This window comes from Bacillus altaicus (genome assembly GCF_042136375.2).
GTDB lineage: Bacteria > Bacillota > Bacilli > Bacillales > Bacillaceae_G > Bacillus_A > Bacillus_A cereus_U.
This window is the reverse complement of the sequence record NZ_CM143394.1, coordinates 2,357,747-2,588,432: the sequence shown is the minus strand read 5'-3', so window position 1 is coordinate 2,588,432 and position 230,686 is coordinate 2,357,747. Positions and strand designations below refer to the sequence as shown.

The window sequence follows — 230,686 nt, the reverse complement described above, 5'->3', positions numbered from 1 at the left end:
GTTGTTTACACGTTAGAAAATATGTTGATATTCAGCGTAGTGAGTCTCTATCGCATAAAGAAAAGATTAAAAAAATGTGCATATTTCATAACGGAAATGCAGTTCAAGCCTCTACTGTTCATAGTGGAGAGTTTTGTAAAGTGTGGGGACTTACGAATATCAAAATTGGGGACATTATCGGTGAACGGACGGATTATATAAAAGATATTCACTTTGCCGAACCGCAAATGGAAGCTGCTATTGAAGCAGTGCCAAAAGAACGAATTCATGATTTATACGCTGCTCTTATGGAACTATGCGAAGAAGATCCTCTCATAAAGGTTTGGAAAGACAATGTTCATAATGAACTATACATTCGCCTTTTCGGTGAAGTGCAAAAAGAAGTTATTGAAACAACACTTTATGAAAAATACCGTCTACAAGTTACCTTTTCAAACACGCGAGTTGTATGTATTGAAAAACCAATTCGCATAGGGAATAGCGTTGAAGTAATGGGTGAAAAAGCGAATCCATTTTACGCGACAATCGGTTTCAAAGTGGAACGTGGTGAACTTAACTCTGGCATAACGTATAACTTAGGTGTTGAACTTGGATCACTGCCTTTAGCGTTTCATAAAGCAATTGAAGATACAGTATTTCAAACGTTAAAACAAGGTTTATACGGCTGGGAAGTTACTGACATTATCGTCACGTTAACACATACTGGTTATGCAAGCCCTGTTACAACAGCGAGTGACTTTAGAAACTTAACACCGCTCGTATTAATGGCTGCTTTAAAGCAAGCTGAAACATGTGTATATGAACCATTAAACGAATTTGAATTAACTGTTCCGGAGCAAGCAATTAGTACCGCAATGTATAAACTAGCTGCTATCCCAACAACTTTTGCAGAGCCTACGTTGCATAATGATTCTTACCATTTAACAGGATCATTACCTGTTTCGAAAACAGAGAATTTCAAACGAATGCTCCATTCATTTACTGAAGGAGAAGGAATCTTCACAACAAAGCCAGGTGATTTTACAAAACTTACGGCTCCCTTCCCTACTCGAAAACGCGTTGACTTTAATCCGCTGAATCGAAAGGATTATTTACTTCATGTGTTGAAGGCTTATTAAACAAAAAAGAGGTGCAATTCGCACCTCTTTTTGCATGTATTGAAACTTAAATTAGTTCATCCTAACAACTTCTTTAAGTTTTTCTATTATTTTTGCTATAGCTGTAATTGAATTCTCTGTTTCAAACTCTCCAACATTTAAAGAATGGTTTGCATTTTTGACAATCTCAATCTTTAAATTCGATTGATCTAATTGCTCCATTTGATTTGCATTGTATTGATGATCTTTGTCTCCAATTACTAAAAGCCCGTCGTGATGACTATGTAAGATTGACTCAAAAATCGAATGATACGCTAGTAAAGGTGTAAGTAATAACATCTTTGACTGTAAGTATTCCTCTCTCTTCATTAAATCATTTGCAATTGGGATCGTTCCGAGTGATTTCCCTAAAAACATCGAATTGCTGTATTGCCCGTTTTTCAACACTTCATTTATTACAGGATTAATATCATCCATCATTATTTTCGTTATTTCTTCCATTGGTTTTTCCATTAATTGTCCATCGTAAGAATAATGAATATGTACTACATCAATTTTATTTTCAAGCATTAACATCGTTGCATAATAGAATAATGGTTTATCATAATTGTAACCTGAACCTGAAAACATAAAGCAAACCGTATTAGAACCTTTTTCGATATGTGTGTAACGAATGACTTTATCATCTATATGTATCTCTTTTTTAGTCCCCTTCACCGTTTTCCCCTCCGGACACGTTTACTTTTGTAAAACGATATGTTCTGTATGAACTGATAAATCCTTTACTTTATCTTTTATAAATGCTGGTTGTAAGTTATATGCATCTAACTCTTCTACTGGCACCCACTTAAACATATATGTTCTACCCTCTTCATTCAGAATATATTGATCGGCTCCATTCGCGGGTAATTCATGCAGCTCTACTTCATAGTAAAAGCTAATTTCATGAAACTTTCGCTCAGAAAGTGTAAAGAAATTTTCTACTGACCATATTAATCTCTTCACTTTAATAGGAACACCCACTTCTTCTGCAAGCTCTCGTTTTAACGCATCTTCACTATTTTCTAGCATTTTCACGCGTCCGCCCGGTACATACCAAAAATCTTCACCGTCACCTTGCAAAATAAGTATTTTATTACCCTGTTTGCAAATCGCTCCAACTCGGTAATTAAAACATGTTTTCTCTACTTTAAATGTAAGATCCATCCCTAATGCCCCCTATAAATTAAACATCGAATTATTACAAAACTATTATGTATGTGCTGTACAAATAAGATTACTAAATTTTTCTATTTCATTCAATGATTTTCGAACTTTCCAAAAACTACACTCATCTTTTTGTCATTACAGGTGTTTATACATATGTTACAATCACAAGGCACACTAGAAAAGCAATATGGGGGTACGAATGGAAACGTTATTAATCCAGCAAACTGAGAAATCAAATAAGTTTTGGAAAATCGTTGTGAAAGAAAAAGACTATGTTGTGTTTTACGGAAAAATTGGCACAGCTGGTAGTGTGAAAGCGAAAGAGTTTGAAACAGAAGAAGGATGCATAAAAGAAGCTAACAAACTAATCGCTTCTAAACGTAAAAAGGGATATACAGACCCTATCTTAGGGGAAGATTACATAAAAGAAAAAACGCTAACGGAAAAAGAATTTTGGGAGCTACTCGCTCGTGCGAAAACGAAAGGTGAAGATCAAGAAGAACAACTAGAATGGCTTACTTCTCACCTTGCTAAACGTACAGTACATGAAATTGTAGCTTTTGATACGCATATGCATCGTATTTTGAAAGGTTCCTATACGTCTCACTTATGGGCAGCTGCTTATATTATTATGGGTGGTTGTTCGGATGATTCTTTTGATTACTTCCGCGGATGGTTATTGTTCCAAGGAAAAGAAGTTTATGCAGCGTGTATTGAAGATCCAGAACTGTTAATTCCTGTTTTAGACAATATGAGCGAAGATGACGCCCTAGAATTAGAAGAACTTACTCTATATTTCGGACAAGAAGTATATATGGAGAAAACTGGGGATGAAGATGATACTTACTTCACACTTTATCATGTTTTATCCAATGAAAAATTCGACGAGACAGATTTTGAGTTTGATTGGGATGAAGATGACGAAGAAGGATTGAAAAACATGTTTCCTAAGTTATGGGAAATGTACGGAGAAGAGCCGATTGAGTGGTAGATGAATATTAGGACTCTGTTTAGCCAATAGACAGAGTCCTTTTTTCATAGGATTCTTATTTAAACTCTCTTTATTTCATACCATTTATCTAACAGCACCTTTTCTCTTTCAATTGAAATACCTGCCTTTAATTCCCTATCTTTCGTTTCTTCCATCCACTCATACACGTCTGTAACTGTATCTTCTAAACTTCTAAAAGTAAGACCCTCTTTAACTGCACTCTCTATATTAATAGAGAATCCCCCTTTCCATGGCTCTGTTTCACCTTCTAATGAAAAAGTTTCAGGAAGCCACAATGGCATTTCCGTCCATGGCTGTACTTTATTCTCATGCATAAACGATTCATCAACCCAAACGAATGCAGCATCGCTATTCGTAACCTTTTTACACGTATTTAATAACTCTTCCATCGTCAATTCATCTTTCGGACCCGTTACATTAAATGTACCTACTTTATTGTTTTCTGCCATGTTTAGTCCAAAGCTTGCGACATCTTTTATATCAACGAACTGTACTGGGCGGTCTTTCCTACCAGGAACTAATACATTGCCGCCCTTTGCTACGCGCTGAACCCAGTATGGAAGCCGATCTGTATAATCAAACATTCCCGAAAGAAGTCCTGCTCTTACATGTAAAACACGACCTGGCCAATACTTCTCTGCTTCTTTTTCACATAATACCTTAAGCGCACCGTAATACTCATATGGAGATATTTCACCATTCTCTACAGCTTTTACCTTATCACTTGGTGGTTCAGGTAGTAATTTATAATCTTCTTTTATGTGATACGGGATCCAATCTTTATATACGGAAAGGCTTGAGATGAATGTATAATGCTTTATATTATCTTTAAGTACTTTTCCTACATTCCTAATGTGATGAGGAGAAAATCCACACGTATCTATGACCATATCCCATTTTCGATTTTCTAAACTTGAAACATCATCATTTCTGTCACCGATTAACTGCTCTACTTCAGGAAAAATTTCATTATTTGTTCCGCGATTAAATAATGTAACTTCATGCCCTCTTTTCAAAGCCTCTTCTACGAAAGCTCTTCCTAAAAAACGTGTACCACCTAGAATTAGAATCTTCATGTTTCTCCCCCATTCATGATTAAAAATCATCTCTATTGTTTAACGATTTTTTATAGTGGAAAGTTACGGGGTGATTTATTTTTTCTGAATCAAATGATATTTATGAATATAGAAAATTACTTTAAATTCTTTTTTTATTATTGAGCTTGCTCTTTAAATAATTGAATGTTAACCTTTCATATTGAAGTGCATTTTCAAAAAATTATTAAAGAGAGGTGTTTTATGAACAAACGTGTTTATTTACTGACGATTGTTTCGTTTGTCGTCGGCCTAGTAGAGATGATTTTTGGAGGTATTCTTCCTTTAGTCGCAAATGATCTCGGTATTTCCCTAGGCAAAGCAGGGATGTTAATCTCCGTTTTTTCGTTAACTTTTGCCATATCTGGGCCCCTGCTACTTTCTGCTACATCAAAGATGGCACGAAAACGGCTAATGCTTTTGACTTTATCTGTGGCGTTGTTTGCCAATATGATAACTGTCTTAAGCACAAGTTACACTATGCTTTTAGTTAATAGAATCATCTCTGCAATGTGCGCAGCGCTTTTAATTTCCCTTTGTTTAACAATCGCATCCAATATTAGTTCAGAGATTTACCGTGCTCGTGCGATTAGTTTGGTTTTAATGGGTGTAAGTGCTTCTCTCGTCTTAGGTGTTCCTTTTGGATTGATGCTCGGTAACGCCTTTGGGTGGCGCGCTCCTTTTGTCTTTATTGTCGTTTTAACTGCAATTTCAATTGTATGTATCCAATTATTATTAGAAAAAATGGAACCGAAACGAAGTATATCAATTCATGCACAACTACAAACACTAAAAAACAAAAAAATTATATGCATTCAACTTACATCCGTGTTATTCTTTGGAGGCCATTTAACGCTTTATGCCTACCTGACGCCTTTCTTACAAAGAACACTCGGTCTTGATGGAAACTGGATAAGCGTAATGTATTTGATTGTCGGTATCGCTGCTATCATCGGCGGAGGTGTAGGTGGATTGTTGTCAGATCGTATAGGTCCTAAGAAAACAATTATTACTGTAATTCCCGTATTTGCAGTATCCATTTTCATTCTTCCTTTTACAACATATAACGCAGTACTTTTCCTTATCGTTATGATAGTTTGGAGTATGCTGAGCTGGGCACTTCAACCAGCTATTCAAAGCTATTTAATCGTATCTGCACCTAATACATCGGACATTCAGCAAAGTCTAAACAACTCAGCAGTCCATGTAGGAATGGCGTTTGGCTCGACAATTGGTGGTATTGCAATTGAACATATCGGTATTGAAGCGAATGCTGTAATAGGTGGCATGCTAGTAATAATGGCTTTATTTGCTGGTCTTGCTTCCATGCAAAAGAAAAAACAACAAGTGAATACAAAATCAAAAGTAATATAACCTTATTATGAGGCTTACAGCAGGCATTGGAGTTCAGTTTTGTTATCTCCAGTGGATGTCAATGAGCACAAGAGCAAACTCGTTCTTGTACTGATTAACATTGGCTGTATGAAATGCCTCAATACATTACTATATCCTCTGAAAGTGAATCATTTATATGTGATTCTATATAATCTTGCACTTTATAAATACGTCGTAAATACTCGTTTCTACTTTGAGAACTCTCCATATTCTTTCCTCCTTACAACAAAAAGGCTAACTTCACGCTAGCCTACTTTTACACATTTTTTAAAAATAAAACTCTACTCCCGCCGTTCCCATCGTAATTTGTATGTACGGATACACCATCTACCTCATCATCCCCAGCTTCAATTTCAAAGCCAATTTCTTGATGAAATTGTATCGATTTTTTATTAACTGGTGACGTGATTGCTTTTACAACTTTACGTTTATTTGCACGAGCGACATCCAAGAAATAAGAATATAATGTCGATGCGATTCCTTTTCTTCTATATTTCGGATTTACACCGATAAAATGAACGTACGCTTCATCTTTATGAGTTTGTGAAAAGAAACCACATAGGAAACCTAACGTTTCTCCTTCTTCTTCAATGATAAAACTCGTTTCTTGAAAGTGAACGAAGAACAATTTTGGCAACATACTAGCCATGTCTCTTCCACCCCACCAATCATTTAATACGGAATGAATCTTCACATAATCTTCCCCTTGAATGTTTCTTACTCGCATGTATTTCTCCCTCTCACTCACTTCATTTTCTCATATATTTTAATAACCGTTTCGACTAAAAGAATGAATACCCAAATACCACAAAATACAAGAACAGATTGGAATATCGATCCAATTATCATAACACCAACTGCACCTGTTATCGAAAATGATATTCCACCAAGCCCCGGATCCTGTATAAGTGCTCCAGCAGAAAAAGTGGTTATAATAGATACTATTAAATAAATAACACTCATTATTTTTAATATTTTTATAGAAAGATACGAAGTTTGTTCTTTCTCCACTTGTGATAATTCGATTTCCCCACTCGCAATTCCTTTTTGAAGACAATCTTCGCATAAAAATTCTTCATTAATTTTTTTACCACCATGTATTGTCCCTGTTATTTCTTTACATCTGGAACACTTTCGATTTATCATTTTGTTATCACTCCAATCAACTATGATTATCTTAATATAATTCGACATTTACCTTATTATCCCTTTTATGTATTTTATAGAGAAAGGTCGTGTTTTATGATTTCGAAACTCACATTTGGTTCTAAAAAACCTACTGTTCAGTATGTATTACGGCCGAGCTGTTATGCGGTTATTTTTGATCCAACTACTTCAAACATAGCTATCATTCAAAATGGAGAACGTTACTTTTTACCAGGTGGCGGTATGGAAGGTAATGAAACAAAAGAAGGATGTTTGCATCGTGAATTACTCGAGGAATTAGGATGGACAATTGAAATTGAACAGTATATCGGTAATGCAGCGCGATATTTTTATGCAGAAAATGAAGACACGTATTATTTAAATGATGGGTTCTTTTACATTGCGAACATGGTACATAAGCAAACCGAAAACTATGAGGAGGATCATATTTTAAGTTGGATGTCTCCATCGCTTGCTGTTAAACTTCTAATTCACGATCATCAAAAATGGGCCGTTGAACAAGCGCTTTTATTACAAAAACAAAAAGGATCTCCTTCTATATGAAAGAGATCCTTTTCGCTATTAGCTTACTTTTTTCAAATTTAAAGCTGGCTTTTTTATTCCGCCTTTTTTCACAACATATAAACCGATAAAGATTATAAGCCCGCCAACTAGTTGCATCATGTTTATTTGTTCTCCAATTGTTACAGCCGCAAAGATAACTGCGAACAATGGTACAAGGTACATATAAACCATTACTTTCGTTGAGCCGATTTTACTAATGCCTACATACCACATTGCGAGTCCGAAAATTGTCGCAAAGACAATTGAATATGCTAGTGATCCCCAGCTTGGCATATCTACTGGCCACGTTAACGTATTTACATTGAATAAACAATATACAACGAGTGGTACAATTCCAATTAAAGTAGACCATGATGTGACTCTCATTGCGGAGTATTTTGTAATAAGTGGTTGCGCTAAAATTGGATACCATCCCCACGCAACTGCTGCGACTAATCCAATTACATTTCCGAGCCACGCATACTCATAAGTTGCTCCTCCTGAATGCCCTGTTAATAAAACGAATGCTGCACCAACAAAGGCTACTATTGAACCAATTTGTACTTTCATCGAAAAACGTTCTTGTTTGTGCAATACTGCTAATATCCCTGTGAAAATAGGTGACATCGCAATTAATAATGAGGCGTTCGTTGCTGAAGTATATTTCACAGATAGCATAAACATCGTTTGATACATTGTCGTTCCAACGATACCGACTGCTAGTAATCGTAACCAATCTTTTCTTTCAATACGTAATGAGCGTTCCATAATAAATGTAATAAGTAATAATACCGGTGATGCTACTAAAAATCGTAAACTATTAAATTGAATGGATGACATAAATGCCACGCCATACTTTCCAATTGTATAATTTGCTCCCCATACTAAAGCTACTGATACTAGGAGCCATTCCATTTGCCATCGTTTCATCCGAATCTCCCCTTCCCTATTTAGCATAGTAAAATTGGCTGGATATAACACCGTCCAATTGGCTGTTTTTTTACCCAGCCAATTTGTTATACTTGATGTATATAAGATTTGCGGAGGCGTTTGTATGGAATGGAAGCTAGATAACGACAGTAAAATCCCAATTTATCAGCAAGTTGTTGACTTTATTGAAAGACGTATTACATACGGAGAGCTTCCCCCAGGTAGCTTCCTCCCTTCAGAACGGAAATTAGCTACGCAGTTAAATGTAAACCGAAGTACGGTAACGACTGCTTATAATGAACTTCGCGCAATGGGAATTGTAGAAAGTACGACCGGTAAAGGTACACGTGTGAGTACACATATGTGGGGCGTTTCTCCAACATTAACGCCGAACTGGAGGGGTTTCGTAGAGGGTGGTACTTTTTTACCAAACTTACCGTTACTTCGCCATATTCGCGCAGAAGTACAGCAAAATGAAAACATTATAGATTTCGCAAACGGAGAGCTCGGTTGTAACCTCTATCCTCACGATCAACTACAAACGATTTTACGAGAACAACCGTTAACACAGTCATTAAGTTACGATCATCCGCAAGGGTATCTCCCGCTAAGACAAGCGGTAGTAAAATATATGAAAAAATATTTGAAGGTTGAAGCGACTGAACAATCGATTATGATTACATCTGGCGCGCAGCAAGCACTTCACCTTATCGTGCAATGCTTATTAAACCCAGGTGATGCAGTTGCTTTCGAAAGTCCCTCTCACTGCTACTCATTACCGTTATTCCAATCAGCAGGTATTCGTATTTTCCCATTACCTGTCGATGAGCATGGTATTAATCCGGATGATGTGCAAGAGTTATATAGAAAGCATCGTATTAAAATGATCTTTTTAAATCCAAATTTCCAAAATCCTACGGGAACGATGCTGCATCCAAACCGTAGAAAAAAACTGTTATCACTTTGCGCAGACTTACGTATTGCGATCGTTGAAGATGATCCGTCTAGTTTACTTACGTTAGAAAATAAACAACCTTGCCCTACTTTAAAATCGATTGATGAAAACGGAACTGTCATTTATGTACATTCCTTATCAAAAATGATTGCGCCAGGGTTACGAGTTGGCTGGCTTGTCGCCCCGCAGTCTGTAGTCGAACGATTATCAGATGCGCGTCACCAAATGGAATTAGGAATGAGTATATTCCCGCAATGGCTTATGCAGCAATTTTTCGAAACCGTACCATTTCAGTCGCATATAGTTCCTTTACGAAAACAACTAGCAGAAAAAAGAGACATTATCGTCCGTGCCCTAAACGAAAAACTTCACGATAAAATCTCTTTCTCAAACCCGACCGGCGGTATATACATATGGGGGAAATTAAACGAACCGATAAACGAAAAACAGCTCATTATGCAGAGCTTAAAACAAGAAATCGCCTTTATGCCAGGTAGTATTTTCGGCGCGAAAGATGGTTATATTCGTTTATCTTACGGGAAAGTGAATATTGATCAAATTGAAGAAGGTATTTCTCGTTTGCGTGAGGCAATTTTGGTTTGTGAAAAATAACATAAGGTAAAGAGATCTCGTTTGACAAAAGATAAATCTACCATTATTATCAACACGAACCTATTTATCCCGCTATTTGTGGGCAATAAGACCCCCACCTCAAAATTCAGCAAAAGCAAAGAAGTTAGGTGAGGGATCAACTGCCCGTAAACGCCCGATTGGTTCAACTAATAATCAGTGGTGGATGAACAAAACCCCCACTGATTAAAGTTTCACTTTATAGGAGTGATAAAATGAAAATTTACGTTGATGCAGATGCTTGTCCTGTAAAAGATATTATTATCTTTGAAGCTACGAATGCGGAAATTCCTGTTACCCTCGTTACTAGCTTCTCTCATTATTCTAATGCGGAACAGCCTGCAGGTGTGGAAACAATTTATGTTGATTCCGGAGCAGATGCTGCGGATTACCGGATTATGCAATTAGCAAAAAAAGAAGATTTAATCGTAACGCAAGATTACGGTCTTGCTTCGCTCGCTTTAGCAAAAGGCTGTATCGTTCTACACCATAAAGGCTATAAGTATACGAATGAAAACATCGACCAATTGTTACAAACACGTTATTTAAGTGCAATGGTTCGAAAAAGCGGCAAGCGTACAAAGGGGCCAAAACCATTTACAGCAGAAGATAGAGAGAAATTTAGAGAGCTGTTTAAAAAAGAGATTTCACTCTAGAAATGAACCTTCTATTTGTAGGGAAAACTTAGCAAAGAAAAGAAGAGAATATCCAAATTAACATTCTCTTCTTGAGGTTTACCCGTTTAAAAAGAAGGTAAATTGTCTAAGTTATTTTCTTTCATACCGTCAGGTTCACTACGTATAATATCCCTGCCATACTTATGAAATACATCCACATGAGCTAACTTCCCTGATTTTGCCTCATCAAGAGCAGTAATATAATCTAACTCTCTACCGCTACTTGTTTTAAAAGCAATTAAATCACCTTCATCATTTTTACGAACTGCAACTATTTGTTCTGCTCCTGAATCGACTTCCCTGGCTACTTCCAATTGAGCTTGTTCTTCCCCTTGATGTAAGTAATCATTATAAACTTTTTCAAAGTCTTTTTTCTCCATAAAACTCACCCCCAAAATATTTCATTAGTATGTTTGGAAGTCATTGGTTTTATGTACTTTTCCCATCAAGTTAACAAAAATACACTACCCCAAAGAGATAACCCAAATCATAATTTTTTCAATCTATTACAAATTCATTTTTAAATTTTATAGAGTACCTCTCAATATAAGATAATCAAAACAGATAATATTATAATTTATTATATCGAAAACATTTAAGAAATGGAGCTGTTCAGATGAATATCCAATTGCCTACGCTCTCTGTTTTCAATTAGCTGAGGTCCCTCATTTTAAAGTTCATACAGAAATAGACGTAAATAATGAACCTTGGCTATATAAAGTATGGGTTATTTCATCTGCTAAAACACCATAGCAATTAGTCTACAGTGCTGTTTATTTTAACCTGTATTATAAAAACAGCCGAAATACCGATTCCTTAACGTACAGGGAATCGGTTAATTTTCGTCCAAATTGTGTCTAAACGTACAATTTGGACGAAATGGCATAGTGACCCCATGCCCATCAACGTAAGAATTTTATAGCACCCAAAAATAGAAAAATGTACCTTTTCACCTGGAGATGCCAATTTTCTATTTTTAGGGTATTTGTTTTGCTTAACTCGATTGTGATGGGGCGGAAACCTATTAAAGATATTTCCCCTACTAAAATAGAAGGTACTTGCAATTTTAGTACAAATTTCAGTTGGACTCATGTTACTTAATCGTTCCCATCGCACCAATTTTCACATTTACCTTGACGTTTACATCACCCTTTGCTAATTCATTATTCCATTTATTTTGGACTTTTTTCCATTCTGGATATGTGTAAGTTCTTGCATATCTCCCAAGCCCAATAGGGTCGATTTTGACAGTTTGTATTTTCTTTATTAATTGATTGAAATCAGCTTCCAGCTTAGTTTCAATCGCCTTTTGTAATTTTGCTGCATCCTTTCTTGTATTGAACAAAAAAAGCCGTTCTGTAATGCCGACCCTCATCTTTATATCTGTATTAAATATAAACTTATTATCATATCTTACCTTTGTCTTTACTTTAATATTATATGCAGTAAAACTTATCCAATCTTTATCCTGGCTATTCGACTTTAGTTTAATTGCAATTGTAAATGGAAAATCACCTGTAGTTCTTTGTTGCAGAATGCGTAATAATTTGTTTTCATCGTATTTTAGTGTTAATTTATACCTTCCTTTTTCATCTAACAAAGCTGTACCTGTCACAAATATTTTTTTCGTTTTTTTCATCTCAGTCATATTTGCTGTTAACCCTTTGTCTGCTATTTGTTCATGTAGTTCTTGAAGATTTGTTTTTACTGTGATATTTCTTAAAGAGGCGGTATCAACTAGTTTTGTTAAATATAGAGGAAGACGCGGCTTATCTTTTGGGTTATAAAAGATGACGTCCGAAACAGGTCCATCTACAGCAACAACCCTTGTGGTAACTGTATTTTTGGGATCTCGGTAAAATGGATCGAGATATTTCATCCAATTTTTTTGTTTCAGTAACCGTTTTCCAACTAAAATAACCTGTGTTTTACTTCCCGAGGTAAGTGCCATAACAGTAGCATCAAATTGGTCTCTAGATTTTCGAACCGTAGCAGATTTCACAACAGTAGTTTCTTCTTTTACCTTTGCTTCTTTATTGAAAACAGGGCTTGATATATACACTAATAAATTATCATTACGATCTAAATCGATACCAAGAACAAGAGTAAGAGAAACGTCTTCAACATTTGTTTGATCAAAGCATCCAGTCATCATGAATACCGATAACAAAATACAACATAGTACTTTTCTTTTCAATGTATCCTCCCCTGGCGAAACTTCTCATATAGATAGCAGTACAGCCATAAAATGATAGGTAATATATAGGTTAATCCTAATCCAGCATTCGATAATACCTGTTGCCAAATTTCGGCTTCATTCCAACTAGGATGAGTCCAAAATATGAATCCAATAATGAGCAATAAGAGAATAACTACATGAGAGCTGTGGTCTTGTTTTCCAAGTAATTGGCTTGAACAAAATACAGCGCAATATATGGTGGGAATCCATGCTGTGGAAACAACGGGTAAGTAAAGAGCCAATAAAATCATGTCAAAACGTTCTAAAAAACGAAACTCAATTACTTTAAGTAAATTTAGTACTGGTTGGTTAAATTGCGTAATGCTATCAGGGCTAAAATAGGCAAAGCAAACAAAAGTAGCAAATAAATAAAATAACATCGTTAAAGTATTTGCAATAACCATTCCATGGACTGCATACTGTTTTTTTTGTAAAAAGGGATATAAAAAGAACGCAATATCAAATCCTAAATAAGCAAAAATAGTGGTCGGTACAGCCGTAAATATAGGTTTCCACCCCTCTTTTAAGAGCGGAAAGAATGGCATCCAACTTCCGTTCTCTTTAAGAGGTATCAAAAAAAATAACGGAATCCAAAGCATCATATAAAAAGTAAGTTCGGAGTACCGCCCTATAATACGAGGGCCGTTACGTGCGACAAGAAAGGTAGGAATCGAAAATAAAAAGATAACGAGATAGTCAGGCGTTTTTGGAAGAAGCCATCCCTTAAGATAAAGCATAGCGTTCACAAGAACGACACAAGAATAAAAAGCGAAGTACATCATGTAAATAACAACGAATGCTTTCCCTACTATTTTTCCAAACAATCGTATAAGAATGTCATAAATCGTGTCCTCGGGATATCTTGCAGCAGTTTTCACTATAAATACACCTGATATTGTGGAGAATATCCAACCAATCAATATTGCTATCCATCCATCTGTTCCAGCTTTTTCTGCAAGCACGCGGGGAAGCGATAAAACGCCAGTGGCCACCTGCATTCCATTGATTAAAACAATATACTGCATAAGAGTGATTTCATTATAGGCATACTTTTTCATAATTTCACCTTTTATTATGATTCTTTCCTTGTCGAATAGATTGAATGGCTCTTTTACCCTTAGGACGTCTTCTTATTGCCCATAAAGGAAAGCGTACAAAAGCATCTTTCATATCTGCAAAGCGAAACGGTGCTAATGGCGTTCCGTAAGGGGTACCTAGCGATTCAAGGCTGATTAGATGTCCAATTAATGTCATCCATCCGATAACAAGTCCAACAATTCCAAATAAGGCAGCTGCTAGCATCATCGGAAAACGTAAAAATCTTACTGCCGCTCCCATATCATAATTAGGGATAACAAAAGAAGAGATGGCGGTAACAGCAACAACAATAATCATAATGTTGCTTACAATTCCCGCTTGAACAGCCGCTTGTCCAATAACAATACCACCTACAATTCCAACTGTCTGACCGATCGGAGTAGGTATCCTTAAAGCCCCTTCTCTCATCGTTTCCAATGTTATTTCCATAAGTAATGCTTCCATAACTGGAGAAAAGGGTACGCGCGTTCTTGATTCTGCAATAGATAAATACAGCTCTACAGGAATAACTTCAAAATTAAAGGAAATAAACGCAACATAACTCGCAGGTAAAAATAAAGCAATCATAAAGGCGATAAAACGAAGCACCCGAATAGACGAAGCAACTAACCACCTTGTACCGTAATCATCCACTCCTTGAAAAAAGGAAATAAAATTTGTTGGAGTAATTAACACATTAGGCGAATGATCCATTACAGTTACAAATCTGCCCTGTAGAATGTGAGATACTGCCAAATCAGGTCTTTCAGTTAATATAAATTGCGGAAACGGTGAGTAAGGGTTATCTTCAATGAATTCTATAAGTTCGCCATTACTAGCAACAGCGTCGACTGTAATATTTTGAATTCGTGTTTCTAATTCCTTCAGCACATCTTCAGAAGCTACATCTTTCAAATATAAAATAGAAATTCTGGTTTTGCTTCGTACACCAATTACTATTTCTTTTATCGTTAATTCACGATAAGGAATATACCTTCGAATCATTGCGATATTTTGACTTCCCGTTTCTATGAATGCTTGATGTGCACCTTTTAGAGCTATTTCGTTATGAGCGTCTTCAACACTTCTTTGTGGCCATCCTTTTGTATCCAGTTGATGTGCTGTTGTTCGACTGTGAATTAATAAAACACTATCTCCCCCAAAAATAGCATTTTCAATCTGACTCAATGTATTAATAATCTTAATTTGTCCTAATGGAATTGGAAGTTCTGTATCGGTATCAAAATCACTATGCATCAAAGGACTTAGAACATGATTTTGAATCAATTCTTTATCTGTTAATCCAGATAAATATACTAAAGCTGCTTCTAATCCATCTACTGTTATTTGAAACCGCCGAATTACTAAATCAGGTGCTTGACGAAATATATTCTGAATATCAGCTATGTTTTTGGATAAATCAGCGTCTAAGAGGGAGTTTTCAATATTTTTTTCCTGAAAATGAGTATTTCCTCGTATTGAACATGACTTAGGATTGTCTCTATATTTTAAACGCGTCAAAAATTTAGCCATGATTCCCTCACTTTCTATGTACCTTTTATAGTATGTTTAGTTTGCATATATTAAGAAAAAATATCCTAATAACTAGAGAGGTAACATCAGAATTATTACTATAAAGTTTTTGGTGCATATTTCATAAAAACCACATTGCTATTCTCATTAACATAAGAAAATAACAATGTGGTTTCAACTTCAAGAATAGTCTTTTAATTTGATGGATGCAGCGTCACCATATATCACCATCAAGTTAAGATAAATTTGTATCTATATAGTAAAAAAATCGCTATTATTTTTTTAGAAGTATGCAGAAAGGATGGCATTTTTTATGAATCTTTCAATTCAAGATGAACTCCAATTATTTACTGCGGAATTATATCAATATTTTGCTCCTTCATTTTTAGAAGAACTTGCTAGTCATGAAATGAAATGAGCTACCAGGAATATAGTATTTCTTACGCTTCTTTTTTTCTTTTTTCTCTCCTTTTCTTTAGAAATCTCCTGTAAATCCGTTTTCCATTGTCTTATTAAATCTTTTTTTCGCATCGGACTGTGTTTGAATTAATCACCAAAGAGATATATACACTTTTTTAATCCAATTGTCTATTTTATTCATATTATTATTTATTCTGTAATTTATATATAACAAAGAACAAAGCACCCTTTATGGGCGCTTAACTTTTCTATCGTTAACAAAGTCAACATCATCATCTTCATTAATACTTTAAATAACAACTTCATTCCTACTTTCTATTGAAAGGTTCCGCTTTTGTTTTCTTTTTATTATTTAAAGTTCACCATACTCATTTTCATTAAAATAATTTAACTTTAATAATTAAACATTAACTATAATAATCTTAATTAATCCATATGAACCTCCTACTAAAAAATATTTTCAATATAATATAATGGTACTTTAAATACACTTTTACTTTATTTGGATATGTACAATTACATAAAATTATGTATAATTTCGTCTAAAAAAGTCTTTCCTTGTCGATTCATGTAGATTAAACTTTAAATATAATGGTTTAATGTTTTTGCTTCACCCTCTTCATAGGAGAAATGAAGGGTTTTTGTCATTTTCGTAATAGTAAGCGCTTATAAAATGTCCAATCATTTCGATATGTAATATTTCATAAAACATTGTTGGTTTATTTTTTAAAATATTCAGGGAAAACAGACGAAATTCAACAGAATAATTTATCAGACGGGGAGAAAATGATCGTATGTATCCAAAATTTATTGATAAAATAGCGTTTTCGAAGGCGCATAAAGAGTTATTAATTAAACTGTATAATAAAGAAATTTCAAGAAGCGAGTATAATCAATTGGTAGATGCTTTTTATCGGCCACAACAAAAGTAAATATGAAATACGTGTTTATTGTTTTATGTCTTTTATAGTTTTTATCATTTTTGGGACAAGCTCTTCTGCTAGGTTAATGGGCATGTGGCGGTACCCCTACTTCAAAATGTTATCTCCAACTTTTTGACACATTGTTTTTCATAGAAATCACGCCACTTCAAAAGGTGTACCCTTTGATACGAAAATAATTCACATGAAATTATTGTAATTTTATATAATTTTTTAAAATATAACATTTATTAATGATATTCAATTAATTTTATAGGATCCACAATGGTGATATTCAGTCTTTGTACAATTGGATTATTAAGTAATGTAGTGAAAATAATGAATGGCACAGCGAAAATATATAACTATGTATTATTTGTATTTATCTTATCAGCAATAATTTATAATTTATAAACTTCTTATCAAGAAGGAAGAAAACAAAAAACACTAGCTTAATAAAATGTACCCTATAGAATAGACACTGAAAAAAAGTCTATTCTATAGGGTATTTCTTGTATAATGAGAGAAAATTGGGATCGGAGAAAGTTCAAAATGACAAAAAAGCTATTTACAGAAAGAGACATTCAAATTCTATCAAATAACCCCTTCATAAAATCTGTAAGTCAGAAAGGTATCACTTATACAGATGAATTTAAGCGTATTTTTATTGAGGAAAATGAGAAAGGAAAACTACCTCGAAATATTTTTGAAGAATGTGGTTTTGATATAGATATGATTGGAATGAAACGAATTATGTCATCAGGAAGTAGGTGGCGTGCTGCTTACAGAAAAAATGGTGTATTTGGTTTGCGAGATACACGCACCCAAAACGCGGGAAGAACTCTTGAGAGAGAGCTTACGTTAGAAGAGAAGTATGCTCGTTTAGAAGCCGAACGGAACTTACTAAAGGCAGAAAATGAATTGTTAAAAAAGATCAAACTTATGGAAGGGAGGATGAGAAGGAAATAACGTTATCACCTAGTCAGAAATATATCCTGATTCGTTCTGTCATCATAAAATATAACTTAAGAAATATGGTGAGTTATTTGTGTAAAGTAGCTGGTGTATCCCGTTCGGGATACTATAATTATTTTTCCATTTCATCTCAAGAACAACGGAAACAAAAGAACAATCAAGATGAAATCGTGAAAAAAATCATATTAAAAGCACTTCGATTTAGAAATCGAAAGAAAGGGGCTCGTCAAATAAAAATGACATTGGTGGGTCATTTTCAAGTTGTCTACAATTTAAAGCGTATCCGTAGAATCATGAAAAAATATGAGATTATCTGTCCGATTCGGAAAGCAAATCCTTATAAAAGAATGCTGAAAGCTTCAAAAGAACATCGAGTAGTGCCGAATCAATTAAATCGAGAATTTAAACAAAACACCCCAGGAAAACGCTTCTTACAGATATCACTTATTTAGTTTACGGTAAGAATAAAAGAGCTTATTTATCTACAATTTTAGATGGCTCAACCAATGAAATTTTAGCTTACCATGTTTCAGAACAGATGACATTAGACCTCGTAACAACAACTCTTCATAAACTAAAACGGAATAAGAGGATTCGATTGACTGAAGGTGCATATATTCATTCAGATGAAGGAGCCCACTACACAAGCCCTACCTACCAAAAATTAGTCAAAAAGCTAAAGCTCGGACAATCTATGTCAAGAAGAGGGAACTGTTGGGATAACGCTCCACAAGAATCATTTTTTGGTCATCTGAAAGATGAAGCACATATAAAACCTTGCGAGTCTTTTACTGAGTTGAAACAAGAGATTAAGAAATATATGACGTACTATAATCACTATAGATATCAATGGAATTTAAAAAAGATGACTCCTGTTGGATACAGAAATCATCTTCTTGATGTTGCCTAACTTTTTTAAAAATGTCCTTTACAAAGGGTACAGATTATAATGACAGTGTTTTTTCTTTACTATTTATAGGTCAATGTATTTTATTTGAATAAAAAAGAGGATATTATGATAAAGGAAAAGAGAATAGGTACAATTATACCGATTTTAATACCTGTTTTATTGATTTTATCTATTGTTAATGTTTCATACAAAATTATTTTAACTGAATTTTTTGGAGTTTCTATACTTTTACCTGTATTTCTTTGTCCAATTGGATTTATCTTAGCTATTTTTTCCTATGAAGTAGATAAAAATATCGGAGCGAAAATCGGGATACTATTAAATGTGTTAGTATTTTTGATACCTTTTATTTGGATGTTTGGAAGAATTATGTAGTTGAAATTTAATCCGGACATCTCTCCTATATCACTAAATCTATGAACATATAAAAAAGGAAGAGAATTTTTATTATTCTCTTCCTTTTTTATTTACGAGAAATTTCATGTTCATTTGCTGTTTAGTTCAGTACTTCGAAAAATGCTGTAGAATTTATCTCTATCATTATAACAGTATAAAAGTTGGTTATAAGATGCAATATTACATATCAAAATCTTTATTTGTTCTGTTATAATTTTAAGAGTAAATTATTCATCCATTAATTTACTCTATCCATATCTATAGTTATGGAAACCCTAATTACATATAAAAAGAGAGAAGAACATTGGTGAGTTCTTCTCTTTTTTTATATACTTAATATTACTATTCAGAGTGCTTATTGCAATTCCTTTAAGCTAAATTATAAATTCTGATTTTCATACTTCTTTACGAGTCGATAAAAGGAAAAGAGTATCTGTTCCTTCAAAATTAAGTTATAAAAGAGTTTTGCTTTCCTGTAACACATTATTTATTCTGCTATTCGCGGGCAGTACGCTCCCGCATTGAATAAATTTTCACTCTAAAACCTGTTTGCAATATTTACACGTACCACGCCTCCGATAATAATAAGCAATCGTAGCACCAAACAGAGCCACTCCCCAAATTGGCCATAATAACTCTGGACCTTCCAATGCCCATCCCCTATGATCTAGGCCCCCTTTATTAATAACAACCCCCCCGGATGTACATCAAACCAGCTGAAGTAACCATAATGGAAACCAGTGAAGCAGGAATAATCGCTAATGAAAGAGGTACACGCCTACCAGCAATAAATGGAAACCCGCGCGGATAAATTTCTCCCTAGGGCTGAATAAGCCCTAACGTAAGAATTGCCCCTCCGAGAGCTACGGTAGCCAAGGACGCACCCATTAACCAAATTCCAGGTGAATCACGTTCAAAAGATTCAAGTAATTCTTTGGTAGTTCCCAGTGGAATGCCCATCGCCCAACACCATCTTGTTATGGAATAACAGATAGGAATTGTAATGGCAATGTAAGTGCACCATTTCCCCCAAGATGCTGCTGAGGATTGTGATGTCCATTTAGAGGGATTACTATTTCGGCCACAATACGGACAAGCATTTCGTGTTTGGCGTTGATATACTAAAGCAGTCGCACTCCATAGAAATGCTCCTAGCATACTAATATATTGATTTACAATCGTCCAGTACATCATCTGCTCAAAAAATTTCACTCCATGCGGAAAATCAAATAGTGCTCCAATCAAAAAGATAAATCCATATGCCGCAGACGCCAAAACGCGGTAGTCAATAACTGCAAATAATAGAATCGCTACTAACATATACACAAACATGAGTAATACTATTCGTAAAAGTCCCTTGCCCCAGCCACGAATCATCATGACAGCTACAATGACTCCCATTAATCCAAACCCACTTTTAAGTCCATATTTACTTCTTAAAATAAACAGCACCAAAGTTTTCATTAAACCTCTTACACCAAACAGAAACCGAACCATATGCACTCACATCTATCCCTTGAGGAATTTCGTAGTTTTGGTCTCCTTTATTCCCCTTTAGTTTTCCTAATTCAATATACTGATAGTTTTTCACGTCTTCATTATTTTTCAAACGATTCGTAGGAACTAATACAACTCGCACATCCGGCCCATTAGATGTTTTAAAATCAGAAAGTCGTAAAACACGTTTTCCATCCGCTAATTGATGAATTGTTGCCGTTCCAGTTGTTTCATGAACACCATTTTGAAACTTTCCTTCACTTATTACTCGATCACTTTGTTGCTTTGTTTCATTTGATTGTACTTCTGTTTGTGGCAATGCTTCATTCACTTGCTTATCAATAAATAATTTCTCTGGTCGGAACAATGACCATAAAACCCCCATTACAATTATCAAACCGCCTATAAACCATACATATTTTCTTTTCATAAAGTAAAAAACCTCCTGTAACATACTGTGTAGTAGTATGTTAGCAAGAAGGTCTTTCATTTTTATAACATAAATATTACAAAAGTCTTTCAGCGGTCTTATTTTTTCTGATGCGATGGGAAGCGTAAACCAAAATTCACTACCCTGCTTGCCGTCTGCGCGCTTCCTCTCACCATTTTATCTCTTGTGCATTTCAATCAATGATTTTGCAATAGCTAATCCAAATTCAGGACTTTGCTTGCAAGAGTCTTAGAATTTTTGCATCAGAACCATTAAAAGTATAGTGAGGCCTATTCAGGAAACTTAAAAAGAGCAGTTAGTAAATTTAGTTTTTAACTGTGGCTTTAACTCAATAATCTTCTGAAGAATTAACAGTAGCAAAAATCTTTTGTTTTTCATTGCCAGAGACATGTCTCTCTAATTAAATCTCAGGTGTCGCATATTCTCCTGAGAAACCAATCTTAGTAATGACAACATCCATATTTTTTTCTGTTTTAAAGTGATTAATAGTTGCTTGATTAGCTGTTTCTTTAGTCTTTAGCTAGGCTTCTTTACTATATTCATCTATTATACCGTAATCCATAATTGCATATACATAAGCACCCAGTGTTAGTAACGTAGCACTTCCTAAGACAAATAGGTGTTTCACTAATTTCTTACTCATGTCCATTCATAATTCCATTCTATTGTTTATTTATTTTGTTCATATAAACACTTTGAATTTTAAAGTACCTTATACGCTTTTTCTATTTCATTAGACGAAAATAGCATTATATTTTTATAAATTTCTTTAGAGAATTTTTATAAGGAAATATATTAATTTTGAATGGTACAAATAGGGAGAGTAACTTCAACCGTTGTTCCTTTATTTATTTCACTCTCAATAAATACCTTTCCGTGATGTGTTTCGATAATTTTATAGCAGATCATTAATCCTAAGCCAATCCCCTCTTCCTTAATACTGTAAAAAGGTTCTCCTAGATATGGTATACGTTCTTTTGAAATTCCACACCCTTGATCCATAAAACGAATAATTATTTGATCATTATCAAGTTTATCAATTTGAATCAGAATTTTTCCTCCCGTTGGCATGGATTCAATTGCATTTTTTAAAATATTAACAAATACTTGTTTTAATTGATTTCCTTCGCATGGAATCAATGGAATATCAGGTGTAAAATCGATTCTAATTTGTATATTATTCATCATTGCTTGAGGTTGCAGTAGCGTCAAAACTTGATCCATTAGCACACCAATATCATTAGGTTGTATCTTTACCACCTGTGGTTTAGCTACCGCCATAAATTCATTTGTAATACTTTCTATACGCTCAATCTCTGATGATACTATATTTATATAACCCTGATCATTCTCATTTCCCGTTGATTTTAGTAATTGCATAAACCCTTTCATTGCGGTTAATGGATTATTAATTTCATGAGCCATTGCAGTCGCTAATTGTCCTACGACAGCAAGTTTTTCAGATTTTCGTAGTAATTCTTCTGTTTTTAACCGTTCAGTAATATCACGAGAAATGCTTAGGAAAACTTTTTTACCATTTAAGTTAAAAACACGGACACTAAACTCAGTTGTTATTATTTTTCTTGTTGGAAAAACATATTCATCTTGCAAAGTGAAGGAAGTTTGTCCCTCTCTAATTTTTTCTAGTAACCTTACGATCAATGGAGAATCTTGTGGTACAACATTTGGAAATGGCAACGAGAGCAGTTCTTCTCTACTATACCCAAATCTTTTACACCCAACAGGGTTTACCTCAATAAATCGACTTGGAACATGATCTTCATTCAGCTCTACTACATATACTGCGTCAGTTGCTTGTTCGATTAGTGCACGGTACTTCATTTCACTATCTCTTAATTGTTGGTGTAATCGATGCCTTTCTCTTTCTGCTTGTTTTCTTTCAGAAATATCTCTACATATTGCTGATAAAGCTATCACATTTCCTCTTACATCTAGTATAGGAGAAACTGTCAGACTGACATCAAGAAGACTTCCATCGTTACGTTGTCTAATCGTTTCTAATCTAGTAACTATGGATTCCTCCGTTAGAATCTTCTGAATACTTTCAAGTGATTCATCCATTAAGAAATCTGGTACACAAGGTAATCTCTTACCTATGATTTCTTGTGATGACCACCCAAATATCTTTTCATAAGCTTTATTGGCTTGTAAAATATGCCCTTCTCGATCAGATATGGTAATAGCATCTACATTATGCTTTATAAACGATTCCAGTAATTCTTTGGTAGCTCTTAATTCTGATTCTACCTTTTTCCTTTTGGTTATATCGACTGTAGAACCAACAACTTCAATAACTTGTCCATTTTGTTTAATCGGCCTAAGCGCAATAAGAATAATAGTTTTATCATTTGGCCAGGGTAATTCGAATATAATTTCTTTCCCTTCCCATGCCTGAAGATAATGCTTCATCAATTGTGGAACTAAATGTGGAGGAACAATAGAAGCATCAATAGTGCGTAAGCTTTTTCCTACCACCTGTTCAGAATAAAATCCTTTTTGATAATAAAACTGCCCATCACATAAAGTGTGTATAAAGTGCTTACCCACTTTTTTAAATTTAAAAATCCCGCCTTGAAGTTCATGTACGGTATCTGTGAGTTCTTGCTTCGATTTTATTAATTCTCGATTTATTTTAGATAAATCTTGTGTTAAATAATACAATCTCTGGTAAGCTTCCATAAGAAAGAGCCCGATTAGAAGTCCTAAAGCTATATATAATAAGCCTCCAGTGTAAAGCAATGTAGTATTAAAACATAAACCAACTAACCACTTTATTCCCACAAAAACAGAAAAATATAAAGATGCACTTTTAAAAGGATGAAGGTTTTTAAAATACGTTTTAAAAGTAGCAAATAGGATACTCATACTTAAATATGCAATCACGGGTGGCTCCCAATACCCACCAATGTAAAAGATACGCATTATAATAATGCTAATTAATGTAATCCAACCAGCAATGCGACCAAAGTAAATAAAAGATAAAATAAGAGGAACAACTCTAAGATCGTAGGAAAATCCCATGTACGGAAAAGAAAAGAACATCAAAGTAACTGCGATAATCCCTCCATAGAATTTTTCAAAATATCGCCTGGAATGAATCGTAAACACTTGAATAAATATTGCTGCGCTAACTAATAGAGAAAAAATAGAAAGATTGATGAAATAGTCTTTAATAATCATGTAATGTCCCTCCTTGCATTAAGTATATTCGACAAAAAAGCAGAAAATCCTACAAATAGTATAAACAGTTCAGGTGCAAAACAATTAAAATAGATGTAAATAATCTTTAAATCTTGGACATTCTGAGATCCAAAAATTCTCTAAAGCAAATATTGAATTTACAAAAACTATGCTTTTTTAGACTCATATAATCATATCTACAAAAAGCAACCAGAAATATTTACTTTCATAATGGAAGTGCTCTTTTCTAGTCTAATAAAAGCAATATATCGTTTTATTGCACCAAAACTTGAAGAAAGAAATCTTCTCGAAAAGACAGAAGTACTGCATAAATTCCAAAGCACTCGGCAGAAATCAACATTCCATTTTAACAGCAATCTTATTTAGTCTGAAATTTCAATTTAACTACAAAAACGATCCTTTTTGTAGGAACCTACAGAAAAGATCGTTTTTTTAACTCTTATTCTTTGCTGAAATGCTCATTTATGATGGGATCAAGTGATGGACCAAATATTCCCCTTTTTTAAAACCTACGCGATTTCTTCAAAGTCTCCAATATATCATCTGTAAAAGCAGTATCCCCCTCTGCTTCAGTTAAAAGGTTTTGGTTCCGTAACGACATGATAGGCGTTATTAATAAAACTTAAACTAGAAATTCAAAATGAAATTTATATATTCTTTTGAGTGTTTTCAAATGAAAACATAGTCCCATCACTATTTGATCGTAATGTGTATTTTATATCGAACATCCTTGATATATCTTCAATATTTTTTAATCCTAGCCCCGTTCCTTTACTTTTCATATCAAACCCAATTCCATTATCTCTAAAGGAAACAATATCATTGCCTATGAGGATCTCAAGTTTTTTAGCTTGTGAATGTTTAAGCACATTTTGAAAAATGTTATCAAATAGCCTTTGAATCCATAGCTCATTACTATTCCATACTAAACCTTTATCTTGTGGTTTATACACTAATTCAATTTTACGAATACTATACAAATAGCTCCATTTTTTAACCATGTTTTCTATTAAATTATGTATATTCACTTCATCATTCACAATATAAGTATTCTCTAATGTCTCTGTAGATTGAATATTAAATTCGTTAGTTAAATCACTTATATATTGTATCTGCTCATACAGTGATTCAAGTACTGTTGCTTGTTCCTCGTACTCACCTTCTAAATAATATAATTGTAATCTAACCGCTGTTAAGGGTGTATTAATATCATGCCGTAATTTATTTAATAGTTCCTTTTTTATTTGTTCCTGTTGTTGTAGTTCTAATTCTCGATAAGTCGTTCTTTCTATTAGCAAGTTTACCGACCTAATTAGTTCCCCCATTTCATCATCGCTTTTGACATCTATTATATTAGGGATTTTTTTATCACTTGCTAAATCTCGAATCGTTTGATTTAATACATTAATTTTATTTAATAATGAATTAATCGATTTTGAAAATAAAAAAGCTAACACTAATAATGATAATAAAAATATGATTAACATCGTGGGATATGCAAAGGATTCATGAAATGGAATGTTCTTGTTTTGGGTTTTAAAGGCAACATTATAAATAACTGATATAAGGATACTAATCGATAACAATAACAATGGTACGCTAATAATAGCAGAGAATAGTAGTAACTGATATTTCTTCTTTAAGTTCATTTCTTCATATAGGTATTTAATCTATACCCTTCTCCATATATATTCTGAATAATATCACCTGTTTTATCATTGATTTTGGTCCTAATTTTCTTTATATGTACGTTCATGATATTTTGATTTCTATCTTCGAGTTGCCATAAGTAATCAAAGAAGTGTTCTTTTGTTAGAATTCTATCCCTATTTTCATATAAGTAGAAGAATATTTTACGCTCAATCGCAGTAAACGCAACTTCATCACGCAAACCATTAATGAAAACCCTTTTATATTCTGCATCTATAAATAAATGTTTAATTTGCGTGAAAGTACCATATTGATTATCTAACATTTTCTGAATTCTTAACAGTAATTCTCTAGGATCAAAAGGTTTTATCATGTATTCTTCTCCAATAGTCAAACCTTTTAGTTTACTATCAATATCATTCCGAGCTGATAGAAATATAATTGGGATATTTAATCCTAGATTTTTTATTTTCTTTGTAATTTGATAACCATCTTCACCTGGTAACATAACATCCATTATGACTAAATCTATCTCATGAATTACATCAAGAACATTCTTTCCTTCTTTCTCCCAATACACATTGTACTTTTCGCGCTGCAAAATTTTCTGTAATAAATCCCCTATAATCAAATCGTCTTCAACAATTAATATGTTATATTCTTTCATCATGTAGACCTTCCATCGCTAAAATAACAATAGCTTAGTTCTTCACTACTTTATTATTAATAAAATCCATTGCACGTTTGTATATTTCATCAGGAGCGTATAAATAAATACTATGTGTACCTTCAATTTTTTTTACATCAGCTATCAATAACTTGCTAGCAAACTCCTTATAATCTTTGTTTTTTTGCTTTGTATACTTCGAATCTTTATTTTGCCTAGCAATCGCATCAATAAATAAAATGGGTGTTTCTTTTGGGATTGATAAGGAATTTGATTTTTTACCGTTATTGTAGCTTTGTAAAAGTTCTTGCTTCATATCGTCATTAAAAGCTTGTTTATATGTGAGCGCTTTATAAATATCTTTTTCCTGTTCATTTAAAAAGGATTGCCGAATGACTTCGGGATTATAAGTAATAGAAGGAACTAACCTTTGAAAACCAATTTTCGTTAAACTATTCATCCCTTTTATTCTCAATGAATCCACCACGCCTATTTTATGAGTTACGTACTGGTTAGGTAAGCCAATATCTAATGCAATAATCCCTTTTACTTCACTTGGGTATTTTTGTGCCCAATAAATAGCCTCTATACCCGACAGAGAGTGTGGTACTAAAATATAGGGAGGTTTATTCCCACTTCGAATAAGCGCTTCTCTCGTTTGTTCTAGTATCGTATCAATATCTCTATCATCATGAAAAACATCACTGTATCCATAACCAGCTCTCTCAATTACAGAAATCTTGTTTTCTTTCGAAAATTTACTATATAAGCCTTTCAATTCATAAATAGGAGCGGCAATTCCAGATCCGGCCATAAATACAAACGTATTCTCCCCGCTCCCCTCATTATAAACATTCATGTTTTTATAATTGAAATTAACAAGTTCGCCTTCATTATTAATTAATTTCGATTCCATTCTTAATTGATAGTTATGATATATAAATACAGCGCCTGTTCCAAGAAAAATAATGCTAATACACACAAAAAATATAATCTTTCCTATCTTCAATAATTTTTTCATTTGACACCCCTTTCAACTTATACTGAAAGGGTACAATATAAAAATAAATTTCTAATAAATTTTTGGGAATTAATAGTTTCTCTTTGTTTCTAAGTAGGGACTATTTATAAAATTTCCAATTCAAATGCCTTTTTTAATACCTACGCAATTTCTTCAAAGTCTCCAATATATCATCTGTAAAGGCTGTACTACCCTCTGTCTCTAAAACTCTGAAATATAAACTTCTTAAGAAAGCTCTAATATTTTGTACTAAAATAGCATGCTGAGGATGTCGGATGTCTTCAACAATTGCTATACTATGTAGCCAATTGCTCCACTCTTCTTCAGTTAAAAGATTTTGATTACGTAACGACATAATTGGCGTTACTAATCTCTCATCCTCAAAGTGTATGTATACGTAGTCACTCATACGAACTTTTTGACGAACGGCAGCAAGGATTGCATATGAAAACTCACGATTTCGTATCGTACGCGCTAAAGCATCTAATGCATCAGCTGCATGTGCAGTTGAGTGTGCCCAGCCTTTTCCTTCTACGTAACCCCTTACATCTTCTTCTAAATAGACATATTCCAGCACTTGTTCTGCCACACTGTACAGCTGTTCTTCAGATAACAACGGTTCTCTTTCATGAACAGATAAAATAAGCGGCGGAATTAATACAGAGAACGCACGTTTAAAAACAGAGTCTGTTCCCTTTTCACCAATTTTATAAAATAAATAATCAGGACTAATCGCTTGTAACATTAATCCTCGTAATTCTTTTTGTCTAAATACATCACCTGTAATCCATGTGTGAAGCGTACTATAAATTAGTTCATCACGTAATTCAGCATCAGGTGACCCGATATAATCTAGCATCCACTGTGCATATGGATATGCGTCCACATCTTCTGGTACAGCATAATTATTATTTTTAATTTGTTGTAGTTCTTGTTTTAATTCTTGTACTTCCATCATTATATTTTCTATCCCCTTTTAAAGATTTTTTTATATTTCCCCTTTTGCCTTATCTCCCTGCAATTCAATTCATAAAATTAAGTAGATTTCTAAAATCGTTTTCACTACGTATCTATTCTTCTATGAAATTGACTCAATTATATAAAATTTCTCCTGAGAAATAAAAGGAAATACATTGGAATACCAAAGCTTCTCACTTTGTTTACATGCATTTCATGTAAGTTTAGGTTATAAAATAAATTATGTTTTTTCATTTGTATTCAAACGTAGTTACAATCAAAATTTGAATCATTTTAGAACTTGTTTAATAAATTCTGTTTTAGCTTTTGTATATGCTTCTCTATCTTGGTTAAACTTTTTTGCTAACTCTTGCTTTAGATTTGAATAATCATAAACTAATTGTGGATTTCCTTGTAAGCGGTTACGAAATAAAAGTTGTTGCTCCCATCGCTCAGTTCCTTTAACCATCAAATGCAGATGAGCTACACGCCTATTATTCTTAACTTTCACAAAGAACCTTCTCCAAGGTTTTTCATCTAATTCTGGGCTTACGTAATGCCAATCATATATAGCCAATTTAGCTGAAATATCTAGTACTCTATCAAATGAGTCTGTTTCAGCCATTAGATCAATTATAGGTTTTGCAGGTAAACCAGGTATGGATGTACTTCCTATATGTATTACCTTACTTATACCGAGAGGAGTAAGCAGTTCATGCAGTTGCTGTTCTTCACATCTCCCTTTATCTTGCCAATCAGGATTTGCATTAACTATCTCTACTGACTCATTCGCCCATACAGGCCAATCGTTTGGATTATTTTTTTTATCCATCCAAAACATCTCCTTTCACAAATTATAACACTATTTTTTTGTTTAAAATTTCATGTTTATAGAGATAAAGTATTTCAGTTCATTATTTTGACTCATCCAAAATTACAATGCCTTTTAGTACATCTATATTTGGTAGCGTTTCAAGCATAGATAGCTACACCCTCTCTACCTTATTATTCTGCTATATAAACGATTTTATATTCCTTTAAATACAACTTCCGGATTCTCAAAATCACTATTAGAAAATACAACATCCGCACACTCTTTCAGATTATGCTCTTCAATATACATCTTACAAGCTGCATGATACCTGTTCAAAAACATCTTCTCTGCTTCTTCATAACTTCCAAAAGCTTCAGTCTCTCGCTTTGCACCACGTTTTCTCGCAATCTCAAAATCTGTATCTACAAAAATTTTATAATCAAATAAATGCTTGATTTCTTTTTTCAATAGAAATGTTCCATCTACTATTAATACCATATTTTGAGAGGCCACTAGCGGTGCATTATGTACAGGGATGTCCGTTATTAAGTTATGAGATATCGTTTCATACTGTAAATTCCCATTAGGTCCTAAAGGCTTCAATAACCTTTCTTTAAAAGCTGAATAATCATGTGCATCTTCATAATATCCTCTTGCAGATTCTTTACCTTGCGTATAGCGAATCGCTCTCGGGTTATGAAAATCATCAATGCTTGCACGTGTTACTGGTACTCCGCACTTTTTCATTTCCTCTGCTAGTTCGTTTGCAAATGTTGTCTTTCCGGATGCTGTAATACCACTTACCCCGACTCTTATTGGATGAGTTAAGTTTAACGTTAAAATATGATCAGCAATTTCTTTCATTCGTTGTTTTCGGTTCATGATATTCCCTCCCTACGATTAGTTTACATAACATAATTATCAGAAATAATATATGTCACTATTTGTCGGTAAGTCGATATTCTCTGTCGAATCGTTGATATATTATTATTAGCTTACTTCCCCTTAAACCCTCGATACAAAGCAGTTCGTAATTCCTGCTTATACTCCTCAATCTCTGGCATATCCAGCTCTTCTGCTAATCGAATTGCTAATTCAATATCATACGGTACACGTACGAGTTGAATGGAAAAACTCGCTGCTTCTTTTTCATTGTAAGTTCCTTCAAAGATTAAATAAGACGCTTGTGTTATTTCAAGTGGGTTTCCTACGCTACCAGCATTACATAACGTTTTCCCTCTGAAATTTTGCACATACGCCTGGTGAACGTCACCATAGCAAACGACATCTGGTTTTCTTTCTCCTTCTATATTCTTTGTGAGATCACTATTTTCGAACATACTAACACGCTCTTCTCTTGAAGCGTGTGGTTGAATTCTTTCGTATAAACTTCTCGGTGATGCATGGAACATACGAATGAGTTTGCCGCTCATAAAAAATTCAATTGAAAATGGTAAACTTCTTAAATACTCATTTTGTTCTTCTGACAGTTGTTTTTGATGCCATTTTAACGCTTCGAATTCAGTCGGTTTTGTAATGAAATCATCCCAGTTTCCCATTACGGTTCCTTCACATTCTTTACGAACGATTTCAATTACTTCGCTAGAATGAGGACCTTTTCCTACTAAATCTCCAAGACAAATAATGCGATTGATTCCTCTTAATTTAATATCTTTCAGTACAGAGTCTAATGCCGGAATATTACCGTGAATATCTGAAATTACTGCTATTTTATCCATATGAATTCCTCCATTATTTATTGTTTATTATATCCGCATGATGTGATTGATACCATTTTGGAATATAGGATGAAAAATGATTATGATCTTCTATAATTCTGTTTAATCTCTCTTTCATATCATCTACTAAATGTGGTGTGCTTCGGTTCGTCCACACAATATCCGCCGGGAATGTCATCGCTGCATACAATGAGTACAGTTTCCAAAAATAGAGCGACGGTTCACCTTCGCAATAACCATGAACTTGTCCAACCGCAAATGGTTTACTTATTCTTGTAGTAAAAATCGCTACATTATAAAAATCGTGTATTGGATCGCCAAAATCATATCCACCAAAATCGATAACGATAAACTCTTTATTGTGAATCATACTATTTGCTGGATGGAAGTCATCGTGTAAAAATGTGATTGGACGATTTTTTAATAAATCTTTATGATTTTCTACAAAGGTTGATACTGGCTTCATATCGAGAAAATTCACCTCGTAATCTGCTAATGCCTCTATGTATCTTTCGTATTTATTCCATCTAGATGTTTCCCATTTATTACTTGCTCTTTCTCTTTCTATCGAGTGAATCCTCTTTAATATTTCACCTGCTTTTCTTCCTGCATTATACTGTTCCTCCACCGATAGCTTACCTAAGCCCTCTTCACCATTTACACCTCGGGTCCATTCAAATACTTGAACACATTTATTTAATTCCTCAAGTTTTATGAAATGAATTAACTTCGGCGTTGGAATATGTAATGACTCCAACTGTTTCATATACGTATATTCTTCTTGTTTTCGTTCAAAATTAGCAGAATCACACACTTTGACAAAATACGTTTCTCGATTCTCTAATTCAACTTTATATTTCTCTTCATGTGAAAACCCTTTTGTAATAAGCTGTACATTTCACAATACGAGGCCACTCTATTTTTCTCTCTATCTCTCTTGAAATTTCTTCCACAAAGTTCACCTCTATTCATATATGTACAAACTACCTAGCACTTCACGCTTTCGTTTATTTTCCCCTTTAAACTCCACCGCAAACGGATATTCACCATGCTCCTTCAAGCGTTCTTGCACTAACCCTTCTCCAATCGGTTCACAAAACTGCACACTAATACCACCAAACAATACACTTTGACACTCTGCATTCCACTCTTTATTTCTTATGACCGAGCTTACTGTTAGTCCCATTACTTCTTTCCATTTCTGCACCGTTTCTCGAACATTTTTCACCGCATAATGAATCGTTTCAATTTCTTCTACTTTGTTTTTATGTTCAGCGATCGTTCCTGTTTTACGTAAATCGTTTCTTCTTTCTTCATCTGTTTCATTCCATTGTATAAAGAATGGTATATTCGGTCCGTTCTCTTCCTGCTTTACAAACAACATTTTCCATTCTAAAAGGCGGCCATCTTTTCTTATACGTTTCCCTTCAATTGGCCCTATCGTATGTAAACCATGCTTACTAAACTTAGCTGCTAGTTCTTCAATTTCATCTGTTCGAATTGCGATTTGTAGCATTCCTTCTCCATTTTGTAATTTCACCACTGTTTCCTGTACTAATGGATTTTCTGCTTCTTTCGCTTTTTCTTCATGCTGAACTGCTAAAAATTCTATATATGATAAATCAAAATAACATAAACTATTCCAAGTACCCCAGTTTGTATGCTGTCCGCCTAACGCAGTATGAAATCCACGCTCCTGCATTTGTTTTGCCGCTTCCTCCGGTGTGCCATGAACTGCGTGAACAAGATGATCAAATGCTAACATAGTCTTTCTCCCCTTTCTCTCCATCCTTTTATTGTATATTTTATTTTTATTTCGTTCAATTCAAAAAACTTTAAAACCTAGTTGATTTATAAGATTAATATGCATTATAATAAAACAAATTAATATGTTGCTGATTGGAAAAACCAAAGGCACTTTTCTCATACGGGAAAAGTGCCTTTTTATTTATTATTACAGGGGGATTATTTATGCAGAAATTAATTATCTTTGCTATTATCGGATTTTTCGCTCAATTGATTGATGGAGCACTTGGAATGGCGTATGGGGTAACGTCTTCCTCTTTATTATTAATGTTTGGTATCGCACCGGCTGTTGCATCTGCATCGGTTCATTTAGCTGAAGTCGTTACAACTGCGGCTTCTGGTGCATCTCACATCCGATTTGGAAACGTTGATAAATATACAGTTTCCAGGCTTACATTACCTGGAGCAATTGGTGCATTTGTTGGAGCATGTTTTTTAAGTAATTTACCTGGCGATGTAATTAAACCGTACATTTCCTTATTTTTATTTACTTTAGGCGTTTATATTTTATTACGATTCATCATTCAAAAACAAATTGTTTCTTCAAATAAGCGTATGTCTGCTAAACAACTTGTACCGCTCGGTCTGTTCGCAGGATTCGTTGATTCAACTGGCGGTGGTGGCTGGGGACCTATTACGACACCTGTTCTTCTTGCAAGAGGAAATGATGCTAGAAAAGTTATTGGATCTGTAGATACGAGCGAATTTCCTGTCTCACTCGCTGCAACAATCGGCTTTTTCATCTCACTTGGCTGGGAACAAATAAGCTGGGTTTGGGTATTTGCTCTAATGCTTGGTGGTATTGTTGCCGCACCAATCGCCGCATGGTTAGTGCGCATTGTTCCTTCGCATTTACTTGGCGTACTCGTTGGCGGACTTATTATCTTTACGAATATACGTACATTACTTACATCATTTAAAGTTGATCCAACTATTATTACACTTTCTTATGTTGCAGTTGGTCTTATCGTTGTTATCTCTATTCTCATTTCTGTCCGTAACCATTCAAAGCATTCAACGATTGGCTATCCGGCAGATCAAAAACAAATGCTACCATAATTACGAAAAATACCGCCCGATTTACTTCGAGCGGTATTTTTTATTTTTCAATCTTCCAATTTATCATCGTTTCAGTACTATTTACTCTTTTCATATATAATTTCTCTAATACACGAATAGAGCTATAGTTATCACGGAGTGTCTCCGCTATAATCGTTTCCACTTCTCCTGTTTGAAAAGCCCGTTTCATTAATTCACTAACTGCTTCTGTTGCATACCCTTTATTCCAATATTTCTCAATAAATCCGTAACCAATTTCTACCGTATGTTCCTCGTTCGGTTTCCCTTTAAATCCTATATCACCTAAAACGATGTCATCTTCTTTCCGAATAACATACCACGCGCCCCACGGTAATAAAGCCGCATCTTGTTTCACATTTTCTATATGCCCTAAAATATGCGGGCCACTATTGTATCCTTGATTATTCGCAATTTGAACCCGTTCTTCCGTACACTGGATAATATGTAATCTTTCCGTTTCTAATTTCATAACGATGTCCCCTTTTCAATTAAACAATACTACAATTTTACTATAAAAACATAGAATATTCACTCTTTTATACCTACAAATATATTTATTCTTTGAAACAAAATAACAGCAGAAATCCCCTTTAATAGTTATGTCGAATTATATTTTCTGAATTTTCTTTTAACTTTAAAGGATTTTTCATTATTTTTTGCGAAACTTTTGTATAACAACTTTTTATTTTTTCATTGTTACATAACAGTAGGTTCGGGTGGGGTTTTGCAAGCGTTTCCTATACAATAACCGATATTTTTTGACTTTTCCTAACAAAATTCCTTGCAATATATTCAGAAAATCATTACAATTGCCATATATTAAAAATCTTAGCAATATATAAATCCTCATCAATCCGATGAGGTAGAGGTTGCAACTTTTAAGAGTAGAACGGCCGAGACACAGAGAATGTCACCGACTCCGTTTGAAAGGAAAAGTTGCCGAAGTTTATATTTCTTCTCTGGAAATGTGAGCTGGGGCTGTCTCCGAAAGGAACAGAACTGTCACGTTTACAAAATTACCGTGTAGACGTGGGGTGCTATCTTAACGGAAGGGTATGATGGGGTGGTTATTTGTGAAACGTTCCGCCTAATTCTTTTGGCGGTTTTTTGTATTTTTCTCCCCCGTTCCTTCCTATCTTACAAGAAAAGGAGTGTTGAACATGAATAGCGCAACAAATCAAGCTACCTCTAAAACGCAAACTACACAAGGACAAGGTGAATTAAAACGTGGATTAAAATCTCGTCACCTTACGATGATTTCTCTCGGTGGTACAATCGGTACCGGACTATTTCTTGCCAGCGGTGGTGTTATCCATTCGGCTGGTCCTGGCGGTGCACTAGTCGCATACGCTGCAATTGGAATTATGGTTTATTTCTTAATGACAAGCTTAGCAGAACTCGCAGCTTACATGCCTGTTACTGGATCATTTAGTACTTATGCAACAAAATTTGTTGATCCATCACTTGGCTTTGCACTTGGATGGAACTATTGGTATAACTGGGCGATTACGATCGCTGCTGAACTCGCAGCCGTAACATTAATTATGAAATTTTGGTTCCCAGATACCCCTTCTCTTATTTGGAGTGGACTTTGTTTAGCTATTATTTTTCTCTTAAACTATTTATCTGTTAAAGGTTTTGGTGAATCTGAATATTGGTTCGCACTTATTAAAGTAGTTACTATTATTATCTTTTTAATTGTCGGTTTTATGATGATTTTTGGAATTATGGGCGGCGAATCTGTCGGCTTTAAAAACTTCACTGTTGCAGATGCACCATTTAACGGTGGTATCATGGCAATTATCGGTGTATTTATGGCTGCTGGTTTCTCATTCCAAGGAACTGAATTATTAGGAGTAGCTGCTGGTGAAACTGCTGATCCAGAACGCAATATTCCAAAAGCAATTCGTTCTATCTTTTGGCGCATTTTATTATTCTACATTTTAGCAATTCTCGTTATCGGTTTATTAATTCCTTATACGACTGAAAGCCTTGCAGCGAGTGATGTTACAGTAAGTCCATTTACACTTGTATTTGAAAAAGCGGGCGTTGCCTTCGCTGCTTCTGTTATGAACGCTGTTATTTTAACTGCAGTACTTTCTGCTGGTAACTCTGGAATGTATGCATCAACTCGTATGCTTTGGGATTTAGCTCGCCAAGGAAAAGCACCAAAGTTCTTAGGCAAATTAGATAGCCGCGGTGTACCTGTTAACGCATTAATCGCAACATCAGTAGTTGGTAGCGTCGCTTTCATCGCTTCTTTATTCGGTGACGGTGTTGTATACATTTGGTTATTAAATGCTTCTGGGATGTCAGGATTTATTGCTTGGGTAGGGATTGCTATTAGTCATTACCGTTTCCGTAAAGCTTATATTGCACAAGGGAAAGATTTGAAAGATTTACCATATCAAGCGAAATGGTTCCCGTTCGGTCCAATCTTTGCATTTACACTTTGTGTTATCGTTATTTTAGGTCAAAACTACGGAGCATTTACGGGAGCAGCTATCGATTGGAACGGTGTACTTATTTCTTACATCGGTTTACCACTCTTCTTAGTACTATGGTTAGGTTATAAATTTATTAAGAAAACGAAAGTAATTCCACTTGATAAATGTGAACTGAAATAGAAGAAAGTATAGCAAAACGAGCAAACAAATTTGTTTGCTCGTTTTTTATTACAATTCATCTCCCTTCCCTATTACCACTGTTTTTGCAATAATAGAGGAAATATAAATAAAGGTTGGGATTAAATGAACATTCGTATTACTGATGAAGCAATAGCAGCTATACATAGACTAGAACGTGAAGGCAAAAAGATCATTCGTATTAGAGGAACAATGACGAACTCTTGTAGTATTTTTGTTGATGTTGATTTAATTTGGGATACATATAATGCGGATGATGTTGTATATGACGATGAACAACTTATTGTACAAATGGATTCATTCACGACAGACTACACTGGTGATACATTAAAACTTGATTATAAGACGACTGGTTTTAGCATTACGACGCCTAGTGAGACGTTGGTATATGGATTGTCGATAAAAAAATAACAATTGTTTTTATCTGACCAATGAGGTGAAAAAATGGGTGAATATGTCCCGCTAAAATTTTTATTCAACAAAGAATTAGCAGAAAAAATGGCTGATTCTATTTCTAAACACGTTCCTAATTTCTCTAAAAAAAATTTTGTAGATTCCGTAACATATAAAGTTGAAAATTTAGAGTTAAAGCAACGTGTCGAAGTAATAGCAGATGAATTACACAATGCATTACAAAAAGATTTTAATGAAGCAATACATATATTACTGAAAACATTAGGACCAGAAAATACAACAGAAGTCGGCACATTTACAAACGGATATATGTACATGCCTATTGCAAAATACGTTGAAAAATATGGGCTTAACGATTTTGACTCCTCATTCAACGCAATGTATGAAATAACAAAAAGAAATACTGCTGAATATGCCATTCGTCCTTATCTTGAAAAATACCATGAAGAAACCTTGGATATATTGCAACAGTGGTTACGTGACGAAAACAGCCACATCAGGAGATTAGTTTCAGAAGGTACTAGACCAAGACTTCCTTGGGCAAAAAAAATAGGAGCTCTGAAAGGTGACTTCAGAAATAATTTAAAGCTTCTTGAGCCATTAATGAATGACCCTTCTAAGTATGTTCAAAAATCTGTAGCCAATCACATTAATGATATTACGAAAGAAGATAACGAACTCGTTTTTCAGTGGTTGCAACAATTACTCGATAAAAACCATCCTGTTAATCCTTGGATTATGAAACATGGATTAAGAACGATGATAAAAAATGGAACTTTACCAAAAGATTTTTGTTTTTAAGTATTTTAAACAAAAACATTATCCCCGCCTTAATATATTTTGAAACATTTCTGGCTTACTTTGTTCAAAGCTCTCTATTAGTTCCTTTCCAAATATCGTTATACTCTCCTCCCACGGATGCCCTAAATAGCCCCACTTAAAGTCCTTCTGAATAAAGAAATAATAATCTCCATTTGGAAAAATCGGGATTGTCCACTCATCAAATTCATTTCTATCGAACTTTAAATGTGGATTCACCCAATAACACTCATGTTGCCAATCAAGTGCCATTATATATTCATTCGATACTGTATTTTCTTTAAAAACTTGTACCGCTTTATCTTCCAGATCGTCATATGCATTTAAATCTACCGATTCTCCGAAGTAATGAGATATATCATATGTAACAAAAGGACTTGGCACCTTAAAAGATGGAAATACAGAATCACTTGGCGAAAACTTAAGCTCACTATATATCCTGTCCCAAATTTGGTCGTACTCTTTGTCTGTAAACTCCATCCAATTTTTCATTAAACAACTGCCTTTCCTTATCATTTCGAAGGATTTCCACTCAATTATCCCGAATATATAAATAAACATTCTCGCAAGGAGCGAATTTATATGAATCTATTCGAACACGAAACGTAAAACCGCTTCATCTTTACGAGAGGTCCTCCATTTCTTTTTTCTTACTATATCATTCATTAACGAAATAGGAGGACATAATATGAAACGTGACCCATTATTTTCAGCACTATTAGAAAGTGCAAAGACCAACTTTAGCGGCTGGGATTTTTCTTTCATTTCAGAAACTGGCCGTATGAATAGCGAGCCTTTATCATGGTCGTACGGTAGCACCGCTTTCCAGCTTATGCAACGTGCAAAATCAATGCTAGATATGGGTACTGGCGGCGGAGAGTTTTTATCTATGTTACAACCGTTCACGCCAACTATTTATGCGACTGAGGGCTACTCTCCGAACGTACCAATTGCGCGAAAGAAATTAGAACCTTTAGGGGTTACAGTTGTAGAAGTGACTGATGATACTGCTTTACCATTTCAAGATGGTCAGTTTGATTTAATTATGAATCAACATGAATCCTATTCTGCTTCTGAAGTGAAAAGAATTCTTTCCACCAATGGAACATTTCTTACACAACAAGTCGGTGGTCTTGATTGTGCTGATCTTAATGAGCAGTTTGGCACACCGCTGAATAGCGATTTTTCAAGTTGGTCACTCAAAACGGCATGTAATGAACTAAAGGAGAATGGATTTACTATTTTAGAGGCGAAGGAAGAGTTCCCTCTTCAGCGTTTTTATGATGTCGGTGCTGTTGTCTATTACTTAAAAGCAATTCCGTGGCAAATTCCTGATTTTACTGTAGACAGCTATATCGAGGAATTGTATCATATACATGAAATCATCTTACAAAAAGGTTATTTTGATGTAAAGCAACACCGCTTTATTATAAAAGCGAATTATGTTGAGTAAAACTTGAATTAGCATTCCTTGCAAAAAGCCAAATTCTTTATTGGAATTTGGCTTTTTCTTAGTATTTTAACGCATCTTTTCCTATTGAGAAATGAGATGTTTTTCATATCGTTTTTTCGTATCATCTTCTTTCAAAACAGCAGTTGTGTACTCAATAATATTCCGATTATCATACGTAAATATATGCTCTAAATTGTTTTCTTCTTTTAATACTCTTGGTAAATATCTTTGCAAATTGCTAACCACACCTCTATTATCACCATCTAATATCCAATCAATTGACTTCCATTCTAATATACCTTCATCTGTGCTTACTGGCGTATCAATATGTACTCCATCTGGTAAATCAGCAAGGAATACATACATTCCCTCACTATCCTGAGGCTCTTCTTTATCTTTAAAGATAACATTCCCTTTATAAGTTGCACTTTGAAGCTCTATACCCGTTTCCTCAAACGTTTCTCTAATTATTCCTTCGTATGGAGTCTCATTATCCTCGATTTTCCCTCCAACGCCATTCCACATTCCCATTGTTGGCTTTTTGTTTCTATTTAAAAGGAGTATGTTATCCCCTTTTCTAATGAAACATATTGTGTACTTATACATATCATCATATCCTTTCTATTTCCTAACCGTTAACTTAAATTATCATCCTCTCTATAGGAGCACCTGTAGGTTAAAAGGTCCATCTAATTCATTGATTGTTTTTTGAGGAAAATAAAATAAAAATACTAAACTAGTCTAGTATTTTCATTTTCGAAAAAGGATAATATATAAATTCCACCTTGCCAATAACGTTATCTTCTTCAATATAACCTAAACCATTTCGGCTATCCTTACTATGTTCACGGTTGTCTCCCATTACAAATAACTTATTTGGCGGAATCTTTGTCTTCTGAAAGTTGTAAAACACTTGTGTATTATTATATAAATCTTTATTTATATAAGGTTCCTCTTGCTTTTTGTCATTTACGTATACAGTTCCATTCGTTATGTTAATTACGTCACCAGGAAGTCCTATTACGCGTTTCACATAATATTTCGACTCATCCTCTTCCTTAATAATGACGATTTCTCCGTGCTGTAAGCTAGAAAAATGTACCGCAGCTTTATTTACAAATACGTAGTCTTCTTCCTGTAAAGTTGGCTGCATTGATTTTCCTTCCACTTTACATAAAGTGAAAGACTGGTACGTTACTACTAGGACAAATATAAATAGTATGTACTTTCCCCAACCTCTCTTAATCTCCTCTTTCATATCCATTCCCACCTTATCAAAACACTTTTTAACTCAAAAATATATCACTGCACCTGTTCATTTGCGCAGTGATATACTACAATTTGAATTTTTTACTGTGCCTTACTCGGCTATTGTGTTACTGGGACTGGACTTACACCCGATCTCTGCGTTTTTAAATCAAAATATGCATCCAAAATTTCTTTACCAATTGCAGAATTAATACCTGATTTATCATTATTTACCCATGGCACAACAACAGAAAAAGCAACTTCCGGATCAGCATCATATGGCGCATACCCGGCGAGAGTTAAATTATAACATTTTTTTCGATAGTTGTTTTCATCTCTTCCAATATCACTTTCTCCACCGTACACTGTTTCTGCTGTTCCTGTTTTTCCAGCCGGTTTATAAGGTAATCCTTTAAAAGTTCCAGTACCTGTCCCATCAACCTCCTGGAAAACTCTTCTAAATCCTTCTTTCACATGATTTATATAGGACAGATCCATATCCACTCGATTTAACACGACTGGTTCCATCGAGTGAATGACTTTTCCGACTTCCTCTGGTCTATTTGGTTGCTCTCTAATTTCTTGTACAATTTGTGGTTTCATTCGGTAACCACCATTTGCAATCGTTGACATATATTGCGCAAGTTGCAGCGGCGTATATGTATCATATTGTCCAATGGCATAATCAAGTAAAAAACCTGGTATATTATCGGTTCTACCCATTTGACCTATCGATTCATTCGGTAAATCTATACCGGTTGGCACACCTAAACCAAATTGTCTAAAGTAATAGCGCATTTTATTAAACGCTTCTTGTTTAATATCTAGCGGATTGTTTGGTACATAATCAATCCCCGCAATCTTTAACGCCGTATTAAACATATAGACATTGGATGAAACTTGCAATGCTCTTAAATCATCAATATCTCCAAAGTCTTTCCACGATTTCTTCGGCTTCGAACTTCCTTTAAAGTACATTGGTGCATCGAAAAAATGCGTATATGGCTTAATCGCTTCTGTTTGATATCCCGCTAATACCGTAGCTCCTTTCACCGTTGATCCTAACTCGTAAGAACTTATCATCGTTCCTAAAGCGTAGTCTTCTATTTGTATCCCGCCGTCTTTATTTACAAATTTCTTTCCTGCTAATGATAGAATTTGACCATTTTTCGGATTCATCATAACGACGAATGCACGATCCATCATCGGTTCAGAAGAATGAAATGCCCTTAAATTCCTTTCAAGACTTTCCTCCACTTTTTTCTGCAAATCCATATCAACTGTTAGCATTAAATTATTTCCACTTTTTCCTTTTGTCACTTTTTCAGTTCGAATAATATTTCCAGATTTATCCGTAATATTTTTAGACTGTTCTTTCGTTCCATGTAACATATCTTCGTATTGTTTTTCGATGTAACTCTTACCAATACGATCATTTCGGTTATAATCTCGCACTAAATAATAGTCTAATTGCTCCCTCGGTAATCCCTCATTCTCAGTAGAAACACTACCAAGTACAGAACGTAGTATTTTGTCATTTGGATATTCGCGCTCCCAATCCACAGTCGTATCTACGCCTGGCAAGATCGATAATCTTTCACTCACTACTGCATATTCATTTTGACTGACATCTTTTTTGACGATTTGCGGCGTCATTTTATATCCCGCATTCATTTTGCTTTTAATTGCTAGTACTTCTATATCCTCTTTCGAAAGCTCGTTTAATTCTTCTTGTGTAATTCTTTCTCGTCTCAACTCTTCTACTTTCTTATCTAAGTCTTTCCCTTCTATTTCCTGCTTCCTAAATTTACTCTCATCTTCTTTCGTTACTTTTGTTGCTGCACGCTTTTCATTTAACTGCATCCAAAAATCTTTTTTATCTGTCTCTGTTAACTTGTCCATATCTTCTTGCGGCATTTCAATTAGCTTTGCTAAATTTCTTGCCACTATTAAAACCTCTTTTGAGTCCACTCCTTTCATCTTCGTATATGTAACAGTTCGTAACGGTTTATTATTTACAATAACTTTCCCTTCCCGGTCAAACATCTTCCCTCTCGGAACTGGAGTACTCACCGTTACATCTTCCTTTTTATTCACTTCATTTCGATACGTTTCTCCGTCAATGATTTGTACTTTACCTAATTGAATAATAATAGCTGAAAATAAAAGAAAAACGATAAAAAATAGTACATTTAACCGAAATGGAATATGAGTCTTTTTCTTTTTCGACTGTTTCTGCTTCTCCTTTTTCTGTCTCATTTTGCTCCCTCGCTTCATTCTATTAACATTTCTACGCAAAAATCATTATGTATTAAATTTATTTATATGCTATATATAGAATTTTATATTAATTACAAAAGAAATAAAAGATTTAATTTTCAGTTTTTGTATTTTATACCCTATTTATTACCATTCCCCTTGATAAGCAATAACATGAATATAATTCATACAAAAAACTGAGGTGACATCATTCACCTCAGTTTCTTTACGAAAACAAAAACTTATTTAATCGAAGATAACCCTTTGGCAAATTCGCCAATCTTGTTTTGAAAAACAAAATCAAAATTATATTCTTGTCCTGTTAATTCTTCATTTACTAAAATTGTTGTTGCGCCTACTTCCCTCTTTGCGATTTCCGGGAATGAAGCGACAGGCTGTACTTTGAGTGACGTTCCCATTACGATAAGCACATCTGTTTCATATAAACGTTTAATCGCATTTTGGTATTGCGGCAGTGTATCTCCGTATAAAACAACATCTGGATTTAGTATAAAATTACATTTTTCACAACGCGGCACTTCATGATCAATCATATATTGTAAATCATATCCCGTTTTACACTTCGGACAATGCGCAGTTTGCAGTGTTCCATGTAAATCAATTACATGTTTACTACCACCTACTTGATGCAAACCATCAATATTTTGCGTTAATATCGTTATATCTTTTCCTTGTTCTTCTAGCTCGGCTAAAAAGCGATGCCCACGATTTGGTTTATATTGATGAAACGTATTAATTTGAAAGATTTCTTTATAATGCTTCCAAAACTCTTTCGGATTTCTATTATAATAGCCTCTCGACAAATACATCTCTACATTCGCATCAGCATATAATCCATTTGCTGAACGAAAATCAGGGATTCCACTTTCCGTACTTGCACCAGCCCCTGTTAATACTGTAATTTTCTTCGCTTTTTCTAAAATTGAACGTACTTCTTCAAATTGCTGCACAAAAATCACCTCTATGTATATTCCTATACTTATTATACCAGTTGTTTACAGTAGGTGTTGTACAATCGCAAGAAAATAGAAGGTTAACCGTTCGAGAATGCTTAAGATTAATGAGTGTTCCAGATACATACGTTATTCCGCCTCATATACCATTAAGTCAACAATATACACTTGTTGGTAATGGCGTAGCATTCTTAGTAGCTAAAGCACTCTCACAATCAATTCTGGATTGTTTAGAGGTAGATTCAGTGAAAGGTGTGTCTAATGAGTAAATGACGATTTTTCAATTCATTTAGAAAGCAGCCAGAAGGATGCTTTTCTTCATCGATGGGCTTAGATAGTTATGGACTACTGGGAGCCTCTTAAGTTATACTTGTATAATATCAAAAATTAATAAGGGGTAATATTAACATTATGAAAGAAAAAAACGAACTTGTTCAAAGTATTCCTCAAACAGGATTTTTTGGGCATCCAAAAGGATTATTCTCTTTATTCTTCACTGAGTTTTGGGAAAGGTTTTCTCATTACGGAATGAGAGCTATTTTACTGTATTATATGTACTATTCGGTCGCAAAAGGTGGATTAGGAATTGATCAATCTACCGCAACCTCGATAATGGCAATTTACGGTTCCTTACTGTTCATGTCTAGTATTATCGGTGGATGGATATCGGATCGTTTATTTGGTCCAAGTAAAACCGTATTCTTTGGTGGCGTTTTAATTATGATTGGCCATCTTATTTTAGCTTTACCGGGTAGTAAAAGTGCGTTATTTATCTCTATGGTCTTCTTAGTTCTAGGAACAGGGTTGTTAAAGCCTAACATATCGAACATCGTAGGAAGTTTATACAGTGAAACAGATGCGCGTCGTGACTCAGGGTTCAGTATATTCTACATGGGTATTAACTTAGGTGCCTTACTTGCACCTTTAGTTGTCGGAACATTAGGTCAGCAATATAATTTCCACCTTGGTTTTGGAGTTGCGGCAATTGGTATGGCAATTGGATTAGGGGTATTTGTTGGAACAAAACAGAAAAACCTTGGTCTAGTCGGTACGCAAGTACCTAATCCATTATCAGATTCGGAAAGAAAAAAGACTATTAAGTATTTCAGTGTTGGTCTGGTTGTATTAACATTGCTAGGTGTGGTTACAATTCCAACTGGGTTGTTAACTATAAATCGTTTTACATTCCTGATTAGTATCTTAGGGATTGTTATTCCAGCCTATTATTTCATTTATATGTATCGTAGTCCTAAAACAACAAAAGTAGAGAAATCTCGTCTTCTTGCGTATATACCACTCTTTATTGCAGCTACAATATTTTGGTCTATACAAGAACAAGGTGCTATTATCTTAGCGACATACGCGGATCAACGAACTCAATTACAGTTCAATGGAATTACATTGCATTCCGCTTGGTTCCAATCATTAAGTCCAATCTTTATCGTAACGCTTGCCCCGATTTTTGCATGGGTTTGGATAAAGTTAGGCAAGAAGCAGCCTTCAACGGCAAAAAAATTCGCTATTGGATTGCTATTTGCAGGTTTATCATTCTTAGTTATGATTATTCCGGCTTTAATCAACGGTACTCACTCTTTAGTGAATCCTATGTGGTTAGTCCTTAGCTTCTTTTTAATTGTAATTGGAGAAGTTTGTTTATCTCCTTCAGGGTTATCAATAACGACGAAGCTGGCTCCAGCTGCTTTCTCTTCGCAAACCATGAGCTTATGGTTCTTATCAACTGCGTCTGCGCAAGCAATAAATGCCCAAGTTGTTAAACTGTATAATCCTGCAACAGAAGCAATTTACTTTGGTGTTATTGGTGCTATCTCCATTTTAGTTAGCATCCTGCTGTTTTCATTATCATCAAAAATCCAAAATTTCATGAAGGGACTTCAATAACGGTCTCTTATTGAAATGAACAAATACAAGTTTCTATGTGAAGAGTAGCCAAACGGGTTACTCTTTTTTTGTATAACCATAGCAATCTCCACACAAACGCAATATACTATATGCTGGAGCAATGATATTTCTAGGAAAACAAAACATACCTAATAGACTAATGCAACTTGGTAAGAGAGCTGACTATTTATCTAATTAGATAAATATCGCATTCTTACCGTACTTATATTTAAATTTATCAGTTTTGAAAAATCATAGTACAATTAACAATTCTGATGATTATCTCTTACCCAGTTATACTTTACTAATGGCAAAAATTCACTCTGTTTGTTTTACATAAAAATGGTGTGATATTTTTATCACACCATTTTAAAATCATTACTTTGTATGTCTTTGAGTTTATCAGAACTTAACTTTTTATCCATTCATATAGACGAAAATTCTACATCATTAAGAAACTATTTAAAAAGTTGCCTTTTATTTGGAACAATTCCATATTTGTTAGAATACTCCCATTGCAACCTTTCCCTTTATATTCTATACTGCATCTTCAATTACAAAATACAAACACACAAAGAGGGCCTCATCAGCCCTCTTTAATTAACATGCTTTTTACTTAATGCGTCGCGCCCCCGCACTCTACAATATCTACTTCCACTTCCGTCGCTACCTCAACTGCCAATTCTATTCCTTTACTAATAGTAGAAAGTGACATACTCGGTTGACCTGGATAATTGCTCGCTTGCTCTGGTAAGAACGGAATATGAACAAATCCACCTTTTATTTTCTTATCATGTTTCTCTAGTTCGTGCATGAGACCATAGAATAAATGATTACAAACGAATGTACCTGCAGTTTGTGAAACGGATGACGGTATACCTTCTTCGCGAAGTTTTTTCACGATTGCTTTCATCGGAAGTGTAGACCAATACGCAATAGGTCCTTCTTCTACAACCGGCATATCCACCGGCTTGTTCCCTTCATTATCAGCAATTCTTGCATCATCAATATTAATTGCTACACGCTCTATCGTAATATCTGGTCTGCCCCCAGCTTGTCCAATACATATAATAATTTCAGGCGACAACTCTTCTATATACTCTTTTAATACTCTTATTGATTTATGAAATACGGTTGGAACTTGTTTACTAATAATCTTGTACTCTCCGATTGTTTTTTCATGTAAACTTTTTGCGACTTCCCAAGCTGGGTTGATGCTTTCTCCGCCGAACGGATCAAATCCTGTTAATAATACTGTTTTCATAGTTTCACTCTCCTCATTAGAAACGATATACAAGGCCGTACATTATAAACATATTTATAATGAAAATGGACAGAGCAATTGGTACTTGCGCCTTAATGACAGCATTCTTATCTTTCAATTCTAAAAGCATCGCAGGTACGATATTAAAGTTTGCCGCCATTGGAGTAAGCAGCGTTCCGCAATATCCAGCAAACATACCGAGTGCTGCCATAATAGCTGGATTCCCTCCGTGCATTTGTACAATTAAAGGTAAGCCAATTCCGCCAGTAATTACTGCAAACGCCGCGAAGGCATTCCCCATTACGACTGTAAACAACATCATTCCTAAACAATACGCCATAACAGCAACGAATGGATACTCTGTCGGTAACACTTGTCCGACTAAATCAGAAACAACTTGTCCCACGCCAGACTTCGCGAAAATACCACCAAGTGCTGCTAACATTTGTGGTAAAATAACTGCCCAACCAACCGCTTGTAATAACCTACTTCCTTCTTGAACAGGCGTTGTTATTTTCGCTTTTGTAATACGCATCGCCGCAACGAATGCGAGTAATGCTCCTAACGCTAATGCAACTAATGTTACTTTATCAGGATCAACAAGTGCGACATTTCCCCATTTGATTTTTCCTAACGTTAACGTACCGATAATCGTAAAAATAGGTATTAATAGTGCAGGCATAAAAATTTTATTCTTTAATTTCTCAGCATGCTTCACACGTTCTTGCACTGGTACTTCTTTCTCCTCAGATTTTGTTACTTTATTTAATGAAGCTAAAACGACCATAGCGAGCACAATACAGCCAACGTAAAACGAAGGGATTACATTTCCGAATATGAATGTAACTGCAAACAATGCCCAAAATAAACTAGAACCAAATCGGTTTGGATGTTCACGATCAAATGCAATACGAACAGCGATAAATGCAACGATTATACCTAATACATAATAAATTGTATCCATTGTTATGATGTTCACCTTATATAGCCTCCTTCTCTTGTTTTTCTTCTGCCTTCATTGTTTTCTCTATATACTTATCAAACCTTCTAAACCTAATCCAGCTCACAATAAGTGCCGATATCGCAGTTGGAATACCCCAAAGCGCCATATCCCATACACCGACATGCATACCTACTGAATCGAAGAATCCTTTCATTAATAAAATGGCACCAGTTGCGATAAAAATATCTTCTCCGAAAAACCAAGCTGTGTTTTCCGCAGCTGCTGCGTTTGCTTTAATCTTTTCTCTCAATTTTTCAGGGAGTTTACCATATTTACCTTGTGCAGCTCCTTCTGCCATTGGCGCAACTAGCGGTCTCACTGTTTGCGCATGCCCACCAATATTCAGTCCAAGTGCTGCTGATGATTCTCTTATCGTAAAATATGACATTAATACTCTTCCAGTTGTTGCTCCTTTTGATTTCGTTATAAGTGCTTCTGCTCTTTCTTTTAAACCGTAACGCTCTAAAATTCCGATTACCGGTAAAGTTAATATGATTGGCATAGACATATATCTGTTTTCTATGAAAAATTTACCGAACATGCTGATCACATCATAAAAGCTTAAGCCTGAAACCATACCAGTAACAATACCCGCAACCATAACTACTAACAATGTATTTAGTCTAAATAAAAACCCAACTGCAACAAGTAGTATCCCAATTAATTTAATCATTTCCAGCACTTCCCCTCATTTATTATTTCGGTGCACTTATAGAAACACTATTAAGTTCGAATGTTCTGTATATTTTTTCCGCAAATTGGACTGCTTTCTCTCCATCCCCGTGTAAACATATCGTTTGCGCTTGAACTGCTACTTTTCCTCCATTAACTGCTTCTACATACCCTTCCTTCACCATTTGAAGTACTTGTTTTATTGCTTCATCTTCATTTTTTATAAGAGCATTTTCTTCTGTACGGCTCGTTAAAGTTCCATCCTGCTTATACGTGCGATCAGCAAAAGCTTCTTGTACGAGAGTTATATTATATTTTTCTGTTGCCTTTATAAATGCCTCACTATTCGCTAATCCGTAAAGTAATAATCCAGGGTTAATATGATAAATTGCCTTTGCGATTGCATCCGCAATTTCCGAATCAGTTGCCGCCATATTATATAAGGCACCGTGCGGTTTTACATGTTGCATTTCCCCTCCGGCAGCTCTAACAAATCCTTCTAATGCGCCAATTTGATATAAAACATAATCGTATACTTCACTTGCTGAAACATGCATGTTCCTTCTCCCAAATCCAATTAAATCAGGAAATCCAGGGTGTGCTCCTATTGCTACATTATGTCCCAGAGCTTTTTCAACCGTTTGCCGCATAACGGCCGGATCACCAGCATGAAAACCACAAGCAACGTTTATAGAGGAAACGAACGGAAGAATCTCATCATCATTTCCCATTTTATAAGCTCCAAAACTTTCTCCTAAATCACAGTTTAAATCGATTGTAGTCACGATGTTTTCCTCCTAATCTCAGCTTCGTAAAGCGATGAATTTCTTTAATAGACTCATACTTGTTTCCTGTTCTATATATAATTGTGCAGCTTCTTCCATAGTTATTTTTTCAAAAGTTACATAGTCTCCTGGTTTCAGCTGCGCTAGAAGAGGTAAATCTACTGAAATTACATTTCCAATTCTCGGATAACCACCTGTCGTTTGTCTATCCGCCATTAATATAATAGGCTGTCCACCATTCGGTACTTGAATTGTTCCGAATGTAACTGGGCTCGATAAAATTTCTATCTCTTCAACTCTATTTAAAACATCTCCGTCAAGCCTATATCCCATGCGATCAGCATACTTGGACACTTTATACTCTTTCGAAAAAAACGACTTTATACTTTCTTCTGTAAATTGATCATATTCAAAGTCTGTTATGACGCGAAGAATAGGCTGCTTCTTATATTTTGGTAAAGTATTGTTACAAATTGCCCACTTCGTTTTTATACGCTCTTCTTCTTGTAAATTTCGAATGAAACGACTCCCAACTTCTGCCCCTGTACCAATTTGAAAATAATCTCCTTTTTTCAGCATTCTCCCTTCAATACCGCCAAGAGCAGCACGTATGTAAGTACTTTTACTTCCCATCGTACGATCAATATTTATACCACCCGCAAAAGTCACATACGCCCTGCAACCGCTTTTCGCTTTTCCGAGACAAAGCATGCTTCCTTCTTCAGCTAATACGGGACGCCATAATGGAATGCGTTCTCCATTTAACAACGGTTCCATATCTGCTCCACCAATCGCGAGCAAAGTCGTTTTCTTGATTAACAACTTAGGTCCCATTATTGTAATTTCGAGTCCAGCCTCATTCTCCTCATTACCTACTAACATATTAATCATCCTGAGCGCGTTTTTATCCATAGCCCCGCCAACAGGTACACCGTATTGTTGATAATGAGATCGTCCTAAATCTTGGACTGTTGTAAACATTCCTGCATGCAAAACCTCTACATCCATTCTTTAGCCCCCTCAAGCGATACGTACTCTTCCTTTGTTATTGGTATAAATCGTAAATACATACCACTTTGAATATATGTTGGTGTTTCTTCTTTTGGATTAAATAGAGAAATAGGTGTTCGGCCGATAATATTCCAGCCTCCTGGTGTTTCAAGCGGATAAATACCTGTTTGATTTCCGCCAATACCTACTGAACCAGGAGCAATTTGTAACCGCGGCGTTTCTTTTCTAGGTGTTTCTAGTTCTTTCGGTAATCCGCCTAAATATGGGAACCCAGGTGTAAAACCTAACATATACACGAAATATGTTGTTTCACTATGTATTCGAATAACATCCTCTACTTGTAATCCTTGATAATATGCAACCTCTTCTAAATCAGGTCCATATTCTCCCCCGTAACACACCGGTATAGAAATATGTTTCACATCTCGGTTCACTTCTTCTTTATAAGAATCACACAGCCCCTGTATATACTGGCAAACGTGATCATATGGCCTTTCACTTCTCTCGTTTTGCTTCCATACTTCGTACAAATTGTAGTACACCGCTAATGAAGTAAACGACGGAACGCATTCAACCATTCCTGCAAACGGATGCCGCCTCAGCGCTTGAAATAATCGTTGTACTTTTTCGTATATATCCATCCCAATTTCTTCACCAAATGTAACAATAATTGCTTGATCCCCTAACGCAGAAAATTTCATCCCACTCCCTCTTTCTATGCCCAAAAGCCGAGTTCTTTCGAAATGCGGTATGCTGTTTCTTTCACTTTCGCAGTAAAATATGAAATGTTACTTTCGCTATACTCAATTGCTAATCCCGAAATACTAATGCCAGCTACAACCGTTCCATCACTTGCAAAAATTGGTGCTGCTATAGCCGCTGTATGATTTTCTAATTCAGAGTAGCTAATTGTGTACCCTTCTTTTTTCGCCATATGTAATACTTCTAACAAATTCTCCTTATTCACGATCGTTCCATCCGCAAACTGCTTTAAATCTGTTTCCTCTACGTACTTTCTTTTCTCTTCCTCAGAAAAATACGATAGCAAAATTCTCGGACATGCACCCGCATAAAGCGGTGCCCTTCTTCCAACCGCCGTATAAACACGTACCGGCTGAGCTCCTTCCATTTTTTCAACATAAATTGCATCATTACCATCTTGAATAATTAAATTTACTGCTTGCCCTAAACTATCTCTAAGCTCTTTCATATAAGGTATCGCAATATTTCTTACGGATAACCTTTGTGAAACAAGTTGACCAAATCGTAAAAAAACGACTCCGAGACGATACTTTCCCTTTTCTGTTTTTTGTAAAAAGTCCATTTCTTCTAACGAGCCAATTAAACGATAAACAGATGTTTTCGGCATATTCGTAAGCTGAACCATCTCTGTTAAACTTAGCTCCTCATGCTCATAAAACAACTCCAAAATATCCATTGTCTTAACTGCCGTTTTATTTATACTCATCCTATCTCCTTTAAGTTCCGAATTTCGGAACTTAAATTCCGTTTTTCGAAACAAACCTATAATTTAAAATTATAAAATATTCTTTCAATTCTATCAATATATTTTTCACAAACAAAAAAGTATGGAAGAATATTTCTCCCATACTTTTGCTTTACTTTATAACGCTCTCACTTGTTTCAATGGCCAGAAAACAGCTTGTCCTTTTCCGACAATTTCATCTTCTGAAATAAACCCAAACATACGACCGTCTTTAGATACTTCACGATTATCTCCTAAAACAAACACTTGGCCTTCTGGCACTTTCGTTTTTCCTGTGATTTGTTCTAACGTAAAATCAGGAGTTAATACACGGCCAGCTGCCTTTTCTTTAAATTCTTTTAAATACGGTTCTTCCATCGCTTTTCCGTTTACATATAAAACATCATCTTTATACTCAACTGTATCACCTGGTAAACCAATTACTCGTTTTACTAAATCGTACCCTTCTTTTCCGTGGAAGACGATAACGTCAAAACGGTCTAACCCGCTTATACTATAACCAATCTTATTCACGAGAACTCGCTCATTATTTTCTAAAGTTGGCATCATCGACTCACCTTGTACTAATGACGGCGTAAATAGCACCCCACGAACGATAAAGGCAATCGCAAGGGTAATACCTATCGTTTTAATCCATGAGATCAATTCTTTCTTCGTATTTGTCTTCATCGTCTCTCCTCTTTCTTAAATACTTACTTTATCCCGTATTAACGGGCAGTAAGACTCCCACATCAAAATTTGGCGAATGCGAGGGAGTTAGGTGGGAAATCAACTGCCCGTAAAAACCCGATTGGTGAAGGCTAATAATCAGTGGGGGATGGACAAAACCCCCACTGATTAAAGTTTCACTTTATTACTTCAACTAATTCTTGTACTAACTTTAGGTCAATTTCAGAAAAACATGACTTACCTTCTCTAACCGCTGTACCTACATGCGCCTGCGTAATTCCAGTTTCATCTAGCAATTGTTTTACATTCTCTTTCGTTACTCCGCTTCCGACAACAAGCTGTATATTCCCTTCACTTTCCTTTTGCATCTCTCTGAGCACCGGAATATTATCTACTACATTTCCTTGTCCGCCTGAAGTTAACACGTGAGTAACTTTATTGAATTTCTTCAAAGCTTTCATCGCTTCTACTGGATTTTCTGTATCATCTATCGCACGGTGATACGTTACATTTATTCCATCTACAACAGATAATAAATCTGCTAATTTCTCTTCATCAACTTCATTTTGTTCATTTAACACACCTAATACAACACCAGCAGCTCCAAGATTTTGAGCAACTACAATATCTTCTTTCATCATTTCAATTTCTTCTTCCGTATATGTAAAAGACTTTGCATGCGGACGAATCATAACATGAACTGGTATTTGCACTGCTTCTACTGCTTTTTTTATAAAAGCATAACTCGGTGTTAAACCACCTTCTGTATACGATGAAATGAGTTCAATTCGATTTCCACCAGCATTTTCAATTCGCTTCACATCTTCTAAACAAGTTGCAATAACCTCTAGCATGAGATAACCTCTTTTCGTACTTTTTTCTTATTATACAGTAGGTGAAATAAGAAAAATAGCATTCCACTATAAAACTACAAAAAGAAGAATGAAAAGAAAGATTTATCAAATTTATAATAAATGGAATATATGTTATGTTTTTCTAGTGATTATACATTCTTATATTCTTATAAAGGGAGAAAATATATGATTCTTACAAAAAAGCGGTTCGTTATCTCTAGTTCATTTATTCTCATTGCCTCACTTTGCACGATTACTTTATTAACAAAGCAAAATACAAAACTAGATTCCTCACCTTCAAATATAGAAAAAGAAACTATTACAGAATTTATGATGCGGGAAAGCCCACGCAAGACTTTAGTCCGTCTTTAGACGTGGGATGAAAGCATCGTTTTTGCATAGCAAAACATGGTATACTTTATTTATAGTCATGCAAAAGACTCTAAAACGACTGTTCTCTGAAAACAGAATACATATGAGGTTGGGGTAGCAAATTCTTCTACTCCGTAAAATGTATTAAGTCGTCATGCAAAAGACGTAAAAACATTTGAGAACCAACAATCTGTACGGTATGGTCACAGTACCGTAGCCCACGAACCTATATGGTCTGTTGTGGGAGTGGTGATGGCACACCGCAATCTTGCACGTCAGCGATACCAGAAATGGACTTCGCCTTTGGTAGCAAGAATCCCACTGACGTTAGTCAGCTTGCCCCTTTAGGGGTGGGAGTGTCAATTATTCAATTAAATTCAAAGAAGATCGTTTAGTCAAACACACGTTACAGCCAAATGAAAGTAAATCCTTTACTTTACGTTCACTCATCGCCAATCCTTTACCAGGTGATTATTCGCTATTTGCACATAATCAAGACGGTTCTGAAGGTAGTATGAATCTTGAAGTACAACCACAATAGAACAAATTAAAAAGGCTATCCTCTTATCAAAAGGATAGCCTTTTTAATTTGTAAAACGAGAATTCCCTATTCTTTGAACAATGACATAATACATGGAATTATATCAACGATTTTTCAAATATATCTATCACAACTCTAAATATATCAACGATTCAACATAGAATACTGATTCACCGACAACGAAAAGTCTGTTTCAGAACGGAACAAACTTTATATTTCTTCATTACGACCGAAACGCCGCATCCGCCAGCATAGATAGCGTTGCATCATCCATCGGCGGATTGTGTAGTCCTGCTCTGACGTTTAAATAATAGCGATGAAGCGGATTTTTTTCTGATAAACTTTTCGCCCCTACGATGCGCATTGCTTTATCTACAATAGATATTGCCGCGTTCGTTACAACATATTTCGCAGCTGCTAGTTCGGCTTGCAATGATAATTTATCTTCTGCCTCATCGTATTTTTTCGCAATTTGATATAAAAAGACGCGAGCTTGCATAAGCTCAAGTTCTAATTCTCCAACTAATCTTCTAACATTCGGTAATAAACTAATAGAATGATTTAAACTATTTGGCTTGTATGATCCCGCAAACTGAACTGCATAATTTCTTGCTGATTGTGCAATTCCTAAATAACATGCTGGTATATGAAGTAACCAGCCAATCCCCTTAGCTTTAACCTTTGAACCCTTTATATCAGTGAAAAAGCGATCTGGTATCTCTACATTTTGTAAAACGAGATCATGGCTCGCAGTTCCTCGCATTGCGATACTATCCCACGTTTCTTCAATTGATACGCCTATCGTATTCTTTGGAATGACAAACTCTCCGATTTCTTCCTGGCCTTCAACACTTGCTGAAATGATAAAATAATCAAGTACTGGCGCCATTGTCGTAAACGTTTTTCTTCCATTTATAATCCACTTCTCACCTTTTTTGACAGCTAACGTCTCTGGTTTCCCGCCGCGCGTAGGACTACCTGTATTCGGCTCTGTCGCTGCTCGATTAAAGAGGGCACCATTACGCACTTCTTCACAAAACCAAGTGAACATTTCCTCATCCCAAGAGCGATTTTCAGCTAATTCCTTTACAATGCCAAGGTGCCATCCAATTGATAATGCGGTAGCACCGCATCCTTCTGCTATTTTCTCTTGAAATAAAACGAAGTCATATAAAGAAATCGCATTGCCTCCCAATTCTTTTGGCAACGTTAATTTCGTATATCCGATATCTTTCAAATTATTAATATTTTCATACGGAAATGATCCTAATTCACTTAGTTGATGCTCCCTTTCCATGAACTTCGGAATCAATTTATTTATTTTCTCAATAACTAAAGATTGTTCTTCTGTTTCAACAAATGAGAGTGCCATACATAATCTCCTTTATGTTCGATTCATAAACCGTTCATTTTGTCATTATGATTATATGAAGTTACTTCTCTATTGTTTCACTATTCCGATAAAAATACAATGCTTTTGAACAATAAGAAAAGTTCCTATATGAAAGGATAGATTCTTTTCTTATATTAATCCCCTTTCAATGCCTTTAATGGCAAAGAGGTTACATATCCAATATACGAGCATAATTCTTTAAAAAAGAAAGGGATTTCTGTATCTAACGTTTTATACGCTGACGTTGGAGTTGGTGATGCATACGCTTCAATTTTAAGATGTTTTGCAATTTTCATCGCACGTTTCATATGAAGTGGATCACTCACGATCGTATATGTGTGTATTCCGTTCTCTATTCCAACTTGCTTTGCATTCTTTAAATTCTCTTCTGTGAAAAGAGATTTTGTTTCAATTAAAATATCCTCATCTTTTACACCATGTTTCAGTGCATACACTCTAGCAGTACGCGCTTCCTCAAGCTCTGCCTCAAACTTTGTACCACCTGTGAAAATAATCTTTTTAATATTACCGTTCTTATATAAAGAAATTGCATGATTAATTCTTTCTTTAAATACAGGAGATGGTTTTCCGTTCCATGAAGCTGCTCCCAGCACAATACCAGCATCTGTCTTCACACCATCATCTGTTTTAAAGCGATAACTCCAAATATCGTAAGCTGCATAACTTACATATAAAATAATAGAACAAATCATAAGCAAGAATACTTGCAAGATTCTTCTTTTCTTACTTTTCTTATTTTCTTTCATTTATAACTGCCTCCGTACATCATCCATACTTCTATATAAAAACGTATATATCAAATCATTTTGTTTGAATTTGTTTAAAAGAAGGAATTTTTCTTGTCATATATATTCATTAAAGGGTTTTCATTTAAAATTGAGGATTATCAATTCATTTTTCGTTTGCGGTTTCATTACATTTGTATAATTTATAAGTTTATTACCATACAACTACATTGTAACGAATTTTTTATCATAATGGAATGATGAAACAAAAGAAGTAACTGTTTTGTAAGAAAAAAGGTATATTTTTCATCTTGACGATCAATACACCTTTCTTAATATGAATTATCGTTTTTCTTTATACGACTCTAATTTTTCTAATAACCGTTCTTTTACAGCTGGCCATTCACTTGCAATAATACTGTATACAACTGCATCTCTAACATGTCCACTCGGCAATTTTCTTTCGTTTCTAAGTACACCCTCTTTTACTGCGCCGAGTCTTTCAATTGCTCTTTGTGCTTTTTCATTTCGGGCATCCGTCTTAATTTGTACTCTCCGCATATGCAACTTTTCAAAAGCATATTGTAATAACATATACTTACATTCTGTATTCATACTCGTACGTTGTACACTCGGGTCATACCACGTTTTTCCTAACTCAACAGTCTTATCTTCCACTGAAATGTTATATAAGCGTGTACTTCCTACTATTTCATTCGTCTTTTGATCAACAACAACAAATGGCAAATCTTTACCTGCCCCATAAGCTTTTATCGCCTTTTGAACATATTGCTGCATATCTTGAACAGTATCCATTTTAGAGATTAAATACGCCCAAATATCTCGATTTCCTTCCACGATTGAAAACATTTTTTCGACATCATTGCTATCCATTAACCGTAACTTTGCTCTTTCGTGAATAATTTCCATTTATTACCCCTCCTCTCTTGTAACTATATCATACAAAAATAATAACGTATTATTAATATATAATAAATTAAATAGAGTGAAAAACTCGCTTTTCTTTAAAGCGAGTTCATTCGTTATAGAAGTATGTATGCAATCGGCGTAATAATAAGCAACGTTAAAATCGTTCTTTGCACATATAGAATAATAAGTTCAGATACTTTTAACGGAATATCTGTCGATAATATACAAGGGATTGATGCGGAGAAAAACAAAATAGATGATACCGAAACAACTGCAATGACAAACTTTGTCACAAGTGGTGCACTTACAACTAACAATGATGGTAAAAACATTTCTGCAATACCAACTGATGCAGCTTTAGCAGCTAACTCTGCTTCTGGTAATTGTAAAGCCCACGTAAATGGATAGAAAATGTAACTGATCCAATCAAATATTGGCGTGAACTTTGCTAAGACGATACCAATTAACCCTACTGACATAATCGATGGTAAAATTCCCATCGTCATAATAAACCCGTCTTTTAGGTTCACTGCGATATTTTTCATAACGCCCGGTGCAGATTTTGATACTTCTAACGCATCTTCCCAAGCTCGCTCTAACATTTTCTCTTTATAAACGGGCTCTGGGAATCCTTCTTTCGTAATATATGTATCTGGTTTTCTACTAAGTGGTGGGATTCTTACGGTGATAGCAGTCACGATGAATGTTACAACAAGCGTAGTCCAAAAATAAACATTCCATAAATGCATAATGTCTAGTGTTTTTGCGATGATGATCATAAATGTTGCGGATACTGTTGAAAAGCCTGTTGCGATAATCGCTGCTTCTTTTGTCGTATACTTTCCTTCTTTATACACCCGGTTAGTAATAAGAAGTGCAAGTGAATAACTTCCAACGAAGGAGGCAACCGCATCGATTGCTGATCGTCCTGGCGTATTCCATAACGGTCTCATAATCGGACGGCAAAATGTACCGATAAATTCAAGCAATCCGTACCCGACTAATAACGCTAAAAACGCCGAACCAATTGGAACGAGTAAACTTACTGATATTACTAGTTTCTCATACAAAAACGGGCCAACATCTGGCGCAAAGAACCAAGCTGGTCCTACTTTCAAACAATATAATACGCCAAAAACAACACCTACTACTTTTAAAATAGAAAAACAAATATCTACAATAGATGCATTCCATTTCTTCGTATAAAATGGATAAATCGCACCAATTATCATTACAAGTAGTGCGTAATATGGTACTACAGAAGGAATTGAAGTCCGGATCCACGATACGATATGATCAATCATAATTGACGAAGCACCGTTTATCGTAACTGGTACGAAAAACATAAACACACCTACTAAACTAGCGAGTATAAACTGAAGAATAATCCCCTTCTCTCGCCCTGTCTTAATTACATTACTTTTTAATTCAATTTCACTCAAAATTCGACACCTCCTATTATCTAAATATTCTGTATAATAATGTTAGATTCCTTCTTTTGATTTTGAATATTTAATCATGTAAAAAAGCCTATTTTGAAATATACAATCAAAATAAGCCTTTTTCTATTACCTCTCATAATCATCCACAATTACTTGAATCACACGATAAGATTCTTCTGCCACTCTTTTATTACTATTTTTATTCGCATCATATGTAATTAAAGCCTTCCAAAGCGCCCATCCTCTCGCTCTATTCCACGTTTCTTCATCCATACGTAGTACTTTTTTAAATATCTTTCTACTATTCTTATCAAAAAATGTCCATGCCATCGCTGCATCACAAGCAGGGTCTCCTACTCCTAAAATACCAAAATCAATTACAGCACAAAGCTTTCCATCTTTAACAAGTAAGTTACCCGGCGCTACATCTCCATGAACCCAAACTGGTTTGCGGTTCCATGTTGACCGAAGTGCTAAATCCCAAAGGTGCTTTAATAATGTCTCATCAAAAACATCCTTATTATTTACAATGGCCACTCTCGCTTCTTCATCGTATACAGATATAAGCCCGCCACGGTAAAAATTATGCGCTCCAGCTACTGGTCCGTTACTCGTATCAATTGATTGCAATTCTACTAGAAATGAACCTAAGTCCGTTGCAAACCCTTTTAAGTCACGAACATTTTCTTTCGTAACTGTTTCTCCCTCTATCCACTTATTAATAGACCAGGACCACGGATACTCTTCAGACGGATTTCCTTTTGCAATTGGTGCAGAAATTGGTAAAGAAAGTTCCTTACTTAATATAGGAAGCCACTTGTTTTCTTTCTCTACTTGCGGTGCATATGCTGCAGCGCTTGGTAATCTGACACTCATCTGATCTCCTAAATGAAACGTTCTATTATCATGCCCGCTAAGCTTTACAGGCTTCACTTCTAAATGTGCCCATTCAGGCAACTGTTCCTGTATTAACTTCTCAACTAAACTTACGTTAATTGGATTCATTCACTTTCTCCTTTTCTTTTGAAATTTACTAAGCCCATCCGTACTACCGATATACTCAAAATCACATCGCTTATAAAAATCATTCAACAGTTGGTTATGCCCAACACAATCTAACTTCAAATACTCTTTATCACTTTGTACATTCTCTTCTACCCATTGTAAAATCCATTCTCCTATTCCATTCCCCTTATACTCCCGCTTCACCGCAAATCTATGAATATATAAAGAATCAGAAACTTCCTCTTTACCAAAAATACGTTCATCCCATTCATTTTGTTTAGGAGATACTGTAACCGTACCGACAATTTCATCTTCCTTCGGAACAACATACGTATATTTCTCGCTTATGCCTTCTAATATTTCAGCTGTAGCTTCTCCTCCTAAAAGATACTGCCATTGATTCACTTCTTTATGTTGTAGCCACTGTGCTACTTCTTTTAATAGAGTGATAATGCTATTACTTTCTTCTTCTGTAGCAATTCGAATTGTATATTCTTTAACTGTATTTCTCTCCATATTGCGTTCTCCTTTCATATTACTACCATACTGACAAACGCGTTCTACCGTCATTTTCATCTGTAACGTATTCAACGTAAAAACCTTGATTCAGTGCATTTTCATACATCAACTCAATCGCCTTTTGATTTTTCGCATAAATTTGTATGTAATCACCATCCGCCACTAGCACGACTACTTCGCACTTACTCTCTTTAAATTCTTCATATGTTTCAACCTCTTCTAATACTTCCCCTTTTTGATATGCTTTTAAATCTGCAAAAATGAGATAATATATGTTGTCTTTTATTAATTTTTTCAATTCTAATCCACTCATTACCTTGTTATCTTCTGAAAATAATTCTGGTCCTAATCCATCAGGTAATATGAAATAAGATTCCTCGTTTTCCACTCGCCAATCAAATGACGTAATATCGATCGGCTTTAACACTTTCCAAAGTAGATTATCATATTCATTTGGAATATCTACTGTAATTCCTCTTTTCATTTGTTTGCTCCTAGCTTATTTATTTTCATTTTCGTTCCATACATTATATACCAAATTCAACTACTATATTTTGTCGATACTCTTTGTAACTTGTATTTCATCGCAAAAAAACCGCCCCACTACTAATGAAACGGTTTCCTTCTACTTGTATTTAAGTATTTCACTCAATTACTGCACTACGTTTTAAACTAATTTCTAATATATTCACCACATCAACCATTCATTTTTCATATTCACTTCGCCTTCACAAAATAATATAAAAACCATACCGCATGATTTTGTTCATCTGCAGCTATTCTGCGCAATAAATCTTTCATATGTGCATCCGATGTTTCATCTGAAATTTCTAAATAAAAATCTACTGTCTTTTGTTCATCTTGTATAGCAAATTCTAATCCTTGTAAATACGTATTAGGACATCCTTCATTGATCTGCGGTTTAGGCTGCTGACCAGTTAAATTCGTATAGATTTGTACAAAATTTTGAAAATGCCTTATTTCATCATTACGAATTTCAAGAATTTGATTTCGTTCTGCCTCGTTTGGAGCCATGTTAGCTAATTTAGCATAACAGCTTATAGCGCTATACTCTCCGTTTATAGCTTTTTCAATATCACTTATCAACTTATCATTCTGCCTATAACAATCATGATAATTCGAATTATACATCGTATCCCCTCCATAATTTCGCATAACATTTTATGCACTTTGAAATAGTAGGAGCATGTATACAAAAAAGAACCGCAAATACTAATTCTTCAATCACCTTTAAAATATTGAAAAAGCCTATCTATCGCTGCTTAATTTCCTTATCAATTCATAATGAATTCATCAAAAAAACGCTTCACTACAAGTGAAACGTTCTTTACCTTTTAAGCGCTTAATTCAGTTTTATGTTCCTTTATTGCACTACGCTTGAAAGCCGTTACTAAAACGATAACCATACTTACCACACCAATCCAAACGAGCACAGTAACAGGTGTACTCCAGCTTAACCCTTTTCCAAAGAAGAATATTTCTCTAAGTCCTTCGATCATAAATTTCATTGGTAACCATGAGTAAATCCAATCTTGATAAAACGGAGACAACATTTCAGGCGCTAGCGCCAATAGCGGTGCACCAAAGAAAAGTAACAGTGCAAATATACCTATTCCCTTTAATCCCATTAATGAAAGAACAGCCGAAATCATTAAGAAGAAACTAAATGATGTAATGGATAAAAATAAAGCTGTATCCCTGAAGTTTGAAATATTTAATCCTACCATGCCATCCGCGATCCATGTTAGACCAAATCCAATTACAAGCGCCGCGATAGCTCCAGCTAATATTTGTTTTAGTTTTAATATAAAGTTTTCTTTTCTTGTACCTACCGGCATTTTGCTAATCGCAATAAAGATGATTGCTGCGCTCGCTAAACTTGCGATCCATAACGGTTGGAATAACGAAATTGGCGAGTTACCGTTTGCACTATTTTTGCCAATTTCATTCACATTCGTTACTTTCTTTGTAATCGGTGTTACTAATTTCGAAACTTGATCAGTTGTTAAAGTAGTCCCTTTTGCTTCAAATCCTTCTAGTAACTGCGTACGAACGTTATTGTTAATATTATCAACTACGCCATTTAACATTTGCCCTGCCATAGTTGAAGCCGCCGTATTCATTCCTTGATTTATTAATATTTCTATCTCTGGCGAAGATGGCTGTGGTGTTCGTAGCGATGCTTGTTTTACGCTAAAGTCTTTCGGAATGACTAGTGCTGCGTAATACTCTTGATTATTTAAACCTGTTTGAACAGATTCCTTATTTTTTACTTCTACCCACTTTACCGCAGGTTCTTCATCTGATTTCGATGTTTTTTTAATAGTATCAACGATTGTTTGCCCCATATTCATTTTAGCTTGATTCGGAATTTCCACTCCTTGATCCTCATTTACAATTGCGATTGGCAAGTTTTTCGGCTTAGGTTGAACCGTTGGAAATAATGTTAATGAAAAAATAAAAACAACAAGTAGTGCAACAACTGGTGATAACAATAAAAGTTTATTTTTAAACATATTCTTTTATCCTCCTATAATTTGATTTATAATAACCAACAACGTGTTGTTTATTTGTATTTTGAATTATATGTTTGAGTTAAATCTTATACAATAATCAAAAATCGTGAATGTGTCGGTTAAAAGAAACTTTCTTTAAATGTGTTGGAAAAAATTAAGGAGGGACATGCTTTGCGCGATAGTAATTTAGATTTACGTGTTATTCGTACGAAAACTGCCATACGAAATGCATTGGTGGAGCTAATTGAGGAAAAAGGTTTTGACGCCATTACAGTGAAAGATATTACTACGAAAGCAAACATAAACCGTGGTACTTTTTATGCACACTATCAAGATAAATTTGATTTAATGACAAAATGCCAAGAAGAAATTATGTATGAGTTTTCTAGCATCGCCAAACAGAAATTTCCGGAAGTTATTGCTGACCTTGGATCAAATCCTTCTCCAACAACGCCGTTTGTACTTATCACTTCTATCCTTGAATTTCTAAATGAAAATAGTGATTTTATGAAAGCTGTACTAAGCACAAAAGGAGATTTATCTTTCCAAACAAAATTGAAAGACTTTATGTGGAAAACGCTATTTGAAGATACGAATGGTGCTCTCATTAATAAGAAGAATTTACTTGTCCCAAGCCAATACTTAGCTTCTTATATGGCATCTGCTCATATAGGTGTTATTCAACAATGGTTAAATAATGGACAAAAAGAAACACCGGAGGAAATTGCTCGTATTTTATCAACAATCGCAGTTCATGGTCCTTTCTATGCAGCTGGCTTAAAGAAATAAGCTTGCTTGCATAAAAACATGCTTTAATCAATCTGAACATCAACAAACTTCTAAATAAAATGTATGGCTGAGTAGTTACTATTATTTTTATAAATTGAAATTTATGTTCCTATGAAAAAAGCTGTTGAAAGGAATCCCCTTCAACAGCTTCTCCATTATTAACGATATAAACGAACTGCACCTGCAGTATTATCATCTGCTTGTCCAACTACTTCAAATTTCAATCCAAGCTTCGGTAATTTACGTCCTGCATCTGGGATTAAATCGTTCATATACGATTTAGAATCATCAAACTTCGTTACACCTGGTAACCCTTTGTAATCATATGTTCCGCGTGTTGGAGATACCACTTTCCATGCTGGCGTTTGGTTAAAGGAGAACGCAGCATCTGCGATTTGGTATCGTGTACTATTTTTAACAGTTGGTTTGCCGTTTAGCGTTCCAACAATTGCCTCTGGGTGAGAGTCAACAACCCCTAAGAAACCTTCACCTGGATGCATACCAACCCAATTATCTGTAAAGCTAGAGTCTGCATACCATACAACAAGACCTGTATTATACGGTACACCATTGCTATATTTTAACGCTTGATCAGCACCAGCGTGGTTTCTCCACTCTAAATAGTAGTTATGTTTCTTCTTATCAAAACCGTTTGCTGTAACGAAACCATTTAATTTTAATTTCGCTTCGCCTTCTGCATCATCAGAGAACACAACATTTCCATCTACAGTTAATGCAGCGTTATCAAGAGTAAAACCGTTCGCTGCAAAACCACCATCTGTAATGTATTCAAATACTAGTTTTACTTTTTGACCTTTAAATTGGCTTAAGTCATATGACTTATCTACCCACTTACCATCCGTTGTGTCTAGACCATTTTTTACATTCTTTTCGCCAATTCGATCCACTAACGTTTTCTTACCATCTTCTGTCACTGCATGTACTTCAAGGAAGTCATAACCTGTTTCAATTTCATACAATGATTTGTAATCAAACTTTGCCAGTGTTGCATTTGTTAAATCAAACACTGGTGTTTCTAATGTTGTATGAATATCATCGCCTTTTGTACTATAGTAATATTTCTTACCGAATGCAGGCTGAATACCTTTTGTATCTTTATCTGGTAGGTTAACGCGAATCAGACCAGGACGAGCTGATTTCGTTACACTTTGATCTAAGTACGTCGCAAGACCGATACCGCGATTTAATTTATCATAGTCAACCTCTACAATATTTGCCCAGTTTCCACCCATGTTCTTTTGAAAGAACTCTTTGTTTTGCGGAGAGAAACTTGGTGGCGTTGAACCTGCAATTTTACCAGCCCAGCTGCCGCCGCTCATAACAGACCAAGAATTAATTGGCTCACCTGCTCCTGAGTACTTCGTATCATACTCATCTGGAAGACCTAAATCATGACCAAATTCATGTGCGAATACACCAACTGCTCCGTCTTCTGGCTCAATTGTGTAGTCGTATGCTGCCATTTTACCGCCCCAGTTATCAACCTTTGCTTTTGTTCCTTCAATTGGATATGGTGTTCCAAGGTTCCAGCGATGTGACCAAATTGCGTCATCACCTAGTCTACCACCGCCTCCATCTTGCCCAACTCCAGCGTGAATAACCATTAAGTGATCAATAAGACCATCTGATTCGTTTTTATTGCCATCACCATTATTGTCATATTGATCGTATTGGTCAAATTCTGATAAATCAATACCACTTTCTACAGCTGCATTCAATGCCTCTTTTACAAAATCACGAGGTCCTTTTGGTCCTTTATTATCATGACCGCCATCTCCTGCATCTGCACCATAATCCGCTGCTGTGCCTGGAACTGTCAACCACTTTGTTACTGTCCCATCGACTGTATAACTACCACCAGATTGCTCTTCATAATATTGTTTAAATGTTGGGACTTTTGAACCGTCAAAGAGTGTAAACGGCTCATTACCAAATAACATTTTTTGATAATGTTCTGGATTAAAATCATTTGAATACATATAACCTGGTACTTGATCAATATTGTTATGCTTAAAGTCAGCAAACTCTACTAGCAATACAAGAACTTTATCTTTACGAACATCACCGTTATATTGTTTTTGCTTCGCTGAAGTAGTTGGTACTTTGCCGTTTAATCCCCCTTTAACCGGCTCTTGTCCAGCTACTGGGCCACTAACAGGTTGATTTGCTTTTTCTTTCTCATCTGTTTTTGCATCTTTAACTTTTTTCAAAAAGTCAGAAGCTTCTCTCGTAACACTGTCCCCCGCTGCTGGTTCTTTTCCAGCATTTTCGCCTTTTTTCTTCTCTACGTATTTTTCAACAGCTTTTAATGTGTCTGCTTTCGACGTAGATTCACTAATTACACCGCGTTTCTTGAGCGCATCTGCTAAACGCTCCTCTGGAATTAAATTTTCATCAATTGGACTTAAAGCTCCTACACTAGACGGCGTTGCCGCATAAACAGATTGACTACCAAATCCAAATGTGCAACTAAGCACAGCTGCCGCCGCAAGCGTAGACAGCACTTTAAAAGGCTTTTTCTTCATCCCTATTCCTCCCCAATATTAAATACGTTCTAACGTTTATATAATAAAGAATATTCTAATAATTTGCAATATATTGTCTTAATTTGTAATATTTTTGAAAATATTCTTTGTTTTAGATTGATATACATTCTGATTCATCGATATTTGTAGTTGCAGTAACGTAAGCACTAAACACAATATAAAAGAGTTTCTCCTATCGTCATTTGTGTATGAAATGATTGATACATATGAGAGATTACGTTTATCTAAATTTATCGTGTAATTGTTAATTCTTATGTAATAAAAATAATTATCGTTTACTCCTTAAAATGGTAAAATCATATTTGGAGGTGTAATTATGAAAAAATTCAGTACATTGTCAATAATCTTGATGTTTATAGGGCTATTATTATTCGGATTAAATTGGATAATAGATGGCTATTCTGAACCGATTGTCCTTTTTAGTTTTATTTCTTTTTTAGTTGGAATTGTACTAAATTTTATAGCAGTTGCTAAACGGGAAAAAGGAACATTGAAATTCATATCACTTATTTCTTTCTTCGTTGTGATGTTTTTAATTACTTGGTTTGAACCATTTCAGGTACTTCGAATTATTACTTGGCTAAAAAATGTTTCTTAACAGTGAAAAAGTCGAAAGTATAAAAACGGGAAACCCAAATATAAGGGTTTCCCTCTAATTTACTCGATTATCAACACTAAATTTAACAGAGCAAAAAAAATAAAAGATCATCCACTACATATAGCGAATGATCTTTTTAACTACAGTATTTCGATATACCCTTCTGTTCCATGTACCCGAATTCGTTTCCCGTCTTTTATTAGTTTTGTAGCATTCTCTACTCCGACGACTGCTGGTAATCCATATTCACGTGCAATAACTGCTCCATGTGTCATCAGTCCGCCAACTTCGGTGACTAACCCTTTTATAGACACAAATAACGGTGTCCAGCCAGGATCAGTAAATGCGGTAACTAATATATCTCCATCTTCTAAATTCGCTTCTTCCATGTTTAAAATAACACGTGCTCTCCCCTCAATCACTCCAGAAGAAACAGGCAGGCCTATAATCGCTTCGGCCGGGAGATTTTCTCGTTTATACTTCCCTGTAATGATTTCTCCATCAGACGTAATAACACGCGGAGGCGTTAGTTTTTCATATAATTTGTACTCATTTTTCCGTTTATGAATAATCTCGTAATCCAGTTTATTCGTACGGACAACTTCGTGAAGTTCTTCAAAAGTCAGATAGTATATATCTTCTATTTCATGAATAACGCTATTTTGCACGAGTTGCTCGGCTTCTTTCAATATTGCCTGCTTATATATGAAGTATCGATTAATCATGCCGTATTTTGGATATTCACGATAACCGATAAAATTCCGGATGTTACGAATCATTCGCTTCGTCTCTTCTATTTTTTGTTTACCATCCGGCAAGTGCTGCAATCGCTCTACTAACTCTTCTTCTTTTTTCAAAGCTTCCTGCAGCCCTGCTTCAAATTTACGTTTACCAGCACCAATTTCAAAATCTCTTATGTTATTTAAAATTATCGGGATAATTGTAGTTGGCTTTTCACTCCAGCGCGTTTTTGTGATATCGATTTCTCCGCTACATCTCATTCCGTATTTATTCAGAAAAGCATAGATTGCATCTCGTGCTTTATCCCCGCCTTCAAACTTAACTAGCTCATCTAAAAAACTGTCATCTTCTATATGCTGTAAATACGAGATGACTTCTGGATATGGCCGAATCACATCTGCAACATCCAATAATGCTAGCCCCATTTCTGACGTAATATTATTTTGTACAGATTGTGATAGTGTGTCTGCTACGTTTTTTTCACCTAGCCATTGCTCCATCTTTTCATTGATCCATGATGAAGCATTCATACCTGCCATAAGGACAGCCATACTTTGCGGGTGAAATAATATTTTCTTTAATTGCTGGATATCTTCTAAAATAAAATCAAGTACATCCAGCCCTGATTTCGTTTGAATGTTTTGTTTTAACTCTTCGATCGATGCTTGATTATTCTTTATTAAATCCATAACGATTGCCGGATCGTTTTCGATTTGTGGTTGCGAACTTGCAGGTGGCATACTTTTACCAAGACTCTTTTCTTTTTCATCATCCGGTAACAATTTGATAAAATCATCTCGCTCTATTACAGTCGTTAATGCATCTTTAATAAGCGGCTCCGAGTTCCCTATTGTATTTAATAAAAGTTCTCTACTAGCAGGCGAAGCCAATCTTTGTGCAACATCAACAAACAACCTTCCTCCAGCTTGAAACCTCGGTCCAAAGGATGTTAACTGGAATAAAGACATTCCTAATGGCTTCAAAGGATCCGTCATCATTTGTTGGTGACCAACCGATACATACACATGATTTTCCTGATCATTCGCTTCTGGAATTGGATATAAAGTCGTGATCGGCCTGCTTTGGACAATATAAAATGTATCATCAACTAAACACCATTCAATATCTTGCGGACAACCAAAATAAGCTTCAATCTGTCTTCCAATCTGTGCTAGTTGTAATATTTGTTGTTCAGATAGTGTTTGAATCTTTTGCTGAGTCGGATCAATCTGCCCTGTCTCTGTTCCGCCCTCTTTTAAGGCATAGATAGCCAATTTTTTAGTTGCGATCATCTTCCCGGCGATTTCGCCTTCTTTTACTTTATAATTATCGGCAGAGACCAGTCCTGATACTAATGCCTCACCAAGCCCAAAACTGGCATCGATCGATACCACCTTTCGGTTACAAGTAATCGGGTCAGCAGTAAATAAAATTCCCGAAGCCTGCGGGAAAACCATCCTTTGAACAACAACACATATAGAAACTTGGCTATGTTCAAAATCATTTTGCATGCGGTAAATGACTGCTCGATCTGTAAATAAAGAAGCCCAGCACTTTCTTACATGCTGCAAGATTGATTCTTTTCCGATGATATTTAAATACGTATCTTGTTGACCAGCAAACGAGGCATATGGTAAATCTTCAGCAGTAGCACTAGAACGCACTGCATAAGCATGTTCATCGCCAAAACGAGAGAGATAACGAGCTACCGCTTCCACTACATCAGAAGGAATTTCTACTGCCATAATGGTTTCTCTAATCTTCTTACTGATTTCACCAATTTGAGCCCGGTCTTCAATTTTTAACATTGCTAATTGAGTCAACAAAGCTTGAAACGCTTCATTTTGTTCGATGGCTTTTTCATATCCTATCGTTGTAACACAAAACCCTTCTGGCACTTGTATCCCTTGAATATTTGATAATTCCCCTAAATTCAATCCTTTTCCGCCAACGAGCGAAAGCTGCGTTTTTTCTATTTCTTGAAAATCGAGAACGAAAGAACTCATTCGGCACCTCTCCTTACTGTTCATGTGCTATTGATTGTAGCAGTAGTAAATGAGAATAAACAGTCTATTTTGAACGTTATTTTCATGATATAATTAAGTTAGGAAGAGATAATTATTTTTCTTTCTCCCTCTAATTCACTTCAATTACATCCACAAACTTAAACATTCTTTGATTATGAAAAGCATCCGTACATGCAATCGTCTCATTTAATGGATTTATATCAACTACTGTTATGTAATTTTTATATAGGTAGCCATCTTTATAATATGTAAGTAAAACCTCTTTCTCACCTAAATATGAAATTAACAGCTTATTTTCAATCCTTTCTTTTGCATCTTGCGTTAAGATTGGACGCGGGACTTTTGTTTGCTCCTGTATCATTTCTTTAATTGATAATTTTTAACTATTCTTAAAGCTAAAGATAAGATTAAAATCCATGATCTTATCTTTTTTACTTTTTAAAAATATATACTTAAGTGTGACATAAAGGGTCCCCATTTTAAGGGTTAGCCTAATGATTCTTTTCTTTTTCACTAAAAACTAGTAGTCAACTTTGATTGCATCCTACTTTCTTTTATGCCATCTTTATTATACAAAAAATGCAAGTTGTAGCTTTTGAATAAAGTTTAATTAAATTAACTTAATAAACCTTAATAAAAGAACAAATAGAAAAAGCGTGTTTTGAAAAAAAGTTTGATCAAAACACGCTTTTTCTATATTCAATTGAATCATCCTTTTATAAAAAAGTTTGGTAAATTCGTGATCCTTGCTCAATTAAAGCGCCCTTTAGCTGTAGAAGAAAAATTAGTTTATCACTGATTTTTCTTCTCTAATTCTAATTGATTAACAATGTAAGATACTAATGTATTCAATGGATTAATAATAGTCTTAGATGTTTTATACTCAACTTGCTGAGATGCATCAACCATAGATAATTGAGCAACGGAGATAACTTTCTTTTCATCTTTAATGATTTGATTTAAGAACTTTGCAATTTTTTGGTTGTATTCTTCTTTTAATCCTTGCATTATCAATTCAAAAGTACTTTTTATAACAATAACCTCTAAATCTAAAGATTTTTGATGGCTATTAGCATGATGTTTAAGACGTTTTACTGTACCTTCAACAGTTGCAGGGTTTGTAAAAAGAATTGTCTGAGGTTGCTGTATATTGCAGATATAATTAAAGAAAGGTTCATCAATTTTAATAATGGGCACTGATATTGAGAGTTGGTCTTCCTGTAAAATTGCAATATAGTTTGTGCACGTAATAAGGATAGCATCAACATTACATTGGGCAATCCATTCTATTTGCTCTTTAACTTTAAATTGAGCATCTGATTCTAGGGGATTTTCATTTGATGTAACTCGATACATTAATGCTGGGTCAACAAAATGTATTAATTCAATGTTAAATGGAGAAAGTGCATTTTCTATATATTCTATATTCGAATAATGGACGTGTAAGCAGCCTAACCTTTTTCTCAATTCCATCCCACCTCTATAATCGCGTCCTATTCTAGAATAAGGGAATTTTGGTTATTAGTACAGTGCCAAGAAATTATCATTTTATTTGTGTTTAGAACTAACTGTTTATTTACCATGAAAGCTAAAATTTGATCCGATAACTATAGTAGCATCCAACAACGTATTCAAGAGGTAAACCGTTGGCTCGCATTTCTACCATTTTATCGAGGTCCTCTAGAGTCCTTGCCTCTGAGATAATTAACCGGGTCTCATCTTCTGCGAAAACACAACCGGTACTTCGAAGTCTGTTAATAATATGTTTTTCCGTTTTACAGTCCAAAAAGAAATTAACTTTTTTTCTATCTATCTCACCACTTTTGATAAGTTTATTTTAATTCTGTATTCGTTAAAAATAGGAAATATCCCTTCTTCTACAAAACGGGCCCTAAAAAGGAAAATGAGCGCTTATCCTTGTTCCAGGATAGCGTCCGATTATTGAAGTTCGGTTTTAGACTAATCTACTTCACATACTTACTTTATGAAGCTTCAAGATGAAGACTGCTGCCGCGATAAGAAGAGACACTGTCAGAAAAGTAACTGCGAATGCGCTTTGCCCACTTGCGTACAAAGCTGCGGAAGCAACAATGAACACAACCAGCTTAAGCGTAGTTCGTATGGGGAAGGAGAAGATGGGGAGCGACGCCTTCGGGGAGAGAAACATACCCCATAGAGTGGCTATGACTAGTGGCGTGGCAACCGCGAGTATAATTTTGAACGCTGCCCCTGTCTTGATATGATAACCCCAGTAACTGAACGCAGCCATTGCACCAAGCTCCAGTAGAAAGAATCCGGTGAGGACGCTAACACCTATCCATTTTATTTCCATCTGACTCTTCCTCCCAATAAAAAGAATTAAGAAACTAATGTTAATTTTTTATATACAATATGTTTCGGCCATATTCTAAATCCTGCCCTTTAACTTAATAACAATTATTTTAAAATTCCGTTATTTTAGCGATCGCTTTATTCCAGAAAATGGCCCGATTGTTTAATAGAATGACCCGCATTTTTTAACAACTTTATTATTTTTTTAACGACTTTATTCTAAATTAAGCTACAACAATATAATTAAAAAAGCCTCAAAACATTAGTTTTGAAAACTTAAAAAGATTATACATATAAACGTTTCAATAATTGTAGCGATATTAATACCTCTATCTTTGTACACATATCTTCATACATAATTCTCCTTATAACAGATTTCTATATTTTAAAATTTGATAAGTAATTATTACGTTTCGATATGCTTAGAAAATTCAGGTACATATATAAGTTATTTTTAATACACTGGGATTTTATATGCAAATGAGTACCTTTACAGTAATGTTTAAATACAATGGTATGAGTAGTTACCATTATATTTAAGCGTTCGTTATAACTGCCAGTATGAAATATCATAAATAATGAAGGACAATGTTAAAGAATTGATTGAGTATGGCGAACGGATTCCGCACTATCATAAGGATTTCCCTATAATTTTATTTTGGAGTCACAGAAGCGGTTGCACTTCCCTGACGAATTGGTTTTTCTTCCAAATTGGGTTATATGAGGAAGCAATGAAATATACACCGTTCATTCATTACTATGAATCTGAAATATACAAAAATAAAATTGATGACTACACAAATTTAGAAATGCAACTCTTAAAACTAAGTAAGGATACCATAAAACTTGCGTGCAACCCTTATGCCTCGAAACAATGGGAACAGATTAGAGAATATTTTTATAATGATAAAAATGATTCGAAAGGAATTTCATTTAAGCAATTTTTATATTATGTAAAAGAAATAGGAGCTAAATCCAGTCAGTTAGATCAACATTTTTCACAACAATATATTGAGGGGGAAGAAAAGGTCATCAAACAAAATATAAAACTAAAGAATTTTAATACAATAATTCCGAAGCTGGAGAAAGAATATGGATTACTTTCTTCTGATATATCACTCCTTACAAACTCCACTCATCATAGGGCACATCAAATGGTTTATAAAGGAAACTATGCAAATAGAGATATTACAAATCCACAATTCCCTTCATCACCAATCTATCGAAGTTTTTATGATGAAGAAGCTCTAAAGCTTGTTTCAGAAATATATAATGACGATTTTGAAGCATATGGATATAAAAAGAATGAAATTAATTTTTAACTAATATACCTATAACCCCCACTATGCATAGAGTCTCTTTAAAAACGAAAACCACTATTAAAAGCCAGCGGTATGGAAGGGGAATTACAATGAGTATTTCTATTATAATGATGGGTTTCATCATAGGGGGATTGGTTGGAGTAACAGGGATAGGTGGGGCCGCATTACTAACTCCATTTCTTCTAACATTAGGTATAAGTCCTTCTGTAGCTGTTGGAACTGATCTAGTATATAACTCTATTACTAAAATGTTTGGAATATCCCAACACTGGAAACAGAAGACCATCAATTTTAGACTAGTAAAATATCTAGCTATTGGGAGTATACCTAGTGCAATTATCGCAGTAGTAACGATTCATTTCTTACCGATCTTTCACTATAGTCGAGAAGGAATTATAAAGTATATATTAGGATATGTTCTAATCCTTGCGGCAATTTCTATTTTAATAAAGGCATTTTTCTATAATGAATCTACACAAAATTATTTTCAAAGACAGACTATGGTACAAAAAAAGAGCCTAACAATTCTTATTGGTGCAATACTCGGTTTTATCGTGGGACTTACTTCTGTGGGGTCAGGCTCTTTATTCGCTATTGCAATGATATATTTATATCAACTGAGACCATCCGAGTTAGTAGGCACAGATATTACACATGCTTTTTTATTAGTGACGGTTGCAAGCATACTAAATATGAATTTAGGCAACGTAGATTATCTCTTGTTAATTCATTTACTCATTGGTTCTATCCCAGGTGTCATACTTGGTAGTAAATTCTCCACTAAGATTCCCGTTAAACCCCTTCAAATATTTCTAGCTATCATTATTGGTGTTAGTGGACTAAAGTTAGTTATCGCTTATTAAAAAAAATTTATGCTTTTGCTATATAAGAATGGAGGTTCAAAATGGATCATACAGAACTATATAATTTTATATACAAGCAAGGGCGTGTCCCTCATTTCCATAAAGATTTTCCCCTAATCTTATTTTGGAGCCAAAAAAGCGGTTGTACTTCGCTAGCCCACTGGTTTTTTTATCAAATTAATTTATTTAAAGAAGCGATAAAATACAACCCGTTCATTCACAACTATGAGTATGAAGTATATAAAAACTCTACACATTATTTAGCACAATTAGCTAGTGGATTACAAACTAAAGAGAAGAATACTTACAAACTAGTAAGAAATCCTTATAGAAGAGCAGTAAGTTCTTTTGTTGCTCTGATTCCGCCACCAAATTTTGAGAATCCCGCATGGAAACCCATTCGACAATTTCTTTATGGTGATGAAACCTGCAATAAACCCATTTCCTTTAAACTATTTTTGTATTATTTAAAAGCACACATGACCAAATTAGATCAAGTAGATCCTCACTTTACACAACAATATATACAAGGAGAAGAGGAATTCGTTACGAACTATATTTATCTAGAAAATTTCAACACAGGAATTTCGAAACTAGAAGAAGTATATAAATTAAAAAAATCACCATTAGATCTGTTATCAAAATCTTGGCATTATCAAGGGAGTAAGATGATTTACAAAGGAGTTTATGCAGACGGTGATATCACAACTCCTCTTTTCCCACGATTACCTACTTATGATAGTTTTTATGATGCAGAAACAATTCAGTTGGTTCAAGAGATATTTGCAAAAGATTTTAATATGTATCATTATGATTTAAATTCTTTTCTCTCAAAATAAAAGTGTTCAAAGCCACTGGCTCTATTAAGTGTGTTATCTTAAAACTGATACGACAACATCACATATTTATAAATTTTCATACACTTTTCCTAATTCTTTTTTTAGTTGTGTTTTTAAGTGCTCATTTTCACTTTCTAATAGCTTGTTCTTATGTTTTAAAAGCTACTTTACTCAATAATAAGTTTGGCCCAATACCCATCGTACTTTCAATCCGCGTACGTTCGTATATTTCTCGTTTGAACTTTAATGCGAACTCACACGGATTACTGGCCAACAAATGAATACTTGCAGTCATATCCATGAAAAACTCATCGATACTATATTGATGAAAATCTTCCGGTGCAACATATTGTAAAGCTAAACCTGTTATGTAAGTTGAACACTTCATATACGTATGCATAATTCGATTCACAATAATAATATCTGGTCGCTTCGGTATCTCATACAGCCTTGCCATCTTCTTTATTCCTAACGCTTTTAATGGCGGTGTTGCTGCTAATACTATCGATCCACTCCAATTTACATCTCCTACGACAGCCAATTTTGTATAACGTGGATCGAGTCCTTTTTTAATACATGATACGCTCGCATAAAAGCTACGAAGATCTACACATAAAATAATCCAATTTGGTAAAAGAGAATGATCATACAAGGTTATCACCCCTAAATAAAGAACATTCGTTCTTCATTTAGGTATTTCCATGAAAATTTTGGTTAAAATAACCGTGCTTTAAAAACATGTTTAAGAAAAACTTAAGAAATTCCCCTCTATATTCATAAGAAGTTTTTTCTATACTGAAAAATGTAAATACATAAGAGGAGAAACAATCATGAAGAAATTTTTACTTTGCATAATAGGAATAAGCCTTCCTATATACTTACTACCTTTCATATTACGCGGGGATTTGGACAGATTTAATCCGATTGCTGAAGAAAAAAATGTATACGCCATTGCGAAGGGATATGGCGTTCCAGATTATCATCATAAAGGACGAGCTATGTACTCCCTAAAAGGTGTTGATGAATCAAGGAATGAGAACGAATATAAAGTAGGAACTAGCACCCCTAATGATTTTATAAAAAAAACTTACTTAAAAATGCATGTGAAAGGAAAGTATGTCTATTCTTACGACGTTATTTCTGAAAAGGACATTCCGGAGAAAATAAAGGGGCAATTGGAGATAGAAGATAAAGTGAAACTTTAATCAGTGGGAGTCTTACTGCCTGGAAAATAGCGGGATAAATAAAAGAGCCTACTCGTATGAGCTGGCTCTTGATTACCTCTCCTTTGAGGAAGGAGCATTATTTCGGTAAATTTATTAAATTAGTTATCATTGTTTTAATAACCATTGTTCAATTACTTTAACTGTTTCATCTCGTTGTGCTTTTGATGTAATTAAGCTCGCATTATCACCTTTTTGCTCACCATACATGCCAAAATTAGCATGATTCCCCCCTTTTATCATGTGCATAGTTGTATTTTTTGACATTAACTTTTTACTGTTCTCTATTTTTTCTACAGTTGCTAAAGCATCTACTTCCCCATAAATTGATAACATCGGAAGCGATTTAGTAGAGAAATCATCTGCAGGATAAGAACCTAAGAAAATGATCCCGTCTACCTTTTCTTCATGGTGAAAGGCATACCTAGAAATCATAGCTCCGCCCATTGAATGTCCAGTAACATACCATTTTTGAACTTCAGGATACCTTTCAATTATACTGTCTACTACATTTGTTCCAAGTATCGCTAAGTTTAAAGGTAACTTAGGCATTACTACAAAATGTCCATCTTTTGCAAGAGCTTCCCCCAAGTAACTATAAGACTCGACTTCTACTTTAGCTCCTTGATAAAAAATAATCCCTATTTTAGCCTCTTTCTCTCCAAAAACTATATTATCTTCATCTTTTTTATAATCTACTAACGACAAAGCCTCTTTAGTTGGTTTGTAAGTAAACTGAGACCAAACAAAAAAAGTAATACTTCCCATAATTAAAATACCTAGTAAAGAGTACAAAACAATTTTCATCCATTTCTTCACATATATGCCCTCCCTAAGATTTGTATATTCTATACTTTAATTATTATTAATATAATTGTCGAATAATCTTTTATTGTTATTCAAAAACAAATAAGGTCAGGAGAAATAATAAGAGCCCTAAATGCTATTTTGTAACTGCAACAAAAAATATAGAAGAACATATTTATTTTGAAAAAAGATTAAACAAAACGGGAGCATGGAGTATGCGCTGAAAATTCAATAGGTAAATCTTCACCAATTAAAATTTCATTACGATAATAGTTTGCTAATGGTACTTCCGCTGTTGGAATTAAAGAGTAATCGGTTCCCTCCAATCGCGCTCCCAATCCATTGTAATATAGTATATAAACGAAAGAGCCAACTCACGCGAGTCGGCTCTTTCTTCTTTTATTTTATAAACCTTCAGCAGTTAGATGTTACTTTTGTAACCCATTAATAATTGTATCTGTATTCCATTTCATCATTTTTAAGTAAGTATCTCCATCCTCACCTGATTTACCTAGTGAGTCTGTAAAAATTGTACCTGCAATCGGTACGTTTGTTTCTTTTGAAACAGTTTCCATGCTACGTCGATCTACACTTGTTTCTACAAATAAAGCTGGAACTTTGTTTGTTTGAATTAAACTTACAACATCTCTAATTTGATCTGGAGTACCTTGATTCTCTGAGTTTATTTCCCAAATGTATCCTGTCTTAATGTCATATGCTTTTCCAAAGTATTTAAAAGCACCTTCACTAGAGATTAAGAACCGTTTTTCTTCAGAGATTTGATGAATTCTGTTTACTGTTTCATCATGTAATTTTTGAAGTTCTGCTATATACTTATCGGCATTTTCAGTATAGAACTCTTTGTTTTTAGGGTCTTCTTTAATTAAGGCTTTCTTTACATTTTCAGCATATAAAATACCGTTTTTAATATTCATCCATGCATGTGGATCTGGTTCTTTTTCTAATCCTTTTGTTTCTAAATAAATAGCCTCTACACCTTCACTTACTTTATAAACAGGTGCATCTTTCTCTGATTTATTTGCGGTTTTCAATAGTTTTTTAAACCATGCTCCGCCCTCTTCAAGGTTTAACCCATTGTAAAACACCATATCTGCATCTGTCATTTTCATAACATCTTTAGGAAGCGGATCATACTCATGCGGGTTAGCTCCAATTGGAACAAGGCTATGAATCTCAACTTTATCTCCACCAATTTGCTTCACCATATCATATATAATTGAGTATGTTGTTACAACTTTTAATTTCCCACTACCCTCTTCTTTTCCATTTGTGTTACTAGAACACGCTGTTAATGCAAATACGAAAATACAAAGCATCGAAAACAAAACATTTTTTAATTTCATCTTTATCCTCCAATCAATTATGACAACTCTGCTCTATTTTTTCTAATTTTGATAGCTCTCCAAAACAAACCTTGTGACGGTGAGAAAAAGAATGCCAATCCGAACAAGAATGTTGCGACAAGAACAATGGTTGCACCTGAAGCAAGATTATAAGAGAAACTAAAATATAGCCCTACTACAGATGAAAGTGCACCAATGCCTGCTGCTAAATAAATCATGACCCATAAACGATTTGTTAATAAATACGCTGTAGCCGCTGGTGTAATAAGCATAGCGACAACTAGAATAATCCCTACAGTTTGAAGTGAAGCAACTGTAACCATTGTAAGAAGAATCATTAAGCCATAATGAATCCATTTATTCGGTAATCCGTAACTTTGCGCCATTGTCGGATCAAAAGTAGACACCAGTAGTTCTTTGTAAAATAGAATTACAAGACTAATAATGACCACTCCGATGATAAGTGTCATCCACATATCAGAAGAGCGAACTGATAGAACATTCCCAAATAAAATATGATACAAATCAGAGCTACTCTTCATAAAGGTAATTAAAATAATTCCTACAGCGAAAACAGATGTAAACATAATTCCTATCGCCATATCATGCTTAATTCGACTATTTTGACTTACAAATCCAATTCCAACCGCAGTAATAACACCTGTTAAAACCGCCCCTATAAAATAGTTCATACCAATCATATAAGAAAGGGCTACTCCTGGAAGAACGGCATGTGAAATGGCATCCCCCATTAAAGCCATACCTCGTAAAATAATAAAACATCCAATTACACCGCAAATAACTCCTACCATAACGGAAGTTAATAGCGCCTTCTGCAGAAAACCATACTGCATTAACGCATCTATAAATTCTACAATCTTCATGATGAATGTACCTCCGCTGCATTATTGAAGAATATGCCCTGATTTACATACGCTTTTGACATAACAGTTGGTTCTAATACTTGCCTTACTTCTCCGTAATGAATTAAGCTCTTATTCAATAATAGTAATTTATCAAAATAGGATTCTGCTTTACTTAGATCGTGATGTACAACAACAATTGTTTTCCCTTCTGTACGTAATTCTCTAAGAATCTTAATAATTGTCTCTTCACTTGTTACATCAATTCCAACAAACGGTTCATCTAAAAAGAATATCTCCGCCTTTTGTGCTAACGCTCTCGCTAAAAAAACACGTTGTTATTGTCCGCCTGAAAGCTCACCAATTTGACGATTTTTAAACTCTTCCATTCCAACTTTTTTTAGACATTCAAATGCCCAATCACGATGCTCTTTCTTCGGTCTTTTCATCATGCCTAAAGATGGATACGTTCCAATTAGCACCACATCTACAACTGTTATCGGGAAATCCCAATCTATATCACTTCTTTGTGGTACATACGCAACATGTTTTCTAGCGCTTCGAATATCCTCTCCAAGAATCCGAACATATCCCTTATCATTTGGGATTAAATCTAAAACAGCTTTCATTAAAGTAGATTTTCCCGCTCCATTTGGACCAATAATCCCAACGAGTTTCCCTTTTTCAATATTGAAGGAAACATTTTGAACTACTTGATTCCCTTGATAAGATACAAACAAATCTTTGACAATTATAGCCTCATCCATTTTTTGTGTATTCCCCTTTCTTTTTTTCATCTATGTAATTATTTTGCACCAAGGCAACTTTCGGACAAAAAAATATAATATGAATGTAAATTCATACCTAAGTTTCCCTGAGGAAACTTTTTTATATGAGTCAAATTATATAAGCCTAATACAAATTTGTAAACTACTTTTTACTAACTTATAAATATATAATAAAAATCATTATCACTATGAAACAAAATACATAATCCATTCTATGATCTTTTGGAAAGGATATTACTGTAAAAAATAGTAGTGTATAAAAGAAAGAACCAACTCCTACGAGTAGGCCCTTTTTCTTTAAGGATATGTAATACGCTCTACAGCAAAAAACTATGATTACGGTCGAATTACTTCCAAACAACACCTCGCCTCTCGTATTCCATTCTATATTCAACAGCAGCTGCAATTTTTGGACTTGCAAACCTTTCCGTGATCCAAAGACCTAAATCAATCCCTGAAGTAACTCCTCTTGCAGTAATAATATCGCCTTGATCCACAATTCTGTAAGGAAGAATTTCGGCCCCATATGTACGAATTTCATTCTGCGCCAAACGATGCATTGTTGCCTTTTTATCATTCAATATACCGGATGCAGCTAGTAACATACCTCCAGTACAAACTCCAGCAACAATTGTTCCTTCATTGTGCATCTCTCTAATCATTTTGGTCAAAGTACCACGCTCTGCTTGCTTTCGTGCCCCATGTTCAGCTTTATGATTCCAACCACCACCAGGTACAATTAACAAATCTGGGCGATTATCCATTCGTAAAAAATCATGTAGTTTCACCGTAACTCCAAACAAGGTAGTAACTTCTTGTTTTTGTTCACTAGAAACTAACTCAACCGTAAACGGAGCACCTTCTTCTATCGCTCTTCTCAATACCTCAAAAGGCGCAAAGGAAACAAGCTCTCCGAAGCCGTCAAACAATACAATTTGTATTTTCATTTTTAGAACACCTCATATGCTTTGTTTTATAAATCCCAAAAGAGAAGAAATGTTATCTACAAATTAACAATGAAGACAACCTTTCTCCCCTTACTCTATAAACTTTCAAATGTTCCTCTAATCCTCTCTCCTCATCTAACACACTTAACGTTTTCTTCACAAAATTCCAATTCATACTACCGGATAACCATAATAATGAAGTAAGTCTTTTGTAATCATTTAAGGTTACAATATTATGAGCCTTATACCCTTCTAAAAATGCCCTAGCAACACTGGAACATACTTCATGGGACTGCATTCCTTCTGTTCGGGAATACCACTTTATTAAAAAGGCTAACCCTTCAATGCGGTCAACATAACTAATAGATTCAAAATCTACAATTCCTTTTACCTGTTGACTTGAGCCCCATAAAACATTCAAAGGATTTAAGTCTGTTTGTACAATAAACTCTAATTCACTCGTATATGCGCAGTCTATATGATATTTAGCAAGATCTATATACTCCCGCAATTCCTTACATGCGCTTGTCTTGCTTTCTAACATATTAATAAACTCAACATACCCATCCAAATGAGATTTCTTCTGAAAAATCGCGCTTTGAAATGCACTAGAAATATCATGAACCTTTCTTGCTTCCTTTCCAAATGCTTCTGCGATAGCTTCTGTACAAAGTGTAATATGTTCTCCTTCAATCCAATTAGACAATATAAATCTGTATTGTTCATCATTCCAAGCGACTAATGTAAATGACTCCCCTGACCTATTTTTATTAATTTGCATAAAAAGGATTCTATGCTCGCGTAAATAATACGTAAAACGTACTTGCTCTATCAGTTGTTCGTTTGATAACGCCCCAAAAGCTGGATTGATTGTTCGCTTGCTATTGATAAACCGTGCGGAATATCGCTTTCCATTCACCATAATTTTATAGTGTAAATCTGTATTTCAGCTATTTTTATGTAACTCTTCTTCCACTGCTAGTGAATGAATTTCTTTAAAATAATTTATTAATACGTCTTTTATTATGTGTTTCATCCTTTTTTCCTTTCATGTGAAAAAATTTTTATTACACGCTATTTTTTATAATTACTATCTCGATTACTCTAAAAACCAAAATTTTATTCATTGTTAATTACCAATAGTGTTTTTTTCTATATATAAATTTAATAGAGGCAGACTACCATTCTAACTATATCATTCTTACATAATATTCTGCATTCGTTGAGATAGTTGTTGTAAACCAATGCAGTAGTGACTATGTATAGAAAAAGAGCCAATCCCCTATACAATAGAAGATTGACTCTTTCCTTTATTTATTCACCTGTTTCGGAAAAACGTTTTATACGTCCCCCAATTTCATCGCGAACACGTTGAAATTCAGACCACTCTTTTCCTGCCGGATCATCGAATTCCCAATGAACACGATGAACGTGCGGAGGTGTCGAAGGACAAATAGAATCTGCGTGACTACAAAGAGTAACGACTAAATCGGCATTATTTAAAATATTTGGATCAATCATGTCTGACGTTTGATTTGTTATGTCGATATTTACTTCTTTCATAGCTTTAATAGCATTTGGATTTACTCCGTGTGCTTCGATTCCTGCAGAATATACATTCCACTTATCTCCTAAATATTGTTTGCCCCATGCTTCTGCCATTTGGCTTCGGCATGAATTTCCTGTGCATAAGAAATAGATTGTCTTTTTGTTTTCCATGTTGCTTTCCGCCTTTGTTTTTAAATTATACTGGTTGATCATTAAAATATTTACGCTTAAACCAAAAAGCGACGTTTACAAGTGCAATCATTACAGGTACTTCAACTAACGGCCCGATAACAGCTGCAAATGCCGCGCCTGAATGAATACCAAACACACCAACTGCTACAGCAATTGCTAACTCAAAGTTATTGCTACCTGCTGTAAATGCTAACGTTGTTGTCACCTGATAATTTGCACCAATTTTTCTTCCCATAAAGAAAGAAACAAAGAACATCACAATAAAATAGATTAATAACGGAATCGCTATTCTTACTACATCAAATGGTACGCTAACAATCATTTCTCCCTTTAAAGAGAACATAATGATAATCGTAAATAGCAATGCAATTAATGTAATTGGACTAATTTTAGGTATAAACACCTTTTCATACCACTGTCTTCCTTTTAACTTCACCAAGACAAATCGTGTCAATATACCGGCTATAAAAGGAATTCCCAAATAGATAAATACTGATTTCGCTACTTCTGCCATTGTAATATTAACGATAGCCCCTTCAATTCCTAACCACTCTGGAATTACTGTTACAAACACGTATGCATAAACTGAGAAAAATAACATTTGGAATACCGAATTAAAAGCAACTAAACCGGCTGCATATTCTTTATCCCCATCTGCAAGATCGTTCCAAACAATTACCATTGCAATACAACGTGCTAAACCAATCATAATGAGTCCGACCATGTATTCTGGCTTATCAGGAAGAAAAATAATTGCTAAAACAAACATAAGTACAGGCCCAATAATCCAGTTTTGTACTAAAGATAGAACCAACACTTTTACATCTTTAAATACCCGCCCCATTTCCTCATAGCGAACCTTCGCTAGCGGTGGATACATCATTAAAATCAGGCCAACAGCAAGCGGGACAGACGTCGTTCCAACTTGCAATGTATTAAGTCCGTCTACTACACTAGGAAACACAAACCCTAAACCAATTCCAACAGCCATAGCTAGAAAAATCCATAATGTTAAATATCGATCTAGAAAAGATAAACGCTTCATTTTATTTTCCATCTCCTATTAACAACAAGAATTTTTATCTACTACGTTAGAAGTCGTGCAACAAGATGGATCTTCAACTTTATGAACATCACTATCTGCTTTTGTATAAAAGAATTCCCACTCGTTACCATCGGGATCCGTTACCCAAAACTTATCTTGAACCGCATAGCAACAAGTAGTATCCATCTCATCACGCGCAAAGAAACCTTCTTTTTCTAATCTTTCTTTATGAAATGTAATTTCTTCAGCTGTCTCTACTTGGAAACCAAAATGATTTACCTGATTTCCCTTCACTTCGTCTCGTACATTAAGTGTAAAATTCAGCCCTGGGTTTTCTAATAAAAATTTTGCATAATCCATTTTCACCTTAACTGGTGACACACCAAATACCTTTTCATAAAATTCAATAGACTTCTCTAAATTAGTAACATTTATACCAACATGAACATATCTCATAACTTATTCCTCCTCTTAAAATATTATTAATCAATTTTTTTTGATTGATAGGACAAAATTTTAACAACAGCTTCCTTTTCCTGTTTTTCTAAAGATACAGCATAATTCTTCTGATAATAAATTATTTACTTCTGCATCATTTAAATCATAATAACTCCACGTACCTTTTGTCTCTTTTACAATTAAACCCGCATCTAATAAAATCTTTAAATGATATGATAACTTAGATTGTGTCATTTCAAAAACCTCTGTTAAATCACACACACAAGTTTGTCCTCGCTGACAAAGTTCATACATAATCTCTAAACGCTTCTGATCAGCCAACGCTTTAAACTTTTTTTCATACAACTGAAAATCTTGTGCCACTATCATTCACTCTCCCTTCATCAAGTTTTTTTGATATTTATAGTATATACGCTGATTAGTTCTTTATGCAAGTGATTAATCAAGTTTTTTTGATTAATATAGAACAGCTTCCTCTAATCATACCTATACCACAAGTAAAAAGAACCATAGCCTTTTCAAAAAATGAAAAACTAAGGCTCTTTTAACAACTCAATAGTAAAAATATTTTAGATGATGATGCCTCCATAGCTATTAAAAGATCTTAAGTTGATAATTATGGAGTGGGCTCCCTATAAACAAAACCCTCCCGAAACATCTAAAATTTGACCCGTTACCCAGCGACTATCCGAAGAAGCAAGGAATGCAACTGCATCTGCAATATCTTCAACTTGCCCTATTCGTCCAAAAACAGATGAATTCGTAGCAAAATTTCGTATTTCTGGATTATCTAGCAATTTCGCATTAATATCTGTCTTCGTATATCCGGGCATAATTGTATTAACGGTTATACCTCTTTCTCCAAGATGTTTAGCTAGAGGACGTGTCATCGTATTTAATGCACCTTTACTTAAACCGTATGCAATTGATCCTGTAAAACCAAGTCGTACTTCGGCTGATGAGATGTTAATAATACGCCCTTCTGCACGTAGTAATGGTAATGTTTGCTGAATTAAGAAGAACGGCGCCTTAATATTTACGGCGATAATTTCATCAAAAACTTCTTCTGTCGTATTTTCAATCGTTCCTTGTGTACCTATCCCTGCATTGTTTACTAAAATATCAATCTCTGATGTATTAACTCTCTCTTGCAGTTCCTCCTTTAATTGTTCTACTAGCTTTTTGACACCATCAATTGAATTGAGTTCAGCTTCAATTAAGAAAGCTTTTCCTCCATTAGATTCAATCTCATTAATTGTTTCATCTGCAGCTGTTTTATTTCGGCCGTAGTGAATTGCAACTAATGCCCCATCTTTCGCCAATCTTATTGCAATGGCACGGCCGATGCCGCGACTCGCTCCTGTTACTAACGCTACTTTTCCATCAAGATTCTTCATTTTTTCCATCCTTCCTAAATTTCCGTTTGATAAAACCTATACTTATATTTTCATTCAAATACTACTAATTTTAAATATAGATTTATAGGTAATTTAGTTCGTTAACTTATGATATTATAGTTATAATTTGTGATCTACTTTAGAAAATAAAACGAGGAGGCTACACAATGCAAAACGCAGTAAAATTGGATGAAATTGATCATAAAATTATGAACTTGTTGTATGAAAATGCGAGAATTTCCGTTTCAGAAATAGGACGAATTATATCCATGACGCAGCCTGCTGTAAAAGAACGAATTAACATGCTTGAAGATCAAGGGGTTATAGCTGCTTACCGAACGAAATTTGAGCCTTCCAAAATTAATAAAAACATCCAAGCATTCATTATGTTCAAAACGAGTCAATGCTCTGATTTTATCCAATATTGTAATGCCGCTCCTGAAGTAACAGATTTATATCGAATTAGCGGGGAATTTAATTATATGATGAAAGTCATGAGCGATTCGATGGATTCTCTCGCTGCATTTTTAGACTCTTTAATGCAATTTGGATTATCATCTCCTTTAATTGTTTTAAAGAGTGAATTTGAAGAGAAATTGTCGTTCTGATAAGAGGGTACTAAGGTAGAAATATGAAGTGTATGTGGAAAAATCCTTTTATAATATAATAAAACCAGCCATAGGCTGGTTCTTTTTTCATTCGATTTCCTACTAAAAAATCCCGAGTATAATTCTCCTTCTTCCCTATCCCTGATTCTTCCGCGCCTCTCTAAACTCCTCCTTCACCTTCTCTAACAGCCCTTCTTCTGTAATTAATCGATACGCTGTATTCGCTAGTGCTTTTGCCGATGTAATTAATGCTTTGTCCCCGAGTTCTGAACGAGCTGCTTCTCTAAATTCATTCGTATGAGCAATTAAGTCATCTGGTCCGATTTTAATGTACGGATGAATGGTCGGTACGACTTGGCTTACGTTTCCTGCATCTGTTGAGCCGATTCCTACTCTTTCGTTACGATTTACATCTTCGCCAAGTACTTCTAGTTCTTCGGCTACGACGTCGTTAAATGTTTTTGTTACGAGCAATTCATCGATTTCATTTTGGAATTGATGAATTTTCACTTTCGTACCTGTTGCTAACGCTGCACCCTGTGCGATGTTTCTTACTTTCTCTGTTACTTCCGCACATCTTTTTCTCGTTGCAGCTCGGATGAAGAAGCGTGCCGCAGCATAATCCGGAATAATATTAGGTGCTTTTCCGCCGTCTGTAATAACTCCATGAATTTTCACATCTGATGGAAGTTGTTGGCGAAGTGCATTAATACTGTTATAAAGCTGGATAATCGCATCTAATGCGTTTATTCCTTCTTCTGGTGAAGCTGCTGCGTGAGCTGTTTTTCCGTAAAAATGAAAATCAAGTGGATCAACCGCTAGTGATGGACTCGTAGTCGCTGTTTTTCCGCTCGGATGAATCATAAGCGCCGCATCAACGTTTTTAAATAAACCAGCCTTTACATAACTCGCTTTCGCGCTACCGTTTTGCCCGCCCTCTTCTGCTGGTGTTCCGAACACGACAACTTCTCCGCCGATTTCTTCCAGTATTTCTGATAATGCGATTGCTGCTGCAACGCTAATTGTTCCAATTAAATTGTGACCACACGCATGACCGAGTCCCGGTAAAGCATCATACTCCGCTAAAAATGCGATGACTGGCCCTTGTTTTCCTGAACTTTTTCTTGCGATAAAACCAGTTTCGTGGCCAGCTATATTATGTTGCAACTGGAATCCTGCGCTTCCTAGCAGTAAACTTAACGCTCTTGATGCGTAAAACTCTTGGTTACCAATCTCCGGATTCGCATGAATATCATGACTTGTTCCTATGTACTTTTCCTTATTTCTTTCTATACTCTCTTCAATTGTTTTTCTTTGTGACGTTACTCCTGTCGCTCCCATTTTTCTTCCCCCTTTATTTTTACGTAAAAAAGCCTCTTTCTAAAAGATAGAAAGAGGCTTTGGCATATACAGTCAAAATGAGCTTCTTTCTTATCTTTCAAGTTACCTTGCTGGAATTGGCACAGTATTCATATAGAATCCGCTGCCGAGGTGTCATAGGGCCAGTCCCTCAACCTCTCGTGATAAGAATTTTCATAAAATTATATTAAATTATTTTTATTCTAAGTTTATTCCAAGTAAAAGTCAAGGAATTCCGATCCGAATTTACCGAATATCTAAAAACCCTTTTAATACGCCAATTGTCTCAGGTGCTTGCATTCTTGCACATATGTACGGAAATTCCATACTACCTTCAAACATCATTTGCGATGTGAGCGGTGCCCCTGCCCAAAAGATTTCATCATCGATTACTATAAACGGGAACGCTTTGTTTTGCCTTTGTAATTTTACATTCTTTAATGGAACTGGTCCATCACTATAAACCGTTATTTGCGCATTCGTACGCATTAACGCTTGCCATACTCGTTTATCAACTTGCCTTGTACTTGGAAGGGAAATGATAATTTTTCGTTTTGCCGCTAAAATATCTTTTAATAGCCCTTTCGGCTCTTCAAGATTCATTTCCATAAACCAGCGTAATCGTTTCGAGATTTTCCGCTCCCACACTTGTCTTGATGTCGTGCGATCATACACATCTCCGTGACGTTCTATATGAGCGGTTAATTGCGATAACGCTTGTTTTCTCGACAGATTTTTACGCATGTAGTGGCAATCTGATAATTGAATGAACTTTCCTCTCGCTCTCGTTACTGCTACATTGACGAGACGATGGTTTTTATGATCAAAGAATAACACGCCAGGACGTTCTTGCGGATAACTATCAACCGTATCAAAGATCATCATATCTCTTTCAGACCCTTGAAACTTATGAACTGTCGCCGCTAAAACTGGTATGTTTTGATATTTCGTTCTCTGCAACATTTCTCTAATACACGTTGATAAAAAGCGCGACTGCGCCCTGTAAGGTGTAACTACACCGATAGATTGAACACCGTCTAACAGTCCAATTAAAATCATTTGCATCGCTACTAAACCAGACATAATATTAAAACGCGAACCAGAAGCAGCATCTTTTAACGAAAAGGCTCCCATTAAGCTCGTATCAAATAAAACACTCGCCTCATTTGCGAACGGTTGCAGTTTCGCAAGTTCTTTACGTTCTGAAACAGATGGATGATCGTATACTCTATTTTTATAAATAAATGAATTCGTAAACTTCGATATATCCGCATGCATACGTCTTTGCTCCTGCAACATAAATAGGTTCGGATGTGCTTCTGATTTATTTACAGAATCAACAATCCCTGCATGGTAAAACATATCTTCGCCGAGCCATTTTCGAACGAGTTCATGATTTGCCATCGCAATAGGCGGCAATTGTAAAAAGTCGCCACAAACGACAATACGTTTTCCAAGAGAAGCAGCTAATGCGATTTGCGGAACATATGCCATACTCACTTCATCTACGACAACTAAATCAAATGTGCGCTCATAAATAAGTGAATCAATGGCACATTTTGATAGTGTCGCACCGATTACTTGCGCATTTTCAATATATTCTTTTTCTACTTCTTTAATTTTCGCTTTTTGCTTTCGAAGATCACTTTCAATCTCTTGTATACGCTTCTTATCAGCAGAAGTCGCTTTATATGATAAAATCTTTTCACGAAGATCTTGTCGTGTCTCTTCTAAATAGAGTCTTTCTTCTCCCCAAGATCCGTTCGTCGTTTCAACTAACTTCGATGCAAGTAACGTTTCATGATTTCGTATATGTTCATGTTGGCTAAAACCGTAACGAACAATTTCACCAGGTGTCCATTTCTTCTTCTTCTCAATTTGCTTCGTTACTTCGCTCATTAATACGTCCACTGCCGCGTTACTATGAGCTAACACAAGTACCGATTTTCCTTTTTGATAATGAGCCGAAATAATACGCGATAAATTGTACGACTTCCCTGTTCCAGGTGGTCCCCACACGTACGTTGTCGGATTGTAAAAAGAACGGTAAGCCAATTCATTTTTCGTATTTTTCATCTTTTCAAGGTGTTTCGGACTGCTCGTCCCATCTACAAGACGCTTTATACGATTACGTTTCAGCTTATCTTTATGTGCCTCTTTCAATCTCTCTTGCAGCTGTTCTAAAAGTTGCCACGGTTCACTGTATAAAACAGCTTCTCTTATTTCACCTTGTATATAATCATTTAATTTCAGTTCTATTTCTAATCCATGTACAGATAATACTTCCCCTGTTGCTTCCTCACCATCGAACTCAATTCGAATTGGTGAACCTTCAGGTAAGCTTACTTCCGAAATAAGCTGAAATACGTATACTGTACTTTCATAATCTGTATATAAGAAACGACCGTTAATGATAGAAATTTTACTACCACCTATCGTTTTCCAATGTTTAATTTCATAAGCTAATGCATAATGCCACTCTTTCATCGTTTCCGATAATGAAGGAGTTTGAGTAGTTGTATTCATAAAATAAGCTCCTTCCGTCTCCCCAAACATACTTTCTCACTATAACATATAACGCTCTAAAATTTTCAACAATTATATCTTGCTTATTTTCTTAATTTTCAATATTATTTTATGTATAAAATTTTCAGAAAGAAGGAATCTACATGCCAGTCAGAAGAATCGAACACGTCGGACTTATGGTCGCAAACTTAGAAACATCTATTTCATTTTATGAAAAGGTAGTCGGCTTACAGCTCATTAAACGTATGGGGCATCCAAATCCAGACTTAAAACTCGCTTTTTTAGGTGTGGAAGAATCGAAGGAAACAATACTCGAACTCATTGAAGGCTATAACTCTTCCCTTCCGGCAGAAGGAAAAGTACATCACATTTGCTTTAAAGTGGATTCATTAGAGGATGAAATTGAAAGAATACAGAAACACGGCGTAACCTTTTTACTAGGAGAAGAAATTGAAACATTACCAGATGGAACACGTTACATATTCTTCGCTGGTCCTGATGGAGAGTGGATAGAGTTTTTTGAGACAGAGAGGTCAACTACCCCCACTGAGATGAAGCGTTTCAGTGGGGGCTTGAGTTAGAACGCTAGGTCTTTTCGTCTATCGCTAGACAGTTTGACGCTCTAGAATTCATGCCACCTTACGGTAACACCCCAAGTATGTTTTTGGTTGGTACTGGCAACGAACTATTGTTTTCCCACTTGCACCACCCTTTCGAAAAAGAGCAATTCTTCCTTATGGAAGAAGCCACCACTCAGATGAACCCGGCGTGTGCTACAAGCCCCGACAAGTCGAGTACACATGGATGGTTGACGCACCCACTAAGCTATGCACAAAGCAACAGCCTTACGTTTTTGCACTTTTAATAGAATCGGCGTTTTTACTTTGAGATTGTCATCCAATTCTACAACTTTTGATTTTTGCAATGTATTCAACGCACCATTAATATCAGCGTGAATACATTTTCCTGATTTACTTTGATACATTCCACGAGTGATTCGTTTGCCACTAAAGCGATAATGCGTCCTATCATCCTTAGACCAAACTGGAATCGGATCTTTGTCAAGAAAACTAGCTTTTGAAGTATAGCTTTCTTCTTGTTTTAAAAATCGGATGCCTTCTTTTACACATTTATTCTCAATTGCTGCAATCAGTTTATGAAATGGGATTTGAACAAATTTTTGGTTATTCTTTTTTCCCATATCAGATTTTTGTTTCCAACCAGTGTTATACCCTACGACAACCGTATCTATGCTGCATGCTTTCACTTTTTTGAACAACAAACCTACAGTTTGTGAAATGTAACCATTTATTTGTCGTTCTCGTTTATGCCAAAGTGCAGCCATTTTGTTCGTTACAACTCGTTTAGAAAGTCCATTTTCCACATTTTTCAGTTGGAGATTACGTATCATTTTGTTGAAGTACTGGTTAATGGATTTTAATTTTTTCCCATCAATTAAAAATGCATCACCTGTATTTGTTACGCAACTTAATAATCTATCTACACCTAAATCGCAACTCAAAGCGTTACTAGTAGTCGTGGATTGCTTCTTCATTTGAGAAATGTGCATCTCATATGTGTAATGCACCTCAAAGAACCGACCTTTTTGCTTCGGTACAATCTCAATGTAGGAGATTTTTTTATTTCTTACATTTTTAGGCATACGTATTTTAATGGAACCGAATTTTTTTCTGAATGCAACATTCATCGGAATCATCCAATACCCGTTATCATCCACTTTTGGAACTTGATAGATTTCAATGATTCGTTTGTCCGTTGAACAAGAATAATTCGGAAACTTAGGACGACCTGTGAAGGTTTCAGGTTTTTTCTTCCACTGTTCCCATGCTTTAAAAAAGCTCTTCACTTCTGTAAATAAGGCTCTACGAATCGCTTGAACAGAGTTTGATTGAATGCCCCAGTAGTTCATATCGGCTTGCATGGCAGTGTCCACTTCTTTTACAGTAGCCATCTTGTTATGATTCAAGTAACTTTGTTTAATCGTGTACAATCCAACATTTCGCAATGCTTTTGAACTATGTGACATGCGCTGAAGTAAACGAAATTCTTTAGCTGTGAGACAAGCTCGTCCGATATTTTGTTTTTGAGTGAATCGTTGCATGTTTTCTCTTTTCTTTTGTTTACGTAATACTTTCACTGCTTTCTTTCTAGCCATTACTTTCACCACCTTTCTTAGAGAGTTCATTAAAATTATTTTTGACAAATAAATATTTGGAACGAAACGGAACAAAATGTAAACATGGTCTTCATCGTAATTCCTTTTGGCGCAAGTAACCGAATGATTATTATTATCCAATTTCGTTGTCTTACGATATATTCCCTCCTTATCTACGACAGATTATATCGTAAGACAAAAAGAAACAAACATTCGCCCTCAAAAAATTTTTATAAACGAAACAAAAGTGTTCAGTCTACCTTCTGACGGCAATTCATCTCCACCTGAATTGTTGGGTTTCACCCGTAACACAAATCAGATGGAGTCTTCTTGCCGAAAAGGATAAAGAAAAAATTCAAAAAAGAAGGGATTACCCCCTTCTTTTTACGCTTGCTCCGACTGTTGGATTTACGTGTCCCTTATTATTTACTATAACCATGATTCAGTTTAGTTAACTTTTCATTGATGTGAAAAATTCTTACTCTAATATCTTTAACACCAGATGCTTGAAGTCTGTTCTTGTGCATTTCTCCATATTTTTCAGCATCTTGTTTTTCTTCAAATACATAGATGCCTCCAGCTTCTTTCGTTTCTTGATTCTCCGTCCATATTTTCCAATGGAATCCTTCTTCTTCATTAATACTTTTTGCTAAATCCCAAAATGCTTTTTCCATTTCTTCACCAAAAGGACCTTCAAACGGAAAATCAACTTGTAGTAAATATGCCATTTTCACTCACTCCTATTTTCAATATTTTTCAATGTAAAGTTCACCAGAAATTCCTTTCCATTCTTTTACTGATTATAAATTTTGTAATTCGAATGATGGTAATACCTTAAATAAGTGCTGCTATTATTCCTGCACTCATTTGAAATTTCACCTGCATTTTCACAAAGCCTTTTGTAAAATAATTACAAAATACTAGTCAATTAAACTTAATTAATGAAATACAAGGAAAAACCTTCATCTTATGTATAAAAGGACTTGAAGTAACACGTGGAAAGAGACTTTCTTAAGTATTTAGGGAAATCATTGAAAAAATATCAATAACCCGAAATATTTTAATTAACATAATCTATCACTTACGAGCAATATAAAAGGATCTTTCGATTGAAGATCCTTTTATATTGCTCATTTAACTAAATAAATTAGTTAATTACATAACGCTCTTCTAACTTTCCTTGCGAAACTTAGCGGATCATCAACGTCTTCGATATTAACGTAAATTAAATTTGGATCATCACATAACCACTCATTGTGTATAGACGAAACGATTATTCCTTGTTTAATAATTGTAGCAACAAATTCAGTAACTTCCTTTTGTAAGAGCGCTACCCGGCCTAGACATAATGCCCGTCCAGTTTTATTATCTCTTGATTCGAATGAGAAGGAAGTTGTTACTCTAAAACGTTTTCCTAAGATAGTTGCTTGTATTTCATCCCGATTTATTGTTGCCACGCATTTTCCACCGGCGAACCCTTCTTGGCCACCGATAATTCTTGCAAACTGTTGACAAATTAATTCATCATTAAATGCCATACCTTTAATCATCCCCCCTTTTACTGTTAGGTTATGAATGAATACATCGGTCTGAAACGGTAATGAATCTATTCTATTACAAAAAAGATGATGGTAATCTGCCAAAATCTATTAGCTCAATTATTCTTGATTATTTGAATTGTTACTAGAGTTTAAATGGTGCAGATTTTTTGTTTTATGAGGTGTTTTTCCTTTTATGCTTGATGAGCGTCGGGAACTGAAGGCAAAACACTGTTAAGACATTTTTAAAGAACATAAAAAAGACACCCTAAGGTGCCATCCTCCGACTTGAGAATCATATCTATGTATGGAGAAATTTAGAAAAGATAAATACAAAAGAGAAGCTTCTAACTATAATTTATAGAGCTCTTGTAGCATGAATTACTTACATACATATTTCCTTATTTACCGGAAGAAGAATCCTGTTATATTACTTTCTGATCAGTCTCGTTAAAGCCATCCCAATAAATCCAGCGCCCATTCCTATTAGCCATCCAGCATGAGTATCGCCTAATATAGATCCCACTCCTCCGCCAAGAAACATGCAGCCAACAAATACTAATCCTCCAATTCCCCAATTCGTCCGTTCCATAATGCAATCACATCCTTTCAATAAAACATATGCGATTAGCTACCTCAACTTTCTTCCATAGGATGGTTAATTATTTTGCTTAGGTTTAGCACTATCAGGGAATTCATAAGATGCGAAGATTGAGCCACTTAAATGGATTGCAGAAGGTGAATTTAATTTTTTCATATTATAATAACTTAAGAGTTGTGGAACAAATCCTTCTTCAACTAACCAGTTAATGGAAGTATGGAGATTTCCCACAATTTATGACTCACCCCATCGCTATCAAGCTAAGAAAAGCAAATCCCCCCAAAAACTAAAATTATATGCATCATTGACTACTGTTAATGAGACGTTATGTCATACAATGGAGTTAATATTAGAAAACTGTGAGGATGATTACGTTGATAAAATTTATAATTAGTTATGCTGCAAGTCTGTTTGCTTTTATTTTCGGATGGTTCTTGATTTCATATATTTTTAATCCTAGCTTTATTCACCCGAACATTTTATTTGGATTCATTAAACGGATCGTCATTTATGGTAGTATACCAGCTCTTATAGCTTGTCTAATTGGGGAAGTGTTATACAGGAAAATCAAACGATGTAGGGAGTTTCAATTTGGAATTCCTGTATTTATAGGACTAGCAGTTATCTATACACTTACACCATTTCTTTTTATTTTCACTTTTACTTTTCTGCATTTTTTTTATTTCGTTGCACCTGTAATTATGGGGTCCTTAGCTTTTTATTTAGTACGTAGAAAAATATAATTAACTTCCGTTAACGAGAATTATGTAAATAAGCTGTCCATATGGGCAGCTTATTGTATTTTTTCAAATATGCGATATTTTATTTGTCGATAATTTTTTAATCTTCATTATTGATTTCTATTGTGCCTGTTCTAGCACTAACCTTTAAAATATTTAATAGATTATCAGGTGTCTTGATTTCCAATTCATATTCAAATTTAGATTGTGCTAAGTTGTCATCTTCTAATTCGAATTCTTTTTTCACATTAATAATTTCTCCATTTGTATGAGCTAAAGAAATTTCACGAACTTGTTTCTCTGTGTAGTTTTCATTGTTTTTTGCATAATTGTAACCCATACCATAATATCCACCAACAATAGCAATACCGCTTACTAAAATAGCAATTACACTTATAATTATTTTCTTTTTATGTTTTAACATTTCCATCCACTCCTTAATGATTAATCATCTATTCCAAATCTTGCTTCAAGTGCATTTTCTGCTTGCTCTAACTGATCTTCAAGTATATCGTGTTCTCTTTCTTGTATTTGATATTGTTCAACAGTTATCGTTCCAGCGTGATAATCTGCTTCTAACTGATTTTCAGATAGATCTATCTTGTCATCTAATTGGTCAATTTCTTTTTTTGCTGCTAAGTACGTATTTAAGTTATCTTCTTTTGCTCCGACTGGTTTCGTGTTATTTGCCTTTTCTACAATAGATGTGACTTCGTTTTTGAAATCTTGTGTTTGCTTAGTATCATTCATAGCAGGCCCTGTTTTGTGTGGTTCTTGTTGTAGTTGCGCACCTTCTTTTTGTGATGTATCGTTTTCTACTTTCAGTTGTTGTATTTCTGTATCGTTATCAGCTTGAGTAGAACAAGCTGTTAAGAATAAACAAGAAATTGCTCCAATCATCATCCATTTTCCCATTATGTTCTCCTCCCTTTACATGTGCACCTTATCCATGTCCTTATATTACTGAACAAACATTAAAGGAAGATTAATGTGCAAAAAAATAAAATGATATAATTAAATAGTTTCTAATCTTTCTTTAATGTTTTGGAATTATAGTGATACATATAAATAAGGAAAAAAGGAGAATGTTAATGCGAGTTCTTATTGTCGAAGATGAACAAGACTTACAAAATATATTGGTAAAACGATTAAATGCAGAATATTATAGTGTCGATGCATGTGGGAATGGAGAAGATGCTTTGGATTATATAAGCATGGCTACCTACGATTTGATTGTGCTTGACATTATGATTCCCGGAATAGATGGTTTACAAGTATTACAAAGATTACGTGCGGACAATAATACAACTCCTGTCTTGCTTCTTACAGCTAAAGATACAATTGATGATCGCGTAACAGGACTCGACTTAGGTGCGGACGATTATTTAGTAAAGCCCTTTGCTTTTGATGAGCTGTTAGCAAGAATTCGAGTGTTGATGCGAAGAAAAACAGGAAATACATCTAATGTGTTTGAAATCGCTGACCTAGTGGTGGATTGCAATATGCATAAAGTAACAAGGGGAGACCAGGTTATCACTCTTTCCAGTAAAGAATTTGCTATTTTAGAATATATGATTCGTAATAAAGAAGTTGTGTTGACACGGGATAAAATTGAGCAACATGTGTGGAATTACGACTATGAAGGTGGCTCGAATATTATTGATGTTTATGTCCGCTATCTTCGCAAAAAAATTGATAGCCAGTTTGAAACGAAGTTAATTCATACAGTAAGAGGCACTGGTTACGTATTGCGAGTAGAATCATGAAAAGACTATCAATAAAAATGAGAGTGACCCTGTGGTATACGGGGCTAATTGTAATTATTATGGCACTCGTGTTAGCTTTTATTTTAGCTTCTTCAGATAAAGTTTTGATTTTTAATATGAAAGATCAATTGAAGAGCACAGTAAAAGAAAGCATTGAAGATATCGAATATAAGCATGGACAGTTAAAGATTGACGATGATTTTGAAACCTTAGAAGATGGAGTAAATATCATCATTTATAGTAAACAAGGTGAGCTGCTGGCAGGACATAGTCCAACAGGATTTAATAAAAAGCTCTCGCTTAAATCCGATGAAATACAAACCATTAAAGATGGTAATAAAGAATGGATTGTATATGATTTTCTCCATAATGTAGGCGGCGATGAGCAAGTCTGGGTTCGTGGAATAATGACCATGAATCAATTATCATCAACCATGAATACACTTATTGTGGTAACACTCATCTCATTTCCATTACTTATTCTCATTGCGGCAGTGGGAGGATATTTTATTACGCAAAGAGCGTTTCGACCTGTGCAACAAATGAGTGATTCAGCCAGTAAAATTGGTGATGGTAAAGACCTTTCGAAGAGAATTAATTTACAAGGTTCATCGAAAGACGAAATGTATCATTTAGCACAAACCTTTGACAAAATGTTTGAGCGATTGGAGACATCATTCGAAAGTGAAAAACAATTTACATCTGATGCATCTCATGAATTAAGAACACCAACATCTGTTATTATTTCGCAATGTGAATACGCTTTATCGCAGAGGAATAATCCGAAAGAAATGGAAGAATCGTTAGAAATAATTTTAAGGCAATCACGTAAAATGTCCGCGTTAATCTCACAACTCTTATTATTAGCACGAGTTGACCAAGAAAAGCATAATACTTTTCAATTTGAATGTATCAATATGAGTGAATTAACGGAAATCGTTGTAGAAGAGCTTTCATTAATGGTTCAAGAAGCTTCGATTGATATAACAACTAATATAGAGGAAGACCTGTTTATTAAAGCAGATCAAACATTGATGATGCGTTTATTAATGAATTTACTAACGAATGCGATTGCTTATAGCAAAGCGAACGGCATTGTGAATATACAACTGTTCCGTGATGAAACCAACATAATAGGTAAAGTCTCCGATAATGGCATAGGCATCAGCGAGCAACATATTGCGAAAATATGGGACCGCTTCTATCGAGTTGACGCAGCACGAACATCTTCAAACAATGGAAACACAGGTTTAGGATTGTCGATGGTAAAATGGATTGTCGAACTACACGGAGGAGAAATTACGGTTGAAAGTGAATTAGGAGAAGGCAGTACTTTTACATTTAAACTACCAATTGAAAAACGAGCATAATGTATGCGCGTCTTTAGCTTCAGAATAAAGATTCTTCCATTCTTATATAAAAGTAACTGACACATTTTAAACATCGTTGATGAACAGAGTAAAATACTAATGAGTTGCCCGTACAAATGGTATTCTAGGCGTTCTTTCTTGATTTCTTTGCACTTGTGAATTCGAAAGAAAAATTTCCATGTTTTGAACAAAATTTCAATTTTATCGTTTTGGACAACCTGTTCTGTTAAGTTGATATGTATGTGGAAAAAACTATCGAAATAAAACCCCAGAAATCCAAAGGTCTCTGGGGCTTCATTATATATTTAGCTCTTTTTGCTTTTTGTTTTGTTTATGTCTATACAGCAATTTTCGACTTATGAGAGAAATCAGTAATAAAATTAGTATTAGTACGAAAAGTTGCATAAATGATAAATCAAAATATTTAGCACCTGTAACAATTAAAAGTGTAGAAATCGTACCTTTTACAATGAAAAAAATAACAATCCATAATCCGCCTTTTTTCCAGTTCATTTTTATATTACCCTTTCCTACGTTTAAATTCTTGAATGTGACACCTTAATAGAAATCTATCATATTAATAAAAAAGTAAACTTTTTCACAAAAATCATGTCCAATTACATGTGACGACTTCATAATAAATGAAAATGATATTCAGTGTCAATTTTATTGACTATTTGAATACCTATTTTTCATCTCAATCTCTTTCCAATTTGTTTCTTATAGGCAATGAACTCTTGTCTTCAAACAAAAAACACCTCCATTGAATTTGCACACTTTCACATGCAAATTCAAGAGGTGTTTTTTCATGTACCATCAAGTAAGATTTCCTGCTTTGTTTATTCGTTTAAGTTCTTAATACATAGCTATTAGTAAACGATAACTGGATCATAAGTGTTCAAACTATCATACACAGTTTTTGCAACATTAGGAAGAAGGTTAACACACCCGCCTGATCCCCCTGTTAAATAAGCATTATTTGCCCAGTTTGTTCGCCAGCCAGCATCATGAAATCCTTGACCGCTATTTGTGAATGGAACCCAGTAATCTACTTTAACGGCATAATCAGCTTTACCTACTGCGCTTCCTTTCAACGTGTATGGTGTTCGTTTATATAGAACGTACCACACACCTGGTGATGTATCTTCACTCGTGCTATGTTTACCAGTTACTACATTTGTTGTAACTACTAACTTTCCATCTTTGTAAATCCAAATTTGTTGCTCTGCAATTGAAATTTCCGCATACGTGTCTCCGATACCATTATTCGATGTTGTTTTATAACCGATACCTTCCTTCTCCCAACCATTTCCATGAATATTAGAAGCAGATAGCGATTTTTCACCCTTTTCAAAAGCTTGTTGAACTTGTTTTGTTTCTTTTTCAACATCTAGTGCCCAGCCATAACCTTGTCCTTTTACTTGTATAACCGAACCGGAATGAGTTTTAAATGTGAAATCTTTATTTAATGTTGATTTAGCATTATTAATTTCAGCAAGCTTATTCTTAATGTCGCTCGCATCGATTGTAACTTTCATATCCTTTGACATAGAGGCATTTTGAATTAAATCTTTCGCTTTTAAAGGATACACTTCATTCTGCACTTTATACTCAACGGACTGTTGAAGCAGATTCTGTAGTGCTTTCTCCTCTTTTTTGACAATCGGATCGTCCTCTTTAATAGGCTGTATGTATGTAGACTTCAGATGAATTTCGCTTTTATACTTCTGCTTATCGTAATCTTTCAGTAGACTAGTAACGTCATACTGTTTTCCTTCAACGCTTTTCGAAATAACAACTTTTCCTTGTTCGAGCTTCGCCATAGCATCTTGAGGCGCTTTTAATTTTTCGTTCATAGAGATGAGCTTTTCTTCTACAAGTTTTTTCATCGTTTCACTACGATACTGATCCGCCTTTTCCGGTAGCAATGAATAATTTTTTTCCTTTGAGGAAGGGAAAAATGTCCACTGGCTTTTTAATAGTTTCTTAACTTGAGGCAAATCTTTTTCCGTAAGTTCCGTTTTTGTATCTTTTTCATCTAAAATTTGTTGTTGATCGACATAGACTTTATTTTCTAGTCCAGATGTTTTTAATTTCTGTATTGCCTGATCAGCACTCAAACCACCGACTTTTGTGTCGTTAATCGTAACATTCGAATTGAAGTGAGTTGCCTGATAATAACTCATTCCCCCAATGAGAAGTGCAATTATACCAACACCCGCTGCGATAAGCTTCCAATTTGTAAAACGTTTGCTTGACCTTACTCGCTTTTTATCAACTTCTTCAACTGATTCATTTACTGTATTGTTGTTCATCAATCTTTCCCCCGTATACATTAACATCAATCGATTTTAAACTAAAACCATTGACTAGTGTACCTTATTTTTCCTGAAATTTCATTATTTTTGACCAGACTTTATCGCATTTAATTGATTAAATTTAGACTTTTTAATAGAAAGACACATTGAATAATCCCTTACAAGTAGTGAATCATTACAATAAATCCGAAAAAGTTAAGTACCATATACTTTTATTCAACTAACTTTTCTCCCGTAACAATCTCAAACAAAGTGGCTGCATTTTTCCCTTCTAATTGAGCATACCGATTATCCCCCGACATTATTTCTATTTTATCCTTATTAGGACTTATCCAAATCTGATACAACACAGCTTTCGCCTCTATTTTCGGATTTTTAAATTGAAAAACAAAGTGATAATCAGCTGAACGAGACATTTCCGCTTTTTGATTTTCAAAATGAATAGCATTTAATATTTTCTTTACTTGCAACACCTGATTATTGTCTGTCACTACATTCAAATCCTCATAATCATCACCAACACGTTTTTGCACTTCGATTCTTTGATCTTCATTTCCTAGTATATTTGAACAGCCGGTTACTATGAATATGCATATGGCAATAAAAACTACAGTCAAATTTCTGATTCGCATATTAGTCCCCCTCTTTTTAATAAAAAGCATCTCCAATTGTAAAATAAAAGTAAATGCCTTGCGATTAGACATATAAACACTAATAAGGAAGGAGTGCCCTTCGATGCAACTAAAAACATACACTTGGAAAAGTTATACGTTTCTTATTGTAAGTATATTCGTTACTATTAATCTATTTCTCTTCTCACCTATTTTAGACAGAGTTGGAGTAGAATATGTGGTTCCTTTCGCGTACTTCATATTAGCTTCAGCTGTTATAGCAATTATATTAGCGGTTATCTCTTTTTGTAGTCGTACTGAAAAGAAAATTTTATCTATTATCGGTTTAACCTTTACATTATTTAATACAGCAATTATTTTCCCTTTGGTTCGGTTATCATTTCACGTAAAATATAAATATAATCCGTAACCTAAAAGAAGTATTAGTATTATAGAAATGCTGAGTATCGTGTATATGACCCATCTTAATGTTGTACTCATATAATCACCCCTCTCACGTTTCGATAATTCCATTATATAACAAATGATTCATTGAAAGTTTAGAACATGTTTTAAACCTAAATTAAGCGAAGTAAGGGAAGCCATTTAGCTTCCCTTACTTCGCCTTTAAAGAATAATGAGTAAGCGTGAATAGCTTACTCATCCGGCTTATTAAGTAATCTTTCACTATTTTTTACACAATTGTAATTATAGTGTTTTTTGACATTTGATCATTATAAATTTAAATGGCGGTTTACTTTCCATATTTTTATGCGGCTCCAAAATTTCCGTAGTTTCTATCAGTCCATATTTTCCAAAGTCTTGTTTTACCGAGTCCATATCATAAAAGTACATTTTTACCCCTTCCATTATCTCGAAGTAGTCTTTACCCAGTTGTTTACCCTTCCCAAACATTGGGGCATCTTTTGAAATAGTAGTAAAAATCATATACCCGTTTGGTTTTAGCTGACTATAGCAATCTTTAATAAACTTCTCTCTCTCATCCTTATTCAATAAATGAATAAGTGCATAACAAAATATACCGTCATACAGTTTGTTATCAAAAGGCATATCTGTTACTGAACCATGGAAGAAATCAGCAGTGAGTTCATTTTCCCTCGCCAATTCAATCGCTGTTTTTGAAATTTCAATACCCGTTACATGTATTCCGTTATCAATAAAAACCTTTGCATTTCTACCATATCCAATACCAGGAATCAATATATCCTTCACTTTCTTTTCAAGGAAAAAGTCCTTCGCTAAAATTGCGGAGTCTGAAGGTTCAAATCCCCACATCATTTGATTTTCTATAAAACTTGCTTCCCAAAATTCTGTCATACATCAATCTCCTTTATATATATCGTTGTTTACCGTTGAATGTTGAAAAATCATCGCATATTCACGAAATTGTATCAAATTTCAACATTAATTCAAAACAAAAAGCATTGGATATCCAATGCTTTTTCACACTTACGCAAACAGAGATGTATTCGCATATAAAGCTGGCGAGCCACCTGAATGTACGAATAAAATGTTGTCTTCTTTATTAAATTTACCTTTTCTAATTAAGTCGATTAGTCCCGCTACTGCTTTACCTGTATAAACTGGGTCAAGTAAAATACCTTCAGTTTTCGCAAGTAACTGTACTGCTTCAACCATTTCTGGTGTTGGTAAAGCGTATCCTGGTCCTACATATTCATCAAAGCATGTAACAGCTTCGCGTGAAATAGAGTTTGGGATACCAACGTGAGCTGAAGTTTCATCTACAAGTTTTGCTACTTTCTCTTCTTGCTCTGCTTTTCCTCTACTTACATTTATTCCGATTACAGGAATTTTGCTTTGCGTTCCGGAAAAGCCAGTAATTAAACCAGCATGCATACCAGCGCTACCACTTACACAAACAACTGAACTGAAATCAATTCCTTGCTCAAATGATTGAGCCATAATTTCTTGCGCACAAGCAATATATCCCATTGCGCCAGTAGGGTTCGATCCACCAACTGGAATGACATATGGTGTATTTCCTTTTTCACTTACTTCTTTCGCTACTTTATGCATCTCTTCCATAAGGTCTGTTCCGTTTGGCACAACAATTACGTTTTCAGCACCTAATAAATGATATAAGAAATAGTTTCCGTTAAAGTCTGGCTTTTCTTCTGGCTCAAGCCCTTCTTCTAACACAAGAATACATTTCATTTTTTCTTTTACCGCAGCTGCAAGTGTGAGACGACAATGGTTTGACTGAATACCACCAGCTGTAATTAACGTATCTGCACCTTTTGCCTGTGCATCCGCAACTAGAAACTCTAACTTTCTCGTCTTATTACCGCCAGCTGTTAAACCAAGTAAATCATCTCGTTTAAAATAAATAGTCGGCCCACCAAGTGCTTCAGAAAAATTGTTTAATTTTTCAATTGGTGTATATGATTCTGTATATTTTTTTCTCGGAAATTTAGCTAAATTCATCAATAACGCTCCTTTTATACTCTTTCACTGTAAATGTAACCATACTATTATTACATGGAAAAATGATGAAGTCACCTTTCTGGATTAAAAATGTAGGGAATTTTAATTTCGGTGCGGTAAATGAAATTTATATCGGCGATTTTTCAAATATATCGACTTACCGACAAAAACCGACAAAACAAAAAGAGCTCACGCATTTAAATGCGTGAGCCCTCTCCAATCACTTATTTGCCGAAAAACGAAGAAGCTGTGTTAATCCTGGCTCTAAATTCATTTCTCCTTTGTGACGTACGTATACAATCTTGTCTCCATCAAACTTTTGGGGTTTTGATGGATTATACGTATTCCACTCGTTCGTTCCTTCTATAGAGTACTCCATATATTCTGTTGCGCCAACGATTACGTTTTTACTATCATCAGCCGTTACATCTGGTGCCATTTGCGCGATTTTCGCATCACTAATTGATAATTTCTTTATGCCCTTATCTCGTTTATAATCATAAGCTGTCACAATTACATCGTTACCGTACGCTTTTATTTGTAACCCTTGTTTGAAAGAAGAACCATCTGGGGCTGTCTTCTCTCCGCCATTTGGTCCAGCTGACATCCAGCCTGTTTCAATACCGCCTGTATTTACAACCGTAAATCCTTTTTCATCTCCGCCTGCGATTTTCTTTTTACCAGCCCAGTCTGGTAAGTTTAAATCCCAATGTGTATGGCTCGTGAAGAAAACAACTTGCGGATAGTCTTTTAATATATCGTACAATTTATCAACATTTAAATAGTCTTGTAAATACGGATTTTGTCTTGATCCAGATACCGTATCAGGTAAAACGTGATGAGAGAAAATGAAAATTGGCTTATTCTTATCTTTTTGACTGTAGTCTTCTAAATTTTGTCTGAGCCAACCTAATTGTTCATCACTTAAATACACTTGATCTGACATATTTGAATCATGGTACCTCATATATTTTTCTGTCCCTAAAAATAAAAGTGGATAACCATCTAATTCTTTTTTATGGTACACCTTTTCTTGTCCGCTAAATTTTAAATATCGATTAAATAGTGTTTCTTCCGCTACACCGTTTGGCCATGTACTTTGAGATAACTTTCCATCAGCTGTCCATTTCCCGGCGTAAAACTCATGATTCCCAACAGTTGACCATACATTTTCCGGATGCTTATTCTTGTTTAACACACGCTTCACATCATCATATTGTGACTGCTGTCCAGTTGCCGTTATATCCCCATTCATAATAAGCGCTCTGGAAAGTGGTGTTACTTTATTCATATCTTTTAATACATGATCAAAATCCCCTAAGTCCCCTTGAATGTCACTAATTACATTAAACATCGTCGCTGTTTTTCTTACTCGCTCTTTCTCCTCCGCATGCATTGTAAATGTCGGTAATAATACCGCCATAACAGCTAATGAAGCAACTGCCTTTTTCATACAATTTCTCCCCCTAATAATAGAATGTATAAACTGACATGTTCTGCGTTCTCTTAGGTGCTTGTCCAATTCATATTATAAGGAGGGATTGTAAAGATAGATGGAGTAAAAATTTAAGTGTTTTTTAAGAGATTTTGTCTTTTCATTGCACTCCACAATTCGAGATTCGCGCCAATCCAGCTTTCTAGCCTTTAACATTACATAAATGTAAATTTTGATGTTAAATCTTTTAGTTTCATACGTTGTTTTTTATTACTTCTAACTTTCGGGAAAAATCCACTAATTAATAATGTTATAATCCATGCCATTATTAGAATAAAATTTATTGTATTACCGGAATTCAAACTAAAAACTCTCCACAAATAGGCAGCACAAAAAACGAGAATAGCAGTAATAATAAGTAAAAATACCCTAACCACTAATCTTATGTAAGGTTTCTTCTCGTGCTTAAAAATGAAAGTTCTTCTCCCTTTGTACAATCTAATCACAAATAGCAGCAAATATAAACCAAGTGTGGCTCCGATAACAATTGATGTAATAGAGTTGTTTTTTCTCTGCTCAGCTAGAGAGAAGTAACTTCCAGGTAATTTTCCAGTTTCATATTCCATCCATGCGTGGTAAATATCCTGTCGTAAGTCTATACCACCTTCACCATTTGTAAGGATTACCAATCCATCCTTTGTATTAGGAATGAAACCATAAAAAGAATGCCAGCCTCGATTGTCACCAGAATGATAAAGTAATTTCCATTGATTAGATAGTTTTTTTTCAAATATACCTAAACCATTCTCCCCTAATACTGGCTTTTGCATTTCCGTAACACGTTCACTTTTGATGACACCATTCCCTTTATTATTTGTATCCATACTTGCAAGTATCAATGTCATCATATCCGTAACATTTGTCTTGAGACCTGCAGCAGCCTGTTCGGTAAATTGGTAACTAGGGAGCTCCTCTCCAAAATATCCATAAGCTTTCGAAAGGTTATGATTTTCAGGGCGTTGTAAGAATGAACTAGATTTCATTCCTAAAGGTTTCATAATTTGTTCTTCCATATAACGATCAAAAGGTATTCCGGTAACCTCTTCAATTACAAGTTGTAAAATTGTATATCCGCCACCAGAGTAAATTGTTTCTGAACCTGGTTTATTGGTAACCTCCACTTGTTCATTAAGCCAACCTTTTCCAGACAGAGACTCCTCAATAGAATTAAGATTTTTCCCTGGTGCAACCCCAAGGTATCCTTTATGTGCAGACAGTCCTGCTGTATGGCTTAACAATCTTCTTATTGTGACTTCATTATTATTAAACTCTGAATTAGGTAATTTCCATTTAGTCAGATATTTTCCAACGGGATCATCTAGTGATAAACGACCTTCATCTACAAGATGCAAGATTCCCCACGCTGTAAGATTTTTAGATATGGAACCAGCTTGAAACAATGTATCATCACTCACCGCTTTTTTTGTCTTTTTATCTACATAACCGTAGTTTAGTGTATAAGCAATACGCCCCTCATGTACAATCCCTATTGCAACCCCTGGTACCTCATAATTCCCCTGCCATTTTGGTACCTGTTCATCCAGCTTTTTTTTGAAATCCTCTATACTCCTATCAGTCAACGTGCCCGATTCTGCCCTCACCACATTTGTAAACCATGCTTCATTCGTAATGAATATGCAAATAATTAAACATAAAATACTTTTGCATATTATCGATGCTTTTTGTCTACTCTTCATTTGCCTCACCCTTTTTTTCAGAATATTCTACCCATCAATTAGAGTATCCTATTCTAATATCCCGTTCTATCGATTTTTATTACTTAACCTTACAAAATTGTAATAAAAATCAAAGTGCTACATACTTAAGAGGTTTACTGTTTTTTATCCGAGGACAATGAAATTCATCAACAAGATAGACATGAGGTTATATTTATGGTTTCAGTTAATGCCCCTAAAATACTAGTTTGGTTAATCAATTGGATATATTCCACACTACAAATATTTATTTTATAAAAAGAAGAACCCCACACATTTTGATTAAAATGTGCGGGGTTCTTTTGGCTTCCTTAAGTTTTTATGAAAAAGATTGATTATTTTATGTAGCCTACTTAAATAAACGTAGTTTTTATCTTTTCAAATTTTCTTCATTTAATCCGAACAACTCTTGTAAAATAAAACGTCCATCTTTTCTTATCAGTACATCATCAAACCAAATTTCACCACCACCATACTCTGGCCTTTGAATGTTTACTAAATCCCAGTGTATCGCTGATTTATTCCCGTTGTCTGCACCTTGTAGCGAATCTCCAATTGCTATATGATAACTACAATTTATTTTTTCATCAAATAACGTATTATTCATCGGGTGTAATATATATGGATTAAACGCCAATGCAAATTCTCCTATATATCTTGCTCCCTCATCCGTATCAAGAATTTGATTTATTCGCTCTGTATCGTTTGCATATACCTCTATTATTTTTCCATGCTTAATATGTAACTTTATATTTTGAAACGCATAACCTTGTTGAACAGATACGGTATTAAATGTTATTACTCCATTTACTGAATCTTTGACAGGTGCTGTATATATTTCGCCATCAGGGATATTATCCGTTCCATCTCCTTTTAAAACGCCAATTCCTTCAATTGAAAACTTCAAATCCGTACCTTCTCCAATAATCCTAACTTGCTTTTTCTTTTCCATTAATTCTTTTAACGGATTCATTGCTTTCGACATTTTATTGTAATCTAACGTACATACATCATAATAAAATTTTTCATAGGCCTCAGTGCTCATATTCGCTTCTTGCGCAGACGCCGCATTCGGGATTCTTGTTGTCACCCATCTTGTTTTATACACTGCTTCACTATGAGCTTTTCCAAATATCTTTTGATATAATTTCATTTTTTCTGATGGTACATCTGCTAATTCATATGCATTTCTAGGACTACGGAGATTAATATATACTTGCATCTTACTTAAGCGATAACACTCCCAATCTGCAAATAACTTAAATTGTTCTTCAGACCCTGACAAAATCAATTGCCTCGTAACAGAAACATCGCGCATTGATACATGCGCATATCCCCCTGCTTTTTCCACAGACTTAATAATTTCACGAACTACTGCGGGATCTATTTCAGTAACACTTTGAATTAATACTTGATCACCAGGCTGCACTTTAGTCGAATGATTGACTAGTACATCCGCTAATTTCGATAGTTCTCGCTTCATTACGCTCTCGTCCCTTCACTACCGTTTCAATAGCTTAATAAAAAATAAAAGGCTCTTTTCGTAAAGATTGTTGCTTTTAATTAAAATAAAGGTTAATTTTCTTAATACGGTATAGTATTTACAGCAGATTATTCAGCAAACGGGCAGGATTGTGAAAATATTGAGTTCGAGATATCTTCCTAAAAACCATTACTATAATAAAAGGATGACAAAATTTTTATGGTTAGTATGATAATTTGGAAACAGAAGTCAGCTTAATCTATGAAAACCTTATCAGAGGAGTGATGTAAGTGAAACAAAATATTTACGATAATCCGAATTTCTTCAAAAACTACACAGCATTGCGTGAAAGTGGAATAAACGCTAATGACTTCATAGAACAGCCAGCAATCAAATCATTAATTCTGTGTTTGAAAGGAAAATCGGTATTAGACTTGGGTTGCGGTGATGGTCATTTTTCAAAGTATTGTATAGAAAATGGTGCAAAAAACGTAATAGGTGTAGACATATCCAAAAATATGATTGAACGTGCTAAAAAGTTAAATCAGGATGATAACATAGAATTTATGTGTCTTCCTATGGAGGATATGGGACTAACCAATCAAAAGTTCGACCTGATTATAAGTTCCCTCTCTATACATTACATTGAAGATTACTCGGCAATGATTCAAAAGATTAATGAACTATTAAAAAGCAGTGGTGAACTTATCTTTTCAACCGAACATCCAATAGCAACAGCTCGCAAAGGAAGCAACCATTGGATAAAAACTGAGGATGGTAATAAATCACACTGGGCATTAGATAATTATCAAGAAGAAGGAATCAGAGTACACAACTGGTTTGTTGACGATAGTGTGGTTATTTATCATAGAACTGTTGCCACATTAATAAATACTTTGATTGAACACGGGCTTTCGCTGGATAAAATAATCGAACCACAATCAACTTTGGCAGGGATAGAGAAAATGCCAGATTTAATAAACGAATCGCGAAGTCCATCTTTTATTATAATCAAGTTAAAAAAAACAAAATAATATTTAAAAATATCTACCGCAATCTGGGAGCTTTTATTGAATTACGAAAACAGCCGTTTCACTAAGGAATGGCTGTTTTTTATACTTCACGCAGAAAATTCACAGTGATTTGATTACTGTAAGGATTAAAATAAAGGAAAACTATAGAAAGAATAAAAATGCTTATAGCCGCTGCTACCCCTATATAAACATTTACATTATTTTTCATAATCCTCCTACTCTACTCCCAATAGTAATATACTGACCACTTTCCAATACTATATTTCATTACAATACACGTTACTCATCTTTTAATTAGCCTTAAAATTATAAATCGGCTTAATAATATGTTTAATATCAATTGTTTCTTTTGTATTCTCAACAATTTCATCCAACGGCTTATATACCATTGGGGCTTCGTCTAAAGTACTTTCTGCAACAGATGTAGTCCAAACTGCTGTCATTGTATTTTGAAAATCCTCTAAGTTAAGTACTTCTTTAGCCTTCTTACGACTCATAATGCGCCCCGCTCCATGCGGTCCAGAAAAGTTCCAATCTGGATTTCCTTTACCAAATGCAATAATTGAACCGTCTCTCATGTTAATTGGAATGATTACTCGTTCATCTTTCTGAGCTGAAATAGCACCTTTTCGTAAAATCATATTTTCCATATCGATGTAGTTATGGATTGTAGTGAATTGATCTGTTACTTTCCACTCCATTCTAGTGATGATTTCATCCATCATTGCTTTACGATTTAACTCCGCATATTTTTGAGCGATTTTCATATCATTCATGTAATCTTTAAATCCTTGTCCTTCTAAATAAGCTAACTCTTTGCGAATCGTCGGTTTGTTAATTCCACGTATAGCTTCATGTATTTCTTTTTGTCTGCCTTCTCTTGTTAAACGTTCAATGATTTCCTCTTTAATAGATTTAACGTTGATAAGTTGCTCATAAGCAAGGTTTTGATAATACTCTGCTATTTGTTTACCTAAATTACGAGAACCACTATGAATGACAATGAATACATTCCCTTTATCATCCTCATTCAGTTCGACAAAATGATTTCCACCACCAAGCGTACCAATACTCTTTTGAGCACGTTGTAATGTAAATGGAGCTCTTACACTAGCAAAATCAATCATTTTTGTAAATCGATGTTCCTTATCTCGAATACGAAAACCACTTGGGACAAATTGACGAATCGTTTCGTCTAAGTGGTCGAAGTTGATTTCCTCTTTCTTCTTATTAATCTTAACAACTTCCATGCCACAACCAATATCGTACTTACCTCCCAGTTTCCTGAAAGAGTGGACTATACCTTCTCTACAGTCATCGAGATACGCAGTCTCTACCGTAGGCTCACCGTATTAATTATTCCTCTTCACCTCAAAATGGATGAGGAATAATTCTGTATCTTAGTCTGCTAACCTGATACAAGTCTCTGAACCATTCGATTATGTCACCATAACCACTGGCTGCTGATTGCCCTCGCCTTTTATCGTTAGGGTTCCCAGTCAATTGAGTGAGTAGTTTAAAGTCTGAGCCGATTAGTTAACCCCGACTAAATTAGGAACGATTTTATCTTGAATTGTCATTGTTGTCCCAATAGTGCAACCTGCGCCCGCATGTGTATCTGGCATAATACGAATCTTGCTATCCTTTACGAACTCTTGATTACAAAGATCAATAATTTGACCTGCTGCAGTTTCTTCAACATTAGTAGTAAATACTTTCGCTTCATTGTATTTTCCTTGTAGTTTCAACATCTTTTATTTCCCCTTCCCTTTAGTTTCTAGAAGACAGTGCTTAATATATAATTGAATTATTGGAGCTTTAAGTGGTGACACAAATGACTGATATATTCAGATGAAATATAAATTATTCAACAATATATTTATAATTATATTTTCCATCACTAAATTTAATTTCCTTGTTTTTCATAAAAAAGTCCAATAAATCTACCACTATGCCCTATAGTACTTTCCATGCCTACTATTCGTATCTTCCCTTCCATACAATATTCTCTTTGGATTTATAACAATCATAAAAACTGCTACTACTAAATAAAAAATTGCGTTATACATGATTAAATCAATTAAGTTTCCGTTTATTATGCCAATAAAAAAATTAAAGAATTGGTGGATGATGATTGGGATGATTAAATTTTGATTTAAGTTATAAAATGCTGTCATGACAATTTTAATGGATATGATAGAAATCATAAAAAATAAGATATATTTGAATAAATCAATTCCCATAAATCCTGTAGTAAACCATATAGGTAAATGCCACATCCCCCACCAAAATCCTATGATTATCGAAGCTTTTAATGGTGAATGCTTCTTTTGGAGCTCAATTTGGGCGAAACCTCTCCAACCTATTTCTTCTCCTAGTGGCCCTGCAAGAAAGTTTTTAACAAAGAAATAGATTAGCATTCCCCATGAAGATACAGTAAAAATAGAGTCTACTTCACTGTTTTTAGATATCAGAAACATAATCATTAAAAATATGAAAGCTTGAATCATACTGACAGTAAGAATCACAGATAATTTAAGTTTATTCTTGAATTTATCTTTTACAAATTGGATAAAACTCTGCCCGGGATAGATTTTTTTAAATAGCACTGCAAAAGCAAAGGTCGAGGACCAAGATGATATACAAAATATTACATCAAAGACCCACGCCGGAAATCCCAACATACTTATAGCTCCTACAAGACAAAAAAGTGGTAAAAAAATGATATTGGTTAGTAGAATAAAACTTGCTACTGGTTTTTTTAGTTTCTTTTCTCTATTCATGCGTAATCCCCATTTCAAACTAAGTATTTCGTAAACATAATAGTATTTATATTTACGAATACCTTCAGCTTAAACCTGGAGGTTACTCACAGGTCAATACATGTCTGCATTATTTGATAGGTGCATAAATTTCTAAAAATATACGTTCAAGCCCCTCTTCATACGTGGTAAGTAAAAGATTTATATAAACTAGTCCCAAAAGTTCATACCCTTTTTCTATTGCTACTTTTCTTAAACTAGCTTCCACTTTATGATCAATACTTTTCCCACCAGTTGCCCATCTTCCATCTTCGATAACTGTATAAATACATTTTGGGTGAGATAGAATTTCACCTTCTATTTCGTTATCAAAGTTCTCTACTTTTTTTACAATTATAAATTTATCTTCTATAATAGCTTCTTCATTGAAACTTATAACTCTTCGTAAAGATGTTAGAGTAACTGCCTTTTTTAAGCTGTCTGTATTCTTTTTTAAAGACTCATATTCATCATACGCAGTAAAATGTTCTATCTCTCCTTTTATTTCTAAAGACTTCATTTCTTTTACTATGTATTTCCCTACAAATCGATTGATTTTTTCACAATCTTCTTTTACTATTTGAAGCTTTTTTAAAAGAAGTTTTTTATATTCTATTTCCTCTAACACTTCTTGTTCTTTCTCTTCTAACAACGATTTTAATCCCTCTATACTCTTACTTTTTCTTAATACCTGGATTTTTTTATTTCAATATCCATTTCTCTATAAAAATTTACCGTTGTTATATCATATATATCAAAATGATTATATTTTCTATACCCATTCTCAATATTTTGCTTTGGCTTGACCAAATCCTTTTCCTCATAAAATTTCAAAGTATCCCTAGATACACCTAAAAATTTAGCAACTTGTCCAATTGTGTACATTATGTTCTCCTTTAGCATTGCTATTTAATCTTTTACATTCATACTGCATATTCTTTAAGCTATCGAATTCTCCTTCCAATAGCCGCATACTCAATACTTTCCATCACTAAATCTCATTTCCTTGTTTTTCATAAAAAAGAGACACAGAGATCTCTCCCCATGCCTACTAATTATCTATTTCTTCACCGCATGAGCATCTACTTACTCGAACCATCCTGCATGCAGCCACAACAACCACGTTCGGTCAGAACAATGCTTTTCCCTCTCGTTGAAAAAAGACACACTACTCGTTCTTGCAAACGCCATTCTCGCAAACTGGACCGGCTTCGTCTGAAGTAGTATTCAGCACGGCCAGTGACTGTGATTCAGCCCATGTTTTCTCAAGCGCTTCGAGAAACACATTCGCCGGCTGCGCACCAGAAACAGCATATTTGCGATCGATAACGTAAAACGGTACGCCACTTACACCCAAACGAATGCCCTCGAGATGATCCGCTCGCACTTCATCGGTGAACTGCTCGCTTTTCAGCATCTCCTCTGTAGCTTTCGGATCAAGTCCTACTTCAGCGGCAATCGCAATCAACGTTTCATGACGGCCGATATGCTTACATTCGGTAAAATAAACTTTGAACAACAGCTCAGCTACCTCATTATTTTTGCCATGCTGCGCCGCAAAGTGAAGCAGACGGTGAGCGTCTAACGTATTTGTCATCTGAAGCGTATCAAATCTAAGTTCCAAACCATCTTCTTCAGCCTGTTTGGCAAGCTTCTCGTGTATCTCCTTTGCTGCTTCACGGCTCATTCCAGACCTAGTGGAAAGCGCATCGTACGCATCATATTCCGTATCTTTCTTCGCATTTTCATTCAGTTGAAAGCTTTTATAAACAATTTGCACTTGATCTTTATGAGCAAACTGCTCAAGCCCTGCTTCAATACGACGTTTCCCAATATAACAGAATGGACAAGCAATGTCTGACCACACTTCTACTTTCATTTAAAAACCCCCTTTATACTGCAACCACGTCACAACCTGGTTGACTATATTATGCATAGTACAATAACCCCTTGAATAAAGTCAACTTAGTTGACTTTATTCAAGGGGTTATTATGGATTTTGGTGCGACTAATTAAAAAAAGATATATAAAGACGTGAATTTTTCGTTTCACTATATTTTATATTCTCCATTTTTATCACTCGAACTTTAGCTCTGTAACTGAATATAGAGCTGTTTTTCAACAAAAACCGAAATTCGCCGAAAGCCTACCCTTCGTCCGTTGATAATTGTAAAGTGGACTTTTATCCCCTACTCCATAGCTACAAAAGGTTATTTAATAGTCATAGATTATTATGAAAATGATTCCTCCAAGCATCCAGATGGTATATAATGATATAATAATCTGCTTTTATATGCTCAATTTTACACAATAGAGGTTATTCATAGGAAAGAGGTACAAAAATATGAAAACAAAACAAACAATCGCTGCGTCTACACTAGCTTTAGCAATGATCGCGGGATCTACCCCTACTCATGCAGAAGTAAATGATGCTACTGCTGGGCAAAGCACTGGAGATCGATTAGCTGAGATTAAGCAACATAGACAAGAGTTAGATGCGAAATTGCAGCAGCACAAAGAAAATGTGGATCAAACATTAAATGAACTTAACCAAGTTAAGGAAAATGTTGATACAAAGGTTAATGAACTGCATCAACGTAAACAAGTTGCTGATGAAAAAATCGGCGAGATTAAACAACATAAACAAGAGTTAGATGCAAAGCTTCAGCAAGACAAACAAATTGCCGATGAGAAAATCGCTGAAATTAAAGAGCATAAAAAGCAAGTAGAAGACAAAGTTGCTGAAATTAAAGAGCATAAACAAACTGTTGATGCAAAGGTTAATGAGATTAAGGATCATAAACAAACTGTCGATGAAAAAGTGAATGAAATTAAGCAGCATAAAGAGAACATCGACCAGAAGGTTAATGAACTTAAGGAAGTTAAAAAACATGTAGATGAAACATTAGCTGAGTTAAAGAAAGCGAAACAAACTGCTGAGGATAAACTTGCTGAAATTAAAGAAAATAAGCCGAATACCGGTAACACGTTAGAAGAACTTAAAAAAATTAAACAAAATTTAGATAGCCTTTCCTCTAACTTAGAACTAGCTAAACAAGATGTGAAAAATAAACTAGCTGAGTTACAAGAAGCTAGACAGGACTTAATAAATAAATTGAACGAAATCAAACAAGCGAAACAAACTGTTTCAGACGATTTAACAAAGAAAAAACAAGACTTAGATATTAAAATAAACGATTTTAAACATACTGAGAAAAAAATTGATGACAAATTAGCTGAGGTACATACAACGCAGCAAAATGTAGATAACAAGATTAATGAAGTATCACAACCTCAACAAACGAAAGTGGATAATAACACTACTACTACTGTTCCAGCGAAAAACAATGCTAGAGAACTTCCAAACGCTGGTAGTGAGCAATCAAATAACGTGCCACTCGGAATGTTATCAATTATAGGCGGACTTTTATTAGTTACGCGCAACAAAATTAAAATGTTTTTCTCAAAATAATGCTATTATAACTATCTTAATATATTCTATAAAAAGGACAACCGCACATATGTGTACGGTTGTCTTTTTTCTTTATATTAACTTCCCATCTCTAAGCGTCAATATACGATCACATACATCAAGCATTCTTTCATCATGTGTAATCATAATTGCTGCTTTTTGACTTTCTTTCACTTCACGTTTCATCATTTCAACTACTTCACGAGCACGTTTTGAGTCTAAGCTTGCAGTTGGTTCATCAGCTAATATTAAATCTGGGTTGTTCATGAAAGCACGAGTGATTGCTACCCTTTGTTTTTCCCCGCCCGATAGTTGATTTGGATAATGAGTTTTTCTTTCTCCTAATCCAAATACTGCTAGCAAGTGATCCGCACGCTTTTCAGATTCTTGTTTGTTTTCTTTTTTTAGCTTTGCAATGTAAAGCAATTGTTCTTTTACATTTAAATATGGAATAAGATTTGCGAACTGGAAAATGAAGCCGATTTTTTTCAAACGAATGTCTGTCATTTCCTTTTCTGATAACTTCGTAATATTTTGCTCCCGAATATAAATATCCCCTTTTGACGGTGATAGTAAAGCACCCGCGATTGATAATAACGTACTTTTCCCTGATCCAGAAGGACCGACGATTCCGATAAACTCTCCAGCTTTCACATCAAGCGACATCGGATGAAGGGCTGTTACTTCTGTATTCCCTTCTCCGTACACTTTACTTACTTTGTCTAATTTTAATAATGAAGTCATTACATCCCGCCTCCAATTGCTTCTAACGCATCAACTTTTAATACTTGATATAACGAAATAAGTGTTCCTAAAATACTAATTACGATAAAGATTGCTGCATATTGTGCAATCATTGGTGTTGTTAATAAGAACGGCATACCCGCTGGTAAAATCTGTTCTAATCCTTGTACAAGAACAATACTGATTACCATCGCAACGACTGATAAGAATAACGCCTGCACGACTAAGCTATTTGCTAAATAAGAATTTTTCGTACCAATTGCTTTTAGTACACCTAATTGCTGTGTTTTTTGCAACGTAATTACGTAGAAGAATACACCGATTAGTAACGCAGCGATAACAAGTAAGAACGCAATAATCATCGTTAATGTTCCTTGCTCTTCTTTAAATCCTGGAATACTTTGTAATACTTCTTTTTTGTCGATAACATGTGCATTTTTAATTTCTTTATCTGTATTAAGCGCAATTGCACTATAATCTTTTTGGTTTGGTTGTGAAATAGCACCCCATACGTCTTCATTTACATAAACGACTGGTGTATGGCTAAACATTTGATCTTTCGTAAATCCAACGATTTTAAATTCTTTCTTTGAAACAGGATCAATAATTGTATCCCCAATATCAATTCCTTTTTCTTTAATTGATTCATCAGCAACCATTTCGTTGTTTGCTGTACCTAATTTCTCGCCTTCTACAATTTTCGGTTCTAAAAATGAATCACGTTCACTTGAGAAAATAGCAACATCAACTTTTTTCGAACTATCTTTCTTTTCATACGTTGAAACTTTCACACGAAACGGAACTGCCTCTTTCTCGCCTGCTTGATTTACTACGTTATCTACATCTTCTTTCTTAATTTGTGAACGAAGTAATTTATTTTCCGCATCATCCGCTAGTACAAATTTATTTGCCTCCATATTTTGAATCGATGAAGCATTATCATACGATAATCCATTTGCTAATCCTGAAATTACAAGGACTAAAAATGATAATAACACCATAATAAGTCCGATTAATCCATATCTTAATTTTGATTGTTTTAATTCACGCAGAGCTAAAAACATTTCGCTCGCTCCTTCCTATTACTTTCTATGCACTTATCATAAAAAAGAATTATGAACGGAATATGAACAGAAGATTACAGAGGAAAGATTAAATATTCAGTAATTACCGAAAATAAGATGTATGGGTACAATCGCTATGCCGTTCGGCTCTTTAATTGGCGGATACACCGCAAATGTATTTAGTAGCCAACTCATTTTCGCGCTTGCTAGCATCGGAATTTTATTTATTTCTCTCGTATGGCTGCTTCATCCGAAATTACGTTCATTGCCGAAAGCTGATGAAATTACAGAATTTACGATACGGGAAAGCCCACGCAGGACTTTAGTCCGTCTTTAGACGTGGGATGAAAGCATCGTTTTTGCATAGCAAAACATGGTATACTTTATTCATAGTCATGCAAAAGACTCTAAAACGACTGTTCTCTGAAAACAGAATACATATGAGGTTGGGGTAGCCAATTCTTCTACTCCGTAAAATGTATTAAGTCGTCATGCAAAAGACGTAAAAACATTTGAGAACGAACAATCTGTACGGTATGGTCACAGTACCGTAGCCCACGAACCTATATGGTCTGTTGTGGGAGTGGTGATGGCACACCGCAATCTTGCACGTCAGCGATACCAGAAATGGACTTCGCCTTTGGTAGCAAGAATCCCACTGACGTTAGTCAGCTGGCCCCTTTAGGGGTGGGAGTGTCAAAGCGGATACTTTTGGGCTTCGGTTTAAGAAAGAGTGCGGGAAAGGTGCGGCTTTATAGCAAAAATAAAATATTATCTAATCCGTAATGTGTAGAGATAATAAAGTTATTTAATTTTAAAAGCCCAAACAAGCATAACCCCGTTCTAAATTTAGGACGGGGTTAAAAATATAGTTGCTTAATTTTGTATGTAAGATACTTCACTACACTAAAAATAAAACAATAAAGTCGTTTAAAAATCTAAGTTTTATTCAACAATAACGCCTTTAATGGAATAACTAGAACGTTCAGTCAACGATTTGATGGCCATGCCCCCTGCATTTTCCTTAATTGAATAATTTGGCCTGTATGATAAGCATCATGAAGCATGATGTCCAGTAGTTTACCCTCAAGTGAATTTTGTTCAAGCTCTTTTTCGGAAATTGCACTCAATACCTGTCTTAAATTACATTGAGCATTTTCAGAACGTTCAACGACTTTCTTCCATTCCTTATCACCATTAGATTGATTGGTAAGATAAAAGGTTTCATCACCGTCGAGATTATGTGTCCATTCACGGCCTTCCAAGTTTGCAGCAAGTCTCTCTTTGTAATAAATGAGATGATTAACGTTCTCCCAAATGGTTTTCATTCCCTCTCCAGGTGGTTTCCAGATAGCCTGTTCGGCTGTAAGTCCTTCTATAGCATGTTTAAACGGTGCATACCAACTCTCTTTATTGAATGTTGAATCTAGTACATTTAAAAACAAGTCAACTCGTTTCAAAGTAACTTCCTCCCTAAATAGCTAAAGTTTCAATAAAATTCTTATAACTCTGTAGAGATTCTACATTTTCAAATAAACTTCCTCCTGAACTCACTCCACAAACTCGTCCGATTATGTAATTAAAATGACTCACATTTTTTCACTTTACACGTATACTAGCGACAAAAAAAGAAGAGGCCGTTCCCAAACAGCCTCTTCCATCTATTTAGGAAGCTCAACCCGAACAGTCGTCCCTTCCCCTTTCGTACTATATACTGAAACGGTTCCTTGATGCAGTTCAACAATTTTCTGCACAATCGATAATCCTAAACCACTACCTTCTATGTTTCTTGCCCTTGCTGTGTCTACTTTGTAAAAACGATCAAATATACGATCCATTTCTTCTTTTTCCATGCCGATTCCGCTGTCTGATATAGAGATCATAACGCTAGACTCTAATTCTTCTACAACAAATTCAACGGTTCCACCATCGTTTGAAAACTTAATGCTATTCGTAAAAATATTACTCCATACTTGATGAAGTAAGTTTTCGTCACCTTTTATGACGATGTCTGGCACATCAAATTCGACGGCTATATCTTTTTCACGCCATTTCCACTCGAGCATAAAAATGACGTCTTTAATTTGCTTTTGCAAATGAAACTCTTTAATTTGTAGAACTTTCTCTTCTTTATCTAATGAAGCAAGCGTAAGTAACTGTTTACATAAACTAGACATCCGCTTACTTTCGCCCTCAATAATTTTCAAGTAACGTTTTCGTTCCTCTTCACTCATATTCTCCGATTGTAATGTTTTCGAAAAACCTTGTATCGAAGAAAGTGGAGATTGAAATTCATGCGAAACGTTAGAAACGAACTCTTGTCTCATTTGATCTAATTCTTTAATACTTTTCGTCATCTTTTGAAAATTAGTTGCTAGTGTACCAATTTCATCTTTTCGATTTTCATCTAATTCGATATCATATTCACCACTTGCAATCTTTTGAGTCGCTTTCGTAAATGTTCGAATTGGACGAACGATATACCCTGCTGCAATCGCTATAAAAATGATACTTAATAAAACGATAAACCCAAGTAATACCGCTAGGAAAATTCTCATTTCACCAAATTGTTGCTGAATGTCAGGGCGGATGAATAAAGCGTACTGTTTATCACCATGTTTTAATGGGACACCAACGCTATTAATTAATTCATTATCGAAGAATCCTGTAATAAACAAACGGGTTGGATATGTGGAAACGCCATTAAACGTTTCACCTTGCAATACTTTATGAACTGTATCATCACTAATTGTTATCTTACGAAACGCATTCCCAATACGCTTTCCATGATTTTCGTCATCTACAATATAAATTTCATATCCTAATTTCGCAATAGACTGTAAGTATGCCTCTTTATTTTCTTCACTTTGCTTTTCATATAATGATTTTACTTCCTCAGCATACATTAAAATCTTTTCACTATTATACGGTTTTAACTTCACCTGATAATATACATTTGTTAATAAAAAGCCAATTATACTACTAAGTAGCATAATCCCAACCGTCATAAAAACAAATCTAGAATACAATGATTTCATCTTATTTCAACTCCAACTTATAACCGAGCCCGCGCACTGTCGTAATTTGAAAATCATCTGTTCGCTTTGAAAAACGATCTCTCAGTCGCTTCACATGAACATCGACCGTTCGTTCATCCCCTTCAAAATCCATTCCCCACACTAACTCAATTAATTCTTCTCTTGAAAATGTTCTTCCAGGATAACTAGCAAGTTGTGATAATAATTCAAATTCCTTCAGTGGTAGCAAAATCGTCTGACCGTTACATTTCACTTCAAACCCTTTTCGATCAATTGTCGTCCCGTGCAGCGTAATAATATCAGCACTAAGCATTTGATAACGACGCAATAATGCTTTCATACGGAAAATCACTTCAGCTGGTTCAAATGGTTTCACAATATAATCGTCCGTGCCAGAAATGAACCCTTTTTCTTTATCAACTAACTGATCTTTCGCTGTTAATAATATAACAGGTATATCATGATACTTCCTGATTTCTTCACATAACGTATAGCCATCAATAAACGGCATCATAATATCCACTATCGCAAGATGAATATTTTCTTTCTCTAATATGCCTTGAGCTACCTTTCCATCTTCAGCCTCAAAAACTTTAAACCCCTCTTTTTGTACATGGTAATGTAATAACTCTCTAATATGCTTGTCATCATCAGCTAATAAAATATGTATCATCTTCATTAAACCCTCTCTTGTTCATCCTTCTACATTCTTACATTAAGAAAGAATTGTACTTTTTGCAAGAAAAAGAAAAACAATTCCAGCATTAATTTTTTCATGGTAATTAGCCAAATTTTAAAATCCATTACGTGAAATTATTGAGGTTATCAAAGATACTACGCATTAGAACCGCAATACAGTACAACAGATCGTATGATAATGTAGCTTTGGAATAAAGGTTCATTAATAATACCTACAAGCCAATATTTTACGATAAATAAAAAGAATCCGTTTTGAAATAGATTTTAAATAGACTAAACTAAGAAGAGGATATTACGTTCAATATATGAGCGTATATCCTCTTTTCTTATAAACATTAGATTACTTATACAGATAATAAAAATAAAACTCTATATGTATACTGAATTCGGAAAAGTTTGTATAATTTAGGTAGCTAACGTATCTCATAACGGAAAGCGTTGTGAGGTCTTTAGACTGAGCGTTAATTTTTTTAGGGGTGAAGTGCTATGAGAGTACAAGAGGTTCTCTTAGAGAATAACAACAAAGGATACATATTACTGGATCAAAAAGGATTCCCTGTAATAAATCATTTAGGAGGTGACAATCATTAATGAAACAACAAGAACGTATTATCTTTCGTGAGGTTCAGCGACCACAACAAATTTGGGTATGGATACTCATATTGGGGATCGCAGCACTGATGTGGTATGGATTCATTCAACAAATTATCCTTGATACCCCGTTTGGAGATAAACCAGCTCCCAATGGTGCGTTAATTGCTTTGTGGTTGTTTTTTGGGATTGCCTTTCCTGTATTAATGCTTGGGGTATTGAAACTGATTATAGAAGTCCGTGAAAAAGGTCTTTATGTTCGTTTTGTTCCTTTTCATTTTCAATATAAACAGTACCTTTTCAAAAATATACGTCACTATGAAAGCATTACTTACAGTCCACTAAAAAGATTCGGAGGATGGGGAATTCGTTTTAACCTTAAGGGTGAAACGGCCTATAACATGAATGGAAAGAAAGGTATAGAGTTAAAGTTGAAATATAACACAGTGGTAATCGGCACTCAAAAACCGGACGAATTAAAAAAAGCATTGGACTCGGCACAAAAAGCATAATGAAAATTAATCGTCAACAAACGGGTATCATTGTGGAATAAGAAAGGACATTACATATTAGTCATATAAAATATATAATGTCCTTGAATTTATTTGTTTTTTTAAAATTTAGGTCTTGATAATTAAGTGATCAAAATAGATTCTCATATTTTCGCATTAAGATTATTTCAATAAAAAATATTGCTCATTTTCTGCCTTTTTAAAAACTAATTCTAACTCTTATTAAGCCTTAGAAATATCAACAAACCCTTCCCCAAACACATCACGAACATCGTGTATAGCGATGAAAGCAGCCGGATCCGTAGTTTGAACAATCCGTTTTAACTTTATTACTTCTTGCTTATTGATAACAATGTAAAGAATGTCCTTCGGGGTTTTTGTATAATAACCATGACCTGAGTACACGGTAACCCCTCTGTCCATTAAGGTAGTCACCTTTTTGGCAATTTCATCCGGGTTATCAGAAATAATCGTAATGGCCTTTTTCGGATTCAAACCTTCAATTACAAATTCCATCACTTTCGTTCCTACATATAACATAATAATTGTCAGCATCAGCTTTTCTGCACCAATGATGAAATAAGATGAAAAAGCAACTATTAAATCGAAGAACAATAGACCATAACTAATGCTCCATCCTAAATACTTATGCGTCATTCTTGCTAAGATAGTAGTACCTGCTGTTGTTCCGCCAACACGAATAATTAGACCAATCCCGCATCCTATAAATATCCCTCCGAAAATGGCATTTACGAGCATTTCATCTGAAGTAATATACCAGCCCTCTGTCAAATGAAGAAATAGCGAGTTAGTAACTACAGCAATGATCGTATAAATTGTTGTTATCTTATTCAAAAATTTATAGCCAGCTATTAACAAAAACGCGTTTAGAATTAAGTTGACTAAGCCTGGTGACCATTCAAATAAATAGTAGGTAATAATCGTGATACCCGTTACCCCGCCTTCACCAAACTCGTTCGGGATAACAAACAAATTCACACCTAATGCAAAAAGGAATGCACCAATAATAATAAAAATAATGTCTGTCGTTCTTTTCTTCATACAGTACCTCACTTCTTATGTAAATATTTCTTCAAGTATAAACTCTCACCATTATATCGTGGAATATTCAAATCGAACAGTGGTTTGTTTTTTATTTTAATATAAGATTTTGATCAAACTTTATTCTAAATTTACATGTAAGTAACACGGTACAATAACATTATTTATTATGTACTACACATATGCGTTTTAATTTTACAACTCATTTACGCTTAATATTGTAGATTATCCCTATATTCAGCAACAGTGCTAGATTCTTGAATAGCAGCAGGAGAAGTTGTTGATGAGGGAGAAACTAATATTATGCTACGGTTTGTATAATCGTTTTTTATTAAATGATGTAGGAGCGGGATTAAAATGTTAATGAAACCAAAGAGATTACAGGCAGGAGATATTGTGGCAACAGTAAGTCCTTCTTGGGGAGGAGCAGGTGATTCTGAGCTAAGATGGCGTTATGAGCAAGGAGTAAAAAGATTAGAAAAAGTTTTCGGTCTTAAGGTTGTCCCAATGCCAAATAGTTTAAAAGGTAGCGAATTCATTTATAACAACCCAGAGGCTCGTGCGGAAGATTTAATGACAGCATTTAAAGATACGCGCGTGAAAGCAATCATTGCGAATATTGGCGGAGAAGATAGCATCCGTTTACTTCCCTATATAGATTTTAATGTGATACGGGAAAACCCAAAAATTTTTATGGGGTACTCTGACGTTACCATTTCACACTTGTTTTGTCATAAAGCAGGAATTTCTTCTTTTTACGGTCCAGCAATTTTAACCGATTTTGCCGAAAATGTGGAGATGGATCCATATACAATTGAAATGGTGAATCGAACTCTCTTTTCAAATGAGATTATTGGCGAAATTCAACCAGCTCATGAATGGACGAGTGAGCGTTTAGAATGGATAGAGGTAAATAAGGATCAACGGCGTACGATGCAGCAAAACAATGGATATGAGCTACTTCAAGGCTCTACCACTGTACAAGGGCGTTTAATTGGTGGTTGTATGGAAGTACTGGAGTTTGTAAAAGGAACGGAAATTTGGCCAGAGAAAAAACATTGGGAGAATAGTATCCTTTTCTTTGAAACCTCTGAAGATCATCCAGAACCAAGTTATATAAAGTATTGGTTACGAAATTATGCAGCACAAGGCATTCTGCAAAAAGCAACTGGCATCATTTTTGGTAAACCAAAAGACGAAAAATATTATGAAGAATATAAACACGAAATACTTACAGTTATGAAGGAATATAACTTAGAAGATTTGCCGATTCTTTATAATTTAAATTTTGGCCATACCGAACCGAAGTTTATTTTACCTTACGGTGCGATGGCGGAAATTGATTGTGAAAATGGATCTTTCTATCTTTTAGAAAGTGGAGTGGCATAAAGTGAAACTTTAAATAAGTGGGGATTTTTCCACCCCCACTTATTGATTACATCTTTTTTCATTTGCTTCCTTCGCCTACTACTTAAAGAATAATCCCTGAAAAACTTCCCTTCAATACTTCTTTTTCAAGTTGATTCATACATGTAAACATCGCAATAATCTTTGTACGATTTTTTTCATCAGGTTCAAATTGTTCAATTGTTACGTCACAACGAATCGTATCACCGCTATAAACAGGGCGTAAAAATTCAAAATCCATCTTACGAGCTAATACATTATGATCACCACCAACTTTCGTAGGAAGCGTTGATGTTAAAAGACCTTGTACAACAAATCGTCCTTGTTCATCTGGTGTAACATGATGAATTCCCTCATCCTTAGATACTTCTGTAAATAAAACAACATCTTCTTTTGTAAAAGTTCGCTCAAAGGTGATTTTTTCGCCTACTTGCAATTTCATCGATACCCCTCCTTAAAAACAGTCCACAATTAACTAAACTGATGTTCCATTTGTTACAAAAGAAAAACCGAAACTAAAAATCATTTCGGTTTTTCAATCTAAAGAAGTCTATATTTACTTTAATGAGTGAACAAACAACCCGCTGCGCAGTTTCGGTTCAAACCACGTTGATTTCGGCGGCATTACTTCTCCAGCGTCTGCGATTGTTAATAAATCTTCCATTGATGTCGGATATAATGCGAACGCTGCTTTGTATTCACCGCTATTCACAAGACGTTCTAGTTCTTCTAGCCCGCGGATTCCACCGACGAAATCAATGCGTGAATCAGAGCGCGGATCATGTATTTCAAGCACCTGACTTAATAAATGATCTTGTAAAATAGATACATCTAAACGCCTGACAAGATCATTCGCATCAAATGTTTCCTCTTTCACAGTGAGCTTATACCACTTCTCGTTTACATACATTCCAAATGATTTTGGCTCATTTGGTTTATACGGTGAAACACCTGCTTCTTCCACATAAAAATATTGCGCCACTTGCTTTAAAAATTGCTCTACTGATAAGCCATTTAAATCTTTCACAACCCGGTTATAATCCCAAATTGATAATTCATCATGAGGGAATAAAACAGATAGGAAGAAATTGAATCCCTCTTCTCCTGTGTAATTCGGATATTGCTCTCTTCGCATAACTCCTACTTTTGCAGCTGATGCAGAGCGGTGATGTCCATCTGCAATGTACAAGTTAGGGATATCTTCAAATGCATTTACTAAATTCGTAATTACTTCTTCATCTGCAATCTTCCACGCAACATGCTCGACTCCGTCTTCTGCCGTAAATTTATAAATTGGCGCATGTTCTTCTTTCCAGCTTGCAATTAAACGTTTCACTTCTTCTTTTGTACGATAAGTTAAAAAGATAGGACCCGTATTTGCATCGCACACATCTACGTGACGAATGCGATCTAGTTCTTTTTCATGACGCGTTCTTTCATGTTTTTTAATTGTATCATCTTCATACTCGTCAATCGATGTACAAACGACAAGGCCTGACTGCGTTCTTCCTTGCATCGTCAGTTCATAAATATAAAGCGCTGGCTCTTCATCTTGAACGAACACTTCTTCTTGTATAAATTGCTTTAAATTTTCACCCGCTTTTTCATATACGCGATCATCATACGGTGAAAGTGCTGGATCTAAATCAATTTCTGCTTTATCAACATGTAAGAAAGAATATGGATTCCCTTTTACAACTTCTCTTGCCTCTTCACTATTTAATACATCGTAAGGTAAAGCTGCCACTTGCACAGCTTTTTCTTCTACTGGACGGATGGCCCGAAACGGTCGGATATTTGCCAAGTTCCTCTCTCCTTTACACAATCATTCGAACGGCTACAACACCTGTAATTTTGCTTATATTTTCCACAATATTCTCTTTAATTATATCATCAATACCATTATCAATATCAATCATTGTGTACGCCCAAGAATGTTTACTACGATTAATCATATCCGCAATATTAATATGATGTTCTGCTAAACATCCTGTAATTTGCCCTACCATGTTCGGAACGTTTTGATGCATAATCGTAATTCGTTTTTTTCCAATGTACGGAAGTTCTACGTTTGGATAGTTTACTGAATTACGAATATTTCCTGTCTCTAAATATTCACGTAATTGACGAGCTGCCATTACCGCACAATTTTCTTCAGACTCAGACGTAGATGCACCTAGGTGAGGCGTCGCTGTTACATTTTTCATCTTTATAACATTTTCATTCGGGAAATCTGTTACGTAATGTGTAATAATATCTTCTTCTAACGCTTTTTGAAGAGCTGTTTCATCTACAAGTTCTCCTCTTGAGAAATTGAATAGACGCATTCCTTTTTTCATCGTCTCTATAGCGTGTTCACCAACAATCCCCTTCGTTTGATTCGTAAGAGGAATATGTAACGTAATATAATCACATGTTGCAAAAATTTCATCTAAGCTAAATGCTCTTTGCACTTGCGTAGAAAGACGCCATGCTGTTTCAACAGATATATATGGGTCGTATCCGACAACGTCCATTCCTAAAGCTAACGCATCGTTCGCAACTAAAGCACCGATTGCACCAAGACCGATAACACCTAGACGTTTCCCTGCTATCTCTGATCCAACGAATTGCTTCTTCCCAGCTTCAACAAGCTGTGGTACTTCTTCTCCATCCAACTCTTTCGTCCAGCTCACTCCATTTATAATATTACGGGAAGACATAATAAGACTTGCGATAATAAGTTCCTTCACTGCATTCGCATTAGCCCCTGGCGTATTAAATACTACAATCCCTTTTTCCGTACAACGCTCAACAGGAATATTATTTACACCGGCACCAGCTCTTGCAATCGCCTTTAAATCTTCTGAAAATTCTTCTTGATGTAAAGAATAGCTGCGAAGTAAAATACCATCTGGATGACCTACTTTGTCTCCAATTTCATAGCGATTCCCATCAAAAATTTGCAAACCCTTTTCCGCAATTTGATTTAACGTCTGAACACGAAACATATCCCCATCTCCCTATCTATTCTCAAGCTCGAATTCCTTCATATAGTCTACTAATTCTTGTACACCTTGGGTTGGCATCGCATTGTAAATGCTAGCGCGCATACCACCTACTGAGCGATGTCCCTTTAGCGTAACGAAACCGCGTTCTTTCGCTTTTTGTAAAAACTGATTGTTAAGCTCTTCTGACGGTGTTGTAAACGGAATATTCATAAGTGATCGATACGTAGGGTCAACTGGTGAAGTAAACAATTTAGATTCATCTAAAAAATTGTAAAGAAGTGAAGATTTCATTCTATTTTGTTCTTCAATCGCAGATACCCCGCCTTGTTCTTTCAACCACTCTAGTACAAGTTTCGTCACATAAATACTAAAGGATGGCGGTGTATTATATAGGGAGTTATTTTTACTGTAAGTTTCATAGTTTAGCATCGTAGGACAAGCACTACTTGCACTGCCAATTAAATCTCTTTTTATAATTACAATCGTTAAACCCGCTGGCCCTAAATTCTTTTGCGCACCCGCATATATGAGACCAAACTTCGTAACATCATATTGTTCTGATAAAATATTTGAGGACATATCCGCAACAAGCGGCACTCTTTCTACATGTGGAATATCCACATATTTTGTCCCCTCAATTGTATTATTCGTTGTAATATGTATATAATCTAGTTCTTCATCATTTGGTAAATCATCCATTTTAGGAATCGTAGTAAATTTCTCTTTTTCAGAAGAAGCAATCACTTGCACTTCCCCTACTTTTCCGGCTTCTTGCTGCGCCTTTTTAGACCATGAACCTGTCAGTACGTACCCAGCTTTTTTATACGTACTCATTAAATTTAACGGTATCATAGAAAATTGTAATGACGCACCGCCTTGTAAAAATAAAACTTCATAATCATCAGGAATGTTCATTAATTCACGAAGTAAGCTGCTGGCTTCATCAATAATACTTTGGAAATAAGAAGATCTATGGCTCATTTCCATAACAGACATGCCTGTCCCGTTATAATTTACAAGCTCCTTTTGCACTTTCTCTAAAACCGGCAAAGGGAGTATAGATGGTCCTGCTGAAAAATTATACACTCTCTCCATCACCCAGATAACCTCCCTATTTCTCATTTTTGTTATTTTTTAAACTTTCTGAATTATAACCTATATACAATACACGGTCAATTTGTTTTCCGTTATTACGGCGTAAGACGCGATGGAATCGCTTGCATATACATTTCATTATTTCATAAACATACAAAAAAGTGTTAAGTACATAATCGTACTTAACACTCTAGTAATAAAGTATAATAGCTATTTACTCGTAAAGAACCGATCAAAAATTTGATAAATAGCTGAAAGACCAAAGAGCCAATAAATAGTATCCACAAGCGCCGGCATAGAACCAAACCATTTCTCAACTACATTATAATCTAACGCTACAAACAACCAATTCAAACCGCCAAGAATCACCAAAATTACTGTAAGGTATGACAAAAATTTCATTATGATTGCCCCCTAGGTGATAAGATGGTGAAAGGCCTTTCACTAAAATATATGTAATGGATTCTAAAACTTACCTACTTTATAAAAATTATTTTTTATACCAGCCATTAATAACTGTCTCTGCTTCTTTACTATGTATTTGATAGGAATGATTACTATCATTAGATCCGATAAACCAAATTGAAAAACCTTTAAAATACGGCTTCGGTTCTAATACATCTCGGTAAACACGCCACCCGTTAAGTTGTACATCTTTTGAAAACACATTCGTAACATCTGGGTTCCACGGGTTTTGTAGTCCAAGTTCACGTGCTGGCACGTTAAATCCGCCAAAATAAATTGGCTTTCCTGTTGCTTTATGTAATTGTTCCAGTTGCTGAACGACATTTTGTCCACGATTATATACTGTCGTCGCAAATAAACTTTGTTTTACTTCTTCGTATGATGGATTTCTTTTTCCTGAAACTTCAAACCAACTATCAATACTTACGATATCCACCTTTTTTAAATACGGGCGATTTATTTTCTCTTTAAATTTCGCCTCAAAAGAAGGATCCCAACTTGCAGTTAACCACCAGTTCATTTGATACAAAACATTTCCTTTATACTGCTGGCGAACAAAATTAATCGTATCATTCCAATATCCTTCTGCATATTCCATATTCACGAAATTAGAAGCGATCTTCAGCCCATAAATATTGTACTTATTTGTAATGGAATTAAAAATATCTTGTAAAACAACCGTTTTCCAATTCCAGAAGAAATCATTAATATTACTCGGGTTCCACTCTGTTTCTCCAATATTTCCTTGCTGAATAAACGGGAATGGTTCCACTATAACTTGTATATTACGCTTTAGTAATTCTTGAATTAAAATAATAGCTTGTTTCTTTTGCGCCTGATTAATTACCATATTAGCCGAATTCACATCCGAAATATCTACTTGAATCGGTACATTCACCGTATTCAAATTCAAGCGCTCTACATCAGCTAACACTTTCGCTACATTTCCTACTTCCCATACCGTTACGTTTCCTGATTTTATTTTTCCAGATTGAACAGTATTTACATCCGCCTGTACATTTCCTTGAAAACAAAAAGAAAACAACATAATAAACACTCCTAAAAAACTTATTAAACTCTTACTTTTCTTCACAACTTTCCCCCTATAATTTTTGGCTTTCTTGCTTATTTTATACAACATTACACATATATTCCATAAGAAAAATAATTCAAAAAAAGAGCGATTCTCCCGCTCCTTTACAAACCATTCCATCTCAAAATATCTACACATTATTTAGGGACTAAATTTAACACTTTTCCTTCTATCCCATCTGTATTAAGTGTAGTCGTATGATACTCACCATTCACCCAATCATCTATTTGATCATGATACCAATCACTTCTGAAATGTCCCGATTGTCCTGGTCCTACGATATGATAACCGTTTGACATATCTTTCGTATCAATCACGAATCGCCAAGAAGCTCCGTGATTGACAATACCGTTATCTCCGTAACTCGCTGCTTGAACGGTAACTTGGCTTCCGCCAATTGGAACTGGTTTCTCACGATTAAATGCAAGTAGTGCTAGCATACTAGATGATTTTGAAATTGGATGTGTAAAAGCAAGTTGATGGTAATCGCCCCACTTCCACTCCGCAACATTTGGTCCATATTCCTTCTGTAGTTTCTTCATTACATTTTCGTACGATGTATGCACAACTTCTGTGAAGCCTCCGTACTTCGTAAACCAAGCGCTATTTTCTCCTGCTACTTCTTTTCGAATCAATTCATCAACTACTTGTGACTTCCCTTCAAATAACTCCATCACATCTTTCGGTATTTCTTTTGAAAATAGCGTATTCGAAATCTCTTTCATTAACAAATGGAATATTAATGGTGACGCTTCATCTTTACTATCGTAAAAATCCCACTTTGTTAATTGTTTTACGCCTTCTTTCTCTACTTCATTTAAAGATGCTTTATTTAACTCTTTTAACAATATAGGAGTAAACTCTTTCCCATATAAATTTTTTTGATCCATCTGTAAATCTTCTAAATCTTTCACCGTATACTTTTCCTTCTCTTTTAAAAACTCTTGAATACGCATTTGCCTATATGGCTGCGCCCACGTATTACTAATATGGTACGGATAATTATCATCAACGATTTTATTATTTGCAGTTGAAATAAACCCTTGTTTTGGATTTATTACTTTTGGAAGTTGATCAAACGGAATATACCCTTCCCATTCATATTCATCTGTCCATCCAGGTACAGGCAAACTACCATCACCTTTTTTACGCACTGGTATATTTCCGTTCGCTTTATAAGCAATTGTGCCGTCATTTGATGCAAACAAAAAGTTTTGAGTCGGTGTGTGAAAATCTTGAAGAGCTGTCTCAAACTCATTCCAATCTTTCGCTTTATTCATATTTAATACAGCCTTTAATTCAGCGGAAGGCTCCAAAGCAGTCCATTTCAAAGCGAATACTGTTTTCGTTTTCATTTTCTCTTTCCCCTTATCCGCAAACTCTGAAATGACTGGACCATGCCTCGTAACCGTAACGTTATACGGAATTGTTTTCCCGCCTTTTACTTTAATAGATTCATCAACAACCGTAGCCTTTTCCCATTTATCGTTATACAAAAATTCATTTTCATTATTAGGATTTCTCTTTTCAATATACAAATCTTGCACATCGGGACCTGTATTCGTAACGCCCCAGGCAATCTCTTTATTATGCCCTAACATAACACCAGGAACACCCGCAAAAATAACTCCACTCACATTTACATCTTTCGTTTCTAACGTAGTTTGATACCATATAGAAGGTGTCGCAAGAGATAAATGAGGATCATCCGCTAAAATCGGCTTACCAGATACACTCTTTTCACCACTCACAACCCAGTTATTACTACCGTTAAACTCTGGTGGAATAACTGTCTTTGAAAAACTTTGTGCTACATTCACATTTGTATTTTTCAGTTCAGCTAGCAATCTAGGTGCATCTTTCGGATATGTAGGAAATAGCTCATTTGCTTGCTCTTTCGGTAAATTTTTCAGCGCCCAATATCGAAATGCCTGTCCGTGCCAATGTCCGCCTAAATCAAACGCCATATACTTTCCAATCGTTAAAGAATCCACGATTGACCATTCAGCAGGTTCATAGCCTAATAAAGTAAACTCAACCGGCAATTTCTTTTCCTCTTTTGCCTCACGTATAAAAGCGTTCACCCCATCAGCAAATGACTGCAGGGCATATTTCGCTTCCCCATCATATTGACTAACAGATGCTTCTGCCGCTCGCCGTAAACCGAGCGTTCGAAACAATTTATCTCGATCAACAGCTGCTTCCCCTACAACTTCACTTAACATACCAGAAGCTTGTCTTCTACTTAAATCCATTTGAAACAAACGATCTTGCGCTTGTACATACCCTTGCGAGAAATATAAATCATGCGCATTTTCCGCTTTAATATGTGGTACACCTTTACTATCTCGTTTCACCGCAACAGCATGTTGTAAATCCTCAAGTTTTATCGTTCCATCTATCTTTGGCATAGAACTCAACGTATATATGTTCAAAAAAATCATAGCGCAAATAAACAAAAAAAGAACGATACTACTAGACCAAATAAAAATTCTTTTTCCCCTATTTCGTTTCTTTTTTATGACGACTTCCATACAATCCCTCCTCTCTCAATCTATTCGCTTCTATTGTGAAAGAACCTTTTAGAAAAATTGAAAAACCCCCTTCATTTTCCTATCAATGAAGGGGGTTTTTCTTATCGTCCGCTACGCCAGCTTTCATTATGACCAAGATTTGAATCGGTCGCTAATTGCACATCATATAACATTTCACTAAAGAAGCGCTTATCTACTTGTTTTGGTACAATGCGTCTCTCATCATCAATTTCGTCGTATTCATATGAACCGCGGTTCACTTTGCCTGCCTTATAAAATTGAATTTCAAATACACATACATCTTCTTCACCTTCATATCCAATTGGCGCTCCGCTAAATGAAAGTTCCGCTCCTACTCCAGTTCTAGTGTCTTCTTTATAAAACGTATAATAAACACCGCCATCTTGAACCGATCCGCGAGTCCATCCAAGTGTCGTCATCTTACCGAATAACGAGCGACCATTTAGTAAAATACCGCCAAATCTCTCAACATCAATCTTATCATTTTCCTCTACTACAAACACTGGCCGTTCAATTTGTAGGAATGGCTGAACAATTCCGGAATTTGTCAGTTGCTCTTTCCACACTTCCTTTTCCACCTCGGATAATTCTAACGGATGAATTAAACCAATAACAGTTCCAGGTGAAAGCTCATGATGCTCTCCTATCATTGAATAAAACATATCATCCTCCACACAACGGAACGTTCTCAGCAACTTTCCTTCCGTATATTCACCCCAAACAAGTGAAATGGCAAATTGCTTCATAATTGGATTTTCCATAAATACCGGCTTCCACGTATCTTATGACCAATAGCGCTTTAGTGATAGAGCAGTTTCCAAACGTTGTTTCTGCATGGAAAGAGCACTTCGAAGCTCTTTCTTTAAAGCGGCTAACTCTTTCTTAGCTTCTTCAGCTTTTTCTACATCATCTTTTGCATTTGGCTTTGGAAGTGACTTCATACGTTTTCCTTCTTCTGTCGCTAATTCAATTTTTGACTCTGAAGTTAAAATAGCAGTAAAACATCTATTTCCAAAATCAATCTTCTTTTCACAACGTATATTGAAACCAAGGTTTGGTACCAATCGATCTTCCAGCTCTTCTTCCGTTATACCACGTGTTTTCGCAGCAAGACTTAGTGCTTCTTTTGCCGCATTACGCACTAACTTATGCTTATATTTAAATGCCATCGCATGAATAGACACAAGTGCAAGCTTAGATGAGGACAACCCCAGAGCGCGAACAGCATCCGCTGCAATCTTTCCTCTCATATGAAGGACCCATTCATCAATTTGCTTTTTAAGTATGCCTACCATTTTGTCATCACTAAACATTCCATATAATGAAAGGATTCCCCGTTTCTTCACATCTGCATCTTGAGAAATCCATATTTGATATATTACTTGTACATACTCTTTCAAGTCTTGTTCATTTAAAGTACTACCAATTACTTCAGCTGCCTCTTTCTTCTCAATAACAGAATCTGAAATATACTGCTGTATATAAGCTAACGGAACTGTTGCGTCTGCTATTTCATTTGAATGACGAAGACGGATTTGTGGTTCGTCCCCAATCAATTGCAGAAGTGCATTTCTTTTTTGTTCCGTTACTATACGACTACAAAGTTCTTCTATATTTTCTGAGTTTCTCCCCACTTCAAGTAACGGAGCAAACTTCTCAATAAAAGAGGCGTTCTTCTTTTCTTGTAAAGCTTCCTGTACAAGTTGCATATATTTTTCAATCTTATAATCTATAAGTATTTCCATCACATGTTCACGGACAATTTTCTTTTTATTATTAAGTTCAACTGCTACATCTTCTGCCGCTTCTACATCTTTTGAAAGAAGTTTAACTACAGACTCACGCATTTTTTTAGATGAAGCGCCTAAGCTTTTGATTAAAATTGGACGCATTTTAACCATGTTATCCCTTGCTAACTCTTCTAAAATATATGCTTTTGCCACAGCAGAATACTCATCAAATCGTTCAATTATGTATGCTTGTTCTTTTACAATGACATGAACGAGCGCTTCCTTCGCCTTATTTCTCTCTTCACTGTAGCATGCAGCTTGTTCAACTGCATAAGCGATAAGCTTTTCCTTACTCAACCCATACGAAAGAAGATCTTCTAATACTTGTTTCGGTTCTATCCCTCTGACAGAACATTCGTAAAGAAGTTCATATAAATTCACACTATAATCATCTCCGAATTGTAGTGTAAGTACAGCTTCCCTCTTCGCTACATCATCTAGATCCCAAAGAAGTGCAACCTCTAACACTGGCATACCCCAATACATACTTCTATATTTCGGATTTTTAAGTATTTGCTTCATATCCTCAAATGACACTTTCCCTATTAAATAATCACGATATGTATCCCGCACTGTAGACAATTTAATTTGCAAAGCAGCCACAAAAAATTCTTCTCGCATTTTCCCTCTATTTAGCTCATGTCCTTTTTCAGCTAACATTCGTGCGATGATGAGATAATTAATTTTACTTAAATAATGCAAAGTACGTTGAACAAATTCAGGATTTTCTTTCGCCATGAAGCATAGCAATTCATATTCATACGTCTTACAAAATTCTTCATTATTTAAATCATGTTGCCTCAGACGGTGCGCAAAAAATCTTTCCTCAGAAATCCAAAACTGTTTACAAAAACTTTGAATTTCATCATATGTTTTCTTATTTACACTACCTGTTCTTTTGTAGTTTTGAAGCTGACCGAGAGCTTGACACATGTAACGCGTAGCATGGTTCATAAAACCCCAAACGTTTCTCTTCGCTAATATTTCAACATATCGCCTCGCAACATTTGAATACTTATGAATACTAAATAATAGCCGCCAAATATATTCTGGTAAAGCCCCACCTACAAATAATTCCCTATCACTTTCACCCTTTATATACCGTTCAACAGCTTCAACCTTTTCCTTTTCTCCATTCAAATTCAATATAAATTCAGCATGTTCTTCTAATCTCTCGTCCAATAAAGAGCTATATGTACGGAATCTCTCATAATCTACTTCAAACATTACAAGAAGTAGCGATAATTGCTGCTTTATTGATAAAGCTGACAACTGCTCTTCTATATAGTTCGGATTCTCGCTTATTAATTCTCTAAGAAAAACATACGCTTCATTCACATAACTTGAAATATTGGATAAATATTTGCATGCACTTGCTACAAGTTTCTCCAAAGGAAGTTCACTTTTTTCTAAATAAACCTTCATATTAGAAAAATTCACATATTTAAACCTTATTATAAGAACATTTAACAATTGCTCCCCTAGCAAATAATAAAATAACCGAAAGAAATCCGGATCTTGTTTATATACTTTTCTAAAATCATTTATAAATCGCTCGGCAAAATCGCCTCTTTTTTGATCTCTAATTGTCGTTAGTTGAATATTATTTAAAATCTCTTCTTCTCTCGTTTCTAAATAACGTGATGATAATTGTTCCTGTTCTTCTGTCATATGAATATATTGAAACAACTGAGATGTATTAGTAGTCAAACTTTGTTCCCCCGCATCTTTTTATCTATTATAAAAATACCCTTATTTAATTGTAGTATAGCATACAACCCACCGTATACGAACGTATATTCTGCATTAAATTTATGTAAATTAAAAAACACTACTCAAAACACTTCTCCTTCTCTCTAAACTTCCCATTACACACTTTTCTCCACTATATTCGCTACACCAATTCCTCAAGATACCCTTTACATAAGCAAGTGTCCCCTTATTATGTTCAAACGCAATTTTAAGTGCCTCTAGTACTTTATCTCCTGAAACTCTTTGCATCCATTCCTTTAATTCCTTCGCGATATATGGAGATAGACTACTAATGTTTTGTTCGTAAAATTTATAAACTTCACTATGCGGAGTGGCATCCTCTACTCTTTCTACCTCTTCCTTCTCTTCCTTCTCTTGAATAATTGCTTGTTGTGAATTACTACTAACCTCTTCCTCTGGCATACCAAAATACTGAAGTAATAATGGAATCTTGCATTCTTCTTCAAGACATTTACGTAAAAACTTATGTAGGAACTCTTTACTTTTCACCATTTTCAGCTCACGTAATACACATTTCTCTATGTTCGTATTAAAAATAGGATTATAGTGTAACCAATTTATAATGAATAACTCTTTCGTTTCCGCATCATATAAAATCTTCCCGTATTCCACAAACCTGTTCAATAACTTCTCAACAGTCTCCATACTGTAACCAGTTTCAAGCTCTGCCAAACGCTTTGGTAATATGTAAATACCACATTGCTTCGTTTTCGTACCAGTTAACAAATATATGTAAAAATAACGCTCTTCTGGCGTTAAATCTAATATGAATTCATCTTGCCAAAAGTTCACCTGCACATTACGGTACACCGCCATATGTTTCCCACCTCCTTTTATTCATAAAAATGCAAATTTCAATCCTTCAATATACATATAGGAATGAGGGCTTTGTTTTTGCATTTGAATTCCAAATTTTTTTAACTACTACAACGACGGTTTTATTTTTTCGCGCTTTTTTGTTCTTGTAGTTGTTTTTGTTTTTGTTTTTGTTTTTTCTTTTTCTTTTTCTTAGTGATTTATTACTTGGTAGGTGCTTATAAGGGGCTTTGAAGGGGCTTATATAGTGTTTTCATTCCTCTCTTATCCGATGCCTAATTACAAATGTCTCCAACAATCTTCATATATTGCAGACAACCATTATGATTCACCTGCTCATATTTACACGAAAATAAAAAGCACTTGTTGCCTTCGTAGACAATTCAGTGCTTAAAGTTAAAAGCTTATAAATAAAAGTGTCTATAATCGACATAGTTGATTGAAATACAATTCTGTTACATTTATTTTAGTAACGATAATATGATACATACCGAATTATCTACAACTGAACGTTCTGGGCGAGATTTCATTAACACCGTTAATCCAATTAATGAAGTGACTAGCGTTTGTGCCAATGCTTTAGCATTCACATCACTTTGCAGTTCTCCAGACTGAATTCCTTTAGTAATTAATTCTTGAAATATAACTGAAAGATACATTTGATGTTCTCTAGTCAGCACTTCAAATTTTTCATTATGAGGAGCAAGTTCCACCATTGTGTTAATACAAAAACAGCCTTTATTTGATTCTTTTTTATATTCCTCTTCCACCATATTTTCAAAAAATATACGAATGGCCTCTTTTACAGATTGTTCTTTTTGAAGTTTTGTTCGAATGCTAGCTGCATGTATATTCGTGTATCTCCGTAATGCAGCTTCAAATAGCCCTTCTTTATCACCAAATGCCGCATATAAACTTGGTCTTTGTATTTCCATTTTAGCAGTTAGATCACTTAATGAAGTAGCAGCGTATCCTTTCTCCCAAAAAAGTTGCATAGCAGCATCCAAAGCTTTTTCTTTATCAAATTCACGTAGTCGAGCCATTTAATCCCTCCTCTTTTTTCACCTGTTTTCTAAATTATAAATCACGTTTTTATGTACTAATCAGTATATTATATATCGTATTAAATTATAAATGATATGTCAAAAGAAACTGAATTTAATTTACAATTCACTTGACATAGTAACTTATCCCTGATTATATTTGACTTACGAAATAACATACCGTTCGGTACATTATTTTAAAAACAAAAGGAGATGATATTATGGATGCTAAAGAAAAAATGACAACTGCTCTTACACAGAATAATGATCAGTTCCAATCACCTATCAATACAATCATGCCCCGCTATATAACTCTATTATTTTCAATAGCTTGCGGGATGGCTGTGGCGAATATATACTTCGCCCATCCTCTACTTGATTCTTTATCAAATGCGTTTAAGATCAACCATTCAACTATTGGTGTCGTTATTACGATTACTCAAGTTTGTTATGCACTCGGATTACTTTTATTAGTTCCACTTGGTGATTTGTTAAACCAAAAAAGACTTATCATTGTTCAAATGCTTTTATCCGTTTTCGCTTTAATTGTGGTCGGAGTCGCTCCTTCCAGTACCGTACTTTTTATAGGTATGGCCTTAGTCGGAATTCTTGCGACTGTTACGCAGACACTCGTCGCATACGCATCCATTTTAGCTAACCCAAAAGACCGTGGGCGAATAGTAGGTTTCGTCACGAGTGGTGTCGTAATAGGAATTCTACTTGCACGTACATTTGCTGGAACATTAACAGATTTAGCGGGATGGCGTTCCGTTTATCTTACCTCCGCTGTACTTATGCTCTTCGTAATTGGTTTGTTATATCGTAATTTACCTAATCTTGAACATAAAAAAACAGCTATGACCTATCGTAAATTATTACGTTCTGTTCTCTTATTATTTGTAGAAGAAAGGATCTTACGTATTCGCGGAATATTAGCATTGCTTATTTTTACTTCCTTCAGTATTTTATGGACTTCATTAGTTTTACCTCTAAGTGTTGCACCATATAATCTATCACATACAGCTATCGGAGCATTTGGTCTTGCTGGAGTTGCTGGTGCATTAGCTGCCACTAAAGCCGGACAACTTGCTGATCGCGGATTCGGAGAGAGAACTACTGGCATAGCCTTATCCTTATTATTACTTTCATGGCTCCTAATTAAATTAATGAACCATTCTCTATTCCTACTAGTTATCGGTGTTATCCTTTTAGATTTAGCTGTGCAAGCTGTACATGTCACCAATCAAAGCATACTTTTCACAGTGCGTCCTGAAGCGAGAAGTCGGCTCACTGCTAGTTATATGATGTTCTATTCTATCGGCAGTGCAACAGGTGCAATTCTTTCAACCAACATTTATGCAAGCTACGGATGGAACGGAGTTTGTATATTAGGTGCATCCGTTAGTGCTTGTGCTCTTTTATTCTGGGCAATGACCTTACGACGATCATCATAAATAAAGGCTGTTTTCTCAAAGATTGTTACTGCTAAAACTAAAAGGCAGATTTAATCTACAAAACGTGTAGAATACTTTGCTATAATCAACCCAGGATATATAATTATGGTTAATCGAAAGGAGGGATAATAATGAAACAAGTGGCTCTCCATCAATTGCACAAAGAGCATAATAAACGAATAGCAGAATTTCATAAAAAACACGAAATTGAAATTCAACGTGGTGAAAATGGGAACGGTTTGTTAGCTAAATGGGAAAGATTTTTTTATAACAAGGTAATTTTCCCTCTAAAGAATGTGAAATAATACCTACCTATTAAATGAATTGTCATTCTTGTACAGTTCATTTTTGTATCGCATTTTAAGTCAAATACGCATTAATCTTTTTTCTTATTCAACTAAACTACTCCGTTAGTTAAATAACAATAAACCACTGAATCTATCTAAAAAGCATCTGATTAATGATGCTTTTTATCTTTTCTTAATGCTTCAACTGTGAAATTGTCAGATTTTTGACAAGCTGACATAAGCATTTGCCCTACCCGATTTTCAAATGCTAAGTTTGTATGTAACTCAAGCCAACGATACCAGTAGAGGTAACTATCCAAATAATACGTACAAACGCCTTGAAATCGTTCCATCCATCCTTTCAAGCGGCGATGGAAGTTATTAACGTGTTGTATGTGGAATATCCCTTTTTTTACTCGTTGATAGAGAAAGACTCGGTTTCAAACGTAAACATGTAAGATATTAAAACACAGCAAAAAAGGGTATCAATCTTTCTTGATTGATACCCTTTTTACTTTGGTTACTGAACTAGCTCCTTAGAAATCATTCATTTATCTCTGTACAACTTATATTTCTTCTTTCATTTTATATACCCTATCTCTTTTCTCATCACTTTTGATAAAAATAATCTGCCCTTCCGTAACAAAACCTTCTAATATTAAGCATACTTTTCCATATGCTTTAGGCTTATTCGTAGTGAATCTTTCATCTGGTATTTTACCAGCTCGTATTAATTGTTCGCACAGCTCCAGTGCACTTATTTCTTCAGAATTAAATAATCCCAATATATCTTGTTGCAATGGCGATAAAGGTACTGGTATCTCAGCTACCTCCACCTTTTCTTTTTCTTCTTCAAATAAATCTTCAAATGAAATTTGATTCATTACATCTTTTCCTTTCTGACAATGGATTTGTATAACATGAACTGAATCCTATATGTACTAGAACTTTTAAATTTAGTTATTGTCATGTAGTCCTTACCTTATTACATGAATTTCATACATTATGTACAGCGTTTCAAGTAGTATGTTTCGATTATACCAAATATACGTTCTGTTATCTATTGTAGAATTCGTTATAGCAGGACTGAAAGCAATAGTGAGCATCATCTGATTTGTTAGTTGCACAAAACATGTAACAAATCTATACTCATCTTTTAGTTTGTCAGCCACTTCTATAAAAGTAAGACTAGAGCCACCTAACCCATGTAAACAAAAGATAACCGGATTTTTCTTATTACCCCATTCTGTGATGTGTACTCCCTTATTTCAATTATTAAAAAAATGTAATATTCTACCAAATAAACAACACTACCAATCGCAGTGTTTGGGCTACCTCCACATGTCTATCAAGCTAAGAAAAGCGAACATCCAAAACAAAAAAGATGGCGAGGTTAATATTGTAGCATCTGGAAAGCTGGCAGTCTCTAAAGCCTAGTTAAGCAGATACAGTAAGCAAGTATTCTATGTTACGAATGAAAAAGAATCTGATATGAATATCAGATCCTTTTTCACTGCTTCTTTTATAAATTTAAGTTCTTGATACATACATCGCTTCACACGAGGTTGCTATTTACTAGTACACGATAACCGGTTCATACGTGCTTACATTATCATACACAGTTTTCGCAATACTAGGAGGAAGATTAACACATCCTCCAGATCCGCCTTTTCCCGTAGCAATGCATAATTTATTTCCTTTAAGGAAAGGAAATATGTCCACTGGCTTTTTAATAGAATCAAAGTGTATTTTTATTTGTCGGACTTAATCTTTTCGCAATACTCTTCTAAAGTTAACCCATTTTCTTTTAGATAAATAGCAACTTCTTTTCCTACATAACGATAATGCCATGGCTCATACTTAATACCAGTAATATTCTCTTTATCTTTTGGATAGCGGAGAATAAACCCATACTCTGCAGCATTCTTATCTAACCATTTGAATGCATCAGTCGTTTCAAATTTTGCATTTAAATCTTCTACCGTATTCTGCCATTCAACTGAAATAATGTCTAACGCTAATCCAGTATGGTGTTCACTTGCACCAGGATACTGAAGATATTCCAATGCCTTAGCACTAGCCTCTTTATCCGACAAACCTTGAGATTTATAGCTTTTAACTGAAGCATCATAATAAGTTTGTTGTAATTTTATAGCTCGATAACCTGATCTTAAATAAAGGTTGATTCCCTCTTTTTTTGCAGCTGTTACCATATCCTGATAGGAAGTTGCAATTCTGCTATCGATTTTCATATTTGGCTTAGCATTTTGAGTGATACTTGTTAATTCAATTCCTAGTTCCTTTGATAACATATGCTCTCTATTTACAAGGATAATTCTCCAATCATTAAGATCAGAGATAGGTAAAACATCTTTTTTATTCGCATTTATCTCATTTTTATTTTTATCGTTATTATTAGTAGTTTCCTGAGATGTTTGCTTTCCACTACAAGCAGCAAGGCTCCATCCCATTGCCAATACCAATGCTAAAATTATAAATTTTTTAATTGTATCTCATTCCCTTTTTTGTTTATTAGTCTTTATACCAATTTCCCAACACATCTCTAGGAATCTCCTTGAAATCCTTCAAAGAAACGGGGCCGACAAATTTTTTAATCCCATGATTTTTAGAATCTTCATCCGAATAATCTTTTAAAAATTGAATTTTAAATTGTTTCTTACCATCAGCATAGTCGGTTACTGTCGGTACGAGTGCCGCTTGTCGTATACCAAAAGTTTTATCTTCATACTTGACGAATTGTATATAAGATAGTCCTCCAACCAATGTTTCTAATTTTTCTTGAGCAGAAATAAGATTTCCAAGAGAATAATAGATTAGCGTTTCATGTCCATCTTTATTTTGTTTCCACTCAATTGGTTGAATTACATGTGGATGATTTCCAATTACTACATCTACACCTAAATCTGTTAAATATTGAGCAACTTCTTTTTGTTGCTTTGAAGGTGTAGTGGTATATTCTACTCCCCAATGCACCATAACAATCACCATATCAGAGCTATTCTTTGCCTTTTCCACATCATTTTGGATCGCCTTTTTATCAATTAAATTTAATGCCCAAGACTTATCAGCTGCAACTTTAATTCCATTCGTACCGTATGTATAATTAAGTAGCGCAAAACGAATACCATTTTTTGTAATCGTTTTTATTTCATTGCGTTCATTTTGACTCTCATTAATGCCTAACGGGATAACATCCGGATATTTCTTCCAGTATTCTCTTGTATTCATAACACCGTTAATACCCATATCCATAGCATGATTTGTCGCTTGAGTCACTATATTGAATCCAGTGTCCACTAAAGATTGACCTACTTCTTCAGGTGTATTGAAAGTAGGATATCCCTGTACTTTTAGATTATTTCCTGCAATTGGAGTCTCCTGATTCACTATAGCAAGATCACTTGATTGAACAGCTTTTTTTATATTTTCATAAATATAGTGATAATCATATGAACCGTCTTTTTGTTTGCCATCTTTAATTACTGCATCATGATATAAATTATCACCCGTTGCTATTAAATTCACAGCCGATTTCACTTTTTTATCTTCAATAAAATTAGGAGATTGTTGAATAGGACTTTTATCTACCCAATTTGGTGCTTTTAATGATTTATCTATATTTGATTGAGCCGGTGGTAATGAAGCTTTAGATGTCTTAACATCCGTATTACCACAAGCGGTTAAAAGCACTAAAAAAATAAGACATAATAAAAAAATTCTTTTACTTCTCTGTAAATTATGTAACATGTGATCCTCTTTTCTGTTTTATTACTTATAACCAGTTCTAACAAATAACTTTTTAAAACAGCGTATTTTGGTTTTACACTTAATTATGGAAGGGTTACATCTGCTTCGGAATATGCGGATAATCATTTTCCACTTTCTAACAATCTATCGATTCCATCAGAATTGATAGATTGCTAGAAAAACATTATCCACCAGGGTGTCGACCAGATTCTAATCAGCATCCTCCAGATATTGAATTTGATATACTTGTTCCAATTGTAGTAGCTGGTTAATCTAAATAAGAAAGGAGAATAGTTCATATAGCCTCCTCTCTTGCTTTACGTTTGTGAGTGGCTCCAAAAAGAGGGAATCATTGCCGGACCCCCTTTAGATATTGCGAAATCTTTGTAACTAATTTCTTTAAGTTGAGCGACAATCATTCTACTGATAACAACAAGTAAGACCCAAGAACTTATTTTACCAATATACGAAAAAAGTATCAATATTTTCTGCGATCCGTATAAAGAAGCCAATTAGGAGAAATGAAAAAGGAAGTGGCATTTTATATGTGTTGTTTCGCACTGTGAATTGTACATAAGTTTTAGCAAAAATAATAAATAAAGGCTCTATTGCAAAGTTTTCTACATGAAGCTACACTTTAGAAAACAGGATCTAGGAGAATTGGGCATGTCTTTTCGTTCTTCCCAGAAAATATATTTTCCTTCACTGATCAATTGTAAAAAAACAAGCCATCCAATTCATAGAGGATGAATTGGATGGCTTGTTCTGTATCAAAAAGAAAATCTGTTATTTGATTACTTCAATTTCCCCTCAAAAACAATTTTTCTACCACACGGTTCAACTTCTGTTTTCCCGTCTTTCTTCACTTCATGAAAGATTGGCTCTTCCATGCGACGAGACGGTGCATATCCTTCTTGTTCCATACGTGCTAAACAGTCTGTAATTGTTTCGTTTTCTAGTACTTCAAATTTCTTTTTATTAGGTTGTTTTGTCATGCCCTAACCTACTTTCTATTTTTCTTGATGCGAATTGATTCTTCATGTAAATAATATATAACATTGCGAGAATACCCATTATAATCATAACCGCAATAAAAAAGCTTGTATACTGTATTTTTTCTATAAATACGCCTCCTAATACAGGGCCCATAATACTTCCTATACTAAAGGCGATTCCGGATAATATATTACCTGCTGGTAGTAAGTGCCTCGGTAATAAATCTGTCATAAATCCAAGACCTAATGAGAAGCACGAGCCAATGACCATACCAGCTAAAAGCATACAGGCAAAGACGATCCAGTAATATTGATCAAATACTGCTGCAAGCAAGAAAATGCCAGTACTTACACTGAACGTCCACGTTAAAATACGATCTCTTCCGTATTTATCACTTAATATACCGAGCGGGATTTGTGTAATAATGCCTCCAACTGCGAATGCTGGTAATAAGAAGGAAACTTCCGATACAGACCATCCTTTGCGAAGTGCGTATACTGGTAAGTTACTATTTAACATCGCTTCTAGTACGCCGTATGCGAGCGGACCAATAAGTGCAATCCAAGCTAATCCAACGACTTGTTTATAACGAGAAAAGGATGATTCACTTTCAGTTTTCGCCTCATCTTGTGCTGGAAATGCATTTTTCGTTGGTAGTAGCAAAAGCCATCCTATTAAGCAAAGTATAGTAGATACGATAAATGGTGTTGCAAGACCGTACTGAACAGTGCTTGCTAAATACGGACCAACTGCGAAACCAATTCCGAAGAATACACCGTATATCGATACTTGTCTACCTATTTTACTAGGATCTGACGTTGTCGTAATCCACGTTTGCGTTCCAACATGGAGCATATGATCTCCAACACCAACTAGGAATCTAAGAATAAACCATACCCAGAATGAAAATGTTTGTGTAAAAAAGAATAATGAAATAATAACGAGAAACCCACCAATTACGATAATTGGTTTCATTCCAAACTTTTGCATCGGTTTTTCAAGAAACGGTGAAATAAATAATATCCCGATGTATAATGCCGTCGCATGAATACCGTTAATACTTGAACTAACCCCTTCTTGTTCAAAAATCATTGCAATGGTCGGTAAGAGCATACCTTGTGATAAACCTGAGATTGCCACAATCCCAACCATAATCCAAAAAGTAAAACGCATCGACATCCTATTCCCTCTCTTTCTCACGCTTTCCAACTTTCATTATAAACTGTTTCTTTACATGCGTGTACGAATATTGGCCATAAAAAAAGAAGCTAAAAGAATGAACCTTTTAGCTTCTTATCCTTCCCAAACTTGTGCTTTCACATGGTAATGAAAATGTTTAAAATATGGATTTTCATAAAATGAAGGCCCATATAAGTATTGATGTGCATGAGCTATTGGTGGCTGCACTTGCAAAGGAACTACAGCTGGTGAAACTTGCATATACATCGGATCAATAATATTTTTTACATATTGGTGATCATTATATGGAGAATGATATATTAAAAATGGATTATGCATTGCCTCTCTCCCCTTATACATACAAATGCTATAGTATATGCAAGTTTTATATTTTGGGAATTATTTATTGTCTAACCAATCCTCTACATGCTGTATAAACACATCTAAACAATCAATAAACGGTGAATGCCCGCAATCTTCTAACACCTTCAACTCCGCATTTGGCAAATGTTTCGCTAATTCCTCGCCAACTACTTGTGGTACGACATAATCGCGGTCACCTTGTATGACAAGTGTTGGGGCTTGAATACGGTGAATATGTCCATTCCCTCGTACAACACCATTATGTTCATCTGAAATGTTAAATGTAACTAATGAATAGTTCACATCAACGAAATTGCGCTGCGTTAACATATCATCTAAATACTTTTCATAACGATCCGGCTCAGGTTGATTATGTGTATATATTAATAGATTCCATACTGTACGGTAATATACTTTATTCATATTTTTTATTGCATCTAGTACGGGGGCAATTTGCACTGGGTCTAGCGCAATTTCTTCTTTCGTTTTTAATAAACTCGATACGATTGGTTGCCCGTTACTATCTTTTTTAAATATCGGGTACCCTTTCATCCCTACCGATTCTACTAATATTAGTTTTTCTACAAAAGTTGGGTGGCTCGCTGTAAACTCCATCGCAACACCGCCGCCCATTGACCATCCCATTAATGAAAATTTCTTTACATTTAATTTATCTATAAAAAGTTTCACATCTTCTGCAAAGTCTTGCAAAGAATCTATCGGCTTATTATACGTTGATTGGCCAAATCCTCTTAAATCAATTGCGTAAATATGATATTGATTTTGTAGTTTCTCAATAACTAAATCAAAGTGTTGTGACGACGTCATATTCCCATGAATGAGTACGAGCATTTCTTCATTTTGCCTTCCGACTTCTTGATATGCAATCGTTTCTCCGTTCGATAATGAAACAAACTCCATTGTTGCAGGCTTAATCATCACAAGTTCCCCCATTCTTTTAATAGAAAGAAAATTCTTTACTTAATTAAAGAATACCATGTAGAATGTACGTTCTCAATACAAAATCTATACGAAATTTCCACATAAAACAACATGTCTATTACTAGACAATTAAAATAAAAAGGTATATAGTTAGCTAGGTAACTAATTTGAAAGGATCAAAATATATGGACGAAAAACAACATTTTTTCCACCTTGTCAGTCAAACTTCTCGTAAGTTTACAAAGAAATTTAATGAACGTGTATCTCCAACAGGATTATTTAGTGCGCAATGGGCTGTTATTTTCCGCATTAATCAAACTGGATCTTGTACCCAAACAGAATTATGTCAGTATTTAAATGTTGAATCACCAACGATGACTCGTACGTTAACACGTATGGAAACGATGGGCTGGATTATTCGTACTGAAGGAAAAGATCGCCGTGAAAAGTTGATTTCATTATCTGATACTGCACTAAAAATGATTCCAGTATGGCAAGAAGAAGTTGATTCCTTTGAAGAAAAGACGCTAGAAGGTATTAAAGAAGAAGACTTACATGAAGCTTTTCAATTGTTACAACAAATTATCAAAAATTTAGATCATTAATATGGAGGGATGACGATGCAAAGTGAAAAACTTTGGACGAAGGATTTCCTCGGAACTTGTTTTAGTAGTCTGTTTCTCTTTTTAACGTTTTACATGCTTATGACTACTCTGCCTGTCTATGTTATAGACAGCCTAAAAGGAAAACCTGAGGAAATTGGTTTAGTTGCAACTGTTTTTCTTATTTCATCTGTTTTATGTAGACCATTCACAGGAAAATGGCTCGATGATTTAGGGAGAAAGAAAATATTATTTATTTCACTTTCACTATTTTTAGCCGCTACTGTTATGTATTTCGGTACGCAAAGTTTATTTTTATTACTTGCCCTTCGCTTCTTACATGGTATTGGATTCGGAATGGCAACAACAGCAACTGGAACAATTGTAACTGATGTAGCACCAGCTCATAGACGCGGTGAAGCACTTGCTTATTACGGCGTATTTATGAGTCTACCGATGGTAATTGGTCCTTTTTTAGGTTTAACAATTATTTCTCATTTTTCATTTACTGTACTATTTATCGTTTGTTCAGTATTTTCATTACTCGCATTTTTATTAGGATTACTAGTCAATATTCCGCATGAAGCACCAGTAAACAAACAAAAACGAGAAAAAATGAAATGGAAAGACTTAATCGAACCATCTTCTATTCCGATCGCTCTGACAGGATTTGTTTTAGCCTTTTCTTACAGTGGCATTTTATCCTTTATTCCTATTTATGCGAAAGAGCTCGGTTTAAGCGAAATTGCAAGTTACTTCTTTATTTTATACGCACTTGTTGTGGTCATTTCTCGTCCATTTACAGGAAAAATATTTGATCGTTTCGGTGAAAATGTACTTATTTATCCAGCTATCATTATTTTCACAATTGGGATGTTCATTTTAAGCCAAGCACAAACTTCATTTTGGTTCCTTGGCTCAGGTATGTTAATCGGTTTAGGATACGGAACATTAATTCCAAGTTTCCAAACGATTGCAATTTCTGCCGCTCCAAACCATCGACGTGGTTCTGCGACAGCTACTTACTTCTCGTTCTTTGATAGCGGCATTGGCTTTGGTTCTTTCATTTTAGGTATAGTCGCTGCCAAATCAAGTTATCATAATATGTATTTTATCGCAGCTATTATCGTTGCGTTCACCTTACTTCTTTATTATGGATTACACGGACGAAAACAAAAATTCAAGAAACAAAGTACAGACGGACAAATATCTGCTTAACGTTCATAAGGAAAGTAAACTTACCCGTTTACTTTCCTTATTTTGTATTTATTTTAAGACGAGCGTATACTTATAGTAGAAATTAAAGGAGTGACCTATATGAAATTAAAAAAATCCCCCCTACTCTTACTTATGCTAACAGTGCTATTTGTAATTACAGGGCTTGGTTTTACATACTTCAAACATAATAAAACGACCCCATCGAAAAATAACGTGACGAAGGAAAACTGGTTAGACGATCCTTACTTACGCTGGTCGTATACACATATGAAAGAATTTACTTTAATTAATGAAGTAAAAAACAATCCTGACCAAGTTGCTCCCTTCCCTACCGCGTTACAAAACTTAGACGATTTTGCTGTGGAGCGTAGATTTGGAAATACAACTCCTCTAAAAAAACTTTTAGACGAAAACAAAACAGACGCTTTTGTCATTGTACATAATGGTCAACTTGTTTATGAACGATATTTCAATGGATATAACGAGAGTAATCCTCATGGAATGGCATCATTAGCAAAGGTGTTTACTGGTGCAATCATACAATCTCTCGCTGAAGAAAATCTTATTGATGTAGAAAAAACAGCTGACACTTACATAAAAGAATTAAAAAATACACCGTTCGGAAAAGCAACACTTCAGCAATTACTGGACATGCAAGTTTCCGCTGAATACCCGACTCACGGATATATGCAGCTAGGGCTAGAAAATCAAGATGCACAACTATATTTAGCTAGTAATATTTTGCCCCGAGGTAAAAATTACGAGGGGCCTATGAAAATTTATGATATGTTACTAGAGGCCGAAGAAACTGCACCGCCTGGTTCTGCTTTTTCTTACAATAACGGCTCAAGTGAAACACTCGCTTGGATTATCCGAACAATCACAGGAAAATCATTAGCTGAAAATGTAAGCGAGCGAATTTGGTCTCAAATTGGTATGGAAGAAGACGCTTATTACGTTACAGATGAAACAAAAGTAGAACAAGCAAGCGCCGGTTTAAATGCAACTGCTAGAGATATGGCGAGATTCGGGCAATTACTTTTAAATAATGGTCAATATAACGGAAAACAAATCGTCCCTTCCTCTATTACAGAGAATGTAAAAAATGTAGAAGAAGGTGAACTCGCAATTGGCAACGGCGCTTCAATTTCTTATCATAATCAATGGTGGATTCCGCATAATGAACAAGGCGCTTTCGAAGTGTTAGGTAGTTACGGACAAACACTTTACATCGATCCGAAAGCAAACATGGTAATCGTCCACTTCTCTTCTAACGCAGCACCTAGTAATGAAATACATTCGACGTACTCAAATATGTATGTTGATATTGCACATCATTTGGAGAAGCTTCCACGGTAGTGGAGGCTTTTTTTATTTATCCCGCATTAACGGGCAGTAAAACTCCCACCTCAAAATTCAGGTGGAGCAAAGAAGTTAGGTGGGAGATCAACTGCCCGTAAACGCCCGATTGGTGAAGGCTAATAATCAGTGGGGGATGCCCCCCCACTGATTAAAGTTTCACTTTACACAAATCCTATTCCAGTTATCACTTGGTTAGTAGGAGTTTCCGAAAGAATTACTATTTGAACCACGCCTAAACCCCATTTATATTGATAATATTTTAGTAATTTGAAAACACTAGTGCTTAGGAAAGGAGGGATTGCGAATGTCTGTGAAAAAACAATTAACTGGATTAATCATTTCACTTGCGATGATTTTAGTTATGACTACTTTAGGATCACTCCGCGTATTGGCCGAATCCGACGTTGTGAGACAGCCTATTGAGGTTGAATTGAATGATGATTACTTTAATCCGAATGTCATCACTGTTCCGGTCGGGAAAACGACAACGTTGCTATTGAAAAACAAAGGAAATAGAGATCACACCTTTACGGTGAAAAAGCTCGGAATTGACGCCGAAGTCCCGTCAGGAAAAGAAAAAACAATTACCGTAAAACCTGAAACTCCTGGTACATATGAACTAATATGTCGGTTCCACTACCTGAAAGGCATGGATGGAAAAGTAATCGTCAAATAACGAGCGGTACCGACCGATATTTGCTTTTTTATAAAGTGAAACTTAAATTCGCGGGGGTGTCCCTCCCCCACGGATTATGAGCTCTCACTAATCAATTTTTTAAGTGTAGCATAAAATCGTTACATTTTCATAGCGTATGAAATTTGTATTTTGTTGGTACTACCCCATGGCTATCAAGCTAAGCTTATGCAAAGTCAATTTTAAGCGAGATTGTTTCTTTTTTCTAAAGGGCAAGTGTAGATGATTGAAAGATTTGCATACGAAATAAACCCTAATGGGTTTCACTTTTTTGAATTAAGCGGCTTGATTATCAGACATGGTACAATTGTAAACGACACCTAATATATCAAAGACCGTTTTTTTCTCATATCGATGAGATTTCCGCCCGTTTTGCTGTAGGAGATTGAACAGGCGAAGTAACACCTTTGATAGCTCCTGGGTGTTTTTTTGTATAGTTTGGAATAAAAGAAGAAAATAGTCTTTAATCATATATATGGCTTTATACTCACTAAGCTCTCGTTTTTTCTTCATGAGGAGCAATTGGCGCATTTGAAACATGATAGAGGAACAGAGTAGAATGGCAATCAACTGACCATATAAATGGCACTCCAATCGTTCTGGTTTTATCTTTTTACAATGATGAATTTGAAAGAATGACTTCCACGTTTTAAATAAAATTTCGATTTACCAACGCAAAGAATACCAGTCATGTACCTGTCCCATCGGGACAATATCTGTAGGGGTGTTTGTCATATATACATTGATACCACTGAGTCTTTTACTACGAGAAGAATACTTCATTCCTTTCTTTTTTTCTCTTACAGCTTGATCTTGTAATCGTTTTTGTTGCTGTTGTTTTGTTAATCGATGAACAATTACACGAGCTGGCACTTTATCAATCATTCCTACATAAGCATCAGCTATTTCACATGTTTGTTCTGGTTGAAGGGAGTTCATTAACGTCTCCATATCTATCTGGATATACTCTGTACCTTTCTTGATTCTGCCATCTTGAAAATAATCAGGGTTAGGATTTTTTTGATAAATACGTGTATTCGATTTGATACGTGAGATATAATAAGCCTTTTTATCTTGTATATGTTGAAGATCTTTCAAATGAAAATAACCTAAATCTCGGATACATAAATCATTCGCTGTTACAGTTGGGACACACAGGGAACCGTAGGTTAGATCATGTTGTTTACCTGGACCTGTATGAATATGAAGGAACTGTCCACTTAATAAATCATACTCAAGCTGAATCTTTACTCCCGCTGTATGGCTGCATCCTCCTGCACCTGGATAAACCGATGAAAATACATCCGGGAGTTGAAATGCAGTTGAATCTAAAATACGAATACGCTTGAAAACAGAAGTATATGGAGAAGAAATCGGCATAGATGAGATCAGTTTTTGGTTTAGTAGTTCAGCTAGTATGTGTTGTAAAAGTTGGACGGCCGCCTTATTAAATCGTTGATTCAGTCCTTCAGGACTGATAAGTACTGCTGTTGATGCTTCTAAACAGCTAGATAACTGAGTTAAAGAAGTCATAGCTACATTTTGGCTCACCCATACACATAAAGCGACTAAATCTTTTGCTTGGTACTTACTGGTTCGTTGTACAAAACCAACATCTCTAGCAAGATCCCGTAAGGTATTTGGAGATAAAAAACTTTGAATCTCTTGAGCAAATAGTTGTAATTCGTCAGACACAGAAACAGACATGAAAAACGCCATCCTTTCCTATGATTCTACAGAAAGAATAGCGCATTTTTTCATTTTAGGGGCATTTCTTTTTATTAACTCGATAGCGATGTGGCGCTTTGTGACGCTGACAAATAAAAAAAGACCGGATCGCGAAACCCCCGGACTAATTCAGTATCAAACCACGATCTTAATCTTCGGTCTAACGTTGATTGCAATCAATCTTTGCGCTATCGTGTCCCGTTAGAGCAATACCTTTGTAATATGTTCCACCACGTTGTTTGTAACTAAGTTAACGCCTCTCATTCGAACGATTCAGCGATTTCATGCACGTTACCAAACGGATCAACGAAAGCAGCATATCGCTCTTGAGTAGGTTTATCATGCAAAAATTGAATACCCTTTTCCTTCATTTCCTTATAAGTTTGCTCAACAGATACGACCTCAAACACCAAAACTGTTCTAGCCTCGTTTGAATAATCTCCAATTTCTTTGGTCTTTTCACACTTAAAAGCTATAAGCTGACAGCCGTCAATGGCAAATACAAGCTTATTTTCTTGCTCTAACAATGTTTGCAAACCCAGTAATTCAGAATAAAACCATCTCGCCTTTGTCATGTCATTGACGAAAATCATTATATGTCCTAGTTTCATAAGGCTATGCTGCCCCTTCACTTTTTTAAGGATACCATTTTTTATGGTTCATGCAGAATCTTTGCTAATGATTATTTGAAGTATTCGCGAATTGATTAGCATATCCTGCCCCTTAATTTAATAAATGGCGAAAAGGGAACGATTTTATCATAACGGGGTACAGCCCATCACCATCAAGCTAAGAAATGCAAATACCTCAAAACGAAAAAATGAGCATTTTGTTACAAGTTAGTACAAAATTTCGTTCTGGGGGTACTATAAAATTTTAGCTTGATGGGCATGTGGTACTACCCCTTACAAGACGGAATTATCAATCACTGAGTATTAATATTCTATAATTGAGTAACAGCTCCAAAACTGATTTTCAATAGAAAAAAAGGGTTACAAATTCAATTGTAGCCCTTTTTCCAAGTGTTTTTGTTTTATGCGATTCCTATAATGATTATAAGAGTGAAGTATGGTTCGAAATAGCGCTGATTATATGAACCCAATCGTCGCAATGAATCTCGTGCCCCGATCCTTCTAGGGTTAGTAATATAGCATGGGGAATTTCATTAACAAGAGCAAGACCATGCTCGTATGGAAGCACTGTATCTTCTGTACCGTGGATAACCAAAGTAGGTATATTAATTTCTTTTAACTTCCCCTCATAAGAATCATCGCCTTTAAGAAGTGAGTGATTAAACATACTGAGTAGGTTATTTGCTCGTTTTATTTCTTTTTCTACCTGCTTATAAGCCCTCTTCTCATCGAACTTATGCTTTGAACCACAGAATAACACTGATCCTGTAACCAAGTAATTTGCAACAGATTCTTCATCCGACCAATTTAGTTTGGCCCCATTAGCATGGTAAGTGAGTATCTTCTCATCGATCGGAGGCAAATTCCGTTTGTTGTCTTCAGAGCCAAAAATACTTGATGCAATCAAAGTTATACTTAGAACTCTCTGAGGGTTCCTCAAGGCTACAATTTGAGCAATCATTCCACCCATTAGAAAAAGCAGGAAAATAATATTAAATTGGCTTCCATTCGCAGGAGTTTAGGCCTTGCATTTATGACTATTTGGTTGAGCAATCGATATGTTGTGCTGAAACGTCAATATATTTAAAAAAGGATCTCTCTTGATAAAGAGAGATCCTTTTCTTATTTCTTCTTCTTTTCTGTCGGTTGGCTTTGTTTAGCGAAATTAGATGAATCATCGAAATTCGGTTGCTTTTTACCAGCATTATTACTTCTACCTTTTCCCATATGTAATGCACCTCCCCTCACCCTTACTATTCCCAAATAAAAAATCCTCTTACATCCAAGAGGATTTTTTATTTGGCTCTTATTAATAATGCCAAACTGTTCTCGTAGTACTTCCAACACTTCCCGTCCTGCCATACCTTTTAACCATGGTGTTGATGGTGGCCATCATGCGTATAATTGTCTTGGAGTTTTCCTTTAAACAATACCTAAGTTCGGTTTCAGTCTTCGATTGCTTGGTAGACCGTGGTCCAGAAGTCTTGGATAAGATGCGATGGGGCCGGAGTGGACATCCCAACCTGGGTGAACAGAATTCCAATAAACTGTTTGTCTGGATCAGCGTAAGCTGTAGTGCCAGTTCCGCCATCCCAAAGCCCCAGCCACCTTGTATCCCTTGTCCAAACGACAAATGGACGTTGTTTTTGGCCAAATCGTCTCGGTATACTTGTTGTTCAGGAGTAAGACGGTTGGTGGTCATCAGCTGGACTGCGGGCCTAGACAGAATCCGTTTGGTTCCGTGCATCCCTTTGTTCAACAACATCTGCAAATACGCGTGATAATCGTCGATGGTTGCGAGCAGCCCACCACCGCCTGCTTGAAATGCTGGAGGTTTGCTGTAACGTCCGCCTGCACCCTCATCCCAAACGATGAACTCACCTGTCTGCGGATTGGGGTTGAAGGCAGGTGGAAGCCGGTCAATCTTGAGCTCAGGCACGTAGAAACCAGTGTCCTTCATTCCCAGTGGATCGAATATGCGTTCGCGCAGGAACGACTCGAATGTCTGACCCGTGACCCTGGCAACAAGAATGCCGAGCACTTCAATACTGATATGATACTGCCACCGCTCTCCGGGCTGGTAGCTTAGCGGAAGTGCACCTAGGCGACACATAAACTCATCTGGATCGGGCATATCCTGCCCTGGCGTGTCGAATATCCCACTCTCGAAGAACGCGTTCATGATCGGAGAACCCATCAACGTGAGATCCACTCCGAGCCCGAATGTGGAGGTCAACAGGTCTCGTACAGTGATAGGACGCCGTGCTGGGACGGTCTCTTCCAGTGGACCATCGGGCTGTTTCAACACCTGCCGGTCAGCGAGTTCAGGCAGCCATTTGTCTACTGGGTCGTCTAAATGCAGTTTGCACTCGTCGAGCAGAACCATTACTGGTGAAACTGCGATCGGCTTGCTAGTGGACGCCAATCGAAAGATCGTGTCCCGACGCATTGGTGCGCCACCATCATGCCTCATTGTTCCAAGCGCTTCGACGTGCGTCTCGCCGTTTCGACTGACTAAGGCGACGAGCCCAGGAATCTTTCCAGAATCGACATGCTGCGCCAGTACATTGCGCATTTTGCGCAATCCTGTTTCAGAAAAGCCTTTATTGTTTTGTCCCATTTTGTTCTCCTTTAGTTTAGATTGAGATTTCTAATACATATTGACAATCAATTATTAGTTCTTCAAATAGAAAAATTACCCTTTTTAATAATTTCGACAAAATGTATTTATGTATATGGAGGCATCATACATCACTATCAACCTAAGATAAATTTATATCCATACTTCACAGAGAACGTTATTCTTTTTGTAGAAATATACAGAAAGGATGGCGATGTGTTGCTATCCCATTGTAGATTAAGTAGGAAGAGGCACTTTGAGGATAATGCCTTTTCTTTATAAAAAATCCAAATGCTGATACATAATAAATTAATAAAGATAGACTAATTTAAATTTATAGAGATTTAATAATAAGGAATGAAATCATTGAAAACATTCATGCAGCCATTAAAAAATATGATTATAAGATTTGCGAATTGATTATGATATATTTGAAAAAACGCCGATATACTTTCAACTAAGTAAAAAAGCGCCCTGTAAACAGGGCGCTTCGGACGTATACGTTACCTTTAATTATGATTAATATTAGCAGTTGGGTATAATGTTGTTCCTCCAATTGAAACCTTTATTTCATTTGTTAACGGAACATTTTGTTCATTAATAATTGTTCTCCACCATTCCCATGCAAGACCTGTACATTCTCTCGCTACGACTTTTACATTTTTTGAATTCGGTGGAAGTGGTATGACTGTAGAGAAATGAGCAGTTTTGTCTCTACCGCTTCCTTCCCAAGTTTTATGTGTTAGTACTTCTTTCCCATTTTGATCATATGAGAATTCATCCCAAGATACATCAAATTGAGCAACATATGCACCGTAATGATCAATCGTCATTTTAGCACTTGAATATTCTGTAGTTGTAGTCTCAATATAATCTGTATTGTTATGAACAGCCGCAGTTGAATTATCTTTTAAGAAAGTGCTTGTATATGAAATTGGGTATGCTGGATTTTTAAGACTTAATTCTGCATTATCTTTAATGATATTTCGTATTTCATTAAAATCTTTTGTAACAACCTTGTTATGCTCTTTTGAATCTCCACCTAATACTACAGCGGTAAAAGTACTTTCTTCAAAAATATCTTTGTACTGTCCACTCGTTTCGACGCTGTTATTCTTAAGTAAGGCTTTAAAGGCAGCTTGTACATCTTTGCTCTTAGATGTTGTTTCTAACTTCACATAAATTGTTCTGCCATAAGCTACATTTGACACCATAACAGGGGGAGCCGCATTACTTATCCCTTTACGAGTTAACTCACTAAAAGTAACACTATTATCAAAAAAATCTGATGGATTGTTAGGTAGTTCAGCACTTACTGTATAAAATATTTGCTTATATGCCGCAACCATCACTTTTTTCTCTCCATTTGCAATCGCATTAAAGTCAATGTTCAGCCCATTATCAAGATATTTAGCGTTAACATTAAGAGCACTTGCTATTTGTGATTTACTATAAACCATAGATTCTGCATACTGCATTCTTGCAGGTAACGTATGTGTTGTTGAATACTTTTCATTCCAAGTAGATACTAAATCATCTACTGCTCCAGACACATTACCATATGTTGGATTTGGAACAGCTATTGTATTTTCTTTTCTCATGCCAGGTAAGTCTATACTAATATTCAAAGGTTTTCTCTTAGCCACTAATAAACTAGGTTGATTATCTGCAAAAGCTTTATTTGCAAGTTGTACGGCTCCTGGATAAGTACGATTAGCCACAGAATCAATAATCGAAATATCGACTGGTGAAGTTGTAAGTGATTTTTTCTCACGTTCAACTACTACAAATTTACCATTTGAATTGATACTTTCTTTCGGAACAAAACTCTCTACTCTATCACCATTTACTGCTAAAATATCTCTACTATCATACTTTAAATTTGCTATGCCAGTATCAATGCCACTAGCATTTTTTGTTGCATCATTTGCATTACCTGTTTGTGTTTCCGCGAAGGAAATAGATGAATAATTAATAGTGCATAAACTAACTAATAAACATGTTAGAAATTTTATTCCTTTGTTATTTTTCTTAATTTTCAAAAAAACATCCCCTTCTGTTTTTCGTATTAAGGTATGATAATTATTTATAAATAATTGCCGAATAATAAACTTACATAAATACTTTTAAAAGTTCTTGAACTAATGGAATTACTCCACCTAAAAATTTCAAAACTGCCATTGCGATTTCCATATTATTTCCTCCTCTTTTGTTGTTACTAAGATGTAATTTATCTTTATGTTTCTATTATAGTAAGCGCTTCCATTCTCATCAACACATTCTTATATGCAATATTACATATAGGAGTCACCATACATATCTATCAATTTAAGAAGAATAAACGCCACCAAAACAAAAAAAGCCCCAAATTTTTTTGAAAATAAGTTGGGGCTTTTGAACTAGAAAAGTATATTTTTAACTATGAAAACTATGAAAAAAATTTTTCCTTTTTACCTACTTACCAAATTCAGCAAGTAAAATATTTTTAAAAGGATCAGGACTGTTAGCTCTACCCATACTGTTCAAACTGACGGCCAACGTATGCTTACCTCCAAGTATACCTCCAGCAAAAGTACTAAATCCCGGAATACCACCTGTGTGTCCCCATATCGGGACACCGTTTGGAAGCTTAGTTTCATAGATTCCAAGACCGTATCTCCCGATTTCAGCTCTTCCTGTAGGAACTGTAGTAAGCATTTGTTTTAGTTGCTGTTCTTTCATTAATTTTCCACCGAGCAAGTAAGAAAAGAATTTGTTTAAGTCGTCAGCAGTAGAAATCATATCTCCAGCCGAGCTACCTATACTTGGATTAAAATAAGTAACGTCTTTTAGCTCACTTGCTCCGTCTGGTTGGACATATCCACGGGCATGCTTAGTGCCTGGAATAACGCTTGAATTGCCAGGTAGGAATGTATTCGACAATTCCAGCGGTTCAATAATCCGATTTTCAATCTCTTCCGCATAACTGTTTCCGGTTACTTTTTCAATAAGGATACCCAGTAATACGTATCCTGTGTTTGAATAAGACCAGCCCTTTCCTGGGGCAAAGTCTGGGGGCATCGAAAGTCCAATCTTCACTAGCTCTTCAGCGGTATACAATCTTTTTGTATGCGTAAAATCAGCTTCTTTTGACCTTGAGTATTCAGCGATACCACTTGTATGATTCAACATCTGACGGATAGTAATCTGTTTAGCATCATATCCATTTCCTTGAATGACACCAGGCAACCATTTTTCGATGGAGTCGTCTAGATTCAGGCGGTTCTCTCCAGCTAATTGAAGTAAAACCGTTGCGATGAACGTCTTCGTCACACTGCCAATGCGAAAGCGAAAATCTGTTTTCATTGGTTGCTTGCTGCTCAGATCCGCTACCCCAGCGGCATAACCCCAAGTTTTTCCACCCTCGGAAGTTTTAGCAAGTATCCCCGGGTATCCAAGTTGCAATGTATCCCGCATTGCTTGCTTGACGGAATTACGATCTCGTTGAGTATTTGTTTGTAACGAACTAGATACATTTTGAGTGGGCTCTGCTTTTACAATTGAGGTTGGCGTTGTGTATAACAGGGAACTTCCAGCTATTAAAAGAGCCAGACTTGCAAATGTAATTTGACTACGTGTTTTCATAAGGCATTCCTCTCCTCTATTCATATTGTATAGGTGGTTGCTTGATATTTCATACTCACCACACAGCTATCATCTCTACCGATGACAAAAAGTCAACATTGAATTCGTAATCATCTTCATAATGATTATTTTTACAAGCTCCATTCTGTCCTAATAAACGGTAAATCCCTCTTTTTGCATGTATGTTAACCTCAGAAATTATTTCTTTTCCATGAAACACTCTTATTAACTGGTTTGTTTTTCATATATAAGTTATATCTGTTCCTCCTTTCATGCTTCTTTATATTTTCATCATACACAATGAAAATCTCTTTTTCCTTACCTATTCCTTACAAATCCCTTACGTTCAAAATAGCTTCTGTGTCTCAAATGTGCCAATTAATTCTCATCAAGAAGAAACGAGAATTAAGCGAATATAAAGCGATTTATATCATAAAAGATTATTTTCTACTTATTTATGAATCTCTACAAAAAGACACCAAAGAATTAACAAAGATATTGTTTCGTCTGTTTGATATCTTACAGAAAAACGGACGAAAATCCCATAGGTATGAGAAGAAAACCGTCTTTGATATCTTAGGCGTCGTATATAACCTTTCTATGCCTCACAAGCATGTAGCGTAATCCAAAAAATTAAAACCCAATAGGGTTTATCTGGTATGAAAATATTTAAAGAACTTACACTGGATCTTTAGAAAAAAGAAAAAAGCCCATCAAGCTAAGGTTTTGAAGTACCCCCTAAATGAAAATTTTCTTTCTCTACAGTTAATTATTTTGAGAAGTCAGCTCATTTTTTTGTTTGTGGGGTGTTAACTTTTCTTAAGTTGATAGGAATGTGGTGCTACCCCATTATGCAAAAGACAAAAGTTGGAATCTGATAGATGAAAAATAATAATTCCTTATTCAACTAACGCATGCATTAGTTGAACAACCTAAGGCTGCTTCGGTAGCCATTTTTTGTACCAACTGGCAGTTTAGTTTTCAATATGTGAAAAGGGATTTCTAAGTGATTAATTGAATATATATTTATTGTTTACTAATTTTGGGGAGGTCCCTTTATGGGAGACAAGCTTTGCTGTATATCAAGTTCTTAATGAAGAAAGACTAGGAGCTTCGCACGGTTCTATAATAACTTATAGTGATGCTTTGACGGGATCTCCTGTTAGTGAGATAGGGTATTTTTTAATTTATTTATTATAGTAACGTAACCTTAGTTTGTTGATATGGTGACATATCAACAAACTAAGGTGGTACCACGAAATTGCAACTCTCGTCCTCAAGAATTATTTCTTTTGGGTGAAAGTTTTTTTATTATATAAGTTTCATTCTGTCATAATTTAAAGTTTTCGAGAGGAGAAATGATATGCATCCTATTTTATTAGATGTTCCTTTACAAATAGAAACAGACAGACTAATTCTTCGAGCACCACTTCCAGCTGGTGACGGGAATGTAGTATACCAAGCTATTAAGGATTCAATTAATGAGTTAAAACAATGGTTGCTTTTATTCCAGTCAATTCCTACTGTTGAAGAAACGGAAATTCTCCTGAGAAATGCCCATATAGATTTTTTGAAAAGAGAAAGCTTTCGCTATCTTATCTATCATAGGGATACTAATGATTTTATTGGAACTGCTAGCCTTCACGGAATTAATTGGAAAATTTCTAAATGTGAAATTGGATACTGGATTAACACGCAATTTAGTGGCAATGGATATATGACAGAAGTAGTAAGTGAGTTAACAAACCTTGGATTTCAGTTACTCAAATTTAGAAGGATTGAAATACGATGTGAATCTAATAACACTAAAAGTCATAAGATCCCTGAAAAACTAGGTTTTGAGCTTGAAGGGATATTACGTAATGAAGATCTTTCAGCTGACAGTAAAAAACTAACTGATACCTGCATCTATGCAAAGGTAAATTAGATTGAAATTTTAATACTCAATTGAGTCTGTGTACATAGTTTATTCCCCTTCTAATCCGTTATTGTGATTTGTTTAGAACTATAGTACATCAATATGTTTAAAATGAAATGTACTGAAATGGGTATATTCTATTAAAACAAGAAGATTTACTTCTCATAATAATATCAGTATTATATACAAATGTTACAATCATTTTATAAATAAATTACTTCATGAAGTTATAAAATTAGGACCGTACATATTAGACATATCTAAAATGTACGGTCCTTTTATTTACTAGTGGTTCACTTATCTAACCTAAAGATAAGTATGTGGTCCTTTTACAATTTGAATTTCTTTTTAAGCTTCTTATATTTTCTATATGAACGTCTAACAATGTTTAACATGAAATACGGTATTTTAACAGGGAAAGGCAATTTATAAATGAAAGGCAAGTAAAATGTAAAATATGCCTTTTCTAAGTCTCTCCACTTACTATCTTCTTTTGTTTTTAAGAAATCAGATACATCGACTACATATCCCCTTCCGTTTTCCATCATCACATTTTTCCCGTGAACATCACAAGGAGTTAATCCTTGCTCCCTTGCATACTCTATAGCTTCATTGATATCAAGGATTACCTGCTTCGGAATTTTAATCCCCTTATGAATAGCATCGTATAAGGTAATTTCTTTTAAACGTTTCAATACTATGAAATTTCCCCCTTTATATATAAGCTTCGAATAAGAAGGATGATTTCCGATTCTTCGGTATACTTCTGACTCTTTTTCAATTCCTTCTCCTTCTCGCACGTAAACTTTCACTACCCAATCTTTGTATTCTTTATGCATAAATACTGCGGCATAATTACCTGTCCCTAAACACTTCCAAAGTCTAGGAATATCTTTAACTACTACAGGCTCGAATTCATCCTCACTTCTTATGCTTACCTCTTTTAATAATTCGTCCTTTATCAATCCCACAAAACTATTTATACTCATCATTCCCACTCCGGTTTTGCTAAAAGGGGTCCCCCCCATACCCATCAAGTTAAAAAGTACCTTCTTCCCTAATACGAAAAAAATGAGCAGACTTCACTAAGTAACTAACTTTAGCGAAATAAAATTTTCATTTAGGGGGGACTTCAAAACCTTAAAATGGATATTCTACGCAAATATATACTATTGATACAATAAGTCATGTTAACTTCACATGATTATATTATACAAAAACTCAGCAAATACCGTTACGAAAAGTTTACAAGTCATATCTACTCTCTCTAAATAGTTTATTGCGAATCTACTTTAAGAAGATAAGTAAATGGCATATTATGTAGGCTTAAATATATTTGTTGCCCAAAATACTAATAGTAGTACTGATAGACTTGCTCAAATGTTTATAGGAGCTCAAGACTATTGGAGTCAATATGGAATAACTCTAAATTTCCGTTGGCATTTTTTCCTAGAGGCTAATCCTCAAAACTATTGGTTTGCCTATACCAATGAAGAGTATTCCGCAGATAAAATTGACTGTTTTAATCCAGATACTTTAAATAATTTACTCCCATATACGCAAGGAGTTAACGAATGGATTGGATTATTTTTTGCCTGAGGAAATAGATTAGCAGATGGAGAAAGCACTGGGTGCACTTCGTATGTACCGATTGTTCAGAATGGTGAAATAACGAGCGGTACCGACCCTTACTTTTTTATAAAGTGAAACTTAAATTCGCGGGGGTGTTCATCTCCCGCAGATTATGAGCTCTCACTAACCAGTTTTTACGTGCAGCATAAAGTCATTACATTTTCGTAGCGTACGAAATTTGTGTTTTGTTGGTACTACCCCATCGCCATCAAGCTAAAAGAACGAGTTACCCCAAACAATAAATACGAGCAACATGCTCAAAATTTTCGTTATGGGGGATTAAGATGTTAACAAACAAGTACTTAGACGATTTATTCGAAGAATTAAAAATAGAAGGTGAAACTTACTTTTACTATTTCTACTCCTATGTAACACCATCAGCATCAGAGTATTTTAAATACGGTCTTGGAGCATTGGCAGACCTTGAGCATTTAATCATATGTTTTACCGATAAAAGACTTATGGTATTAGAAATATCAATGAGTGGTAAGTTCACTGGTAATATAAAGTGTATAGACATGAAGGATATAGAAAGTGTGAAAGTTAAGAAAGGTTTGTTTAGGACTAAGATAACTGTCACTTCAACAGGTAACAGGGGTGATATTGTAATTAAAGCAAATAGTTTTACAATAGGCTTATCGAATCAGAAGAAAAACCTAATAAAATTAGAAAAGAAGTATAGTTAAAGATAAGAGACAAATAGATTTTTATTTGAAGAAGGCTTACGCCTACTGATATTCATCTCCCACCTAAAATTGGTGTTTCACACCTTTATATTTTTGAGGAAGGAGTCTTCTGTCAGAAACCGAAAAAAATGAGATACTCCCATTTTTTTCGGTTTTGGAGTATTTCGTTTTCATTAGCTTGATAGTGATGTTTCCGTACCCCCTAAAAATAGAAAAAGAAGATTGAGACATCTCATCTTCTTTTCAGGCAGAGTTAGAGAAAGCATTTTATTGGATAAAATGCTTTCTCTAACTCTGCAAAAATCGCTGTATTTCTATTTCTGGTAATCCTGTAAGCTTTGCAATATCTTCTACAGACACACCATTTTTATGCATGCCTCGAATGAGTTGCATCTTTCCTTGCTCAATTCTCTTTTTAATTCCTTGTTGTTCTGCATGAGCAAATTTTGCTGCCTCATCCATTAAGGCCTTTTCTCTTGCTTCATATGCTTGACGGAAAGAAGAATCTTGACTCATACGTTCCCATTTATTCATTGCTTTTTGTAAAATCGGATCTCGGTTCATGGCAATATCCTCCAATGTTTGTGTGAGATGTTCATCTTCATTCGCAGGTAATAATAATAACCAACGAACAAACGAATCTTCCCACGGATTGACTTTCTCTTCGCGCCATTGCTGCATCAACTTTGGAATCTCTACTATATGAACTTCTATATCATCACTTAATAGCTTTTGTTGTTCCTGATTCCAAAGGATGCCTGTTGTATGAAATGCTTCATATTCAGGAAACATCACAAAGTTTAACAGGTTAATTGTAATCGTTTTATGAAGTGAACTATATGGCATGCCCTTTTGTAATTGAGAAGTGTACAACCTTCCCCAATAATACAAACTGCGTTTAATCATATCATGATTGTTATTCAGCTGTATTTCTACATTTACCTTTGTTCCTATATCTAATGTAGCCGAAATATCTAAAATCGATAATTTATCTTCTTCATGTTCTCGATGTAAATGTGGACCTTCTAACTGTAGGGAAACCTTAGTTTACTTTCACCATCTATCAGTTTATTTCAACATAACATTCCGAGTTTCTAAAAAAAGAGAAGCTAATATTCTTTTACGAATGGCTTCTCTGAAAAAAATGTTACTCATTTCTTTTTTAAACGAAGTTACACCCACCACATCTGTGAAGGATTTTCTTCAATTAAAATAGATTGAAGATTTTTTGTGGCACGTTTAAATCCTTCTTGAATAGACATGAGTGGATCTTCGTGTTCAATACTTACAACATAATCATATCCATATGTACGAAGTGCACTCATCATTTGTGACCATTCTTCTAAGCTATGGCCACAACCAACAGAACGGAACGTCCAAGCTCTTGTTTTCACTTTACCGTAGGGCTGCATGTCTGTTAAACCATACATATTTACATTCTCTTGATCGATGTAAGTGTCTTTTGCATGAAAGTGATAAATTGCATTTTCTTTCATTAATAACTTAATAGCAGCGACAGGGTCAATTCCTTGCCACCATAAATGACTAGGGTCTAAGTTAGCACCTATCGCATTGCATGTCTCTTCACGTAGTTTTAGTAATGTATATGGAGTATGTACTAAGAAACCACCGTGAAGTTCTAAACCAATTTTTACACCATGTTCTTTTGCAAATTCACCAACTTGTTTCCAATAAGGAATGAGCTTTTCTTCCCATTGCCATTTTAAAATATCATTGTATTCATTTGGCCATGGTGCAACAGGCCAATTCGGGTATTTTGCGCTTTCATGGTCACCTGCTACACCTGAAAAACAATTCACAACAGGTACGTCTAGTAGTGAAGCTAGTTGAATGGTTTTTAACAATGTTTCATGAGATTCTGTTGCAAAAGCAGCATCTGGGGATAACGGATTCCCGTGACAACTAAAAGCGCTAATGATTAAGTCTCTTTTTTGTACATGTTCTATATATGCGCTTCTGGCCTGTTCACTTTCTAATAATACATCTAAGTTACAGTGCGAACCTCCAGGATAACAACCTGTACCAATTTCTACTGCATGCAAACCGGCTGCTTGTACATAATCTAACATTTCTTCAAATTCCATGTGAGAGAAAAGTGTTGTAAATACTCCTAATTTCATTTATCTTCCCGTCCCTTCTTCGTGTGTGTTACTACTTTCGTAAATTGCATCAATAATTTGCGATACTTGCAGCGATTCCTCAGACTTTACAATTAATTCTTCATCGTATAAGCAAGCTTTTACAAAGTTTTCTGCTTGCAAAATTCCAGGATCGCCGTTATTTGCTATCCAAACAGGTTCACTATTTAATATCATATTATGTTTTGTTGTATATAATTCAATTGGAAAAACATTTATTCCACCCTTTACTCCGGAGATACTCAAATATTCTTCATCATTTTTAATATTTGCTGCCCAAGAAGTTTCAAATAACAATGATGCCCCATTTTCAAACTTTATGTATGCGGTAACATGATCATCAACTTGAAATGTTTTATAATCATATTTCCCCCACATGTTTACTTGATTTGGTAGCTTACTAACGGCATTATAGACACTACCAATGACTTCCGTTTGTTTTGGATTTCCAATTAACCAAAGTGCTAAATCAAGAAGATGACAACCGTAATCTATTAAACTTCCTCCGCCTTGTAATTCTTTATTTGTGAAAACGCCCCAGCCTGGTACTTTTCGGCGACGGAGTGCTTTTACACGAACAACAAGAGGTGTGCCAATCTCACCTATCATCATTTGTTTTGCAACTTGCGACTCTTTCATATAACGATAATGATAAGCGATAGTAAGTTTTTTGCCGTTGTTTTTTGCAGATTCTATCATTTTTTCGCATTCTGCCGCTGTTAAAGCCATCGGTTTTTCGCATAATACATGTTTCCCTGCTTGTAATGCTGCGATAGAAATCTCAGCATGAAACTTATTCGGTATACAAATACAAACAGCATCAACTTCTTTAAAGACTTCTTCATACGTTTCAAATACATAAGGAATGTTATATGTTTCAGCGATTTGTTTTGCGCGTTCTATGTTTCTATCATGTATAGCCGTAATCGTACAATATTCATGTAACTTTACAAATGCAGGGATATGGCGACCTTGTGCAATTCCTCCGGCCCCTATTATTCCAATGCGTAGTTTCTTCATGTCTTCACCTTTTCTCATAATGGAATTGTAACAATTTGTTTTGTTTCACTAGATTGTATGGCTGCTAAAATGACTTCTAGCGATTTCATTCCTTCTACACCATTAATTAACGGCTCTTTATCAGAAAGGATAGACTCTACAAACTGCTCAATCACATGTGAATTACTTTGACCAACTGCAGCATTCGAATGAATTTTATCAAGCTCATATTTTACAACTTCACCATTTTTATATTGAAGAATGAGTGAGTAAGTTGGATCATCTTCTAAGCGAAGAGTGGCCTTTTCACCATAAATAATTGTTGAATTATCTTCTTTGCTAACGTAAGACCAACTTGCTGCAAGTGATCCGATAATGCCACTTTCGGTTTTCAACATACATACTGCACAATCATCTACATTCGAAAATGTTTTTGCACTCGTCTCAACAAAGGCACCAACTTCCGTAATTTCTTCATTAAGAATATACCGAATTAAATCCGCCTTATGTACACCCAAATCACCCATTGCACCAAGAAACGCTTCATCTTTTTTAAAGAACCAGCTCTCTTTTCCATCTACACTCCAATTTTCAGGACCACTATGACCAAATGCTGTACGGAAGCTATATATTTTTCCGATTTCTCCATTTTCAATCAATTGTTTTGCCTTTTGGTGAGAAGCAACAAAACGCTGGTTATGACCAATCATTAAATTTTTACCACTTTTTTCAGCAGCTTCAATCATCATTTCTGCATCTTTTTTTGACGTCGCCATTGGCTTTTCACATAGTACATGGATACCTGATTGTAAAACAACGATAGAAATTGATGCATGTAAATTATTTGGTGTACAGACACTAACTGCATCTAACTCTTCACAATTGATAAGCTCGTTATAGTCAGTGTACATATTTACACCATACTTATTGGCAATTTCCTTTGCGCGTTTTTTATTACTGTCACAAACAGCTACAATCTGTACATATGGGTTTGCTTCATATTCTGGTAAATGACGATACTGCGCGATGCTTCCACAGCCAATAACACCTACTTTTAAAATATTCACTATCATATCCTCCTTTTGCTCGATTTGAAATTATTATAGAAATTTTTTCACTAAAAAAATATGCTATATATCGTTATGTTTTTATCAAAAGTTGCCTTTTTCTATAAGAAATAAGGAAACTTACTTATCGCATTTTAATAAAGGTGTTATATTGCTAATAAGGAGGTGTAAACGTCTATGACGGAAGGAATTTGTAATAAGCTTGCTAAAGCAATTGAAGAAAAGGTTATTTATCAAAATCCATTACTATTTTTAAAGGTATGGGACATTGTTATGGAAACTTCTTATTGTGATCAAATTAAGAGTGCCCCTTGGCATTATCATGAAGAGATTGAGTTTCTAGCAATTATAGAAGGATATTTAGGTATACAAAATAAGGATAAGTATATTGTTCTTGGCCCTGGAGATGTTTTTATTTTAGGGAAATCTGAGTTACATCGGTCACATAAACCTTCTGCAGGTTCGTTACACTACGTTGTGTTTCAAGTAAATTTAAAACAACACTTTGACCGAAGCATTATACAATATTTACATTGCTTTTCAGAACAAACAAAATCCTTAAATGAGTTAAACTATATTTTTGAACAAAATGAAGTTGTGAAACATGAGGCTTATGCTCTTATTATAGAAATCTTTACAGAATCAAAAATGAAAATGAACGGATATGAAATCGCAATTAGTGCTGCCATTAAGAAATTACTTTTATTACTAGTAAGAAACGACACACATAACATATTAACTTATAGTGAACAAGACGACTTCGCTCGTTTAAAACCAGTACTTGATTATGTAGAAGATCATTTAGGAGAAAAGATAACCGTAACAAAAGCATGTGCATTAATAAATTTAAGCTATCATTATTTCATAAAATACTTTAAAAGAATTATGGGTATTTCCTTTTTAGATTATGTGAATTATAAGCGTATCAAACAAGCTGAAAGTTTATTAATAACAAGTGACCTTAGTATTACAGATGTCGGATGCGAAGTTGGAATTGCAAACATGTCACAGTTTTATAAGTTGTTTAAAAAAGAAAATAATTGTTTACCGAAAGAGTTTAAACAGCGAATACAAAGCAATAAAGAGTGAGGTAAGAACATGAAATATACATGTTCTTGCTATAGATATAAAATATTAGATGAAAAACCACCAGGTACATATGGAATTTGTGACATTTTTTTTGGGGAAGATGACAAAATTTAATTTCACAATCCTAACTTTGAAGGTGGAGCAAATGAAGAATCTTTAAGACAATGCCAAAATCATTTTCGCTAAGACTTTCCAATCTGTAAAAAGTATATTCCGTAACAATCGCTTCACGGGCATAAATAGGTGTATCATGATTAGGCGTCTCCTGTATTACATATTCAGTAGGTAGTAGTTTATCTTTTTTATATGAACAAAGTATTTATCATTTGAAGCTGGTGACCATAAGAACCACACCACATTCGCACCTGCTAACACTATACAGACCTTTTTTATAAAACGTTTGTCTACCTCTTGCCTTATTAGAAATTGATATGACAGAATGGGAAAGTGAAAACATCCACTACAGCAACCCACTTATTCATTACAATATCATTTACCCAAAAAACTACTCCAACAAAGCTTATAATAGCGTTTACAAATATGAGAATAGAGGTTTCATTTGATACATCTGTACACTCTCATTATGATAATTATCCGATGCATTTACTTTTGTCCCTATTATGTAATAAGTAAAAAAGTACCCATACAATTGTGATACATATAATAATTGTATGGGTACTTTTTTACACATTCTTTATTCTGTTCTTATTGACATACACGAGATTTATACATTTCGTGGTGATACATACTGTAGTACCAAATCAAATAATTGAAAAATATTACTACGTAATTGATCTCGTTTCTCTAACTTTTTCTCTATAAATATTTCTAATTCACCATTTTCCCCCTCTACTTCGGTTAGTTTTCTCTCAGTATTAACTAAATGCTCTTTTGTAGTAACTAATTCATTTGTAATCTCTTGTAATTTTTGAACCAATACCTGATTGAATTGATTTTGTAATTGATGATTTTCCAATACTTCATCCAATTTCTTTTCTAATTCTAATTTTTCTTCTTTAGAAACAAATAAATCAAGTTCTCCATTTCGGTATGCGTCTATTATACAACAAACGTACATTCGATAGGTAGTGAAGTAACAGTTTATATATGTCGAACAATTAAGATGGCTTCCTGCCATCCCTTATTCGAAGCCAATTCATCCCCCACCTACTCACTTCGCGTTCCTTGAGGAAGGAGTCTTCTTGGCTAAAATGATAAAAAGGCGAAAGAAATTAATCTACTAACCTCCTTTCACCTTCTCTCTAACTCTCTAACGATACCCAATTCTGGTTCAAAAATAAGCCCAAAGAATTAAATAATTCTTTGGGCTTATTTTTAAAGTTAGGAAGCTACATTCTTTCTTCCTATTAATAATTTCACTGAACATGACCATCGACATGTATAGCGACAGACACTTTTCCAAATCCACAGGATTTCAAAGCCTACGTCATGACTCACGTATAGTAACAGGCATCGAAACCATTCATTATTGATGACTGCAAAAAATTTGTCTTTCTCAACCATAAATCTTTTATATTTCAATTAACTTTGCAACAGAAGTTTATAAAGCATATCGAATTATTGATTCACAGCTTTGACTACAAGTGCTGCGTATGCTTCTGCACCTAATTTGGTTAAATGCACACCATCAGGTGCAAAGTAGTCTCTCTTCCCAGCACTTGCTGCATACCAATCAACTAGAGTTATATTCGGATATTCAGCTGCTGTCACTTTCAATCTCTCATTCACGATTGATTCCCAAGGGCGCGGTACCCTTGTATTAATAAATATCATTTTACGTTCATTTCCAATTAATTTTATTAATGAAACAAGTTGCTCCGTAGTAAAGGCTCCATTTGTACCTAACCCAATAATGACATAGTTTCCTAAATTCCCTTCATTCTTTAACTGTTCAACTACAGGAATCGCTTTTAACAGCTGGCGACCAATTTGTGCATCAATCCTAATATCAGGAAAAGCATTTTTTAAATATGGAGCAATATCAATCATAACGGAATCGCCTATCGCTGTAACGTTGGGAGAACTTTTAGGTTGCACAGAATTTACTTCTTTTGATTCTTCTTGATTTTTGGGCGTCTCTTGAGCTGGATTTTCCCGAATTGCAACTGGATGTTTCGCTGGTTGTGTTTGTACTGCTTCCACCTTATCTAGTTGAGGATTCTCCTTAGCCTTACTAACTTTTGATAACCCAAAAACGGCTATCGACGAAACGAATACTGCACAAATTAAAGCTAACTTAACACTTAAAGCGACATTTTGAAGCCTTAAATTCTTAAACTGAATATTTCGGAGCGCACCTTGTCGGATTGGTTTTTCAATATACTTCCATGAAATTTGCGCAATCATTATAATTAGAAGAAATTGAAGTATTGCTCTTATTAGTGAAAAATCTCCAGCATTTACTTTTGGAGTCGTCAATGTAAGAATTGGATAATGCCAAAGATATATGCCATACGACCTTATTCCTATCCAACGTAAAGGTCTAAATCGTAAAAATTGAGCGATACGGCTCGCTGGATGAGCAAGATTTGCCACTAACAATGCTGTTGCAATTGATAAGAGAACCATTCCTCCATTGTATAGAAACGGATCATATTGATTCGTCTTCCAAAACATAAGCAAAATAATAATAAGAGCAGTTCCTCCCACTACATCCAGAATGAGACGCGCCTTTGGAATAATTTTATTTGCAAGCCTATTGCTTGGCCAAATTAAGGCAAGTGCCGCTCCAATAAGTAAAGAAAAGGCCCTCGTATCTGTGCCATAATAAATTCTACTCGGATCAGCTCCAGGTTCATACAAAATTGCCATCGCTAAAGCTGAAGCAACAGCTCCCAGACAAATCAATAAAATCATACGGGATTGTTTTTTTATGTGGTAAAGTCCTAAACTAATGATAAACGGCCAGACAACATAGAATTGTTCCTCAACTGCTAACGACCAAAAATGATTCAATGGAGAAAGCTGGTTAAAATTATCAAAGTACGATAATTTATGATAAATATACCACCAGTTACTAACATAAAATAACGCCGCTAATGAATCTCCACGCATTTTTTCAAGTAAAGAGCTATGAAAAATCGTAATCCATGCCAACGTTATAACGAGCATAACAAGCATTCCAGGAAGTAATCTCCTTGCCCTACTAAGCCAGAATTTTTTTAAATCAATTCTCTTATTTCTCTTCCACTCCATCGCTAGAATATCTGTAATTAAATAACCTGAAAGTACAAAAAATACAGTAACTCCCAAAAACCCTCCAGGCATCCAATTAAAATTAATATGATACAAAATAACACCTAGTATAGCTAGGCCCCTTAGACTGTCCAATCCAACCATATAACGACTATTTTTTTCAAAAGGTTTAGTCACCCAACAATCACCTCTATTTCTTAGAAATTAGGTTACTAATAGCGGTATAAAATGCTATTAATTTCCTAAAATCGTATAAGCTAAGCTATAAAAAACACCATTAGGGAAGGCTCTTTTATTATCATTACATACACAGTAACTAATACTTTATCACGTTATCTGTTTCTGTTGTAAAAATTTTTAAACTAGTTGTTTTTGCTTATTCCCCCGAAAAAGAGACATATGCTTAATTAATTAAAAAGTACACTTTTTGATACGTTTTTACATATTTCTCTTTTTGATTGAATGTATGGTTCTGGTGTAAAAAATGATAAGTAAAAAAGAATTCAGGATTCCTAACGGATTCACCTGTTAAGCAATTAATCCAAACAGCCGGTTGATAAAAATATTCTTATTTTGGACAGACTGGTCCTGCAAATCAATTTATTCTTTTTTGAGCATATGCATGGCTTCAACACCACTCAATATAGAAGCTGATGTTTTGTATGATTTAAATCCCAACATAGAGCGTATACGTTTTTTAATAAAACGAGGCTCTTGTTCTACTATGTTATTTAAATATTTTATCCTTCGGATTTTGGTGCCCATTGGTATCCTTTTTTCTTCCTTCAACTGTTCGATAGCAATTGGATAAGCAGGATCCTTATCGACTGTTATAATACGAGGCTTTGAAACATGAAAAGACTGCAAAGCTTTCTTGAAAAAGCGCTTTGCAGCCTTATAATTCCTAGATTTACTCAAATAAAAGTCAATCGTGTTTCCTTCAGAATCAACGGTACGATATAAATACATCCATCGTCCTTTTATTTTTATGTATGTTTGGTCCACTCTCCATGAGTTATTCATTTGTTTGAGATGACGCCGGATTCATGCTATCGGTAAAATGATGTATGTCGTCAAGAACAAGACGCTAAAACATCTGAACACGAACCTATACGGTCTGTCGTGAGAGTGGTGATGGCACACCGCAACCTTGCACGTCAACGATACCAGAAATGGACTTCGCCTTTGGTAGCAAGAATCCTACTGATGTTAGTCAGCTTTCCCCTTTAGGGGTGGGGAGTGTCAACTCAAATATCATATAGAACCAAGTTTATCTTATCTAAACTATAATAGCTTAGTCGCTCACAACAAGAGATGATAGCAATTACATTTTTCTTATTTATTTTACTACTTGAACAGATACTGGTTTCCAGCCCTGATTCTCTACCCAATCAATATCAACCTTATATTTTTTATTACTTTGCTTATCTCGTACATTACCGTAGGCTTTATTTTCACCATTATTTCCAATAAAATCAAAAATCAATTGACCCTCTGGAACATCAACAGCATAAGAAATTGCTTTTTTCATCTCATTCCAATCTACTGTTCCTTCTTTAAATTTCATTGCAGGTTTTGCTCCTTGCTCTGTACCAATTGCCTTCCAAGAAGAATTAGTTTGAGAACCCTTTTCTTGAGATATCGTTTTTTCTCCCTCTTTATTTTCATTTCCGTTCGTTTTTACAGGCTCTTCTACTTTTTGTTTCTCTTCTAAATGTGCTGTTTCTTTATCTTTGTTTTTCTTTTCTTCTATCTTTGCTGTTTCTTGATCTTCTTTTTTCTTTTCTTCTATCATTGCTGCTTCTTTATCTTTGTTTTTCTTTTCTTCTATCTTTGCCGCTTCTTTATCTTTGTTTTTCTTTTCTTCTATCTTTACTGCTTCTTTATCTTCGTTCTTCTTCTCTTCTATCTTTGTTGCTTTCTTTTCTTGAGCAATTGCTTTCTTTGATGTATCAGAAGTGAAAAACAACTGATACGTCACTATGCCAACTGTTACTAATACCACACTAAATGCGATATTAAATATCCCCTTATTACGACGATTTTGTTGTTTTGCTTGAAACCTGCTTCCTTGTCCCATTTTTCAAACCTCCGTGTTTATTTTCGCCACTAATCTTTACGTATTGTTCTTGAGAATCTTAATATTTTTATTAAATAATGAAAATATTAAGGTTTGTGCGTTTTCAAGTATCTGACATATGTTATTCAAAAATAGTTTAATAAATTAAAGATTAATAAGTTTCTGTACTTAAGTATACTTATTAACAAATAAGCCTCTTCTTCACCGATTTATAATTTTTAAAATCAACTGTCCTCTTTAGTTTGCGCTTTCTAATGGATATGCCGTGAAACCAAAAAAAGATTTCACCTTCTTTTCAGAATAACTTTCGTCACTAGGGAATTCTATTATTCCTAATCTAACCTTTAATTCGCTCTCGTGACAAAATGAATCTTTATGAAGTCCCCTTATCTTTTGTATAAAGCGCTTTTATTTTTTTCAATATAGAGCAATATTTCTTTGTTTATAACCTTCTTAAAAGCTTCTTCTCTACTGTAAAAGTCATTTAAACTATACAATCCATATCATTTAATATGTAACGTTTCTATTAATTCCACCTCATTTTCCAGACAATACTACCATTTCTGAATATTACATTTACTACGAATACACATTCCGGCTTGCTTGAATTATAAATTGCGCTTATCTATAATACATTTTATTATTAATAACTTCAATACTACATATGTAGTATTGAATGGATGCAAAAAAAACATGGAAATTTAATTCAAGCCCTATCAAAATGAAAATAAAAAACATCTGTGATATACACAAAGTGCTTTTCTCTTGTCAATTTATCTATTTTCTTTTTATAACTCAACTCCTTCGAATCGTACTTTTCTAGAGTTTGCTGCAATTCATTTTGTTCATATGGAATATGTTTATCTGTCTGTACATCTTCAACATTTTCTCCACCTGCTAATAATCTCCTGTACTTAAATGAGTGCCCTGTTAATAATGGTGTAATCATTTTGTATGGCCCTCCTTTTGTTTGATTACTTGTATCATAAAACAAGTATCTGAAGTTGATATGTAGTCTACTTTACTGATAAAACTAACAAATAAAAAAGGAAACCTGCATGTTCGTTATAGTGATTTTTAAGTTATATATATTTATATAACTTTATTAATATGTAATATTACATATTAGGATTTTCCTGTATCTTCATGATATTGATGTATTTATAATACTTATATCTTCATATTTAGAAAGGAATAAAAAATGAAAAAAATCACATCAACACTATGTATAGCTGGCATGACTTTAACTATTTTAGGAGTAGCTCCTCAAAGTAGTTATGCTCATCTCGATCAAATTGATTTAACTGAGAATGATCCTATTACCGCTCGATGGTCTGCAGAAGCTCCGTATCATTCTGATAAAAGTACACATTTATGGATTGCAAAACAAGCCATTGAAATTATGAAAACAGAATCTAATGTTGAAGCAAATAAGCAGGCTGTGGACTTTTTAAATTATCCGCAATATAAAGATCTATTTTCTAAAGGATTATATGATGCAGATTATAATGCAGAGTTTAACGATGGCGGAACAGGAATAGGCGGTGTTTTTAAAGGCGGATGGAAATCTCATTTTTATGATCCTGATACTAAAGAAAATTATAGAGGAGAAACAAATCCAACGGCTCTTACACAAGGCAAGAAATACTTTTATGAATCTGGAGAACATTTACGAAATAAAGACTATGAAAAAGCTTTCTATTACTTAGGAGTAGCCACGCACTACTTTACAGATGCTACCCAACCTATGCATGCAGCAAATTTTACCGCAATTGATACGAGAGCTATAAAATATCATAGCTACTTTGAAAATTATGTTACAACCATTCAAAATCAATTTGCAGTCAATACTGGAGGGAATTATAACGACTCTCTATCCACACCTGAAGAATGGATTGATTATGCAGCCCGAGTAGCTAAACCTGAAATCCAAAATATTACTAATGATAAAACATTTAAGTATTATAATAGTGGTAAGGCGCAATTGTGGCAAGAAATGGTTACCCCAGCTGTGCAGCGAAGCTTAGGAGAAGCTCAGCGTAACACAGCAGGTTTCTTAAATCTTTGGTTTAAAACTTTTACTGAAAATGTGAAAGCTCCAAGTATAGAGACTGCATTAATCTATGATATAGAAGGAAACGTCATAGAAGCAGGGAAAAACTATTATATCGTACCAAGTGAATCTCCTTATCAAGGTCTAACATTTGAATGGTATGTAGCAAACCGTTACGATTATGTCTCACTTGCAAATAATAAGAACAATGCTTTATCTGGTACACCTATAGAATTTGAATTCTACAAAGAAAATGATGCAAAGCTACACCACGGGGAGAGTATATATCTTCGCATGAAGCACTCAAATTACGATCAATTTCAATATTTAAATTGGTCTAATTATTCTAGTTGGATTCACCTTGCTCAAAAATCTGATAGTTTAGCTGACTTTAAAATTCAAATTAACCCGGATAAACCTACAGAATATAATATTTTTACAGATGACTATCCATTAAATTATAAGAATATAAATGCAGAGAAAAGTTGGATTGTACTAGGGGGAAAAACACAAAAACCTAGCTCATGGAAGTTTGTACCTTTCAGATAACCTAAACACACTCGTTCCTAATCAGAACGAGTGTGTTTTTTGTTTTGAGGTATTTGCTTTTCTTAAGTTGATGGATGTGGAATCACCATACATGTCCATCAACTTAAGAACGGAAACAGTTTGATCAACTTAGAGGGAACAACCTTGTTCAATCAAATGGTAAGACTATATAGATATTAAAGGGTAGGTTCTGTTGCAAAGTTTGAAAAAAGCATAAACTGGTTGGTAAATCAGGAACAAGGTTGAAGAATTAGCTAGTAATTGTTGAAGTTCATTGTACATTGAAAAGGCGGAGTCTCTTTGAAGACTTCGCCTTTGTTTATATAGGGCATAAATGGTCTCGATACCTTTTATCGTACGTGAAGCATGACGAAGATTTTGAACTCCTGCAGATTTGGCAAAACGTCTCTTTACATGCCTATAATCCTGTTCAATAAGATGGCTTAAATTTTTGATGCTACAATGGATTGTAGTTTGATAAACCGAGAGACCCTTTAGAATAGAAATCACTTTTGACACAAAACAATGATTTTATATGGTGTAGTTTGAGCTGGTATACTCATTGTTGTAAAACCATAAATAGCTATTAAATTACGATTTACAAGATTACCTGTGAAGATTTGACCATTTGTTAATAAAATTTGAGTAGAAGGAGAAATATTTAATTTTAATTTTCCATCACTACTCTCCAACTGTTCATTAAAATAGTCTACTTTTACATTTTGATGAGGTGTATATTTTGCCATAACAATCGCTTGAAATTGTGGTGGGAAAATGAGAGGAGCAGGAGCGTTGGCATCGTAAAACCCGGTTACTTTATCTCCTACTACTACCGTTGCATAGTCGATAAAATACGTATTTGGTTTCACTACAAAATTTATTAGATTCCCATAACCATTATCTACGGACATTAATTTATTACATCCTATATCTTCGTTTGATCCTGTTACAAAATCGTTAATCATAGTTATTGTACCATCAAATGATTGAAATTTTTTCATTCAAATACCTCTTTTGTTTATATAATTAAACCTCTATCGTTACTCTATAATTTTTAAAAACATGTAAATGAAATAATCCTTCTCGTATCAATTCCAAAAATAACCCAAAACCTACCGTTCCATCTAAAACCAGCAACAGACCTTGGTCCTACAAAAATTGGGAAATACCAAAACTGTTCACCATTACTAAGCCATATATAAGTATTTCGAAATAAACATAATGAAATTGCTCCTGGATCAACAGCAAATGGTGAAGCTGTTGATTGTTGAGGAATAAATGATGGGGGAGGAGATGTTGGAGCTTGTGAACTTTGCTGTCCTGGAAAACTTGGTACACCCGGAAAACCTGGCATTCCAGGTATACCTGGAATCTGAGGACCAGGGAATTGACGATCGAAGTATTGATCATAATTTATATAAGGATAATATACTGACTCATAATACATTTAAAAACCACCTCTTTATTTTTAAAACCTTCTAAATTATTAATATGTAATGTGGTTCGTATAGGATGCTTATTCGCTTCCTATACGAACAATATTTTTAACAAAACAAATATCAAATAGGAAAGTATACCCATACCCTTTGTTTTCCGGTATGAGGTAAAGGCTGGGGTAATGATATAAAGTTTTCGTTTTGGGGATACTTCAAAATATTAGCTTGATGGGCATGTGGTACTACCCCATCGCCATCAACCTAAGAAAAGTAAATATCCCCAGAACGAAATTTTTTGCTAACTTGTAGCAAAAAAACTCATTTTTTCGTTCTGGGGTAATTCTGAATGCTTAAGTTGATGGGCATGTGTAAAGAAGGCCATTTTGATTAATCTTTATTCGAGATGCCTTCTTTTTGTTTGTAAAGAATCCCTTCATAAATTGTTTTTATTTTCATATAGTGAAAATAAGTTTTGTAAAAGTATGAAAATAACAAATTAATAAAAATCATTTTTATTTCATTGTAAATACGAAAGTAAACTTTTAAATAAAAATTTACCTTCAATGTCATATAAGAAGCATCCGTTACTTTAGAAACACTCCTATGAGATATAATTATTGATGGTTCTTTTTAGGTGATATACTGGAGGTAGATTACTCATCTAATGATGAAGGGAGGTTTACGCGTATGGAAGTAACATTTACAGTAAGTAAATGGGATGAAAAGCCAGTCAATGACACTAGAAAAGATTTCCCTATTAATATTGCCCATGTCGAATATGATATTGACGGTGAATTAAAAGGAAAAGCTTTTGTTGAATATTTATTATATTATTTAGAATCAACTATAGATGATGGTCACTTGGCTACCGCTAAAATTTCCGGATTTTTACATTTCGGAGGAATTTATAAAGGAAAACGAGGGACATTTACAGCTATAGAGCAAGGGATATTTGATAAAGGAAATCTAGATTCCCCTGCAACAATCATCAAAGCTACTGGTGAATTAGAAAGCCTGAAAGGGTCCTATAATTATAAGTTTACAGGTCAAACCAGTAAAATGATTCTAGACTTTGAATTCTAATAAAATATCTTATAATTTAGCAAAAAGGGCATCCACTGTAATACCAGAAATGTCCTTTTTCAAACTAAATTATACCGAAAAACAAGACTCAAAATTTTCAATGGGAGGAAATGATATGAGGATCACGATACAAGAATATGTGGTCAATGAAATAGATTCAGGACCATATGGAATAACCGTAGGAAAAGACGGAGCATTGTGGTTTACGGAACAGAAAGGGAATCGAATTGGTAGAATAAATGCTACTGGTGAAATAAATTCTTTTCCCATTCCGACAGCAAATGCAGGAGCTATGTCAATTATCTCGGACCAGAACGGTGACTTATGGTTTACGGAATATAACTCCAGCAAGATCGGGAAAATGTCTATGAACGGTCTTTTTGAAGAATATGTACTCCCTACAACGAACGCTGCACCTTTTGGCATAACGGAAGGACCAGATGGAGCAATATGGTTTACAGAAATGAATAATGGTAGGATCGGAAGAATAACAAAGTCAGGGGAAATCACCGAGTTTGAATTGCCTAACTCCAAATCATTTCCCTCTTTTATTACTCTGGGATCAGACGGTGCATTATGGTTTACACAGAATCAGAACAATAGGATTGGGAGAATAACCACTAAAGGTGAGGTCAAAGAATATCCAATCCCAACACCCAACTCCGGGCCAATTGGAATTGCGAGCGGACCAGATGGAGCAATATGGTTTGGGCAAATCATGGGCAATAAAATTGGTAGAATTACGTTCGAAGGTGAGGTCAAAGAATTTGTTATACCGACGCCGAACGCTCGTCCTCATGCCATAATACCCGGGAAGAACAGAGATCTTTGGTTCACAGAATGGGGAGGTAACCAAATCAGCCGTATTACAGTTGAAGGAGTTATTACGGAATATACGATACCTACAAATAATGCAGAGCCACATGGTATCACGATTTGTCCGGATGGCGATCTTTGGTTCGCTGAAGAGTGTAATCAAATTGGACGTCTAACAATCATTACGTAATAGGGATATCGTCCATCGCTATCAAGGTAAAATGACATCATATTTCAAAAATAAAAAAGACCAATTACGGTCCTTTTTTCTATCTCTCTTATACAAACACTATAACTGTGTAACTTTATTAGAAACAAGTAATTTTTCAATACATATAGGTAACATATCTAATAGCGTTTCAAATGCGTAATTTACGTCCAGACGCTCCGTCCATTGATGTGCATCTTTTCCTACTGGCCCCATATTTAATACTGGAACGTCAAACTCTTCTAATTCCTGAAGTGGAATCGAATAACCTTTATCCCATAATGGCATATTGTCTACAAGAGAACTCATTGAATCCAATGGGTTTTGTAAGCCCACATAGCTTAAATCTGAAATTCCTCCAAAATAATTTTGATTTTCAAATGTAATGCTATGATTATAGTGGGCATACTTTTCCATTTCTACAACTACCTCTTTAATTAAAGGATTGTTGCGTGAACTCACAGCTGGATAGTATGGCGGAGCAAAGAAAAGTACAATCATCGGAGCCTTTTCTTTACATAAGATAGATAATTTGTCTACTAAATCAATAGTTACCGCACGATCATCTTTATCTTCTCTATTTTTTATAATATTAGATTGAATTTCATCTATTTTTTCTCTTCCATGTTGTTCAATTGCATAAGTGATAAGCTCTTCATACGTTAATACATTTACTTTGAGATTAGGCGGTATGAACGGATTATGCTTAGAAAAATGATACGCTCGCTCCTCATACGATTCTTCGATTTTCTCTGCTACTTTCGTTACTTTTTGGCGTAACAATGAAACTACATCTGTCATCGTTTTTTCTAGTAAAAACAAATTAAATAATGTGACAGCACGATGAGGAATTTGTACAGAATAATCCTCCTTTAAGTCTCTTTGAAGCAAGTTAGTTGGTGGAGGACTCGCTTCACCATCTACAATATCACAAAGGTCAGTATTCAACTCTAATTCCGCTGTTAATAATGCCGCCATATAGCTCCCATTTAATCCTGCAAAAGGTTCGCCTACATGTGTCTCTTTTCCATAGCAAAGGAAACCAGGTAACACCTTACCAATAGAACCAGTATAAATATACTTATTTTGATCACCAGGATGCCTTGAAAACATAGGCTCTGAATTTAGAACCGTTTTATACTCTAAGTCATGTTCTCTTGCTAAATCTAGTAATCTCGGAACAGCAGCCCTCATCCCTACAGAGTTCACTTCTTCATCTGGAACAGCCAATAAAAGAACATTCCCATCAAATCTTCCTTCACAAGCTTGCTCAACCATTGCCATTTGTAAAGCTAGACCACATTTCATATCCATTGTTCCTCTACCAAATAGCCAATCTCCTTGTTCTATATCTTCACGTACATGATCTGGTAGCTCATCTTTATGAGAATAAAACATAGATGTTAACTTTTTAGGGTTAAATGCATCTTCTTTCCACACTCCGTAATCTTGTACATCTACAACATCAAAGTGGCTAACAAGAATTACGGTATTTTTCGTACTATCACTTTTCTTTACTAGGGCTGTAACAAAATATCTTCCATCCCCCGTCGGATTTTTTTGCAAATGATGCGGATTTTGTTTGAAATACTGTAATTCAGATAATTGTTCTACAACAAAGTCTGGTAATATAACTTCAGCTTCTGAACCTGTAATACTAGGAATTTCAACAAGATTGCTTAATAATTGCACCAATTGTTCTTTTGATTGCCACTTTGACATATAAATCCCCCTATTTTTCCGCATTATGAAAATGAATTCCAACATATGAATAAAAAATGACGACAGCTATCAAAATTATAATTCTGATGTACTGCCGATTTTTATTGATATTTCATGAGCTGCTTGTTTTACCTTACTAATAAGAAAAGATAGTCGATCATCATTAATGCGATGACTAATTAACCCAACACTTAATGCTCCTACTACTTTATGATTAAATCCGATAATAGGTGCAGCTACTGAAGCTGTCCCTTCTGTTTTTTCACCATAACTGACAGCATATCCTTCATTGCTTATTTGCTTTATTTGATCAAGAAGAATTTGCTTTTGTTCTGGTAAAGAAGAAAGTAAATCTTCTACAATGTATTCCATTTCATTCGTTTTCATATTAGCAAGCATCGTTTTATTTGCGGCGCCAATCGAAAGTGGAATTTGCTCCCCTAAGTTATCGATAACTCGAATTGTTAAAGGGCTATCAATTCTTTCAATGATAATAGAATGTGTTCCATTTGGAATGTTCAAATAAACACTTTCTTCAACTTCAGAGGCCAAACGCTTCATCACTTCTCTTGCAACAGATCTGTAGTCTACCTTCTCCAATTGACGTAATCCTATTTCCATCCACATTGGTCCAATCTTGTACTGTTTTGTTTCTGAAATTTGCGTAACTAATCCATGCTCCATTAAAGAGTTCAATAACCTATGTACTGTACTAACCGGGAGATGTGTTCTATCAGCTATATCAGAAATAGCCCAATACTCTTTTTCATTTGTAGAATTCAGTAGCTTAATAATACCTATCGCTCGATCAATAGACTGTACCATAACTCGCCTCAACTTTACTTGTAGTATGTTTATCCTAATTAACTATCAATTTAACAAAAATTCAAACTGAAATCAATTAATTTATTTAATTTTCTAACAATAAAGATATAACACTATCAAAAAATGAAAACGCAAACAAAAAAATATTGACTTTTCTTTTTAATTATCTGAAAATTAGAACAAGATTTCACATCACGGAATACATTCCATAATACGGAAAAACATCAATTATCATACTACCAATTATGAAAGTGAGGAAAACAATGACGCAAGTAAACGACACAAACAATGAATTAAAGCGCACGATGAAAGGTAGACATTTATTCATGATTGCACTCGGTGGTGTGATTGGAACGGGGTTATTTAACGGATCTGGTTTTATTATAAGTCAAGCTGGACCTGGTGGATCCGTACTTGCCTTTATGGCCGGTGGATTATTAATGTATCTCGTTATGCTATGTCTTGGTGAGCTTGCTGTAGCAATGCCAGTTTCAGGTTCCTTCCAGGAATATGCGACTAAGTTCATCAATCCCGCAACTGGGTTTACTATCGGATGGTTGTATTGGCTAAGCTGGGCGAATACGACTGGTCTTGAATTTACAACTGCTGGTATTACAATGCAGCGATGGTTTCCTGATATTCCTGTCTGGGTTTGGTGTTTAATATTTGGTGTTACAATATTCACTATTAACGCATTATCCGCTCGTAGTTATGCAGAAACAGAATTTTGGTTTTCAAGTATAAAAGTATCTGCCATTATTGCTTTCATTATTCTTGGCGGCGCTGCTATGTTCGGTTTTATTGATTTAAAAGGAAACGAACCCGCTCCGCTTCTTTCAAATTTCGTAAATCATGGTGGTTTATTCCCAAATGGACTTGCCGCTATCTTATTAACAATGGTTACAGTCAATTATTCCTTCCAAGGTACAGAACTTGTTGGAATCGCAGCAGGTGAAAGTGAAGATCCAGCAAAGACTTTACCTCGTTCTATTAGAAATATAATATGGCGCACGATGTTTTTCTTCGTCTTAGCAATCTTTGTTCTCGTGGCTTTAATTCCTTGGGAAGAGGCAGGATTAACAAAGAGTCCGTTTGTTGCTGTATTTGATAATATAGGTATTCCATATGCAGCTGATATTATGAACTTTGTTATTCTTACTGCTGTTCTTTCTGTCGCAAACTCAGGACTGTACGCCGCAACTCGAATGCTTTGGTCATTATCAAAAAATGATATGGCTCCAGCCTTTTTAAAGAAATTATCATCACGAGGGATACCTCTAAACGCTTTACTCTTGACGATAGCTATTTCTGCCTTTTCTCTTTTGACAAGCGTTGTAGCTGCTGAAACGGTTTACTTATGGCTGATTTCAATTTCTGGAGTCATTACAATTATTGTTTGGATGTCAATTTGTGTTTCTCAATTCTTTTTCCGTAAACATTATTTAGCCGAAGGTGGAAAATTAGAAGACTTAAAATTTAAAACTCCACTTTATCCACTTGTACCAATTCTTGGTTTTGGATTGTATGGCATTATATTAATAAGTCTTATCTTTATCCCAAGTCAAAGACTAGGAATCTATTGCACTGTACCATTTATCATCTTTTGCTACACCTACTATCACTTTAAGATTAAGAAAAAAATTGCTACTAACACTCATACAGAAACTAAAATTAGCGAAACTTCGTAATACTGTACGATATTTAAAAGATCGCACATGGCTTTTACTTTGTGATAAGAACCATAATTTTGCCAAAACGGCTAGCTTATGGTTCTTTTTGTTTGCGGCAAACATATGCTTCCAGGATTTGAAGAATATTTTTAATATCGCTTTTAAATAAAGTCACGGTGTTTATAAAAAAGACGCGATGTTTTGTCCCTTTGGATCTGTTTATCTAAAGAGATGTTTTTATAGTGAAAAGAAGATCTGAACTGAAGGGCGGATTAAGGAACTGCTGAGTAGTAATAAAGTTACTCCACTAAAGGGCCAGATTGTTGAGGAACGTTTTCAGGCAATTAGATTATTCAAGTTTGAATAGATCATTAAGATTATGAAGGTTTTCACTTAAACTGATGGGGCAGTAATACTCAATTAAAAATAATGGTAAAGTTAGTGAAAAGAAGAAGGATTGAAAATCGTATAGATTCATTCATTTTAAGTTTTTGTGTGGCGAGGTATTTGAGAAGTAAGAATGATTTCATCAAAAAAACCATTGGAGCTCCAACCGGTTTTTATATGACTATTTTTCCAGACCCAATTTAACATCATAACAAATTATAAATAAACAATCTATACTTTTGGTTAGATTTTTTATATAGTTTGATTGACAGCAAAACCTAAAAAAAGGGGTGTTATTCATTGAGAATCATTTGTCACCTTGATCAATCTGATTTACAGGAGTATATGCAAAAAGTCTTTGGTACCAGTTATTTGGTTTCTAGTGTAACGAAAATGCATGGCGGTGCACAAAAGGTAGTCTATAAGATTGACTGCAGCAATGGATTTTCCTGCGTTCTGTATGTTTGGGATCTTACCATGAATTATTTTCAAGAAGAAATAGCGAACGGAGATATACATGAGCAATCCTATAGTAGTGATTTATTTGAATTAAATAACAAGTATTTAATCCAACAAGGAATTCAAACTCCCCTTCTATATGATCTGAATAAGGAAAGAAACCGTTATCCTTATGATTATGCTCTCGTTGAATATGTAAGTGGACAAAAGGCAGAAGTTTATTTTCAACATTCCGATTCATATGTTAAAGATAAAGTGTTTCAGCGGATAGGAGATATGCTGGCAGACATGCATGCCAACGAGAGACTTACTCATGGGAGAGCGAATCAAAGTGGGATCAACACGGAAAAATGTCATCACTTGCAAATGAAGAATGCAAAAAAAGATTTAGATTACGCATGCCAACATATTGACAGCATCCGGGCTAGTCATAGCAATCTACTCGATACATTGTACGAGCTTGAATCAAAAATCGAACCAAGAAGTCGTTATGGATTTATACATGGGGAACTCGGCCCTGATCATGTATTAATTAATGACAAACTAGAACCTTATTTGATTGATATCGAAGGAGCCGAGTTCTTTGATATTGAGCATGAGCACAGTTTTTTGCAGTTTCGATTTGGGGATTATTATCGATATTTAAAGAATGATACTCTCGACCCCAACAGGATGTTATTCTATCGATTCCATCATCATATATCCTTAACTTCAGGCGGGTTGAGATTGCTTCACAGAGGATTTCCGAATCAACAATTTGCAAAAGATCTAACCGATCACCATTCCCGTTGTGCACTGCGTTTTATTGAAGGTTGAACTTATGTCATTAAAAATTTAAAGATAGATAGGAGTTAAATACAATGATAAAAGGTTTCGGAGGAATATTTTGGAGAACTAAGAATCTTGATGTTATAAAAAAATGGTACAGTGAGGTGTTGAAGATTGAAATAGAAAATTGGAATGGGACTGTGATTAAACCCGAATTAGGAACTGAGACTATCTTTTCTTTCTTTGCCGAGAATGACAGTTATTTTCCTACAGAACAACAAGTGATGTTAAATTTCCAAGTACATAATCTAAACGAGACTATTCAGCATCTTGAACAAATTGGTGTACCTCTTGAAAAGAAAGAAGAGATTAGTGAATTTGGAAAGTTTATTTGGATTAAAGATCCTGAAGGTCGATTGATCGAACTTTGGGAGAAATAGCCCGTTGTAATCATTTGCTATTAAGCTAACGAGTGCTTTAGTTCAATAAAAAAAGTTGCCTCCTTTGAAGTGCACCTCCGATTATTAGACACAGTCTAACAATCGGAGGTGCACTTTTTTAATCTATCCAACTTAGTATAAGCCTATCCATTTATTAATAATATCGATCTATCAATAAATTACGACAACCACTCTTTGTTATCTGAATTTTCTATATATTAAAGGATATTACTCAAACAACCTCGAATATTGTAATAAACATACATAAGGAGGTTGATTTATTTTGTTTCGTTCATTTACAAATGGATGTGTTGCCTTAGTACAACGCTTCTTACCAGAACCGTTTATTTTATCATGCTTATTAACTGTTTTCGTTATCTTCTTCGGCATGTTTGCAACGCACCAAACACCCGTTGAAATGATTACGCATTGGGGCAATGGCATTTGGGGACTTCTTGCCTTTTCTATGCAAATGGCTCTTGTACTCGTGACAGGATCTGCATTAGCAAACGCTCCTCTTATTAAAAAAGGATTAACGAAAGCAGCGAAACTACCGAAAACAAATGGACAAGGTATTATTGCAATTTCAATCGTAAGTTTACTAGGAGCATACGTAAACTGGGGATTTGGTATTGTTGTATCTGTTTTATATGCAAAAGAAGTCGCAAGACAGTTAGAAGGATTAGATTATAGGTTAGCAATTGCTTCTTCTTACTCCGGATTTCTCATTTGGCATGCCGGTCTCTCTGCTTCTATCCCTCTTACATTAGCAACAGGCGGCGAAACGTTAATCAAAACGACAGCTGGAAGTATTAAAGAAGCGATTCCAATAACAGAAACGTTATTCTCACCATACGCTCTCGTTCCAGTTCTTATCTTTCTCGTTACGATGCCTCTTATTAACCGAGCAATGCATCCAGATGAAAAACATACAATTACTGTAGACCCTAGCGTGTTCCATGAAGAGGCTGCCGCTCAAGAAGTAGAGCAAAAAACATTCGCTGAAAAAATGGAAAATAGTATGTTTATTACACTTTGCATCGGATTATTAGGTCTTATTTATATTTTTAACTATTTTAGTACGAAAGGCTTTAACCTTACACTTGATATCGTTATTTTTATGTTATTAATTGCCGGTCTTATTTTCCACCGTACTCCGATTCAATATATTCGCGCTTTCTCTGACTCAACTAAGAGTGCTTCAGGCATTTTACTTCAGTTTCCGTTCTATGCTGGAATTATGGGGATGATGATTGGAGTAAATAGTGAAGGGCTTTCGCTTGGAGGAGCTATTTCTACTTTCTTTATTAGTATTTCAAATGAAACCACATTCCCGCTCTTTACATTTTTAAGTGCTGGCATTGTAAATATTTTCGTTCCATCTGGAGGCGGTCAATGGGCAGTGCAAGCACCAATTATGATTCCAGCTGGCGCTGAACTTGGTGTACCTGCTGCGAAAACAGCGATGGCAATTGCATGGGGCGATGCTTGGACAAATTTAATTCAACCTTTCTGGGCACTACCCGCATTAGCGATAGCTGGTTTAAGCGCTCGTGATATTATGGGATTTTGTGTTGTTAACTTACTATATGCAGGATTTATCATTAGTCTATGTTTCTTATTTATTTAAACGAAAAGCTAGTTTTATACTAGCTTTTTTATATAATAAATCATTCGTTATCTATACAGCTTATTACCTTTCTCCACTCTATCTCGGCATGATTTAATGCTTCATATGTAAACAAATCTTCACACACTTTTTCAATCATATGAGGATTGTTCTTAAGGAAATTCCACTGCAATACTTTAGGAAGAAAATATGTTTCATATTCTTTACTTCCCCTAATCACCTCATCAACTTCTCTTTCACAAATCCCTCTTATTAAATAATCATTTCTTAATTGTATTTGAATTTGTTTTAACGTTTCACTACACTTCTTCAATTGGACTAAACACTTAATATACGTACGAAAAAGTTCGTCATCATAATTGCAACACTTTATAATACGATCGATTTCATTCATAATGTACGAGCCTTTTCTTCTATTTGTAATAGCCATTTTTCACGCTTCTCTAGTTTACTCGTTTTCACAGATTGAAAAACTGACCGTTTTATATCGCGAATACCACAAAAACGTAAAACCCCTCGTTTCATCATAATCCAATCTGCTGATCGATATAATAGGGCCACGTACCATAACGGTGAGTCTAACGTATTAATAACCCACGCCTTCTTTCCTTTCAATAAGCCTTTCGGTAATGATCCCTCATATTTATAAGCAAATCCAGCTACAAAAATACGATCGATAAATCCTTTTAAAATAGCAGGCATGCCCCACCACCATATCGGATATATGAAAAGAAGAATATCCGCCTTCTGCACTAATTCTCTATATCGCTCCGTCTCTTCTTCATGTAATAAATCACGTCTTTTTTTCTCTTCATTAAATACAAGCACTGGATCAAATTGTTCTCTATACAAATCAAGTATTGTAACAGAATGATTTGTTTCCCCAAGTCCTTTTTGCACATGCTCTAAAATCGCCCCGTTTAAGCTTGAAGGATTAGGATGAGCGTATATAATTAGTACGTTCACTACAAAACAACTCCTTCTTTAGTTAAAGTTTCCCCTTCTTTAACATCTTCTCTACAATTCGCACATTTTTCGAACTTTGTAACAAACGATTTAATACTGTTAGTAACTCTTCTTTTTCTAAACCGTTCAGTTTCTCTTTAACCGTACTCTCACCAGCACCTTGAATATCATACACAACTGCCGCCATATGTTTACAATAATTTTCATAAGGACACTCGCAGCTACTTTCTGTAAAATCTTCAAGATCAATAATCACTTCATAGTTTCCTGCATTTCCAGTAACGAAAGCAAATACTTTCTTGTCGTGTATTTCAACATCTTCTACATGTCCCTCTTCATAATATTCATATCCTCTATCTATAATGTACTTTGGAATCGATTTCGTTATATCTTTTAATAAGTACGCATACATCACAACACCTCTTCCTTTAATTCCCTTTTGACTTCCAAAATACTGCATGTTATTCTAATAACTGTCAAGTAGCGAGTCTACGTGACAAAACGACTGACACCTATTCGGCGAAGGTGTCTCTTTTCATTTGCAGCCGATATGAAGTGCCTCTTTCAGGCACATTCAATCTTTGACACTACACACTCAACACCCATTCCCTTGTATCAGGCTGCTTTAGCAGTCTTTTACTCTACATACTTCGTTATTTCAAGACAAAAAGAGAGCCTAGCTCCCTTTTCCCGCTTTATAAAATACCCCTTTTTCAGCATAGCGATATTCATCATCAGCTAAAGTAATTTTCCCATCCAGTTTGAGTTCATCTAATAGTCTTGATAAATAAAATTGATGTAACATTTTTTTAGTGAATTTTCCTTCATGATGCGAAACGATATGTTCTTGAATATCTAACAATGATATTGGCTTATCTTGCTCTATCATATATTCATAAACTGTACTACGCAGTTTTACGTATTTTTCGAGTGTCACAGTACTTCGCAACCCCTTTCTTCTTATTATATGTTTTCGTAATCGGTTTTTTTGCAACAAAAAAACCTCTCCGATAAGAAGAAGTTACGTATATCTTCGTCTTATCTCCCAGAACAAATATGTTCTGCTGGAATTAGCACCTGCATCGCGGTTGCTGGGTTTCATCGGGCCAGTCCCTCCACCTCTCTGGATAAGAAAATATTCACTTTAAATTTAACTATACGTAATTTTATTATAATTGTCAAATAAATATAAAAATTATATTTTCTTCTTTATTGTTCATACTACAAAAAGATGTACAAAAGGAGGCTACTACGTTGAAAAAGAATGCTCGTGGATACGTACAAGATTCTTTTCAATCATTACAAGAAGCGAAACATTGTTTAGAAGATGCATTACAAACTGTTGAAGAAGATTTTAATCGTGCACGTATTGAACAATCCCTTTACGCTGTAGAACAAGCATTACAAAGATGCGATTATACCGTTCATATTTTAGAACAAGAATGAAAACTTCCCATCAAAAGATGGGAAGTTTTTCTAAATGGCATACTTCATCATTATTACCGTTATTATTAAAAAATATACAGAATTAACAATTTCTAAAATCCCTACTTTTAATATAGAAATCTTTTTGCCATACAACATAATGGCCCGAATTACACTTGGTACAAATATGAGTGAACACCATGGATTTATAGCAAATACAATTACCGTCAATACAATATGATATCCCCAACATATAAAACGATACTTCGAATTGTTTTTTTCACGAATCATCGTTTTCACATAAAACGTACTTCCTAAAAAATATAGAAATGAAATAAGCGCAATGAATAATGCTGTTCTATCAATAAATTTCATTGAGAAATAATAACTTATTAAACCACCCATACAGAACACTATAATCGCGCAAATGTCATTTAGTAATGCTCGTTCATTTTTTTGACGAGCGTAATACATATTTACAATAAACAATGGAATCATTAATACTGCGAATAAAAGAATTCGCCATTCATATAATAAAGAAATCATCCCAAATACGAATGCAATGCTAAAATAAACAATTGCAGCGTGTAGAAATTCTTTTTTTCGTCTTTGCCTTATGTACATAAGAAATGGATAAGTAGCTAGATAGATAAAGAACCAGGCTAAAAACAGTGGAATATGATAAAAAGTAGGTTTACCAAGTAATACACTTAATAGAAATGGTATGACAAGCATCGCCCATGCTCCATGTTGCTTCGGAATAACTAACGTCATTAACTATACACCTCCCTCTTGAAAATAGTTCTCACCTACTATTATACAAATAATTTCATATAATAACGGATATATATTGAATCTATTTTTTGACAATAAAAAATGCTCCTTACAATATGTAAGAAGCATGAAAGAGGCAAACGAATATGTAAGTCGCGACCCTACCTTATATGAGTATGCTTTTCTATGTCACGTTATGCTCATCTAATATACCGTATTTCTTTTTAAATCTTGTGAGGATCGTAATCCATGACGTGCTAAATAACAGAAGGAAAATAACATTCGATATCGCGTGACTAAGATCGAATGAAAAACTTGCGACATAGTAAGCAATAACTGTTTCCCACGTTGCTTCCTGTATAAAGCCAAGAAGTCCCCAAAAGTTCATAATCCAGCCAAATAGAAATCCAACGACAAATCCATATATGAGTCGTCCCCATAGTTTTTTCATCAAAAATGTATTTCGGAGTAATCCTGCTATAAACCCGATCATGCCCCAAGAGAACATTTGCCACGGAGTCCACGGACCTTGTCCTAAAAAAATGTTAGATACAATAGCCGCCGTTGCCCCAATCATAAAGCCAGTTTCACTCCCAAAAACAATTGCAGAAACGATAATGACAAAAGAAGTCGGTTGTACACTCGGTAAAATAGAAAATGGTACCCGGCTAACCGCTGCAATCGCCGCTAACACAGCAACGATAACAATTTCACGTGAAACAAACGCCTTCCTTTCAAAACGGACATAGAAAGGTAACATAATGATAGCTAATAAAAACAAACTACTTACCATGTAATACCCGTCCATAATAAGAGTCGTAAAGAGTAGTGTACATATTACAACGGCAAAAACAAATATTATAAATGCAACATATCGTTTGGACACGCTTCGTACACATCCTCCCACGTTAATGCAAATGGCAACTCTCTACGGATGAATCGGTTAATAGATGTTGTATAAAAGAAGTTACCACTAAAGAACTCTTTCGGTGCATCATTCATAATAACTTTCCCGTCAAATAACATCATACATTGATCAACGTATTTCGCTGCAAACTCAATATCATGCGTTGCCATTACAATTGTTGTACCTTCTTTTTGCAACTGTTTAAATAGCTCTCCTATTCTTTCCTTTTTCCATGGATCGAGTCCCTTTGTCGGCTCATCCAGTAATAATAAAGTTGGCTTTGATAATAACGTTGTACATAATGCGAGTAATTGTTGCTCTCCGCCGCTACAATCATGTGGATGGCGCTCTTTAAGTGAATCTAACCAGAACTTTTTCAACATTTCTTCTGCTATTACTTTTCCCTCTTCGCCATATAATTCATGGGCACGCTCATAAACCTCTTCCCATACTGTATCAAATGTAAAATGATAGTACGGATGTTGCGATACGTACCCTATACTTTTAAATCGTTCTTTCGAATCAATTTTATGTATCACTTTTCCATTCCACTTTACCTTACCTCTTCTAGCTTTTTGTAATCCTGCTAAAATCGTTAACAGTGTAGACTTCCCAGTTCCGTTTTTCCCAACTAGAGCTGTCCATTTTCCCTTTTCGATGTTCACTGTTAAATCTCGTAAAATAAGTGGACTATTTTTTTCATATTGAAAAGATATATGTTCTGCACTTAAAACTACTTCTTGCTTTTCACATTGTTCTACTTGCCCATTCCTATATGATATCGCTGAAAAATCATTCATTTTCATTTGCGCTTCGCGCACTGTAAATGGAATATCTTCTACATTCCACTCTAAAAACAATCTTGGAATTTGCGGAATGAATGGACGGAACTTTTCTACTTCCCACATGTTCGCTATCACACTTTTAGGAATATCATCGTAAACAATTTTCCCGTTATTCATACAAACGACACGAGTCGCTAGCGACATCACTTCATCTAAACGATGTTCACTTAAAACTATCGTAATTCCAAGTTCTTCATTAATACGTTTTAACAATCCTAAAAACTCTTTCGCAGCAATCGGATCTAGCTGCGCTGTCGGTTCATCCAGTAATAGTAGCTTCGGCTGCATGACTAATACTGCTGCTAAATTTACTAGTTGTTTTTGACCACCAGATAAAGTATGAACAGATTGATGTAACAAATCTTGAAATCCTAAAAAGCTAATAAGTTCCGCTATTCTTTTTTGAATAATATGTGATGGTAGCCCGATATTTTCTAACGAGAATGCTAATTCTTGAATAACTGTATCCATTACGAGCTGATTTTCTGGATTTTGAAATACCATCCCAATTTCTTGTGCAGATAATAAATCTGGTACATCTTCTAATAAAGCACCATCATAATATGTATGCCCAGAACGCGTGCCAATTGGAAGTAACTCCTTTTTGAAATGCTTCAATAAAGTTGTCTTCCCAGAGCCGGAACCACCAGCAAGTACTATAAATTCTCCTTTTTGAACAGAAAGAGAAATATGCTGTAACGCTTCTTCATTTTCATCAGCATATATAAATGATAAATTCTTTATTTCTGCATGCGCCACCATATCCATTCCCTTCCTTCCATCATAATTGGTAAACTAATAAACATCATAAATAGGAAAAACATCATTCCATCGTATTGCTGGAACAGTATTGATTCCACTTTCGGATAAATAATCAATTTCCCTCCGCCATAATAACTAAATATGAATGAAGCTATAAATAGAATACTTAAATAACTTAGTGTGTACAAATCACGTCTTTCCATTCTATATCGAATATATGTCGTACGCTTCGTTACACCAAATCCACGAGCTTGCATAGAATCTGCTGTTTGTAGTGCATCTTCTAACGAACAAACTAATAACACTTGCAGTAATTTCATTCCATTTTTTATACGCTCAATGAGTGAACCTGAATCTAATTGTACACCTTTCGTTTTTTGGACGAGTGTAATTTTCTTTAACCGCCTAATAAACAAAGGAACAAATCGCACTGTAATCATCGTTAACAATGCAACTTTCGGTGAAATTCTTGAAAACAAATATAAAAATTTATGACTCGAAATAATATCGTTATAAGAAGCAAATGTAAACATAATTGCAACTAATAATAATCCCATAACAAGTCCATACATACAAGCCTCAAGCTTAATCCGGCTATCTCCTAACCAAAATAACGTAGTCGCCCCTCTATGTGTTAATAAAGAATTAAATAAAATTACCATTAGAAAGAATACGATAGTACTCGGCAGCATGTTTCTTATTTTCTCGCCATTTCCTTGTACTATATTTAAGATTACTATTAGTATAATCGCTCCAATTAAAAAAAGAGGATGAAGACACATCATACATAGTATCATCACCCCAATATAATAGAAAAAATTCACAAAAGGATGTAAAGAAGAAAAGCTTATTTTCATAGTCCTTTACCGAAGATCCTTTCTTAATTTAGTATACATACACCCACTCGACTTTATCTCCAGGCTTAACTGTAACTACACCTGCGCTACGGTTCGGAAATGCACCGTTCACACGATATTTCCATCCACTATTATCATTTACATCTTTTTCATATAAGTTTTCAATACCTTTTACGTAAACATCTCCTTTAGAACCCATTGCATCAACATCTAATCCTGTGCCCTTTAACACACTATACACTGTGTCGCCTTCTTGTACATTAACCTTTTTTGCACCTAATAAGTACCCTTCATTTCCTTTTACTGAGATAGTAACTTGTTTTTCTTGCGGTTTTGGTACTGGTACTGGATCTGGTTTTGGCTTTGGTTCTGGATTTGGTTCTGGATTTGACTGTGGTGGAGCCGGCACAGTTACCTGTTGTTGCCCTTTATTCGGGTCTTCCTTTTGCTCCTGCTTCGGTGTTTCTTTCGGCTGATTAACAACCTTTGCTTCTTCTTTTACTTCTGGTGCTTTCGGTTGCTGAGGTTTCTCTTCTTGTACTTTTTGTTGTTCCGGTTGTTTATTTACAGCAGGCTGTTCCTTTGGTTTCTCTTCTTTCTTTACTTCAGGTTGTTCCTGCGCTTTTTCTTCTTTCGGTTTCTCTTCTACTTTTTGTTCTTGTTTATCTTTCTGCTCTTCTTGTGGTTTCTGTTCCGGTTCAGCTTGTTTCTCTTCCGGTTTCGGTACATCTTTTTGTGCTTCCTGTTTCGCTACTTCTTTTTGCTCTTCTTGCTTAGGTTCGGCCTTCTTCTCAGGTTTTACAGCCGTTTCTTCACATCCGGCTAATAATCCCAATGAAAGAACTAAAGAAATGAACCATTTCATCTTACTCATGCTGTCCCTCACCTTTCATAATAAAGTGAAACTTTAATGAGTGGAGATTTTGTTCATCTCCACTCATTATTAGCCCTCACCTTTTATAATAAAATTAGGAGCAAATGATTGCTCCTAATTTTTGTTAAGCTGCTTTACGTCTCCATAATACATATGCAGAAGCGATACATAATACACCCATACCTACTTCTGTAGCTGCACTATGAGAAGATGCTCCTGTTTGTGGTAATTGATTCTTATTCTTATTTGTTTCTTTATTAACTCGTTCGTTATCTACAACAACTTTTAGATTTTCATCTTTTGGTTGTTTTTGTAACTCTTCTTGTTGTTTCGGTTGTTCTACAACCTCTTTTTCTTCTACAGTTGGTTCTGGTTCCACAATTGGCTCTGGTTCTACAATTGGTTTCGTATCGATTTCATTCTCTACTACATTTGACCAATCATAAATCGATTTTCCAAGATCTTTAAACTGAAGTAAAGCTAAAAATGCTTGCTCTGTAGCCAGTCCGCTACCTTTTTGATCACTTGGTAACCATTTGAACTCACCATTTGGAAGCTGATATGACATTAAATTTTGTACTGCTTTATTAAGACGATTGTGATCTACATCTTTAACTAACGATAGTCCAATAACTGCTTGTGCAGTACTATTAGAATTCTCTTGTCCATCAGCGGCAAAACCACCATTACCTAACTGCTGCTTGTATAAGTAATCCACAGCTTTTTGAATAGCTGGCTTAACGTCTTGTTGTTCTTGATAAGGAGCTAATGCTGCTAATACCATACTTGTTACATCAACGTTACTAGCACTTTCTTTACTACTTGAACTATCATACGTCCAGCCACCGTCTGTATGCTGTGACTGTAAAAGTGCTTGTACTAAAGCAGCTCGATTCCATTTTGCTTCGGCCGGAACCTCATATTTCTTTGTATCTAATGCAAGTAATGTAAATGCGTATCCTGTAACGGAATTCACTTTATCTGATTCAAATAAATTTTGTACTAAATTTTGTCCCTCTACCTTTGTAGGATCTACATTCATTGCATTCATCATAATAATCGTTCTAGCTAAATCTGTTGCTGAAAAACGATTTAAACGCTTCTTAACTTTTTCAGCTACTGGCTTAACATAGTTTATTTTCGTTTCAAGTGGAACATTTACACCTGAACGAGCAAGTCCAATCGCAACCCAATCACTACCAATTCCATCTTGTAACATCTTTTCTGACGTTTTAGAAATCGCTTCGTTTAATTGTGCGGCTGGAATTTCGACTTTCTCTTGCTTTGGTTGTTCTGTTGTTTTATCTTCTAGTTTTGGTTCTTCTGGTTTACCATCTGGCTTTTCTGTTTTTGGCTCTTCTGGTTTTGGTTCCTCTGGTTTACCATCTGGTTTTTCTGGTTTCGGTTCTTCTGGTTTCGGTTCCTCTACCTTTGGCTCTTCTACAGTTTTACAAGTGCCAAATTTATCTAACGTTTGTTGCAATGTTTCTTGACTCATATTGCTCCAGTCTGCGACGTAACGAAATGCAACAACATCCCCAGACTCTAATTTATAACTATCCGCCCCAACTTCTGCAGATTTGTCATTTACATCATACAACCAACCGCTCGTTGCTCCGGCCATTAATCCATCGATGCCCTTTATATACGTTCCAAATGACATACTTTCAGATGTTACTTTGTCACCCATGACTTTTTGTAGCAAACTAAAAGCTGTTTCTCCATCTTCAATGGAAACTTCTTTCGGACATAACATAATTCCTTTTTGTGATTCACCAATAATTGCAAGTTTCGCTGTCTTTCCTTCAGCAAACGTAATATGTACTGTATTCGCAAAAGAAACAAATACAAGTGCCACTGCCATTAATGATGTAAGCAGCCATTTCTTTAACATTGCCATCCCAAAATCCCCTCCCTTTACTAACATTTACACAAAAAAAGACCCTTTAAGGGTATGCGGTTGACACTCTCTTTTTGTAAGTGTCGAACAAAAATGTACAACACCTCCTACCCGCATTAACGAGCAGTAAGACCCCCACCTCAAATTCAACGAAAGCAAAGAAGTTAGGTGGGGATCAACTGCCCGTAAATGCCCGATTGGTGAAGGCTAATAATCAGTGGGGATGAACAAAATCCCCACTGATTAAAGTTTCACTTTATCGTAAAACGATAAACCTATACATTCTGCAAATTTTGATTTTCTGTATTATTTTACTATTGACAAAGAATTTTGTCCATGCTTTATCGGATTTATTTTCTAAGAATAATAGCTTAATAGCCTTCCATTAATAGAAGTCATCCCTCACTATGTAAGCTTTTATCACTAACAATAATTCCATCTTCATCTACATAAACATATTCATTCGGTTTCCATTCAACTTCACCAAATTGCAATGGAATATTTCTTTCTCCTTTTCCTTCTTTTACACTTCTATTTGGCATCGTCCCTAACGCTAAAATACCAATATTAATATTTTTTAGCTCCATAGAATCACGAACATATCCATTTACAATAATTCCTGCTAAGTTTCTTTCTTCCGCAATAGCTGCTAAATTATCACCAAGTAACGCACAATTTTTAGAAGCTCCACCATCAACAACTAATACTGTTCCTTCTGGCAGTGTTTGTAACCCCTCTTTTACTAGTACATTATCATCCTTCACTTTTACTGTTGCGATTTTCCCATAGAATTGTTCTTTCTTCCCATAAGATTGAAAAGACTGGCGACATATTTGTAATTCCTGTTCAAATTCATCACATAGATCCGTAGTTTTCCACATCTCTTTCCCTCTTTTCTTTTCCTTTTATATTACATATTCTTGGATTTTTTTCGTTTCCCTGTCTAATGTTGCAATAATTTGCATGTGCGGTGAACGCTATATACAAATGAAGGAAAATAAAGCTTACCACTTGAAACTATTGCTTTAAGTAAAAAGCTTTATTATAATCTATTCCACTCCTATGAAAACCATTTATTCTAGCATAAATATAAGAAGGGATTGATCATAATGATCCATCCCTTCTGTCAAAGTATAATGCCACTAAAAATTCTTTAAAAATCTTAGTTCCAAATTTTATTTACCCATTCAGGATGATCAATAAAAGGATTGCGATTATGTTGATATTTTGTAAAAATCACTTCATTACGCTTTCGCTCTAAATCATCGACAGGGTCTTGTTCATTCCATTTTAGTAAAACAGATAGTTTCCCCATGTATGGATCTTTGTTGTTATTCACCTTTTCATTTAGTTCTAAGTCTATTTCGCCGTTGTCTCCTTCGTAACGAACAGCCATGTAAAACAGCATTCTAGCGATATCTCCTTTTACACTATCACGAGGTTCCCAAGAATCACTATCATATTTACATTCTGTCGCTTCCGAATGATTCATACCACCATTATCAAAATCCAGATTTCCACGTGAACTATTTACAGATACATCTGTCGCTCTTAAATGATGCAGATCTGTTCCTGGTCCTGCAGCCGTTCCAAAATCACCGTGTGATTTTGCCCAAACATGCTCTCGGTTCCAGTTATCAACTCCTGAACCATTCGTAAATTTCCCTTGCGAACGCCCCGTATATAAGAGCAACACATTATTTTTATTATTTGGATCTTCATCAGTATCTCTTAGCGCTTCCCAAACCGCACTGTATGATATCTTTGTATGATTATCAATAACATTATGAAGTTCCTTCTTTAATTCTAAACCCGTTTTTCCTATAGCGTTATTATAATATGTATCGTCATAGTTTTTTACAGTAATCTCTTGTGCTGAAAACGTATCTACTTGTGGAGATGCAGAAACTACTTCACCATGTATGATCTCTATGAATGATAGAGATGCAGAAACTAAAATAAAAAATGAAGATAGTGTAACCATAGCAAGTTTTGTGTTTCGGAACTTCATATACCCATTTCCCCTTTAAAATATAATTTGAAGTCATTCACTAAAAATGTTCTCCCTAAAACTACGAAAACGTTTAAAACTCCATTCCCCTTCTCTTTTTATTTAATACAAAACCCTATTCAGTCTGTATCATTTCCACACTTTTGGTTTATCTACTTTTCAAAAAAATTCACTTTTCACAAGGAATATCCTTCTCTAGTAAAGATTATTAAACTATTCTTTACAATTAAAAAGTAGTTTAATGTTAACTTATAAATTTCGATTTTTTTATGCAATTATGCATATTTAATAAATTGTTCAAAAAACATTTTGAATAAAAATCATTCAAAGAAAACCGTGCAACAAAACAGATAGAGTCTAGGACAGAAATAGTACAAATCAAGATAATAGCTCGACTTTTCCTTTTTCCATAACTGTCTTTATTTTTTGTGTAAAACTCTTCTTCCTCTGAAGAATAAGTACAAAAATAGATTGGATACCATGTAGGCACCAATCTATTTTAATTAAAGAAACTGTGTTAATTCTGCATTCACAACACGTTGTGCAGTAATAATAACACTTTCAGCTGTTATTCCATAAACACTATATAGTCCACCAGGTTGATTAGGAACAATTTGAACTTCATATTCAAATGCTTGTCCAAAAGCAGGATGAACTAAACTTAGAGTTTCAATAGTAGAAGCATTAGAATTCACATTGAAATTCACCTGTTCAATTAATACTATTGAACCGTCAAGTCTAAAAACTCTAGCTACTCCAGTAAGTGGGCCAGCAGTACGGTTAAGGATTTTCACCCTAACTCTATTTGCATTAGCAGGTTGATTTCCCAAGTTTTCAATAGGACCTGTAGTAAAAGCCATATTACATTCACCTCCATTATATTATTACAATATTCAATGTTATACATTAATGCTATAAACTAATTACTCAATTTATTTTAAATAAAAAAGCTCATTTCTTATCTTTTCAAATAAGAAACAAGCTTTTCTTTTCCAACTACTAATCCTAATATAGGTCTATCTGTCTCGAAAACTTTTGGAGTTACTTGACGTTTATGATAAGAATAGTACTATCTTTATTTATTTGGCACCGAATCTATATACTTTTTAACTACTTCATATACATATTCTTGATTTGCCGCTGCGGTATTTGGGTTGTATTTTCCGCCGTTTGTTTTATTGTTAGATAATACTCGAATTCCTAAGAATGGTACGTCATAAGCTTTCGCGATTTGGGCTGCGGCAGCACCTTCCATTTCTTCTACAGATGTACCGTATTTTGTATGGAACCACTTAATTCTATCAACTTCATTATTCCAAACGTCTGCTGAACCTATAGTACCTTCTACCACTTTACCTTTTGTATACTTGTCTTTTACTGCATTAGCTGCTGCAAGTAAATCCTTATCTCCCTCGTAGTATCGGATTTTCTCAGCATTTGGATCTTCTCCTGCACTTCCTTCAGAAGCCATCAGGTCCATAGATATCCATTTTGCCGGCTCAATCCCTTGGTTCTCATTCATATTTGTTGTTTTTAATGAACCTATATTCGCGACTTTTTTTCCTAAAACAATATCAAATACGTTTAAATTAGGATCATGTCCACCTGATGTTCCTTGGTTAATAATCGCTATAGGCTTATATTTTTCAATAGCCACTGCTGTAGCGGCTGCTGTATTTTCCATTCCTTTACCTGTTTTCGCAACGATTACAGGATAATTGTCTACAGTTCCTTTATAAAATACAAAACTCCCAGACTTTTCTTCTTTCACATTTTTTAACCTTTTTGCAAATTTTTCAGCTTCTATTGGCATTGGGCCTTGAATTAAGATAGGATTTTGAGTACTTTTCGCCTCTGCTGCTTGTTTTGGACTAGCATTACATCCTGCAAGTATTGAGAATGATAATGCGATAGTAGTTGCTAGAGCACCATATTTTTTCAACAGGTTTTTCTTCATAAATAATCTCTCCTCTTTCTCTTGTTGTTTTCTATACTCGATGTTTTGGTCCAAAGAAAAAAGCTCTAGAAATTGTAGAAGAATCTCTACTTTCTAGAACTACGGTAGTCAAAGTTAATTAAGCAAAAGATGAGGCCATTGCTAAATTATAGATCGGTAGCGGCTCAATACACCGAACGACCGAATACTTTAACCCGTAGTCCAGTTCTTTCATTGGGAACTAGGTAGAAACGCTCGGACCATATTACCGAGTATATACGAGTGATGTTATTTAAAATTATTATATTGCTAATATAACAAACTATTTGTGAATATACAACAAAAATATGAACGTTTTTATATAAATGTATTAAAATGTTCGTTTTTTTAAAGCATAATAGATGAAATATATTGTTTTTAAATGGATTGACCCGTTAAAACCCAAAATCCATATACTGAACTAGAATTAGTTCAGTATATGGATTTCAATGAGTTCTCTTTGAAGTTATATAAAGGTATATTTATCTTTTCCCTTCAGTACACGTTACTTTAAAAATAATGAAGTTGTTCAATTTTAGAGGTTCAAGTAGAAAAATCCCACAACATATTATAAATATGCTGTGGGATTGATATTAAAGTATTCTTTAGAAATTAAGCCTTAATAAAGATTGTATTTCAAATTCACTGGTTTACTAGCAATTTTGTTTTCAAATATGTAAGGATCCTATATCCCTTTAAATTTCACTATTTATTTCGTTACTTCTCCAAATTGCGCTCTCGTCACTTTCATCAAATCTTCAACTTTAAGCTCAATTTGCACGCCAATTTTCCCGCCACTTACAATGATCGTTTCGAGCGATTGGGCGCTTTCATCAATACATGTAGAAAATAACTTCTTCATCCCTACTGGTGAACAACCGCCGCGAATATATCCTGAAACTTTCGTAATATCTTTAACAGGAATCATTTCTATCTTTTTTTCACCTACTGCTTTTGCAGCTGCTTTTAAATTTAATTCCTCATCTACTGGGATAATAAACACATGATAATCCTTACTATTCCCTTGAGCGATAAGTGTTTTATATACTTCTCTCACTTCTCGTCCAATCTTCTCCGCTACTGATACGCCATCAATTTTCCCGTCATTTGGATCGTATGACATCATGGAATATTCAATTTTTTCTTTATCTAATATTCGCATCGCATTTGTTTTATCTTTTTTCATAATGTTCTCCTTAAAAGGTTATTTCATATCATTAAGTTTTCTTTTATTATACACTCTTTTCCATTTCTCCTACATCACTTCACGCTTTTTTCAAAACTGAAAACATTGATTTTTCAAAATTCATCTGATATAATTTTGAAAAACTTATGTTAAGGAGAGATTTGTAATGCGAAATTTTAATACTTCTTTCCAACTTCATCATCATACGTAACGCCGTGTATCCGAAGAAAAATTTTTCTTCGTGGGTACAGGGCTTTTCCTGTTGACCCACGAAGCGTTTATACAGCTATGTGGGTATTTTTATACCCGCATAGCTTTTTTTAATTTAAAAGAGGAGTGATTATGGTGGAAATGAAAAATGTAAAAGGGACAAAAGACTATTTACCAGAGGAGCAAGTGCTGCGGAATAAAATTAAAAGAACGTGTGAAGATACATTTGAACGCTATGGGTGTAAACCTTTAGAAACTCCAACGTTAAATATGTATGAACTTATGTCATACAAGTACGGCGGTGGTGATGAGATTTTAAAAGAAATATACACACTTCAGGATCAAGGAAAACGCGACCTTGCCTTACGTTACGATTTAACAATTCCCTTCGCAAAAGTTGTCGCGATGAATCCGAACATCCGCCTTCCTTTTAAACGATATGAAATTGGTAAAGTATTTCGAGATGGTCCGATTAAACAAGGGAGATTTCGTGAATTCATTCAATGTGATGTTGATATAGTTGGTGTAGAGTCTGTCATGGCAGAAGCTGAACTCATGAGCATGGCATTTGAACTATTCCGAACGTTAAACTTAGAAGTAACGATTCAATATAATAATCGAAAATTATTAAACGGTATTCTCCAGTCTATTAACATCCCTACCGAATTAACGAGTGACGTAATTTTATCATTGGATAAAATCGAAAAGATTGGGATTGATGGTGTACGAAAAGATGTATTAGAGCGCGGGATTACTGTAGAAATGGCCGACACGATATGTAATACCGTTGTATCTTGCCTAAAACTTACTATTGCCGACTTTAAAGAAACTTTCAATAATCCACTCGTTGCCGATGGAGTAAACGAATTGCAACAATTACAGCAATACTTACTCGCTCTCGGAATAAATGAAAATACGATATTCAATCCGTTTTTAGCAAGGGGACTCACAATGTATACAGGCACTGTGTATGAAATCTTTCTAAAAGATGGCATGATTACATCTAGCATCGGTAGCGGTGGTCGTTACGATAATATTATCGGCGCCTTCCGTGGTGATAATATGAGCTATCCAACTGTAGGGATTTCATTCGGTTTAGATGTTATTTATACCGCGCTTCAAAAACAAGAAACAATAGCATCTATAGCGGATCTTTTTATCATTCCACTCGGGACTGAATTACAATGTTTACAAATTGCCCAGCAATTACGCACTACTACTTCATTAAAAGTCGAACTTGAACTAGCAGGGCGTAAATTGAAACGTGCCCTTAATTATGCAAATAAAGAAAATATCCCTTATGTGCTTATAATTGGTGAAGAGGAAATTACTACAGAAACAGTTGTGCTGCGAAATATGAAAGAAGGTAGTGAAGTAAAGGTTCCCCTTTCTTCCTTAGAAAATAACACATTTAATAACTATATATAATAAGGGCCACCCTCATTTGGGTGGTTTTTCTAGTGAAGAAATAAAAAACCACTTAGTTTACATAATATGATTATTGATTACTAAAAATGTAATTTTCAACCATATACAAAAAAAGAGGGCAGATATGCATCTCCCTCTTTTGTCTAACTCTTTTTATTATTATTCTTGTTCTTGCTCGTCCATAATCTTCTCGAACGCCGCAGATACTTTTTCAAATTCCTCGTCATTCTCTATGTATGAGAATTCATTATCTTCTTCTACTTTTAAAAAGAAGATATCAATGTCTTCCTCTGTTTCTGTTTGAATGTCTTCTACAAAGGCAACCGCAATGTATTCTGCTCCTTCGACATCCATCGCTCCAAGTACTTCAACTTCCTGTTCTTCATTATTCTCATCACTAAGACTAAAAACTTCGCCTACTTCAATTGCTTCCATATTCATTCTCCTCCTATCATACTCTAAAAAGTAAAACGTTCAAATTGCACACTTACTAACATATCTTTCCATAAAAAAGTTGAATTCATACAGAAAGAACAACAAATTCTTGCTGATTCAGCAAAAGTATTCAACTATAAGGATATCATTTATGAATAGGAATGAACATATTTTAAATGAGATAATTGGATTAATTAATTTTAAATCCTCCATGTTCCATAATGATTCTTTCATATAGGTAGCAGATATGTCACCTTTCAATCTGTAAGTAACTACTAAAATGGTACCTCATACCCTGATTCGTTTCCGTACGTTTTTAGGATGAGAGATAAATCCTTCTATATAAAGTGAAAATTTAATCAATGGGGTGTTTACGTGCAGCCCGACTCCCACCTAACTTCTTTGCACCAGCCGAATTTTGAGGTGGGAGTTTTACTGCCCACAAATAGCGGGATAAACTAAAGAGACTTATGCAGCAATTCTAGTACATCTTTCATCGCAAAAGGACCGTCTTTTTTTACATGCTCAGCGAATTCAGAAACGAGACGTAATGTTTTCACACTTTCGATTGGATGATCCCCTGACGCACTTTCAGCAGAAAGCATAACAGCATTCGTTCCGTCCAATACAGCCTGAAATACATCAGTCACCTCAGCTCTTGTAGGAATAGAGTGATCTACCATAGATTGAAGCATTTGTGTCGCTGTAATTACATATGTATTCGTTCGATTGCACTCACGAATCATCATTTTTTGTAAAAGCGGAATAAATTGATACGGCAGTTCCACACCTAAATCTCCCCTTGCGATCATAATGCCATCCGCTTCTTTGCATATGTCTTGAAAATTCTCGATTGCTTCCATCGTTTCTATTTTTGCAATTAAATTTGGGGAAGTTTCTTTATGCTCTTGTATAAAATCTCGTATTTCCTTTATATGACTAGGTTTTCGCACAAAGGAACACGCAATAAAATCAACATTCTCTTCTAAAAGAAACTGAATGTCTTTTTTATCTTTCTCTGTAATAGCTGGTAAACTAACAATTGCACCTGGTAAGTTTACCCCTTTATGAGAGGCAATATTTCCACCTATTTTTATCCTCGTTTCTATTTTGTCCGCACTTACCTTTTCAACGATTAACTCAACTTCTCCATCATTTATAAGAATCCTACTTCCAACTTTCACGTCATTCGCAATCCCTACATAATCAACACTTGCTTCTTCTTTATTCCCTTGAACTGGATTGGTATGTAAAATAAATAACTCCCCTGCTTCAAGTGTAATTTGTTCCTCTTTCATTTCACCCAATCTTATTTTAGGACCTTGTACATCCCCTAGAATTTTAATAGAATCGTCTAACGATTTTACTAAACGAATGATATCTTTATGACTTTCATGCGTGCCATGTGATAAATTTAACCGAACAATTTTCATACCATTGTTTATTAACTGCGCTAATGTTTCTTTATTATTACTTGCTGGCCCAATTGTGCAAACTCGATCAATTGTCATTTTCCCACCATCCTTTTTTAAATGTTTCCCCTAAAATAAAGAGAAGATTCTTTTTATAAGAAAGACCGTGCAACAAAGAGATTTTATATGAGGAGAATATTTTGCTGAAGAAGTAGCTTAAATTTAATTTTTTGGCTCAATCGTTATTGTTAGTTTCATGACAATAGGGAACTACTAACAATATTAAAACATCAAAACCTTGTTTACATACGAATGTTAGATTGGGATATCAAAAACAACCTATGGAGGAACCACAATGACTACCCTTCGTAAAAAGATAATGAGACTAACATTAGTAGGAACGGTAGCACTAGGGTCATTAGCAGCAGGAAGCATAATGAACGATAACGAGGTAAAAGCTGAGGTAAAAAAAGTAGGAAAGCAACCTAAAAATGTGATTTTTATGGTTATAGATGGGACAAGCTCTTCTGCTACAACATTAGCCCGGTGGTATAAAGGTTCACCTCTTGCACTAGATCAAATTGTATCCGGAGGTGTTCGTACGTATTCAGCAGAATCAGCTATTACGGATTCTGCACCAGCAGCCACAGCTTTAGCAACAGGAAATAAATCAAATTCAGGCTACGTGGGCGTATTACCTTCTGTTGTGAATTCACCTGGCTTAGAACCAGTGAAAGAAGAATGCAAGTTTCGTCCAGTTGCCAACGTCTTAGAAGGCGCAAAACGTTCCGGCCGCGCGACAGGAATCATTGCTACATCAGAAATTCAGCATGCTACTCCGGCTAGTTTCTCTGCCCACCATGCTAACCGCAAGAATTTTGAAGTAATTGGTGAACAGCAAGTTTATCAAAATATAGAAGTTATATTAGGTGGTGGCAAGGCGGCACTTCAGCCTACGACAAGCAACGGAATTCGTAAAGACAACGAAGATTTAGTAAAAGTGATTCAAGGAAAAGGGTACGACTTTGTCGAAACAAAAGATGCGTTATTAAACTCCAAATCAAATAAAATCTGGGGTTCTTTCTCTAATACTGCCCTTGCATTCGATATGGATCGTGAGGCAAATCATCCTGAGCAGCCAACTCTTTCCCAGATGACGAGAAAAGCAATTCAAACATTATCAAAAGATAAAGATGGTTTCTTCTTATTCGTAGAAGGCAGTAAGGCAGATTGGGCAGCACATGTAAATGACCCAATCGGAATGATTAGCGATGTATTGGCGTTTGATGATGCGGTTACAGAAGCATTAACATTTGCGAAGAAAGATGGTAACACTATGGTCATTGCTTTAGCGGATCATGGGAATAGCGGTATTTCCATTGGTAACAGCAATACCACAAAAGGCTATGATACCACACCAGTATCAGCTTACATTGACCCACTGAAAAAGGCAAAAATGACACTTGAAGGTGCTACAAATAAACTAAAAGATGATTTATCTAATATAAAAGAAGTCGCTGCTCTTTACGGTTTAGACAACCTAACTGATGATGAAAGAGAAAAGTTAAAAGCTGTACAAAAGAAAACTGATGTAGGTCCAATCCTTACTAAATTATTGGCCAACCGGGCGAACATCGGTTTTACAACTGGTGGTCATACGGGTGAAGATGTATTCTTATACTCTTACGGTCCTCAAAAGCCATACGGTTTAGTCCAAAATACAGACATTGCAAAAATAATGGCTAAAGCAATGGGCTTTCAATTAGGAGAAATAACCAACAAATTATTCTTAGATGCTGAAACAGCCTTTAAACAAACTGGTGCAATTGTAACGATTGACAAAAAAGATGCACGAAACCCGGTGCTTGTAGTAAAACGCGATAATACGGAGGCCAAATTATTTGTTAATAAAAACATTATCTGTATCGGTGGAAAAGATTATGAATTAGGAAGTGTTGTTGTAGAAAGCAACGGGAAATTCTATGTACCTGAAAAAGCAATTCAACTATTCACTAAGTATTCTTGCTAAAATAAAAAAGAATCCAAAGGACCTGCTACATGCTCGTTCGCTGTACAAACCCAATATCTTTAGCGATATGGGACAAAAGACATTGAATTTCCTGTGCAAATAATTGTAACTCGTCAGATTTAAAAACAGACATAAAAAAACGCCATCCTTTCTATAGAAAGGATGGCGTTTTTTTCGTTATATAGATACAAATTTATCTTATTGAATCCATTCAACAATAGTATCCATAGTTTGTCTTGTTTTATTAAATTTTGGTTCTCCTTTACGGTATCCGAATGCAACCATAACTGATACCTCAAGATTATCATCTTTTAAAATTCCTTCTTGACGAAGTAAAGAATCTACTTTTTCTTTATCGAATCCTTCCATTGGACAAGAATCAATACCGATTTGAGCTGCACTAGTCATCATATTAGCTAAAGCAATATAAGATTGCTTTGATGACCAATCAAATACAGCACGTTCGGAGTCTAACAATTTAAAATCCGATTCTTGGAATTTTTTGAAGAATTCATATCTCATCTGTTGAGCTTCTTCAGGCAATCCAATAATATCTTTCATCATGTGCTGAATATACTCTGCATCATAGTGCATATCTTTGATGGTTCTTGAAAGAACAATGACAAAATGACTTGCTGTTGAAAGCTGCCCACCTGCTCCCCATGAATATGGTAATAGTTTTTCTCTTAATTCTTTATTTTGAACCACAATAAATTTCCAAGGCTCATATCCAAAAGAAGAAGGAGATAATCTTCCTGTTTCTAAAATAAACTCAAAATCATCTTCTGAAATTTTCTTCATAGGATCAAACTCTTTACACGCATGTCTAAAGTTAAAAGCTTCCATAATTTTTTGTTTTGTGTTAGTCATAAAAGTTCCTCTTTTCATTAATTTATTACTTAACTAAATTATATTTTTTAAGTAACAATGTTACAAGTACGCACATTTTTGTGCTATAGTATCAAAAAAGATACTATTGTTAAGGGAGAGTCTTTTTATGATTAGTTCAAAAGAAGATGATGTAAATTATCCATTTTTAAATAAATATTCTTGTCCAGTAGAAGCTATCGTCGAGGTTATTGGCGGGAAATGGAAAGGTGTTATTCTTTATCATTTGTTAGATGGTAAAAAACGATTTAATGAATTAAAAAGATTAAAACCTAATATCACCCAAAGAATGTTAACACTTCAACTTAGAGAACTTGAAGCAGATGGCATCGTACATCGGGAGGTATATCGTGAAGTGCCCCCTAAAGTAGAATATTCGTTAACTGAACTTGGTGAGTCATTACGTCCAATTATCCTTTTAATGATGGAATGGGCAACTAATAATATGGAGCAGGTTTTGGAAAGTAGAAATAACACTAAATAATATTTAAAACCTGTACTTAACCATTACAAACAACTCAAAAAAAATTGCCTCTTAGTATACAGGCAATCTTTTTTGAGTAAAGGGATTATTTTGTTTAAATCTTCCTTAAATCGCACTCCTATTCGTTAACCTCAAAGTAACTTCCTGTATAATACAATTAAGTAATTAATAGGAGTGTTATTCATGTCAGATATATTAAGACTCGTTATCTTCATTATTGTTGCAATTGGTGCAATCATTAACTTATATCTAGAGTTTAAAAAACCTAAAAAAAGTATATTCTCAATAATTTTTCTATCGATACTCCTTATTGGGGCCTCAGGTTTAATTAAAGATATTTTATCTCGACTTTTATAGAAGAATGAATAAAATCCGATATTCCGTCAATAATGTAGACAACATTATATTTTCTCCATTCCCCCTTGGAGATGAGCAGTTAGCTTTTGCTAGCTGCTCTTTTGATTTGCACCCCAACCATGAATGCAATAATTATATAACTTCCCATCAATATGATCTGTACACTCATCATATTTAGCTTTTGTCCCACAAACTTCATTCACTTCTAGGACACTGCTTCTTGCTGTAAAAATAACGTCTGAGCTTGTTAGGTAAATATAGAAGTGTCCTAATCCTACATTCCGGACCATCGCCTTCCCTTTGCAATCTTACTTCAATTTATTTCTTAATGTTTCAATACACATTTATCTCACCACTTTTCTACAAAATGAAATTTTCGTTAAAAATAATGAAATTTAAAAACTTCTAAATTGCAAATGAACTCTTTATTTCTTAAACTCTAAACAATAAATAACAAGATTTAGATAGTATAATTCGAGCCCACATACTACCTCATCAAACTAAAAAGGCCTACTCATACGAGTAGGCTTTTGAAACTATGAAAGCTTCGTTAATAATTGATTTAAATCTTTTTTCGTTTTCGTCGTTAATGACTTCATTTTATTAACATCTATCTTTTCTTTCTCCGCTCCTACAATTAACGGATACATACTTTGGCCGATTGTTTTGTACTCAGTCGGATGCGATGCTTCTAACTCTTTTTCAATTACATCCCATTTCTCATTAATTTGTTTTCCAAGTTTATTAACTGTTTCTAATTTAGGGTTTGCAGCTAATTGCTTATCTAGACTTTCAATTAATGTAACGACTTCTTTTACATTTGTTTTCACAGCTACGCTTTTCTTCGGATCTTTAGTAGTCTTTCCACTTGTCGTTTGGTCTGTCGTCTTTCCGCTAGTTGATTGATCTGTTGTTTTTCCGCTAGTAGTTTGATCATTCGTTTTTCCTGTCGTTTCTTTTTCTTTCGTTGTTTTGCCGTTACTTTCTGTTCCTGATGATTCCTTTGTATTTTTTGCATCCTTATCTGTTTTTTCATTCGAAGAAGTATTTGTGTCTTTTTCAGTATCTTTCGTTGTTTTTGACGCTTCATCTGCACTCGTCGTTTTTGATTGCTCTTCATTTTGTGTAGTTTCTGGATCCTTCTTCGCTTCATCTTTATCTGTGAAGGTACTACAAGCTGCCATTGAAAGCATTGTACCAATTGCTACTGATGCGATAGCGACCTTTTTCATTTTCATATAAATCCCCCTATGTTTATATAATTTATCCTCCTCTTTACGATTCTATTTCCCCTTAAAAAATCCCTTTTCACACGAATCACCATCTTTCCGACAGTAATCTTCATAATAATACGTACAAAAAACGATAAATTTATTTTAATATTCGAGTTTCTTCTACTTCATTTTTCTCCTCTGTAGCAAAAGAAAAAGAGTATGTTGTCACATGAAGATTTTCAATCTACAAATGACAACATACCCTCCTATCAATTTTTTATCTTTCTTGACATTTTATTCACACAAAAAAACAAAATAATTCCTAATTTTTTTGTTTCTCAACATTTGTTAACATAATATTTTTATGAATAACCACCGTTCGAATGAATGACTTGCCCAGTAACCCACTTCGCCTCTTCACTTACTAAAAAAGCAATTAAACGTGCAGCATCCACCGGTTCTCCCACTCTACCTTGCGGGAATTTCCATACTAAATGATGCTGTAATTCCTCTGTAATCCATCCTGTATTCGTTGGTCCTGGATCAACAGCATTGACTGTAATCCCCTTCTCCATAGCAACTGGTGCAACTGACTTTGTAAATGCTTCTATTGCTCCCTTTGTTGCTGCGTATGCCAGTTCATCTGGCATTGGTCCTAATGACTGCCCAGAAGTAAGATTGATAATACTTCCACTCGTTTTAAGTGAAAAATGTTTCATAAATAATGAACTTAATAACATAGGAGCACGAACATTGACCGTATAATGTTTATCTAACCGTTCTACATCTAACTCTTCAATTTTCGTATGAGTAGAATACGCCGCATTATTAATAAGAATAGATGGCTCACCTAACCGTTCTGATACCATATACAATACACGATTAGGCGAATAAGACTGCGATAAGTTGATTTCTGCCATTTCACATCGAACGCCGTAACTTTCAATTTCCTTTTTCAACAAAAAGGGTTCTTGATCATTCATTCCCCGCCGCATTGCTTTATCATACCGAGGCCAGTACGTGAAAAAGACATCTATCCCCTTTTGAGCAAGCACCTTGCATACAGCTGCACCAATTCCATTCAGACGAGTTGCCCCTGTTACAATTGCTATTTTCCTCACCTTTTCTCCTCCATCTATAGATATATCCTCTGCACGAATACAGAGGATATATCTTCTTATTGAATATTTGACAATATACGCTCTGCACCTAATTTTAAAATTCTAATTAAAATTAGGTTGGCAATGGTAAACAGTATAAATAAAATAATAAACATAACCCACAGTCCTACCTGAAGGACAAAGTATAATACACTTACTCCCGCTACAATAATTAAAGCTATTAAAATATTAGCTAAAAAATTCCACAAAGTTGTGTATCGACTCTTAAATAATTTTTGTTCTGTATCCCAATGTATATCTGCAGTTTGTGCATCCCAGCGCGTACCGATTAAATTAATTAAAAGCAACCCGTTCGCACTTAGTAAAAACCACAGTATCATGAAGACTGGAGAAACTTTTGCTACAACTGCCATCGTAATACCGAATACTGCTAAAATGACCACATTAATTAACCAAGCAGTTATTGCTTTCGCAAAAAAGATATCCGAAGCCTTTACTGGTAAGTAACGATTCACAAACCATGAACTTCCATCTCGAGAAAATGAAGTTGTCGCAATAACGTTACTCCCCATTAAAAATATGGATGCACAAAGGCCAACACCAATTGCGAAGCCTGCAGATTCTGGATTATCAATATATTCCGTAATCCATTTTAAATTTCCATCTTGTACAAATAAAACAAAGAACAACATAATTGGCATAACGAAAGTTTGTACAATACAATTTAAGAAAAATTGTGGCGTGCGGAATAACGTTTTAAATTCTTTTTTCACATATGCTTTTAAATGTGAACTTTGTACCGTTGATTTCTGTAGGCCTTCTGCTGAAATTACCTCTTTCTTTGCTGTACTCGTTGAAAGACCAATAACCCCTTTTAAATATGTACGCTCTGCAATGTAGTAAAATAGCCCGAAAAATACGATTGAAATAAGAATGTATATTAGTACGTATACTATTCCCTTCCACGATGCACTTTCTACTAATCCCATTGCACCAAAATATGTAGTCGGAAAATAATTTGTCATTTGTATGAAAAGGGAGGATTGATTATTTGCAAGATAATTCACAACTGAATCTCCAGCTCCAGATACTGCACTTTTATTTCTCCACTGCATAAATACATTGATTCCGACGATAAATAGTATACTTACGATTCCAATAAATATATTTCCTCGATCTTTATTTTTCGCTATATTCGTATATCTCATAATAATTGTCATAATTAACGAAGCTAGCACTAACGGAACGATCGGGAAGAATAAGTAAATGACAATCATATATAGGTAGTATGTAATAAACGCACCACTCTTTAAACCGTAAGTAATAAAGATAGGCCATAAAATAAACGAACTCATTACGTATTGTGTAATTAACACTGTAAAGAACTTTGCCGAAATAATTTGCGCTGGTTTTAACGGTAACGGTAGTAACATTTCAACATCATTACTATAGTAAAACACTGTTAAAATGTTCATAATACCCATCAAAAATACCCATATACTCGCAACCGCTAGTCCCATTGCGATAATAATTCCTGGCTCCTGACCAATATGTTTCATACCTTCATACATTCCATGCGTCATCGAACCAAATATTAAAAAGCCAACAAATAAAATCGCTGCAAAGGAAAATAAATATGCCCATCGTTTCTTTTTATCAGTTATAAAATCTGCATAATTTAATTTCAATAATACTTTCGTTAACGTCCAAATTTTACTCATTACCCGTCATCTCCAAGAACATTTTTTCAAGTGATTCATTGGATTTAAAATGATCTCTCATTTCATTTAGATTTCCATTAAACTGCAAATTACCCTTATTAATAATAGCGACACGGTCACATATTTTTTCCGCCACTTCTAATACGTGTGTAGAGAAAAATACAATCTTCCCTTTATCTGCATGTTCTCTCATCATTTCTTTTAAAATATATGCAGATTTCGGATCAAGCCCTGTTAACGGTTCATCTAAAATCCATACATCCGGCTCATGTATAAGCACACCAATAATAACAATCTTTTGTCTCATACCGTGTGAATAACTTTGAATTTGATCAGATAAAGCATTATAAAGATCAAACTTCTTCGCTAAAGACTCTATTCGTTCTTGCCTTACTTCCTTCGGTACTTCATACATATCAGCCATAAAGTTTAAATATTCAATCCCTTTTAATCGTAAAAACATATCCGGGCTATCTGGAACATAGCCAAATGTTTTCTTCGCTTCCATCGGGTTTTTCATAATATCTTTACCATTGATTGTAATGGTCCCTTTGTCCACCCCATGAATACCAGTAATCATCTTAATTGTCGTTGATTTACCTGCACCATTCGGTCCTAAAAACCCGAATATTTCTCCGCTAGGTACAGATAAACTTAAATCTTTTACTGCGTAGTTAGATCCATTATAACTTTTTGACACATTCATAATTTCAATCATTACATCCAATCCTTTCCTTAATTACCAATTAACTATATTAATATTATAGCATACTTATATTTTTAGATTTTTACATTTTTCAGTTTTTTCAACCTTTAAAATAAATATAAACTCCTAATCCAACGATTAAAACAACGGCTAGTATAATATAAATCATCGTAAGTCGTTTAATATTTCCTTTTGTCGCTTTACTATAATTCGCATCACCATTTCGCCCAATTAACACCGTTCCAATTACAGTAATCACTACAAGTAATATAACGATCATTATCCCAGTTAACATTTCTTCCTCCCCCTCCTTACAAACATTTTACGATATTTCCCTTTTCATTTTACAGAATATTTAACCTTTTTTACTATTATTATGAAATAAATCGTAAAACTATTATTACCACTAATTTCTATATGTGATATATTTATAACATATAGTGATTTATTTCTAACATCGAAAGGAGAATCTATCGTGAAAACAACTTGGATTAAATATTTAGGATTTCTCGGCTTCTTTGGGTTTCTCGGATTTTTTTACGAAAAAGGACTGTTTACTATGTTCTGTTTCTTCTCCTTTTTCACGACGTATAGAAAAGTTCGTCACGATGAGCTTTTTGAACAAATCGTCAATAAATCGTGCCGCAATGCTTTTATCGTTACGTTATTAACAACCGCTATCATTATGTTTATTGAAATGTTATTTCCAAACCCTACACTACAAGAAATTGATATCGCTCTTATTTTCGGCACACTTATTCTTACGTTCGGATTCTCTATCTTCTTTTACGATAAACCTGTTGATGAAATGGAAGATGCACCATGGCGTTCGTAACGAAGATAAAAGAATACCGCGCCAAAGTGCATATGACGCAGGAAGATTTAGCGAAAAAGGTTGGGGTGCGCCGTGAAACGATTAGCCATCTTGAAAAAGGAAAATATAATCCTTCCTTACAGCTTGCTCACGATATTGCGAAGGCACTTCATAGTACGATTGATGAGGTTTTTATTTTTGAGGATTAATAAAGGGCACAAAATCATCAGAATCACATAAAAAATACCGGCATTCTTCCCATAAAGAATACCGGTACTTCTCATTTATCTCTCTATTTACGGGCAGTAAGACTCCCACTGATTAAAGTTTCACTTTATCACCCATACAAAACCGCATGAAATACACCTAACAGTAAGTATTGATCCTCTATATAATCCTCATCATATACATTCATCTCGATGTAATACATATCTTCCTCAAGACGAATATTCCAATCTGCTATTACATAGCCCTTTCGTAATACCTTTCCAATCCCAAGTGAATTTTTGTGAACAACATATTCTTCTGTCTTATATATAAAGGTAAATAAGAAATTTGCATCCAATAACTTTCCGTCACATACAATTATTTCATGCTCTGCACCATTATTATCGATGTACGTTACTAAAATCTTTCTTTGGCGCCGCCTACTTGCATCCTTTGCAATGACGCGAATATTGTCCTTACTATCCTTTATTTCATAATTGATATTACTACCAACTTTCGGAATGAAGTCTAGCACTTTCATCAACGTATTTTTATAATAGCCCCGTACTACGCCTACTTGCTTGCTTCCATTGTAAACCTCTATCGGCGTCGTATCTTCTTTACTATCACACAGTCGTTTGTAAGAAAGCTGCATAATCCGCTCTCCTCTTAAGTACTGATCAAACGTCACAGGATATTCTATCGCGCGCAGTTCCTTATTTAGCTCATATAAATAGCGTTGAACGCTCTCTACTAATGTTGCAGTAGATATACGCTCCTGAAGTTCAAATTCTTGCCAACCGGAAGAAACTCTCCACTGATTGTCCTCTTCATAGAAAAAACAAAGAATTAACTCATCATCTTCAATCGTTTCATAATTCATATGTATGTTCTGCCCGTGTTGAACTTGTTCCATCCACTGTCCTAAATAAATGCCCAGCTCTGCGACCTTCATGCATGACTTTTGAAAAAGTACTCTATCACCCACACAAATCGTTAAATCCCCTTCGATAAAGCCATTTGTATAAGCAACATACCGTGGCTCATCCTTCTGTGGAATAGCCTTGTCTAACTCAAATAAAAACGTTAACATCCTTCACTCACCTCTAGTTGTTACACAGCTCATACTTGACATCGCATTACTCTGAGAAACTATGTATTATATACACATATTTAACTAATACCTTATAACACGTGAATGACATTAGTATAGTAGCGCTATTTTTTCTTTGCGAATTCCCTCAAAACAACATACTCCCAATATATCGACCACAACTCAAATTATATCAGCGATTTTTTCAATATATCGATTTACCGACACCCATCGACAATAGGAAAATCTTATGAGAAGGAAACTACTTTTCCTTCTACAATTTCCATAATACGAAGCAGACTCTCCACTTCATAGGTCGGCTTAACACTTGTCTTGTTTTCTTTCAGACTCGGGTTATACCAACACGTATCAATACCGTAATCTTCTCCGCCTTTCATATCAGAAGTTAAGGAATCTCCAACCATTAGTACACTTGATTTATCAGTAATCCCAAGCTTTTCAAATGCATAATCAAAAATCTCACGTGCTGGTTTTTGATGGCCTACCTCTTCAGAAATAATGATATGATCAAAGAAGTTACATAAAGGCGAATTTCCAATTCTAGATTGTTGCACCTTAGTGTATCCATTCGTAATAATACCTAACTTACAATCTTGAAGGTTCTCACATAGTTTCACTGCACCTTCTATAAGATGTACTTCTTTCCCTACGTTTTCAAGGTATACGTCACTAAATTGCTGCGCATCTACTTCTATATTATGAAGTGCAAATAATTGTCTAAATCGATCTACCGCTAATTCACTTAGCGTAATCATTTTATTTTCTAAATCTCTCCATAATCCATTACTAATCTCTTTATAACTTGCAAGATAATCATTATACCCTGTAGGCATGCCAAATTGTACAAACGCGTTATGTAATGCGTTTCTTTCTGTTTCAGGGAAATCTAATAATGTATCGTCTACGTCAAATAGTATTACTTTGTATCTCATGTTGTTCTCCTCAATTCCTATATTCTCATAGCTTAATTATAGCAACAATAAGAAAAGGAGGCTAATCCAAACCAGCCTCCCTTCTCATTATTTATCTTCCAGCAATAATTCTTTCATTTCCTCTAACGATTCTTTCGTAAATCCAAGAGCTTTTTCAGCGTATGCTTCAACTGATCCATACTGCTTTTTAATTTCATCAATCGCAGCTTGTAAATACTCAGCACGAGCTTCAAACATCGCACCTAATATTGCTCTACTTTCATCGTTTTGTAATTTTGCACCTAAAAATGCCATCATTTTTTCGTTTAACTTCTCACGGAAACCGTTACTTAATAAATAGTCTTGCATTACCGTTTCTTCTGATACACCTAATAGAAGTAATAATAATGCGGAACCAAATCCAGTACGGTCTTTTCCAGCTGTACAGTGGTTTACTAACGGTAAGTTTTCCGGGTTTTGCGCCAGTTTTAAGAAGCTCACGAATGCTTCATTACCACTTACGAAATCTTGATTCATTTTCACAAGATACTCGCCTGGTTTCCCTAACATAGAAAGGTCACCAACTTGGAAAAACTCATTTATATTTAAATCTTTCGCTAAGTCTTGCATAACTGGTAAGCATACTTGGCGAGCACCTGTAATGCCAGGGTTCGGCTTATGCTTTACTTCAAAATCTGTACGGTAATCACAAATTAACTTTAAGCCCGACTTCTGTAAATACTCAATATCCCATTCTGTTAATCCTGCTAATTCTTCAGAACGATACAATTTACCCCATTTTACTTTACGGCCTTCAGTCGTTTCATATCCTCCCATATCACGGAAGTTAAACGCACCTTGTAATGGTAATCTGCGCTCCGCGACTGTAACTGCTTGTCCATTACTTCCTACTAACCTAAAATAGGGACGCTCATTTTCACTCGGATTTGCAATTGTAGTAAATGACTCTCCATTTACCGTCACAAGTAATTCACCATTTTCTTCAATATGATTTGGTGAAGTACTCCAATAAATTTTAACTTCTTCTATATTATTTTCCCACTCTATATGTAACGTGTTATCTTCATTTCGTTCTACAGTTGCTTGTAACCAATTTATTTGTTGCTTCATACTTCCACCAACGCTTTCTTCGTATAGTATAATCCTTCTCTATTGTATTATAGGAAAGCTTACTTTGTCGTTCCGATTTTTCTTTTTATCTTACAAACATGCAAAAAGTTCTTTTACTTGTTCATAAGTTGTACATGGGTTCCCGCGAAATGAGTTCGCGAGAGTACGTCATTCATCCTTCTAAACTCTTTTCGCATATCGCTCACTACAACTCAGCTGCTGACATCCATTCTTTTCAAAAACATCATTCATCCACTCATCTTGTGCATTTGCCTCACCGATATAATAAGATGCGCCTATTTCCTTTAAGACAAACATCGCCCCTGTAAATAATGCTGCTTCATACTCTTTATTTCGCATATTTGGAACAAGCGCGAAACACACAAGTCTTCCTTCTTCTAACGTTCCTTTCTCAATATGCGGGATTACAATTCCTATCGGCTCTTCATTTGCAACAGCTGTTAAACAATGTTCTTTCCATTGCCCACCAATTTCTTGTAGCATCATATTTACAAATTGATCATACGCTATTTCTTCTTCCATCAGCTCATTCCAAAGAGAATAAAAAGCATCTTCTCCAACCTCTTCAATAAGCTTAAAATCAATATCACTTTCTATATCGTCCACTTCATATATATCTTTAAATACTATTATATTTTCAGCAATATGTTCAAATGAATACTTTCCAAAGCATTTCTTATATACATCATAATTGGGACTTTTCGAAGAAACTTCAAATTGTAGATTTTCTAATCTACCTTTTTTCGCCTCAGTAACAAAATATTGCATCATTTCTTCAATTTGCTCTTCTGTAAAAACCTCTGCATTATTTTCTTTTATCATTATAGAAGAAGCACTTCTTCTTATTTTAAAATGTTTTTCTAATTGTTTTATAATCGTCATACTCTTCCCTCATCTATGTAATACTTGAATTTTAGTTTGGTCTCCTTGCATGAGCAGGATTGTCCTTGAATATATAGAATACAAGAAAAGATCGCATCTTTAAAGTGCGGAGGAGGTTCTCCATTGGATATTACAGCGTTGCAACAACAGTTAGAGCTTATACAACAAAATGATTATTCGCAAATGCAACATATAAATATAGATGAGTTAACAACAAATATGCTTAAGCACATTGGAACTACTGACAGTTACATTCGCTATCAGCTGATTTATAATTGTTTTTCTCACTTTATTCAATATGAGCTTCTACTCGATGATCAACTTAAATTACTTTTACATACTTGTTTAAGCGATGAATACTTATATTTTGATATTCATTCCCCATATACAGATGGGGTTTTCACACGCTCTTATACTGTTTCATTAATTGCTTTAATCCTCCAATTTTCCAACTCCCACTACTTTCTAACTGAGGAGGATGTTACAGAAATAAAACAAAAGCTCATAACATATACAAATCTAGAGACTGATTTCCGCGGATATATTGAAGATAAAGGCTGGGCTCATTGTATTGCACACGTTTCTGATGCATTTAATGAAATTATCCAAAATTCCTATATTACCTTTGAATGCTATGAAGAAATGATACATTGTTTATTAAATAAAATCTTCACTTCGGCAGATATTTATCATAATAATGAAGATGAAAGAGTTGTCACTCCGTTAGTATCGATGGTGTATCATGACTTTGCACAAGAAGATTTGATTTCCATTATTCATAAAAAAGTACAGAGACTTCCTCAAATTAGAAAACGCCTTTCTCTCAATGAATATTGCATTTTATGCGCCAACATTAAAACATTTTTACGTACATTATTCTTTAGAACAAAAAATGATCACAACTTAGCTTTCACCGCACATAAGACGGAAAAAATGTTAAAAGAACTGCCCAACTATTATTAAGTACAAGGAGAAAAAATATGGGTTATATTGAAGATATGAGACAACGAGTAGGAAATCATCCACTCATTTTAATAGGATCACACGCAATTATATTAAATGAAAATAATGAAATATTACTGCAGCTCCGTACAGATTTTAACCGCTGGGGGATTATTGGGGGTGCATTAGAATATAACGAAACACTGGAAGACGCTTTAAAACGCGAAGTATTTGAAGAAACTGGACTTACCGTAAAAAATGTAGAACTGTTCCGTACATATTCTGGACCAGATTTTTTTCAAATCTATCCAAACGGTGTCCAGGTACACGGTGTACTTGTTATTTATATTTGCCGTGAATTCCAAGGTGAGCTTATATGCGACCAAACTGAATCAAAAGAATTACGCTTCTTTCCGCTTGATGAGTTGCCTAGCAATCTTCCTCCAGTTATTGAGGGGATTATTGCAGATTTCCAACAAAAACAAGGGAACGCTTAACGTTCCCTCTCAAATCCAATTCGTTTTTTTATTTCCGCTAAATTTACCTTCGCAATAGCTCGTGCCTTCTCAGCACCTTTTTCTAACGCCTCATATAGTAAATGCGGCTCATTCATATACTTAACGTATTTTTCGCGAGAATCTGCTAACTCACGGTCTACAACGCGGAATAAGTCTTTTTTCACATCACCCCAACCAATACCGGTCTCATACTTTTCACGCATCGACTGAATTTCATCCTCTGCCGCAAACTCTTTATAAATCATAAATAACGTTTCCAGTTCTTTCGGTTCATTTGGAAGTGAAGAATCTGTTTTTATTTTTAAAATGAGCTTTCGGAGTTTTTCTTTCTCTGTAAATAACGGGATAACATTTCCATAACTTTTACTCATCTTTCTTCCATCAAGACCAGGTAAAATTGCTCCGTCTTCTTGTATCACATACTCTGGAAGCGTAAATGTCATGCCAAATGTATGATTAAAGTACGCCGCAATATCACGCGCAATTTCAATATGCTGGATTTGATCCTTTCCAACAGGTACATGAGTGGCTTGAAATAATAAAATATCCGCCGCCATTAAAATCGGATACGTATATAATCCCATATTAACTCCAGCATCTATCTCTAATCCCGCTTCTTTATTTTGCTCTACCTTCGCCTTATATGCATGAGCACGGTTCATAAGACCTTTCGGAGTTAGGCAAGATAGTATCCACGTTAATTCTAAAATCTCCGGTATTTCTGTTTGTCGATAAAAAATAATGTCTTCGCTAAGTCCAAGTGATAACCAAGTAGCTGCTACCTCTTTCGTATAACTACTGAACTTCGCCGGATCATGCACAGCATTTAACGCATGATAGTCTGCTATGAAATATAACGCTTTTCCTTCTTTGTTTTTTGACATTTGTAATGCAGGCTTAATCGCTCCAATATAATTGCCTAAATGCGGGTAGCCTGTTGGTTTAATTCCTGTTAACATAATTTTCTCGCTCATCCCAACTCCTCCTTTCTCAAAATAAAAAGAGCCCCTCATCCTTAAAAAAGGACGAGAGACTCCCGCGGTACCACCTTAATTAGCTATATTATAGCTCACTTCAAGCTTCTATAACGGGAAGTAACCGTCTTCGCCTACTCATTTCAGCTAGAAGCTCCAGAGCCCATTCCATATTCATCCCTTACTGATTCGCACCAAATATCAGCTCTCTGAAAAGTTTTGAATATGTACTCTTCTCTTTCATTGCTTTTTAGTTGTTTTTTACAGTTTATCACATTTCCTTTCCAATTAAACCCTAATTTTCTGTTTTATATAGCAGGAATTTCCACCTTAATTGTCTAATAATATATAGGTTTGCAGAAATACTCGAAACAACTTTGGAGGTTTTTTCATGGTAAAATATATATCCATTTTAGGTTCAACAGGATCCATTGGCACATCTGCATTAGATGTCGTTTCCGCTCATCCTGAACATTTTAAAATCGTCGGTTTAACCGCAAATTATAATATCGATCTTCTCGAAAAACAAATCGAATCTTTTCAGCCTCGTATTGTAAGCGTAGCGACAAAAGAATTAGCGGACACATTACGTTCTCGTATTTCAACAAATACAAAAATTACATATGGAACTGATGGTTTACTTGAAGTATCTACCCATCCTGATACAAATCTTGTATTAAGTTCAGTTGTCGGTGTTTCAGGTTTACTCCCAACAATTGAAGCATTAAAGGCGAAGAAAGATATCGCTATCGCTAACAAAGAAACTTTAGTTGCAGCTGGACATATCGTCACCGAACTAGCGAAACAAAACGGATGCCGCCTAATTCCAGTTGATAGTGAACATTCAGCCATTTTCCAATGTTTAAATGGGGAAAATAATAAGGAAATCGAAAAATTAATTGTTACAGCTTCTGGCGGCGCTTTTCGTGATAAAACACGTGAAGAAATGAAAACATTACAAGCGAAGGATGCTTTAAAACACCCAAACTGGTTAATGGGCGCAAAACTAACGATAGATTCTGCCACGTTAATGAATAAAGGGTTTGAAGTGATGGAAGCTAAGTGGCTATTCGATATTCCTTATGAAAAAATTGATGTTATGATTCATAAAGAAAGTATCATTCACTCTTTAGTGGAATTTATTGATGGATCAGTCATGGCACAGCTCGGTGCTCCTGATATGAGAATGCCGATTCAATATGCGTTTCACTACCCTACTCGACTACCTTCATCCTATGAAAAATTAAATTTATTAGAAATTGGTAGTTTGCATTTTGAAAAACCAAATTTAGAGAAGTTCCCCTGTCTACAATATGCATTTGAATGTGGAAAAATTGGCGGTACAACTCCAGCCGTATTAAATGCAGCGAACGAAATTGCAAATGCACTATTTCTTAAAAATGAAATTGCATTTTTCGATATCGAAAAAACAATTTACAATACAGTTGAAGCTCATCATAACGTAAAAGATCCTTCACTCGATGATATATTAGAAGCTGATCAATGGGCACGCCAATACGCAAATCAATTGTTAATGAAAAAGAGCTAAAACAGGTTTCTCTGTTTTAGCTCTTTTTTCACGTATTCAGCTTCACAAATCTATAACCGTGCGTAACTAAAACTTTTAATATCGCATACCCTGGAATTGCTAAAATAATCCCCATAATTCCAAATAAATTTCCCGCAGTTAAAATGATAAATATAATAGTAATCGGGTGAATATCTAACTTTTTCCCCATGACTTGCGGAGAAATAAATTTACCCTCTGCTAATTGTACAATCATCATAACGATAATTACTTTTAACACCATTGATGGCGAGTCGATAAATGCGATAATTAAAGCTGGTGTAATTGCAATGATTGGTCCTACGTACGGAACGATATTTACAATCATCGCTAAAATAGCAAGTAGTACCGCATATTTAATACCAATAATAAGATAACCGATTAATAGCATAATACCGATAAATAAACTAACAATAATTTGTCCTCTAATATACGAACTAATCGCATAATGCATATCATCTAGTATTCTCTTCGCAGCTGGTTGTCTTTGCTCAGATATAAACTTTAAAAAATGATTCGGTAATTGCTCACCATCTTTTAAAAGATAGAACAAAATAAACGGAACCATTACAAATGTTAAAACAACTTCAGTAATTGTACTTAAAAATCCAGTTACATTTCCTGTTACTGATGATAATGACTTTGTAAAATTCATTGTAGAATCTTTTACGATATTAGCAAAATCAATATTTAAACTTTCCTGCATTCTACCAATTACATTACTTTCTCCAAATTTACGTGCTGCCCTTTCGATTTCATGCCCGAAATATGGCAAGTTATCTATTAAAGCATTTACTTGATCTTTAATAATTGGAATAACCGTGACCGCAAGAAAAACAAATAATCCAAGAACAATTATATATATCGAGGCAATTGACACAATTCTCGACACACCTTTTCTTTCTAAAAGAGAAACGAATGGATGCAATATATAAAATAGTACTCCCGCTAATAATACTGGGAAAAAGATTGTTTTTAAAAATACGACGAACGGTGTAAAGACGAATGATATTTTTGTAAGTAATAATATATTTACAAACAGCAACGCGAATCCAAGTAGTACAGCTAAATAATTTTGTTCTTTAAAAAACTTTTTCAACTTATCTCTTTTTCTTATATTTACTTTCTCCAAGTGTACCACCTCTCTAATTAGGAAAAGCCCTAAAAGGGCGTTATAAAACAATCAGTAATAGCCTTTATTTTCTTGCAGCTTTTACTACAAATGATACAATAAGAATTAACACAATTGCACCTAATAATGCTGGTACGACATGAATCCCACCAAACGATGGCCCAAAAGATCCAAATAATCTACTACCTAACCAAGCTCCTAGTAAACCAGCAATTATATTTCCAAACATACCAGCTGGAAAATTTTTACCCGTTATAGAACTAGCAATTATACCTATAATAGCACCAACTATTAATGTAATAATCCATCCCATTTTTAGTCCCTCATTTCTATTATAGTTTGTATTATCAAATACAAGAGTAGCTAAACTCTTATATAAGATTACGTATTTATCTACGCTAACCATATCCTACTATAGAAATATACCTACGGACATTTTATGTATGGAGATACATATATTATATGCAAAAAAGAAAAAAATTGTCAAACTTACCCACAAATCAATTATATTAATATATCATATTTAAAGGAGGCGTTATTATCTATGATTCATAAATTACTTCCCACTTCTTATGAAGTAGCATCATCCATTTTAAATGTTCAAATTCCAGCTTATAAAATTGAAGCAGACTTTTTAAACAGTACTGCAATACCTCGTTTATATGATACTGTAAACGATATTCAAAATTGTGATGAAACATTCTATGGATATTTCTCTGAAAATAAACTCGTCGGCTTTATTTCTTTTATACAAGAAGAAGAACTAATCGATATCCACAGATTAGTTGTATCGCCCGATTTTTTTCAAAAAGGAATCGCAACGAAACTGCTACTTTATATATTTAACATGTTCTCGTCTTCAATGACATACATTGTACAAACAGGTAAAGCCAATACTCCAGCTCTCGCATTATATAAAAAACACAGCTTCATTGAAGTAACAGATACAACACTACCTGATGGCATGATTCTTACGCAACTCAAAAGACAGAAAACACAAAATAGTTTGACTTAATTATTTATTTATGTTATTTTTTACTTTATACAACCTTTTGCTGAGTCCAAATTTTGGAGCGGGGGAACCATTTTTGTAGCTATGCTACTTGGGGCGAATCTTTTTCAAGTAGGGAAACTCTCACTTCCCGAGTCCGACAGCTAACCTCGTAAGCGTAATGGGAGAGGAAGGTGCTTTTTGCCTATGTTACACACTTTGCCTCCTTAGTTATAAATATGGAATCGATATCAATCAGAAAACTATATTTATAGAAAAGGAGACTGGTACAATGTTACGTTTATCAGATCACGCAATAAAAATGATGGAGCAAAGACTTCGACTCGAACAACACCGCACATATCAAGCAAATAAAGTTGTAGATAACTTACATCACAAATACTTCTTTCAGCATATTTTTCAACCGAAAAGATAAAGAAAATGTTTATTTAATATTAAAAAACACAAGGTGTGTCTGTAAAGACATTCCTTGTGTTTTTTATATTCCCTATACTTTTTATAATATCCTCACCACATTTAAACTTGCCGTAATTGTTCCTGCAATAGTGGTCACATGCCCAACACCTAATGGACCATTTTGTAATATTAACGTTGAATTTGCACTCGCTACATTCACAAGAAGTGTATTTTATTACACCTGTTATTCCCTGAGTTCCACTTATCCCTTGAGAACCTTGCATCCCCGTAAATCCTGTTGGGCCTGCTATACCTTGTATTCCTTGTGAGCCTTGGGGACCTTCCTCTCCAGTAACTCCTTGGATTCCTTCGGGACCTTCCTCTCCCTGCATACCAGTAGCGCCTTGCTCCCCCTGTATTCCTTGAACACCTTGAAGACCTTGAGGGCCAGTTACACCCGAGATTCCAGTTTCACCTATCTCCCCCTTGCATTCCTTGTGCTCCTGTTTGTCCTCGTTCTCCTATTTCTCCTTGTATTCCTTGCGGGCCTTGTATACCTTGAGGACCTTGTGGACCCGTTGCTCCTCTAGGGCCGGTGATTCCTTGAGGACCGACTGGACCTTCGTGCCCTCCAGTTGGACCGGTTGGGCCACTGTTACCAGCAGGGCCAGTTGCTCCTATAAGCGGAAGAGGCAGTGCCACTCCAAATTTTTTGCAATTTCTATGATGACGCACAACAATCCCCCTTCCCAAAAATAATTACACTTTTTATATGAAATGCACTGTTATAAAAAAAGTACACATTCAACTACATTTTTTATAAAATAAAGAAGCCTACCATTTCATGTATTTGAAATGATAGGCTTCTTTTCTAGCAAATTACTTCCTCGCTTTAATAATAAAAGTAGTTGGCACCATTCTAGCTTTATATAAAGAATCATATTTCGTAGAAGGCTTAGTTAGTTCTTCATCAAATGAGCTAGATGGTTCAAATTCTTCTATTCTCTCAATCGTAAATCCCACTTTATTTAACTCATTTCTCTCTTATATACTATCGCTTGTACATCTTCTCCTTTAAATACTTCAAACGTAATAGGTATTACACATTATAACCCGATCTTCCTTTTCTCTTCGCTCGGTAATTTTTCACTTTTGCAATTGTACCGCACGCTCTTCCGCCTTCTTCCCCAGCATACATACCGCACCATCTTTTACTTCCATTACGCGAATGATCATAAAATACCCAGCGACAATCTGGACAGGCTTTTAACCTTCCCCACGACTTTTCTTGAATCGCCATTAAAACAATACTCAATACTTTTGTATACACATTCTCTTCTTGCACCGGTTCATATGTAACACTTTTCATATCTCCCTTTATATGTACATGAAATGGGTATTTTTTTAACCATTTTTGCAACGATCCTTCGCCTTCAATTGTTAACCGAATGTCTTCTCGAAAACTTTTTAATTCATCTATTGTATGAAATGAAAACTCTTCATGAAAATATTTTTTCATAAATTGCTTTATATCACCTTCTGTTTGTAGCAAATCAATTGGCTCTCTCGTATCGTTTGGTATTTTCCATGTATTTAAAAATTCCCGAATATATTCTAATTCATGTGGTGCATTCTGATTCAATTCCATTCACCTTCTTCTTAAAATTTACTTTTTTCTGACTTTATGTATAATTATAATATAAAATAGTTAACCATCAATTAATTTTACTGGTTACAAAATTAGGAGGAGTTCTATGAAAAATTTCTCAATACCGATACGTTTCATGCTTATTTCTTCATTTTTTATGTCTTTTGGTTATTTTGCGGTATTTGCATTTTTAGCTATTTATCTATTAAATTTTCTCCACTTTTCAGCCATGCAAGTCGGAACAGTTTTGACGGTTATGACAATCACATCAAGAGTTATCCCTTTATTCTCAGGATTAATCGCGGACAAAATAGGCTATATCATTATGATGATAGCTGGATTATTTTTAAGAGGAATTGGGTTTATTGCTTTAGGAATATACTCTGATTTCTATACAATTTCTATTTCTTCCGCACTTATTGGCTTTGGAACTGCATTTTACGAACCTGCTGCTCGCGCCATATTCGGCTCACAACCAGTTCATATGAGAAAAAATTTATTTACATACTTAAACCTTAGTTTTAATTGTGGTGCGATAATCGGACCAATTGCAGGAAGTTTCTTACTCCTATTAGATCCGATATATGCCTTCTCTTTAACAGGATTTCTTATGCTGTTATTCGCTTTAATCTTTTACTTACTTAAAAATCACTTCCAAGTCTCTACTGAAAACACGTCTATTGCTTTAGGAATACAGGCAATCTTACAAAATAAAACCTTTCTTTTGTTTTCATTTATTATGATTTTCTTCTACATTATGTTTACTCAGCTTACTGTCGCACTTCCACTTCATATGAAAAACATTAGTCATAGTGACCAGCTCGCTACACTAGTTATTACGATAAATGCAATAACAGGTGTCATATTTATGGTATTATTCCGGAAACTCTTTCATAAATACAACACACTTTCTATTATTAAATACGGTGTTTTATTAATGGGTATTTCCTTTTTACTCATTCCTTTATTCCAACATCCATATTGGCTATTTATTTGTGTAATATTATTTACAATTGGCGAAACACTCGTATTACCTAACGCTGATATCGCTATTGCGAATTACAGTAACGAATCGTATACTGCTACTTACTTCGGATTTTATCAATTATCACTCGCATTTGGTTTTATCATTGGTAATTATACCGGTACATGGTTTACATCAAACTTAAACGGAATGTATACACCATGGCTTATTTTCGGCGGAATAGGACTTATTGGTTTTATTTCACTACATATTTTAAATATTAAAAAAGGATTCCCTAAAGAAGATATATACCTATGTAATAATACGAAACACCTTTAACACATTACAATTGAGATGGTACCTTTAGAAAAGCGACCTATAATGACAAAAAATCGACCATCATGTTTGACAGTCGAATCATTTTATTTTTCATATTCAAGATGATTATGTCTTTTACAACCAAACAAATAGCAAGCCCCTATATTATAAGTTTCAAAGTCTAATTGAGGAACATATCCAGATGTGATACGTTCTATCATTTTTTTATAACAATTATTCTCTTCTATGTATTCCTCAATTAACTCTTTCTTATCGTTTTCTGTCCAGTTCTCTTCTACTTCTTCTTTCTTAACATCTTCTATTTCTGCTTCCTTCTCTTCAATAGATTCCCGTATAACTTCATTTATACGCGAGAAATTATTAGCTTTAAATAGAGCATAAACAAATCTACCAATCCAATTGGAACTTTTCCAGTATTCTTTGTACCCCTTTTCAAACCATTCAATTGCTTCTTTATAGCAATTCAACTCAACATATAAACCTGCTACATTAATTTCTCCTACAAAATCATCAGATTTCCTGTTAAAAGCATCCAACTTCTCTTTCGCTTCTGTTTTTCGCCCTAAATCAATTAAACACTTTACATAGTTATACATTATATTGTCCGAATCCCCTGCAACTCGCAAGAAAAATCCCGAAGCCTCTTCCAACTCTCCAAGATTATAATAAGCTACAGCTACATTGTGATATGCTTCA

Annotated in this window: 209 protein-coding genes, 34 pseudogenes, 5 riboswitches and 1 other annotated feature (2 of these 249 cut by a window edge); of the genes and pseudogenes, 67 read left to right on the top strand and 176 right to left on the bottom strand. The window is 34.9% G+C overall.

Annotated elements, in window-relative coordinates; genetic code table 11:
* Window positions 1-1,118, top strand: the 3' portion of a protein-coding gene (locus ACE38F_RS13515) for a GTP-binding protein (protein WP_375371377.1). The gene continues 826 nt to the left of window position 1, outside the view; the window shows 1,118 of its 1,944 coding nt (coding positions 827-1,944); the start codon falls outside the window, past its left edge; it ends in the stop codon at window positions 1,116-1,118.
* 51 nt (window positions 1,119-1,169) lie between these two features.
* Here ACE38F_RS13515 and ACE38F_RS13510 read toward each other — a convergent pair whose 3' ends face one another.
* Together ACE38F_RS13510 and ACE38F_RS13505 are read right to left on the bottom strand one after the other, a co-directional pair.
* On the bottom strand, window positions 1,170-1,814 hold the full coding sequence (locus ACE38F_RS13510; protein WP_215553474.1) for an alpha/beta family hydrolase: 645 nt from the start codon (window positions 1,812-1,814) through the stop codon (window positions 1,170-1,172).
* A 21-nt stretch (window positions 1,815-1,835) separates the two neighbouring features.
* The gene (locus ACE38F_RS13505; RefSeq protein ID WP_375371376.1) at window positions 1,836-2,303 is read right to left on the bottom strand and encodes an NUDIX hydrolase; all 468 of its coding nucleotides are present in this window, start codon (window positions 2,301-2,303) and stop codon (window positions 1,836-1,838) included.
* 202 nt (window positions 2,304-2,505) lie between these two features.
* On the opposite strand from ACE38F_RS13505, the gene ACE38F_RS13500 reads away from it, so the two are divergent.
* Window positions 2,506-3,297 carry a DUF4240 domain-containing protein gene (locus tag ACE38F_RS13500; protein WP_375371375.1) on the top strand — a complete coding sequence of 264 codons (792 nt, stop codon included), beginning with the start codon at window positions 2,506-2,508 and terminating at the stop codon, window positions 3,295-3,297.
* A gap of 59 nt (window positions 3,298-3,356) precedes the next feature.
* On the opposite strand, the gene ACE38F_RS13495 is transcribed toward ACE38F_RS13500, so the two are convergent.
* Window positions 3,357-4,394 carry an SDR family oxidoreductase gene (locus ACE38F_RS13495; protein WP_375371374.1) on the bottom strand — a complete coding sequence of 346 codons (1,038 nt, stop codon included), beginning with the start codon at window positions 4,392-4,394 and terminating at the stop codon, window positions 3,357-3,359.
* 222 nt (window positions 4,395-4,616) lie between these two features.
* Between ACE38F_RS13495 and ACE38F_RS13490 the strand changes: the two genes are divergently transcribed.
* Window positions 4,617-5,786 carry an MFS transporter gene (locus ACE38F_RS13490; RefSeq protein WP_375371373.1) on the top strand — a complete coding sequence of 390 codons (1,170 nt, stop codon included), beginning with the start codon at window positions 4,617-4,619 and terminating at the stop codon, window positions 5,784-5,786.
* Between the two features lie 130 nt (window positions 5,787-5,916).
* Here the strand turns inward: ACE38F_RS13490 and ACE38F_RS13485 are convergent.
* The 3 genes and pseudogenes from ACE38F_RS13485 to ACE38F_RS13475 form a co-directional block, all read right to left on the bottom strand.
* A pseudogene (locus ACE38F_RS13485) lies at window positions 5,917-6,015 on the bottom strand (AraC family transcriptional regulator); the annotation flags it as partial.
* Between the two features lie 48 nt (window positions 6,016-6,063).
* Window positions 6,064-6,534 carry a GNAT family N-acetyltransferase gene (locus ACE38F_RS13480; RefSeq protein WP_375371372.1) on the bottom strand — a complete coding sequence of 157 codons (471 nt, stop codon included), beginning with the start codon at window positions 6,532-6,534 and terminating at the stop codon, window positions 6,064-6,066.
* Window positions 6,535-6,551: 17 nt separating this feature from the next.
* Window positions 6,552-6,953: a DUF3980 domain-containing protein gene (locus tag ACE38F_RS13475; protein WP_375371371.1), complete on the bottom strand. Its 402-nt coding sequence runs from the start codon at window positions 6,951-6,953 to the stop codon at window positions 6,552-6,554.
* 96 nt (window positions 6,954-7,049) lie between these two features.
* Between ACE38F_RS13475 and ACE38F_RS13470 the strand changes: the two genes are divergently transcribed.
* Window positions 7,050-7,517: an NUDIX hydrolase gene (locus tag ACE38F_RS13470; protein ID WP_016105280.1), complete on the top strand. Its 468-nt coding sequence runs from the start codon at window positions 7,050-7,052 to the stop codon at window positions 7,515-7,517.
* An 18-nt stretch (window positions 7,518-7,535) separates the two neighbouring features.
* On the opposite strand, the gene ACE38F_RS13465 is transcribed toward ACE38F_RS13470, so the two are convergent.
* Complete coding sequence (locus ACE38F_RS13465) at window positions 7,536-8,447, bottom strand: DMT family transporter (protein ID WP_016105281.1); 912 nt, start codon at window positions 8,445-8,447, stop codon at window positions 7,536-7,538.
* A gap of 124 nt (window positions 8,448-8,571) precedes the next feature.
* Here ACE38F_RS13465 and pdxR point away from each other — a divergent pair, with 124 nt between their 5' ends.
* Both pdxR and ACE38F_RS13455 read left to right on the top strand, forming a co-directional pair.
* Complete coding sequence (gene pdxR / locus ACE38F_RS13460; RefSeq protein WP_375371370.1) at window positions 8,572-10,014, top strand: MocR-like pyridoxine biosynthesis transcription factor PdxR; 1,443 nt, start codon at window positions 8,572-8,574, stop codon at window positions 10,012-10,014.
* A gap of 233 nt (window positions 10,015-10,247) precedes the next feature.
* Complete coding sequence (locus ACE38F_RS13455) at window positions 10,248-10,688, top strand: YaiI/YqxD family protein (RefSeq protein ID WP_375371369.1); 441 nt, start codon at window positions 10,248-10,250, stop codon at window positions 10,686-10,688.
* Between the two features lie 86 nt (window positions 10,689-10,774).
* On the opposite strand, the gene ACE38F_RS13450 is transcribed toward ACE38F_RS13455, so the two are convergent.
* From ACE38F_RS13450 to ACE38F_RS13435, 4 genes are all read right to left on the bottom strand, one after another.
* Window positions 10,775-11,089 carry a DUF3892 domain-containing protein gene (locus ACE38F_RS13450; protein ID WP_375371368.1) on the bottom strand — a complete coding sequence of 105 codons (315 nt, stop codon included), beginning with the start codon at window positions 11,087-11,089 and terminating at the stop codon, window positions 10,775-10,777.
* A gap of 713 nt (window positions 11,090-11,802) precedes the next feature.
* Window positions 11,803-12,906: a Ger(x)C family spore germination protein gene (locus ACE38F_RS13445; protein ID WP_016105285.1), complete on the bottom strand. Its 1,104-nt coding sequence runs from the start codon at window positions 12,904-12,906 to the stop codon at window positions 11,803-11,805.
* Window positions 12,903-14,006: a GerAB/ArcD/ProY family transporter gene (locus ACE38F_RS13440; protein ID WP_016105286.1), complete on the bottom strand. Its 1,104-nt coding sequence runs from the start codon at window positions 14,004-14,006 to the stop codon at window positions 12,903-12,905. The genes ACE38F_RS13445 and ACE38F_RS13440 overlap by 4 nt, the downstream gene beginning before the upstream one ends.
* Before the next feature lie 4 nt (window positions 14,007-14,010).
* Entirely contained in the window at window positions 14,011-15,558 is a 1,548-nt protein-coding gene (locus ACE38F_RS13435) for a spore germination protein (protein ID WP_375371367.1), read from the bottom strand.
* 1,214 nt (window positions 15,559-16,772) lie between these two features.
* Here ACE38F_RS13435 and ACE38F_RS13430 point away from each other — a divergent pair.
* The 3 genes and pseudogenes from ACE38F_RS13430 (at window position 16,773) to ACE38F_RS13420 (ending at window position 19,158) form a co-directional block, all read left to right on the top strand.
* Window positions 16,773-16,910: a hypothetical protein gene (locus ACE38F_RS13430; RefSeq protein ID WP_000283272.1), complete on the top strand. Its 138-nt coding sequence runs from the start codon at window positions 16,773-16,775 to the stop codon at window positions 16,908-16,910.
* A gap of 540 nt (window positions 16,911-17,450) precedes the next feature.
* Window positions 17,451-18,783 (top strand): annotated as a pseudogene (locus ACE38F_RS13425) (IS3 family transposase).
* A gap of 105 nt (window positions 18,784-18,888) precedes the next feature.
* Entirely contained in the window at window positions 18,889-19,158 is a 270-nt protein-coding gene (locus ACE38F_RS13420) for a hypothetical protein (RefSeq protein WP_375371203.1), read from the top strand.
* Window positions 19,159-19,712: 554 nt separating this feature from the next.
* Here the strand turns inward: ACE38F_RS13420 and ACE38F_RS13415 are convergent.
* The 5 genes and pseudogenes from ACE38F_RS13415 to ACE38F_RS13395 form a co-directional block, all read right to left on the bottom strand.
* A pseudogene (locus tag ACE38F_RS13415) lies at window positions 19,713-20,592 on the bottom strand (hypothetical protein); the annotation flags it as partial.
* Between the two features lie 16 nt (window positions 20,593-20,608).
* The gene (locus ACE38F_RS13410; RefSeq protein ID WP_375371204.1) at window positions 20,609-21,106 is read right to left on the bottom strand and encodes a DM13 domain-containing protein; all 498 of its coding nucleotides are present in this window, start codon (window positions 21,104-21,106) and stop codon (window positions 20,609-20,611) included.
* A 76-nt stretch (window positions 21,107-21,182) separates the two neighbouring features.
* A pseudogene (locus ACE38F_RS13405) lies at window positions 21,183-21,328 on the bottom strand (sensor histidine kinase); the annotation flags it as partial.
* Between the two features lie 319 nt (window positions 21,329-21,647).
* On the bottom strand, window positions 21,648-21,770 hold the full coding sequence (locus ACE38F_RS13400) for a hypothetical protein (RefSeq protein ID WP_286675772.1): 123 nt from the start codon (window positions 21,768-21,770) through the stop codon (window positions 21,648-21,650).
* 152 nt (window positions 21,771-21,922) lie between these two features.
* Complete coding sequence (locus ACE38F_RS13395; protein WP_375371205.1) at window positions 21,923-24,328, bottom strand: PAS domain S-box protein; 2,406 nt, start codon at window positions 24,326-24,328, stop codon at window positions 21,923-21,925.
* Window positions 24,329-24,446: 118 nt separating this feature from the next.
* Here ACE38F_RS13395 and ACE38F_RS13390 point away from each other — a divergent pair.
* A pseudogene (locus tag ACE38F_RS13390) lies at window positions 24,447-24,709 on the top strand (hypothetical protein); the annotation flags it as partial.
* 142 nt (window positions 24,710-24,851) lie between these two features.
* Here the strand turns inward: ACE38F_RS13390 and ACE38F_RS13385 are convergent.
* The 10 genes and pseudogenes from ACE38F_RS13385 to ACE38F_RS13340 all read right to left on the bottom strand — a co-directional run.
* Window positions 24,852-24,965 (bottom strand): annotated as a pseudogene (locus tag ACE38F_RS13385) (DUF2785 domain-containing protein); the annotation flags it as partial.
* A 31-nt stretch (window positions 24,966-24,996) separates the two neighbouring features.
* The gene (locus ACE38F_RS13380) at window positions 24,997-25,998 is read right to left on the bottom strand and encodes a sensor histidine kinase (RefSeq protein ID WP_375371206.1); all 1,002 of its coding nucleotides are present in this window, start codon (window positions 25,996-25,998) and stop codon (window positions 24,997-24,999) included.
* Complete coding sequence (locus ACE38F_RS13375; protein WP_341306404.1) at window positions 25,995-26,666, bottom strand: response regulator transcription factor; 672 nt, start codon at window positions 26,664-26,666, stop codon at window positions 25,995-25,997. Before ACE38F_RS13375 ends, ACE38F_RS13380 begins: the two co-directional genes overlap by 4 nt.
* 34 nt (window positions 26,667-26,700) lie before the next feature.
* The gene (locus tag ACE38F_RS13370) at window positions 26,701-27,687 is read right to left on the bottom strand and encodes an alpha/beta fold hydrolase (protein ID WP_375371207.1); all 987 of its coding nucleotides are present in this window, start codon (window positions 27,685-27,687) and stop codon (window positions 26,701-26,703) included.
* 133 nt (window positions 27,688-27,820) lie between these two features.
* Window positions 27,821-28,645 carry a DUF2785 domain-containing protein gene (locus ACE38F_RS13365; protein ID WP_375371208.1) on the bottom strand — a complete coding sequence of 275 codons (825 nt, stop codon included), beginning with the start codon at window positions 28,643-28,645 and terminating at the stop codon, window positions 27,821-27,823.
* A gap of 288 nt (window positions 28,646-28,933) precedes the next feature.
* Complete coding sequence (locus ACE38F_RS13360; RefSeq protein ID WP_375371209.1) at window positions 28,934-29,476, bottom strand: GrpB family protein; 543 nt, start codon at window positions 29,474-29,476, stop codon at window positions 28,934-28,936.
* Window positions 29,477-29,671: 195 nt separating this feature from the next.
* A complete protein-coding gene (locus tag ACE38F_RS13355) occupies window positions 29,672-30,340 on the bottom strand; it encodes an AAA family ATPase (RefSeq protein WP_375371210.1) in 669 nt (222 codons plus the stop codon).
* Between the two features lie 113 nt (window positions 30,341-30,453).
* Complete coding sequence (locus ACE38F_RS13350) at window positions 30,454-31,197, bottom strand: metallophosphoesterase family protein (protein ID WP_375371211.1); 744 nt, start codon at window positions 31,195-31,197, stop codon at window positions 30,454-30,456.
* Window positions 31,198-31,210: 13 nt separating this feature from the next.
* A pseudogene (locus ACE38F_RS13345) lies at window positions 31,211-32,150 on the bottom strand (aminoglycoside phosphotransferase family protein).
* Between the two features lie 11 nt (window positions 32,151-32,161).
* Window positions 32,162-32,962 (bottom strand): VOC family protein, encoded by an 801-nt coding sequence (locus tag ACE38F_RS13340; protein ID WP_375371212.1) that lies wholly within the window; start codon window positions 32,960-32,962, stop codon window positions 32,162-32,164.
* A 206-nt stretch (window positions 32,963-33,168) separates the two neighbouring features.
* Between ACE38F_RS13340 and ACE38F_RS13335 the strand changes: the two genes are divergently transcribed.
* Window positions 33,169-34,062 carry a sulfite exporter TauE/SafE family protein gene (locus ACE38F_RS13335; protein WP_375371213.1) on the top strand — a complete coding sequence of 298 codons (894 nt, stop codon included), beginning with the start codon at window positions 33,169-33,171 and terminating at the stop codon, window positions 34,060-34,062.
* Window positions 34,063-34,102: 40 nt separating this feature from the next.
* Here ACE38F_RS13335 and ACE38F_RS13330 read toward each other — a convergent pair whose 3' ends face one another.
* Window positions 34,103-34,552 carry a GNAT family N-acetyltransferase gene (locus tag ACE38F_RS13330; RefSeq protein ID WP_375371214.1) on the bottom strand — a complete coding sequence of 150 codons (450 nt, stop codon included), beginning with the start codon at window positions 34,550-34,552 and terminating at the stop codon, window positions 34,103-34,105.
* A 386-nt stretch (window positions 34,553-34,938) separates the two neighbouring features.
* Window positions 34,939-35,131: riboswitch (Lysine riboswitch) on the top strand.
* Between the two features lie 112 nt (window positions 35,132-35,243).
* On the opposite strand from ACE38F_RS13330, the gene ACE38F_RS13325 reads away from it, so the two are divergent.
* The 3 genes from ACE38F_RS13325 to ACE38F_RS13315 all read left to right on the top strand — a co-directional run bounded on the left by ACE38F_RS13325 (window position 35,244) and on the right by ACE38F_RS13315 (window position 37,943).
* Window positions 35,244-36,710, top strand: a complete 1,467-nt coding sequence (locus tag ACE38F_RS13325; RefSeq protein WP_375371215.1) for an amino acid permease — start codon at window positions 35,244-35,246, stop codon at window positions 36,708-36,710.
* A 123-nt stretch (window positions 36,711-36,833) separates the two neighbouring features.
* Window positions 36,834-37,139 (top strand): iron-sulfur cluster biosynthesis family protein, encoded by a 306-nt coding sequence (locus ACE38F_RS13320; protein ID WP_375371216.1) that lies wholly within the window; start codon window positions 36,834-36,836, stop codon window positions 37,137-37,139.
* Window positions 37,140-37,172: 33 nt separating this feature from the next.
* Window positions 37,173-37,943, top strand: a complete 771-nt coding sequence (locus ACE38F_RS13315; protein ID WP_375371217.1) for a DNA alkylation repair protein — start codon at window positions 37,173-37,175, stop codon at window positions 37,941-37,943.
* 18 nt (window positions 37,944-37,961) lie between these two features.
* On the opposite strand, the gene ACE38F_RS13310 is transcribed toward ACE38F_RS13315, so the two are convergent.
* A complete protein-coding gene (locus ACE38F_RS13310; RefSeq protein WP_375371218.1) occupies window positions 37,962-38,453 on the bottom strand; it encodes a DUF2716 domain-containing protein in 492 nt (163 codons plus the stop codon).
* Window positions 38,454-38,649: 196 nt separating this feature from the next.
* On the opposite strand from ACE38F_RS13310, the gene ACE38F_RS13305 reads away from it, so the two are divergent.
* Window positions 38,650-39,414 (top strand): class I SAM-dependent methyltransferase, encoded by a 765-nt coding sequence (locus ACE38F_RS13305; RefSeq protein ID WP_375371219.1) that lies wholly within the window; start codon window positions 38,650-38,652, stop codon window positions 39,412-39,414.
* Window positions 39,415-39,495: 81 nt separating this feature from the next.
* On the opposite strand, the gene ACE38F_RS13300 is transcribed toward ACE38F_RS13305, so the two are convergent.
* The 4 genes from ACE38F_RS13300 to ACE38F_RS13285 all read right to left on the bottom strand — a co-directional run bounded on the left by ACE38F_RS13300 (window position 39,496) and on the right by ACE38F_RS13285 (window position 43,892).
* The gene (locus ACE38F_RS13300) at window positions 39,496-40,020 is read right to left on the bottom strand and encodes an NUDIX hydrolase (RefSeq protein ID WP_215553508.1); all 525 of its coding nucleotides are present in this window, start codon (window positions 40,018-40,020) and stop codon (window positions 39,496-39,498) included.
* 130 nt (window positions 40,021-40,150) lie between these two features.
* Window positions 40,151-40,672: a signal peptidase I gene (lepB, locus tag ACE38F_RS13295; RefSeq protein ID WP_070146696.1), complete on the bottom strand. Its 522-nt coding sequence runs from the start codon at window positions 40,670-40,672 to the stop codon at window positions 40,151-40,153.
* Between the two features lie 110 nt (window positions 40,673-40,782).
* The gene (locus ACE38F_RS13290) at window positions 40,783-42,939 is read right to left on the bottom strand and encodes a peptidoglycan D,D-transpeptidase FtsI family protein (protein WP_375371220.1); all 2,157 of its coding nucleotides are present in this window, start codon (window positions 42,937-42,939) and stop codon (window positions 40,783-40,785) included.
* A gap of 224 nt (window positions 42,940-43,163) precedes the next feature.
* Entirely contained in the window at window positions 43,164-43,892 is a 729-nt protein-coding gene (locus ACE38F_RS13285) for an NAD-dependent protein deacylase (protein ID WP_375371221.1), read from the bottom strand.
* Between ACE38F_RS13285 and ACE38F_RS13280 the strand changes: the two genes are divergently transcribed.
* On the top strand, window positions 43,865-44,164 hold the full coding sequence (locus ACE38F_RS13280) for a DNA cytosine methyltransferase (RefSeq protein WP_462782402.1): 300 nt from the start codon (window positions 43,865-43,867) through the stop codon (window positions 44,162-44,164). The genes ACE38F_RS13285 and ACE38F_RS13280 overlap by 28 nt on opposite strands.
* A gap of 142 nt (window positions 44,165-44,306) precedes the next feature.
* Window positions 44,307-45,794 carry a peptide MFS transporter gene (locus ACE38F_RS13275; protein ID WP_375371222.1) on the top strand — a complete coding sequence of 496 codons (1,488 nt, stop codon included), beginning with the start codon at window positions 44,307-44,309 and terminating at the stop codon, window positions 45,792-45,794.
* Window positions 45,795-46,410: 616 nt separating this feature from the next.
* Here the strand turns inward: ACE38F_RS13275 and pcp are convergent.
* From pcp to ACE38F_RS13230, 9 genes are all read right to left on the bottom strand, one after another.
* The gene (gene pcp, locus ACE38F_RS13270; RefSeq protein ID WP_375371223.1) at window positions 46,411-47,058 is read right to left on the bottom strand and encodes a pyroglutamyl-peptidase I; all 648 of its coding nucleotides are present in this window, start codon (window positions 47,056-47,058) and stop codon (window positions 46,411-46,413) included.
* Between the two features lie 16 nt (window positions 47,059-47,074).
* Window positions 47,075-48,037, bottom strand: a complete 963-nt coding sequence (locus ACE38F_RS13265; protein ID WP_033707001.1) for a DUF979 domain-containing protein — start codon at window positions 48,035-48,037, stop codon at window positions 47,075-47,077.
* A gap of 1 nt (window position 48,038) precedes the next feature.
* Window positions 48,039-48,734 (bottom strand): DUF969 domain-containing protein, encoded by a 696-nt coding sequence (locus tag ACE38F_RS13260; protein WP_000593391.1) that lies wholly within the window; start codon window positions 48,732-48,734, stop codon window positions 48,039-48,041.
* Between the two features lie 22 nt (window positions 48,735-48,756).
* Window positions 48,757-49,518, bottom strand: a complete 762-nt coding sequence (gene pxpA, locus ACE38F_RS13255; protein WP_375371224.1) for a 5-oxoprolinase subunit PxpA — start codon at window positions 49,516-49,518, stop codon at window positions 48,757-48,759.
* Between the two features lie 18 nt (window positions 49,519-49,536).
* Window positions 49,537-50,526, bottom strand: a complete 990-nt coding sequence (locus ACE38F_RS13250; protein WP_375371225.1) for a 5-oxoprolinase subunit C family protein — start codon at window positions 50,524-50,526, stop codon at window positions 49,537-49,539.
* Window positions 50,517-51,230 carry a 5-oxoprolinase subunit PxpB gene (pxpB, locus tag ACE38F_RS13245; RefSeq protein ID WP_078174754.1) on the bottom strand — a complete coding sequence of 238 codons (714 nt, stop codon included), beginning with the start codon at window positions 51,228-51,230 and terminating at the stop codon, window positions 50,517-50,519. Before pxpB ends, ACE38F_RS13250 begins: the two co-directional genes overlap by 10 nt.
* 14 nt (window positions 51,231-51,244) lie before the next feature.
* Complete coding sequence (locus ACE38F_RS13240; protein WP_078174755.1) at window positions 51,245-51,997, bottom strand: IclR family transcriptional regulator; 753 nt, start codon at window positions 51,995-51,997, stop codon at window positions 51,245-51,247.
* Window positions 51,998-52,153: 156 nt separating this feature from the next.
* A complete protein-coding gene (gene lepB / locus ACE38F_RS13235; protein ID WP_002110627.1) occupies window positions 52,154-52,705 on the bottom strand; it encodes a signal peptidase I in 552 nt (183 codons plus the stop codon).
* A 176-nt stretch (window positions 52,706-52,881) separates the two neighbouring features.
* Window positions 52,882-53,559, bottom strand: coding sequence for a copper homeostasis protein CutC (locus tag ACE38F_RS13230; protein WP_375371226.1), 678 nt, complete (start codon window positions 53,557-53,559; stop codon window positions 52,882-52,884).
* Between the two features lie 186 nt (window positions 53,560-53,745).
* Here ACE38F_RS13230 and ACE38F_RS13225 point away from each other — a divergent pair, with 186 nt between their 5' ends.
* On the top strand, window positions 53,746-53,931 hold the full coding sequence (locus tag ACE38F_RS13225; RefSeq protein ID WP_078174757.1) for a hypothetical protein: 186 nt from the start codon (window positions 53,746-53,748) through the stop codon (window positions 53,929-53,931).
* Between the two features lie 764 nt (window positions 53,932-54,695).
* Here the strand turns inward: ACE38F_RS13225 and ACE38F_RS13220 are convergent.
* The 9 genes from ACE38F_RS13220 to ACE38F_RS13180 all read right to left on the bottom strand — a co-directional run bounded on the left by ACE38F_RS13220 (window position 54,696) and on the right by ACE38F_RS13180 (window position 63,044).
* On the bottom strand, window positions 54,696-55,844 hold the full coding sequence (locus tag ACE38F_RS13220) for an acyl-CoA dehydrogenase family protein (protein WP_375371227.1): 1,149 nt from the start codon (window positions 55,842-55,844) through the stop codon (window positions 54,696-54,698).
* A gap of 155 nt (window positions 55,845-55,999) precedes the next feature.
* Complete coding sequence (locus ACE38F_RS13215; protein ID WP_002161257.1) at window positions 56,000-56,632, bottom strand: YdcF family protein; 633 nt, start codon at window positions 56,630-56,632, stop codon at window positions 56,000-56,002.
* A gap of 321 nt (window positions 56,633-56,953) precedes the next feature.
* Complete coding sequence (locus tag ACE38F_RS13210) at window positions 56,954-57,541, bottom strand: GNAT family N-acetyltransferase (RefSeq protein WP_078174759.1); 588 nt, start codon at window positions 57,539-57,541, stop codon at window positions 56,954-56,956.
* Between the two features lie 113 nt (window positions 57,542-57,654).
* On the bottom strand, window positions 57,655-58,983 hold the full coding sequence (locus ACE38F_RS13205) for a YjiH family protein (RefSeq protein WP_375371228.1): 1,329 nt from the start codon (window positions 58,981-58,983) through the stop codon (window positions 57,655-57,657).
* 126 nt (window positions 58,984-59,109) lie between these two features.
* A complete protein-coding gene (locus ACE38F_RS13200; protein WP_375371229.1) occupies window positions 59,110-59,988 on the bottom strand; it encodes an aminoglycoside phosphotransferase family protein in 879 nt (292 codons plus the stop codon).
* Complete coding sequence (locus tag ACE38F_RS13195) at window positions 59,989-60,504, bottom strand: GNAT family N-acetyltransferase (RefSeq protein ID WP_340824611.1); 516 nt, start codon at window positions 60,502-60,504, stop codon at window positions 59,989-59,991.
* 22 nt (window positions 60,505-60,526) lie between these two features.
* Window positions 60,527-60,991 carry a DUF2691 family protein gene (locus ACE38F_RS13190; RefSeq protein ID WP_375371230.1) on the bottom strand — a complete coding sequence of 155 codons (465 nt, stop codon included), beginning with the start codon at window positions 60,989-60,991 and terminating at the stop codon, window positions 60,527-60,529.
* Between the two features lie 233 nt (window positions 60,992-61,224).
* Window positions 61,225-61,659: a ferritin-like domain-containing protein gene (locus tag ACE38F_RS13185; protein WP_070128595.1), complete on the bottom strand. Its 435-nt coding sequence runs from the start codon at window positions 61,657-61,659 to the stop codon at window positions 61,225-61,227.
* A 203-nt stretch (window positions 61,660-61,862) separates the two neighbouring features.
* Entirely contained in the window at window positions 61,863-63,044 is a 1,182-nt protein-coding gene (locus ACE38F_RS13180) for a YhgE/Pip domain-containing protein (protein WP_375371231.1), read from the bottom strand.
* 171 nt (window positions 63,045-63,215) lie between these two features.
* On the opposite strand from ACE38F_RS13180, the gene ACE38F_RS13175 reads away from it, so the two are divergent.
* Window positions 63,216-63,833: a TetR/AcrR family transcriptional regulator gene (locus ACE38F_RS13175; RefSeq protein ID WP_375371232.1), complete on the top strand. Its 618-nt coding sequence runs from the start codon at window positions 63,216-63,218 to the stop codon at window positions 63,831-63,833.
* 158 nt (window positions 63,834-63,991) lie between these two features.
* On the opposite strand, the gene ACE38F_RS13170 is transcribed toward ACE38F_RS13175, so the two are convergent.
* Window positions 63,992-66,379: an immune inhibitor A domain-containing protein gene (locus ACE38F_RS13170; RefSeq protein ID WP_375371233.1), complete on the bottom strand. Its 2,388-nt coding sequence runs from the start codon at window positions 66,377-66,379 to the stop codon at window positions 63,992-63,994.
* Window positions 66,380-66,527: 148 nt separating this feature from the next.
* On the opposite strand from ACE38F_RS13170, the pseudogene ACE38F_RS13165 reads away from it, so the two are divergent.
* Window positions 66,528-66,641, top strand: a pseudogene (locus ACE38F_RS13165) (IS1595 family transposase); the annotation flags it as partial.
* A 75-nt stretch (window positions 66,642-66,716) separates the two neighbouring features.
* Window positions 66,717-66,998: a hypothetical protein gene (locus ACE38F_RS13160; protein WP_375371234.1), complete on the top strand. Its 282-nt coding sequence runs from the start codon at window positions 66,717-66,719 to the stop codon at window positions 66,996-66,998.
* A 140-nt stretch (window positions 66,999-67,138) separates the two neighbouring features.
* On the opposite strand, the gene ppsA is transcribed toward ACE38F_RS13160, so the two are convergent.
* The 5 genes and pseudogenes from ppsA to ACE38F_RS13135 form a co-directional block, all read right to left on the bottom strand.
* Window positions 67,139-69,745: a phosphoenolpyruvate synthase gene (gene ppsA / locus ACE38F_RS13155; RefSeq protein ID WP_375371235.1), complete on the bottom strand. Its 2,607-nt coding sequence runs from the start codon at window positions 69,743-69,745 to the stop codon at window positions 67,139-67,141.
* A 130-nt stretch (window positions 69,746-69,875) separates the two neighbouring features.
* Window positions 69,876-70,127, bottom strand: a complete 252-nt coding sequence (locus ACE38F_RS13150) for a YolD-like family protein (RefSeq protein WP_375371236.1) — start codon at window positions 70,125-70,127, stop codon at window positions 69,876-69,878.
* Between the two features lie 431 nt (window positions 70,128-70,558).
* Window positions 70,559-71,239: a hypothetical protein gene (locus tag ACE38F_RS13145; protein WP_375371237.1), complete on the bottom strand. Its 681-nt coding sequence runs from the start codon at window positions 71,237-71,239 to the stop codon at window positions 70,559-70,561.
* 145 nt (window positions 71,240-71,384) lie between these two features.
* A pseudogene (locus ACE38F_RS13140) lies at window positions 71,385-71,552 on the bottom strand (putative protein N(5)-glutamine methyltransferase); the annotation flags it as partial.
* A 183-nt stretch (window positions 71,553-71,735) separates the two neighbouring features.
* Entirely contained in the window at window positions 71,736-72,098 is a 363-nt protein-coding gene (locus ACE38F_RS13135; protein ID WP_375371238.1) for a YrdB family protein, read from the bottom strand.
* Window positions 72,099-72,675: 577 nt separating this feature from the next.
* On the opposite strand from ACE38F_RS13135, the gene ACE38F_RS13130 reads away from it, so the two are divergent.
* The 3 genes from ACE38F_RS13130 to ACE38F_RS13120 all read left to right on the top strand — a co-directional run bounded on the left by ACE38F_RS13130 (window position 72,676) and on the right by ACE38F_RS13120 (window position 75,121).
* Window positions 72,676-73,419, top strand: a complete 744-nt coding sequence (locus ACE38F_RS13130) for a hypothetical protein (RefSeq protein WP_375371239.1) — start codon at window positions 72,676-72,678, stop codon at window positions 73,417-73,419.
* A gap of 89 nt (window positions 73,420-73,508) precedes the next feature.
* Window positions 73,509-74,282, top strand: coding sequence for a sulfite exporter TauE/SafE family protein (locus ACE38F_RS13125; RefSeq protein ID WP_375371240.1), 774 nt, complete (start codon window positions 73,509-73,511; stop codon window positions 74,280-74,282).
* Window positions 74,283-74,323: 41 nt separating this feature from the next.
* The gene (locus ACE38F_RS13120; protein WP_215553534.1) at window positions 74,324-75,121 is read left to right on the top strand and encodes a sulfotransferase family 2 domain-containing protein; all 798 of its coding nucleotides are present in this window, start codon (window positions 74,324-74,326) and stop codon (window positions 75,119-75,121) included.
* Between the two features lie 160 nt (window positions 75,122-75,281).
* On the opposite strand, the pseudogene ACE38F_RS13115 reads toward ACE38F_RS13120, so the two are convergent.
* Window positions 75,282-75,773: pseudogene (locus ACE38F_RS13115) on the bottom strand (Y-family DNA polymerase); the annotation flags it as partial.
* Between the two features lie 178 nt (window positions 75,774-75,951).
* On the opposite strand from ACE38F_RS13115, the gene ACE38F_RS13110 reads away from it, so the two are divergent.
* Window positions 75,952-76,326, top strand: coding sequence for a YxeA family protein (locus ACE38F_RS13110; protein ID WP_375371241.1), 375 nt, complete (start codon window positions 75,952-75,954; stop codon window positions 76,324-76,326).
* Window positions 76,327-76,452: 126 nt separating this feature from the next.
* Here the strand turns inward: ACE38F_RS13110 and ACE38F_RS13105 are convergent, their stop codons facing one another.
* From ACE38F_RS13105 to ACE38F_RS13050, 12 genes and pseudogenes are all read right to left on the bottom strand, one after another.
* Window positions 76,453-77,163, bottom strand: coding sequence for an alpha/beta hydrolase (locus ACE38F_RS13105; protein WP_375371242.1), 711 nt, complete (start codon window positions 77,161-77,163; stop codon window positions 76,453-76,455).
* A 179-nt stretch (window positions 77,164-77,342) separates the two neighbouring features.
* On the bottom strand, window positions 77,343-77,477 hold the full coding sequence (locus ACE38F_RS13100; protein ID WP_375371243.1) for a hypothetical protein: 135 nt from the start codon (window positions 77,475-77,477) through the stop codon (window positions 77,343-77,345).
* A gap of 102 nt (window positions 77,478-77,579) precedes the next feature.
* Window positions 77,580-78,515, bottom strand: a complete 936-nt coding sequence (mntA, locus tag ACE38F_RS13095; RefSeq protein ID WP_375371244.1) for a manganese ABC transporter substrate-binding protein/adhesin MntA — start codon at window positions 78,513-78,515, stop codon at window positions 77,580-77,582.
* 17 nt (window positions 78,516-78,532) lie between these two features.
* Window positions 78,533-79,399: a metal ABC transporter permease gene (locus tag ACE38F_RS13090; protein WP_016101092.1), complete on the bottom strand. Its 867-nt coding sequence runs from the start codon at window positions 79,397-79,399 to the stop codon at window positions 78,533-78,535.
* Window positions 79,396-80,145, bottom strand: a pseudogene (locus tag ACE38F_RS13085) (metal ABC transporter ATP-binding protein). The gene ACE38F_RS13090 and the pseudogene ACE38F_RS13085 overlap by 4 nt, the downstream one beginning before the upstream one ends.
* Window positions 80,146-80,513: 368 nt before the next feature.
* Window positions 80,514-81,113 carry a DJ-1/PfpI family protein gene (locus ACE38F_RS13080; RefSeq protein WP_341306360.1) on the bottom strand — a complete coding sequence of 200 codons (600 nt, stop codon included), beginning with the start codon at window positions 81,111-81,113 and terminating at the stop codon, window positions 80,514-80,516.
* A 52-nt stretch (window positions 81,114-81,165) separates the two neighbouring features.
* Window positions 81,166-82,149, bottom strand: a pseudogene (locus ACE38F_RS13075) (phosphotransferase).
* Window positions 82,150-82,427: 278 nt separating this feature from the next.
* The gene (arsC, locus tag ACE38F_RS13070) at window positions 82,428-82,832 is read right to left on the bottom strand and encodes an arsenate reductase (thioredoxin) (protein ID WP_375371245.1); all 405 of its coding nucleotides are present in this window, start codon (window positions 82,830-82,832) and stop codon (window positions 82,428-82,430) included.
* Window positions 82,833-82,857: 25 nt separating this feature from the next.
* Window positions 82,858-83,898 (bottom strand): ACR3 family arsenite efflux transporter, encoded by a 1,041-nt coding sequence (gene arsB / locus ACE38F_RS13065; RefSeq protein ID WP_375371246.1) that lies wholly within the window; start codon window positions 83,896-83,898, stop codon window positions 82,858-82,860.
* Window positions 83,899-83,916: 18 nt separating this feature from the next.
* Entirely contained in the window at window positions 83,917-84,354 is a 438-nt protein-coding gene (locus ACE38F_RS13060) for an ArsI/CadI family heavy metal resistance metalloenzyme (protein ID WP_375371247.1), read from the bottom strand.
* Window positions 84,355-84,414: 60 nt separating this feature from the next.
* Window positions 84,415-84,726 (bottom strand): arsenical resistance operon transcriptional regulator ArsR, encoded by a 312-nt coding sequence (gene arsR, locus ACE38F_RS13055; protein ID WP_002110660.1) that lies wholly within the window; start codon window positions 84,724-84,726, stop codon window positions 84,415-84,417.
* A gap of 263 nt (window positions 84,727-84,989) precedes the next feature.
* Window positions 84,990-85,754 carry an SDR family oxidoreductase gene (locus ACE38F_RS13050; protein ID WP_375371248.1) on the bottom strand — a complete coding sequence of 255 codons (765 nt, stop codon included), beginning with the start codon at window positions 85,752-85,754 and terminating at the stop codon, window positions 84,990-84,992.
* Window positions 85,755-85,921: 167 nt separating this feature from the next.
* Here ACE38F_RS13050 and ACE38F_RS13045 point away from each other — a divergent pair, with 167 nt between their 5' ends.
* Window positions 85,922-86,362 carry an Lrp/AsnC family transcriptional regulator gene (locus ACE38F_RS13045; RefSeq protein WP_375371249.1) on the top strand — a complete coding sequence of 147 codons (441 nt, stop codon included), beginning with the start codon at window positions 85,922-85,924 and terminating at the stop codon, window positions 86,360-86,362.
* Between the two features lie 135 nt (window positions 86,363-86,497).
* On the opposite strand, the gene ACE38F_RS13040 is transcribed toward ACE38F_RS13045, so the two are convergent.
* Window positions 86,498-87,703: a M20 family metallopeptidase gene (locus ACE38F_RS13040; RefSeq protein WP_375371250.1), complete on the bottom strand. Its 1,206-nt coding sequence runs from the start codon at window positions 87,701-87,703 to the stop codon at window positions 86,498-86,500.
* Window positions 87,704-87,790: 87 nt separating this feature from the next.
* Window positions 87,791-87,892, bottom strand: a riboswitch (SAM riboswitch).
* Window positions 87,893-87,967: 75 nt separating this feature from the next.
* Complete coding sequence (locus tag ACE38F_RS13035) at window positions 87,968-90,277, bottom strand: AAA domain-containing protein (RefSeq protein WP_375371251.1); 2,310 nt, start codon at window positions 90,275-90,277, stop codon at window positions 87,968-87,970.
* A 113-nt stretch (window positions 90,278-90,390) separates the two neighbouring features.
* On the opposite strand from ACE38F_RS13035, the gene ACE38F_RS13030 reads away from it, so the two are divergent.
* The gene (locus ACE38F_RS13030; protein WP_375371252.1) at window positions 90,391-90,828 is read left to right on the top strand and encodes a VOC family protein; all 438 of its coding nucleotides are present in this window, start codon (window positions 90,391-90,393) and stop codon (window positions 90,826-90,828) included.
* Window positions 90,829-91,067: 239 nt separating this feature from the next.
* Here the strand turns inward: ACE38F_RS13030 and ACE38F_RS13025 are convergent, their stop codons facing one another.
* The 5 genes from ACE38F_RS13025 to ACE38F_RS13005 form a co-directional block, all read right to left on the bottom strand.
* Window positions 91,068-92,423, bottom strand: coding sequence for an RNA-guided endonuclease TnpB family protein (locus ACE38F_RS13025; protein ID WP_375371253.1), 1,356 nt, complete (start codon window positions 92,421-92,423; stop codon window positions 91,068-91,070).
* A 422-nt stretch (window positions 92,424-92,845) separates the two neighbouring features.
* Window positions 92,846-93,151 carry a monooxygenase gene (locus ACE38F_RS13020; RefSeq protein ID WP_375371254.1) on the bottom strand — a complete coding sequence of 102 codons (306 nt, stop codon included), beginning with the start codon at window positions 93,149-93,151 and terminating at the stop codon, window positions 92,846-92,848.
* A 423-nt stretch (window positions 93,152-93,574) separates the two neighbouring features.
* Window positions 93,575-93,961 (bottom strand): DUF1259 domain-containing protein, encoded by a 387-nt coding sequence (locus tag ACE38F_RS13015; RefSeq protein WP_375371269.1) that lies wholly within the window; start codon window positions 93,959-93,961, stop codon window positions 93,575-93,577.
* Between the two features lie 430 nt (window positions 93,962-94,391).
* Window positions 94,392-94,553, bottom strand: coding sequence for a hypothetical protein (locus tag ACE38F_RS13010; RefSeq protein WP_201034054.1), 162 nt, complete (start codon window positions 94,551-94,553; stop codon window positions 94,392-94,394).
* 66 nt (window positions 94,554-94,619) lie between these two features.
* Entirely contained in the window at window positions 94,620-94,793 is a 174-nt protein-coding gene (locus tag ACE38F_RS13005) for a hypothetical protein (RefSeq protein ID WP_215553560.1), read from the bottom strand.
* Window positions 94,794-94,927: 134 nt separating this feature from the next.
* On the opposite strand from ACE38F_RS13005, the gene ACE38F_RS13000 reads away from it, so the two are divergent.
* Window positions 94,928-95,305: a hypothetical protein gene (locus ACE38F_RS13000; protein ID WP_375371255.1), complete on the top strand. Its 378-nt coding sequence runs from the start codon at window positions 94,928-94,930 to the stop codon at window positions 95,303-95,305.
* Between the two features lie 97 nt (window positions 95,306-95,402).
* Here ACE38F_RS13000 and ACE38F_RS12995 read toward each other — a convergent pair whose 3' ends face one another.
* The gene (locus ACE38F_RS12995) at window positions 95,403-95,726 is read right to left on the bottom strand and encodes a PepSY domain-containing protein (RefSeq protein WP_375371256.1); all 324 of its coding nucleotides are present in this window, start codon (window positions 95,724-95,726) and stop codon (window positions 95,403-95,405) included.
* 20 nt (window positions 95,727-95,746) lie between these two features.
* Window positions 95,747-96,217: a hypothetical protein gene (locus ACE38F_RS12990; RefSeq protein WP_375371257.1), complete on the bottom strand. Its 471-nt coding sequence runs from the start codon at window positions 96,215-96,217 to the stop codon at window positions 95,747-95,749.
* A 176-nt stretch (window positions 96,218-96,393) separates the two neighbouring features.
* Here ACE38F_RS12990 and ACE38F_RS12985 point away from each other — a divergent pair, with 176 nt between their 5' ends.
* Window positions 96,394-97,068 (top strand): response regulator transcription factor, encoded by a 675-nt coding sequence (locus ACE38F_RS12985; RefSeq protein WP_375371258.1) that lies wholly within the window; start codon window positions 96,394-96,396, stop codon window positions 97,066-97,068.
* Window positions 97,065-98,438 carry a sensor histidine kinase gene (locus ACE38F_RS12980; RefSeq protein WP_375371259.1) on the top strand — a complete coding sequence of 458 codons (1,374 nt, stop codon included), beginning with the start codon at window positions 97,065-97,067 and terminating at the stop codon, window positions 98,436-98,438. The genes ACE38F_RS12985 and ACE38F_RS12980 overlap by 4 nt, the downstream gene beginning before the upstream one ends.
* 32 nt (window positions 98,439-98,470) lie before the next feature.
* On the opposite strand, the pseudogene ACE38F_RS12975 reads toward ACE38F_RS12980, so the two are convergent.
* From ACE38F_RS12975 to ACE38F_RS12960, 4 genes and pseudogenes are all read right to left on the bottom strand, one after another.
* Window positions 98,471-98,641, bottom strand: a pseudogene (locus ACE38F_RS12975) (IS4 family transposase); the annotation flags it as partial.
* Window positions 98,642-98,735: 94 nt separating this feature from the next.
* The gene (locus ACE38F_RS12970) at window positions 98,736-98,951 is read right to left on the bottom strand and encodes a hypothetical protein (protein WP_215553565.1); all 216 of its coding nucleotides are present in this window, start codon (window positions 98,949-98,951) and stop codon (window positions 98,736-98,738) included.
* A 356-nt stretch (window positions 98,952-99,307) separates the two neighbouring features.
* Window positions 99,308-100,753 (bottom strand): L,D-transpeptidase family protein, encoded by a 1,446-nt coding sequence (locus ACE38F_RS12965; RefSeq protein ID WP_375371260.1) that lies wholly within the window; start codon window positions 100,751-100,753, stop codon window positions 99,308-99,310.
* A 215-nt stretch (window positions 100,754-100,968) separates the two neighbouring features.
* Window positions 100,969-101,388, bottom strand: coding sequence for a hypothetical protein (locus ACE38F_RS12960; RefSeq protein ID WP_215553567.1), 420 nt, complete (start codon window positions 101,386-101,388; stop codon window positions 100,969-100,971).
* Window positions 101,389-101,491: 103 nt separating this feature from the next.
* Here ACE38F_RS12960 and ACE38F_RS12955 point away from each other — a divergent pair.
* Window positions 101,492-101,777: pseudogene (locus ACE38F_RS12955) on the top strand (hypothetical protein).
* A gap of 298 nt (window positions 101,778-102,075) precedes the next feature.
* Here the strand turns inward: ACE38F_RS12955 and ACE38F_RS12950 are convergent.
* The 5 genes from ACE38F_RS12950 to ACE38F_RS12930 all read right to left on the bottom strand — a co-directional run bounded on the left by ACE38F_RS12950 (window position 102,076) and on the right by ACE38F_RS12930 (window position 108,526).
* Window positions 102,076-102,705: a class I SAM-dependent methyltransferase gene (locus tag ACE38F_RS12950; RefSeq protein ID WP_375371261.1), complete on the bottom strand. Its 630-nt coding sequence runs from the start codon at window positions 102,703-102,705 to the stop codon at window positions 102,076-102,078.
* A gap of 132 nt (window positions 102,706-102,837) precedes the next feature.
* On the bottom strand, window positions 102,838-103,833 hold the full coding sequence (cuyA, locus tag ACE38F_RS12945) for a D-cysteate sulfo-lyase (RefSeq protein WP_002013704.1): 996 nt from the start codon (window positions 103,831-103,833) through the stop codon (window positions 102,838-102,840).
* Between the two features lie 220 nt (window positions 103,834-104,053).
* Complete coding sequence (locus tag ACE38F_RS12940) at window positions 104,054-105,286, bottom strand: DUF4073 domain-containing protein (RefSeq protein ID WP_375371262.1); 1,233 nt, start codon at window positions 105,284-105,286, stop codon at window positions 104,054-104,056.
* 197 nt (window positions 105,287-105,483) lie between these two features.
* Window positions 105,484-107,025: a serine hydrolase domain-containing protein gene (locus tag ACE38F_RS12935; RefSeq protein ID WP_375371263.1), complete on the bottom strand. Its 1,542-nt coding sequence runs from the start codon at window positions 107,023-107,025 to the stop codon at window positions 105,484-105,486.
* A gap of 388 nt (window positions 107,026-107,413) precedes the next feature.
* Window positions 107,414-108,526 (bottom strand): aminopeptidase, encoded by a 1,113-nt coding sequence (locus ACE38F_RS12930; protein ID WP_375371264.1) that lies wholly within the window; start codon window positions 108,524-108,526, stop codon window positions 107,414-107,416.
* A gap of 290 nt (window positions 108,527-108,816) precedes the next feature.
* Here ACE38F_RS12930 and ACE38F_RS12925 point away from each other — a divergent pair, with 290 nt between their 5' ends.
* Window positions 108,817-109,560, top strand: coding sequence for a class I SAM-dependent methyltransferase (locus ACE38F_RS12925; protein ID WP_375371265.1), 744 nt, complete (start codon window positions 108,817-108,819; stop codon window positions 109,558-109,560).
* A 290-nt stretch (window positions 109,561-109,850) separates the two neighbouring features.
* Here ACE38F_RS12925 and ACE38F_RS12920 read toward each other — a convergent pair whose 3' ends face one another.
* The 5 genes and pseudogenes from ACE38F_RS12920 to ACE38F_RS12900 form a co-directional block, all read right to left on the bottom strand.
* Window positions 109,851-110,810, bottom strand: coding sequence for an RtcB family protein (locus tag ACE38F_RS12920; RefSeq protein WP_002110692.1), 960 nt, complete (start codon window positions 110,808-110,810; stop codon window positions 109,851-109,853).
* A gap of 282 nt (window positions 110,811-111,092) precedes the next feature.
* On the bottom strand, window positions 111,093-111,311 hold the full coding sequence (locus ACE38F_RS12915; protein ID WP_002110694.1) for an RtcB family protein: 219 nt from the start codon (window positions 111,309-111,311) through the stop codon (window positions 111,093-111,095).
* A 198-nt stretch (window positions 111,312-111,509) separates the two neighbouring features.
* Complete coding sequence (locus ACE38F_RS12910) at window positions 111,510-112,343, bottom strand: CPBP family intramembrane glutamic endopeptidase (protein ID WP_215579012.1); 834 nt, start codon at window positions 112,341-112,343, stop codon at window positions 111,510-111,512.
* 109 nt (window positions 112,344-112,452) lie between these two features.
* A pseudogene (locus tag ACE38F_RS12905) lies at window positions 112,453-113,246 on the bottom strand (MerR family transcriptional regulator).
* Between the two features lie 283 nt (window positions 113,247-113,529).
* Window positions 113,530-114,240: a DsbA family oxidoreductase gene (locus tag ACE38F_RS12900; protein WP_002110697.1), complete on the bottom strand. Its 711-nt coding sequence runs from the start codon at window positions 114,238-114,240 to the stop codon at window positions 113,530-113,532.
* Window positions 114,241-114,705: 465 nt separating this feature from the next.
* On the opposite strand from ACE38F_RS12900, the gene ACE38F_RS12895 reads away from it, so the two are divergent.
* Window positions 114,706-115,833 carry an LPXTG cell wall anchor domain-containing protein gene (locus tag ACE38F_RS12895; protein WP_375371266.1) on the top strand — a complete coding sequence of 376 codons (1,128 nt, stop codon included), beginning with the start codon at window positions 114,706-114,708 and terminating at the stop codon, window positions 115,831-115,833.
* Window positions 115,834-115,905: 72 nt separating this feature from the next.
* Here ACE38F_RS12895 and ACE38F_RS12890 read toward each other — a convergent pair whose 3' ends face one another.
* Together ACE38F_RS12890 and ACE38F_RS12885 are read right to left on the bottom strand one after the other, a co-directional pair.
* On the bottom strand, window positions 115,906-116,577 hold the full coding sequence (locus ACE38F_RS12890) for an ABC transporter ATP-binding protein (RefSeq protein WP_375371267.1): 672 nt from the start codon (window positions 116,575-116,577) through the stop codon (window positions 115,906-115,908).
* Window positions 116,577-117,641, bottom strand: a complete 1,065-nt coding sequence (locus tag ACE38F_RS12885) for an ABC transporter permease (RefSeq protein WP_215553579.1) — start codon at window positions 117,639-117,641, stop codon at window positions 116,577-116,579. The genes ACE38F_RS12890 and ACE38F_RS12885 overlap by 1 nt, the downstream gene beginning before the upstream one ends.
* 112 nt (window positions 117,642-117,753) lie before the next feature.
* Between ACE38F_RS12885 and ACE38F_RS12880 the strand changes: the two are divergent.
* Window positions 117,754-117,978: pseudogene (locus ACE38F_RS12880) on the top strand (hypothetical protein); the annotation flags it as partial.
* A 652-nt stretch (window positions 117,979-118,630) separates the two neighbouring features.
* Here ACE38F_RS12880 and ACE38F_RS12875 read toward each other — a convergent pair.
* The 3 genes from ACE38F_RS12875 to ACE38F_RS12865 form a co-directional block, all read right to left on the bottom strand.
* A complete protein-coding gene (locus tag ACE38F_RS12875; protein WP_375370405.1) occupies window positions 118,631-119,101 on the bottom strand; it encodes a DinB family protein in 471 nt (156 codons plus the stop codon).
* 201 nt (window positions 119,102-119,302) lie between these two features.
* Window positions 119,303-120,679: a sensor histidine kinase gene (locus tag ACE38F_RS12870; RefSeq protein WP_375370406.1), complete on the bottom strand. Its 1,377-nt coding sequence runs from the start codon at window positions 120,677-120,679 to the stop codon at window positions 119,303-119,305.
* Between the two features lies 1 nt (window position 120,680).
* Window positions 120,681-121,358 carry a response regulator transcription factor gene (locus ACE38F_RS12865; protein WP_186320882.1) on the bottom strand — a complete coding sequence of 226 codons (678 nt, stop codon included), beginning with the start codon at window positions 121,356-121,358 and terminating at the stop codon, window positions 120,681-120,683.
* Between the two features lie 610 nt (window positions 121,359-121,968).
* Here ACE38F_RS12865 and ACE38F_RS12860 point away from each other — a divergent pair.
* Window positions 121,969-122,481, top strand: coding sequence for a DUF6141 family protein (locus ACE38F_RS12860; protein ID WP_215553584.1), 513 nt, complete (start codon window positions 121,969-121,971; stop codon window positions 122,479-122,481).
* A 222-nt stretch (window positions 122,482-122,703) separates the two neighbouring features.
* Here ACE38F_RS12860 and ACE38F_RS12855 read toward each other — a convergent pair whose 3' ends face one another.
* Window positions 122,704-123,543 (bottom strand): YitT family protein, encoded by an 840-nt coding sequence (locus ACE38F_RS12855; protein ID WP_078181084.1) that lies wholly within the window; start codon window positions 123,541-123,543, stop codon window positions 122,704-122,706.
* 357 nt (window positions 123,544-123,900) lie between these two features.
* Between ACE38F_RS12855 and ACE38F_RS12850 the strand changes: the two genes are divergently transcribed.
* Window positions 123,901-124,932, top strand: coding sequence for a S66 family peptidase (locus tag ACE38F_RS12850; protein ID WP_375370407.1), 1,032 nt, complete (start codon window positions 123,901-123,903; stop codon window positions 124,930-124,932).
* An 82-nt stretch (window positions 124,933-125,014) separates the two neighbouring features.
* On the opposite strand, the gene ACE38F_RS12845 is transcribed toward ACE38F_RS12850, so the two are convergent.
* From ACE38F_RS12845 to ACE38F_RS12800, 10 genes and pseudogenes are all read right to left on the bottom strand, one after another.
* Complete coding sequence (locus tag ACE38F_RS12845; RefSeq protein WP_215553587.1) at window positions 125,015-125,392, bottom strand: hotdog family protein; 378 nt, start codon at window positions 125,390-125,392, stop codon at window positions 125,015-125,017.
* Window positions 125,393-125,506: 114 nt separating this feature from the next.
* Window positions 125,507-126,754: a DUF1015 domain-containing protein gene (locus ACE38F_RS12840; protein ID WP_375370408.1), complete on the bottom strand. Its 1,248-nt coding sequence runs from the start codon at window positions 126,752-126,754 to the stop codon at window positions 125,507-125,509.
* Between the two features lie 13 nt (window positions 126,755-126,767).
* Window positions 126,768-127,940, bottom strand: a complete 1,173-nt coding sequence (locus ACE38F_RS12835) for a 3-phosphoglycerate dehydrogenase family protein (RefSeq protein ID WP_016105381.1) — start codon at window positions 127,938-127,940, stop codon at window positions 126,768-126,770.
* A 12-nt stretch (window positions 127,941-127,952) separates the two neighbouring features.
* On the bottom strand, window positions 127,953-129,035 hold the full coding sequence (gene serC, locus ACE38F_RS12830) for a 3-phosphoserine/phosphohydroxythreonine transaminase (protein WP_002110718.1): 1,083 nt from the start codon (window positions 129,033-129,035) through the stop codon (window positions 127,953-127,955).
* A 210-nt stretch (window positions 129,036-129,245) separates the two neighbouring features.
* Window positions 129,246-129,437 carry a DUF378 domain-containing protein gene (locus tag ACE38F_RS12825; protein WP_002084566.1) on the bottom strand — a complete coding sequence of 64 codons (192 nt, stop codon included), beginning with the start codon at window positions 129,435-129,437 and terminating at the stop codon, window positions 129,246-129,248.
* Window positions 129,438-129,525: 88 nt separating this feature from the next.
* Complete coding sequence (locus ACE38F_RS12820) at window positions 129,526-130,593, bottom strand: glycoside hydrolase family 113 (protein ID WP_375370409.1); 1,068 nt, start codon at window positions 130,591-130,593, stop codon at window positions 129,526-129,528.
* A 137-nt stretch (window positions 130,594-130,730) separates the two neighbouring features.
* On the bottom strand, window positions 130,731-133,127 hold the full coding sequence (locus tag ACE38F_RS12815; protein ID WP_375370410.1) for a penicillin acylase family protein: 2,397 nt from the start codon (window positions 133,125-133,127) through the stop codon (window positions 130,731-130,733).
* A gap of 101 nt (window positions 133,128-133,228) precedes the next feature.
* Window positions 133,229-136,648, bottom strand: a pseudogene (locus tag ACE38F_RS12810) (DUF4132 domain-containing protein).
* A 111-nt stretch (window positions 136,649-136,759) separates the two neighbouring features.
* Window positions 136,760-137,527, bottom strand: coding sequence for a DnaD domain-containing protein (locus tag ACE38F_RS12805; RefSeq protein ID WP_375370411.1), 768 nt, complete (start codon window positions 137,525-137,527; stop codon window positions 136,760-136,762).
* Window positions 137,528-137,988: 461 nt separating this feature from the next.
* On the bottom strand, window positions 137,989-138,570 hold the full coding sequence (locus ACE38F_RS12800) for a TetR/AcrR family transcriptional regulator (protein ID WP_375370412.1): 582 nt from the start codon (window positions 138,568-138,570) through the stop codon (window positions 137,989-137,991).
* Window positions 138,571-138,791: 221 nt separating this feature from the next.
* Here ACE38F_RS12800 and ACE38F_RS12795 point away from each other — a divergent pair, with 221 nt between their 5' ends.
* Both ACE38F_RS12795 and ACE38F_RS12790 read left to right on the top strand, forming a co-directional pair.
* Window positions 138,792-140,024 (top strand): MFS transporter, encoded by a 1,233-nt coding sequence (locus ACE38F_RS12795; RefSeq protein ID WP_375370413.1) that lies wholly within the window; start codon window positions 138,792-138,794, stop codon window positions 140,022-140,024.
* 131 nt (window positions 140,025-140,155) lie between these two features.
* Window positions 140,156-140,329 carry a hypothetical protein gene (locus tag ACE38F_RS12790; RefSeq protein WP_002013769.1) on the top strand — a complete coding sequence of 58 codons (174 nt, stop codon included), beginning with the start codon at window positions 140,156-140,158 and terminating at the stop codon, window positions 140,327-140,329.
* Window positions 140,330-140,481: 152 nt separating this feature from the next.
* On the opposite strand, the pseudogene ACE38F_RS12785 reads toward ACE38F_RS12790, so the two are convergent.
* The 11 genes and pseudogenes from ACE38F_RS12785 to phaZ all read right to left on the bottom strand — a co-directional run.
* Window positions 140,482-140,721: pseudogene (locus tag ACE38F_RS12785) on the bottom strand (IS1595 family transposase); the annotation flags it as partial.
* Between the two features lie 156 nt (window positions 140,722-140,877).
* Entirely contained in the window at window positions 140,878-141,195 is a 318-nt protein-coding gene (locus tag ACE38F_RS12780) for a DUF3895 domain-containing protein (protein ID WP_375370414.1), read from the bottom strand.
* Window positions 141,196-141,444: 249 nt separating this feature from the next.
* Window positions 141,445-141,564 (bottom strand): annotated as a pseudogene (locus ACE38F_RS12775) (alpha/beta fold hydrolase); the annotation flags it as partial.
* Window positions 141,565-141,886: 322 nt separating this feature from the next.
* Window positions 141,887-141,979: pseudogene (locus ACE38F_RS12770) on the bottom strand (L,D-transpeptidase); the annotation flags it as partial.
* A gap of 83 nt (window positions 141,980-142,062) precedes the next feature.
* Window positions 142,063-142,794: a M15 family metallopeptidase gene (locus ACE38F_RS12765; RefSeq protein WP_321145680.1), complete on the bottom strand. Its 732-nt coding sequence runs from the start codon at window positions 142,792-142,794 to the stop codon at window positions 142,063-142,065.
* Window positions 142,795-142,843: 49 nt separating this feature from the next.
* Complete coding sequence (locus tag ACE38F_RS12760; RefSeq protein ID WP_016100474.1) at window positions 142,844-144,079, bottom strand: CapA family protein; 1,236 nt, start codon at window positions 144,077-144,079, stop codon at window positions 142,844-142,846.
* Between the two features lie 317 nt (window positions 144,080-144,396).
* A pseudogene (locus tag ACE38F_RS12755) lies at window positions 144,397-144,679 on the bottom strand (DUF817 family protein); the annotation flags it as partial.
* Between the two features lie 194 nt (window positions 144,680-144,873).
* The gene (locus tag ACE38F_RS12750; protein ID WP_000166302.1) at window positions 144,874-145,074 is read right to left on the bottom strand and encodes an NETI motif-containing protein; all 201 of its coding nucleotides are present in this window, start codon (window positions 145,072-145,074) and stop codon (window positions 144,874-144,876) included.
* Complete coding sequence (locus tag ACE38F_RS12745; RefSeq protein WP_375370415.1) at window positions 145,058-146,254, bottom strand: MFS transporter; 1,197 nt, start codon at window positions 146,252-146,254, stop codon at window positions 145,058-145,060. Before ACE38F_RS12745 ends, ACE38F_RS12750 begins: the two co-directional genes overlap by 17 nt.
* A 114-nt stretch (window positions 146,255-146,368) precedes the next feature.
* On the bottom strand, window positions 146,369-146,593 hold the full coding sequence (locus ACE38F_RS12740; protein ID WP_375370416.1) for a hypothetical protein: 225 nt from the start codon (window positions 146,591-146,593) through the stop codon (window positions 146,369-146,371).
* A gap of 60 nt (window positions 146,594-146,653) precedes the next feature.
* Window positions 146,654-147,556: an intracellular short-chain-length polyhydroxyalkanoate depolymerase gene (gene phaZ, locus ACE38F_RS12735; protein ID WP_375370417.1), complete on the bottom strand. Its 903-nt coding sequence runs from the start codon at window positions 147,554-147,556 to the stop codon at window positions 146,654-146,656.
* Between the two features lie 188 nt (window positions 147,557-147,744).
* On the opposite strand from phaZ, the gene ACE38F_RS12730 reads away from it, so the two are divergent.
* The 4 genes from ACE38F_RS12730 (at window position 147,745) to ACE38F_RS12715 (ending at window position 151,417) form a co-directional block, all read left to right on the top strand.
* Window positions 147,745-148,164, top strand: coding sequence for a MarR family winged helix-turn-helix transcriptional regulator (locus ACE38F_RS12730; protein ID WP_341306302.1), 420 nt, complete (start codon window positions 147,745-147,747; stop codon window positions 148,162-148,164).
* 15 nt (window positions 148,165-148,179) lie between these two features.
* On the top strand, window positions 148,180-149,379 hold the full coding sequence (locus ACE38F_RS12725; protein WP_341306301.1) for an MFS transporter: 1,200 nt from the start codon (window positions 148,180-148,182) through the stop codon (window positions 149,377-149,379).
* A gap of 99 nt (window positions 149,380-149,478) precedes the next feature.
* Window positions 149,479-150,738 (top strand): serine hydrolase domain-containing protein, encoded by a 1,260-nt coding sequence (locus tag ACE38F_RS12720; protein WP_375370418.1) that lies wholly within the window; start codon window positions 149,479-149,481, stop codon window positions 150,736-150,738.
* Window positions 150,739-151,045: 307 nt separating this feature from the next.
* Window positions 151,046-151,417: a cupredoxin domain-containing protein gene (locus ACE38F_RS12715; protein WP_215553606.1), complete on the top strand. Its 372-nt coding sequence runs from the start codon at window positions 151,046-151,048 to the stop codon at window positions 151,415-151,417.
* Window positions 151,418-151,711: 294 nt separating this feature from the next.
* On the opposite strand, the pseudogene ACE38F_RS12710 reads toward ACE38F_RS12715, so the two are convergent.
* The 6 genes and pseudogenes from ACE38F_RS12710 to ACE38F_RS12685 all read right to left on the bottom strand — a co-directional run bounded on the left by ACE38F_RS12710 (window position 151,712) and on the right by ACE38F_RS12685 (window position 160,039).
* A pseudogene (locus ACE38F_RS12710) lies at window positions 151,712-153,142 on the bottom strand (IS4 family transposase).
* Between the two features lie 281 nt (window positions 153,143-153,423).
* The gene (locus ACE38F_RS12705) at window positions 153,424-153,774 is read right to left on the bottom strand and encodes a VOC family protein (protein ID WP_060750842.1); all 351 of its coding nucleotides are present in this window, start codon (window positions 153,772-153,774) and stop codon (window positions 153,424-153,426) included.
* 442 nt (window positions 153,775-154,216) lie between these two features.
* A pseudogene (locus tag ACE38F_RS12700) lies at window positions 154,217-154,765 on the bottom strand (alpha/beta fold hydrolase); the annotation flags it as partial.
* A 475-nt stretch (window positions 154,766-155,240) separates the two neighbouring features.
* Window positions 155,241-156,415, bottom strand: a pseudogene (locus tag ACE38F_RS12695) (serine hydrolase domain-containing protein).
* A gap of 509 nt (window positions 156,416-156,924) precedes the next feature.
* The gene (locus ACE38F_RS12690; RefSeq protein WP_375370420.1) at window positions 156,925-158,457 is read right to left on the bottom strand and encodes a thiol-activated cytolysin family protein; all 1,533 of its coding nucleotides are present in this window, start codon (window positions 158,455-158,457) and stop codon (window positions 156,925-156,927) included.
* Window positions 158,458-158,869: 412 nt separating this feature from the next.
* Window positions 158,870-160,039 (bottom strand): serine hydrolase domain-containing protein, encoded by a 1,170-nt coding sequence (locus ACE38F_RS12685; RefSeq protein ID WP_002190158.1) that lies wholly within the window; start codon window positions 160,037-160,039, stop codon window positions 158,870-158,872.
* A gap of 366 nt (window positions 160,040-160,405) precedes the next feature.
* Between ACE38F_RS12685 and ACE38F_RS12680 the strand changes: the two are divergent.
* A pseudogene (locus tag ACE38F_RS12680) lies at window positions 160,406-160,663 on the top strand (IS4 family transposase); the annotation flags it as partial.
* 739 nt (window positions 160,664-161,402) lie between these two features.
* Window positions 161,403-161,966 carry a GNAT family N-acetyltransferase gene (locus ACE38F_RS12675; RefSeq protein WP_375370421.1) on the top strand — a complete coding sequence of 188 codons (564 nt, stop codon included), beginning with the start codon at window positions 161,403-161,405 and terminating at the stop codon, window positions 161,964-161,966.
* Between the two features lie 320 nt (window positions 161,967-162,286).
* Here the strand turns inward: ACE38F_RS12675 and ACE38F_RS12670 are convergent, their stop codons facing one another.
* On the bottom strand, window positions 162,287-162,946 hold the full coding sequence (locus ACE38F_RS12670; protein WP_375370422.1) for a protein kinase family protein: 660 nt from the start codon (window positions 162,944-162,946) through the stop codon (window positions 162,287-162,289).
* A 319-nt stretch (window positions 162,947-163,265) separates the two neighbouring features.
* Between ACE38F_RS12670 and ACE38F_RS12665 the strand changes: the two genes are divergently transcribed.
* Entirely contained in the window at window positions 163,266-163,556 is a 291-nt protein-coding gene (locus ACE38F_RS12665; protein ID WP_375370423.1) for a hypothetical protein, read from the top strand.
* Between the two features lie 317 nt (window positions 163,557-163,873).
* Window positions 163,874-164,275: a PH domain-containing protein gene (locus ACE38F_RS12660; protein ID WP_048376565.1), complete on the top strand. Its 402-nt coding sequence runs from the start codon at window positions 163,874-163,876 to the stop codon at window positions 164,273-164,275.
* A 288-nt stretch (window positions 164,276-164,563) separates the two neighbouring features.
* Here ACE38F_RS12660 and ACE38F_RS12655 read toward each other — a convergent pair.
* The 4 genes and pseudogenes from ACE38F_RS12655 to ACE38F_RS12640 form a co-directional block, all read right to left on the bottom strand.
* Window positions 164,564-165,316, bottom strand: a pseudogene (locus ACE38F_RS12655) (Rpn family recombination-promoting nuclease/putative transposase); the annotation flags it as partial.
* Window positions 165,317-165,447: 131 nt separating this feature from the next.
* Entirely contained in the window at window positions 165,448-166,416 is a 969-nt protein-coding gene (locus ACE38F_RS12650) for a sugar phosphate isomerase/epimerase family protein (protein ID WP_137077073.1), read from the bottom strand.
* Window positions 166,417-167,454: a Gfo/Idh/MocA family protein gene (locus ACE38F_RS12645; protein ID WP_445979251.1), complete on the bottom strand. Its 1,038-nt coding sequence runs from the start codon at window positions 167,452-167,454 to the stop codon at window positions 166,417-166,419. It abuts the gene before it with no gap.
* Window positions 167,455-167,468: 14 nt separating this feature from the next.
* Window positions 167,469-168,500 carry a Gfo/Idh/MocA family protein gene (locus tag ACE38F_RS12640; RefSeq protein WP_375370425.1) on the bottom strand — a complete coding sequence of 344 codons (1,032 nt, stop codon included), beginning with the start codon at window positions 168,498-168,500 and terminating at the stop codon, window positions 167,469-167,471.
* Between the two features lie 177 nt (window positions 168,501-168,677).
* On the opposite strand from ACE38F_RS12640, the gene ACE38F_RS12635 reads away from it, so the two are divergent.
* Window positions 168,678-169,589 carry a helix-turn-helix domain-containing protein gene (locus tag ACE38F_RS12635; protein WP_375370426.1) on the top strand — a complete coding sequence of 304 codons (912 nt, stop codon included), beginning with the start codon at window positions 168,678-168,680 and terminating at the stop codon, window positions 169,587-169,589.
* A 787-nt stretch (window positions 169,590-170,376) separates the two neighbouring features.
* Here the strand turns inward: ACE38F_RS12635 and ACE38F_RS12630 are convergent.
* Window positions 170,377-170,649: pseudogene (locus tag ACE38F_RS12630) on the bottom strand (MerR family transcriptional regulator); the annotation flags it as partial.
* A 306-nt stretch (window positions 170,650-170,955) separates the two neighbouring features.
* Here ACE38F_RS12630 and ACE38F_RS12625 point away from each other — a divergent pair.
* Window positions 170,956-171,082: pseudogene (locus ACE38F_RS12625) on the top strand (IS6 family transposase); the annotation flags it as partial.
* Between the two features lie 85 nt (window positions 171,083-171,167).
* On the opposite strand, the gene ACE38F_RS12620 reads toward ACE38F_RS12625, so the two are convergent.
* The 5 genes and pseudogenes from ACE38F_RS12620 to ACE38F_RS12600 form a co-directional block, all read right to left on the bottom strand.
* Complete coding sequence (locus tag ACE38F_RS12620; RefSeq protein ID WP_375370427.1) at window positions 171,168-172,982, bottom strand: acyltransferase family protein; 1,815 nt, start codon at window positions 172,980-172,982, stop codon at window positions 171,168-171,170.
* Window positions 172,983-173,333: 351 nt separating this feature from the next.
* Window positions 173,334-173,849 (bottom strand): annotated as a pseudogene (locus ACE38F_RS12615) (IS6 family transposase); the annotation flags it as partial.
* Between the two features lie 295 nt (window positions 173,850-174,144).
* Window positions 174,145-174,885 carry a YrrS family protein gene (locus ACE38F_RS12610; protein ID WP_375370428.1) on the bottom strand — a complete coding sequence of 247 codons (741 nt, stop codon included), beginning with the start codon at window positions 174,883-174,885 and terminating at the stop codon, window positions 174,145-174,147.
* A gap of 282 nt (window positions 174,886-175,167) precedes the next feature.
* Window positions 175,168-175,382: pseudogene (locus ACE38F_RS12605) on the bottom strand (sodium:proton symporter); the annotation flags it as partial.
* 302 nt (window positions 175,383-175,684) lie between these two features.
* Window positions 175,685-175,834, bottom strand: a pseudogene (locus tag ACE38F_RS12600) (histidine kinase); the annotation flags it as partial.
* A 252-nt stretch (window positions 175,835-176,086) separates the two neighbouring features.
* On the opposite strand from ACE38F_RS12600, the gene ACE38F_RS12595 reads away from it, so the two are divergent.
* Complete coding sequence (locus ACE38F_RS12595) at window positions 176,087-177,487, top strand: zinc dependent phospholipase C family protein (RefSeq protein WP_375370429.1); 1,401 nt, start codon at window positions 176,087-176,089, stop codon at window positions 177,485-177,487.
* 246 nt (window positions 177,488-177,733) lie between these two features.
* Here the strand turns inward: ACE38F_RS12595 and ACE38F_RS12590 are convergent.
* The 3 genes and pseudogenes from ACE38F_RS12590 to ACE38F_RS12580 form a co-directional block, all read right to left on the bottom strand.
* A pseudogene (locus ACE38F_RS12590) lies at window positions 177,734-177,970 on the bottom strand (DDE-type integrase/transposase/recombinase); the annotation flags it as partial.
* 23 nt (window positions 177,971-177,993) lie between these two features.
* Window positions 177,994-178,488, bottom strand: coding sequence for a hypothetical protein (locus ACE38F_RS12585; RefSeq protein WP_375370430.1), 495 nt, complete (start codon window positions 178,486-178,488; stop codon window positions 177,994-177,996).
* 53 nt (window positions 178,489-178,541) lie between these two features.
* Complete coding sequence (locus tag ACE38F_RS12580) at window positions 178,542-178,934, bottom strand: collagen-like protein (protein WP_375370431.1); 393 nt, start codon at window positions 178,932-178,934, stop codon at window positions 178,542-178,544.
* Between the two features lie 676 nt (window positions 178,935-179,610).
* On the opposite strand from ACE38F_RS12580, the gene ACE38F_RS12575 reads away from it, so the two are divergent.
* Together ACE38F_RS12575 and ACE38F_RS12570 are read left to right on the top strand one after the other, a co-directional pair.
* Entirely contained in the window at window positions 179,611-180,006 is a 396-nt protein-coding gene (locus ACE38F_RS12575; RefSeq protein WP_215552532.1) for a DUF3224 domain-containing protein, read from the top strand.
* A 115-nt stretch (window positions 180,007-180,121) separates the two neighbouring features.
* Window positions 180,122-181,012 (top strand): Vgb family protein, encoded by an 891-nt coding sequence (locus ACE38F_RS12570; RefSeq protein ID WP_375370432.1) that lies wholly within the window; start codon window positions 180,122-180,124, stop codon window positions 181,010-181,012.
* Window positions 181,013-181,111: 99 nt separating this feature from the next.
* Here ACE38F_RS12570 and ACE38F_RS12565 read toward each other — a convergent pair whose 3' ends face one another.
* Together ACE38F_RS12565 and ACE38F_RS12560 are read right to left on the bottom strand one after the other, a co-directional pair.
* The gene (locus ACE38F_RS12565) at window positions 181,112-182,752 is read right to left on the bottom strand and encodes a M20/M25/M40 family metallo-hydrolase (protein ID WP_375370433.1); all 1,641 of its coding nucleotides are present in this window, start codon (window positions 182,750-182,752) and stop codon (window positions 181,112-181,114) included.
* A gap of 75 nt (window positions 182,753-182,827) precedes the next feature.
* Window positions 182,828-183,577, bottom strand: a complete 750-nt coding sequence (locus tag ACE38F_RS12560; RefSeq protein WP_375370434.1) for an IclR family transcriptional regulator — start codon at window positions 183,575-183,577, stop codon at window positions 182,828-182,830.
* Between the two features lie 263 nt (window positions 183,578-183,840).
* Here ACE38F_RS12560 and ACE38F_RS12555 point away from each other — a divergent pair, with 263 nt between their 5' ends.
* The 4 genes from ACE38F_RS12555 to ACE38F_RS12540 all read left to right on the top strand — a co-directional run bounded on the left by ACE38F_RS12555 (window position 183,841) and on the right by ACE38F_RS12540 (window position 188,931).
* Window positions 183,841-185,265 (top strand): amino acid permease, encoded by a 1,425-nt coding sequence (locus ACE38F_RS12555; protein WP_375370435.1) that lies wholly within the window; start codon window positions 183,841-183,843, stop codon window positions 185,263-185,265.
* Between the two features lie 714 nt (window positions 185,266-185,979).
* Entirely contained in the window at window positions 185,980-186,909 is a 930-nt protein-coding gene (locus ACE38F_RS12550) for a phosphotransferase (RefSeq protein ID WP_375370531.1), read from the top strand.
* A 44-nt stretch (window positions 186,910-186,953) separates the two neighbouring features.
* The gene (locus tag ACE38F_RS12545) at window positions 186,954-187,301 is read left to right on the top strand and encodes a VOC family protein (RefSeq protein ID WP_002033235.1); all 348 of its coding nucleotides are present in this window, start codon (window positions 186,954-186,956) and stop codon (window positions 187,299-187,301) included.
* Window positions 187,302-187,584: 283 nt separating this feature from the next.
* Window positions 187,585-188,931 (top strand): short-chain fatty acid transporter, encoded by a 1,347-nt coding sequence (locus ACE38F_RS12540; RefSeq protein ID WP_375370436.1) that lies wholly within the window; start codon window positions 187,585-187,587, stop codon window positions 188,929-188,931.
* A 40-nt stretch (window positions 188,932-188,971) separates the two neighbouring features.
* On the opposite strand, the gene ACE38F_RS12535 is transcribed toward ACE38F_RS12540, so the two are convergent.
* The 4 genes from ACE38F_RS12535 to ACE38F_RS12520 form a co-directional block, all read right to left on the bottom strand.
* Entirely contained in the window at window positions 188,972-189,325 is a 354-nt protein-coding gene (locus ACE38F_RS12535; RefSeq protein WP_375370532.1) for a group-specific protein, read from the bottom strand.
* The gene (locus ACE38F_RS12530; protein ID WP_375370437.1) at window positions 189,322-189,897 is read right to left on the bottom strand and encodes an NAD(P)H-dependent oxidoreductase; all 576 of its coding nucleotides are present in this window, start codon (window positions 189,895-189,897) and stop codon (window positions 189,322-189,324) included. The genes ACE38F_RS12535 and ACE38F_RS12530 overlap by 4 nt, the downstream gene beginning before the upstream one ends.
* Before the next feature lie 22 nt (window positions 189,898-189,919).
* Window positions 189,920-190,309, bottom strand: a complete 390-nt coding sequence (locus ACE38F_RS12525) for an SWIM zinc finger family protein (protein ID WP_375370439.1) — start codon at window positions 190,307-190,309, stop codon at window positions 189,920-189,922.
* A gap of 264 nt (window positions 190,310-190,573) precedes the next feature.
* A complete protein-coding gene (locus ACE38F_RS12520) occupies window positions 190,574-190,894 on the bottom strand; it encodes a hypothetical protein (RefSeq protein WP_002110869.1) in 321 nt (106 codons plus the stop codon).
* Between the two features lie 38 nt (window positions 190,895-190,932).
* Window positions 190,933-191,031: riboswitch (SAM riboswitch) on the bottom strand.
* A gap of 120 nt (window positions 191,032-191,151) precedes the next feature.
* Here ACE38F_RS12520 and ACE38F_RS12515 point away from each other — a divergent pair.
* Window positions 191,152-191,343: a hypothetical protein gene (locus ACE38F_RS12515; RefSeq protein WP_215553619.1), complete on the top strand. Its 192-nt coding sequence runs from the start codon at window positions 191,152-191,154 to the stop codon at window positions 191,341-191,343.
* A gap of 30 nt (window positions 191,344-191,373) precedes the next feature.
* Here ACE38F_RS12515 and ACE38F_RS12510 read toward each other — a convergent pair whose 3' ends face one another.
* The 11 genes from ACE38F_RS12510 to ybaK all read right to left on the bottom strand — a co-directional run bounded on the left by ACE38F_RS12510 (window position 191,374) and on the right by ybaK (window position 203,413).
* Window positions 191,374-192,096 carry a YwiC-like family protein gene (locus ACE38F_RS12510; RefSeq protein ID WP_375370440.1) on the bottom strand — a complete coding sequence of 241 codons (723 nt, stop codon included), beginning with the start codon at window positions 192,094-192,096 and terminating at the stop codon, window positions 191,374-191,376.
* Between the two features lie 184 nt (window positions 192,097-192,280).
* Window positions 192,281-192,982: an ECF transporter S component gene (locus tag ACE38F_RS12505; protein ID WP_215553621.1), complete on the bottom strand. Its 702-nt coding sequence runs from the start codon at window positions 192,980-192,982 to the stop codon at window positions 192,281-192,283.
* Window positions 192,955-194,616, bottom strand: coding sequence for an ABC transporter ATP-binding protein (locus ACE38F_RS12500; protein WP_375370441.1), 1,662 nt, complete (start codon window positions 194,614-194,616; stop codon window positions 192,955-192,957). The genes ACE38F_RS12505 and ACE38F_RS12500 overlap by 28 nt, the downstream gene beginning before the upstream one ends.
* Window positions 194,589-195,467, bottom strand: a complete 879-nt coding sequence (locus ACE38F_RS12495) for an energy-coupling factor transporter transmembrane component T (protein ID WP_375370442.1) — start codon at window positions 195,465-195,467, stop codon at window positions 194,589-194,591. The genes ACE38F_RS12500 and ACE38F_RS12495 overlap by 28 nt, the downstream gene beginning before the upstream one ends.
* Before the next feature lie 28 nt (window positions 195,468-195,495).
* Window positions 195,496-196,341, bottom strand: coding sequence for a DUF4430 domain-containing protein (locus ACE38F_RS12490; protein ID WP_375370443.1), 846 nt, complete (start codon window positions 196,339-196,341; stop codon window positions 195,496-195,498).
* Window positions 196,342-196,465: 124 nt separating this feature from the next.
* Entirely contained in the window at window positions 196,466-198,241 is a 1,776-nt protein-coding gene (locus tag ACE38F_RS12485; protein WP_375370444.1) for a DUF4430 domain-containing protein, read from the bottom strand.
* Window positions 198,242-198,636: 395 nt separating this feature from the next.
* Complete coding sequence (gene rraA / locus ACE38F_RS12480) at window positions 198,637-199,122, bottom strand: ribonuclease E activity regulator RraA (protein WP_215553626.1); 486 nt, start codon at window positions 199,120-199,122, stop codon at window positions 198,637-198,639.
* Window positions 199,123-199,403: 281 nt separating this feature from the next.
* Window positions 199,404-200,252, bottom strand: a complete 849-nt coding sequence (locus ACE38F_RS12475; RefSeq protein ID WP_375370445.1) for an endonuclease I family protein — start codon at window positions 200,250-200,252, stop codon at window positions 199,404-199,406.
* Between the two features lie 503 nt (window positions 200,253-200,755).
* A complete protein-coding gene (locus ACE38F_RS12470; protein WP_002146626.1) occupies window positions 200,756-201,112 on the bottom strand; it encodes a hypothetical protein in 357 nt (118 codons plus the stop codon).
* A 215-nt stretch (window positions 201,113-201,327) separates the two neighbouring features.
* Entirely contained in the window at window positions 201,328-202,209 is an 882-nt protein-coding gene (locus ACE38F_RS12465) for a 5'-methylthioadenosine/S-adenosylhomocysteine nucleosidase (RefSeq protein WP_375370446.1), read from the bottom strand.
* A 177-nt stretch (window positions 202,210-202,386) separates the two neighbouring features.
* A riboswitch (purine riboswitch) is annotated at window positions 202,387-202,490 on the bottom strand.
* A gap of 446 nt (window positions 202,491-202,936) precedes the next feature.
* Window positions 202,937-203,413 carry a Cys-tRNA(Pro) deacylase gene (gene ybaK / locus ACE38F_RS12460; RefSeq protein WP_375370447.1) on the bottom strand — a complete coding sequence of 159 codons (477 nt, stop codon included), beginning with the start codon at window positions 203,411-203,413 and terminating at the stop codon, window positions 202,937-202,939.
* A gap of 342 nt (window positions 203,414-203,755) precedes the next feature.
* Here ybaK and ACE38F_RS12455 point away from each other — a divergent pair, with 342 nt between their 5' ends.
* Complete coding sequence (locus tag ACE38F_RS12455; protein ID WP_375370448.1) at window positions 203,756-205,051, top strand: histidine--tRNA ligase; 1,296 nt, start codon at window positions 203,756-203,758, stop codon at window positions 205,049-205,051.
* Window positions 205,052-205,210: 159 nt separating this feature from the next.
* Here the strand turns inward: ACE38F_RS12455 and ACE38F_RS12450 are convergent, their stop codons facing one another.
* Both ACE38F_RS12450 and ACE38F_RS12445 read right to left on the bottom strand, forming a co-directional pair.
* Entirely contained in the window at window positions 205,211-205,492 is a 282-nt protein-coding gene (locus ACE38F_RS12450; protein ID WP_341306276.1) for a DUF1292 domain-containing protein, read from the bottom strand.
* A 452-nt stretch (window positions 205,493-205,944) separates the two neighbouring features.
* Window positions 205,945-206,997, bottom strand: coding sequence for a pyruvate kinase (locus ACE38F_RS12445; protein WP_375370449.1), 1,053 nt, complete (start codon window positions 206,995-206,997; stop codon window positions 205,945-205,947).
* A gap of 256 nt (window positions 206,998-207,253) precedes the next feature.
* Between ACE38F_RS12445 and ACE38F_RS12440 the strand changes: the two genes are divergently transcribed.
* Window positions 207,254-208,927: an alkaline phosphatase gene (locus ACE38F_RS12440; protein WP_375370450.1), complete on the top strand. Its 1,674-nt coding sequence runs from the start codon at window positions 207,254-207,256 to the stop codon at window positions 208,925-208,927.
* Between the two features lie 198 nt (window positions 208,928-209,125).
* Here ACE38F_RS12440 and ACE38F_RS12435 read toward each other — a convergent pair whose 3' ends face one another.
* Window positions 209,126-209,815, bottom strand: a complete 690-nt coding sequence (locus ACE38F_RS12435) for an NAD(P)H-dependent oxidoreductase (protein WP_375370452.1) — start codon at window positions 209,813-209,815, stop codon at window positions 209,126-209,128.
* 109 nt (window positions 209,816-209,924) lie between these two features.
* Here ACE38F_RS12435 and ACE38F_RS12430 point away from each other — a divergent pair, with 109 nt between their 5' ends.
* On the top strand, window positions 209,925-210,299 hold the full coding sequence (locus tag ACE38F_RS12430) for a winged helix-turn-helix transcriptional regulator (RefSeq protein ID WP_002128279.1): 375 nt from the start codon (window positions 209,925-209,927) through the stop codon (window positions 210,297-210,299).
* 446 nt (window positions 210,300-210,745) lie between these two features.
* On the opposite strand, the gene ACE38F_RS12425 is transcribed toward ACE38F_RS12430, so the two are convergent.
* The 6 genes from ACE38F_RS12425 to ACE38F_RS12400 form a co-directional block, all read right to left on the bottom strand.
* Window positions 210,746-210,946 (bottom strand): hypothetical protein, encoded by a 201-nt coding sequence (locus tag ACE38F_RS12425; RefSeq protein WP_375370533.1) that lies wholly within the window; start codon window positions 210,944-210,946, stop codon window positions 210,746-210,748.
* Window positions 210,947-211,192: 246 nt separating this feature from the next.
* Window positions 211,193-211,894, bottom strand: a complete 702-nt coding sequence (locus ACE38F_RS12420; protein ID WP_375370454.1) for a hypothetical protein — start codon at window positions 211,892-211,894, stop codon at window positions 211,193-211,195.
* Window positions 211,895-212,232: 338 nt separating this feature from the next.
* Window positions 212,233-212,991 carry an SDR family oxidoreductase gene (locus ACE38F_RS12415; RefSeq protein ID WP_375370455.1) on the bottom strand — a complete coding sequence of 253 codons (759 nt, stop codon included), beginning with the start codon at window positions 212,989-212,991 and terminating at the stop codon, window positions 212,233-212,235.
* 56 nt (window positions 212,992-213,047) lie between these two features.
* On the bottom strand, window positions 213,048-214,712 hold the full coding sequence (locus ACE38F_RS12410) for a putative ABC transporter permease subunit (RefSeq protein ID WP_375370456.1): 1,665 nt from the start codon (window positions 214,710-214,712) through the stop codon (window positions 213,048-213,050).
* Complete coding sequence (locus ACE38F_RS12405; RefSeq protein WP_375370457.1) at window positions 214,705-215,430, bottom strand: ABC transporter ATP-binding protein; 726 nt, start codon at window positions 215,428-215,430, stop codon at window positions 214,705-214,707. The genes ACE38F_RS12410 and ACE38F_RS12405 overlap by 8 nt, the downstream gene beginning before the upstream one ends.
* An 88-nt stretch (window positions 215,431-215,518) precedes the next feature.
* The gene (locus tag ACE38F_RS12400) at window positions 215,519-215,713 is read right to left on the bottom strand and encodes a hypothetical protein (RefSeq protein ID WP_002142517.1); all 195 of its coding nucleotides are present in this window, start codon (window positions 215,711-215,713) and stop codon (window positions 215,519-215,521) included.
* 180 nt (window positions 215,714-215,893) lie between these two features.
* Here ACE38F_RS12400 and ACE38F_RS12395 point away from each other — a divergent pair, with 180 nt between their 5' ends.
* Complete coding sequence (locus tag ACE38F_RS12395) at window positions 215,894-216,253, top strand: DUF3796 domain-containing protein (RefSeq protein ID WP_215553636.1); 360 nt, start codon at window positions 215,894-215,896, stop codon at window positions 216,251-216,253.
* Entirely contained in the window at window positions 216,241-216,441 is a 201-nt protein-coding gene (locus tag ACE38F_RS12390) for a helix-turn-helix transcriptional regulator (protein ID WP_215553637.1), read from the top strand. The genes ACE38F_RS12395 and ACE38F_RS12390 overlap by 13 nt, the downstream gene beginning before the upstream one ends.
* A 128-nt stretch (window positions 216,442-216,569) precedes the next feature.
* On the opposite strand, the gene ACE38F_RS12385 is transcribed toward ACE38F_RS12390, so the two are convergent.
* The 4 genes from ACE38F_RS12385 to ACE38F_RS12370 all read right to left on the bottom strand — a co-directional run bounded on the left by ACE38F_RS12385 (window position 216,570) and on the right by ACE38F_RS12370 (window position 220,498).
* Window positions 216,570-217,532: a tubby C-terminal domain-like protein gene (locus ACE38F_RS12385; protein WP_375370458.1), complete on the bottom strand. Its 963-nt coding sequence runs from the start codon at window positions 217,530-217,532 to the stop codon at window positions 216,570-216,572.
* A gap of 248 nt (window positions 217,533-217,780) precedes the next feature.
* Window positions 217,781-218,485, bottom strand: coding sequence for a YjjG family noncanonical pyrimidine nucleotidase (locus tag ACE38F_RS12380; protein WP_375370459.1), 705 nt, complete (start codon window positions 218,483-218,485; stop codon window positions 217,781-217,783).
* Between the two features lie 87 nt (window positions 218,486-218,572).
* The gene (locus tag ACE38F_RS12375) at window positions 218,573-219,595 is read right to left on the bottom strand and encodes a tyrosine-protein phosphatase (RefSeq protein ID WP_375370460.1); all 1,023 of its coding nucleotides are present in this window, start codon (window positions 219,593-219,595) and stop codon (window positions 218,573-218,575) included.
* Window positions 219,596-219,775: 180 nt separating this feature from the next.
* Window positions 219,776-220,498 carry a GNAT family N-acetyltransferase gene (locus tag ACE38F_RS12370; RefSeq protein ID WP_375370461.1) on the bottom strand — a complete coding sequence of 241 codons (723 nt, stop codon included), beginning with the start codon at window positions 220,496-220,498 and terminating at the stop codon, window positions 219,776-219,778.
* Window positions 220,499-220,621: 123 nt separating this feature from the next.
* On the opposite strand from ACE38F_RS12370, the gene ACE38F_RS12365 reads away from it, so the two are divergent.
* On the top strand, window positions 220,622-221,461 hold the full coding sequence (locus tag ACE38F_RS12365) for a DUF2785 domain-containing protein (RefSeq protein ID WP_375370462.1): 840 nt from the start codon (window positions 220,622-220,624) through the stop codon (window positions 221,459-221,461).
* 17 nt (window positions 221,462-221,478) lie between these two features.
* Window positions 221,479-221,937, top strand: coding sequence for an NUDIX hydrolase (locus ACE38F_RS12360; RefSeq protein WP_375370463.1), 459 nt, complete (start codon window positions 221,479-221,481; stop codon window positions 221,935-221,937).
* Here the strand turns inward: ACE38F_RS12360 and ACE38F_RS12355 are convergent.
* Window positions 221,934-222,971 (bottom strand): tryptophan--tRNA ligase, encoded by a 1,038-nt coding sequence (locus tag ACE38F_RS12355; protein WP_375370464.1) that lies wholly within the window; start codon window positions 222,969-222,971, stop codon window positions 221,934-221,936. The genes ACE38F_RS12360 and ACE38F_RS12355 overlap by 4 nt on opposite strands.
* Before the next feature lie 5 nt (window positions 222,972-222,976).
* Window positions 222,977-223,185, bottom strand: a binding site (T-box leader).
* Between the two features lie 138 nt (window positions 223,186-223,323).
* On the opposite strand from ACE38F_RS12355, the gene ACE38F_RS12350 reads away from it, so the two are divergent.
* Window positions 223,324-224,481, top strand: a complete 1,158-nt coding sequence (locus tag ACE38F_RS12350) for a 1-deoxy-D-xylulose-5-phosphate reductoisomerase (protein WP_002084398.1) — start codon at window positions 223,324-223,326, stop codon at window positions 224,479-224,481.
* Window positions 224,482-224,509: 28 nt separating this feature from the next.
* Here ACE38F_RS12350 and ACE38F_RS12345 read toward each other — a convergent pair whose 3' ends face one another.
* Window positions 224,510-225,631, bottom strand: a complete 1,122-nt coding sequence (locus ACE38F_RS12345) for an AI-2E family transporter (RefSeq protein ID WP_002033358.1) — start codon at window positions 225,629-225,631, stop codon at window positions 224,510-224,512.
* A gap of 64 nt (window positions 225,632-225,695) precedes the next feature.
* Window positions 225,696-225,944 carry a GlsB/YeaQ/YmgE family stress response membrane protein gene (locus tag ACE38F_RS12340; protein ID WP_002033357.1) on the bottom strand — a complete coding sequence of 83 codons (249 nt, stop codon included), beginning with the start codon at window positions 225,942-225,944 and terminating at the stop codon, window positions 225,696-225,698.
* 231 nt (window positions 225,945-226,175) lie between these two features.
* Between ACE38F_RS12340 and ACE38F_RS12335 the strand changes: the two genes are divergently transcribed.
* Window positions 226,176-226,646 (top strand): GNAT family N-acetyltransferase, encoded by a 471-nt coding sequence (locus tag ACE38F_RS12335; RefSeq protein WP_016100973.1) that lies wholly within the window; start codon window positions 226,176-226,178, stop codon window positions 226,644-226,646.
* Between the two features lie 28 nt (window positions 226,647-226,674).
* Window positions 226,675-226,817, top strand: a riboswitch (cyclic di-AMP (ydaO/yuaA leader).
* A 97-nt stretch (window positions 226,818-226,914) separates the two neighbouring features.
* Entirely contained in the window at window positions 226,915-227,058 is a 144-nt protein-coding gene (locus ACE38F_RS12330) for a hypothetical protein (protein WP_000945246.1), read from the top strand.
* A 214-nt stretch (window positions 227,059-227,272) separates the two neighbouring features.
* On the opposite strand, the pseudogene ACE38F_RS12325 reads toward ACE38F_RS12330, so the two are convergent.
* The 3 genes and pseudogenes from ACE38F_RS12325 to ACE38F_RS12315 form a co-directional block, all read right to left on the bottom strand.
* A pseudogene (locus ACE38F_RS12325) lies at window positions 227,273-227,774 on the bottom strand (collagen-like protein); the annotation flags it as partial.
* Between the two features lie 144 nt (window positions 227,775-227,918).
* Window positions 227,919-228,136: pseudogene (locus ACE38F_RS12320) on the bottom strand (class I SAM-dependent methyltransferase); the annotation flags it as partial.
* A gap of 2 nt (window positions 228,137-228,138) precedes the next feature.
* Complete coding sequence (locus ACE38F_RS12315) at window positions 228,139-228,681, bottom strand: CGNR zinc finger domain-containing protein (RefSeq protein ID WP_375370465.1); 543 nt, start codon at window positions 228,679-228,681, stop codon at window positions 228,139-228,141.
* 112 nt (window positions 228,682-228,793) lie between these two features.
* On the opposite strand from ACE38F_RS12315, the gene ACE38F_RS12310 reads away from it, so the two are divergent.
* Entirely contained in the window at window positions 228,794-229,990 is a 1,197-nt protein-coding gene (locus ACE38F_RS12310) for an MDR family MFS transporter (protein ID WP_375370466.1), read from the top strand.
* Between the two features lie 83 nt (window positions 229,991-230,073).
* On the opposite strand, the gene ACE38F_RS12305 is transcribed toward ACE38F_RS12310, so the two are convergent.
* Window positions 230,074-230,686, bottom strand: the 3' portion of a protein-coding gene (locus tag ACE38F_RS12305; protein WP_375370467.1) for a tetratricopeptide repeat protein. It continues 302 nt past the right edge of the window; only the last 613 of its 915 coding nucleotides appear in the window; the start codon falls outside the window, past its right edge — the gene reads right to left on this strand; it ends in the stop codon at window positions 230,074-230,076.

Excerpts from the sequence above, each read along its gene's own strand:
- ACE38F_RS12635 (WP_375370426.1), top strand. The coding sequence starts at position 168,678 with ATGACGGAAGGAATTTGTAATAAGCTTGCTAAAGCAATTGAAGAAAAG.
- ACE38F_RS13130 (WP_375371239.1), top strand. The coding sequence starts at position 72,676 with ATGAAGGACAATGTTAAAGAATTGATTGAGTATGGCGAACGGATTCCG.
- ACE38F_RS12435 (WP_375370452.1), bottom strand. The coding sequence starts at position 209,815 with ATGAAAAGAGGAACTTTTATGACTAACACAAAACAAAAAATTATGGAA.
- ACE38F_RS13490 (WP_375371373.1), top strand. The coding sequence starts at position 4,617 with ATGAACAAACGTGTTTATTTACTGACGATTGTTTCGTTTGTCGTCGGC.
- ACE38F_RS12495 (WP_375370442.1), bottom strand. The coding sequence starts at position 195,467 with ATGAAAATAAGCTTTTCTTCTTTACATCCTTTTGTGAATTTTTTCTAT.
- ybaK (WP_375370447.1), bottom strand. The coding sequence starts at position 203,413 with ATGAAAAAAGATAAAACAAATGCGATGCGAATATTAGATAAAGAAAAA.
- ACE38F_RS12485 (WP_375370444.1), bottom strand. The coding sequence starts at position 198,241 with ATGGCAATGTTAAAGAAATGGCTGCTTACATCATTAATGGCAGTGGCA.
- ACE38F_RS13365 (WP_375371208.1), bottom strand. The coding sequence starts at position 28,645 with ATGATGGAAGTACAAGAATTAAAACAAGAACTACAACAAATTAAAAAT.
- ACE38F_RS13035 (WP_375371251.1), bottom strand. The coding sequence starts at position 90,277 with ATGTTTGGGGAGACGGAAGGAGCTTATTTTATGAATACAACTACTCAA.
- ACE38F_RS13475 (WP_375371371.1), bottom strand. The coding sequence starts at position 6,953 with ATGATAAATCGAAAGTGTTCCAGATGTAAAGAAATAACAGGGACAATA.
- ACE38F_RS13275 (WP_375371222.1), top strand. The coding sequence starts at position 44,307 with ATGAAAGAAAAAAACGAACTTGTTCAAAGTATTCCTCAAACAGGATTT.
- rraA (WP_215553626.1), bottom strand. The coding sequence starts at position 199,122 with ATGTGGAAAACTACGGATCTATGTGATGAATTTGAACAGGAATTACAA.
- ACE38F_RS13355 (WP_375371210.1), bottom strand. The coding sequence starts at position 30,340 with ATGAACCGAAAACAACGAATGAAAGAAATTGCTGATCATATTTTAACG.
- ACE38F_RS13040 (WP_375371250.1), bottom strand. The coding sequence starts at position 87,703 with ATGGGAGCGACAGGAGTAACGTCACAAAGAAAAACAATTGAAGAGAGT.
- ACE38F_RS13150 (WP_375371236.1), bottom strand. The coding sequence starts at position 70,127 with ATGATACAGGAGCAAACAAAAGTCCCGCGTCCAATCTTAACGCAAGAT.
- ACE38F_RS12725 (WP_341306301.1), top strand. The coding sequence starts at position 148,180 with ATGCAAAGTGAAAAACTTTGGACGAAGGATTTCCTCGGAACTTGTTTT.
- ACE38F_RS12860 (WP_215553584.1), top strand. The coding sequence starts at position 121,969 with ATGAAACAACAAGAACGTATTATCTTTCGTGAGGTTCAGCGACCACAA.
- ACE38F_RS12800 (WP_375370412.1), bottom strand. The coding sequence starts at position 138,570 with ATGGCTCGACTACGTGAATTTGATAAAGAAAAAGCTTTGGATGCTGCT.
- ACE38F_RS12970 (WP_215553565.1), bottom strand. The coding sequence starts at position 98,951 with ATGAACTGGAAAAAAGGCGGATTATGGATTGTTATTTTTTTCATTGTA.
- ACE38F_RS13350 (WP_375371211.1), bottom strand. The coding sequence starts at position 31,197 with ATGGATAAAATAGCAGTAATTTCAGATATTCACGGTAATATTCCGGCA.
- ACE38F_RS13450 (WP_375371368.1), bottom strand. The coding sequence starts at position 11,089 with ATGGAGAAAAAAGACTTTGAAAAAGTTTATAATGATTACTTACATCAA.
- ACE38F_RS12865 (WP_186320882.1), bottom strand. The coding sequence starts at position 121,358 with ATGAAGATGATACATATTTTATTAGCTGATGATGACAAGCATATTAGA.
- ACE38F_RS12330 (WP_000945246.1), top strand. The coding sequence starts at position 226,915 with ATGTTACGTTTATCAGATCACGCAATAAAAATGATGGAGCAAAGACTT.
- ACE38F_RS13360 (WP_375371209.1), bottom strand. The coding sequence starts at position 29,476 with ATGGATAAAAAAAATAATCCAAACGATTGGCCTGTATGGGCGAATGAG.
- ACE38F_RS12410 (WP_375370456.1), bottom strand. The coding sequence starts at position 214,712 with ATGAGTAAAATTTGGACGTTAACGAAAGTATTATTGAAATTAAATTAT.
- ACE38F_RS12585 (WP_375370430.1), bottom strand. The coding sequence starts at position 178,488 with ATGAAAAAATTTCAATCATTTGATGGTACAATAACTATGATTAACGAT.
- ACE38F_RS13320 (WP_375371216.1), top strand. The coding sequence starts at position 36,834 with ATGAACATTCGTATTACTGATGAAGCAATAGCAGCTATACATAGACTA.
- ACE38F_RS13090 (WP_016101092.1), bottom strand. The coding sequence starts at position 79,399 with ATGAAGATTGTAGAATTTATAGATGCGTTAATGCAGTATGGTTTTCTG.
- ACE38F_RS13200 (WP_375371229.1), bottom strand. The coding sequence starts at position 59,988 with ATGAATCCAATTAACGTAAGTTTAGTTGAGAAGTTAATACAGGAACAG.
- ACE38F_RS12960 (WP_215553567.1), bottom strand. The coding sequence starts at position 101,388 with ATGCGAATCAGAAATTTGACTGTAGTTTTTATTGCCATATGCATATTC.
- ACE38F_RS12685 (WP_002190158.1), bottom strand. The coding sequence starts at position 160,039 with ATGAAAACACGTAGTCAAATTACATTTGCAAGTCTGGCTCTTTTAATA.
- ACE38F_RS12990 (WP_375371257.1), bottom strand. The coding sequence starts at position 96,217 with ATGGGAAAATGGATGATGATTGGAGCAATTTCTTGTTTATTCTTAACA.
- ACE38F_RS13210 (WP_078174759.1), bottom strand. The coding sequence starts at position 57,541 with ATGGAAATTATTCACGAAAGAGCAAAGTTACGGTTAATGGATAGCAAT.
- ACE38F_RS12815 (WP_375370410.1), bottom strand. The coding sequence starts at position 133,127 with ATGGAAGTCGTCATAAAAAAGAAACGAAATAGGGGAAAAAGAATTTTT.
- ACE38F_RS13180 (WP_375371231.1), bottom strand. The coding sequence starts at position 63,044 with ATGTTTAAAAATAAACTTTTATTGTTATCACCAGTTGTTGCACTACTT.
- ACE38F_RS12595 (WP_375370429.1), top strand. The coding sequence starts at position 176,087 with ATGAAAAAAATCACATCAACACTATGTATAGCTGGCATGACTTTAACT.
- ACE38F_RS12965 (WP_375371260.1), bottom strand. The coding sequence starts at position 100,753 with ATGAACAACAATACAGTAAATGAATCAGTTGAAGAAGTTGATAAAAAG.
- ACE38F_RS12575 (WP_215552532.1), top strand. The coding sequence starts at position 179,611 with ATGGAAGTAACATTTACAGTAAGTAAATGGGATGAAAAGCCAGTCAAT.
- ACE38F_RS13080 (WP_341306360.1), bottom strand. The coding sequence starts at position 81,113 with ATGAAAATACAAATTGTATTGTTTGACGGCTTCGGAGAGCTTGTTTCC.
- ACE38F_RS13290 (WP_375371220.1), bottom strand. The coding sequence starts at position 42,939 with ATGAAGCGAGGGAGCAAAATGAGACAGAAAAAGGAGAAGCAGAAACAG.
- ACE38F_RS13145 (WP_375371237.1), bottom strand. The coding sequence starts at position 71,239 with ATGGAATTGAGAAAAAGGTTAGGCTGCTTACACGTCCATTATTCGAAT.
- ACE38F_RS12450 (WP_341306276.1), bottom strand. The coding sequence starts at position 205,492 with ATGAATATGGAAGCAATTGAAGTAGGCGAAGTTTTTAGTCTTAGTGAT.
- ACE38F_RS12870 (WP_375370406.1), bottom strand. The coding sequence starts at position 120,679 with ATGAAATCATTGTATTCTAGATTTGTTTTTATGACGGTTGGGATTATG.
- ACE38F_RS12425 (WP_375370533.1), bottom strand. The coding sequence starts at position 210,946 with ATGGTCCGGAATGTAGGATTAGGACACTTCTATATTTACCTAACAAGC.
- ACE38F_RS12950 (WP_375371261.1), bottom strand. The coding sequence starts at position 102,705 with ATGACAGAATTTTGGGAAGCAAGTTTTATAGAAAATCAAATGATGTGG.
- ACE38F_RS12355 (WP_375370464.1), bottom strand. The coding sequence starts at position 222,971 with ATGAGGGGCTCTTTTTATTTTGAGAAAGGAGGAGTTGGGATGAGCGAG.
- ACE38F_RS12760 (WP_016100474.1), bottom strand. The coding sequence starts at position 144,079 with ATGTTACATAATTTACAGAGAAGTAAAAGAATTTTTTTATTATGTCTT.
- ACE38F_RS12490 (WP_375370443.1), bottom strand. The coding sequence starts at position 196,341 with ATGAGTAAGATGAAATGGTTCATTTCTTTAGTTCTTTCATTGGGATTA.
- ACE38F_RS13025 (WP_375371253.1), bottom strand. The coding sequence starts at position 92,423 with ATGGCTAGAAAGAAAGCAGTGAAAGTATTACGTAAACAAAAGAAAAGA.
- arsR (WP_002110660.1), bottom strand. The coding sequence starts at position 84,726 with ATGATAGTGGCACAAGATTTTCAGTTGTATGAAAAAAAGTTTAAAGCG.
- ACE38F_RS12675 (WP_375370421.1), top strand. The coding sequence starts at position 161,403 with ATGCATCCTATTTTATTAGATGTTCCTTTACAAATAGAAACAGACAGA.
- ACE38F_RS12835 (WP_016105381.1), bottom strand. The coding sequence starts at position 127,940 with ATGTTTCGTGTTCAGACGTTAAATCAAATTGCGGAAAAGGGTTTGCAA.
- ACE38F_RS13250 (WP_375371225.1), bottom strand. The coding sequence starts at position 50,526 with ATGGATGTAGAGGTTTTGCATGCAGGAATGTTTACAACAGTCCAAGAT.
- ACE38F_RS13300 (WP_215553508.1), bottom strand. The coding sequence starts at position 40,020 with ATGTATAAGTACACAATATGTTTCATTAGAAAAGGGGATAACATACTC.
- ACE38F_RS13125 (WP_375371240.1), top strand. The coding sequence starts at position 73,509 with ATGAGTATTTCTATTATAATGATGGGTTTCATCATAGGGGGATTGGTT.
- ACE38F_RS12845 (WP_215553587.1), bottom strand. The coding sequence starts at position 125,392 with ATGAAATTGCAAGTAGGCGAAAAAATCACCTTTGAGCGAACTTTTACA.
- ACE38F_RS12545 (WP_002033235.1), top strand. The coding sequence starts at position 186,954 with ATGATAAAAGGTTTCGGAGGAATATTTTGGAGAACTAAGAATCTTGAT.
- ACE38F_RS12795 (WP_375370413.1), top strand. The coding sequence starts at position 138,792 with ATGGATGCTAAAGAAAAAATGACAACTGCTCTTACACAGAATAATGAT.
- ACE38F_RS12855 (WP_078181084.1), bottom strand. The coding sequence starts at position 123,543 with ATGAAGAAAAGAACGACAGACATTATTTTTATTATTATTGGTGCATTC.
- ACE38F_RS13045 (WP_375371249.1), top strand. The coding sequence starts at position 85,922 with ATGCAAAACGCAGTAAAATTGGATGAAATTGATCATAAAATTATGAAC.
- ACE38F_RS13260 (WP_000593391.1), bottom strand. The coding sequence starts at position 48,734 with ATGATTAAATTAATTGGGATACTACTTGTTGCAGTTGGGTTTTTATTT.
- ACE38F_RS13240 (WP_078174755.1), bottom strand. The coding sequence starts at position 51,997 with ATGAGTATAAATAAAACGGCAGTTAAGACAATGGATATTTTGGAGTTG.
- ACE38F_RS13505 (WP_375371376.1), bottom strand. The coding sequence starts at position 2,303 with ATGGATCTTACATTTAAAGTAGAGAAAACATGTTTTAATTACCGAGTT.
- ACE38F_RS13015 (WP_375371269.1), bottom strand. The coding sequence starts at position 93,961 with ATGGCATTTAATGATGAATTAATTTGTCAACAGTTTGCAAGAATTATC.
- ACE38F_RS13310 (WP_375371218.1), bottom strand. The coding sequence starts at position 38,453 with ATGAAAAATTGGATGGAGTTTACAGACAAAGAGTACGACCAAATTTGG.
- ACE38F_RS13190 (WP_375371230.1), bottom strand. The coding sequence starts at position 60,991 with ATGAAAAGAGGAATTACAGTAGATATTCCAAATGAATATGATAATCTA.
- ACE38F_RS13420 (WP_375371203.1), top strand. The coding sequence starts at position 18,889 with ATGATAAAGGAAAAGAGAATAGGTACAATTATACCGATTTTAATACCT.
- ACE38F_RS12750 (WP_000166302.1), bottom strand. The coding sequence starts at position 145,074 with ATGACAAAACAACCTAATAAAAAGAAATTTGAAGTACTAGAAAACGAA.
- ACE38F_RS12890 (WP_375371267.1), bottom strand. The coding sequence starts at position 116,577 with ATGACTTCATTATTAAAATTAGACAAAGTAAGTAAAGTGTACGGAGAA.
- ACE38F_RS12920 (WP_002110692.1), bottom strand. The coding sequence starts at position 110,810 with ATGGAAGTTGTTAAGATTAATAAGAAGAAAGAGGAAATCAACTTCGAC.
- ACE38F_RS12825 (WP_002084566.1), bottom strand. The coding sequence starts at position 129,437 with ATGAAATTTTTGTCATACCTTACAGTAATTTTGGTGATTCTTGGCGGT.
- pxpB (WP_078174754.1), bottom strand. The coding sequence starts at position 51,230 with ATGAAATTTTCTGCGTTAGGGGATCAAGCAATTATTGTTACATTTGGT.
- ACE38F_RS13185 (WP_070128595.1), bottom strand. The coding sequence starts at position 61,659 with ATGTATAATTCGAATTATCATGATTGTTATAGGCAGAATGATAAGTTG.
- ACE38F_RS12745 (WP_375370415.1), bottom strand. The coding sequence starts at position 146,254 with ATGTCGATGCGTTTTACTTTTTGGATTATGGTTGGGATTGTGGCAATC.
- ACE38F_RS13500 (WP_375371375.1), top strand. The coding sequence starts at position 2,506 with ATGGAAACGTTATTAATCCAGCAAACTGAGAAATCAAATAAGTTTTGG.
- ACE38F_RS13215 (WP_002161257.1), bottom strand. The coding sequence starts at position 56,632 with ATGAAAGAAAATAAGAAAAGTAAGAAAAGAAGAATCTTGCAAGTATTC.
- ACE38F_RS12730 (WP_341306302.1), top strand. The coding sequence starts at position 147,745 with ATGGACGAAAAACAACATTTTTTCCACCTTGTCAGTCAAACTTCTCGT.
- ACE38F_RS13335 (WP_375371213.1), top strand. The coding sequence starts at position 33,169 with ATGCAGAAATTAATTATCTTTGCTATTATCGGATTTTTCGCTCAATTG.
- ACE38F_RS13110 (WP_375371241.1), top strand. The coding sequence starts at position 75,952 with ATGAAGAAATTTTTACTTTGCATAATAGGAATAAGCCTTCCTATATAC.
- ACE38F_RS13435 (WP_375371367.1), bottom strand. The coding sequence starts at position 15,558 with ATGGCTAAATTTTTGACGCGTTTAAAATATAGAGACAATCCTAAGTCA.
- ACE38F_RS13440 (WP_016105286.1), bottom strand. The coding sequence starts at position 14,006 with ATGAAAAAGTATGCCTATAATGAAATCACTCTTATGCAGTATATTGTT.
- pcp (WP_375371223.1), bottom strand. The coding sequence starts at position 47,058 with ATGAAAACAGTATTATTAACAGGATTTGATCCGTTCGGCGGAGAAAGC.
- arsC (WP_375371245.1), bottom strand. The coding sequence starts at position 82,832 with ATGGAAAACAAAAAGACAATCTATTTCTTATGCACAGGAAATTCATGC.
- ACE38F_RS12455 (WP_375370448.1), top strand. The coding sequence starts at position 203,756 with ATGGTGGAAATGAAAAATGTAAAAGGGACAAAAGACTATTTACCAGAG.
- ACE38F_RS12500 (WP_375370441.1), bottom strand. The coding sequence starts at position 194,616 with ATGGATATGGTGGCGCATGCAGAAATAAAGAATTTATCATTTATATAT.
- ACE38F_RS13010 (WP_201034054.1), bottom strand. The coding sequence starts at position 94,553 with ATGGAACGGACGAATTGGGGAATTGGAGGATTAGTATTTGTTGGCTGC.
- ACE38F_RS12670 (WP_375370422.1), bottom strand. The coding sequence starts at position 162,946 with ATGAGTATAAATAGTTTTGTGGGATTGATAAAGGACGAATTATTAAAA.
- ACE38F_RS12565 (WP_375370433.1), bottom strand. The coding sequence starts at position 182,752 with ATGTCAAAGTGGCAATCAAAAGAACAATTGGTGCAATTATTAAGCAAT.
- ACE38F_RS13160 (WP_375371234.1), top strand. The coding sequence starts at position 66,717 with ATGAAAAAATTCAGTACATTGTCAATAATCTTGATGTTTATAGGGCTA.
- ACE38F_RS12340 (WP_002033357.1), bottom strand. The coding sequence starts at position 225,944 with ATGGGATGGATTATTACATTAATAGTTGGTGCTATTATAGGTATAATT.
- pdxR (WP_375371370.1), top strand. The coding sequence starts at position 8,572 with ATGGAATGGAAGCTAGATAACGACAGTAAAATCCCAATTTATCAGCAA.
- ACE38F_RS13375 (WP_341306404.1), bottom strand. The coding sequence starts at position 26,666 with ATGAAAGAATATAACATATTAATTGTTGAAGACGATTTGATTATAGGG.
- ACE38F_RS12440 (WP_375370450.1), top strand. The coding sequence starts at position 207,254 with ATGACTACCCTTCGTAAAAAGATAATGAGACTAACATTAGTAGGAACG.
- ACE38F_RS12550 (WP_375370531.1), top strand. The coding sequence starts at position 185,980 with ATGCAAAAAGTCTTTGGTACCAGTTATTTGGTTTCTAGTGTAACGAAA.
- ACE38F_RS13170 (WP_375371233.1), bottom strand. The coding sequence starts at position 66,379 with ATGAAGAAAAAGCCTTTTAAAGTGCTGTCTACGCTTGCGGCGGCAGCT.
- ACE38F_RS12665 (WP_375370423.1), top strand. The coding sequence starts at position 163,266 with ATGGCATATTATGTAGGCTTAAATATATTTGTTGCCCAAAATACTAAT.
- ACE38F_RS13400 (WP_286675772.1), bottom strand. The coding sequence starts at position 21,770 with ATGAGTAAGAAATTAGTGAAACACCTATTTGTCTTAGGAAGTGCTACG.
- ACE38F_RS12935 (WP_375371263.1), bottom strand. The coding sequence starts at position 107,025 with ATGAAGAGTAGACAAAAAGCATCGATAATATGCAAAAGTATTTTATGT.
- ACE38F_RS12470 (WP_002146626.1), bottom strand. The coding sequence starts at position 201,112 with ATGGCTTTTACTACAGGTCCTATTGAAAACTTGGGAAATCAACCTGCT.
- ACE38F_RS12740 (WP_375370416.1), bottom strand. The coding sequence starts at position 146,593 with ATGCATAATCCATTTTTAATATATCATTCTCCATATAATGATCACCAA.
- ACE38F_RS12445 (WP_375370449.1), bottom strand. The coding sequence starts at position 206,997 with ATGACAATTGATCGAGTTTGCACAATTGGGCCAGCAAGTAATAATAAA.
- arsB (WP_375371246.1), bottom strand. The coding sequence starts at position 83,898 with ATGAAGCGTTTATCTTTTCTAGATCGATATTTAACATTATGGATTTTT.
- ACE38F_RS13135 (WP_375371238.1), bottom strand. The coding sequence starts at position 72,098 with ATGGAAATAAAATGGATAGGTGTTAGCGTCCTCACCGGATTCTTTCTA.
- ACE38F_RS12360 (WP_375370463.1), top strand. The coding sequence starts at position 221,479 with ATGGGTTATATTGAAGATATGAGACAACGAGTAGGAAATCATCCACTC.
- ACE38F_RS12895 (WP_375371266.1), top strand. The coding sequence starts at position 114,706 with ATGAAAACAAAACAAACAATCGCTGCGTCTACACTAGCTTTAGCAATG.
- ACE38F_RS12465 (WP_375370446.1), bottom strand. The coding sequence starts at position 202,209 with ATGAAGAAAAACCTGTTGAAAAAATATGGTGCTCTAGCAACTACTATC.
- ACE38F_RS13220 (WP_375371227.1), bottom strand. The coding sequence starts at position 55,844 with ATGGCACTCTCATTTGTTGAAACAGAAGAACAATCTTTAGTTATTGAG.
- ACE38F_RS13455 (WP_375371369.1), top strand. The coding sequence starts at position 10,248 with ATGAAAATTTACGTTGATGCAGATGCTTGTCCTGTAAAAGATATTATT.
- ACE38F_RS13050 (WP_375371248.1), bottom strand. The coding sequence starts at position 85,754 with ATGAAGAATCTTGATGGAAAAGTAGCGTTAGTAACAGGAGCGAGTCGC.
- ppsA (WP_375371235.1), bottom strand. The coding sequence starts at position 69,745 with ATGAGTTCTTTCGTTCTCGATTTTCAAGAAATAGAAAAAACGCAGCTT.
- ACE38F_RS12915 (WP_002110694.1), bottom strand. The coding sequence starts at position 111,311 with ATGTTGAAACTACAAGGAAAATACAATGAAGCGAAAGTATTTACTACT.
- ACE38F_RS13330 (WP_375371214.1), bottom strand. The coding sequence starts at position 34,552 with ATGAAATTAGAAACGGAAAGATTACATATTATCCAGTGTACGGAAGAA.
- cuyA (WP_002013704.1), bottom strand. The coding sequence starts at position 103,833 with ATGAATTTAGCTAAATTTCCGAGAAAAAAATATACAGAATCATATACA.
- ACE38F_RS12380 (WP_375370459.1), bottom strand. The coding sequence starts at position 218,485 with ATGAGATACAAAGTAATACTATTTGACGTAGACGATACATTATTAGAT.
- ACE38F_RS13225 (WP_078174757.1), top strand. The coding sequence starts at position 53,746 with ATGATTCTTACAAAAAAGCGGTTCGTTATCTCTAGTTCATTTATTCTC.
- ACE38F_RS12980 (WP_375371259.1), top strand. The coding sequence starts at position 97,065 with ATGAAAAGACTATCAATAAAAATGAGAGTGACCCTGTGGTATACGGGG.
- ACE38F_RS13230 (WP_375371226.1), bottom strand. The coding sequence starts at position 53,559 with ATGCTAGAGGTTATTGCAACTTGTTTAGAAGATGTGAAGCGAATTGAA.
- ACE38F_RS12910 (WP_215579012.1), bottom strand. The coding sequence starts at position 112,343 with ATGAATAGAGAAAAGAAACTAAAAAAACCAGTAGCAAGTTTTATTCTA.
- ACE38F_RS12510 (WP_375370440.1), bottom strand. The coding sequence starts at position 192,096 with ATGACGTTAGTTATTCCGAAGCAACATGGAGCATGGGCGATGCTTGTC.
- ACE38F_RS12985 (WP_375371258.1), top strand. The coding sequence starts at position 96,394 with ATGCGAGTTCTTATTGTCGAAGATGAACAAGACTTACAAAATATATTG.
- ACE38F_RS12475 (WP_375370445.1), bottom strand. The coding sequence starts at position 200,252 with ATGAAGTTCCGAAACACAAAACTTGCTATGGTTACACTATCTTCATTT.
- ACE38F_RS13395 (WP_375371205.1), bottom strand. The coding sequence starts at position 24,328 with ATGATTATTAAAGACTATTTCATCAATCTTTCTATTTTTTCTCTATTA.
- ACE38F_RS12560 (WP_375370434.1), bottom strand. The coding sequence starts at position 183,577 with ATGGTACAGTCTATTGATCGAGCGATAGGTATTATTAAGCTACTGAAT.
- ACE38F_RS12610 (WP_375370428.1), bottom strand. The coding sequence starts at position 174,885 with ATGGGACAAGGAAGCAGGTTTCAAGCAAAACAACAAAATCGTCGTAAT.
- ACE38F_RS12430 (WP_002128279.1), top strand. The coding sequence starts at position 209,925 with ATGATTAGTTCAAAAGAAGATGATGTAAATTATCCATTTTTAAATAAA.
- ACE38F_RS12535 (WP_375370532.1), bottom strand. The coding sequence starts at position 189,325 with ATGAATGAAATCGATCGTATTATAAAGTGTTGCAATTATGATGACGAA.
- ACE38F_RS12350 (WP_002084398.1), top strand. The coding sequence starts at position 223,324 with ATGGTAAAATATATATCCATTTTAGGTTCAACAGGATCCATTGGCACA.
- ACE38F_RS12420 (WP_375370454.1), bottom strand. The coding sequence starts at position 211,894 with ATGAAAATGAAAAAGGTCGCTATCGCATCAGTAGCAATTGGTACAATG.
- ACE38F_RS13305 (WP_375371219.1), top strand. The coding sequence starts at position 38,650 with ATGAAACGTGACCCATTATTTTCAGCACTATTAGAAAGTGCAAAGACC.
- ACE38F_RS12885 (WP_215553579.1), bottom strand. The coding sequence starts at position 117,641 with ATGTTTTTAGCTCTGCGTGAATTAAAACAATCAAAATTAAGATATGGA.
- ACE38F_RS13340 (WP_375371212.1), bottom strand. The coding sequence starts at position 32,962 with ATGTTAGCATTTGATCATCTTGTTCACGCAGTTCATGGCACACCGGAG.
- ACE38F_RS13370 (WP_375371207.1), bottom strand. The coding sequence starts at position 27,687 with ATGAAAAAATTATTGAAGATAGGAAAGATTATATTTTTTGTGTGTATT.
- ACE38F_RS12995 (WP_375371256.1), bottom strand. The coding sequence starts at position 95,726 with ATGTTAAAACATAAAAAGAAAATAATTATAAGTGTAATTGCTATTTTA.
- ACE38F_RS13495 (WP_375371374.1), bottom strand. The coding sequence starts at position 4,394 with ATGAAGATTCTAATTCTAGGTGGTACACGTTTTTTAGGAAGAGCTTTC.
- phaZ (WP_375370417.1), bottom strand. The coding sequence starts at position 147,556 with ATGATTAAGCCTGCAACAATGGAGTTTGTTTCATTATCGAACGGAGAA.
- ACE38F_RS12720 (WP_375370418.1), top strand. The coding sequence starts at position 149,479 with ATGAAATTAAAAAAATCCCCCCTACTCTTACTTATGCTAACAGTGCTA.
- ACE38F_RS13000 (WP_375371255.1), top strand. The coding sequence starts at position 94,928 with ATGATTACGTTGATAAAATTTATAATTAGTTATGCTGCAAGTCTGTTT.
- ACE38F_RS12650 (WP_137077073.1), bottom strand. The coding sequence starts at position 166,416 with ATGAAATTAGGAGTATTTACAACACTTTTCTCTCACATGGAATTTGAA.
- ACE38F_RS12390 (WP_215553637.1), top strand. The coding sequence starts at position 216,241 with ATGGCGTTCGTAACGAAGATAAAAGAATACCGCGCCAAAGTGCATATG.
- ACE38F_RS13060 (WP_375371247.1), bottom strand. The coding sequence starts at position 84,354 with ATGAGATATGTTCATGTTGGTATAAATGTTACTAATTTAGAGAAGTCT.
- ACE38F_RS13380 (WP_375371206.1), bottom strand. The coding sequence starts at position 25,998 with ATGAACTTAAAGAAGAAATATCAGTTACTACTATTCTCTGCTATTATT.
- mntA (WP_375371244.1), bottom strand. The coding sequence starts at position 78,515 with ATGAAATTAAAAAATGTTTTGTTTTCGATGCTTTGTATTTTCGTATTT.
- ACE38F_RS13195 (WP_340824611.1), bottom strand. The coding sequence starts at position 60,504 with ATGGAGAGAAATACAGTTAAAGAATATACAATTCGAATTGCTACAGAA.
- ACE38F_RS12930 (WP_375371264.1), bottom strand. The coding sequence starts at position 108,526 with ATGAAGCGAGAACTATCGAAATTAGCGGATGTACTAGTCAATCATTCG.
- ACE38F_RS12570 (WP_375370432.1), top strand. The coding sequence starts at position 180,122 with ATGAGGATCACGATACAAGAATATGTGGTCAATGAAATAGATTCAGGA.
- ACE38F_RS12705 (WP_060750842.1), bottom strand. The coding sequence starts at position 153,774 with ATGAAACTAGGACATATAATGATTTTCGTCAATGACATGACAAAGGCG.
- ACE38F_RS12525 (WP_375370439.1), bottom strand. The coding sequence starts at position 190,309 with ATGTATGCGTACTTATTAAAAGATATAACGAAATCGATTCCAAAGTAC.
- ACE38F_RS13470 (WP_016105280.1), top strand. The coding sequence starts at position 7,050 with ATGATTTCGAAACTCACATTTGGTTCTAAAAAACCTACTGTTCAGTAT.
- ACE38F_RS12405 (WP_375370457.1), bottom strand. The coding sequence starts at position 215,430 with ATGATTGAAATTATGAATGTGTCAAAAAGTTATAATGGATCTAACTAC.
- lepB (WP_002110627.1), bottom strand. The coding sequence starts at position 52,705 with ATGAAGACAAATACGAAGAAAGAATTGATCTCATGGATTAAAACGATA.
- ACE38F_RS13465 (WP_016105281.1), bottom strand. The coding sequence starts at position 8,447 with ATGAAACGATGGCAAATGGAATGGCTCCTAGTATCAGTAGCTTTAGTA.
- ACE38F_RS12375 (WP_375370460.1), bottom strand. The coding sequence starts at position 219,595 with ATGAAGCAACAAATAAATTGGTTACAAGCAACTGTAGAACGAAATGAA.
- ACE38F_RS13030 (WP_375371252.1), top strand. The coding sequence starts at position 90,391 with ATGCCAGTCAGAAGAATCGAACACGTCGGACTTATGGTCGCAAACTTA.
- ACE38F_RS12940 (WP_375371262.1), bottom strand. The coding sequence starts at position 105,286 with ATGAAAAAGGCAGTTGCTTCATTAGCTGTTATGGCGGTATTATTACCG.
- serC (WP_002110718.1), bottom strand. The coding sequence starts at position 129,035 with ATGGAGAGAGTGTATAATTTTTCAGCAGGACCATCTATACTCCCTTTG.
- ACE38F_RS12790 (WP_002013769.1), top strand. The coding sequence starts at position 140,156 with ATGAAACAAGTGGCTCTCCATCAATTGCACAAAGAGCATAATAAACGA.
- ACE38F_RS13020 (WP_375371254.1), bottom strand. The coding sequence starts at position 93,151 with ATGGCATATTTACTACAAGTTGATTTTCCGTTTGAAGGTCCTTTTGGT.
- ACE38F_RS13315 (WP_375371217.1), top strand. The coding sequence starts at position 37,173 with ATGGGTGAATATGTCCCGCTAAAATTTTTATTCAACAAAGAATTAGCA.
- ACE38F_RS12335 (WP_016100973.1), top strand. The coding sequence starts at position 226,176 with ATGATTCATAAATTACTTCCCACTTCTTATGAAGTAGCATCATCCATT.
- ACE38F_RS12310 (WP_375370466.1), top strand. The coding sequence starts at position 228,794 with ATGAAAAATTTCTCAATACCGATACGTTTCATGCTTATTTCTTCATTT.
- ACE38F_RS12900 (WP_002110697.1), bottom strand. The coding sequence starts at position 114,240 with ATGAAAGTAGAAGTGTGGTCAGACATTGCTTGTCCATTCTGTTATATT.
- ACE38F_RS13120 (WP_215553534.1), top strand. The coding sequence starts at position 74,324 with ATGGATCATACAGAACTATATAATTTTATATACAAGCAAGGGCGTGTC.
- ACE38F_RS12715 (WP_215553606.1), top strand. The coding sequence starts at position 151,046 with ATGTCTGTGAAAAAACAATTAACTGGATTAATCATTTCACTTGCGATG.
- ACE38F_RS12645 (WP_445979251.1), bottom strand. The coding sequence starts at position 167,454 with ATGAAGAAACTACGCATTGGAATAATAGGGGCCGGAGGAATTGCACAA.
- ACE38F_RS12660 (WP_048376565.1), top strand. The coding sequence starts at position 163,874 with ATGTTAACAAACAAGTACTTAGACGATTTATTCGAAGAATTAAAAATA.
- ACE38F_RS13430 (WP_000283272.1), top strand. The coding sequence starts at position 16,773 with ATGTATCCAAAATTTATTGATAAAATAGCGTTTTCGAAGGCGCATAAA.
- lepB (WP_070146696.1), bottom strand. The coding sequence starts at position 40,672 with ATGAAAGAGGAGATTAAGAGAGGTTGGGGAAAGTACATACTATTTATA.
- ACE38F_RS12555 (WP_375370435.1), top strand. The coding sequence starts at position 183,841 with ATGACGCAAGTAAACGACACAAACAATGAATTAAAGCGCACGATGAAA.
- ACE38F_RS12400 (WP_002142517.1), bottom strand. The coding sequence starts at position 215,713 with ATGTTAACTGGGATAATGATCGTTATATTACTTGTAGTGATTACTGTA.
- ACE38F_RS12580 (WP_375370431.1), bottom strand. The coding sequence starts at position 178,934 with ATGTATTATGAGTCAGTATATTATCCTTATATAAATTATGATCAATAC.
- ACE38F_RS13410 (WP_375371204.1), bottom strand. The coding sequence starts at position 21,106 with ATGAAAAGAAAATATGTATGGTTTATAGGCGGTTTGATAATTGTAATG.
- ACE38F_RS12780 (WP_375370414.1), bottom strand. The coding sequence starts at position 141,195 with ATGAATCAAATTTCATTTGAAGATTTATTTGAAGAAGAAAAAGAAAAG.
- ACE38F_RS12850 (WP_375370407.1), top strand. The coding sequence starts at position 123,901 with ATGTTAATGAAACCAAAGAGATTACAGGCAGGAGATATTGTGGCAACA.
- ACE38F_RS13325 (WP_375371215.1), top strand. The coding sequence starts at position 35,244 with ATGAATAGCGCAACAAATCAAGCTACCTCTAAAACGCAAACTACACAA.
- ACE38F_RS13480 (WP_375371372.1), bottom strand. The coding sequence starts at position 6,534 with ATGCGAGTAAGAAACATTCAAGGGGAAGATTATGTGAAGATTCATTCC.
- ACE38F_RS12370 (WP_375370461.1), bottom strand. The coding sequence starts at position 220,498 with ATGACGATTATAAAACAATTAGAAAAACATTTTAAAATAAGAAGAAGT.
- ACE38F_RS12385 (WP_375370458.1), bottom strand. The coding sequence starts at position 217,532 with ATGTTAACGTTTTTATTTGAGTTAGACAAGGCTATTCCACAGAAGGAT.
- ACE38F_RS12805 (WP_375370411.1), bottom strand. The coding sequence starts at position 137,527 with ATGGCGGTGTACCGTAATGTGCAGGTGAACTTTTGGCAAGATGAATTC.